General features: G+C 43.8%; 233 protein-coding genes, 1 tRNA gene, 1 other RNA gene, 6 pseudogenes, 1 riboswitch and 5 other annotated features (1 of these 247 running past the window's edge). Of the genes and pseudogenes, 57 read left to right on the top strand and 184 right to left on the bottom strand.

The window, feature by feature from the left end; all coding sequences use genetic code 11:
- Positions 1-160 precede the first annotated feature (160 nt).
- Positions 161-427, top strand: coding sequence for a hypothetical protein (locus tag NYE56_RS13260; RefSeq protein ID WP_123373014.1), 267 nt, complete (start codon positions 161-163; stop codon positions 425-427).
- An 84-nt stretch (positions 428-511) separates the two neighbouring features.
- Here the strand turns inward: NYE56_RS13260 and NYE56_RS13265 are convergent, their stop codons facing one another.
- Positions 512-1,684, bottom strand: a complete 1,173-nt coding sequence (locus NYE56_RS13265) for an MFS transporter (RefSeq protein WP_268555765.1) — start codon at positions 1,682-1,684, stop codon at positions 512-514.
- A 114-nt stretch (positions 1,685-1,798) separates the two neighbouring features.
- The gene (locus NYE56_RS13270) at positions 1,799-2,743 is read right to left on the bottom strand and encodes an alpha/beta hydrolase (RefSeq protein ID WP_268555753.1); all 945 of its coding nucleotides are present in this window, start codon (positions 2,741-2,743) and stop codon (positions 1,799-1,801) included.
- A 175-nt stretch (positions 2,744-2,918) separates the two neighbouring features.
- Between NYE56_RS13270 and NYE56_RS13275 the strand changes: the two genes are divergently transcribed.
- Positions 2,919-3,464: a TetR/AcrR family transcriptional regulator gene (locus tag NYE56_RS13275; RefSeq protein WP_123373012.1), complete on the top strand. Its 546-nt coding sequence runs from the start codon at positions 2,919-2,921 to the stop codon at positions 3,462-3,464.
- Between the two features lie 189 nt (positions 3,465-3,653).
- Here NYE56_RS13275 and NYE56_RS13280 read toward each other — a convergent pair whose 3' ends face one another.
- Complete coding sequence (locus tag NYE56_RS13280) at positions 3,654-4,157, bottom strand: DinB family protein (protein ID WP_015251612.1); 504 nt, start codon at positions 4,155-4,157, stop codon at positions 3,654-3,656.
- Between the two features lie 226 nt (positions 4,158-4,383).
- On the bottom strand, positions 4,384-5,238 hold the full coding sequence (gene aadK / locus NYE56_RS13285) for an aminoglycoside 6-adenylyltransferase AadK (RefSeq protein WP_341283970.1): 855 nt from the start codon (positions 5,236-5,238) through the stop codon (positions 4,384-4,386).
- Positions 5,239-5,633: 395 nt separating this feature from the next.
- Here aadK and NYE56_RS13290 point away from each other — a divergent pair, with 395 nt between their 5' ends.
- The 3 genes and pseudogenes from NYE56_RS13290 (at position 5,634) to NYE56_RS13300 (ending at position 7,378) form a co-directional block, all read left to right on the top strand.
- The gene (locus tag NYE56_RS13290) at positions 5,634-6,677 is read left to right on the top strand and encodes a nitronate monooxygenase (protein ID WP_086344117.1); all 1,044 of its coding nucleotides are present in this window, start codon (positions 5,634-5,636) and stop codon (positions 6,675-6,677) included.
- A 348-nt stretch (positions 6,678-7,025) separates the two neighbouring features.
- Positions 7,026-7,103 (top strand): annotated as a pseudogene (locus tag NYE56_RS13295) (hypothetical protein); the annotation flags it as partial.
- 197 nt (positions 7,104-7,300) lie between these two features.
- Positions 7,301-7,378: a YjcZ family sporulation protein gene (locus NYE56_RS13300; protein ID WP_072175780.1), complete on the top strand. Its 78-nt coding sequence runs from the start codon at positions 7,301-7,303 to the stop codon at positions 7,376-7,378.
- A 287-nt stretch (positions 7,379-7,665) separates the two neighbouring features.
- Here the strand turns inward: NYE56_RS13300 and NYE56_RS13305 are convergent.
- The 5 genes and pseudogenes from NYE56_RS13305 to NYE56_RS13325 form a co-directional block, all read right to left on the bottom strand.
- Positions 7,666-7,827 (bottom strand): annotated as a pseudogene (locus tag NYE56_RS13305) (hypothetical protein).
- Positions 7,808-8,377, bottom strand: coding sequence for a flavin reductase family protein (locus NYE56_RS13310; RefSeq protein ID WP_341283971.1), 570 nt, complete (start codon positions 8,375-8,377; stop codon positions 7,808-7,810). Before NYE56_RS13310 ends, NYE56_RS13305 begins: the two are co-directional and overlap by 20 nt.
- Before the next feature lie 283 nt (positions 8,378-8,660).
- A complete protein-coding gene (locus NYE56_RS13315) occupies positions 8,661-8,816 on the bottom strand; it encodes an arginase (RefSeq protein ID WP_100506522.1) in 156 nt (51 codons plus the stop codon).
- A 109-nt stretch (positions 8,817-8,925) separates the two neighbouring features.
- Positions 8,926-9,774 (bottom strand): MerR family transcriptional regulator, encoded by an 849-nt coding sequence (locus tag NYE56_RS13320; RefSeq protein WP_014477456.1) that lies wholly within the window; start codon positions 9,772-9,774, stop codon positions 8,926-8,928.
- Between the two features lie 472 nt (positions 9,775-10,246).
- Positions 10,247-10,579, bottom strand: coding sequence for an MmcQ/YjbR family DNA-binding protein (locus NYE56_RS13325; protein WP_014477457.1), 333 nt, complete (start codon positions 10,577-10,579; stop codon positions 10,247-10,249).
- 338 nt (positions 10,580-10,917) lie between these two features.
- Here NYE56_RS13325 and NYE56_RS13330 point away from each other — a divergent pair.
- Positions 10,918-11,192: pseudogene (locus NYE56_RS13330) on the top strand (phospholipid phosphatase); the annotation flags it as partial.
- Positions 11,193-11,458: 266 nt separating this feature from the next.
- Here the strand turns inward: NYE56_RS13330 and NYE56_RS13335 are convergent.
- Together NYE56_RS13335 and sigZ are read right to left on the bottom strand one after the other, a co-directional pair.
- Positions 11,459-12,217 (bottom strand): metal-binding protein ZinT, encoded by a 759-nt coding sequence (locus tag NYE56_RS13335; RefSeq protein WP_341283972.1) that lies wholly within the window; start codon positions 12,215-12,217, stop codon positions 11,459-11,461.
- A 133-nt stretch (positions 12,218-12,350) separates the two neighbouring features.
- Positions 12,351-12,881 carry an RNA polymerase sigma factor SigZ gene (gene sigZ / locus NYE56_RS13340; protein WP_014480374.1) on the bottom strand — a complete coding sequence of 177 codons (531 nt, stop codon included), beginning with the start codon at positions 12,879-12,881 and terminating at the stop codon, positions 12,351-12,353.
- A 135-nt stretch (positions 12,882-13,016) separates the two neighbouring features.
- Here sigZ and NYE56_RS13345 point away from each other — a divergent pair, with 135 nt between their 5' ends.
- Positions 13,017-13,997 carry an aldo/keto reductase gene (locus NYE56_RS13345; protein ID WP_123373006.1) on the top strand — a complete coding sequence of 327 codons (981 nt, stop codon included), beginning with the start codon at positions 13,017-13,019 and terminating at the stop codon, positions 13,995-13,997.
- A gap of 158 nt (positions 13,998-14,155) precedes the next feature.
- Here NYE56_RS13345 and csn read toward each other — a convergent pair whose 3' ends face one another.
- On the bottom strand, positions 14,156-14,971 hold the full coding sequence (gene csn, locus NYE56_RS13350; protein WP_123373005.1) for a chitosanase: 816 nt from the start codon (positions 14,969-14,971) through the stop codon (positions 14,156-14,158).
- Between the two features lie 437 nt (positions 14,972-15,408).
- On the opposite strand from csn, the gene NYE56_RS13355 reads away from it, so the two are divergent.
- Positions 15,409-15,672: a CD3324 family protein gene (locus NYE56_RS13355; protein ID WP_015384191.1), complete on the top strand. Its 264-nt coding sequence runs from the start codon at positions 15,409-15,411 to the stop codon at positions 15,670-15,672.
- Positions 15,673-15,808: 136 nt separating this feature from the next.
- The gene (locus tag NYE56_RS13360) at positions 15,809-16,630 is read left to right on the top strand and encodes an alpha/beta hydrolase (protein WP_341283973.1); all 822 of its coding nucleotides are present in this window, start codon (positions 15,809-15,811) and stop codon (positions 16,628-16,630) included.
- 382 nt (positions 16,631-17,012) lie between these two features.
- Here the strand turns inward: NYE56_RS13360 and NYE56_RS13365 are convergent, their stop codons facing one another.
- The 4 genes from NYE56_RS13365 to NYE56_RS13380 all read right to left on the bottom strand — a co-directional run bounded on the left by NYE56_RS13365 (position 17,013) and on the right by NYE56_RS13380 (position 18,682).
- A complete protein-coding gene (locus NYE56_RS13365) occupies positions 17,013-17,369 on the bottom strand; it encodes an SH3 domain-containing protein (protein ID WP_014664754.1) in 357 nt (118 codons plus the stop codon).
- Between the two features lie 51 nt (positions 17,370-17,420).
- Positions 17,421-17,780, bottom strand: a complete 360-nt coding sequence (locus tag NYE56_RS13370) for an SH3 domain-containing protein (protein WP_160244820.1) — start codon at positions 17,778-17,780, stop codon at positions 17,421-17,423.
- Positions 17,781-18,066: 286 nt separating this feature from the next.
- Positions 18,067-18,153, bottom strand: a complete 87-nt coding sequence (locus NYE56_RS13375; protein ID WP_160245034.1) for a hypothetical protein — start codon at positions 18,151-18,153, stop codon at positions 18,067-18,069.
- Positions 18,154-18,295: 142 nt separating this feature from the next.
- Positions 18,296-18,682 carry a VOC family protein gene (locus NYE56_RS13380; protein WP_160244819.1) on the bottom strand — a complete coding sequence of 129 codons (387 nt, stop codon included), beginning with the start codon at positions 18,680-18,682 and terminating at the stop codon, positions 18,296-18,298.
- Between the two features lie 276 nt (positions 18,683-18,958).
- Here NYE56_RS13380 and NYE56_RS13385 point away from each other — a divergent pair, with 276 nt between their 5' ends.
- From NYE56_RS13385 to NYE56_RS13405, 5 genes are read left to right on the top strand one after another with little or no spacing between them, the layout of a single operon-like run.
- The gene (locus tag NYE56_RS13385; RefSeq protein ID WP_014477469.1) at positions 18,959-19,204 is read left to right on the top strand and encodes a hypothetical protein; all 246 of its coding nucleotides are present in this window, start codon (positions 18,959-18,961) and stop codon (positions 19,202-19,204) included.
- A 17-nt stretch (positions 19,205-19,221) separates the two neighbouring features.
- Positions 19,222-19,590 (top strand): spore coat protein, encoded by a 369-nt coding sequence (locus NYE56_RS13390; protein ID WP_160244818.1) that lies wholly within the window; start codon positions 19,222-19,224, stop codon positions 19,588-19,590.
- A gap of 18 nt (positions 19,591-19,608) precedes the next feature.
- On the top strand, positions 19,609-20,745 hold the full coding sequence (locus NYE56_RS13395; RefSeq protein WP_160244817.1) for a zinc-dependent alcohol dehydrogenase: 1,137 nt from the start codon (positions 19,609-19,611) through the stop codon (positions 20,743-20,745).
- 18 nt (positions 20,746-20,763) lie between these two features.
- A complete protein-coding gene (locus NYE56_RS13400) occupies positions 20,764-20,961 on the top strand; it encodes a hypothetical protein (RefSeq protein ID WP_014480384.1) in 198 nt (65 codons plus the stop codon).
- Positions 20,962-20,976: 15 nt separating this feature from the next.
- A complete protein-coding gene (locus tag NYE56_RS13405) occupies positions 20,977-21,276 on the top strand; it encodes a spore coat protein (protein WP_003246006.1) in 300 nt (99 codons plus the stop codon).
- 261 nt (positions 21,277-21,537) lie between these two features.
- Here NYE56_RS13405 and adhR read toward each other — a convergent pair whose 3' ends face one another.
- Positions 21,538-21,960 (bottom strand): aldehyde stress transcriptional regulator AdhR, encoded by a 423-nt coding sequence (gene adhR / locus NYE56_RS13410; protein ID WP_004398725.1) that lies wholly within the window; start codon positions 21,958-21,960, stop codon positions 21,538-21,540.
- A 182-nt stretch (positions 21,961-22,142) separates the two neighbouring features.
- Between adhR and NYE56_RS13415 the strand changes: the two are divergent.
- From NYE56_RS13415 to yraA, 3 genes and pseudogenes are all read left to right on the top strand, one after another.
- Positions 22,143-22,333 (top strand): annotated as a pseudogene (locus NYE56_RS13415) (carboxymuconolactone decarboxylase family protein).
- 128 nt (positions 22,334-22,461) lie between these two features.
- Entirely contained in the window at positions 22,462-23,511 is a 1,050-nt protein-coding gene (gene adhA, locus NYE56_RS13420) for a formaldehyde dehydrogenase AdhA (protein WP_341283974.1), read from the top strand.
- Between the two features lie 132 nt (positions 23,512-23,643).
- The gene (yraA, locus tag NYE56_RS13425; protein ID WP_003229836.1) at positions 23,644-24,153 is read left to right on the top strand and encodes a cysteine protease YraA; all 510 of its coding nucleotides are present in this window, start codon (positions 23,644-23,646) and stop codon (positions 24,151-24,153) included.
- A 41-nt stretch (positions 24,154-24,194) separates the two neighbouring features.
- On the opposite strand, the gene sacC is transcribed toward yraA, so the two are convergent.
- From sacC to levR, 7 genes are all read right to left on the bottom strand, one after another.
- Positions 24,195-26,198: a levanase gene (gene sacC, locus NYE56_RS13430; RefSeq protein ID WP_341284399.1), complete on the bottom strand. Its 2,004-nt coding sequence runs from the start codon at positions 26,196-26,198 to the stop codon at positions 24,195-24,197.
- A complete protein-coding gene (locus tag NYE56_RS13435) occupies positions 26,137-26,268 on the bottom strand; it encodes a hypothetical protein (protein WP_223497671.1) in 132 nt (43 codons plus the stop codon). The genes sacC and NYE56_RS13435 overlap by 62 nt, the downstream gene beginning before the upstream one ends.
- 116 nt (positions 26,269-26,384) lie before the next feature.
- Entirely contained in the window at positions 26,385-27,212 is an 828-nt protein-coding gene (gene levG, locus NYE56_RS13440; protein WP_003229834.1) for a PTS fructose transporter subunit IID, read from the bottom strand.
- Between the two features lie 21 nt (positions 27,213-27,233).
- The gene (levF, locus tag NYE56_RS13445) at positions 27,234-28,043 is read right to left on the bottom strand and encodes a PTS fructose transporter subunit IIC (RefSeq protein ID WP_003229833.1); all 810 of its coding nucleotides are present in this window, start codon (positions 28,041-28,043) and stop codon (positions 27,234-27,236) included.
- Positions 28,044-28,059: 16 nt separating this feature from the next.
- Positions 28,060-28,548 carry a PTS fructose transporter subunit IIB gene (gene levE / locus NYE56_RS13450; RefSeq protein ID WP_004399158.1) on the bottom strand — a complete coding sequence of 163 codons (489 nt, stop codon included), beginning with the start codon at positions 28,546-28,548 and terminating at the stop codon, positions 28,060-28,062.
- Entirely contained in the window at positions 28,548-28,988 is a 441-nt protein-coding gene (levD, locus tag NYE56_RS13455; protein ID WP_003246144.1) for a PTS fructose transporter subunit IIA, read from the bottom strand. Before levD ends, levE begins: the two co-directional genes overlap by 1 nt.
- 189 nt (positions 28,989-29,177) lie before the next feature.
- A complete protein-coding gene (gene levR / locus NYE56_RS13460) occupies positions 29,178-31,985 on the bottom strand; it encodes a transcriptional regulator LevR (RefSeq protein ID WP_124072909.1) in 2,808 nt (935 codons plus the stop codon).
- Positions 31,986-32,542: 557 nt separating this feature from the next.
- On the opposite strand from levR, the pseudogene NYE56_RS13465 reads away from it, so the two are divergent.
- A pseudogene (locus NYE56_RS13465) lies at positions 32,543-32,682 on the top strand (hypothetical protein).
- 38 nt (positions 32,683-32,720) lie between these two features.
- Positions 32,721-34,109, top strand: a complete 1,389-nt coding sequence (locus tag NYE56_RS13470; protein WP_341283975.1) for an amino acid permease — start codon at positions 32,721-32,723, stop codon at positions 34,107-34,109.
- Between the two features lie 94 nt (positions 34,110-34,203).
- Here NYE56_RS13470 and NYE56_RS13475 read toward each other — a convergent pair whose 3' ends face one another.
- On the bottom strand, positions 34,204-34,836 hold the full coding sequence (locus tag NYE56_RS13475) for a LysE family transporter (RefSeq protein WP_014477480.1): 633 nt from the start codon (positions 34,834-34,836) through the stop codon (positions 34,204-34,206).
- A 152-nt stretch (positions 34,837-34,988) separates the two neighbouring features.
- Between NYE56_RS13475 and NYE56_RS13480 the strand changes: the two genes are divergently transcribed.
- From NYE56_RS13480 to NYE56_RS13500, 5 genes are all read left to right on the top strand, one after another.
- On the top strand, positions 34,989-35,816 hold the full coding sequence (locus NYE56_RS13480; RefSeq protein ID WP_123372993.1) for a TrmB family transcriptional regulator: 828 nt from the start codon (positions 34,989-34,991) through the stop codon (positions 35,814-35,816).
- Positions 35,817-36,009: 193 nt separating this feature from the next.
- Entirely contained in the window at positions 36,010-36,510 is a 501-nt protein-coding gene (sigV, locus tag NYE56_RS13485; RefSeq protein WP_004398891.1) for an RNA polymerase sigma factor SigV, read from the top strand.
- Positions 36,510-37,367, top strand: a complete 858-nt coding sequence (gene rsiV, locus NYE56_RS13490; RefSeq protein WP_129110537.1) for an anti-sigma-V factor RsiV — start codon at positions 36,510-36,512, stop codon at positions 37,365-37,367. Before sigV ends, rsiV begins: the two co-directional genes overlap by 1 nt.
- A gap of 109 nt (positions 37,368-37,476) precedes the next feature.
- Positions 37,477-39,381 carry a peptidoglycan O-acetyltransferase OatA gene (gene oatA / locus NYE56_RS13495; RefSeq protein ID WP_341283976.1) on the top strand — a complete coding sequence of 635 codons (1,905 nt, stop codon included), beginning with the start codon at positions 37,477-37,479 and terminating at the stop codon, positions 39,379-39,381.
- A gap of 133 nt (positions 39,382-39,514) precedes the next feature.
- A complete protein-coding gene (locus tag NYE56_RS13500; protein WP_087614863.1) occupies positions 39,515-39,805 on the top strand; it encodes a YrhK family protein in 291 nt (96 codons plus the stop codon).
- Positions 39,806-40,048: 243 nt separating this feature from the next.
- On the opposite strand, the gene cypB is transcribed toward NYE56_RS13500, so the two are convergent.
- The 7 genes from cypB to NYE56_RS13535 all read right to left on the bottom strand — a co-directional run bounded on the left by cypB (position 40,049) and on the right by NYE56_RS13535 (position 47,050).
- The gene (gene cypB / locus NYE56_RS13505; protein ID WP_341283977.1) at positions 40,049-43,213 is read right to left on the bottom strand and encodes a bifunctional cytochrome P450/NADPH--P450 reductase CypB; all 3,165 of its coding nucleotides are present in this window, start codon (positions 43,211-43,213) and stop codon (positions 40,049-40,051) included.
- A 15-nt stretch (positions 43,214-43,228) separates the two neighbouring features.
- Positions 43,229-43,813, bottom strand: coding sequence for a transcriptional regulator FatR (gene fatR, locus NYE56_RS13510; protein ID WP_268555762.1), 585 nt, complete (start codon positions 43,811-43,813; stop codon positions 43,229-43,231).
- 222 nt (positions 43,814-44,035) lie between these two features.
- A complete protein-coding gene (locus NYE56_RS13515) occupies positions 44,036-44,578 on the bottom strand; it encodes a class I SAM-dependent methyltransferase (protein WP_123372989.1) in 543 nt (180 codons plus the stop codon).
- Positions 44,579-44,766: 188 nt separating this feature from the next.
- Positions 44,767-44,925 (bottom strand): hypothetical protein, encoded by a 159-nt coding sequence (locus tag NYE56_RS13520; protein WP_003229817.1) that lies wholly within the window; start codon positions 44,923-44,925, stop codon positions 44,767-44,769.
- Positions 44,926-45,081: 156 nt separating this feature from the next.
- Complete coding sequence (locus NYE56_RS13525; protein WP_133954254.1) at positions 45,082-45,231, bottom strand: YrzI family small protein; 150 nt, start codon at positions 45,229-45,231, stop codon at positions 45,082-45,084.
- A gap of 387 nt (positions 45,232-45,618) precedes the next feature.
- Positions 45,619-46,419 (bottom strand): formate/nitrite transporter family protein, encoded by an 801-nt coding sequence (locus NYE56_RS13530; protein WP_003229815.1) that lies wholly within the window; start codon positions 46,417-46,419, stop codon positions 45,619-45,621.
- Between the two features lie 262 nt (positions 46,420-46,681).
- Positions 46,682-47,050, bottom strand: coding sequence for a DUF2294 domain-containing protein (locus NYE56_RS13535; RefSeq protein WP_004398508.1), 369 nt, complete (start codon positions 47,048-47,050; stop codon positions 46,682-46,684).
- Positions 47,051-47,365: 315 nt separating this feature from the next.
- On the opposite strand from NYE56_RS13535, the gene fdhF reads away from it, so the two are divergent.
- Positions 47,366-50,308, top strand: a complete 2,943-nt coding sequence (gene fdhF, locus NYE56_RS13540; RefSeq protein WP_268555735.1) for a formate dehydrogenase subunit alpha — start codon at positions 47,366-47,368, stop codon at positions 50,306-50,308.
- An 18-nt stretch (positions 50,309-50,326) separates the two neighbouring features.
- Positions 50,327-50,809, top strand: a complete 483-nt coding sequence (locus tag NYE56_RS13545) for a DUF1641 domain-containing protein (RefSeq protein WP_003229812.1) — start codon at positions 50,327-50,329, stop codon at positions 50,807-50,809.
- A gap of 36 nt (positions 50,810-50,845) precedes the next feature.
- Here the strand turns inward: NYE56_RS13545 and NYE56_RS13550 are convergent, their stop codons facing one another.
- The 5 genes from NYE56_RS13550 to NYE56_RS13570 all read right to left on the bottom strand — a co-directional run bounded on the left by NYE56_RS13550 (position 50,846) and on the right by NYE56_RS13570 (position 54,644).
- Positions 50,846-51,076, bottom strand: coding sequence for a YrhC family protein (locus tag NYE56_RS13550; RefSeq protein ID WP_003237358.1), 231 nt, complete (start codon positions 51,074-51,076; stop codon positions 50,846-50,848).
- 82 nt (positions 51,077-51,158) lie between these two features.
- Entirely contained in the window at positions 51,159-52,298 is a 1,140-nt protein-coding gene (locus NYE56_RS13555) for a bifunctional cystathionine gamma-lyase/homocysteine desulfhydrase (RefSeq protein WP_017696065.1), read from the bottom strand.
- 1 nt (position 52,299) lies between these two features.
- Positions 52,300-53,223, bottom strand: a complete 924-nt coding sequence (locus NYE56_RS13560; RefSeq protein WP_144500671.1) for an O-acetylserine dependent cystathionine beta-synthase — start codon at positions 53,221-53,223, stop codon at positions 52,300-52,302.
- Positions 53,224-53,286: 63 nt separating this feature from the next.
- Positions 53,287-53,982 carry a 5'-methylthioadenosine/S-adenosylhomocysteine nucleosidase gene (mtnN, locus tag NYE56_RS13565; protein ID WP_014477493.1) on the bottom strand — a complete coding sequence of 232 codons (696 nt, stop codon included), beginning with the start codon at positions 53,980-53,982 and terminating at the stop codon, positions 53,287-53,289.
- A 20-nt stretch (positions 53,983-54,002) separates the two neighbouring features.
- Positions 54,003-54,644 carry a class I SAM-dependent DNA methyltransferase gene (locus NYE56_RS13570; protein ID WP_015714425.1) on the bottom strand — a complete coding sequence of 214 codons (642 nt, stop codon included), beginning with the start codon at positions 54,642-54,644 and terminating at the stop codon, positions 54,003-54,005.
- Positions 54,645-54,836: 192 nt separating this feature from the next.
- Here NYE56_RS13570 and NYE56_RS13575 point away from each other — a divergent pair, with 192 nt between their 5' ends.
- Positions 54,837-55,040, top strand: coding sequence for a YrzA family protein (locus NYE56_RS13575; protein WP_014477495.1), 204 nt, complete (start codon positions 54,837-54,839; stop codon positions 55,038-55,040).
- Between the two features lie 36 nt (positions 55,041-55,076).
- Here NYE56_RS13575 and NYE56_RS13580 read toward each other — a convergent pair whose 3' ends face one another.
- The 13 genes from NYE56_RS13580 to NYE56_RS13640 all read right to left on the bottom strand — a co-directional run bounded on the left by NYE56_RS13580 (position 55,077) and on the right by NYE56_RS13640 (position 68,359).
- Entirely contained in the window at positions 55,077-55,778 is a 702-nt protein-coding gene (locus NYE56_RS13580) for a YrrS family protein (protein WP_038829651.1), read from the bottom strand.
- Between the two features lie 64 nt (positions 55,779-55,842).
- Positions 55,843-57,597, bottom strand: coding sequence for a peptidoglycan D,D-transpeptidase FtsI family protein (locus NYE56_RS13585; RefSeq protein ID WP_341283978.1), 1,755 nt, complete (start codon positions 57,595-57,597; stop codon positions 55,843-55,845).
- Positions 57,598-57,650: 53 nt separating this feature from the next.
- Complete coding sequence (gene greA, locus NYE56_RS13590; RefSeq protein WP_004399078.1) at positions 57,651-58,124, bottom strand: transcription elongation factor GreA; 474 nt, start codon at positions 58,122-58,124, stop codon at positions 57,651-57,653.
- 250 nt (positions 58,125-58,374) lie between these two features.
- Complete coding sequence (udk, locus tag NYE56_RS13595) at positions 58,375-59,010, bottom strand: uridine kinase (RefSeq protein WP_003225916.1); 636 nt, start codon at positions 59,008-59,010, stop codon at positions 58,375-58,377.
- Between the two features lie 6 nt (positions 59,011-59,016).
- Entirely contained in the window at positions 59,017-60,285 is a 1,269-nt protein-coding gene (locus tag NYE56_RS13600; protein WP_003229802.1) for a peptidase U32 family protein, read from the bottom strand.
- 18 nt (positions 60,286-60,303) lie between these two features.
- Positions 60,304-61,233: a peptidase U32 family protein gene (locus tag NYE56_RS13605; RefSeq protein WP_015714428.1), complete on the bottom strand. Its 930-nt coding sequence runs from the start codon at positions 61,231-61,233 to the stop codon at positions 60,304-60,306.
- 5 nt (positions 61,234-61,238) lie between these two features.
- Entirely contained in the window at positions 61,239-61,892 is a 654-nt protein-coding gene (locus tag NYE56_RS13610) for an O-methyltransferase (protein WP_014480416.1), read from the bottom strand.
- A 151-nt stretch (positions 61,893-62,043) separates the two neighbouring features.
- Positions 62,044-63,126 (bottom strand): endolytic transglycosylase MltG, encoded by a 1,083-nt coding sequence (gene mltG / locus NYE56_RS13615; protein ID WP_003229799.1) that lies wholly within the window; start codon positions 63,124-63,126, stop codon positions 62,044-62,046.
- Positions 63,127-63,256: 130 nt separating this feature from the next.
- Positions 63,257-63,538: a DUF1292 domain-containing protein gene (locus tag NYE56_RS13620; RefSeq protein WP_003246199.1), complete on the bottom strand. Its 282-nt coding sequence runs from the start codon at positions 63,536-63,538 to the stop codon at positions 63,257-63,259.
- A 17-nt stretch (positions 63,539-63,555) separates the two neighbouring features.
- The gene (ruvX, locus tag NYE56_RS13625; protein WP_003229795.1) at positions 63,556-63,972 is read right to left on the bottom strand and encodes a Holliday junction resolvase RuvX; all 417 of its coding nucleotides are present in this window, start codon (positions 63,970-63,972) and stop codon (positions 63,556-63,558) included.
- A 7-nt stretch (positions 63,973-63,979) separates the two neighbouring features.
- On the bottom strand, positions 63,980-64,246 hold the full coding sequence (locus NYE56_RS13630) for an IreB family regulatory phosphoprotein (protein WP_003225903.1): 267 nt from the start codon (positions 64,244-64,246) through the stop codon (positions 63,980-63,982).
- A gap of 84 nt (positions 64,247-64,330) precedes the next feature.
- Complete coding sequence (gene alaS, locus NYE56_RS13635) at positions 64,331-66,967, bottom strand: alanine--tRNA ligase (protein WP_341283979.1); 2,637 nt, start codon at positions 66,965-66,967, stop codon at positions 64,331-64,333.
- Positions 66,968-67,297: 330 nt separating this feature from the next.
- A complete protein-coding gene (locus NYE56_RS13640; RefSeq protein ID WP_009967889.1) occupies positions 67,298-68,359 on the bottom strand; it encodes an AI-2E family transporter in 1,062 nt (353 codons plus the stop codon).
- Between the two features lie 156 nt (positions 68,360-68,515).
- Between NYE56_RS13640 and NYE56_RS13645 the strand changes: the two genes are divergently transcribed.
- From NYE56_RS13645 to NYE56_RS13660, 4 genes are read left to right on the top strand one after another with little or no spacing between them, the layout of a single operon-like run.
- Positions 68,516-69,244, top strand: a complete 729-nt coding sequence (locus NYE56_RS13645; protein WP_032726290.1) for an amino acid ABC transporter ATP-binding protein — start codon at positions 68,516-68,518, stop codon at positions 69,242-69,244.
- Between the two features lie 20 nt (positions 69,245-69,264).
- On the top strand, positions 69,265-70,086 hold the full coding sequence (gene glnH / locus NYE56_RS13650) for a glutamine ABC transporter substrate-binding protein GlnH (RefSeq protein WP_032722249.1): 822 nt from the start codon (positions 69,265-69,267) through the stop codon (positions 70,084-70,086).
- A gap of 60 nt (positions 70,087-70,146) precedes the next feature.
- Entirely contained in the window at positions 70,147-70,797 is a 651-nt protein-coding gene (locus NYE56_RS13655) for an amino acid ABC transporter permease (RefSeq protein WP_038829647.1), read from the top strand.
- Between the two features lie 16 nt (positions 70,798-70,813).
- A complete protein-coding gene (locus NYE56_RS13660; protein ID WP_187953749.1) occupies positions 70,814-71,470 on the top strand; it encodes an amino acid ABC transporter permease in 657 nt (218 codons plus the stop codon).
- A 34-nt stretch (positions 71,471-71,504) separates the two neighbouring features.
- On the opposite strand, the gene NYE56_RS13665 is transcribed toward NYE56_RS13660, so the two are convergent.
- From NYE56_RS13665 to cymR, 8 genes are all read right to left on the bottom strand, one after another.
- On the bottom strand, positions 71,505-71,636 hold the full coding sequence (locus NYE56_RS13665) for a YrzQ family protein (RefSeq protein WP_003229780.1): 132 nt from the start codon (positions 71,634-71,636) through the stop codon (positions 71,505-71,507).
- Between the two features lie 21 nt (positions 71,637-71,657).
- A complete protein-coding gene (locus NYE56_RS13670) occupies positions 71,658-71,849 on the bottom strand; it encodes a hypothetical protein (RefSeq protein WP_003225893.1) in 192 nt (63 codons plus the stop codon).
- 11 nt (positions 71,850-71,860) lie between these two features.
- On the bottom strand, positions 71,861-72,385 hold the full coding sequence (locus NYE56_RS13675) for a PRC-barrel domain-containing protein (protein WP_072173323.1): 525 nt from the start codon (positions 72,383-72,385) through the stop codon (positions 71,861-71,863).
- Positions 72,386-72,440: 55 nt separating this feature from the next.
- Positions 72,441-74,837, bottom strand: a complete 2,397-nt coding sequence (gene recD2, locus NYE56_RS13680; protein ID WP_163189475.1) for an SF1B family DNA helicase RecD2 — start codon at positions 74,835-74,837, stop codon at positions 72,441-72,443.
- Between the two features lie 24 nt (positions 74,838-74,861).
- Positions 74,862-75,482: a tetratricopeptide repeat protein gene (locus NYE56_RS13685; RefSeq protein WP_268555761.1), complete on the bottom strand. Its 621-nt coding sequence runs from the start codon at positions 75,480-75,482 to the stop codon at positions 74,862-74,864.
- A gap of 85 nt (positions 75,483-75,567) precedes the next feature.
- A complete protein-coding gene (gene mnmA / locus NYE56_RS13690) occupies positions 75,568-76,683 on the bottom strand; it encodes a tRNA 2-thiouridine(34) synthase MnmA (protein ID WP_004398509.1) in 1,116 nt (371 codons plus the stop codon).
- 30 nt (positions 76,684-76,713) lie between these two features.
- Positions 76,714-77,853, bottom strand: a complete 1,140-nt coding sequence (locus NYE56_RS13695; protein WP_032722251.1) for a cysteine desulfurase family protein — start codon at positions 77,851-77,853, stop codon at positions 76,714-76,716.
- An 18-nt stretch (positions 77,854-77,871) separates the two neighbouring features.
- Positions 77,872-78,288, bottom strand: a complete 417-nt coding sequence (gene cymR, locus NYE56_RS13700; protein WP_003225879.1) for a cysteine metabolism transcriptional regulator CymR — start codon at positions 78,286-78,288, stop codon at positions 77,872-77,874.
- 202 nt (positions 78,289-78,490) lie between these two features.
- On the opposite strand from cymR, the gene NYE56_RS13705 reads away from it, so the two are divergent.
- A complete protein-coding gene (locus NYE56_RS13705) occupies positions 78,491-79,756 on the top strand; it encodes a replication-associated recombination protein A (protein ID WP_063335522.1) in 1,266 nt (421 codons plus the stop codon).
- Between the two features lie 39 nt (positions 79,757-79,795).
- Here NYE56_RS13705 and NYE56_RS13710 read toward each other — a convergent pair whose 3' ends face one another.
- The 5 genes from NYE56_RS13710 to NYE56_RS13730 form a co-directional block, all read right to left on the bottom strand.
- Positions 79,796-80,560, bottom strand: coding sequence for a tRNA threonylcarbamoyladenosine dehydratase (locus tag NYE56_RS13710; RefSeq protein ID WP_341283980.1), 765 nt, complete (start codon positions 80,558-80,560; stop codon positions 79,796-79,798).
- Positions 80,561-80,641: 81 nt separating this feature from the next.
- Positions 80,642-80,834: non-coding RNA, 6S RNA (gene ssrS, locus NYE56_RS13715), on the bottom strand.
- A gap of 60 nt (positions 80,835-80,894) precedes the next feature.
- Complete coding sequence (gene aspS / locus NYE56_RS13720; protein ID WP_015384241.1) at positions 80,895-82,673, bottom strand: aspartate--tRNA ligase; 1,779 nt, start codon at positions 82,671-82,673, stop codon at positions 80,895-80,897.
- Between the two features lie 13 nt (positions 82,674-82,686).
- A complete protein-coding gene (hisS, locus tag NYE56_RS13725) occupies positions 82,687-83,961 on the bottom strand; it encodes a histidine--tRNA ligase (RefSeq protein ID WP_032722254.1) in 1,275 nt (424 codons plus the stop codon).
- Positions 83,962-84,050: 89 nt separating this feature from the next.
- Positions 84,051-84,283, bottom strand: a binding site (T-box leader).
- Positions 84,284-84,342: 59 nt separating this feature from the next.
- A complete protein-coding gene (locus NYE56_RS13730) occupies positions 84,343-84,513 on the bottom strand; it encodes a YrzK family protein (protein WP_004399157.1) in 171 nt (56 codons plus the stop codon).
- 132 nt (positions 84,514-84,645) lie between these two features.
- Between NYE56_RS13730 and NYE56_RS13735 the strand changes: the two genes are divergently transcribed.
- Positions 84,646-86,202 (top strand): SH3 domain-containing protein, encoded by a 1,557-nt coding sequence (locus NYE56_RS13735; RefSeq protein ID WP_341283981.1) that lies wholly within the window; start codon positions 84,646-84,648, stop codon positions 86,200-86,202.
- A gap of 26 nt (positions 86,203-86,228) precedes the next feature.
- On the opposite strand, the gene dtd is transcribed toward NYE56_RS13735, so the two are convergent.
- The 8 genes from dtd to comN all read right to left on the bottom strand — a co-directional run bounded on the left by dtd (position 86,229) and on the right by comN (position 95,601).
- A complete protein-coding gene (gene dtd / locus NYE56_RS13740) occupies positions 86,229-86,669 on the bottom strand; it encodes a D-aminoacyl-tRNA deacylase (RefSeq protein ID WP_004398689.1) in 441 nt (146 codons plus the stop codon).
- A gap of 12 nt (positions 86,670-86,681) precedes the next feature.
- Positions 86,682-88,886, bottom strand: coding sequence for a GTP diphosphokinase (relA, locus tag NYE56_RS13745; RefSeq protein ID WP_003229747.1), 2,205 nt, complete (start codon positions 88,884-88,886; stop codon positions 86,682-86,684).
- 167 nt (positions 88,887-89,053) lie between these two features.
- A complete protein-coding gene (locus NYE56_RS13750; RefSeq protein ID WP_015384246.1) occupies positions 89,054-89,566 on the bottom strand; it encodes an adenine phosphoribosyltransferase in 513 nt (170 codons plus the stop codon).
- 5 nt (positions 89,567-89,571) lie between these two features.
- Positions 89,572-91,932, bottom strand: coding sequence for a single-stranded-DNA-specific exonuclease RecJ (gene recJ, locus NYE56_RS13755; protein ID WP_032726300.1), 2,361 nt, complete (start codon positions 91,930-91,932; stop codon positions 89,572-89,574).
- Between the two features lie 66 nt (positions 91,933-91,998).
- Complete coding sequence (locus NYE56_RS13760) at positions 91,999-92,322, bottom strand: LapA family protein (RefSeq protein ID WP_003229740.1); 324 nt, start codon at positions 92,320-92,322, stop codon at positions 91,999-92,001.
- Positions 92,323-92,397: 75 nt separating this feature from the next.
- Positions 92,398-92,895, bottom strand: coding sequence for a cation:proton antiporter regulatory subunit (locus NYE56_RS13765; RefSeq protein ID WP_134981750.1), 498 nt, complete (start codon positions 92,893-92,895; stop codon positions 92,398-92,400).
- A 157-nt stretch (positions 92,896-93,052) separates the two neighbouring features.
- Entirely contained in the window at positions 93,053-95,266 is a 2,214-nt protein-coding gene (gene secDF / locus NYE56_RS13770) for a protein translocase subunit SecDF (protein WP_015714442.1), read from the bottom strand.
- A gap of 38 nt (positions 95,267-95,304) precedes the next feature.
- Positions 95,305-95,601: a post-transcriptional regulator ComN gene (gene comN, locus NYE56_RS13775; RefSeq protein WP_003229735.1), complete on the bottom strand. Its 297-nt coding sequence runs from the start codon at positions 95,599-95,601 to the stop codon at positions 95,305-95,307.
- A 115-nt stretch (positions 95,602-95,716) separates the two neighbouring features.
- On the opposite strand from comN, the gene spoVB reads away from it, so the two are divergent.
- A complete protein-coding gene (gene spoVB / locus NYE56_RS13780) occupies positions 95,717-97,273 on the top strand; it encodes a stage V sporulation protein B (protein ID WP_268555724.1) in 1,557 nt (518 codons plus the stop codon).
- Positions 97,274-97,276: 3 nt separating this feature from the next.
- On the opposite strand, the gene NYE56_RS13785 is transcribed toward spoVB, so the two are convergent.
- Positions 97,277-97,933 (bottom strand): DUF421 domain-containing protein, encoded by a 657-nt coding sequence (locus NYE56_RS13785; protein ID WP_080529623.1) that lies wholly within the window; start codon positions 97,931-97,933, stop codon positions 97,277-97,279.
- 197 nt (positions 97,934-98,130) lie between these two features.
- Here NYE56_RS13785 and NYE56_RS13790 point away from each other — a divergent pair, with 197 nt between their 5' ends.
- Positions 98,131-98,520 carry a TIGR04086 family membrane protein gene (locus NYE56_RS13790; RefSeq protein WP_014477528.1) on the top strand — a complete coding sequence of 130 codons (390 nt, stop codon included), beginning with the start codon at positions 98,131-98,133 and terminating at the stop codon, positions 98,518-98,520.
- 56 nt (positions 98,521-98,576) lie between these two features.
- Here the strand turns inward: NYE56_RS13790 and yajC are convergent, their stop codons facing one another.
- From yajC to iolG, 9 genes are all read right to left on the bottom strand, one after another.
- Complete coding sequence (yajC, locus tag NYE56_RS13795; RefSeq protein WP_004398708.1) at positions 98,577-98,843, bottom strand: preprotein translocase subunit YajC; 267 nt, start codon at positions 98,841-98,843, stop codon at positions 98,577-98,579.
- 37 nt (positions 98,844-98,880) lie between these two features.
- On the bottom strand, positions 98,881-100,026 hold the full coding sequence (gene tgt, locus NYE56_RS13800; RefSeq protein WP_335450990.1) for a tRNA guanosine(34) transglycosylase Tgt: 1,146 nt from the start codon (positions 100,024-100,026) through the stop codon (positions 98,881-98,883).
- A gap of 26 nt (positions 100,027-100,052) precedes the next feature.
- Positions 100,053-101,081 carry a tRNA preQ1(34) S-adenosylmethionine ribosyltransferase-isomerase QueA gene (gene queA, locus NYE56_RS13805; RefSeq protein WP_003229723.1) on the bottom strand — a complete coding sequence of 343 codons (1,029 nt, stop codon included), beginning with the start codon at positions 101,079-101,081 and terminating at the stop codon, positions 100,053-100,055.
- A gap of 29 nt (positions 101,082-101,110) precedes the next feature.
- Positions 101,111-101,311 (bottom strand): DUF2905 domain-containing protein, encoded by a 201-nt coding sequence (locus NYE56_RS13810; protein ID WP_003222669.1) that lies wholly within the window; start codon positions 101,309-101,311, stop codon positions 101,111-101,113.
- Positions 101,304-102,308, bottom strand: coding sequence for a Holliday junction branch migration DNA helicase RuvB (ruvB, locus tag NYE56_RS13815; protein WP_003229718.1), 1,005 nt, complete (start codon positions 102,306-102,308; stop codon positions 101,304-101,306). Before ruvB ends, NYE56_RS13810 begins: the two co-directional genes overlap by 8 nt.
- A gap of 10 nt (positions 102,309-102,318) precedes the next feature.
- Positions 102,319-102,924, bottom strand: coding sequence for a Holliday junction branch migration protein RuvA (gene ruvA / locus NYE56_RS13820; RefSeq protein ID WP_003229717.1), 606 nt, complete (start codon positions 102,922-102,924; stop codon positions 102,319-102,321).
- Positions 102,925-103,062: 138 nt separating this feature from the next.
- A complete protein-coding gene (gene bofC, locus NYE56_RS13825; RefSeq protein ID WP_003229715.1) occupies positions 103,063-103,575 on the bottom strand; it encodes a sporulation cell-cell signaling protein BofC in 513 nt (170 codons plus the stop codon).
- 47 nt (positions 103,576-103,622) lie between these two features.
- Positions 103,623-104,930 carry an MFS transporter gene (locus NYE56_RS13830; RefSeq protein WP_341283982.1) on the bottom strand — a complete coding sequence of 436 codons (1,308 nt, stop codon included), beginning with the start codon at positions 104,928-104,930 and terminating at the stop codon, positions 103,623-103,625.
- A gap of 70 nt (positions 104,931-105,000) precedes the next feature.
- Complete coding sequence (gene iolG / locus NYE56_RS13835; RefSeq protein ID WP_341283983.1) at positions 105,001-106,026, bottom strand: inositol 2-dehydrogenase; 1,026 nt, start codon at positions 106,024-106,026, stop codon at positions 105,001-105,003.
- A gap of 237 nt (positions 106,027-106,263) precedes the next feature.
- Here iolG and NYE56_RS13840 point away from each other — a divergent pair, with 237 nt between their 5' ends.
- Positions 106,264-106,911: a phosphotransferase gene (locus NYE56_RS13840; protein WP_341283984.1), complete on the top strand. Its 648-nt coding sequence runs from the start codon at positions 106,264-106,266 to the stop codon at positions 106,909-106,911.
- 45 nt (positions 106,912-106,956) lie between these two features.
- Here the strand turns inward: NYE56_RS13840 and NYE56_RS13845 are convergent, their stop codons facing one another.
- The gene (locus tag NYE56_RS13845) at positions 106,957-107,079 is read right to left on the bottom strand and encodes a hypothetical protein (RefSeq protein ID WP_003229707.1); all 123 of its coding nucleotides are present in this window, start codon (positions 107,077-107,079) and stop codon (positions 106,957-106,959) included.
- Between the two features lie 162 nt (positions 107,080-107,241).
- Between NYE56_RS13845 and NYE56_RS13855 the strand changes: the two genes are divergently transcribed.
- The 3 genes from NYE56_RS13855 (at position 107,242) to NYE56_RS13865 (ending at position 109,375) form a co-directional block, all read left to right on the top strand.
- Positions 107,242-107,610, top strand: coding sequence for a DUF5412 family protein (locus tag NYE56_RS13855; RefSeq protein WP_158324506.1), 369 nt, complete (start codon positions 107,242-107,244; stop codon positions 107,608-107,610).
- Between the two features lie 6 nt (positions 107,611-107,616).
- Positions 107,617-107,757 carry a hypothetical protein gene (locus NYE56_RS13860; RefSeq protein ID WP_004398683.1) on the top strand — a complete coding sequence of 47 codons (141 nt, stop codon included), beginning with the start codon at positions 107,617-107,619 and terminating at the stop codon, positions 107,755-107,757.
- Between the two features lie 163 nt (positions 107,758-107,920).
- The gene (locus tag NYE56_RS13865) at positions 107,921-109,375 is read left to right on the top strand and encodes an alanine/glycine:cation symporter family protein (protein ID WP_268555723.1); all 1,455 of its coding nucleotides are present in this window, start codon (positions 107,921-107,923) and stop codon (positions 109,373-109,375) included.
- A 40-nt stretch (positions 109,376-109,415) separates the two neighbouring features.
- Here NYE56_RS13865 and NYE56_RS13870 read toward each other — a convergent pair whose 3' ends face one another.
- From NYE56_RS13870 to nadB, 6 genes are all read right to left on the bottom strand, one after another.
- Positions 109,416-110,138, bottom strand: a complete 723-nt coding sequence (locus NYE56_RS13870; protein WP_004398802.1) for a YebC/PmpR family DNA-binding transcriptional regulator — start codon at positions 110,136-110,138, stop codon at positions 109,416-109,418.
- Between the two features lie 102 nt (positions 110,139-110,240).
- A complete protein-coding gene (sgpA, locus tag NYE56_RS13875) occupies positions 110,241-110,837 on the bottom strand; it encodes a spore germination protein SgpA (protein ID WP_341283985.1) in 597 nt (198 codons plus the stop codon).
- A 147-nt stretch (positions 110,838-110,984) separates the two neighbouring features.
- Positions 110,985-112,148: a spore coat assembly protein SafA gene (gene safA / locus NYE56_RS13880; RefSeq protein WP_341283986.1), complete on the bottom strand. Its 1,164-nt coding sequence runs from the start codon at positions 112,146-112,148 to the stop codon at positions 110,985-110,987.
- A gap of 116 nt (positions 112,149-112,264) precedes the next feature.
- Positions 112,265-113,371, bottom strand: coding sequence for a quinolinate synthase NadA (nadA, locus tag NYE56_RS13885; RefSeq protein WP_341283987.1), 1,107 nt, complete (start codon positions 113,369-113,371; stop codon positions 112,265-112,267).
- On the bottom strand, positions 113,358-114,227 hold the full coding sequence (nadC, locus tag NYE56_RS13890; RefSeq protein ID WP_160244790.1) for a carboxylating nicotinate-nucleotide diphosphorylase: 870 nt from the start codon (positions 114,225-114,227) through the stop codon (positions 113,358-113,360). The genes nadA and nadC overlap by 14 nt, the downstream gene beginning before the upstream one ends.
- Positions 114,181-115,776: an L-aspartate oxidase gene (gene nadB / locus NYE56_RS13895; RefSeq protein ID WP_341283988.1), complete on the bottom strand. Its 1,596-nt coding sequence runs from the start codon at positions 115,774-115,776 to the stop codon at positions 114,181-114,183. The genes nadC and nadB overlap by 47 nt, the downstream gene beginning before the upstream one ends.
- A 102-nt stretch (positions 115,777-115,878) precedes the next feature.
- On the opposite strand from nadB, the gene nifS reads away from it, so the two are divergent.
- Together nifS and NYE56_RS13905 are read left to right on the top strand one after the other, a co-directional pair.
- The gene (nifS, locus tag NYE56_RS13900; protein ID WP_341283989.1) at positions 115,879-117,066 is read left to right on the top strand and encodes a cysteine desulfurase NifS; all 1,188 of its coding nucleotides are present in this window, start codon (positions 115,879-115,881) and stop codon (positions 117,064-117,066) included.
- Complete coding sequence (locus NYE56_RS13905) at positions 117,026-117,568, top strand: transcription repressor NadR (protein WP_004398582.1); 543 nt, start codon at positions 117,026-117,028, stop codon at positions 117,566-117,568. The genes nifS and NYE56_RS13905 overlap by 41 nt, the downstream gene beginning before the upstream one ends.
- 24 nt (positions 117,569-117,592) lie before the next feature.
- Here NYE56_RS13905 and pheA read toward each other — a convergent pair whose 3' ends face one another.
- From pheA to spo0B, 4 genes are read right to left on the bottom strand one after another with little or no spacing between them, the layout of a single operon-like run.
- A complete protein-coding gene (pheA, locus tag NYE56_RS13910; protein WP_004398512.1) occupies positions 117,593-118,450 on the bottom strand; it encodes a prephenate dehydratase in 858 nt (285 codons plus the stop codon).
- Positions 118,451-118,466: 16 nt separating this feature from the next.
- The gene (gene thrR, locus NYE56_RS13915) at positions 118,467-118,910 is read right to left on the bottom strand and encodes a transcriptional regulator ThrR (protein WP_003222630.1); all 444 of its coding nucleotides are present in this window, start codon (positions 118,908-118,910) and stop codon (positions 118,467-118,469) included.
- Between the two features lie 60 nt (positions 118,911-118,970).
- Positions 118,971-120,257: a GTPase ObgE gene (obgE, locus tag NYE56_RS13920; RefSeq protein ID WP_003229675.1), complete on the bottom strand. Its 1,287-nt coding sequence runs from the start codon at positions 120,255-120,257 to the stop codon at positions 118,971-118,973.
- A 33-nt stretch (positions 120,258-120,290) separates the two neighbouring features.
- Positions 120,291-120,869 carry a sporulation initiation phosphotransferase Sop0B gene (gene spo0B, locus NYE56_RS13925; protein WP_268555718.1) on the bottom strand — a complete coding sequence of 193 codons (579 nt, stop codon included), beginning with the start codon at positions 120,867-120,869 and terminating at the stop codon, positions 120,291-120,293.
- A gap of 77 nt (positions 120,870-120,946) precedes the next feature.
- Between spo0B and NYE56_RS13930 the strand changes: the two genes are divergently transcribed.
- Entirely contained in the window at positions 120,947-121,069 is a 123-nt protein-coding gene (locus NYE56_RS13930; protein WP_003229671.1) for a hypothetical protein, read from the top strand.
- Between the two features lie 119 nt (positions 121,070-121,188).
- Here the strand turns inward: NYE56_RS13930 and rpmA are convergent, their stop codons facing one another.
- From rpmA to valS, 16 genes are all read right to left on the bottom strand, one after another.
- Entirely contained in the window at positions 121,189-121,473 is a 285-nt protein-coding gene (gene rpmA / locus NYE56_RS13935) for a 50S ribosomal protein L27 (RefSeq protein WP_003222623.1), read from the bottom strand.
- A gap of 12 nt (positions 121,474-121,485) precedes the next feature.
- Positions 121,486-121,824: a ribosomal-processing cysteine protease Prp gene (locus NYE56_RS13940; protein WP_003229669.1), complete on the bottom strand. Its 339-nt coding sequence runs from the start codon at positions 121,822-121,824 to the stop codon at positions 121,486-121,488.
- Positions 121,825-121,826: 2 nt separating this feature from the next.
- Positions 121,827-122,135 carry a 50S ribosomal protein L21 gene (gene rplU, locus NYE56_RS13945; RefSeq protein ID WP_003229668.1) on the bottom strand — a complete coding sequence of 103 codons (309 nt, stop codon included), beginning with the start codon at positions 122,133-122,135 and terminating at the stop codon, positions 121,827-121,829.
- Positions 122,136-122,148: 13 nt separating this feature from the next.
- Positions 122,149-122,224, bottom strand: a sequence feature (ribosomal protein L21 leader region).
- A gap of 57 nt (positions 122,225-122,281) precedes the next feature.
- Positions 122,282-123,148, bottom strand: a complete 867-nt coding sequence (gene spoIVFB / locus NYE56_RS13950; protein WP_004398649.1) for a stage IV sporulation intramembrane metalloprotease SpoIVFB — start codon at positions 123,146-123,148, stop codon at positions 122,282-122,284.
- Positions 123,141-123,935: a stage IV sporulation protein SpoIVFA gene (gene spoIVFA, locus NYE56_RS13955; protein WP_004398684.1), complete on the bottom strand. Its 795-nt coding sequence runs from the start codon at positions 123,933-123,935 to the stop codon at positions 123,141-123,143. Before spoIVFA ends, spoIVFB begins: the two co-directional genes overlap by 8 nt.
- Positions 123,936-124,083: 148 nt before the next feature.
- Positions 124,084-124,890, bottom strand: a complete 807-nt coding sequence (gene minD / locus NYE56_RS13960; RefSeq protein ID WP_004398624.1) for a septum site-determining protein MinD — start codon at positions 124,888-124,890, stop codon at positions 124,084-124,086.
- A 1-nt stretch (position 124,891) separates the two neighbouring features.
- Positions 124,892-125,572, bottom strand: a complete 681-nt coding sequence (minC, locus tag NYE56_RS13965; RefSeq protein ID WP_004398901.1) for a septum site-determining protein MinC — start codon at positions 125,570-125,572, stop codon at positions 124,892-124,894.
- Positions 125,573-125,624: 52 nt separating this feature from the next.
- On the bottom strand, positions 125,625-126,143 hold the full coding sequence (gene mreD, locus NYE56_RS13970) for a rod shape-determining protein MreD (protein WP_341283990.1): 519 nt from the start codon (positions 126,141-126,143) through the stop codon (positions 125,625-125,627).
- Positions 126,140-127,012, bottom strand: coding sequence for a rod shape-determining protein MreC (gene mreC / locus NYE56_RS13975; protein ID WP_003222609.1), 873 nt, complete (start codon positions 127,010-127,012; stop codon positions 126,140-126,142). The genes mreD and mreC overlap by 4 nt, the downstream gene beginning before the upstream one ends.
- Positions 127,013-127,042: 30 nt before the next feature.
- The gene (gene mreB / locus NYE56_RS13980) at positions 127,043-128,056 is read right to left on the bottom strand and encodes a cell shape-determining protein MreB (protein WP_003229650.1); all 1,014 of its coding nucleotides are present in this window, start codon (positions 128,054-128,056) and stop codon (positions 127,043-127,045) included.
- 91 nt (positions 128,057-128,147) lie between these two features.
- Entirely contained in the window at positions 128,148-128,843 is a 696-nt protein-coding gene (gene radC, locus NYE56_RS13985; protein ID WP_003246034.1) for a RadC family protein, read from the bottom strand.
- A gap of 36 nt (positions 128,844-128,879) precedes the next feature.
- Positions 128,880-129,449, bottom strand: a complete 570-nt coding sequence (locus NYE56_RS13990) for a Maf family nucleotide pyrophosphatase (RefSeq protein ID WP_004398496.1) — start codon at positions 129,447-129,449, stop codon at positions 128,880-128,882.
- A gap of 152 nt (positions 129,450-129,601) precedes the next feature.
- Positions 129,602-130,600, bottom strand: a complete 999-nt coding sequence (spoIIB, locus tag NYE56_RS13995) for a stage II sporulation protein SpoIIB (protein WP_123372963.1) — start codon at positions 130,598-130,600, stop codon at positions 129,602-129,604.
- Positions 130,601-130,733: 133 nt separating this feature from the next.
- Positions 130,734-131,480: a prepilin peptidase gene (locus NYE56_RS14000; RefSeq protein WP_123372962.1), complete on the bottom strand. Its 747-nt coding sequence runs from the start codon at positions 131,478-131,480 to the stop codon at positions 130,734-130,736.
- Between the two features lie 139 nt (positions 131,481-131,619).
- Positions 131,620-132,912 (bottom strand): bifunctional folylpolyglutamate synthase/dihydrofolate synthase, encoded by a 1,293-nt coding sequence (locus NYE56_RS14005; protein WP_341283991.1) that lies wholly within the window; start codon positions 132,910-132,912, stop codon positions 131,620-131,622.
- 59 nt (positions 132,913-132,971) lie between these two features.
- On the bottom strand, positions 132,972-135,614 hold the full coding sequence (gene valS, locus NYE56_RS14010; RefSeq protein ID WP_341283992.1) for a valine--tRNA ligase: 2,643 nt from the start codon (positions 135,612-135,614) through the stop codon (positions 132,972-132,974).
- 59 nt (positions 135,615-135,673) lie between these two features.
- Positions 135,674-135,896 (bottom strand) — a binding site (T-box leader).
- A gap of 165 nt (positions 135,897-136,061) precedes the next feature.
- On the opposite strand from valS, the gene NYE56_RS14015 reads away from it, so the two are divergent.
- Positions 136,062-136,253 (top strand): hypothetical protein, encoded by a 192-nt coding sequence (locus NYE56_RS14015; protein ID WP_003222590.1) that lies wholly within the window; start codon positions 136,062-136,064, stop codon positions 136,251-136,253.
- Positions 136,254-136,271: 18 nt separating this feature from the next.
- On the opposite strand, the gene cotN is transcribed toward NYE56_RS14015, so the two are convergent.
- The 8 genes from cotN to hemA form a co-directional block, all read right to left on the bottom strand.
- Positions 136,272-137,297, bottom strand: coding sequence for a spore coat protein CotN (cotN, locus tag NYE56_RS14020; RefSeq protein WP_341283993.1), 1,026 nt, complete (start codon positions 137,295-137,297; stop codon positions 136,272-136,274).
- A gap of 32 nt (positions 137,298-137,329) precedes the next feature.
- A complete protein-coding gene (gene spoVID / locus NYE56_RS14025) occupies positions 137,330-139,057 on the bottom strand; it encodes a spore coat morphogenetic protein SpoVID (RefSeq protein WP_268555715.1) in 1,728 nt (575 codons plus the stop codon).
- 130 nt (positions 139,058-139,187) lie between these two features.
- On the bottom strand, positions 139,188-140,480 hold the full coding sequence (gene hemL, locus NYE56_RS14030) for a glutamate-1-semialdehyde 2,1-aminomutase (protein WP_015384279.1): 1,293 nt from the start codon (positions 140,478-140,480) through the stop codon (positions 139,188-139,190).
- A gap of 29 nt (positions 140,481-140,509) precedes the next feature.
- Entirely contained in the window at positions 140,510-141,484 is a 975-nt protein-coding gene (gene hemB / locus NYE56_RS14035) for a porphobilinogen synthase (protein ID WP_341283994.1), read from the bottom strand.
- Positions 141,481-142,269, bottom strand: a complete 789-nt coding sequence (gene hemD / locus NYE56_RS14040) for a uroporphyrinogen-III synthase (protein ID WP_341283995.1) — start codon at positions 142,267-142,269, stop codon at positions 141,481-141,483. The genes hemB and hemD overlap by 4 nt, the downstream gene beginning before the upstream one ends.
- Positions 142,259-143,203 carry a hydroxymethylbilane synthase gene (gene hemC / locus NYE56_RS14045; RefSeq protein ID WP_021480247.1) on the bottom strand — a complete coding sequence of 315 codons (945 nt, stop codon included), beginning with the start codon at positions 143,201-143,203 and terminating at the stop codon, positions 142,259-142,261. Before hemC ends, hemD begins: the two co-directional genes overlap by 11 nt.
- Positions 143,204-143,235: 32 nt before the next feature.
- Complete coding sequence (locus NYE56_RS14050; protein WP_003222575.1) at positions 143,236-144,066, bottom strand: cytochrome c biogenesis protein; 831 nt, start codon at positions 144,064-144,066, stop codon at positions 143,236-143,238.
- A gap of 7 nt (positions 144,067-144,073) precedes the next feature.
- Complete coding sequence (gene hemA, locus NYE56_RS14055; protein ID WP_341283996.1) at positions 144,074-145,441, bottom strand: glutamyl-tRNA reductase; 1,368 nt, start codon at positions 145,439-145,441, stop codon at positions 144,074-144,076.
- Positions 145,442-145,669: 228 nt separating this feature from the next.
- On the opposite strand from hemA, the gene NYE56_RS14060 reads away from it, so the two are divergent.
- Positions 145,670-146,167, top strand: coding sequence for a hypothetical protein (locus NYE56_RS14060; RefSeq protein WP_341283997.1), 498 nt, complete (start codon positions 145,670-145,672; stop codon positions 146,165-146,167).
- 21 nt (positions 146,168-146,188) lie between these two features.
- Here the strand turns inward: NYE56_RS14060 and yihA are convergent, their stop codons facing one another.
- From yihA to ilvB, 13 genes are all read right to left on the bottom strand, one after another.
- Positions 146,189-146,776, bottom strand: coding sequence for a ribosome biogenesis GTP-binding protein YihA/YsxC (gene yihA / locus NYE56_RS14065; protein WP_003229621.1), 588 nt, complete (start codon positions 146,774-146,776; stop codon positions 146,189-146,191).
- Complete coding sequence (lon, locus tag NYE56_RS14070; protein ID WP_341283998.1) at positions 146,773-149,097, bottom strand: endopeptidase La; 2,325 nt, start codon at positions 149,095-149,097, stop codon at positions 146,773-146,775. Before lon ends, yihA begins: the two co-directional genes overlap by 4 nt.
- Positions 149,098-149,277: 180 nt before the next feature.
- A complete protein-coding gene (gene lonB / locus NYE56_RS14075) occupies positions 149,278-150,936 on the bottom strand; it encodes an ATP-dependent protease LonB (RefSeq protein ID WP_004398923.1) in 1,659 nt (552 codons plus the stop codon).
- Positions 150,937-151,087: 151 nt separating this feature from the next.
- On the bottom strand, positions 151,088-152,350 hold the full coding sequence (gene clpX / locus NYE56_RS14080; protein ID WP_003229613.1) for an ATP-dependent protease ATP-binding subunit ClpX: 1,263 nt from the start codon (positions 152,348-152,350) through the stop codon (positions 151,088-151,090).
- A 271-nt stretch (positions 152,351-152,621) separates the two neighbouring features.
- Entirely contained in the window at positions 152,622-153,896 is a 1,275-nt protein-coding gene (gene tig, locus NYE56_RS14085; protein ID WP_014477565.1) for a trigger factor, read from the bottom strand.
- Between the two features lie 227 nt (positions 153,897-154,123).
- Positions 154,124-155,128: a DNA damage checkpoint antagonist DdcA gene (gene ddcA, locus NYE56_RS14090; RefSeq protein ID WP_341283999.1), complete on the bottom strand. Its 1,005-nt coding sequence runs from the start codon at positions 155,126-155,128 to the stop codon at positions 154,124-154,126.
- A gap of 118 nt (positions 155,129-155,246) precedes the next feature.
- Positions 155,247-155,846 (bottom strand): 3-isopropylmalate dehydratase small subunit, encoded by a 600-nt coding sequence (leuD, locus tag NYE56_RS14095; protein ID WP_063335546.1) that lies wholly within the window; start codon positions 155,844-155,846, stop codon positions 155,247-155,249.
- A 12-nt stretch (positions 155,847-155,858) separates the two neighbouring features.
- A complete protein-coding gene (gene leuC, locus NYE56_RS14100) occupies positions 155,859-157,277 on the bottom strand; it encodes a 3-isopropylmalate dehydratase large subunit (RefSeq protein WP_080529631.1) in 1,419 nt (472 codons plus the stop codon).
- Between the two features lie 49 nt (positions 157,278-157,326).
- On the bottom strand, positions 157,327-158,424 hold the full coding sequence (gene leuB, locus NYE56_RS14105; RefSeq protein WP_015251530.1) for a 3-isopropylmalate dehydrogenase: 1,098 nt from the start codon (positions 158,422-158,424) through the stop codon (positions 157,327-157,329).
- A 20-nt stretch (positions 158,425-158,444) separates the two neighbouring features.
- Entirely contained in the window at positions 158,445-160,001 is a 1,557-nt protein-coding gene (locus NYE56_RS14110; protein ID WP_341284000.1) for a 2-isopropylmalate synthase, read from the bottom strand.
- A complete protein-coding gene (gene ilvC / locus NYE56_RS14115) occupies positions 159,988-161,016 on the bottom strand; it encodes a ketol-acid reductoisomerase (RefSeq protein WP_003222549.1) in 1,029 nt (342 codons plus the stop codon). Before ilvC ends, NYE56_RS14110 begins: the two co-directional genes overlap by 14 nt.
- Positions 161,017-161,039: 23 nt before the next feature.
- On the bottom strand, positions 161,040-161,558 hold the full coding sequence (gene ilvN, locus NYE56_RS14120; RefSeq protein ID WP_004399096.1) for an acetolactate synthase small subunit: 519 nt from the start codon (positions 161,556-161,558) through the stop codon (positions 161,040-161,042).
- The gene (ilvB, locus tag NYE56_RS14125) at positions 161,555-163,279 is read right to left on the bottom strand and encodes an acetolactate synthase large subunit (protein ID WP_004398643.1); all 1,725 of its coding nucleotides are present in this window, start codon (positions 163,277-163,279) and stop codon (positions 161,555-161,557) included. The genes ilvN and ilvB overlap by 4 nt, the downstream gene beginning before the upstream one ends.
- Before the next feature lie 121 nt (positions 163,280-163,400).
- Positions 163,401-163,647: a binding site (T-box leader), on the bottom strand.
- A 446-nt stretch (positions 163,648-164,093) separates the two neighbouring features.
- Between ilvB and cotQ the strand changes: the two genes are divergently transcribed.
- Together cotQ and NYE56_RS14135 are read left to right on the top strand one after the other, a co-directional pair.
- On the top strand, positions 164,094-164,429 hold the full coding sequence (gene cotQ, locus NYE56_RS14130) for an inner spore coat protein CotQ (RefSeq protein WP_024572292.1): 336 nt from the start codon (positions 164,094-164,096) through the stop codon (positions 164,427-164,429).
- 163 nt (positions 164,430-164,592) lie between these two features.
- On the top strand, positions 164,593-165,048 hold the full coding sequence (locus tag NYE56_RS14135) for a GNAT family N-acetyltransferase (protein ID WP_129092571.1): 456 nt from the start codon (positions 164,593-164,595) through the stop codon (positions 165,046-165,048).
- 123 nt (positions 165,049-165,171) lie between these two features.
- Here the strand turns inward: NYE56_RS14135 and NYE56_RS14140 are convergent, their stop codons facing one another.
- Positions 165,172-166,476, bottom strand: a complete 1,305-nt coding sequence (locus NYE56_RS14140; RefSeq protein ID WP_341284001.1) for a Kelch repeat-containing protein — start codon at positions 166,474-166,476, stop codon at positions 165,172-165,174.
- Between the two features lie 217 nt (positions 166,477-166,693).
- Here NYE56_RS14140 and NYE56_RS14145 point away from each other — a divergent pair, with 217 nt between their 5' ends.
- Positions 166,694-167,515: a YsnF/AvaK domain-containing protein gene (locus tag NYE56_RS14145; RefSeq protein ID WP_217003025.1), complete on the top strand. Its 822-nt coding sequence runs from the start codon at positions 166,694-166,696 to the stop codon at positions 167,513-167,515.
- A gap of 63 nt (positions 167,516-167,578) precedes the next feature.
- On the opposite strand, the gene NYE56_RS14150 is transcribed toward NYE56_RS14145, so the two are convergent.
- The 12 genes from NYE56_RS14150 to sdhC form a co-directional block, all read right to left on the bottom strand.
- Positions 167,579-167,652 (bottom strand) — tRNA-Arg (locus NYE56_RS14150).
- A 136-nt stretch (positions 167,653-167,788) separates the two neighbouring features.
- Positions 167,789-168,298, bottom strand: coding sequence for a metallophosphoesterase (locus tag NYE56_RS14155; RefSeq protein ID WP_015384295.1), 510 nt, complete (start codon positions 168,296-168,298; stop codon positions 167,789-167,791).
- Positions 168,299-168,313: 15 nt separating this feature from the next.
- Positions 168,314-168,910 carry an XTP/dITP diphosphatase gene (locus NYE56_RS14160; protein ID WP_015251523.1) on the bottom strand — a complete coding sequence of 199 codons (597 nt, stop codon included), beginning with the start codon at positions 168,908-168,910 and terminating at the stop codon, positions 168,314-168,316.
- Positions 168,911-168,923: 13 nt separating this feature from the next.
- Entirely contained in the window at positions 168,924-169,661 is a 738-nt protein-coding gene (gene rph, locus NYE56_RS14165) for a ribonuclease PH (protein WP_003246039.1), read from the bottom strand.
- Between the two features lie 110 nt (positions 169,662-169,771).
- The gene (gene gerM / locus NYE56_RS14170; protein ID WP_046160712.1) at positions 169,772-170,872 is read right to left on the bottom strand and encodes a spore germination protein GerM; all 1,101 of its coding nucleotides are present in this window, start codon (positions 170,870-170,872) and stop codon (positions 169,772-169,774) included.
- A gap of 114 nt (positions 170,873-170,986) precedes the next feature.
- Positions 170,987-171,805, bottom strand: coding sequence for a glutamate racemase (racE, locus tag NYE56_RS14175; protein ID WP_010886589.1), 819 nt, complete (start codon positions 171,803-171,805; stop codon positions 170,987-170,989).
- A gap of 7 nt (positions 171,806-171,812) precedes the next feature.
- Positions 171,813-172,253: a MarR family winged helix-turn-helix transcriptional regulator gene (locus NYE56_RS14180; RefSeq protein ID WP_003229573.1), complete on the bottom strand. Its 441-nt coding sequence runs from the start codon at positions 172,251-172,253 to the stop codon at positions 171,813-171,815.
- 244 nt (positions 172,254-172,497) lie between these two features.
- Positions 172,498-172,722, bottom strand: coding sequence for a spore germination transcription factor GerE (gerE, locus tag NYE56_RS14185; protein WP_003184172.1), 225 nt, complete (start codon positions 172,720-172,722; stop codon positions 172,498-172,500).
- 115 nt (positions 172,723-172,837) lie between these two features.
- Complete coding sequence (locus tag NYE56_RS14190; RefSeq protein ID WP_015251520.1) at positions 172,838-173,281, bottom strand: acyl-CoA thioesterase; 444 nt, start codon at positions 173,279-173,281, stop codon at positions 172,838-172,840.
- A 60-nt stretch (positions 173,282-173,341) separates the two neighbouring features.
- Entirely contained in the window at positions 173,342-174,103 is a 762-nt protein-coding gene (gene sdhB, locus NYE56_RS14195; RefSeq protein ID WP_003229569.1) for a succinate dehydrogenase iron-sulfur subunit, read from the bottom strand.
- A 2-nt stretch (positions 174,104-174,105) separates the two neighbouring features.
- Positions 174,106-175,866: a succinate dehydrogenase flavoprotein subunit gene (gene sdhA / locus NYE56_RS14200; protein WP_003229567.1), complete on the bottom strand. Its 1,761-nt coding sequence runs from the start codon at positions 175,864-175,866 to the stop codon at positions 174,106-174,108.
- Between the two features lie 33 nt (positions 175,867-175,899).
- Positions 175,900-176,508, bottom strand: coding sequence for a succinate dehydrogenase cytochrome B558 (gene sdhC / locus NYE56_RS14205; protein ID WP_003222512.1), 609 nt, complete (start codon positions 176,506-176,508; stop codon positions 175,900-175,902).
- A gap of 292 nt (positions 176,509-176,800) precedes the next feature.
- Between sdhC and NYE56_RS14210 the strand changes: the two genes are divergently transcribed.
- The gene (locus NYE56_RS14210) at positions 176,801-177,247 is read left to right on the top strand and encodes a YslB family protein (protein ID WP_003222508.1); all 447 of its coding nucleotides are present in this window, start codon (positions 176,801-176,803) and stop codon (positions 177,245-177,247) included.
- Positions 177,248-177,290: 43 nt separating this feature from the next.
- Here NYE56_RS14210 and NYE56_RS14215 read toward each other — a convergent pair whose 3' ends face one another.
- From NYE56_RS14215 to zapA, 14 genes are all read right to left on the bottom strand, one after another.
- Entirely contained in the window at positions 177,291-178,517 is a 1,227-nt protein-coding gene (locus NYE56_RS14215) for an aspartate kinase (RefSeq protein WP_123372948.1), read from the bottom strand.
- A 125-nt stretch (positions 178,518-178,642) separates the two neighbouring features.
- Positions 178,643-178,822: riboswitch (Lysine riboswitch) on the bottom strand.
- Between the two features lie 64 nt (positions 178,823-178,886).
- Complete coding sequence (gene uvrC, locus NYE56_RS14220; protein WP_123372947.1) at positions 178,887-180,659, bottom strand: excinuclease ABC subunit UvrC; 1,773 nt, start codon at positions 180,657-180,659, stop codon at positions 178,887-178,889.
- A 135-nt stretch (positions 180,660-180,794) separates the two neighbouring features.
- Complete coding sequence (gene trxA, locus NYE56_RS14225; RefSeq protein ID WP_003222500.1) at positions 180,795-181,109, bottom strand: thioredoxin; 315 nt, start codon at positions 181,107-181,109, stop codon at positions 180,795-180,797.
- 322 nt (positions 181,110-181,431) lie between these two features.
- Positions 181,432-182,919: an alpha-L-arabinofuranosidase AbfB gene (gene abfB, locus NYE56_RS14230; RefSeq protein ID WP_341284002.1), complete on the bottom strand. Its 1,488-nt coding sequence runs from the start codon at positions 182,917-182,919 to the stop codon at positions 181,432-181,434.
- A gap of 217 nt (positions 182,920-183,136) precedes the next feature.
- The gene (gene etfA / locus NYE56_RS14235; protein WP_268555700.1) at positions 183,137-184,114 is read right to left on the bottom strand and encodes an electron transfer flavoprotein subunit alpha; all 978 of its coding nucleotides are present in this window, start codon (positions 184,112-184,114) and stop codon (positions 183,137-183,139) included.
- Positions 184,115-184,149: 35 nt separating this feature from the next.
- A complete protein-coding gene (gene etfB, locus NYE56_RS14240) occupies positions 184,150-184,923 on the bottom strand; it encodes an electron transfer flavoprotein subunit beta (RefSeq protein WP_341284003.1) in 774 nt (257 codons plus the stop codon).
- 14 nt (positions 184,924-184,937) lie between these two features.
- On the bottom strand, positions 184,938-185,714 hold the full coding sequence (locus NYE56_RS14245; protein WP_041851066.1) for an enoyl-CoA hydratase: 777 nt from the start codon (positions 185,712-185,714) through the stop codon (positions 184,938-184,940).
- Between the two features lie 14 nt (positions 185,715-185,728).
- Positions 185,729-186,313 (bottom strand): fatty acid metabolism transcriptional regulator FadR, encoded by a 585-nt coding sequence (gene fadR, locus NYE56_RS14250; RefSeq protein ID WP_014477593.1) that lies wholly within the window; start codon positions 186,311-186,313, stop codon positions 185,729-185,731.
- Between the two features lie 104 nt (positions 186,314-186,417).
- Positions 186,418-188,100, bottom strand: coding sequence for a long-chain-fatty-acid--CoA ligase LcfA (gene lcfA / locus NYE56_RS14255; protein WP_341284004.1), 1,683 nt, complete (start codon positions 188,098-188,100; stop codon positions 186,418-186,420).
- Positions 188,101-188,288: 188 nt separating this feature from the next.
- Positions 188,289-188,693, bottom strand: a complete 405-nt coding sequence (locus NYE56_RS14260; protein ID WP_003237674.1) for a DUF350 domain-containing protein — start codon at positions 188,691-188,693, stop codon at positions 188,289-188,291.
- 14 nt (positions 188,694-188,707) lie between these two features.
- Entirely contained in the window at positions 188,708-191,065 is a 2,358-nt protein-coding gene (locus NYE56_RS14265) for an endonuclease MutS2 (protein ID WP_341284005.1), read from the bottom strand.
- 20 nt (positions 191,066-191,085) lie between these two features.
- Complete coding sequence (gene polX, locus NYE56_RS14270) at positions 191,086-192,798, bottom strand: DNA polymerase/3'-5' exonuclease PolX (protein ID WP_341284006.1); 1,713 nt, start codon at positions 192,796-192,798, stop codon at positions 191,086-191,088.
- Positions 192,799-192,871: 73 nt separating this feature from the next.
- A complete protein-coding gene (locus NYE56_RS14275; RefSeq protein WP_341284007.1) occupies positions 192,872-193,405 on the bottom strand; it encodes a CvpA family protein in 534 nt (177 codons plus the stop codon).
- 6 nt (positions 193,406-193,411) lie between these two features.
- Positions 193,412-193,669 (bottom strand): cell division protein ZapA, encoded by a 258-nt coding sequence (gene zapA / locus NYE56_RS14280; protein ID WP_003229534.1) that lies wholly within the window; start codon positions 193,667-193,669, stop codon positions 193,412-193,414.
- A 133-nt stretch (positions 193,670-193,802) separates the two neighbouring features.
- Here zapA and rnhC point away from each other — a divergent pair, with 133 nt between their 5' ends.
- Positions 193,803-194,741 carry a ribonuclease HIII gene (rnhC, locus tag NYE56_RS14285; protein ID WP_014480506.1) on the top strand — a complete coding sequence of 313 codons (939 nt, stop codon included), beginning with the start codon at positions 193,803-193,805 and terminating at the stop codon, positions 194,739-194,741.
- A gap of 35 nt (positions 194,742-194,776) precedes the next feature.
- Here the strand turns inward: rnhC and pheT are convergent, their stop codons facing one another.
- On the bottom strand, positions 194,777-197,191 hold the full coding sequence (pheT, locus tag NYE56_RS14290; protein ID WP_046381255.1) for a phenylalanine--tRNA ligase subunit beta: 2,415 nt from the start codon (positions 197,189-197,191) through the stop codon (positions 194,777-194,779).
- 15 nt (positions 197,192-197,206) lie between these two features.
- Complete coding sequence (gene pheS / locus NYE56_RS14295; RefSeq protein ID WP_341284008.1) at positions 197,207-198,241, bottom strand: phenylalanine--tRNA ligase subunit alpha; 1,035 nt, start codon at positions 198,239-198,241, stop codon at positions 197,207-197,209.
- Between the two features lie 82 nt (positions 198,242-198,323).
- On the opposite strand from pheS, the gene NYE56_RS14300 reads away from it, so the two are divergent.
- Positions 198,324-198,530: a hypothetical protein gene (locus NYE56_RS14300; RefSeq protein WP_004398812.1), complete on the top strand. Its 207-nt coding sequence runs from the start codon at positions 198,324-198,326 to the stop codon at positions 198,528-198,530.
- 66 nt (positions 198,531-198,596) lie between these two features.
- On the opposite strand, the gene NYE56_RS14305 is transcribed toward NYE56_RS14300, so the two are convergent.
- A complete protein-coding gene (locus tag NYE56_RS14305; protein WP_341284009.1) occupies positions 198,597-199,343 on the bottom strand; it encodes a TrmH family RNA methyltransferase in 747 nt (248 codons plus the stop codon).
- Between the two features lie 118 nt (positions 199,344-199,461).
- Between NYE56_RS14305 and sspI the strand changes: the two genes are divergently transcribed.
- From sspI to NYE56_RS14325, 4 genes are all read left to right on the top strand, one after another.
- Positions 199,462-199,677: a small acid-soluble spore protein SspI gene (gene sspI, locus NYE56_RS14310; protein WP_021480275.1), complete on the top strand. Its 216-nt coding sequence runs from the start codon at positions 199,462-199,464 to the stop codon at positions 199,675-199,677.
- A 68-nt stretch (positions 199,678-199,745) separates the two neighbouring features.
- Positions 199,746-200,852 carry a CdaR family transcriptional regulator gene (locus NYE56_RS14315; RefSeq protein ID WP_335451044.1) on the top strand — a complete coding sequence of 369 codons (1,107 nt, stop codon included), beginning with the start codon at positions 199,746-199,748 and terminating at the stop codon, positions 200,850-200,852.
- Between the two features lie 102 nt (positions 200,853-200,954).
- Positions 200,955-202,367 carry a glycolate oxidase subunit GlcD gene (glcD, locus tag NYE56_RS14320; RefSeq protein ID WP_268555697.1) on the top strand — a complete coding sequence of 471 codons (1,413 nt, stop codon included), beginning with the start codon at positions 200,955-200,957 and terminating at the stop codon, positions 202,365-202,367.
- Complete coding sequence (locus tag NYE56_RS14325; protein WP_341284010.1) at positions 202,364-203,698, top strand: (Fe-S)-binding protein; 1,335 nt, start codon at positions 202,364-202,366, stop codon at positions 203,696-203,698. The genes glcD and NYE56_RS14325 overlap by 4 nt, the downstream gene beginning before the upstream one ends.
- Before the next feature lie 38 nt (positions 203,699-203,736).
- On the opposite strand, the gene NYE56_RS14330 is transcribed toward NYE56_RS14325, so the two are convergent.
- The 14 genes and pseudogenes from NYE56_RS14330 to NYE56_RS14395 form a co-directional block, all read right to left on the bottom strand.
- Positions 203,737-204,105, bottom strand: a complete 369-nt coding sequence (locus NYE56_RS14330; protein WP_250629355.1) for a VOC family protein — start codon at positions 204,103-204,105, stop codon at positions 203,737-203,739.
- Positions 204,020-204,209: pseudogene (locus NYE56_RS14335) on the bottom strand (hypothetical protein). The gene NYE56_RS14330 and the pseudogene NYE56_RS14335 overlap by 86 nt, the downstream one beginning before the upstream one ends.
- Positions 204,152-205,948 (bottom strand): carbon starvation protein CstA, encoded by a 1,797-nt coding sequence (cstA, locus tag NYE56_RS14340; protein WP_014477607.1) that lies wholly within the window; start codon positions 205,946-205,948, stop codon positions 204,152-204,154. Before cstA ends, NYE56_RS14335 begins: the two are co-directional and overlap by 58 nt.
- Positions 205,949-206,099: 151 nt before the next feature.
- Complete coding sequence (gene abfA / locus NYE56_RS14345) at positions 206,100-207,602, bottom strand: alpha-L-arabinofuranosidase AbfA (RefSeq protein ID WP_004398747.1); 1,503 nt, start codon at positions 207,600-207,602, stop codon at positions 206,100-206,102.
- Positions 207,603-207,620: 18 nt separating this feature from the next.
- Positions 207,621-208,466 (bottom strand): arabinose ABC transporter permease AraQ, encoded by an 846-nt coding sequence (gene araQ, locus NYE56_RS14350; RefSeq protein WP_015251504.1) that lies wholly within the window; start codon positions 208,464-208,466, stop codon positions 207,621-207,623.
- The gene (locus NYE56_RS14355; RefSeq protein WP_003229507.1) at positions 208,467-209,408 is read right to left on the bottom strand and encodes a carbohydrate ABC transporter permease; all 942 of its coding nucleotides are present in this window, start codon (positions 209,406-209,408) and stop codon (positions 208,467-208,469) included. It lies immediately after the preceding gene.
- A 35-nt stretch (positions 209,409-209,443) separates the two neighbouring features.
- Positions 209,444-210,745: an ABC transporter substrate-binding protein gene (locus NYE56_RS14360; protein ID WP_268555695.1), complete on the bottom strand. Its 1,302-nt coding sequence runs from the start codon at positions 210,743-210,745 to the stop codon at positions 209,444-209,446.
- A 30-nt stretch (positions 210,746-210,775) separates the two neighbouring features.
- Positions 210,776-211,960, bottom strand: a complete 1,185-nt coding sequence (gene egsA / locus NYE56_RS14365; RefSeq protein ID WP_032726363.1) for a sn-glycerol-1-phosphate dehydrogenase — start codon at positions 211,958-211,960, stop codon at positions 210,776-210,778.
- Entirely contained in the window at positions 211,957-212,775 is an 819-nt protein-coding gene (gene araL, locus NYE56_RS14370) for a sugar-phosphatase AraL (protein ID WP_341284400.1), read from the bottom strand. The genes egsA and araL overlap by 4 nt, the downstream gene beginning before the upstream one ends.
- A complete protein-coding gene (gene araD, locus NYE56_RS14375) occupies positions 212,753-213,442 on the bottom strand; it encodes an L-ribulose-5-phosphate 4-epimerase (RefSeq protein ID WP_003229501.1) in 690 nt (229 codons plus the stop codon). The genes araL and araD overlap by 23 nt, the downstream gene beginning before the upstream one ends.
- A 16-nt stretch (positions 213,443-213,458) precedes the next feature.
- Positions 213,459-215,141 (bottom strand): ribulokinase, encoded by a 1,683-nt coding sequence (araB, locus tag NYE56_RS14380; RefSeq protein ID WP_341284011.1) that lies wholly within the window; start codon positions 215,139-215,141, stop codon positions 213,459-213,461.
- Between the two features lie 13 nt (positions 215,142-215,154).
- Complete coding sequence (gene araA, locus NYE56_RS14385) at positions 215,155-216,645, bottom strand: L-arabinose isomerase (protein WP_339245289.1); 1,491 nt, start codon at positions 216,643-216,645, stop codon at positions 215,155-215,157.
- 177 nt (positions 216,646-216,822) lie between these two features.
- A complete protein-coding gene (abnA, locus tag NYE56_RS14390; RefSeq protein WP_268555689.1) occupies positions 216,823-217,794 on the bottom strand; it encodes an arabinan endo-1,5-alpha-L-arabinosidase AbnA in 972 nt (323 codons plus the stop codon).
- 197 nt (positions 217,795-217,991) lie between these two features.
- Positions 217,992-219,077, bottom strand: coding sequence for a M42 family metallopeptidase (locus NYE56_RS14395; RefSeq protein WP_003229495.1), 1,086 nt, complete (start codon positions 219,075-219,077; stop codon positions 217,992-217,994).
- Between the two features lie 182 nt (positions 219,078-219,259).
- Here NYE56_RS14395 and ysdB point away from each other — a divergent pair, with 182 nt between their 5' ends.
- On the top strand, positions 219,260-219,652 hold the full coding sequence (gene ysdB, locus NYE56_RS14400) for a sigma W pathway protein YsdB (RefSeq protein WP_003229493.1): 393 nt from the start codon (positions 219,260-219,262) through the stop codon (positions 219,650-219,652).
- 15 nt (positions 219,653-219,667) lie between these two features.
- On the opposite strand, the gene NYE56_RS14405 is transcribed toward ysdB, so the two are convergent.
- From NYE56_RS14405 to infC, 4 genes are read right to left on the bottom strand one after another with little or no spacing between them, the layout of a single operon-like run.
- Complete coding sequence (locus NYE56_RS14405; protein WP_341284012.1) at positions 219,668-219,937, bottom strand: DUF1294 domain-containing protein; 270 nt, start codon at positions 219,935-219,937, stop codon at positions 219,668-219,670.
- A 56-nt stretch (positions 219,938-219,993) separates the two neighbouring features.
- Complete coding sequence (gene rplT / locus NYE56_RS14410; RefSeq protein WP_003222420.1) at positions 219,994-220,353, bottom strand: 50S ribosomal protein L20; 360 nt, start codon at positions 220,351-220,353, stop codon at positions 219,994-219,996.
- A 31-nt stretch (positions 220,354-220,384) separates the two neighbouring features.
- A complete protein-coding gene (gene rpmI, locus NYE56_RS14415; RefSeq protein WP_003222418.1) occupies positions 220,385-220,585 on the bottom strand; it encodes a 50S ribosomal protein L35 in 201 nt (66 codons plus the stop codon).
- Positions 220,586-220,597: 12 nt separating this feature from the next.
- On the bottom strand, positions 220,598-221,119 hold the full coding sequence (gene infC / locus NYE56_RS14420) for a translation initiation factor IF-3 (protein WP_010886591.1): 522 nt from the start codon (positions 221,117-221,119) through the stop codon (positions 220,598-220,600).
- Between the two features lie 58 nt (positions 221,120-221,177).
- Positions 221,178-221,307 (bottom strand) — a sequence feature (ribosomal protein L20 leader region).
- 255 nt (positions 221,308-221,562) lie between these two features.
- On the opposite strand from infC, the gene NYE56_RS14425 reads away from it, so the two are divergent.
- A complete protein-coding gene (locus NYE56_RS14425; protein WP_341284013.1) occupies positions 221,563-222,225 on the top strand; it encodes a hypothetical protein in 663 nt (220 codons plus the stop codon).
- A gap of 31 nt (positions 222,226-222,256) precedes the next feature.
- Here the strand turns inward: NYE56_RS14425 and lrgB are convergent, their stop codons facing one another.
- The 4 genes from lrgB to lytS all read right to left on the bottom strand — a co-directional run bounded on the left by lrgB (position 222,257) and on the right by lytS (position 226,032).
- The gene (lrgB, locus tag NYE56_RS14430) at positions 222,257-222,952 is read right to left on the bottom strand and encodes an antiholin-like protein LrgB (protein WP_003229482.1); all 696 of its coding nucleotides are present in this window, start codon (positions 222,950-222,952) and stop codon (positions 222,257-222,259) included.
- Between the two features lie 21 nt (positions 222,953-222,973).
- Positions 222,974-223,414 (bottom strand): antiholin-like murein hydrolase modulator LrgA, encoded by a 441-nt coding sequence (gene lrgA / locus NYE56_RS14435; protein WP_341284014.1) that lies wholly within the window; start codon positions 223,412-223,414, stop codon positions 222,974-222,976.
- A gap of 133 nt (positions 223,415-223,547) precedes the next feature.
- On the bottom strand, positions 223,548-224,273 hold the full coding sequence (lytT, locus tag NYE56_RS14440) for a two-component system response regulator LytT (RefSeq protein ID WP_326210189.1): 726 nt from the start codon (positions 224,271-224,273) through the stop codon (positions 223,548-223,550).
- The gene (gene lytS / locus NYE56_RS14445) at positions 224,251-226,032 is read right to left on the bottom strand and encodes a two-component system sensor histidine kinase LytS (protein ID WP_019712906.1); all 1,782 of its coding nucleotides are present in this window, start codon (positions 226,030-226,032) and stop codon (positions 224,251-224,253) included. The genes lytT and lytS overlap by 23 nt, the downstream gene beginning before the upstream one ends.
- Positions 226,033-226,198: 166 nt before the next feature.
- On the opposite strand from lytS, the gene NYE56_RS14450 reads away from it, so the two are divergent.
- On the top strand, positions 226,199-226,981 hold the full coding sequence (locus NYE56_RS14450) for an HAD family hydrolase (RefSeq protein WP_326210192.1): 783 nt from the start codon (positions 226,199-226,201) through the stop codon (positions 226,979-226,981).
- 39 nt (positions 226,982-227,020) lie between these two features.
- On the opposite strand, the gene thrS is transcribed toward NYE56_RS14450, so the two are convergent.
- The 3 genes from thrS to NYE56_RS14465 all read right to left on the bottom strand — a co-directional run.
- Entirely contained in the window at positions 227,021-228,952 is a 1,932-nt protein-coding gene (gene thrS, locus NYE56_RS14455; RefSeq protein ID WP_326210194.1) for a threonine--tRNA ligase, read from the bottom strand.
- Between the two features lie 396 nt (positions 228,953-229,348).
- Complete coding sequence (gene ytxC / locus NYE56_RS14460; RefSeq protein WP_341284015.1) at positions 229,349-230,194, bottom strand: putative sporulation protein YtxC; 846 nt, start codon at positions 230,192-230,194, stop codon at positions 229,349-229,351.
- A gap of 78 nt (positions 230,195-230,272) precedes the next feature.
- A protein-coding gene (locus tag NYE56_RS14465; protein ID WP_341284016.1) for a TVP38/TMEM64 family protein crosses the window boundary here: on the bottom strand, positions 230,273-230,686 show its 3' portion. Its footprint extends 228 nt past the window's final position; the window shows 414 of its 642 coding nt (coding positions 229-642); its start codon lies beyond the right edge, outside the window; it ends in the stop codon at positions 230,273-230,275.

The following is a 230,686-nucleotide window of genomic DNA, read 5'->3' on the forward strand; positions in this document are numbered from 1 at the left end:
AATTTCTGAACCATAGAGTAGTCTCCGCAATCGATGAACCTCTTTCACTAACCTGTGATAGTTATTGATTGGGCTTTTTGATTCAAGAAAGTATTCTCCTAAAAATACACAATTTCTGTTATCCTTTAAGAACTAAAACATTTTTAGCGGGGAGTTAACCATGATTGAAAAATATACAACTGGAGTTTCTTTAGACTTTTTTAATGGTGATGAGACAGATTTAAAGGATACAATTGAGGAAATTAGACTTTTTGCAAAGACATATGAGAACGATAAAGTAACCGTTCTAAGTATTATTGAAAACGAATCTTCAAAGGGAAAAAACTATAAGGTCCTTTTACAGCACGAAAGAGATACAGATAACCTAGGACGTAAATATGAATATGATGAAGAAAAACTATTTGGTTTCTTTGAAGATGAAGAATAGTTAACACCCATACAGCGCATTCAAAAAAACACCCACTTTTAAAAGTGGGTGTTTTAAATTATTCATTAATGCTGAATGTATTCACTATCTAGAAAGTTGATGTGCAGGAGAGAACATATAAGTTCTTAGAAAAATAGTTACCAAACTTAGTATCAATGATAGAATCCCCACCAATATGACGTATTGTGTACCCATTTCTGATATAAATAACCCGCCTACAGCTGAACCAATTGTTGTTCCTACGTTACAGGATGATATAAATAAGCCATTTGCGAAATCAGGAGCTTCAGGGGCTGAAGATGCAATTAAATATTGATTAATATTAGCCATTAGTCCTCCAGCTAATATTCCCCAAATGAAAGTTATCATTGCCATTGGTACTGTAAACTGCCCTGTGAAGAATATGGCGATGTAAACAGCCACCATTAACAAAGGAAAAGATACTATAGACTTGATGGGACGATGAGTAAGCAACTTTCCTGCGACAATGTTGCCAATAATATTGGCTCCGCCAAAGATAAATAACGTTAAACTTGTGGTATTCGGAGACATATTTGTTACTGTTTTTAGATATTCAGCAAAATAACTATAAACTCCGAAGATCGAGGCGTTTAACAAAATGACAGTCACGATAGAAAGCCATATAATCGGTTTTTTTAATACGGAAAGTTGCGTACCATACGAAAGTCTTTCTTCAACAGGCATAGAAGATATAAAAATCAATGTAGCAATAAATACAATAAAATTAACAATAGCAAAGAATGCCATCGCCATTTCATACGAAACGGCACTATCAATAAAACTTGCGATTGGTACGCCAGCTACCATACCAGCAGATACTCCTATGAATACCTTAGAGACAGCTTTTGGAGCTGCCTCCTGTCTTACTGAGGAAGCAGCTACTGTAAATGCCAAGGAACAATAAATCGGATGAAAAAAAGCTGGAATGATACGAGCAATTAATAGAATGGTAAAGCTAGATGTAAATATTGATATCATGTTTCCGAGAACGAAAACTCCTAATACAAGTAACATGACATGCTTTCGATTTATCCCAGAAAACAATAACGGCAGTGTTGGCCCAGATACAGCAATAGTAAGAGCAAAAAGACTCACCAGCAATCCTGCTTTTGATATGCTGACATGAAAGTGATCAGCAATAGAAGGCATTATCCCAATAACACCCATTTCGGTATTTAAGATGCCGAAAACACCTATGGTCAAGATGAGAATCAACAAATGGTTTCGTTTAGACAAAAAATCAACACCTATCTTCAATAAAATGCCCCCCTAAAAACAATGGAGACATTTATTAAAATTTCTTATTGAAATAATTCAACGTTATTTTCATCATTTTGGATGATGGTTGACCTACTTCACATTATCAGTAAAAAATGCTTCCAACTTGTCGAATGGAATCACATCTGTCTTGTCGTATAAATCAACATGTCCTGCATTTGGAACGATGTACAGCTCTTTTGGTTCCGCCGCCAATTCGTATGCATCTTCACTAAAGTATCGTGAGTGAGCGTGTTCGCCCATGATGAACAAAATGGGTCTTGGCGAAATTGATTTGATGTGCGTAAGCAGTGGGAAGTTTATAAAGGACATGCTGCTTGTCACGGTAAATTGAGTAATTGAGTTTGGATGATACCCACGAGGCGTAGAATAGAACTCACCAAACTCGCGACCGATAGGGTCTGTATTATCATCAAATCCAATAGGTGCCCCTCGATCGGTCAACGCTGGCGGGTTGCCCTCAAACTCCGCGTACCGTTGCTCGGCAATTACATCGAGTGCTCTGTTGCGATCTTCTTCGGTGAACGAGTCCTTAAAGCCGTTGCGTTGAACCCGGGATATATCGTACATGCTGACCGTTGCCACAGCTTTGATGCGCCTGTCAACCTGCGCTGCACTAATCGCAAAACCCCCGCTGCCGCATAAACCAATTGCACCGATTTGATTCCTATTTACAAATGGGCGAGTCCCTATATAATCAACGGCTGCGCTGAAATCTTCAACGAATAAATCAGGCGAAGAAAGGTGGCGCGGCTTCCCCCCACTGTATCCGTTGAAAGATGGATCAAATGCGAGAGCCACAAAACCACGCTCTGCCATGTTTTGAGCATAGATTCCGGACCCCTGCTCTTTAACACCACCATAAGGCGCACCTATAATAACGGCTCCGTGTTTCTTTGAACTATCTAGATCTATTGGCAAATAGAGATCTGCCGAAATTTTTATTCCAAACCGGTTTTTGTATGACACTGATCTCCTTATTACCTTATCGCTTAACTTAAAAATATGGTTTGACATATTAAATACCATCCTTCCATGTTAAGTAAAAGCTACAATTGATGTTTTCTCAACATCTGTCTATAATTTATGATACAAATATAAGCAAAACAATCATTAATTTAATCGGTTTTGTTGTTTAAACAACAACTCACTAAAAATTGTCGATTATCTCAAGAAAGGTATGGTGTTATACATGGCGAAAAGGGATAGAAGAGTTGTTAAAACTCAAGATGCAATTAAAAAAGCGTTTCTTGAGCTGATGCAAGAAAAAAAATTCGATAGCATTACCATTCAGGATATTTCTGACAGAGCAGATATTAACCGTGCAACTGTTTATCTTCATTACTTGGATAAATTCGATCTGTTGGATAAGATCATGGAAGAACATATCAATAACATGGTTAACATTTGTGAATCGGAAGCTGAAATGGATTGGATTGAATCGACTGTGCATTGCATGGAATATCTAGAAAGTAATTATTTATTTTTTTCGACGATGTTAGCGAGTGAGGGGGCTCAGTATTTTCGAAGCCGCTTTGTTCAACATAATATCGAAGAATTTAAAAAAGACATTGATATTACAAAAGGCAAAAATGTGGGTCAAAGCAAAGAGATCGTTGCCGAATTTGTTGCAAATGCATACGTAGGAGTAGTCGAATGGTGGTTGAAAAATGAAATGCCTTACCCACCTCGAGTGATGGCAGAAAAAGTGGGGGCTTTGTTAGAGAGGAATCTATAAAAATCATACCTACATCATTGGTATGGTGTTCTTAAAAAAGCCCACTATAAAGCGGAAAATCATTGTCATTTGAGGTGTAATGACGTTCTTATCATTGGTAAACGAACAAAAAAGAACATGTTTTGAAAAAAGATTGATCAAAACATCTTCTTATATGTTGTATAGCGTAACTTTTTATAAAAAGGTTGATTACATTTTCGGGGCTTCCAAACCAAATTTTGCCCATTCTTCTTTTGCTGGACCATAAATACCTGGAACAGTTAAACCTGCTTGTCTCATAAGAACAGTCATTTGTCCCCGATGGTGATTTTGATGTTGAATTAAAAACATCAAAAGTGAACCGTTAGGCAATTGTTGTCCGATAAAGTTGATACGTTCTTGAAGTGTATGGTCAGTCCATTGGGTTTTTAATGCCTGTACAAATGCATTACTGGCTTGATGATAGCTGTCAGCTATAAACTGAGCCGAAGTTGGAACAGGATAATCTTCAGCTGGGGCATGGAACGTTAAGTCTGTGTTTGAGGTAATGATGCGAATGGCAGCAACAGTATGCCAAGCAATACGGCCTAGAGTCCAATTTTGTGAAGTTATTTCTTGTTTAAGTGATTCATCAGTCAGACTATTTAATAGTTTCTGTGTAGCATCTGCTTCGAACTCCCAAGATTTCAAAAAATGGTCTAAGGTTTGAAACACAAAAATCCTCCTTTTTATTCTTTTGTTTTTTCAATGTGCCTATAGGTTAATTATAATGCCTCGTTTCGTTAAAAAGAACAAAAATTTTGGACAAGAATAATCATAGTAAAATGCGTAGACTTTCTTAAACATAACGATTTACGCATCTTTTTACAAACATGGTGACTCCTTGGTCTCCATTGTCAGCGAGAATCAAATATCATATGAAGACAATCCTATATTCTTATCACTTTACTGAGCAATAAATACCTTCCGTATACTTAGTGATGCCTTCATCGTAATCAGGATACTTATATGCAAGACTTTCTGATACAGCTTTTGAATACTTTCTAAATAATGCATAGCAAGTAAATAAAGACTTCCACATTTCCTGATACCCATTCACAGAATATGTAGACATGAGTTCCTCCCATTCTTTATTTGAAAGATACTGTTTCATAAATTTATAGTTCTTCCCCATACTAAATGAATACCCTTTCTGAGATGCGATATGCCAGGCCATCATTCTCAATAAATTAGGACGTACAATTTCATTTAAATGGTCAATGGCAAAAAGGATTTCATTTCTTGCTAATCCTTTTACTACGTAAGTCGAAACCATCCAGAACTCATTACAGCAATCATCAAATTCCCTTGCAGTCGGCTTTTTCATCCAGTATTGGCGATCATTTGGGGTCACTTTATAGTTGATGAACGAATCCTTATCTAGCAATACCTTAACCAAACCATCGTTATTAGCAAAATAATCTTCTGCTTCACGAATTGGAATAAGGGTTAGATCTAATTTGTTGCCATCCTCAAAAAGAATAATGTATGAAAACCAATTACCTAATTCGGGAGGAAAAAGCTCCATATCTTCTGGTTTTTGCATCATAATGCGCTTCCCAAAGATTTCGAGCCACTGATCATTTTCTTTAAAAGATTCTACATCAGTTACAAAATACGAGATGTCATAATCTTGGAAGTTGTCAGAAGGGATATTTCTGTTTGTACGTGACCCTTCCAAAGTGACCAATCGGATTCTCTCATCGTTCAAAGCAAAGTCCAAGAAAATGTCCATCATTTCCTGCTCACTTCGCATTACATGTTCCTCCGTTTCAGCCTTAATATCTAACTGTAAAACCGAATATTGATCTGTACGTCTTATAGATTTTTTCACTCTTGAATGTGATGTATTCTTCTAAGCTTTATTTTACATGAAGTTCTCCTATATATCATTCAAAATTAAGATGCAAGACATCTCAAAATCAGATATCAACTATGAAGGACTACATGAATATTCTGTTTTTTGTAGAGCCGCCATGGGACGACACTATCTTTGACACACTTTAATCCCCCCTGCTTTATCGTCATGTTAACTGGTATGAGAGATTGACAAAAAGAAGGAAAACGATATATTTAAGCGAATACGAGTTTTTGAGTAAATTTTAAAATGACACTTTTTTCAAAAATCATGTCTTAACGGGGGGATTCGGTATGAATGAATTTATGAAAAAGTTTTCTTTAACAAAACCGATTATTCAAGCTCCAATGGCTGGCGGTATTACAAAGCCCCGACTTGCATCTGCAGTTTCGAATCAAGGTGCTCTTGGCAGCTTAGCATCGGGGTATCTTACGCCAGACCTACTAGAACAACAAATAAAAGAAATGTTTGAGCTGACAGACGCTCCTTTTCAAATTAATGTGTTTGTTCCGCTAGGTCTAGAGATGCCACCAAAAGATCAGATTAAAAAGTGGAAAGAAAACATACCGTTAGCTAATCAAGTAAATCAATTCACATCTGTACAAGAAGAGTGGGATGACTTCTATCAAAAAATTGATCTAATTTTAAAATACAAGGTTAAGGCTTGCTCATTCACTTTTGATCTGCCGCCTGAAGACGCAGTAAAGGAGCTAAAAACCGCTGGATGCTGTTTAATAGGAACCGCTTCAACAGTAGAAGAAGCATTGTTAATGGAAGAACGGGGAATGGATATAGTAGTCCTTCAAGGAAGTGAAGCCGGTGGACATCGCGGAGCATTCTTACCTTCCAAAGGTGAATCTGCCGTAGGTTTAATGGCTCTGATTCCACAAGCAGCAGATGCACTGAGCGTACCTGTCATAGCTGCTGGGGGAATGATAGACCACAGAGGAGTAAAAGCAGCTTTAACCCTTGGAGCCCAAGGCGTTCAAATCGGTTCTGCCTTTTTAATTTGTCACGAGAGTAACGCACATCCAGTACATAAACAGAAAATACTAGAAGCAAACGAAGCAGATACAAAGCTTACGACATTATTTTCAGGTAAAGAGGCCAGAGGAATCGTAAATAAATGGATGGAAGAAAAAGAACAGTTTGAGACACAAACCCTTCCGTACCCTTATCAAAATACACTAACGAAGGCAATGAGACAGCAGGCTTCACTTCAAAATAACCATGATCAGATGTCTTTATGGGCAGGTCAAGGGATACGGTCATTGACTGAGGAAATTTCGGTTAAGCAGCTTTTAAATCAGCTTTGCCAAGAGGATATAAAAATATAGGCGCACCTCATTGATAGAGCAAAAAGCAAACTTCGACAGGCAGTTTGCTTTTTTTTTTTCGTAATTTCATCCCCTGACTTTGGAAATCTCAATACTCCTACATTTTCAAAGCTAATTGATTCGGGTTATCAATCATCCCATTGATACGATGCGATCTTAATGATTTCACCACAACCACAATACATCACCAACATTTCGATCTTATCTCCTCTTCTCAAATTTTGCTCCCTATTCGAAAAATCGATAGCTCCCATATTACATTCGAATAGTAAAATGGTTGTTTTTCGTTTGATTCAGATGATATAAAGTCATATGATAAAAAAAGAATGAGACAGAACGTGAGAAGTGATGAAATTAGGATTTTTTGATTCTGGAATTGGTGGCATGACTGTATTGTATGAGGCCATAAAAGTTCTTCCTTATGACACGATTGGCCGAGAACAACACATCACTTTGAAACGGATTCATTCCAAAATGATCAGTATGATCCAATAACTAATAAAGATCAGTTAGCAGTCCAGCCTTAGGCTAAAAAATATTTTTACATCAATTAAACTAGCATCACTATCGAATAAGCTCGATCTGCATATCATGTACTATCCTCTTTTAAGGAAGGTGATGTTATGAGGTCATTTCCATTAATTGTAGTTCTATTCATCCTATTAATCATCGTTGGGACATCTTTCTTTGGTGGCTATTAAGAACACACCTTACCTCATATCCATCAGACGCCATAAGAAATCTTTATGGCGTCTGTTTTTTATTAGATTTAAACAAAACCATTAAAGTGGGGCCATGCAAACACACCTATGTAGATTACTGCCACGACTTCTTTGTGAGGGAAATATTCTTCCCTTTATGGACTATTGTCGATCAAAAGAGAAAGTTGAAATACCTTTTTATGGTGAGATGAATCGAGGCTTAGACATATAAAAAACCGCAAAGCTTTCTTGAAGAAGCTTTGCGGTTTTTGGGTCTCTTTTTTGCTTCATATAAGCCAATAGATTTCAAGCGTAATCCACTGCCCATATATCTAATGATTTTTTATTTTGAAATAGGTTTCTTCTACTCTTCATGTGAGATGACTCAAGGTATGCACGTCACAATAATGTGGCGGATCCTGAATGGTCTCAATCAGTTGTGGGATCAAATGCGTGTTGACGTTCCTCTGCTTTGCTGTTTAATATTCGGTAGCTCGATTTTCCAATGTGAAGCGGAATATCCAGTTTTTCTAAATCTGGCATTCCATTTTTCAGGAAAAGCTCTTTATCTTGATATCTCTGTAAAACTTCACCCACAATCCACTCTTGATCGCCCAACGTGGAAATACTGTGTACTTTACACTCATAAGCAAAATAAGCACCAGTTAAAATCGGCACCTCGGCTTTTAGCCCTACTTCGTATTCAATGTTAAATGCTTCAAACTTATTTATATCTCTACCACTATGGGTGCCTAATGCTTGAATTAATCCCGAACATCTCCCCGGAAGAAAATTCACACCGAAAACACCACTTTTCTCAATCATTTTGTAAGTATATGTCTCTTTGTTTACTGATATCCCATACATTCCAGGAGAAGATCCAATGTACGTATGCCACCCAGAAGCCATTGCGTTTTTTTCACCTTCATATTGAGCCGTAACTACAGCTACCATTCCAGGGTAGGCGTACCAAATTGGTTCATCTATCGGTGCTCTCATATTCATCGCTCCTTTTGTTTTAGATTTAATTTTTATTAAAATTTGAGATGCGACAAAACAACAATGATAAAAGCTAGCCCAGCAAATTAGAAGTACATGAGCATGGTGGTCAGGGACTGAGGTGTCAAATGTCAATCAACCGATAATAAAGCAGTATCTCCATCGTATTTTTCGTTTAAGTATGCAAAGGAGCAAGCTCTACACCGTACGCCCCGCCAAAAACGATAACACGATCAGGGCTGTGCTTTTGAATTAAACTTTTGGCAGACCGAGCTTGCTTTAATCAAAAACTCCTTCCAATAATCCCCTGCTCTTTTTCAAGATCCGCATCTAAATCGACAAGTACTTCTTCAAATGGGCCATTCGTTTTGGGAGCAAGCCAGTTTAATAAGTGTGCTCCGAGTACGTAAGGGTTGTTACCGCCTTGCCATTGCGGCATGAATAACCGAAGCGCATACCTTCTTTATTTGTCATTTTATACACCCTTCCTTTCATGAATGAATATGATGAACAAATCATAAACCCTATAGCAGCTATAGGGTCAAGGGTTAGTTATTTTTTAGCACTCTTAATTCTGTAAGGAAGTTTTCTTCTCTTAATGAGTTATAGTCAATTGGAAGAGAAACTTGATATACTTTTCCATCCGTTTGGATGCCGTGAGATTCAATATATTGATAAAGCTTTTGATAATACTCATCATAATTTTTTGCAGACCAATTAAATGCGATACATACATATTCACCAGATGGGATCGTATCTAACCTCATGTTTTTTTCTCCTATGTCTATCTTTTTCCCACTGCAAACAGTCGTATAAATACTATTGCAATAAATTTCACGAGAATCCTTATAGGGCTTGAAATCATAAATGAATCCATAATAGTTATCTATTACATCTCCTATTTTTTCGACAACGTCAGCCAGCTTTCTGTAATACAAATCGGATTGATTATGAGGATTAACTTGAGGCGTCTCTACTTTTAATATTGTTTGTTTATCTATATACCGAAAATAAACGAAACCTTCATCTTTTTTGCTGCATATTTCTAATTGTTCATTAAGCTGTTTTCGTCTCCTATGAAGTAATTGACGAGCACGTTCGAGCTTTTCCATTTCTTGCACAATAACGCTTTCTTTCTCCTCAAGAAAGTGCTGCATATCTTCTGGGGTGCAAGTATATGAGCTGAAACGCTTAATTTCTTCTAGAGGTGTCCTAATATATTTTAGATACTTGATAACATCTAAATAAAAGAACTGTTTGACATGATAATACCGATAACCATTATCCTGATCTGTATAATGAGGCTTGAAAATTCCGATCCTATCATAATAGCGCAATGTTTGAATTGAGATGTTATTTAGACGGGCTGTTTCGCCAATTGTAAAATATTCCTTCATCCATCTCATCCTTTCGTCTTAGCTCTAAGAATTCTTTCTTACACTATACCGGTTACCTTCAAAATCTTAACTGAGCAATCTTGAGATCAATCTGTTATCTTCTTTTTCGTTTTCTTAAAAGATCCGCCAAGAAATGATCTTTCCAGTTTCATAACAATTGCATGTTAAGCAGGAAAAGTATTGACCCTATCGTCACAACAGGGTTTATGATTTGTTACGCAACTGTTAAATAGTTGGAAAGAGGGGGGGGTATCTGTCAGAAGATGTTTAAAGTATCCACTGTAGTCGTGGCTGAGTTTATGAGGTAAGTCATTCAAGGCTGACAGACATAGATGATGTAAATGGGTCGTTACATATAATTGAACTTTTTTCCTTTACAATGCTCACCTTATAGATTCCATATCAAGACGCAAGGCTCTTGTAGCAATTCAAGGCTTTACATATTACATCCCCTCTCCCTCGGGCCTATCGCTTACTTAGTTTTAGTTAACATGTAGCTTTGTGTTATCATATCGTATATGTCTTCATCTGGAACAGTTCCGTCAAGAATGATAGAATTCCAATGCTCTTTATTGAGATGAAATGCTGGAACGACCGAAGTGTATTTCTGTCTCCAAAAATCGAGAAAACCGGGTTCGCACTTCACATTGATCCAAATATAATCATCTTTTTTAAATATCCACGCAAACACCTTTCTGTTTTCTATGTGTCGCATTAACGTCCAATTTTTATCACGAAACGGGTAATCTTCATATACATTTTTAAAACTCAAACAATAATCAATTGCTTCCTCTCTATTTTTCATTGCTTGCCTCTCCTTCTACATATAAATAACTGCCTAAGGTTTTTTCTTTAGCGATTGATTTCCTCTACTTTATTTAACAATAATGAATATGTGAATAAAAGAACTATGATTAAACAATTTGCAGATCGGCAGTAAATTAAAAATTCAGTTGCTTTTTTCTGAAAGCTACTTTAGCTATTCGGGCGTATTGGAGAAACAGCGGCTTTCGTTGGACCCCTGCCTTTCTTCGGCAATCCGCTAGCCTGTTTACCGGCATCATCAACCGATAAACATAAACAAGCTGGCAGCAATAAGCACCAGCTTGAAACATATTCTTTATGAAGTGGCTCCCCCAACTGATCAATTGCCCCTTGTTGGATGCCAACATTCAAAAAGTTGTAGACATTGCAGAACGCCGTACTTTCAGAGAGGTAAATGCCGCATATCTTGATGATCGCAGAAATCAGAGCTACAGTGTAATTGACGGTCTTGGTCCGCTTACCGATGTATATTGAATGAAGGAGGGGCGACGACAACGATTAACAGGGTCCCGGCAAATGCCACGATGAAAAAATATAATGATAAAGGAACCAATTCCGGCAGCACGAACTCCAGTCTCGGCAGCATCGTGAGTTCCAGCTAAGGGATATTTTCAATTTGTTAATGCAATAACGTTGTTTTATTAATGTTTTGTTTATTTTTTAGGAGTCAATGAAAAAGAAGTTACCGCCGGCGGAGAGAGAAAACGGACGAAAAAGCTGCTGGCGAAGGGTCAGCAGCTAAACAGGAGCATTTAAGCATTTCACCTCTATAAAGGACAGGCGCCATTTTCCACAGTGATAAATGGCTGTTGCAGAACAGCTTTATGATAAAAGAACACCATACTTCATAGAGTAATCATCATAAATGAGCCATCATCTCATGGGCAATATCGTGTCCATCCATTTTTGACGGGTAGTAGGTAGGCCAGTTTTTGACTTCATCAAGTAAAGCTTCACGGTCGTCCCCCCAATAGAGATGGTAATGACTAGCTTTAGTCGGGTAAATACTATGATCACTAAACTGAATATACTGAGGCAGCCCTTCTGCTTTTTTAGCTAGTTTGAATATGTATCTTACCCCTCTATTGCCCGCATCATAGGTTAGAATTTCGTATCCGTCATACGTATACTTACCAGAATATTCTTTTCCATTTTTGAAGAACGTTACAGTATCTTTCTGGATTACAATACGGTCAACATCTGTTTGATAGCCTTTTTTATAATACTCTTTATATTCTTCAGCTGTCTTGCCGCCTTCGTGTTCTGATTTATATGAAAACACTTCGTCAAGAGTACCATCTTGCAGGTATGGATATACAGATTGCCAATCTCCTTCCCAATCAGAAAGTAAGCGATCCTTTACTTGGCTGTGTTTAAAATAGCCTTCATATATTTTTTCTGTTTCTTCATCATGCGCATGACTATGATCGTGAGAATGTTCGTGTGTATGACTGTCAGATGTTTGCTCTTGCGTTTTGGAAGAGTCTTCTTCAACTGCTGAGGATGATGTTGTTTGATTAGACTCACCTGCAGAAGAACCGGAAGTCTGACATCCTGCCAATACGAGTAATGAACCAATCGTTAATATGCCTAGCCGCTTTGAAAATAAAATGTTCATTCCAACACTCCTTTTTTATTAAATCGAAAACATTACGATTTATATTATACATACATCTCTTGCAAACATCAAAGGGAAAATGCTCTTCATGCGGATGGCTTATTTTAAAGGAATAACTGACTATGTTCATCAGTTATTCCTTTAAAATACGAAAGTCTACGATATTTCCATATCGATCCGCTTCAATATGACAGCACCCCTCAAGCAGCTGTTTTAATTTTCCCCGTCCGCGTTGTACCCTTGATTTTGCTCCCGAGTAAGAAATGCCGAGCTTTTCACTCAACTCTTTTTGTGATAACCCCTGAAATTCAGTTAACTCGAGCGCCTCTCGATACTTTTCAGGCAACCGTTTGATGGTCGATCGAATACACACAGCTGCTTCCTTGGTGAAATTTTCTTCCTCTGCACTGTCATTAAAATGTAGAACATCAGGCAATATTTCGCTTGTTTTTTTTGTACGGTAAAAATCAATAATCGTATTTCTAGTGATCCGATAAATCCAGCTGTCGATCTTTTGTTCATCGATCAGATTTGGGAGATGCACTTGTATTTTCATAAATACGATTTGCAAGAGGTCATCAACGATAGATTGATCGTTAACCCTATGTGAAATATATGTTTTTAACGGCTGATGAAATTGATCCCATAGATCCTCTATATTCATTTGAAAAAACCTCCTATAATTTTGCGTCTGCTTTACATTTGCTTCGTCTTTTTAATCGTAACAAAGAGCGAAACAATTGTTGAATCAATTGTATTGCAGCTGTTGCAAAAAATAATGATAAAGGAGAGGTTTGTTGTGGAGTATACCTATTTAGGGAGAACAGGATTGCGGGTGAGCCGTTTATGTTTAGGCACGATGAATTTTGGAGTTGATACAGACGAAAAGACTGCGTTCCGTATCATGGATGAAGCGCTTGATAACGGCATTCAATTTTTTGATACTGCCAATATTTACGGCTGGGGCAAAAACGCAGGATTGACAGAGAGCATCATTGGAAAATGGTTTGCACAAGGAGGACAGCGCCGCGAGAAAGTTGTTCTGGCGACAAAAGTATATGAACCGATTTCTGATCCGAATGACGGACCAAATGATATGAGGGGCTTGTCTCTATACAAAATCAGACGTCATCTGGAAGGATCACTGAAGCGGCTTCAGACAGATCATATCGAATTGTACCAAATGCATCATATCGATAGGCGGACACCGTGGGATGAGATATGGGAAGCTTTTGAGACTCAGGTTCGCTCCGGCAAAGTAGACTATATTGGATCCAGTAATTTTGCAGGCTGGCATTTAGTTAAAGCGCAAGCTGAAGCTGAAAAACGGCGATTCATGGGTCTCGTCACTGAACAGCATAAGTATAGTTTATTAGAACGAACAGCTGAGATGGAAGTGCTGCCGGCTGCACGGGATCTTGGTTTAGGAGTAGTGGCGTGGAGTCCCCTTGCAGGAGGGCTTCTTGGTGGGAAGGCATTGAAAAGCAATGTCGGAACTCGTACAGCAAAAAGAGCAGATTTAATTGAAAAACATCGTTTGCAACTCCAGAAATTTTCAGATTTATGCAAAGAACTAGGAGAAAAAGAAGCAAATGTGGCTTTGGCATGGGTGCTGGCAAATCCAGTTTTAACTGCGCCGATCATCGGGCCACGAACGGTTGAGCAGCTGCGTGATACGATTAAAGCCGTTGAAATCAGTCTGGATGAGGAGATTCTCCGCATGTTAAATAATATCTTTCCCGGACCTGAAGGAGAGACACCTGAGGCATACGCCTGGTGATACATTCAAGACTCAATACTGACATTTTTCTTAAATATTTATACTGAACTATCATATTAGGAAAGACAAGAGCTTGTTTGTCTCTTGTCTTTTCCACATCATGCTGAAAATGCTGGCTAAACATCGACAAAATCGCTGCCGTTTTATTCATTTAATGCTTATTTGATTACGAAATTACCGTACTCGTTTGAACGAACATGAATTGGTCCGTTTAAATTGTAGTTGTTCTCCTTGGCGATAGATCGAAGCACGTCCACACGGGCAACTGATTCTCTCCATTCGTCACGGGTGTCATGATTGGCCGGATTCATCAGATCGTCATAGCGTACGTCCAAGAATTTATTTAACCACTTCTTCTCGTCTATTCCGTCTTTAGGTGATCCGCCCGCTTTTTTGTTCGTACGTTTAATCAAGGCATAAAAAGAGTCAGGGTCATCACCATCGCCATGCTGAATAACCGTATCGTACATTACAGCTCTAGCCAATGCTGTTTTTAGTCCGGCATTATCCGATCGTTTCATGGCAGGCTGATAATACAAATGGTCATTTACTTTGTCTTGAGCGGCGCGAAATTCCTTATCATTTGCAAGCGACTTCCAGGCAGAAGCGAATCCCTTGAGATTGCTTGTATCATCGCTTTCTTCCTTGGCCAGACGGCGCAATTCAGGCAGATACTTTTTCAGTTTGTTATTCGGAACGGCCTCTGTGTATACTTCCACTACTTCCAATGCATCCCCGGTAGCCGTTGTAAAGCCTGCCCGTCCGCATGTATAGCCTCGCCCGTCATCCAATCGCTCTACATATCCATATTGGATCTCCGTTGTGCCGTTTTCAAAGATACTTGTCAGCTGTTCCGCCCGGCGCTTTTGATCTTTATTCAGTCCCGCCGCAAAAACCGTTTCGCTCATCATCAGGGTAAAAAACATGGTGAAAACAAGTAATGAGATCGCTACTTTTTGCATACTGATTTTCATTGCACTTCCCCTTTCTAAATATTGTAAATGCAGAATCAGTATACATGAAGAGACTGCCCTATTGTTGAAAATACATCAATTTGTCAATATTTTGAATCTAAAGTAATATAGCTTAATCTTACTCTTTTCATTGCCAATCAGCCTTAGCCCCTCTCACTGGGAAGGTCCCTTTCATACTGCTTCAACTTTCATTAACAAGATGCCATAAGGCTTTACTCTATTTTATAATGGAAGTGATCATCGAAAATCGTTAGGGAGGTGATGTAAATGGCAAGCAAGATGAGAATGCCAGATTCCGCAACGTCCCATGCAAAGCCTACTATTGGGAAGGCGATACTTTGCATGGGGTAGACTTTCTAAAAGATCGCCCAAGTAAGCTTTTCTGATATAGTGGCTTTGCACCTTATTTGACATAAAAAAATAAGGAGCTGGCAGAAATGGCATATGTAAAAGCAACCGCTATTTTACCTGAAAAGCTGATATCGGAAATTCAAAAGTATGTTCAAGGAAAAACAATATATATCCCTAAACCTGAATCCTCTCATCAAAAATGGGGTGCGTGTTCAGGAACAAGAAAGCTGATCGATGACAGAAACGCTTCTATTAAAAAAGCATTTAAAAACGGCAAAACCATTCATCAATTATCTGATGAATATCACCTCTCTGATGAAACAATAAAAAAAATTGTCTACTCTAAATAAACAAAACGGAAGCACTGATGAAAAATAATCAGTGCTTTTTATATGGCGAGTTTGTTTCTTAGTTATTTCCTGCATATGATACCATTGGCCAATTGTGTAAAGTTAAGGGAGATGAGGAGAAAGGAAGGTCCTACAAATGACGATAAACAATGGAACGTTGCAAGTACCCGGCGCGAACATCCACTATCAAGTGCGTGGCTCAGGTCCCATCATTCTTTTGGTCCACGGCGGAGGCGGTGATGCCGACAAGTTCCATCATATTGCCAATCATCTGGCTAACTGGTACACGGTTGTTACTTATGATCGCCGCGGCCATTCCCGCAGCAATCTCGCCAATCAGATTGAGGATTACCGTGTGGAAACACACAGTGACGATGCTCACCGTCTTCTAGCCAAAATCACCAATAAACCGGCATACGTATTTGGAAGCAGCTCCGGGGCTGTTATCGGGCTTGATCTCTGCATACGCCATCCCGAACAAGTACATGTCATGATCCCACACGAACCAATCTTATTGCAGCTTCTGCATGGAAATGAGCTGAAACAAGCCGAGCAATTCATGGAAGACCTTAAGAAAAATCATCGAAGTGAAGTCATTAAGTTAATGTCAAGATTAGAGACAGACGAACAATCAAAGGCTGTGCTGACAAAGCGGCTTCTCGGCAATTCAACGTATTTCACTGAGTATGAAATTCAAGGAATTCTCAACTATACGTTAGATATCGAAGCATTAAAAACTGTGTTTACATCTTTACCGATGAAGGTACTCCCAGCTGGCGGAAGTGCTTCTCGAGAGCTTTTTCCTTATCGTTGCGCCAACGCCCTAGCGAAACAAATGGAAACAGAATTGGTTGAATTCCCCGGAAATCATACGGGGTACACAATGCATCATAAAACATTTTCTGAGAGGTTACACGACATGTTAGAAAAAGAAAAGAAACATACGTGTTTAAAATAGGACAGGTAAAACTAACTATAGAATTAGAGAAGATTTCACGAAGCGTAAAAAGAACTTTTCACTAACGAGAACGCAATGTGAGATGTTTAACCAAAGTGATATTAGGAATTTCATCGAAAAATAGGTTTGTACATTACGTTCTCCTATTGATTATTTCCTATCTTAATTCCGTATTTTATACCATTAGATACAACTCTTAAGCGGCTCGTTATTTTGTCCTCAACAACAACCAGTGTCTAACATCATGAATTTCTTTTGAAAATCACCACAAATGCAGGTATGGAAGACTCCATCGCAACAAAAACCATACCAACTATTGTTGTTGGTATGGTTCGTCCTAGATAGGCCCTTAAGAAGAGATTCTATTGTACGGAGTATTTAACTAATTGCATTTGTAACCGACAGGGCCGTCTGAACCTGTGTACACATAAGTGTCAGACACATATCCAATATTCACGATACCACGGGAATCTTTCCACTGGATTTGGTCCCAGATATTACTCGTTCCATACTTCCCTGTAACAGTCGTTCCATAAGCGTAACAATAATAAGGAACACGGGAGCCGCTCGGAATGGAAAGCATAATAGGATAATTTGTACCAGGACCGCTGCGCATATTGACAGGCGCACCGCTGCTTGTTGAGACAGTAAAGTACTGAACGGCAAGTGCCTGACTGGAAAAAATGAATAATGATGCAATCATAACGGTTAACATACTCAGCATTTTCAGTTTAGTCAATGTCATCCCTCTTTCTTCATTCCTTCATTTTTAGAAACGATAGAACATATGCTACCAGCTACATTTAGGAACAACTGGACCGTCTGAGCCTGTATACATATATGTATCAGAGACAAATCCAGGAACGATCTCCCCGCTGGAAAGCGTCCGCTCTGTGTAATTCCAAATATTGCTCGTTCCATACTTTCCAGTTACAGTTGTACCGATTTTGTAGCAATAGATCGGGATGCGGGTTCCGCTCGGAATGGTCGTTACAATTCCCCAACTTGTACCTGGGCCGCTGCGCATATTGACAGGCGCACCGCTGCTTGTTGAAACCGTATAATACTGAGCTGCAAGTGCATGACTAGAAAAAATGAACACAGATGCAATCATCACCGTTAGCATACTTAGCCTCTTTAACTTATTCACCTTATACCCTCCCCTTATAAATGCCGTACGTTTGACTTTCTTACATCCAGTTGAGGATTTACTTTCAGATACCATGCCCCCTCCCCTCCCATATATTTATCAATGTACCATAAACTAGATCTTTCAAAAGTGGAATTATTCCTATGTTTTCGACAATTAAGGATACAAAATAAATGGTAGTCAGGCTTGATATTGATGGTGTGTTACATTTGGCTCTTAATCATTTGTCCAGTCGGTAATCACGATTGACAATCAGGAAAAAGGACATGGATCAAGCGGCTTCGTGTCAACCAATTAACTCAATCAGTGTACTGCTTCCTTGTATCCACGCTTCTTCTCGATTCATAGATACTCCACCTTTTTCACCAATCAAAAACGGACACCAAACAAATCAGCGTAAATGCTGCAAGTTCAGTGTCCGCAACCTATTATGACTTTGCTTTCTTTTACCAGGGCGTATAAAAATGATTAGGTACGTTATCAAACGTTATTCTATGATTTTGCGAGTCGAAAAATCATAACATTTTATATATTTCAATCAGATTATGATCTGGATCTCTGAAGTGAGCAACTCGGGCATTCCATTCCTTGCGATCATGCGGTTTATTCTCACATTTAACTCCTTTTTCGTGTAAATCGTCATACGTTTTATCAACATCTTCTACCTTAAACTGAAGCAAAAATTTTGATTGAGCTTCTCCTTCCAAGGACTTTTTTTCCTCTCCAACGATTTCAGCCATCGTTTCTCGAGATAAAAGCTCTATTTTCGTTTCCCCATTATCAAAGAGTGCATATTCCATTTCATTCTCTAACCAACTTATTGGAAGTCCTAATGAATCTTTGTAAAACTCGACGCTTTTCTTAAAATCATTCACCAAAAGTCTAATTTGTAACAGCTTCATATCGAGTGCCTCCTATAAAACCATACTTTTTACTGGTCATCCAATTTAATGATATAAAAGGAAACCTGACAGCATTATGTCAGGTTTCCATAAATAATTTCCATACTTCACCTTTATTTCAGATTTAAGTGCAGTTTATTCCATCTCATAAGAAATGTACGCTAACGAGCAAAAACAGCGATTCTTAAAACAAAAAATGATACCGAGTGTACTCTTTCTGTATGCTTCAACGTCATTTCGGGAAATGTAACGTTGATAAAAGGAGGTTACATCAATATGGATCATCAAACATTGGCAGCTCACGAGGCTGTTGACTTACATGAAATCGTGAACTTTAAAACACTTTGTATAGCGAAATCAAAGTTAATGCAAGGACTTGTGTTTGACCAAGAACTGAAGGACTTGATGCAAAAAGATGTGCAGCAATCCATTCAAGACCTTACTGAATTACAGGCGGTTTATGAGCGTGCCTCATTTCAGGCCCCTGTCCCTCAAAGCCGCCCAACGCCAATCATCAATTGAAAGGAAGGTAAGCCTCTTTGAATAATGATCATTTAGACCCCATTAATTCGCTGAATGTGCCTGAACTAGCAGACACTACATTAGCGATGGATTTTCTTATACGAGCTAAGGAAGGCGTAAGGATTACTGCTGTAGCTTTGACAGAAACCGCTTCACCAGATGTAAGAGCACTGCTGCGGAAACAGCTGATGCAAGGAATTGCGATGCACCAAGAGATTACGGAACTGATGATCAGCAAAAAATGGTTCCATCCATATGAGCTGAGCGAACAGTATAAGCTGGATCAGCTCTCTGCAAAAAACACGATCATGGTCGGCAATATGAACCTCTTTCCTGATGAAACAAATCGCAAAGGGATGTTTGACCGGACACCTGATGAACACTAACACTGGAGGTTGTACAGCATGAAGGCAGTAACGTATCAAGGCATTAAAAATGTTGTTGTCAAAGAGGTCCCCGATCCAAAGATTGAAAAATCCGATGACATGATTATCAAAGTCACCAGTACAGCCATTTGCGGATCAGATTTACACTTAATCCATGGATTGATTCCTAATCTCCATGAAGACTATGTCATCGGCCATGAACCGATGGGAATTGTTGAAGAAGTTGGGCCAGGGGTTACAAAGGTCAAAAAAGGTGACCGCGTCATTATCCCTTTTACGATCGCCTGCGGTGAATGTTTTTTTTGTAAAAACCAGCTGGAAAGCCAATGTGATCAGTCTAATGACAATGGGGAAATGGGTGCTTATTTCGGCTATTCAGGGCAAACTGGCGGTTATCCAGGCGGGCAAGCTGAATATTTAAGAGTGCCGTTTGCGAATTTTACCCATTTTAAAATCCCTGAATCTTGTGAGGAACCCGATGAGAAATTAAGCGTGATTGCCGATGCCATGACCACCGGCTTTTGGAGTGTGGATAATGCCGGCGTAAAAAAAGGCGATACAGTTATCGTTCTCGGCTGCGGACCAGTCGGCCTGTTTGCTCAAAAGTTTTGTTGGCTAAAAGGCGCAAAACGCGTCATAGCAGTTGACTATGTAAACTATCGCTTACAGCATGCGAAACGTACAAACAAAGTAGAAATCGTTAATTTTGAAGACCATGAGAATACAGGGAATTATTTAAAGGAAATCACGAAAGGCGGAGCGGATGTAGTCATTGACGCTGTTGGGATGGATGGTAAAATGAGCGATCTCGAGTTCCTTGCCAGCGGATTAAAGCTTCATGGCGGAACAATGAGTGCATTGGTCATTGCCTCTCAAGCTGTTCGCAAAGGAGGAACCATACAAATTACAGGTGTGTACGGAGGCAGATATAACGGTTTTCCACTAGGAGATATCATGCAGCGAAACGTCAATATACGCTCTGGACAGGCTCCTGTGATCCACTATATGCCGTACATGTTTGAACTAGTATCAACGGGCAAAATTGACCCGGGAGATGTTGTCAGCCATGTCCTGCCGCTTAGTGAAGCCAAGCATGGCTATGACATTTTTGATTCAAAAATGGATGATTGTATCAAAGTTGTGTTAAAGCCTTAAAAAACGGAGGTTACAGAAATGGAATACGCCTTACACGAAGTGCTTGAGGTTCAGGAAATGACTGCTTTCAAGACACTTTGTTTGACGAAATCTAAAACAATGAAAGCACTGGTATCTGATCCGAAGCTTAAAGAAATCATGCAGCAAGATGTTGATATCACCACACGCCAGCTGCAGGAATTTGCCTCTATTTTATCTAATGCAAAGCACGAATGAGGAGATGAATAAATCATGAATCCTATCATAGAATATCTGACTGGCATGAATGTTCTAACAGACCAAATCATTGCTATGGACTTATTAATTTCAGCAAAAAACGGAGTCAGAAATTATGCAATGGCAGCCACTGAAGCCGGAACGCCTGAAGTAAAAGAGGTCCTTATCCGCCATTTGGAAGAAGCACTCGATATGCACGAACAACTCTCGAGCTATATGATGGAAAAAGGCTGGTACCATCCTTGGAACCCTGACGAACAAGTCAAGCTGAATTTAAAAAATATTGATACAGCCATTCAATTGCCAACCCTTTAACATACAATGACTGATTTGCTGAGGAACAGTATTGATTGGCCACAACTGTTCCTCAGCTTCAAAATGAGCACTGTTTGTTCGGGTCCTATGACCGTAAATAGATTAACCGCTTTTCTCCATCTGATCTCCGATAATGTTTGCAAATTCTCCAATCAAATAAGAATTCGTAACCACCTCTTTTTATGCGATTTCTTGATGGAGAAAACAGGCCAGAAACAAAATCCTTCGTTTTTAACCTGCCCTCTTCACACGCAAAGAATGCTACCTTCTTTGCTCCACTGATCCGTGAAGACTTTCCGTTTTAGGCCTGCTTTTGAGCTTTGCCTCATTTTCGCGCAATTTCCCATCATAATCTTTAATTTTTGTGTCTAATCTTTTAATTGTTTCGTCAATTTCTTTCCGCTTCTCTATCAGCCGCTGTCGTTCGTCAGCCAGGATATTTTTTCGAGCTTCTACCGTACGGTCACCTTCGGTAAATAATGTTGTATATTCAATTAGCGCTTCTATCGATAGTCCCGCATTTCGCATGCATTTAATGAATTCAATCCATTTGATATCTTCTTCATCATAGTCGCGAATGCCGCTGTCTTTTCGTTTTACTGGCGGGATTAATCCTACACGTTCGTAATATCTGAGTGTTGCGGCTGTCAGGCCAAACTGCTTTGCCACCTGCGCAATATTCATGATCTTCACCTCTCTATTCTGCATGTTGTGAAGGTAACACTTAAAGTTAACTTTAAGTCAAGCTCAAAACAAGTGGTTAGCTGCTGAATCTGAGTTTATATATTCGGGACTTGCCTTAAAGCACACTTTAAGCTCTATACTTCTCCATGCAATAAAAACAGTTTAGATGGAGGGATTGCTGAATGGCAAATAAACAAACTGCCGGAAGAGAACAATTAGGAGAATTTGCGCCAAAGTTTGCTGAACTTAATGATGATGTTTCGGTGACATTTGGGCAAGAGAGGAACAACTTTCACCCCGGGATCGCAGCATGATTACAGTTTCTGTATTAATTACTGACTGTTTCTCAGCTTATAAATCAGGTTCATTTTAAATGTTATTTTTAAAAAACCCTTGCCTTAAAGCAGACTTTAAGGTTTATCGTTATGTTGAAGACACCATAAAACATAAATAAGTGCATGTTTTTTTACAACACTTATGATGAAGAAAGGAAAGGTTCATATGTGTAATCAACATCAAACCCGTGTATTAAGCGTGTCACATGCAAAAGCCAAATTTGAACAAACGACGATTGAGCGAAGAGAATTACGGCCGCACGATGTCTTAATCGATATTAAATTCAGCGGTATTTGCCATTCAGACATTCATAGTGCTTTTGATGAATGGGGCGGTGGCATCTTCCCAATGGTGCCAGGACATGAAATAGCAGGTGTCGTAACAGCCGTTGGAGCAGAAGTCACAAAGTTTGCTGTCGGGGACCGCGTTGGTGTCGGCTGTTTTGTTGACTCCTGCGGAGAATGCGAATACTGTCTTAGCGGAGAGGAACAGTTCTGCACGAAGGGTGTTGTTCAAACGTATAACTCAGTAGACTACGACGGAAACCCCACTTATGGCGGATACAGCCAAAAAATCGTTGTCACTGACAGATTTGTTGTTCGAATTCCAGACCGTTTGGAAATGGATGTTGCCAGTCCGCTGTTGTGTGCAGGTATCACAACCTATTCCCCGCTGAAACACTGGAATGTTGGCCCTGGTAAAAAGGTTGCGATTGTAGGCGTGGGTGGCCTTGGACATTTGGCGATTCAATTTGCACATGCGATGGGTGCAGAGGTAACCGTTCTGAGCCGCTCCATGAATAAGAAAGAGGAAGCTCTGGAACTCGGGGCAAATCATTACTTTGCAACAAGTGACCCAGCCACATTCACTGCATTGGCCGGGCGTTTTGACGTGATCTTAAATACGGTATCGACAAATCTCGATGTAGATGCCTATTTATCAATGCTTCGTATAGACGGGACACTTGTAAACGTTGGAGCTCCTGCCAAGCCGGACACATACAGTGTGTTTTCCCTAATCATGGGGCGCCGCAGCATTGCAGGTTCTCTAGTCGGCGGGATTCAAGAAACTCAAGAGATGCTGGATTTCGCAGCTGAGCATGGCATCGAACCTAAAATCGAAGTCATCGGAGCTGACCAAGTGGACGAAGCATACGAACGTATCCTCCGAAGCGATGTCCGTTATCGATTTGTGATTGATATTTCCACATTGTAATAGGTTAGTCCTTATATGGGCTGACCCGCTTTTAATGAAACTCACGAAAAACGATCTCGTTAAGCAAATATTTTGAAGGCCGGTCAATCTTCCTGTTATTCTATGAATAGAGAGTTATTAGGAGGGTTTTTTATGAGCAAAAAAATTGCAGTTCTTGTTACAGACCAATTCGAAGACATCGAATATACAAGTCCGGTAAAAGCATACGAAGAAGCTGGCTACAGTGTTGTGGCTATCGATTTGGAAGCCGGCAAAGAAGTTACCGGTAAGCATGGCGAGAAAGTAAAGATTGACAAAGCCATCTCTGATGTGGATGCAAGTGACTTTGATGCACTTTTAATTCCTGGGGGATTCTCTCCGGATTTGCTTCGTGCAGATGACCGTCCGGGTGAATTCGCAAAAGCATTTGTCGAAAACAAAAAACCTGTTTTCGCAATTTGCCACGGCCCGCAAGTACTGATTGATACGGATCTTCTAAAAGGCAAAGATATCACAGGCTACCGCAGCATCCGCAAAGATTTAATCAATGCCGGTGCAAACTACAAAGATGCAGAAGTAGTCGTCAGCCACAACATTGTCACAAGCAGAACACCTGATGATTTGGAAGCATTTAACCGCGAATCTTTAAACTTGTTAAAATAACGAGAAGGCACAGACTGTTCGGGTCTGTGCCTTTTTTAAAATTAAGACTCCTTCTTTACATTCTGAAAGACAGCAGTCCCGTCCCACACATTCAAGCCAAATTGGCCTTCAGAATATGCGGAATCATGTGCATCAATCACAAGACGATCATCTAAATAGATTTTAAAGCGATCGCCCTCGGCCTCTGTTTTCAGATGATACTTTTTATTAACGTCTATCGGTGTTTTGTATTCAGCAATGACAGAAGCAGCACCGTTCTCAAATTTAAAGAATTTCACTAGATCATGCTTCGCATCCACATTGGCAAGGTAACCGTTTTTGGCATCTTTGTCAGAGCGAAACATAAGTGCTCCTGCCCCTCTTCCGTTTCCATCCTTAATGGTGATATCAGATTCATAAGTGAAGTCTGACCCGGATGCTGAAGACAAGATAAAGGAATCTCCGTCCGACCTCCCTTGTTTCCCCTCAATTGTGTCGGCCCATGTGCCATTTACAGTCGTCCAGCCGGTCAAATTGGACATAAAAGGTGACGTTCCCCATACCTTTTTCAAAGGGTGTATCGTTAAAGATTTTACCTTTACACCGCCATTTGCAGCATATAATTCAAGCCCTTTGCTTGATCGGTCTGGGAGAATAATATCCGTTATGACCTGCTTTCCGTCATTCCCAAATACTTCAACCGAAGAGCGGTCAACAAAAATGCGCATCTTAACCTTCCCATTTACCGGCTTCAATGGGGCTGTTTCTTTTCCGGTGTTAAAGGCCGGATTAAAGGTGTTGTTGCCCGACTCGCTCCGGTCAACGAACAATTTGGCGTTCCTTCGGTCATAGCCGACCTTCGTAAATTGATTTTCACCTGTTCGGACCTTAAAACCAAATTCAGCAGCTGAACCAGGGCTTACTTTAAATTCTGCATTTATTTCATAGGCATCTCCAGATTGCCCTGCTAACACATTATGACTTGCAGGCGATATGGTCAGATTCTTCCACTTCTTAGAGGTCCCGCGAATGGTTTCCAGCTCTTTCACTGGTGTTTGGACCACTCTAACCCCTTCGGTAAACGCTTTCAATTTTAACTCTCTTGGAATGGACGTTGCACTTCTCCATGGGGATGTCGGAACATCATTCGCATATTGCCAATTGCTCATCCACCCTAACCATAGCCGGCGGCTGTCTGTTGATGGAATATCGGACCAGGATACAGCCGCATAAAAGTCTCTGCCGTAATCCGTCCAGAGAACTTTGTTTGACGGGTTTTCATTTTTAAAATGAGTTCCATCAAAGTCCCCTACAAAATATTGCATGCCTGATCCTCCCGAGACCGCTCCGTTTCCGACACTGACCTGCATGACCCATTTCTTTTGATTCGGATTGCCGTCTACCGGAAGCTCAAATAAATCCGGGCATTCCCATACTCCCCCGTGGCTTCCTTGATCCTGGCCAAATTCACTTGCATACGTCCACTGCTTCAGATTTTTTGATGTATAAATGAGGATACGGTCACCGGCCGCAAGCACCATTACCCACTTTTTTTCTTTTTCATACCAAAAGACTTTTGGATCGCGAAAATCTTTTTTACCCGGGTTTGGAATGACAGGGTTGCCAGCGTATTTCGTCCATGTTCTTCCTTTGTCGTTGCTATAGGCAATACTTTGCACTTGATGGCCTTCCCGATCCTGTGTATAAATGGCCACAAGCGGCTTCTCTTTGCCTGTTTGAAAACCGCTTGTGTTATTTTTATCTACAACTGCGCTTCCAGAAAAGATCGTGCCTTTTTCATCCGGATACAGCGCAACAGGAAGGTGTTCCCATGTAACCAAATCTTTGCTGACGGCATGCCCCCAATGCATGGGCCCCCACTGAAGCCCGTATGGATGGTATTGATAGAACAAGTGATATTCCCCGGCATAATATACCATTCCGTTTGGGTCATTCATCCAGTTTGCCTCTGGTGTGAAGTGGTATTGAGGACGGTAATCCTCATCATAGTAGCTTGAATCGGCTGCATCTGCCGAAAATGCCATAGTCAACAGCAGGGTGAACATGATCATGACTTGAATAAGTCTCTTTTTCATTTGTTCCTTCGCTCCTCTCTTCATGTTTGAACACTTTCAAGAGAGACTGCTAAGCAAGCTGGTCCTTTTCTGGCAATTCTCCTCTGTTTCACTGTTATCCGAATGATTTATATATGAAAAGACTGCTGCAGTTTCTCTCTTTTTCCTTCACACACCTTATGCTAAGAATCCAGCCCAATACCCGAGAATCCCGATGACAAAGATGCCGCAAATAATGAGAAGAGGATTCACCCCTTTGCGAAGCATCCATGCCACCAATAACGTTAATCCGAGAGGCAGCGCACCCGGCATAATGCTGTCTAACACGTTTTGTACAGTTTGAACATCTACTTTTCCGCTTTCATCCTTAATCCTGGATACAACGATTGGAATGTTGATGGTGGTCCATTTGGACACGAGAGCCCCCATAACAAATAACCCGAGAATCGAAGCGCCCTCTGTAAGCTTTTGAATGCGATTCCCCGCTAAATCCTGAAGAATCTCCATTCCTTTCACATAGCCATACTTTAATCCATAATATTTTGTGCTTAATCTTATGGCATTCAGCAAGAAAAAGAATAGCAAAGGGCCGGCAATGTTTCCTCCTAAAGCAAGGGAGGCTCCTAGCGCAGCTAAGACAGGACGAATTGTTCCCCAGAAAATTGGATCGCCTACGCCCGCTATTGGTCCCATCAAACCAATTTTCATTCCGCTTATCGCTTTTCCGTCAATTCCTTTATTGTTCGCCATTTCTTCTTCCATGGCTGCCGTCACGCCAAATATAGGCGCTGTCAGCCACGGATGTGTATTAAACCATTCCAAATGCCGCTGCAAGGCTTCGTTTCTTTTCGCTCCGGGACCGTACAATTTTTTGATCGCCGGTATCATGACATAACAATATCCCATTGCCTGCACACGTTCGAAGTTAAAGGAACCGAGTAAAAAATTTGAACGAATAAACATGCTGAAAATTTCTTTCTTCGTTAATCGTTTTTCTTTCTCCATTTTTTCTTCCCCCCTCATCGTTTAGGCATCAAGATCATCATCATCGTCATCATAAACAGCAACACTGCCACTGTCTGATGCGGCCGCGACTGCTCCGTGAGCGCTTTGTTTTTGCATCACCTGCTGGTATAAAAGCGCCAGACAGAGACCAAGGGCTCCAAATCCCACTAAGTTAAAATCGGTAAACGCCGCTAATAAGAAACCAATATAGAAAAATGGCTTTAAATAAGGAATATTCATCATATTGATCACCATGGCATACCCGACAACCACAATAATGCCTCCGCCTATTTGCAGTCCTTTTGTAATGACATCAGGAATATTTCCCAGGAACGCCTGAACAGCGCTGACACTAATTAAAGCAACAATCAATGTAGGAATCATGACGCGCAAAGCTTGAAACACCATCGCGGTAATATGCATAATTTCAATTCCTTTTATATTTCCCGCTTTTGCATATTGATCAGCGCGGTGGATGAAAAAGACAGTGATCGTCCGAACAAAAATCGTCAGCGCCTGACCCGCAGCTGCTAAAGCAACAGCGACAGCAATCCCTTCGCCAATTCCCTGATCAGCGGTAATAACTAAAATGGTTGAGATGACAGAGGCGATCGCTGTATCAGGTGCCATGGCAAGCCCGACGTTCATCCAGCCGAGCGCCATCAGCTCCAGTGTACCTCCAAGAATAATTCCCGTTTTTAAGTCCCCGAGCACCAAGCCAACCAACGTACAGGCCACAAGCGGACGGTGTGTCTGCCCTTCATCCAATACACTTGCGATTCCGGTGATTGCTGCAATGATTAACAACAAAATAATTTGTAATGAAGACATATTCTCATCCCCTTGATTATTTTGTTACGTTCCGTAAAATCTGTACAAAATCCTCACTGGCATCTGAAGGCAGCTGCCTCAATTCCAGTTTCACGCCCTTGTCACTTAATGTTTCAAATGCCTTTATATCTTGTTCTGTGACACTGACTGATTTTGTGATTTGCCTGCGGTGATTTTCAAAACGCATTCCCCCGACGTTTACGGTTTTGATCGGTACACCTGCTTCTATAAGAGATACAATATCGGACGGATTTTCAAACAAGAGCATTGCCGTTACCCCTTCGTAGCGCGGACTATGAAATGCTTTTGCCATTTTAGAAACCGAGACGGCACTCGCCTTTACATTTGAAGGCGCAACAGAAAGGATCAGCGTTTTTCTCATTTCGTCCTGAGCAATATCGTCGGAGACAACGATGATTCGGTCGGCTGCATGGACTTTTATCCACCTTGTCAGGATTTGGCCGTGAATAAAGCGGTCATCAATTCTTGCTAACACAATGTTCATCATAATTCATCCTCTCTTGTATCTTGATTGGCTGTTTTTACTTTTTCTAAATGTTCACTGCACACTTGAAAGCTTTGCTGACTCATTGCTTTTAAGTTGTTCAGCAAATCTTTGAGAGCCAGATGTTCTCTCAGGCTTAATACCTCCAGCAGAATCGGCAGGTTTACGCCGGCTGCCATATCCATTCTTTGATCCTCAGCAATAAAGGAAGCTGCCGCGTTATATGGCGTCCCTCCAAAAATATCGACCAAAAAAAGCACTTCATGTTCTTCCGGGATATCCTTGAGCGCCTGATGATATTTTTCTTGCAGCGTTTGTATTCCTTCCCCTTTAAAAAACGGCACTGCAATCAGGTTATTTTCTTCACCGAATATCATCCCTGAAGACTCTTTTAATGCTATGGGAAAATCTCCATGACCGCTGATAATAACTGAAATCATGTCTATTGCTCCTTTCCTGTTTTGTACATCCATCTATAATGCAAGGATCGTGCCAACACAGTTGTGTTAAGCGTTTTCATTGTTATTTCAGCCAATAGCAATTTGTTGTTGAAACACTTAAAACGAAAAAAATAAACCTGTATTAAAATGGTGTTCCATTTAATACAGGTTCATATGAAAAAACTGTTTTTAAAACAGCTGGCCATGCACTTCTTCAGCAAATATGGCGGCTATAAATAATTTTTCATCATCACTTATGCGAAGTCCGAGCTTTTCTTCATAAGGGGCTAATGTCCGCTCTGTCACGTACACCAATTCCTTCAGCTGATCATTGATCTCTTCTTCCTCTGAGAAAGCGATCGGATTCTGCTTAATTACCCTTTCAAAGGCGAAAGCCGTGTGCATAATGACTTTGATCAAAACCGCATTATTGAAAATGACCCCCAGCTCATCTTGAACGGTTTGCAGCCACTCCAATAACATTTCGATCACATGGTGGGGATTCAAGAAGACAAGGTATTTTTTCAGGCTATCCTCGCAAAGCTCCCTGACAATCATATTTGCTTCGTTCAATCCATTGCTCAAGGGGATGCTTCCTTTTGTAATCGCCTGTTGAATCAGCTTCTCTCCCTCCCCTTCAATTAACACTTCTAAAGATACATGCGGAGCATTGATTTTAGGGTCTTTCGTTCCGACTGTCGCAAGGATTTCATACTCTTTTTCGATTTCTTTTATGCTGTTGGCCAGCTTAATCGATGATACGGTCAATATGTGAATCGGTGTATCGGAGGCCTTGTTTACGATCGTGGTTAGAATGTCTTCCAGCTTTTTGGCCGTCCCGCTGCCCGTGGTGCAGATGGATACCAATGCCTTCTTTTTGCCGGGTGCCGCTGGCTGACGCTCCCACAACTCGATAAAATCCTTCGTGACCGATTGATAGATCGCATGCAAATTTAAATTCAAATAGTTGACCTTTCTGACAGCATCCAGCACCATTGAAGTCGTAACATTGCTGATCGTTTTAATAGAAATGCCTGTCTTTTCCTCCAGCCTGCTTTCCAGCATTGCAAGCGACCCCATATCTACCAGCATTAAAACACCTTCGCCTTCATCAACCTGTTTCATTTTTTCTGCTACGCATTCAAGAATGTCCGAAGGTGAAACAGTAAGCGGCATGTCAACTGCTGCAATCGGCGTACTCCCTAGCAGTTCTGTCGCGACTTCAACCATTGAACTCGCCGTGCTGTTTCCATGAGCAGCCACGATAATACCGACTCTTTTGTTCTCCTTTAACGATTTGATGGAATGAATTAACATCGTTAAGTAGATGACTTCTATTTCAGGAATAGCCACTTTAAAATATTCCTGAATTTTATCTTTAAAAATCATCGCCACCCGATATTCTTTCACATGAGTATCACGAATTTCATCTGTCTCCTGTGTATTCAAAACATCAATTTGCTTTCCTCGCTTTAAAAATGCGTCAATATGCATACTCAAGAAATAAATAAACTTACGGTCAAATGTGCAATCCAGCTCATGTTCAGCTATTTCTTTTAACTGTTTTGTCATTTGAATCACATCATCTTCAACGAATGTCAGCAGGTTGTCTTTTTGAAAAGCTTGATGATGAAAAAAACTTCTGACATGCAAATGGACATCAGTCAAGATGTACTGGTTAATATCCTTTTTGGATAAACCTTCTTTCATAAGCGTTTTCACTTTTTCCTCAATCAAATGATATAAGTTAAATGAGAGGTCTTCGTCAATTTTTGTTGTTTCATCTTCTACAATCGGAGAGATAATCGTTGTAATATTGACATATTCAGAAATGGCTTTGCTTCTTTGCATGTTTTTGCTGCTGGACATCCATTCTTGCTTGATTTCATCAGGCAGATCGCGAACAGTCAGTTCAATAACTTCATTTCTGTCAAGGTTATGCAAAAATCCGTGTGCGCAAACTAACTGGACATTTGATTTCAGCTGTCCGACATTCCCAAATTTCGCAGAGTGAATAAGCGCATTATAGACATCGATATGCACACTCAGATTCTTCTTAATCCGCTCTGCTTCTTTCCCTAATAAAAACGTCGTCAGATCCACTCTTTCTTTAAGCGATCGTTCTTCAAGCGAAGGAATATGAATGGTCATTGGGATTCTTCGCAAAAACGTTTTCAATAGTGCAGAACTCGGATTTTCTGTAGTCGCACAAATAAACAATACGTTCGATGTTCGCTTATGTTCAGATTCTCCAAGCCTGTTATAAGAACCGCTGTCAATAAAATAAAACAGCATTTCTTGTCCCTCGGGTGGGAGACGGTGGATTTCATCCATAAAAAGAATGCCCCCATTGGCCTGTTCGACTAAACCTGCCTTATCCTCGGCAGCACCTGTAAATGAACCTTTTTTGTGTCCGAATAATTGAGAAAGCAATAATTGAGGGTTGTTGTAGTAGTCTGCACAGTTAAATGTAATAAATGGTGCGCCGGCCTTCAATATGTCAGAGTAAATGGCAAACTGGTAAATTCGGTTTGCAAAAAGGGATTTACCGGAACCAGTCGGCCCTAGGAGGAGCATATGCAGACCGTTCGGCGGATAAAAGACAGCTGCTTTTGCCTGGGAGATCGCTTTCTTCAAACTCCCTTTTGCCCCTATCATAAGCTCTAGGGGATTCGTGGAAATGTGTTGATGATTTTGCTTTGAATTTCCGGAAAACGCCTGAAGGTCTTTCACTTCCATCATCTCTGTATCCCATTTCTTGTTGAATAATTTTTCTGCTATCTCGACTGGGATGTATCTTACAGGAAACGTTTTAATTTTGATGACCTTTTTGGACCGGACGAGATTGTTCAATTCAAAGCTGACATTGGACCGCTCCATTTTCAGCTGCTCGGCAATCTCCTTTGCTGAATTCCCTTGTATTTTTAAAAGATGATCTAAGGTTGAATCATGAAAATTATGCTTGAGCTGATGGTATATTTTATCTATTCTTCTCACGTCTATCATCCTTTGTCCTTATTAGATAAGCCATTAACAAGAATATTTCGAAACTTTATAGTCCGCGTTGAGATTATCTGCTGATACACGTTTAAAAAGGTCTCTATAGCAGATTGACAAAACTGGCTTTTATGCGTATATGTTTACATTTTGAATAAATTTGCATCTCATATTAGTATGATAGATGCTCAGTTCTGGAGGGCCAGTCCCCTTCAAAAGTAATAATCAGTAAACAGTTTATCATTCTCGGGGAATGTAATGATGTCAAAATCATCAATGACAAAAAATGAATCTTATAGATCATGACAAATTACCCAAATATAACCCCTTAAGTTCGTTCACAACTAAAAAGACGGACACTCTATGTGACCGCCACAGTATTACAATTTGCAAAACTTCGTCATTTTTGCAATCCACTTTGAAGGTTAAGGAATCTGTAAGCTTAAAAACTTTATCTCCGATTCTATCGATTTGATCCCCCCTGCAGGCCTCACTCATAGTGGGTATGCAATTATACAAATCGTTACCGATTAAAACTAGCCTGTCAGATGGTCCAAATGACTTTCCTGTTTTACTCTGCTATTCAGGTAGAATCACGAGTGAAAATAGAGCCAGAAGACATGTAACAGCACTTAAAATAGTTTTAAAATTTAAAAATAAAAGTATCTATTCTTTTAAATGTTATAATATCCGATAAAACTTTAATCATCTTTTTATTACTGGAGGAAAATAAAATTGATAGGCAATTCTAGCAAAGACAATTTTGGCCAGCAACAGAAATTGTCTAGAGGCCTTAAAAACAGGCATATACAATTAATGGCGATTGGAGGTGCAATCGGTACAGGTTTATTTTTAGGTTCAGGTAAATCCATCCACTTTGCAGGACCATCCATTTTATTTGCTTACTTGATCACCGGCGCATTTTGCTTTTTCATTATGCGCTCGCTCGGAGAACTGCTCTTATCAAATGCGGGATACCACTCTTTTGTTGATTTTGTAAGGGACTATTTAGGAAACATGGCAGCATTTATCACTGGGTGGACCTACTGGTTCTGTTGGATTTCCCTCGCGATGGCTGATTTAACGGCGGTCGGCATTTATACGCAATATTGGCTTCCCGATGTGCCTCAATGGCTGCCGGGTCTTCTTGCGCTTATTATCCTGCTGATCATGAACCTTGCCACCGTTAAACTTTTCGGAGAATTAGAATTTTGGTTTGCATTGATCAAAGTCATTGCCATACTGGCTCTGATCGTAACTGGCATTTTCCTGATTGCGAAAGGTTTTTCGGCAGCTTCCGGCCCTGCCAGCCTCACCAACCTTTGGAGCCACGGCGGCATGTTCCCAAATGGATGGCATGGGTTTATCCTATCTTTCCAAATGGTCGTCTTCGCTTTCGTGGGTATTGAACTGGTTGGCCTGACAGCAGGTGAAACAGAAAATCCCCAAAAAGTGATCCCTAAAGCCATCAATCAAATCCCTGTCCGGATTTTACTTTTTTATGTTGGCGCACTTTTCGTGATTATGTGTATCTATCCTTGGAATGTGTTGAATCCAAACGAAAGCCCATTTGTTCAGGTCTTCTCTGCAGTAGGCATCGTTGTGGCTGCCAGTTTGATCAATTTTGTTGTATTAACATCAGCCGCGTCAGCTGCAAATAGCGCTTTATTCAGCACAAGCCGAATGGTCTATTCACTTGCAAAGGATCATCACGCACCTGGACTATTAAAGAAATTAACTTCTTCTAACGTGCCAAGCAATGCGCTGTTCTTTTCATCCGTCGCCATTCTGATTGGCGTTAGTCTGAATTATTTAATGCCCGAGCAAGTCTTCACACTGATTACAAGTGTTTCTACAATATGCTTCATTTTTATTTGGGGCATCACGGTGATTTGCCATTTGAAATATCGAAAAACAAGGCAGCATGAAGCGAAAGCAAACAATTTCAAAATGCCTTTTTACCCATTATCCAACTATTTAACACTTGCATTTCTCGCGTTCATTCTTGTCATATTGGCACTGGCGAATGATACACGTATTGCTTTGTTTGTCACCCCGGTCTGGTTTGTTTTATTGATTATTTTGTATAAGGTGCAAACCCGCAGAGGACATAAGATGAAATAAAAAAAGACAAGGGATACTCACTCCCTTGTCTTTTTTATAGGGCCAAACACTAAATTAAACTTTGGTTTCAAATTTCATTCACTTCATTTAAGTGTTAACTCAAACCAGTTTTGATGCCGAAACCTACTAATATTATTCCGGTAATTTTTTGAAACACTTTCTGGAACTTCGAGTTTTTCATCCATTTTTTTGCGTAATCAATAATATAAACAAGAAACAGGAACCACAACACCGCTAATAAGGTTAGGATTGAAGCTAAAATAATGAGCTGCTGGTTTATATTTCCGTTCAAATTGATAAATTGGGGCATGATTGTAACATACACCAAAACAGTTTTAGGATTGAGAATGTTACTGAGTGATCCTTGCATAAAGGAAGTTTTATAATAACGTTTCGGAGAACTTGCCATATTTTTTGCTTGGGATTGCATGTCATCTAACGAAAACATACTTTTAGCAAAAAAACTTTTTACACCTAAATAAATTAAGTATGCCGCTCCCAAATATTTGATCGTTGTGAAAAGAATCACTGACTTTGCGATCACCACTGATAATCCTAAAATGGCAATTACCGTCCAAAAGGAAAGTCCTGTCGCCAATCCGAGAATGTTATAACGGCCGGCTTTCGGGCCATACCTAAGCGTATTTTTCATCACAAGCATCGTATCTGCCCCCGGCATGATAACCATCATGGCAGCGATCGGTATGTATGCGAGTAAGCTGTGCATTGTTCTCTCCCCCTTTAAAAATCCCCTCAATCATATAGTGACTACAAAAGTAACTACTTATAAAAGTGTATCAATGCGTTTGGAATAAATCAATATGGTTTGTTAAAATAGCGATTACTAAGGCAGCGATTGCTCTTTATATTGGAGGATATATGAAAGAAACTATGTTAGACATTTTAAAAAACCTCAATTTTACAGAATATGAATCGAAAGCGTATTTGGCATTATTGCAAGAATCACCTTTAACAGGCTATGCCGTTGCCAAAAAATCCGGAGTTCCCCGTTCTAAAATTTATGAAGTCTTGGAAAGCCTTGTCATAAGGGGAGATGTTTTTGTCAGTCATGGAAATACGCCTCAGTATGTTCCAGTCCCCGCAAAAGAACTGATTAAAAACCGCCGGCTCAAAGCGGAAGAGCATTTTGATCAGGCTGAGAAATATTTTGAAAAGTTCGAGCAGACTGCAAATGACCGGGAAAACATCTGGAATATCACCGGCCGCAGTGAAATTCTTGAAAAGGTGAAGGCTTGTATCTTATCCGCCAAAAAAAGAATCCTCTTAGAAATATGGAAAGAGGATTTTAAGGAGATAGAAGCAGAACTCAAACATGCGGCAGAACAAGGCGTTATTGTCACCATTATTGCGTACGGAGACATCGTATCTGATTTTGCCAATGTTTATCTTCATGATATGAGCAGTGAAATTACAGAAGAGTATGACGGACGGTGGCTTGTCTATAGCGGAGATGATTCAGAAGTAGTAGCGGGAATTGTCTCACTTGGCAACGACAGCCGTGCTGCATGGACGATGCATGTAGGTTTAGTCATGCCTATTACTGAAGTGATCATTCATGATCTGTACCTCATGGAAATTCTGAAAAAGCATAGAGAGCTTTTAGAAGAGAGCTTCGGGAAAAATCTCATCCAGTTGCGCCGTAAATTTTCTATTCACTCAGATTTCAAAAAACATTATTTGGAATAATATTCGCATCGCTTAACCAAAACATGGCTTGTACAAACAAGCCGTGTTTTTTTATGCATAAAACTCCCCATGCTGATTTACTTCTCTCTTTTAAAAAAAAGCGATTCTGCGCAAACTATTTTTCAGCCTGCCGCGTCTATCCTAGGTAACAGCCTACGATATACGTATATTCAAAAAGGAGCCCTTTATTGCAATGAAGAAAAAACAAACAACAAAAGCGTTGCTTGTCACATGCATAACTGACCATAAGCAAGATTTCTACAGGTTGGCTTTCAGTTATGTGAAAAATCAAGATGACGCATTAGATATTGTTCAGGAATCGATAAAAAAAGCGCTGAGCTCAGTTGAAACGGTCAGGAACCCTGAGACGATAAAAAGCTGGTTTTATAAAATTTTAGTGCGGACTGCCATTGATTTTTTGCGCAAACAAAAAAAGATAAGAGTGATGGACGACGAAACGATAGAATTTTTAAGCAAAGGAAAGGAAGACCATTACAAGGATACTGATCTCCATGAAGCGCTTGACGAATTGCCGTACCGCTATAAAACCATTATTATTTTACGCTTTTTTGAAGACCTCAAATTAGAAGAAATTGCGGAAATTACAGGAGAAAACACGAATACCGTCAAAACGCGCCTATACAGAGCATTGAAGCTGATGCGCATTCAGTTGACGAAGGAGGATCTTTCTTAATGGATAAGAGATTACAGCAATTAAGAGAAGAATATAAAAATGTTCAGATTCCTAAAGAATTGGATATCATTGTTGAAAAAGCCCTTCAGCAAGAACCAAAAAAGAAAAGAATCGTCATGTGGCCGACATCAGCAGCAATCGCTGCAGCTATTTTATTCACTGCGCTTGTTAATATCAACCCTGACGCTGCTCAGGCTATGTCAAGGATCCCTGTCATCGGCAAAATCGTCAAAGCGATCACCTTTATTGAAATCAAAGAGGAAAAAGACCAATCAAGCATTGATGTCAAAACACCTGCTTTGTCCGGGCTTTCTAATAAAGAGCTGGAAAACAGCATTAACCAAAAATACTTGAAAGAAAGCCAGCAGCTGTATAAAGAGTTTATACAGTCCACATCCAAAAACAAAAAAGGGCATCTCAGCATCTACAGTGATTACGAGACGGTCACAGACACGCCAGATTTACTCTCTATCCGGCGCAATATTGAAAAAACACAAGCATCTTCCTACACACAAAGCCGTTATATTACAATTGACAAAAAGAATGATATTTTACTTACATTAAAAAGCTTATTCAAAGATGAGCGCTATATTAAAGTCATCAGTCAAAATATTAGAGAGCAAATGAAACAGCAAATGAAGGAAGATCCAAATAAAATATATTGGCTCACTGACGAAGATGCAGAACCGTTCAAAACGATTCTTCCTGATCAAACGTTTTACATTACTGAAGACCATAAACTTGTGATCTCATTTGACGAATATGAAGTCGCCCCCGGCTATATGGGCGTTACCGAGTTTACAATTCCAACCAGCGTCATTTCAAACTTGCTCGTGGGTGAACGTTATATTCGATAAAATAAAAACATCCATCTAAGATTATGGATGTTTTCTCTCTTCTCTATTCGAGGTCGTAACCTCGTATCAAAAACAACGAGAATATTTGCATACTATTGGAGGAATTCCCATGTATCACAAGACACAGCATCATCGATACATCCCTGGACTTGATGGCCTTCGCGCTTTTGCCGTCCTGTCAGTTATCGCTTATCACCTAAATTTCAATTGGGCTAACGGAGGTTTTATCGGAGTTGATATCTTTTTTGTTTTATCCGGATATTTGATTACATCTATTCTATTACCGGCATATGGAAATGATATCAATCTTGATTTTCGGGACTTTTGGGTGCGCCGCATTCGGCGGCTTCTGCCGGCAGCGTACCTTATGATCTTTTCCACTGTTGTGTGGGTCGTATTGTTTGATCGAGAACTATTGCACACTGTACGTGGAGATGCGATCTCTTCTCTCTTTTATATGAGCAATTGGTGGTTTATTTTTCACAAGCTATCATATTTTGATAGTTTCGGTTCCCCATCACCTCTAAAAAACCTTTGGTCGCTGGCGATTGAAGAACAATTTTATATCATATGGCCGATGTTTTTAGTTGTTGGAATGTACATAATGAAAAGCCGCGCCAGATTGGCTGCGGTGATATCATTGCTTGCGCTTTGTTCAGCCGTGATGATGAGCGTATTGTATGAACCTGGCGGAGATCCGAGCCGCGTTTACTATGGCACAGACACTCGTTCGTTTGAACTTCTCATCGGATGTGCCTTGGCTTTGGTATGGCCGATGAAAAGGCTGTCTTCCAACAGGCTGCCAAGCAAACTGAAGCACACTTTGCACGCCACTGAATTTTTGGCATTTTGTATTTTAGTGTTGTGTGTCTATTTCACAGATGAATACGAGCCTTTTCTTTACAGAGGCGGAATGCTATTCATTAGCGTGACTGCCGCAATCCTTATTGCATGTGTTTGCCATCCGAGCAGCTTTTTAGGCAATCTGCTTTCATGGAGGCCGCTTCGGTGGCTTGGAACGAGGTCTTACGGAATTTATCTTTGGCACTACCCTGTTATTGTGTTAAGCACGCCAGTTCAAGAAATCGGAAACCCTGTTTTTTGGCATATCGTGCTAAAGGTCATTGTGACATGTATACTTGCCGAGCTTTCCTATCATTTTATTGAGAAGCCGATACGGACACAGGGATTTAGGTCATTTTTCCGCCGTGTTTTTATACATAGAATCAAGGAATGGAAAACGACATCTGTCATCAGCAAACTGTCAATTGGTTTCATTATTTTCGCTATACTTATTTTTGCAGGCGGGCTGTCAGGGCTAGCCGGCGAGCAAAAACACCCTACCAAATGGACCTATAGCTCACAAGAAACAAATGCTGACTCCAGCCAGGCTTCTGGGGATAAAAAGAACGCTGCAGCAGATAAAAAACACTATCCTGAACAAAAGACAACAGAATCCGATCAACGTCAAAAGGAAAACAAAGATAGTGGGCAAGAGACTCATAAAAAGAAAGACACGCAATCCCAACAGCAGAAAAAACCAGCAGACACTGCGAAAGAAGTTTTAGCTATAGGAGATTCCGTCATGCTTGATATTTCTTCACACCTGCGTCAGTCACTTTCACATGTGACGATTGATGGAAAGGTAGGAAGACAAATGTCTCAAGCTTTGGAACTCGCAAGGGAATACAAGTCTTTTAATCAGCCGAACAAGGCTGTCATCATTGAGCTTGGAACCAATGGCTACTTTACAAACAGCCAAATCGAACAACTGCTTCAATCTTTCTCAAAAGCCCATATCTATCTTGTCAATACACGGGTTCCCCGCCAATGGGAAAGCAAGGTTAATGAATCTTTACAGCACCAGGCAAGCGCACATCAAAATGTTACGTTAGTTGACTGGCATACAGAAGCCCTTCAGCATCCGGAATATTTTACCCCTGATGGTGTTCACTTGGTTCCTAAAGGGGCAAAAGCTTTGACCGCTCTTATTGTTCAGGTGATGAAATCATAAAAAAGAGATCCTATGCGGATCACTTTTTCACTTTAGTTTCTGATCGTTGATTATGTCTCCTTTCAGCAAGGCTGCCCTTATGTTTACATTCCGTTTACGTAAGGGTAAGCCAAAATAGAATGGAGGGATGATGGTGACAGTAAATGAAGAACATGACTTCCAAAAAGAGCTGAAACGATATGAACTTTTTTTCAAAAAACGATATAAGATTCTTTATACAGTAAACGATTTTATCATTGGTGCTTTGTTTCTCGTCGGGAGCTTTTTCTTTTTTTATGACAGATTAATGTCGGCAGGGATATGGCTGTTTGCGATCGGAAGTTTGCTGCTGTTAATCAGGCCGACCATTCGGCTGATTCATGACTTTCATTACCGTAAGCATGTGGAGCAGCAATTCAAGCATCAATCTTCAACAGATGACTGATCTTAAGGAATAAGCAAGAACAAAATGCCAAAAGCCTGAGTTGAAAATCAAAAACAAGACTTTTAGACTATTTATTTTAAAAAATAAGGTAAAAAGAACTAAACTTTTGCCTCTGCATGCCGATATGAATAATAAGGCCGGCACGATACTCCCTATAACATCCTTTTCAGTAGATTTCATTATCGTGCCGGTTTTCTCATATGCAAAGCAATCCCGCCAATCAGATTGGCGGGATTTTATATTTTACATTCCTGTCCAAACGTCTTTCACATAACGTCTTTGATCTTGCAGCTTTTGCAGCCATTCAGCTGATTCTTCCTGACTTGCTCCTTTTTCAGCTTCATACGCCAATCGCAAAGTTTTCTCTACATCAGGAGCCATTTGTGATCCATCACCGCATACGTAAATATGAGCCCCTTTTTCAATGAGTGTCATCAATTTCTGCGTATCTTGCTTGAGCAAGTGCTGGACATATTCTTTTGGTTCGTTTTCGACGCGCGAGTAGCATCGGCGGATTGTGACCAAACCGTCCTGTTCCGCTTGATCCAGCTCTTCTCTGTAAAGGTCGTCATGGTCCGGGCGGCGGCAGCCGAAGTATAAAAGTGCTTCACCAAGGGTGCTTCCTTCCTTCTTCAAAACCGATCTAGCCTGAATAAAGCCCCTGAATGGCGCAATTCCTGTGCCCGGCCCGACCATAATCATAGGCGTTTCAGGCTCATCCGGCATCTGGAATCCGGACTGCGGCGTACGAATGAAGCAAGCTGCTGCATCACCTGTATTCAACTCTGCTAAATAATTAGAGGCGACACCCCGGTATTCACCTCTGCCGCTCCATGCTGAGGCTTTCACAACTCCTACCGTCATGCTCACGATATTTTGATGAACTTTCGGTGAGCTTGAAATGGAATAGTATCTCGGTTTTAGTGATGGCAAAAGTGCTAAAAACCGTTCAAACGGCATTTCGCAAGCAGGATAATCCTCTAAAAAATCAAGCATGGTAAGACGTTTTGCAAGTACCTGCTCTTTGTAAATGCCATCATCTGAAACGAGCTGTTCCAGCTCTTTTTGATGCGGCGGACAAACTGTATAAGAGGCCAGCTCCCGAAGCTGAAGCCTTGATGCCGGTTCCTGCAGCTCTACATAGGACGACAATAAATCCACTACTTTGATCGGCCGATCCATCGGCAGATGAGCCATATGAGCGCTTCCGCTTACTTTTATCACATGATTGGACTGCAAACCGAATCGGCTGAGAACCCGCTGAACAAGCTCCCTGCTGTTCTTCGGCAGGATTCCGATATGATCGCCTTCTTTATATGTTTTACCAGCCGGAATTTCCAATTCAATATGGCGGGTTGAACGCGTGCTGTCAGCTGTCTGGAGTTCTCGATTCTCTAACACAACCCCTTCAAACGCGCCATATGCTTTAGCAACCGGCGTTTCCGTCGCTTCACTGAGAAAAGTAATCGATATTGAAGGCCTGTCTTCTTTCTGGGCTATTTCGTTAATATCAAATGCGTCCATCGTTTCCTTCCAGAAGCGGTTTTCCCAAGACTCGCGATGGCTTTCAAAATCATCGGCGGCGTCACCTTCCCCAATCTCTGTTAGACGCGATGCCCCCTTTGCTTTCATCATGTCATCAATCAGGCGGGGAATCCGCTGATACGTGCTGGCCCAGCTCCGGTTCCCGCAGCCGAATACCGCATAGGAAACACCTTTCAATTGGCCTTCCTCAAGCTCTTTCAGCCACTCTACAAAGCCGGCAGCATTATCAGGCGGCGACCCATTATAAGAAGCCGTTACAATGACGACTGCCCCTTCTTCAGGGAGCTTGCCGATATAATCATCAAGCGGAGCCGTTTCAGCTGTAAAGCCCATCTGGCGGCCTTGAGCAGCCAATTCACCGGCTATTCCCTCAGCTGTCCCAAGGTTTGAACCGTAAAGAACGAGTAAAGGTGTGCCGTGTTTAGGTTTGGTTTCTTTTGGCTTTGTTTCTGCTTTGATGTCTGCCTGTTCTTTTCTCTGTACATTGATTGCCGCTGTTTTCCGCGGTTTCACAGTAATTTTAAAATCATCCGGCTTGATCGTTAATGCTTCTTTGATTTTTAGTTCGTAGCCAGTATGGTTAATCAATTCAAAATGCTTTAATACAAGACCGAGAACCATTGTCGCTTCTTGAAGAGCAAACTGCATGCCAATACAAGCGCGCTGTCCGTTTCCAAACGGCTTATACGCATGGTGAGGGATACTTGAAGGATCCTCAAACCGTTCCGGACGGAAATCTTCCGCATCCGGCCCCCAAGCGTTTTGATCCCGGTGCAGTTTTGGAATTAAAACAGTGACTGGCTGCCCTTTGCTGATCGGATATTCCCCGCCTAGAACAGTATCCTCCTTCGCATATAGAGAAAAAGCCGGAGCTGTTGGATACAGTCTGAGGGTTTCATTTAAAACCATCCGAGTGTATTTGAGCTGCTGGATTTGTTTATATTCAGGCGTGTCATCAGTTAACACGCGATCCACTTCCTCCTGAGCTTTTTTCAGTTTTTCTGGATGTGTAAGCAGACAATAAATCGCAAAGGAAAGCAAACCGCTTGTTGTCTCATGTCCAGCAATTAAAAATGTGATGATTTGATACCTTATGTTTTCATCATCCAGCGTTTCACCGGTTACTGGATCTTTGGCATAAAGCATGAGAGACAAGAGATCCTTGATGTTATCATCCGGATTCGCCTTTCGCTCCGCTATCATTCTATCGACCAGGGAGTTCATGACTTCTATATCCTTTTGAAACTGCAGCTTCGTTTTCACCATCATCTTATCTTGCAGGCCCAGTCTTTTTGATTGATTCATCGCCTCTTTTAAGGCACGGAGCATACTGGTGATAAACGGATGCTGTGAATCACGGTAAAAGCTGTTGAATCGATAGTTAAATCCGCATAACCCAATCGTATCAAGCGTCAGACGTGTCATATCGTCTGCTACATCAATTTCTTCATTAGGGTTTAACCGGCTCCATTTTTGAATCAGCTGGGTTGCGATATCCAGCATCATAGAATGGTAGCCTTTCATCGCTTTTTGACTAAAACTCGGCAGCAAAATGCGGTGGGCTTTTTGCCAGTTCGGTTCGTGCGTCCAGCTTGTAAATAAGCCATCTCCCCCGAATTCGCGCACCTTTTGCAAGCCTTTGCCAAGGTTCTTGTCAAAGCGGCTTTCATCACACACTTCAGCCACAAGATTGTGGCCCGATACAAAAACACTGGATACTCCCGGAAAATCAAAACGGAAAATCGGCCCCAATTCATCAGCTATCCGCCATAAGGATTGAGAAAGCTGTTCTTTTTCAAGATGCGGAAGATTTTTTAAAGGTCCGTATGTTTTGGGCTGAGGTATTGCGCTTGCCTGTTTCATTAACATCTCCCTTTCCTATTTTTGTGATGAATGAAGCTTAATGGCGTCCCAGCAGCATTGTTCCAATTCAGTAATTAAATCAGTGTCCATCTCTATATCACCTGTTTGAACGAGCTGATATATCTTGAGAAACGCCCCTAATACAATCGCAACTAACACATTAGAGGGCAGGCTGCGAATCACGCCTTCCGCTTTTCCCTTATTAAAATAGTCATCAAGCATTTGAGTCAGATTTTCTATCATTTTTTTGCTTGTATGATTTAAGTAATGAGCATCTTTTTTGGTTTCAAGAAAAAAAAGCGCATAGTCGCTCTCTTTCGTAAACTGAACGAGACAGCAAAATACGTGGTGAAAGCCTTCTCTGACAGGCAATTCTGAAACGTCTTGCTTCAGTTTTTCCGTAAATCGCTGGATGCTTTCTTGAAACAGTACGTTGACGAGTGTTTCTTTGCTGTCAAAATAACGATAGATCGTTCCTGTCCCTACGTGAGCACGTTCAGCTATCATAGGAATAGTGGTAGCGTCAAAACCCCTTTCCGTAAAAAGTGAGACCGACGCTTTCATAATCATGTCGTATTTACTGCTGGATGCGGATAACATGTAATCTGACAACCTCCGATTCGTTTGCGGAATGAATATTCATTCCTTTTGTTCACAAAGAATGTCTGCCCTGTCTGAAATCACCTCTTTGTTCTTTCTTCTGTTATAAGTTTATATGAAAAAAACTTTTTTTAATATAAAGTATATGCAAAAAATAAAAAATTAAGAAAATATACCCAAATCCTAAAGCGAGGATCTTGGATATATTTCCCGAGAAATTTTTTATTTAACAGCCACAATACATAGACAGGAATCACGCCGGATAACAGAAAGATCCCTGAAATGCTGGTCTTTCAGCAGTTGAATATACGTTTTCTCTTTTTCACCGGTCTTTGTGTCAATACTGATATAAAACCGGCCGTCAATTTGAAGCACCCTGTAAATTTCTCTTAATGCAAGCCTAATATCGGTGCAGCTTTGAACCGTATGTAAAGAAAAGACTTTATTAAAGGTACGGTCATCAAAGGGAATGTCCTCTGGATAGCCATGAAAAACCTCCCCGTTCCCCATGTTCTTTCGATTCGCACGTGATATCTGTCTTACCTTTCGTTTTGAAGGATCAATGCTTTTTAGGCTTCCCTTTTCTAGTTTCTTGGTTATGCTTTTAAAGACAGTGCCGTTTCCAATTCCAATTTCTAAAATTCTGTCATTTCCTTGTATATCTATAGAGTCAATCATCATATGCTCAATTGTTTTGGTTAGCTTATATTTCCGAGAAAATAATTTCCAAAAATTCGATCGTTTATAGAGTCTATTTTCTAGCATTTTAAACACCTGCTTTTGGTTTCCTATGTTTATTTATTATCTTAAAAAAATAAACATCATCTTCATTTCTAAAAGTGAAGGAAGGTACCAACTAGACGGCAATGTATTGAAAAATGTTTCAACAGAACTAAACTTTTTCATTTTTTTCCGCAAAAAAAGCAGAAAACATAATGTTTTCTGCCCTCTTTCTAATGCCAATGATAAGGGAATACATACAGCCTTTGCTGCTGCATTGCCATCAGCCTCTGCTGTCGGAATGGATTTCCATAACCATGTTTGAAGGAATGCGGCATGGACGCATAACCATGGCCAATCGACGGCAGCCTTTTTTGATAATCGTTCATCATGCCATCACCTGCCTCACAGTAACGTTGATTTATTGTATGCAGGCAGGCATTTTCTTGACAGCTGTTTCGCTAAACTTGGTCCTTCTCCATAGTATAATGCATCAATAGTTCCATTCTAAGCATATGCCATTCCCCCTTCAGTTTTTTTCGTTGCTTTTAGCGCCAGTTTGTTAAATAAAGATGCTTTAACTGAGACTCTTTCATTTCATCATAAATCTGCTCAATCTGCTGTTCTCGTTCGAATTCTTCCTGGCTTTTAAACCGTTTTTTAATCGTTAACGTTAAAAAGAATAGGTTAATCGTCATATCGCTCACCCCCTTTCAAAGTCCGCACAAGCGAAATAACCCGCGGCACACTCTTCTGCTGCGGGCAAATAAAAACCGCAGACAAAAGAAGACACCAATGCCTCTACTGCCTGCGGGGAGTTGCGTATGTCCGACTATTCCGAATTTAATGCGTGCGATAAGCATCGGTTAAGGAAGGACACGAACTCTTCCACAGGCTGAATAAACCATGAACTTTTACATGTGTATCCCGTACAGGTTGACGTCGTTGTCTCATTGTCATTTTGGTTCAGCCTCCTTTGCTTTTTTCTTACTTTGTAAGTATATCCACCAAATTCCATTTTGTAAACATCTTTTTCTAAAAATGGACGGAAATTGTGCAAATCATCGAATGGATTTGCCCGTTGGTCATGACACCTGCTTCATTTCTTTTCTGGAACGGTCTTTCTTATGATATGCAATAAAATAAATGAGACCGACAAATACAGCTCCGCCGATGACATTACCGATAAAAGCCGGAATGATGTTTCCGATGAACTGCCCCCACGTGAATGAGCCTGCAAAAATGGCAGCAGGAATCACAAACATGTTGGCGACAACGTGCTGAAATCCGATAGCCACAAAAGCCATGATTGGGAACCAGATGCCAAGGATTTTTCCTGCTGCGTCTTGGGCGCCGAAAGAAAGCCACACCGCAAGACATACAAGCCAGTTACAGCCGATGGCGGAAATGAGAACCTTGCCAAAGCTCATATCAAGCTTTCCTTGGGCAACGGCAATCGTTTTTTCTAAATAAGGACCTGTTTCAGTCAATCCAACCAAATGCCCGAAAAAGTACGCAACAAACAATGCGCCGATTAAGTTCATAATTGTGACGATTCCCCAGTTAATCGCTAACTCTTTTACTGATATTTTTCTCGAAAATAACGCCATCGCAACTGACATCATATTGCCTGTGATCAGTTCAGCGCCAGCGAGAACGACGAGGATCAGGCCGACTGGAAATACTGCTGCACCAATCAAACTGGACAGGCTGCCCCATTCTTTCGGAAGATCGCCGATTACCCTGATATCAAGCAAATACCCAAGCGCGATAAATGCACCGCCTAAAAACCCCAGCACAAGCAGTGACGGCAGCGGGAGCTTTATTTTTTTCATCCCTGCTTCAATTGCTGCTTCCGCTATTTCATCCGGTTTTCGAAAAGCCATAATTAAACGCCTCCATTACTTCTTCTTTTCTCACAGTTATGCAAGAAAGGCAATAAAAAAGGCAGCACTCAAATAACCTGTGTCAAACCAGGCGTTTGAATGCTGCCTAACTTGTATGCATACCCATACAACAATATCAAGCAGTATGTGAGATATTGAAAGAGAATATATACAGTTCGTGCATACATTCCATTGCTTTAGCCTTCTATAACTGTAGCAACATCATATCAAATGTGACAAATTTGTGTCAATGACAAATATACTAGCTTTGCAGAGCTTCTTTTTGCTCATCTATTTTTCGGTCAAAAACAAATACAGATACAGCGATGTTTTCCTCAATTTTAATATCAGAAAACAAATGGACTAGCTTAGCTCCCATGAGTTCCTCCATTCCTTCCGGTGTTTGTTTGGAATAAAGGTCTTGAATTAGGCTTGTCCGGGCCGCATGTACCATCTCTCTTCCTTCAGGCGTGCGGGCGATAAACTGCTCGCTTGCACTCAGATTTCCGTACAGTGTTGAAACTGCCATGTTTTCTACAAATACAGTATGAATTCTCTCAGGCCCTTTTCCGAACAATTCTTTGCGAAGTTTTCGAATAATATCATTGAATTCATGAATTTTTTTAGACATGCTGATTACCCCTTCCGATATTGCCTTATAAAGGCTTTTCCCGGTTCCCCTCAGGACATTTCACTTGGTTAAAATTTTCCTGCCATATTGTATTATAATAAATATCACATTATAATAAAAGCAGTGTTGATGGATTTGTAATAGGATCTTGTTATGAGTCTATCGTTTTATAAAAATCAAGGATTGGTCTGTTAGTAAGACTTGCTAGTGAACTATTCCGCCATGTGTGTTTACACCTTCTTAGAATTAAGGGCAGGTGTATCTATACATGGCTTTTTTTGACTTCTTGAAAGAAAGATGGAGGGGAATATGAATATGATGGACGTTAAGTCGATCAGTGTCCGTGTAGACGGAACAGAAATTCAAGCACGAGCAGGGGCCACAATTTTAGATATTTTAAATGAAAACGGAATTGAGTACCCGCAGATTTGCCACGTACCAGAGGTTGACCCGATTCAAACTTGTGATACTTGCATAGTAGAGGCAAACGGCAAGCTGGTTCGTTCATGCGCGACGGTTGCAGAAAACGGGATGTCTATTGATCTTTCAGGAAATCGAGTGAAAGAAGCGCAAACCGAAGCGATGGACCGCCTTCTTGAAAATCATTTGCTGTATTGTACAGTTTGTGATAACAACAATGGAAACTGTACGCTGCATAATACAGCGGAAATGATGGGGATCGAGCATCAAAAATACCCATATACGCCAAAAGAAGATCCTTCTTGCGCGGTTGATATGTCTCATCCTTTTTACCGCTATGATCCAAACCAATGTATTGCCTGCGGCCAGTGTGTTGAGGTCTGTCAAAACCTTCAGGTAAATGAAACACTCTCAATCGACTGGGAACGCGAACGCCCTCGCGTCATTTGGGATGAGGGAGTTTCGATCAATGAATCTTCCTGTGTCAGCTGCGGTCAGTGTGTAACAGTATGTCCATGTAATGCACTGATGGAAAAATCAATGCTAGGGCAGGCTGGCTTTATGACAGGCATTAAAGAGGACGTCATGGAACCGATGATTGATCTCGTGAAAAATGTTGAACCGGGGTATGGCAGCATTTTTGCCATTTCTGAAGTCGAAGCGGCAATGCGTGAAACGAGAACGAAAAAAACGAAAACTGTATGTACGTTCTGCGGTGTCGGATGTTCATTTGAAGTATGGACAAAAGGACGGGATATTTTAAAGATCCAGCCTGTTTCTGATGCTCCGGTTAACGCGATTTCCACATGTGTCAAAGGGAAATTCGGCTGGGATTTCGTCAATTCTGAGGAGCGGATCACAAAGCCTTTAATCCGTAAAAACGGAGCCTTTGTGGAATCTTCTTGGGAAGAAGCCCTCGATCTTGTCGCAAGCAGATTAGGATCAATTAAAGAACAGTACGGTAAAGGCTCTGTCGGGTTTATTTCTTCTTCTAAAATTACGAATGAAGAAAACTACGTCATTCAAAAACTAGCGCGTCAGGTATTTGAAACAAACAACGTCGATAACTGCTCACGCTACTGCCAGTCTCCTGCTACAGACGGATTGTTCCGCACTGTCGGCATGGGCGGTGACGCCGGCACGATTAAAGATATCGCCAAAGCCGGTCTCGTCATCATCGTCGGTGCCAATCCGGCGGAAGGACACCCGGTGCTCGCAACACGCGTCAAACGGGCACACAAGCTCCACGGTCAAAAACTGATTGTTGCCGACCTGCGTAAAAATGAGATGGCTGAGCGATCTGATCTGTTCATCAGCCCTAAACAAGGCACAGACCAAGTTTGGCTGATGGCTGTTACGAAATATATGATCGACCAAGGCTGGCACGATCAGGCGTTTATTGATGAGAACGTCAATTACTTTGAAGATTATAAAGAAACCCTTAAAACGTATACGCTTGATTATGCAGAACGCATCACAGGCCTTTCAAAAGAAAACATCATTCAAATTGCTGAAATGATTCGTGATGCTGACGGCACTTGTGTCCTTTGGGGAATGGGTGTCACACAAAATACAGGCGGTTCTGATACATCAGCAGCCATTTCAAACCTGCTTCTCGCTACGGGCAACTATCGCCGTCCAGGTGCCGGCGCTTATCCTCTGCGCGGACACAATAACGTGCAAGGCGCATGTGATATGGGAACATTGCCTGGCTGGCTGCCGGGATATCAGCATATTACAGATGACAAGGCCCGCGCTAAATTTGAAGAGGCATATGGTGTCGAGATTGATGGAAAGCCTGGTTTAGATAATATTCAAATGCTTCATGCCATTGAAGAAGGAAAAATGAAAGCTATGTATCTTGTCGGTGAGGATATGGCACTGGTCGATTCAAACGCGAACCATGTGCATGATATTTTATCAAGCCTTGATTTCTTCGTGGTACAGGACATCTTCCTGTCAAGAACAGCTCAATATGCTGATGTCATCTTGCCGGCCACTCCTTCACTTGAAAAAGACGGAACATTTACCAACACAGAACGCCGTGTCCAGCGATTGTATCAGGCGCTTCCGACGCTTGGTGACGCAAAACCGGACTGGTGGATTATTCAAGAGGTGGCAAACCGTTTAGGAGCGAATTGGAATTACAGCCATCCAAGTGACATTTTCTCTGAAATGGCGAGCCTTTCTCCTCTGTTTGCCAAAGCAAGCTATGAGGTGCTTGAAGGCTGGAACAGCTTCCTATGGGGCAGCTTCACAGGTGAAAGCACACCGCTTCTGTATGAAGACGGATTTAATTTCCCTGACAAAAAAGCCCGCTTTGCCCTTTCTGATTGGACCGAGCCAGCGGCATTTCCGGAGGAATATGACCTTCATATCAATAACGGCCGGATGCTGGAGCATTTCCACGAAGGAAACATGACAAATAAATCGAAAGGCATCCAAGCGAAAGTGCCGAATGTATTCGTTGAGATCTCACCTGAGCTTGCACAAGAGCGAGGTGTTTGTGACGGTTCGCTTGTACGGCTCGTTTCTCCGTTCGGAGCAGTCAAATTGAACGCGCTGATCACAGACCGGGTACGGAAAAATGAACTCTATCTGCCAATGAACTCGACAGACAAGGAGTCAGCGATTAACTTCTTGACGGGCCCTGCAGCTGATAAACGGACGAACACGCCTGCTTATAAACAGACTAAGGTCCGCATGGAAGTGCTTGGCGGCTGTGAAACAGCGCCGCTGCCAAAAACAAATCCGCGCAACAAAAAACGGCATCCGCAAAACGGAGTCGAAGCAGAAAGAAAATGGAACCGTCCTGGCTATGTCCATCTGACTGACTAAACGATAGGAGGAAAACGAATGGCAACTCCGATTACGACGATCAAAAAAGAAACAAAAACAGCCGAGCAAATTAAGCTTGAAAAAATAGAAGAACTGAAAGAGCTGCTGGCGGAAAATGAGGACGCCGTCTCTAAAACGATGACGTTAATGAATGAACTCAATGATCTTGGAATTTTTGATGCGGCAACAAGCATGCTCAGAGCGAAGGAAGACATTGCCAAGATTGCGCTTGGCCAAGTTTCCCGCGAGCCTGTCACCAACCTCATCAACACGATGATGGCCGCCGGAGGCGCATTGACAAAAGCCGATCCTGAGTTTACAGCAAAGCTTTTAGAAAGCGTAATGGCTGGGACTGAACAGGCACAAAGCTTTTTAAAAGAAGACAAGAAAGTCGGGGTTCTCGACCTGTTAAAAGCAATGAACGATCCTGACATCAACAGAGCCGTCGGCTTCGGCCTTCAGTTTTTAAAAGGCATGGGAAAAGAACTTCGAGAACAATAACAAAAAAACAGCCATCTCTTGATGATGGCTGTTTTTTTATTCGTCGGCTTCTTCCAAACGCTTCTTGTAAATAAGTGAACGGTCAGCGCAAAAGAAGGCACCGGCTAAAAATACGCAATCCGCTAAAAACATCGTCGATTTCTGGCCTAATGTTAAGCCTTGATCAGGAAGAACTGCGCCTATATATAAAAAAGTGCTGACTGCAAGCAATGTAAAAGCAAAATGCTTGTAGTCTTCTTTTAAAGATTTCATTCTATTTTTGTTCAAAAGAATCACCTGCCAGATTCATAGTATACGACTATTATAATATAATCCGGCGGCTTACAGAGAAAGTAATTCTATCCATTTGTTATATATTTTCAAGCGCTTGGCCGATATCTTCCAACAAGTCTTCCGCATCTTCAATTCCTACAGAAATTCTGATCAAGCCGTCCGTAATGCCGAGCTCAAGCCGGCGTTCTCTCGGAATAGAGGCATGGGTCATTCTTGCAGGAACAGAAATTAAGCTTTCAACCGCCCCCAGGCTTTCAGCAATGGTAAACAGTTTCAGATTTCCTAAAAACGCATCAACCCGTTCTTCACTGCCAATATCAAAGGAGATCATGCCGCCGAAGCCCGATCCTTGCGTTTTTGCAAGCTCATGTCCGGGATGATTTGAAGAACCAGGGTAATATAACGTTTGGACAGCAGGGTGATTCTCAAGAAAGCTTGCGATTTTCCGCGCATTTTGATCGATCGCTTCCATTCTGAGTCCCAACGTTTTGATTCCTCTCATTAACAGCCAGGAATCTTGAGGGCCAAGCACGCCGCCTGTGGAGTTTTGCACAAAATGCAGCTCTTCTCCAAGCTCTTTCGAAGCTGTCACAACTAAACCTCCGACGACATCACTGTGTCCGCCAAGATATTTTGTCGCACTGTGAAGTACGATATCAGCGCCTAAAGTAAGCGGCTGCTGAAAATAAGGAGTGTTAAAGGTATTGTCTACAATAAGCAGAACACCCGCTTTTTTTGCGATATCAGCCATGAGCGTCAGGTCGGTGATTTTGAGCAACGGGTTTGTCGGTGTTTCAATATAAATGGCTTTTGTATTAGGGCGAATCGCTTTTTCAACTTCTTCCCTGCTGCTCGTATCAACAAATGTTGATTCAATGCCAAGACGGTTAAGCACCTTTGTCATCACGCGATATGTTCCGCCGTACACATCATCAGTCAACACGACATGATCTCCGCTGTTAAACAGCATCATAACCGCTGTAATGGCAGCCATTCCTGAGCTGAACGCATAGCCTGCTTCCCCGCTTTCCAGTTCTGTCACAAGTGCTTCGAGAGCGGTTCGAGTGGGATTGGCCGTTCTTGAATACTCGTAGCCTGTATGCTGTCCTGCTTTCGGCTGCTTGTACGTGCTTACTTGATAAATGGGCACGGAAACTGCGCCTGTTTTCTCATCACCTGTGATTCCGCCATGTATCATCAATGTTTTTTTCTTCATATCAGATGCCTCCTTTGTATATTTGTTTGCTGATATATCGATCGCTGCTGTCAGGAAATACTGTGACAATGTTAGTTCCAGCGGATGCTTTTTTCGCTTCCTCCAATGCCGCATAAAGCGCTGCACCTGAAGAGCTTCCGATCAGCAGGCCTTCTTTTTCTGCCGCTTCTTTCACAAGTCTAAACGCATTCTCATCTGTTACGGTGTAGATCTCGTCAAAATGGCTCTTATCCATATAATCGGGGATAAACTCCATGCCGATGCCTTCTGTTTTATGAGCGTGAGGCTCTCCTCCGTTTAAAATCGAGCCCTCCGGTTCAACAATCACCGTTTTGACTGCTGGATTTTTTTCTTTTAAGAAGGAAGCTGTTCCTGCGAACGTGCCCCCTGATCCTGCCCCTGCGACAAACGTATGAATATTCCCGTCAAGCGCTTCCCACATTTCAGGTCCAAGTGTCTTATAGTAAGTCGATGGATTTACTCGGTTTTTAAATTGCAAAACGCAATAAGAATTTTCAATTTCAGTCTCCAGCTGAATGGCTTTTTGAATGGCGCCCTGCATTCCGTCTTGACGCGGTGTATGAATGATTGATGCGCCAAGCGCTTGCATAATTTGCTGTTTCTCTCTGCTGAAATGTTCAGGGACACAGAAAATCGCTTTCAGCCCATATTTTCTGGCACTCAGCGCAAGGCCGATCCCTGTATTGCCTGCCGTAGCTTCTATAATCACTCCGCCGGGTTTCACCTTGCCTGAATCGAGCGCGTCACGAATCAGCATATCTCCCAGTCTGTCTTTGATGCTTCCCCCTGGATTCATCATTTCAAGCTTGGCATACACCGCGACTCCTTCTGGAACATCAAAGTTCTTCAAGCGGAGAAGCGGTGTATTCCCAATCAGCTCGGTAATGTCCGTAATCACTGTCATATATGTCCTCCTCCTAATTAGAGGTTGTTTTTAGAGAAAACGGAGGAGAACGTCCTCCCCGTTTTAATGAATTCGTTTGATCACCTTTAACACAAGCTCTGTTGAATGGACAGCCGCCTGCTCTAAAAATTGGTCAAATGAAACATGTGATTCTTTTCCTGCGATATCAGATAGCGCTCTGATGACGACAAACGGCGTTTTAAATTGATGGCACACTTGAGCCACTGCCGCAGCCTCCATTTCAACCGCGTACAAATCAGAAAATCTCGCACGCACCTCTTCAACCCGCTTCGGATCGTTCATGAAAGAATCGCCTGTTGCAATCGTTCCTTTTGCAACCTGAATGCCGTCGAGTTCAGATACCGCTTCTTCAGTGATGCTGATCAGCTTTTCATCCGCTGCATAAGCAGCCGGAAGACCCGGCACTTGGCCGTATTCATAGTCAAAAGCCGTTACGTCTACATCGTGGTGACGAACGTCAGTGGAAATAACGACATCCCCTACATTCAATGTATGATGAAATCCGCCGGCTGAGCCTGTGTTAATGACATAATCAGGCTTGTAACGGTCAAGCAGAAGCGTCGTGCTGATAGCAGCATTTACTTTTCCAATTCCTGATTTTAAAAGAATCACTTCAGTTCCTTCGTATTCGCCTGTTGTAAATTCACAGTGTGCGATCGTTTCTGTTTTTGCATTTTCAAGTTTGTTTCTTAGGATGGTAACTTCCTCTTCCATTGCTCCGATGACTGCTAGTTTCATCTATTCACATTCCCTTCACTTTACCGTTTGATCGCCTCCATTATCCACACGAAGTCGTTTTGCTGAGTGAATCGGACCGCAAAACCTTCAGCTGTAAACATTTCTTTCAACGCATCCAATGTAGGATAATGCTCTGTCTCTAAATCATTTGCAAGCTGATAAAAGCCTTGAGAACGGGCTTTATCGATAGCCTGTTGATACGCTTGCGCATTTTCAAAGACGGTATCGGCAAACACTATTTTATCATGCAAGTGAAGGTATTTGCCATATTGCTTTATGGCAGCCCGCTTTTCTTCGTCAGTCAAATGATGAAAAGCATATGAACTGACAATTGTATCAGCCTGAAATGGCGGCTCAGGGAATGTCAGGAAGTCTCCATCAACGATTTCCGACCTGCCTGAAAGCTTGTCAGAAGCCAGTTTACGCATTGCTGGAGAAGGTTCGATTCCAAATACAGTTTTGCCTGCATCGAGCAGCTTAGCCGTCAAATTCCCTGTCCCCGGGCCAAATTCTAACACATGCGTTCCAGATTTGCTGACGATGGCATCAAGGATATGATCGTAGCCTCTGAATGCTTCTTTATACTGAATATCTAAACCTTGTACTGTTTGATCATAAGTTGCTGCCCAATCTTCAAAGAGAGGGATAAATTCACGTCCCATATTTGTCACACTCCATATTTAATAATTCCTATAAGCATACTATGAATTAATGATGGAACAGTTCCTATAATACCACATCTTCTGAAAAGCAGGTACTAAAACACTTTGTGTATTTTATGCCATCTCATATTGCGCATTGACCGCAAAAAAGCTTATACTTCATATGACTTGTGAAAGCTGGAGGGTCAAGACATGAATTTTCAATTAGATCTGATTAAAGACAAAGTGGAATTTTTTGAAGCCGCTTCATTGCAGGAGCTTGAAAAGAAAATCAATACACAAATTGAAAACAATAAAGCCATCATGCTCCGGGTGAAATCTGTTTCACACCAAACTGCTGTGGCAGAAGGAAGAATATTGTACAGCGCGGTGGTTCATTTCGCAGCTGAAGCCTAAAACAAAAGCAGCCGGTTGTAACCCGGCTGCTTTTGTTTATTTTAGCTTTTCTACTTTTGTCGGCTTCCAGCCTTTTTCATCGACCCATGTAATCGTCACTTGATATTTATTCCCAGTCGCCTTGTCCAAAATCTTGCCTTTGGCATCCTGAGGGCTGCCGTTATTTCCGAGCCAGAGCACCGTCATGTTATCTGTTGAGACACCAGTTGCGTACGAAATGGCTTTCAGCATCTCAGCCCAGTCTTGTGAGCTTGAATCATAAGTAGCGGCATGCTCGCCAGTCTGCTCAGTTCCGACTGCTTTCCAGTCAGGATTTTCATACGTTTTTTCCACATCGCTCGATGAGCCGCCTTCTGTTACTTTTGCATCTTTAAGCCCGTTACCGGCTGAATCTGAGCTTGAATCTGAATCAGAGTCATCTTTTTTAGAAGAAGAATCATCTTTTTTGGAATCAGAGTCAGAAGACTTCTCAGAATCCTTTTCGCTGTCAGATGTATCTTTCTTGCTGTCTTTTATATCCTCATCCGATTTCTTTTCCGTCTTTCCTGAAGCCGGAGATTCCTGTTTTTGCGCCGTTTCAGAATCCTTGCTGACATCTTTGCTAGAAGGACTGTTAATGAAGAGATTCGCTGCTACTACGACAATTAGTATGGATACGATTGCGATTAAAATGTTAAGCACTAAATTGGCTTTTCTGCGTTTATCACGATTTTCATAACGAGATTGATTATTGCTCAATAATTCTGCACTCCTTTATCCCTCTTGGCTCAGCATATATTTTAACATGTGCTGAGAAGTTGTTCTATTTCTGATTGATTTCAATTTCGTGTACTTTTTTAACAATATCATAAAACACCGAATTTGTCAGAGCCTTATCTCCCGGTGTATCCATGTGTAAAACAACCAGAGCGTATTTCGGCTTATCCGCGGGAAAATATCCGGCAAACCATTTTTCATAGAGCGTTTCCTTCTCTTTTGAAAGCTTGCCTGTCTGGGCTGTGCCCGACTTCCCTGCTACAGTATACGGAAGATCTTGAAACCTTCTGCCCGTTCCGGAAGGAGATTCTACCACCCGCCGCAGTATTTTTTGAAGCTGCTGTGACGTATATTTGTCTATCGTCTCCCCTTTGAGCTTCTGATCTTTAAACGTAACGAGCGTTGTGCCGTTCTTATACTCAATTTGTTCGGCAATTTTCACCTGCCGTTTTTCTCCGCCGCGGGCGATTGTCGCCATCATATTGGCTACCTCCAGCGGGGTTACCTTTACATTTTTCTGCCCAATTGCGGTTTGCGCAATGGCTTTTTTGACTGATTTGTCTTTTTCATCCCCCCAAATCACGCCGCTTTTTTCGTTATACAGCTGGCGGAAATCGGTTTCGTGGTACAGTTTTCCCTCCCAGCCTGCCCGATCAGTGAGAGCCAGCTTCTCGGACATATCTTCAATAACCGAGCTGTCTTTTTTCATTAATTGTTCTGCAAGACTCGTAAATGTGTAATTACAGCTTTGTGCAAAACTTTCATCAAAAGACAAGGTTCCTTTGTCGTCCCCCGGTTCCCCGTACAGGTTTAAATTGCAATTAAAGGTTTGACTAGGCTTCACCATATTATTTTCGATTGCAGCTGCGGCAATGACTGTTTTAAAAACTGATCCGGGATAGATTGGCGTCAGCATATAATTTTGAAGTGTGTTTTGCCGGGACACATCCGCATCTGGTTTGCTTACAATTCCCAGAACACTGCTATTTTCGATGTCCAGCATCACAGCTCCTCCCTTTTTCAGCCCCTGTTCATCCAATACCTCCTCCATCGCTTTTTGAATGCTTTGATCGATCGTTGTTTTGACCTGGAGCGGATAAAATGTATTGGCTTCAGCTGTATATTTGACGTCCATGCCAAACAAAGGGTTTCCTTTTCCGTCCACATGATATAAAAGCTTTGTGTCTTGTTCCGGAAGCAAAAACTCGTCAAATGTCCGTTCTAAACCGGTTGTTCCGATTTCTGTTGTAATCGGAAGGCTCTCCTTGTCAGGATACTTCTTGCGAAGCAGCGCCGGATCTTGGTTCGTGCTCCCTATCGTATGTGAAGCAAGGCTGGGCTTGTCTTCATTCTCCATATATACGCCGTAAATGCCGGGATATTTCAAAGAATTGATTTTTGTGATAGATTGTTTTGAAAGTGTTTTGATTTTCTTTTGCTGCAAAATGACCGGTTTTTTTGCCTTACCTAGTGTCTGGCGCAAATCATCTTCAGACATGCCGAGGATGTCCGCAACTTTTTTGATCGGCCAATCCTGCGTCAGCAGAAAAGGGAACAAAACAACCGCAGGCTCGCTTTGTCCTGTCAGCGCCCGCCCGTTTCGATCTAAAAAAGAGCCTCTTCCATCTGAAATGAGCACTTCCTCCGTCCGCTGTTTCACGCTTTCTTGAATCAAATTAATTTTCTTTTTAGAAAATGATTCTGTGAAAAACAGCTGGATTTCTGCAAGCCTCAGCAGAAGCAGAAAAAATACAATCAAAAATGCGATGACTGCCAGCTTCATTCGTTTCGATATCTTCATAAAAAAACACCTCACCCACATTGTGGACGAGGTGTTTCGCTGCTAAACAAATATTATGAAATTTTCACAATTTTCACGAGCATTTCTCCGCCCGGTGTTTGTACTGTGACTTCTTCATCTACTTTTTTGCCCAAGAGGCTTTTTGCGATCGGTGAGTCGTTTGAGATTTTCCCTTCAAACGGGTCAGCTTCCGCGCTTCCGACGATCGTATATGATTCTTCATCACCGTCAGGAAGTTCGACGAAAGTGACGGTTTTACCCAAACCGACAACGTTAGAGCCGCCGTCATCTTCAATGATTTTCGCATTGCGAATCATATTTTCAAGAGTCGTCACGCGGCCCTCTACAAATGCCTGCTCTTCTTTCGCTGAATCGTATTCAGAGTTCTCGGAAAGGTCTCCGAAGCTTCTCGCAATTTTGATTCGCTCTACTACTTCTTTTCGTTTAACCGTTTTCAAATATTCTAATTCTTGTTCAAGTTTTTGTTTTCCTTCTGCAGTCATAGGAAATACTTTCTCTTGTGCCATGTCCCTTCACTCCTTCTGGTTGTCCCTCAACATCTTCGATTATGTATGAGAGCATAAACTAAAAAATACAAGAATGAGAACACAGGGCAGTCCTCGTTCTTCTCTCCCATATAGGTACTGTTTATCTTAAACTGAATCGTGTCGTTCTGCAAATATTTCGCGTTTATAAACAGGGAAAGAAGGGAATTCGCACATTCCCTTCCTGCCTATACATAATATGGTCAGAGTTATTTATGTCTATGCTATGGTATTACAAAATCGCGTTTTGTTCAAGAATGGTTTGAATTTTTGTGACCATCAGATCAATTGCGACGTGATTCTGACCGCCTTCCGGGATAATAATATCAGCGTATCGTTTCGTCGGCTCGACGAATTGGTTATGCATCGGACGGACCACTGACACATATTGTTCAATGACAGAATCAATAGAGCGTCCGCGCTCATTAATATCTCTCATAATCCGTCTGATGATACGCAAGTCAGCGTCCGTATCAACATAAAGCTTGATATCCATCAGATCACGAAGCCTTTTGTCTTCAAGAACAAGAATGCCTTCAAGGATAATAACATCCTTTGGCTCTACGTGAACCGTTTCTTCTGAACGTGTGTGAAGCTTATAGTCATAAATCGGCTTTTCAATCGGGCGGTAATTCAATAGATCCTGAATATGCTCGATTAAATAGTCATTATCAAACGCAAGCGGATGATCATAGTTTGTGTTCAGCCTTTCTTCAAACGGAAGATGGCTTTGGTCTTTATAATAAAGGTCCTGCTGGATCATTAAAATCGAGTGTCCTTTAAATTGTTCATAAATGGACCGTGTGACACTCGTTTTTCCTGAACCGGAACCTCCTGCGATTCCAATGACTACTGGATTCTTACCCATGGGCTGTTACTTCCCCTTTCTCATCATGTTGCTCGGATAAATCTTTTTGTCTAGTTTGAATTTGACAATTTGCAGGGGATGGCGGGCAGCATCTAGCTCATTTCCGTCTTCGTCCCAAATGGTTTCAATCGTATGTGTAAAGTTTTCGATTTCTGGACCGAAAAACTCCACTTCGTCGCCTTTTTTGAAGAAATTGCGCTGCTGAAGCGTGACCATTTGTGTATCTTCATCATAATTCAGCACTAACCCGACAAAATCATATGTCGTTTTCTTGGCGTGTTCGCCGAACATTTGCTCTTCATAGCCTGGCGTTCCTTCAAAGAAAGCTGTCGCAGTGTCCCTGTTGGCGCACTTATCGAGCTCTTCAAGCCATTCTTTTTGAATCACAAAGTTCTCTGGATCAGCGCAATAAGCATCGATTACTTTGCGGTATACGCTGACAACAGTTGCTACATAGTGAATGGATTTCATGCGGCCTTCAATCTTTAAGCTGTCGATCCCCATTTCAATCATTTTCGGAATGGATTCAATCAGCTTCAAATCTTTCGGGCTCATCGCAAATGGTGCATCTTCTTCACCATACAAAGCAACGGCGTTGGCACCGTCTGTTTGATAGAGATCATAATCCCAGCGGCATGACTGGCAGCAGCCTCCGCGGTTGGAATCCCGAGCTGTCATGTGATTGCTCAGCACGCAGCGGCCGGAATATGCAATACACATTGCGCCATGAATGAAGGATTCGATTTCGATATCTACCTTTTCTTTCATTTCTCTGATTTCAAGAGCGCTGGTTTCACGTGCCAGCACGACGCGGTCGAGACCTTCTTCCTTCCAGAACTGGACAGCCTTCCAGTTTGAAAGAGACTGCTGTGTGCTCAAGTGAACCTCAACATTCGGCGCCACTCTGCGGCATGTTTCAATAATAAGCGGATCTGCCACAATAATACCGGCAACGTTGGCGTCTCCAAGCGCTTTTAAATAGTCTTCAAGCCCGTCCATGTTTTCATTATGAGCGAAAATATTCGTTGTTACGTAGATCTTCGCGCCATATTTCTTTGCGAATTCAACGCCTTCTGCAATTTCTTCGATCGTAAAGTTATCGGCATTCGAGCGCAGCCCGTATTCCTGTCCCCCGATAAAGACCGCGTCCGCTCCGTAATGAACAGCGATTTTCAGCTTTTCAAGATTACCCGCAGGTGCGAGAAGCTCCGGCTTTTTCGTAATCACACGCTTTCCATTAACGATTGTGGATATTTTATCATTTACGGCAGTCATAGCTTAACCTCCTTTTGATTAATAAACCGTTTCCTTGAAGAAGAATCCGGTATCAATTTTTCTGTTTACTGGCTGGATGCTTTCAATGCGTTCGATCCAGTCTTCTTTTTTCGCTTCGTATTCGTCACGGTTTTCCACGCACAAATCAATTGCTTCTCTGTACATTTTGGTGACTTCTATTAGGTATTCAGGCGTTTTCAAAACACCATCGATTTTGAAAGAATCAATTCCGGCATCTATCAATTCCTCGAGCTCATCAATGATGCACACATCGTTCGGGCTCATGATGTGAGTGCCGTTTTCATCTTCGAAAATCGGATATTTATTATCACGCTCTTTATCGTGCAAAAACATGCCTGATTCTTTTTTCTTTCTTTCAATGTCCATGACTTTGCCCTGATATTCAAAATAGTTTCCAATCAAAGAACGCTTCGATTGGAACATGCACGTCATTCCATGCACCTGGATTTCAATTTCGACTTCAGCATTTTCTTTAATCTCAACAATGCTGTCCATGTTTAATTCTCTGGCAAGCACAGAACGCGCCGCACCCTTGCGTCCCCAGTAGTTGCATGTATAATAGTTGGTGCCTGTCGTTTCTGTGCTCCAATGAAGCTTCAGATCAGGCGCAGATTCACGGGCAGCCATCAGCACGGCAGGATCGCCGAATACCGCTGCATCGACACCGGCTTCTGCTAAGAAAGCCAGATATTCGCCAAGCTCACCCACTTTATCGTTATGGAAAATTGCATTTACAGCAACGTATACTTTTGCCCCTTCTTTGTGGGCAATCTCTACGGCTTTTGTTACATCTTCACGAGAAAATTCTCCGGCTAATCTCAAGCCGTATCTCTGTTCCCCAACTAAAAACGCAGTTGCCCCAGCCTGTATGAGCGGCAAAATGTCCGCTGTACTCGTCGGCGTCACTAAGAGCTCTGGTTTTTTCATGACGTTCACCTCTTCTTTTTACTAATCGCAAGTCCGTCCCCGACAGGAATAATCGCAGTTTGATAATCCGGATGATTCATCAGCCAATGATTATATTCATCAATTTTTGCTACAAGCCTGCGCCTTCTCTTCGGTTCTATTTTGCTGTAATCCTCTGCCACCAGACCTTTAAACAGCACGTTGTCTGTTATAATCACCCCGTCCGGTGAAAGCATCGGTTCATATAAATGAAAAAAGTTTTGATACTGACCTTTTGCAGCGTCAATAAAAATGACATCGTAAGGCGCAGTTACATGAACGGCGTCGGCTAATTCAAGCGCATCTCCGTAAAAAACATGAATCCGGTCATCAAGCTGAAATTCCTTGATATTGTTTACCGCTTCTTCATGCCGTTTCTCATTGCGTTCAATTGTATATATTTCAGCAGACGGCAGCTCCAGCGCCATTCGAATGGCTGAATAACCAATGGCCGTTCCGATTTCTAGTATTTTTTTCGGCTGTTTCACAGACAAAATTTGAAGCAGCACCTCCATGCCCGCTTTTTCCATGATCGGGACATGATGTTCTTCTGCATATGCTTCAAGCTTCTTCACGTTATCCGGCCGAGGCTTTAATAATGCTTCTATATAGTCATTTATTTGTTCATACCGGTCAGTCACTACAAACAGCCTCCCGTTCTAAAAAGGAGTGCCCCAGTCTTATGCGCAGGACACTCTCTGAATACATCATGATACATCGGTAAACAACCCGATATATTTTATCATAAAACCTTGCGGAAAGCGAACAAAAGGAGAGCTTTTTGCTCTCCTTTTATTTCTCATTTTTTGAGGAAATGTATTTTTCTTTTGCTTTATTATGCTCTTTTAGCGTTTTTGTAAATACGACCTCACCATTTGATTTGGCCAAGAAATACAGATAGTCCGTTTTATCCGGATGCAGCGCCGCTTCCCATGACGACATACCGGCATTGGCAATCGGCCCTGGCGTCAGCCCTGTGTTTTTATACGTATTGTATGGTGAATCGATTTCCAGATCCTTATAAAGAACCCGATCTTTATGCTTGCCTGCCGCGTACAGGACGGTCGGATCTGTTTGGAGCGGCATTTTCTTTTTCAGGCGGTTATAAAAGACGCTCGCAATTTTATGGCGGTCGGCTTTTTCAGTCGCTTCTTCTTCTATCAAAGAAGCCATTGTCAGCAGCTTATGCACAGAAACTTTGTTTTTCTTCATTTCTGATTTATATGTTTCCACATAAGAATTTGTCTGCTTAATCATTGCCTTGATAATGTCTTCAAGTGATGTGTCCGGATCGTTAAAAGGGTATGTAGCCGGGAATAGGTACCCTTCAAGCGGGTGCTTAATGTTTTTATTGAAAACATCATTTGTCACAGTGTCCGGGAATTCTTTCTTCAGCTGATTGATAAATGTTTCATCGTCCAGCTTCGCTATGACTTGCTTTTTAGAGTATTTTGTTTCATCAGCAATAGCAGCCGCGATTTGGGTCAGCTGTGCTCCCTCAGTCACTGTGATTTGAAAAGCGTAACCTGTAGCCCCGCTTGTCAGCTTCTGAATAATGGCATCTAAATCCATACCTTTATTCAGATGGTAGAATCCGGCCTGAAACCCGGAAGCACCTTTATATTTCACATAGTACTGAAACGCCTTCTCGCTTTTTATGACATCATTTTTCTTTAATATCGATGCGATGGCTGAAACAGACGAACCGCTCGGAATGTTAATATTAACTGTCGTTTTACTGTCTTTTTCAACAGGTTCAAGTAATGATTTCCCATATAAAAATGCCCCGCCAATGATGAGAAACAGCACAACAATGGAAGACAGTATGATTCTTTTTTTATTAAAAAACGATTTTTTTTGCTGATTGATATACATTAGGTCTCCTCCCATCAGCTCTTATACTACATGATTCATTGTATTTCGGCAATTTATTACAAAAAGAGGCCTGCATAAAGCAGAAAAAAGCCGGAGCAGTATAGCTCCGGCTTTGGTTTGGCGCGATGTTTTACTCTTCGTCTTCGTCCGCTAAGAATGTGTTTAGTGTTTCTTCGATCATATCCCATTCTTCGTCAGTTTCAATCGGGAATAGCTCACCGTTTTCACCGTCTTCGTTTGGCGTGAAGCTGGAAGCAAGAATTTCTACTTCTTCGTCATCTTTTGATTCGATTGGATAGTACAAGACATAAGACTTGCCAAACTCTTCGTTTTCAAATGTAAACAGCACTTCACAAAGCTGTTCATTTCCTTGATCGTCAACAATTGTAATATTTTTTTCGCCGTGTTCCATTTTCTTCACCTCTGGCTTTAATTTAAGCTGTCAAGATATCCTTGTAAAATCATAACAGCCGCCATTTTATCAATGACTTTTTTTCGTTTTTGCCTGCTGACGTCAGCTGCAATCAGCATTTTTTCAGCCGCCATTGTGGTAAGACGCTCGTCCCACAGCACAACAGGAACATTGTACGTTGTTTCAAGCACTTTCGCAAATGTTTGGCTGGCTTCGCCTCTCGGGCCGACTGTTCCGTTCATGTTCTTAGGAAAGCCGAGCACGATTTTATCTATAGTATAGTCCTTTATCAGTTCAGATAAACGGGATAAACCATAATCGCCTTCTGCTTCATTTATCTTTATGGTCTCAATGCCCTGAGCAGTCCAGCCCATTTCATCGCTCAGAGCTACACCGAGTGTTTTGGTTCCTAAATCGAGTCCTAATATTCTCATTCTTTATTTACGCCTCTTTATGCTGTTCTAAATAAGACTTTACCAATTCCTCGATTAATTCGTCTCTTTCAAGTTTGCGAATTAAATTGCGAGCGTCACGATGCCTAGGAATATAAGCGGGATCACCTGACAGCAAGTATCCGACAATCTGGTTGATTGGATTGTAGCCCTTTTCCTGAAGCGCGTCATACACTGTAATCAGCACCTCATTTACGTTAGTCTCAGCAGAATCATCGGAGAAATTAAATTTCATCGTTTTATCAAACGAGCTCACCGTTTTGCACCTCTTTCCCAAATTCGCAGGCAAAGTTCAGCCTGGGGTCCTAATCTTACCATCATTCTACACTACATGGGCGAATTATAAAACGGATTTCACCCAATCTTCTACAGAAGCCAAAGCTTCTTCTAATTTTTCCGGCTGTTTGCCGCCTGCCTGCGCCATGTCCGGACGGCCTCCGCCGCCTCCGCCGCAAACTTCCGCAGCTTGTTTAACCAGCTTGCCGGCGTGAAGGCCTTTCTCAATGAGGTCCTTTGTGACTCCGGCAGAAATATTAACTTTATCGTTTTGTACCGCACCAAGCACGATCACCGCAGAGCCAAGCTTTGCTTTGAGTTCATCGACCATAGTGCGGAGATGATTCATGTCTTTTGCATTTACTTTTGCCGCAAGCACGTTTACACCGTCAACTTCTTTTACTTTCGACAGGATTGCTCCTGCTTCCACGTTGCCTAGTTTTGCAAGAAGAGATTCATTTTCTCTTTGTGCATCCTTCAGTTCAGCCTGCAGAGCCGCGACCCGTTTCGGCACTTCTTTGATATTTGTTTTCAGCTCGTCAGCGGTCTGCTTCAATACAGAAATCTGGCTGTTCATTTCGACGTAAGCGCCTTGTCCAGTTACAGCTTCAATCCGTCTTGTGCCTGCTCCGATTCCGGATTCAGAAACGATTTTAAACAAGCCGATTTCTGCTGTATTTCTGACATGGCAGCCGCCGCACAGCTCTAAGCTGTAATCTCCAACTTGAACGACACGGACAATATCGCCATATTTTTCGCCGAACAGTGCCATCGCACCCATTTCTTTTGCTACAGCGATCGGTTTCAAATCAATGCTGACCGGAATGCTCGCCCAGATCTTTTCGTTTACGATTCTTTCAATTTGTTCGAGCTCTTCTTTTGTCACTTGGCCAAAGTGCGAGAAGTCAAAACGAAGACGGTTTTCCGTTACAAGAGATCCCGCCTGATTGACATGAGTTCCAAGAACATCTTTTAGAGCCTGATGCAATAAATGCGTTGCCGTGTGGTTTTTAATGACGCCGCTTCTCATATGGTCTTCAACTTCAGCCGTAACATGCAGGCCTTTTTGAACAGTACCGCTCTCCACAACACCTTCATGCACATGCTGGCCGTTCGGAGCTTTTTGAACATCTTTAATTCTTACAACTGCCTGCTCGTTTCGGAGATAGCCTTTATCGCCGATTTGGCCGCCGCTTTCTGCATAGAACGGTGTTTCATCAAGAATGATTTGAACGCTTTCTCCTTCATGAGCCTCTTCGATTAATTGGCCGTCCTGAAGAAGCACAATGATATTGGCATCAGCTTTGGTTTGAGAGTAGCCGACAAATGTGCTTTCATCTGTCACGTCGCGCAGTGCGCCGCCCTGCACCTGCATGCTGCCGACATCCTGGCGGGCGTTTCTTGCCCGTTCACGCTGCTGGTTCATTTCCTCCTCAAAGCCCTCATGATCAACCGTCATGTTCTCGTCTTCTGCGTATTCTTCAGTCAATTCAACCGGGAATCCATACGTATCATACAGTTTAAACACATCAGCACCTGAGATAACGCTGCTGCCCTTGTCTTTTTCTTTTTTGATCATTTCTGACAGGATCGCAAGCCCTTCATTAAGGGTCTCATGGAAGCGTTCTTCCTCGGTTTTAATGACTTTTGCGATGAAATCCGCTTTCTCTTTCACTTCAGGATAGAAATCAGCCATGATTTCTGCGACAACCGGCACTAAATCAAACATGAACGGACGATGGATGTTGATCGTTTTGGCATAACGCACGGCACGGCGTAATAAGCGTCTTAATACATAGCCGCGGCCTTCATTTGACGGCAGCGCACCGTCACTGACAGCAAAGGCAACCGTTCTGATATGGTCAGCAATCACTTTAAACGCAGTGTCTTTCACATTGTCTTTGCCATATGTTTCACCAGAAATCGATTCTGTTGCTTTAATGATCGGAATAAACAAATCGGTGTCAAAGTTTGTCGGAACATTCTGGATAACAGATACCATTCTTTCAAGACCCATGCCTGTATCAATGTTTTTCTTTGGAAGCGGTGTGTACGTGCCGTCAGGGTTATGGTTGAACTCTGAGAACACAAGGTTCCATACTTCCAGGTAACGGTCGTTTTCCCCGCCTGGGTAAAGCTCCGGATCTTCTGGATCATTACCGTATGCTTCACCGCGGTCGTAAAAGATTTCCGTATTCGGTCCGCTCGGCCCTTCACCGATATCCCAGAAGTTCCCTTCCAGACGGATAATTCTTTCTTCAGGAATACCGATTTTTTTCGCCCAAAACTCATATGCCTCTTCATCTTCAGGATGAACCGTAACAGAGAGAAGCTCTTTGTCGAAGCCAATCCACTTGTCGCTCGTTAAAAACTCCCAAGCCCATGTAATGGCTTCTTCTTTGAAATAATCGCCGATGGAAAAGTTTCCGAGCATTTCAAAGAAAGTGTGATGGCGCGCAGTTTTACCTACATTTTCTATATCGTTTGTTCTGATCGCTTTTTGAGCGTTTACGATTCTTGGATTTTCCGGCACGACACGGCCGTCAAAATATTTTTTCAGCGTCGCAACACCGCTGTTGATCCAAAGCAGTGAAGGATCCTCATGAGGCACTAATGACGCGCTTGGCTCTACCGCATGTCCTTTTTCTTTAAAGAAATCCAAAAACATTTGACGCACTTCCGCAGAAGTTAAGTGTTTCATTGTATTTCCTCCTCTATAAAAATCGAAATTCTCTTCAGTGACAGCAAAAAAGCCCTCCCCCTATGCAAACCAACGTTTACACAGGGACGAGAGCTGTCTCGCGGTACCACCCTGATTACGGGCATTCATGCGCCCGTCACCTTTAACCCTGTAACGCAGGATAAGCGGCAGTGATTAACTGCACTCAGGATTAGCTTCCTCCGATCTTCTGATAAAGCTCCTTTCAGCTTATGGAGCTTCTCTCTTTAACAGGGCTTCGGCGTACTCAGATCCGTCACTCGAGATTCGTATGTATTCTACGAGAAATTATAGACAAGCGGCACGCCGATGTCAATGCTCCGTCCTCATCCGCAAAAAATGGATCATCATTACTTTTAAAACAGCCGTCGCAGGAACAGCCAAAATCATCCCGACGATTCCCGCAAGCTCCCCTCCGGCAAGGAGCGCAAGCATGATAACGACCGGATGCATTTTAAGGCTTCTGCCGACAATGAACGGACTGAGGATATTCCCTTCCATAAACTGCAGAATAAACACCGTAATCACCACAACAAGAACAGCCTTGACTGAGATCGTCATCGCAATTAACAACGCAGGAACAGCTCCGATGAAAGGGCCAAAATACGGGATGACATTCGTTACTCCAGAGATCAGGCCGAGTATCAGCGGATATGGAAGCCCAAATACCCAGAACGAAATGCCTGCAATCACGCCAAGAATCAAGCAGACCAAAAGCTGGCCGCGGATATAATCGCCAAGCGAATCATCCACATCCCGCAAAAAGGCGCTGCCCCGCTTTCTCCACGACTTCGGAGTCAAGTACCATACTGTCTTTTTCATTAACTCAATGTCCTTCACCATATAAAACACGAGAAAAGGGATTGTTGCAGCAATTAAGAAGTAATCAAGCACATTGCGGATCCCGCTGATCGCACCCTCGATCGTTCCCGCAAAAAACGCCTCCGTCTGGCGGATCATTTTATCTATACGGTGATGCATACCATCAGGCCAGTCATCCGTATGGTTATGCACATGAAGAAGAAGCCCGTTATACGTTTCGGCAAACATGGGTATATTTTCTGACAAATCCGTCAGCTGCACGATTAAAACAGGCACCCCTTTATACAACGCCCAGCCAATCCCGCCAAAAAAAAGAACATAAATGACCAAGATGCTCAAAGTCCTAGGCAATCCTTTGCCATGCAGCCATTCCGTGACCGGAAGCAATAAATAAGATATAAAAATAGAAATGATCAAGGGAATAAAGATCGTTTTTATGACGAGCCAAAAGGGTGACCATAACATATCAAGCATAAAAAAGACATAGACTGTTAACAGAACCAGCAAACAAATAGCCACCCACAACAAAAGCTGCACCGGTTTTTGGAGCATCTGCTTTCACCTCACCTATATCTTTTGAGGTTTACACGGAATTATTCTTTATGTTTCTTTAGTCAGTCAGAAGTCATGGACATTTTTTCACTTTTAATTTTCAGAAAAAGTTTGATCATTCACTTTTTTGGTCAATTTTCTGATAGGAGGATTGCGATGATCACATTTCAAAATGTAAACAAGCATTACGGAGATTTTCACGTGTTAAAACAAATTAATCTTCAAATCGAAAAAGGTGAAGTCGTTGTTATCATCGGCCCATCCGGTTCCGGTAAAAGCACATTGCTCAGATGCATCAACAGACTTGAGACGATCAATGAGGGAGTGCTCACAGTAAACGGCACCGCCATTAACGACAGAAAAACTGATATCAATAAAGTGCGGCAAAATATCGGGATGGTGTTTCAGCACTTTCATTTATATCCACATAAAACAGTGCTGCAGAACATCATGCTGGCTCCGGTAAAAGTGCTTAGACAATCACCTGAACAAGCAAAGGAAACGGCGCGGTACTATCTTGAAAAAGTCGGCATCCCAGACAAGGCTGACGCCTATCCTTCCCAGCTTTCCGGCGGGCAGCAGCAGCGTGTTGCCATCGCAAGAGGACTGGCGATGAAGCCGGAGGTCATGCTGTTTGACGAGCCGACATCAGCACTTGATCCTGAAATGATCGGCGAGGTGTTAGATGTCATGAAAACACTCGCAAAAGAAGGCATGACTATGGTTGTCGTGACACACGAAATGGGGTTTGCCAAAGAAGTTGCCGACCGAATTGTCTTCATTGACGGAGGAAAAATTTTAGAAGAAGCAATGCCGGCTGAGTTTTACGCGAACCCAAAGGAAGAACGGGCCCGCTTATTCTTAAGCCGTATTTTAAATCATTAAAACAGAATGGGGGAGCTTGTATGAAAAAGATTTTTTCTTTAGCATTGATTTCTTTATTCGCTGTCATCTTGCTTGCCGCTTGCGGCAGCAAGGGATCAAACGGAGAAGCCTCAAAGGAGAGCAAAAAAGATACGCTAGCCGCCATTAAAGACAATGACAAAATTGTCTTCGGCGTAAAAACGGACACTCGACTGTTCGGTCTTAAAAATCCAAGCTCAGGTGAGATTGAGGGTTTTGATATTGATATTGCCAAACAAATCGCTAAAGACATTTTAGGTGATGAGAAAAAAGCTGAATTTAAAGAGGTCACCTCAAAAACAAGGATTCCTATGCTGCAAAACGGGGATATCGACGCCATTGTCGCCACAATGACGATCACTGAAGAACGAAAAAAGGAAGTTGACTTTTCTGATGTCTATTTCGAGGCCGGGCAATCGCTTCTCGTGAAAAAAGGCAGCAAAATCAAGAGTGTCGAGAATCTTGGCAAAGGCTCAAAAGTTCTTGCAGTAAAAGGCTCCACCTCCTCTCAAAACATTCGTGAAAAGGCGCCTGAAGCATCTGTTTTAGAATTTGAAAACTACGCAGAAGCCTTTACAGCCCTTAAATCGGGGCAAGGCGATGCCCTCACCACAGATAATGCGATTTTATATGGAATGGCTGATGAAAATAAAAATTATCAATTAACAGGAAAGCCTTTTACAGATGAGCCTTACGGGATCGCCGTGAAAAAAGGGCAATCTGCTCTCGCGAAAGAAATCAACGCTTCACTTAAAAAGATGAAGTCGGATGGCAGATACGATGAAATTTATAAAAAATGGATCAAAGAAGACCCAGCTGAATAACAACCATCCCGGGATGAGCAGGCGATGCTCATCCCAATTTGATAAGGAGTGAATAGGCAGATGAATGTGTCAATTCTTTTCGATAACTTCGGCATGTATATGGACGGTTTTTACCATACCTTGCTCGCAAGTGTTATCGCGCTGGCCGGCAGTTTTGTCCTCGGCGTTGCTGTAGCGGTTATGAGAATAACAGTCTTTAAGCCGCTGCAATGGCTCGGGACCGCATATGTAGAATTCATCCGCAACATCCCTCTTCTTTTAATTACCTTTGTTTTCTATTTCGGACTTCCAAACGCAGGCCTGCGGCTTGACGGTTTTCAAGCGGGAACGGTTGCTCTCACCATTTATACCTCTGCGTTTATCGCTGAAGCCATCAGAGCAGGCATCCAGTCTGTTTCAAAAGGGCAGATGGAAGCGGCACGCTCGTCAGGCTTTACCTACAGCCAAGCCATGCTCCATATCATTTTGCCGCAGGCAATCAAAATCGTCATTCCGCCTTTAGGCAATCAATTTTTAAACTTAGTCAAAAACTCTTCGATTCTTGGGGTTGTGGCCGGATTGGATCTTATGTACCAAGCCGATTTAGTTTCGTCGAGCACACTCGTTGTATTTGATGTTTATATTTTTGTGGCGCTTTTTTACTTAGTGCTGACGATTCCGCTTAGCATCGGTGTTAACTATCTGGAAAAACGGCTGGAAAAAAGCTATTGATAAGGAGTGAGTTACATTGGATTTCATCGGCGCTTATTCACAGGAGCATTTAGCGTTTTTATGGGATGGCTTTCTCGTCACCTTGTACGTTGCTTTCATCTCCATCATTCTGAGCTTTTTCTTCGGTTTAATCGCAGGCACCCTGCGTTATGCGAAAGTTCCCGTTCTTTCTCAATTGATTGCGGTTCTCGTTGAAACGATCAGAAACCTCCCCTTGCTGTTAATTATTTTCTTTACGTTTTTTGCCCTTCCGGAAATTGGTATTAAGCTTGAAATAACAGCTGCTGCAATTACAGCACTAACGATTTTTGAATCCGCTATGCTATCTGAAATTATCCGAAGCGGACTGAAATCAATTGACAAAGGACAAATTGAAGCGGCGCGCTCCTCCGGGCTGAGCTATACACAGACCCTGTTCTTTATCGTTATGCCGCAAGCGCTTCGCCGCATGGTTCCGCCCATCGTAAGCCAGTTTATTTCTTTATTAAAAGATACATCGCTCGCTGTTGTGATCGCCCTGCCTGAACTGATTCACAACGCGCAAATTATTAACGGCCAAAGCGCAGACGGCAGTTATTTTTTCCCGATCTTTTTACTTGCGGCCCTTATGTATTTCGCAGTCAACTACAGCCTTTCACTCGCAGCAAGATGCCTCGAGGTCCGGCAAACATAGAAAAGGATACTCTTTGGAGAGTATCCTTTTTGCATTAAAACATTTTCGTAATTCTTCTTCTCATCCGCTTCATGCTTCGATTATTCAGCATGTCAGATTGAGTCGCCATTCGGTACACGAGAGCTCCGGCTCCCATTGCCAAAAGAGAAGTCATCGTCCGATTCATCCTGCGCATCTCCTTTCATGATTAAAAATTGATGCTGCGTTCATCCTCAGAAAACAAATCATCCAAGCTGCTTAACGTTCCGTCTTCTTCCACCTGATGAGTTGCAATCTTCCCTTTCGCCACTGTCAGTTCAATAAAACAGCCCCAGCAATAATATTGGTTCACGCCGATTTTGCCGATATCCTTACTTTTGCAATTCGGGCATATAAGCATACCTCACACCTCTATCCGTTCAGAACGATCTCGTCTTTCCGCACCTCGACAAGCGAATCCGCTCTTTGGATCTGGCGCTTGCTTCCCGCCAGGTCAGAAAAGAAACCGTCCGAGAGTTCATATGCTACGATTATGCCCCTGTCCAAACAAAAGTATACATCTTCCAGCATCCCCAATATATCGCCCTCTTGCGATTTCACAAGCTTCATCTTCATCTGCTCGTATGTGAAGCATGATTTCGGAAGAGGCAAAAGCTGTTCTGAACTGACCGAAGCCAATATGCGGTCATCAAGAATGGAAGAGATATCACACGCCCGTAATAGCGCATGATGATGATGCAAAAAGCGTTTTTGTGCAAGAATAAACCCAAGACAATCTCCTTTCAGAGAAAAACAAATATCGGAAATTGTCCCAAGATAACTAGAAGTTCGTTCTGAGTATACTGGGAATCCTTCTACTTCATGGCATGTTCTCAAAGTGTGATCAACCACCTTTTGTTGAACAGGCTTAGGTTTTGCTTTGCGCCTTAGACTCATACGATGAAATCAATTCCACTGCAAATGAAAAAACTCCCGCTTACACGGGAGCATTTTATTGCTGTTCTTCTTTCATAAAATCGAATGGTGTAATGCCTTCCATGCCAATGTTGGCGTCGTGTACGCTGAACGGGAGCTCTTTTTGGAGAGCCTCAAGCTCGGCATCCATTTCCTCAACCTGTACGGACAGCCTGTTTTTTAAGGAGGTCTGTCTGACAGTTGCATCATTATTTTTTACGCCCCACTCCAGCGCCTCCTCCTCACCGCATAAAATGAGAAATTTCTTCGCTCTTGTAATCGCGGTATAAAGAAGGTTTCTTCTGAGCATTCTATAATAGCCTTTCACAACAGGCAAAACCACAATCGGAAATTCACTTCCCTGCGATTTATGAATAGAACAGCAATACGCATGGGTAAATTGATTAAAATCTTTTTTCGTAAATGTCATTTCATTGCCGTCAAAAGAAACGACGGCCATGTCTTCTTTTTCTGTATTTTCCTTTGCATAAAATATCGACGTGATTTCGCCAATATCTCCGTTGAATACATTGTTTTCCGGCTGATTGACAAGCTGCAAAATTTTATCTCCGGTTCTGTAGACAACATCCCCGAACTTCAATTCTCTCCGTTTTTCTTTAGGAGGATTTAAAATGTCCTGCAGCATCACATTCAATTCATTAATGCCGGCTTTTCCTCTGTACATCGGAGCGAGGACCTGAATGTCCTTTGCTGTATAGCCTTTTTTCAATGCATTGGCGACAACCTTCTCAACTACTTCTTTGATTTGCGACCCGCCGCAGCGAATAAAGGAACGGTCCTTTGTCGGGGCAGTCAAATTGTTCGGCAGCAATCCATTTTTCATCTGGTGGGCAAGCTCGACGATTGATGACCCCTCCGCCTGACGATAGATGTCTGTCAGTCTCACAGTCGGAATCACCTGGGATGCCAGCAAGTCTCTGAGCACTTGTCCCGGACCGACAGAAGGCAGCTGGTCTTCGTCTCCGACAATGATGATTTGTATATGATCAGGGATCGCCTTGAACAAATGATTCGCCAGCCATATATCAAGCATACTGGCTTCATCGATAATTAACAGCTTCCCTTCGATCGGCTGATCCTCTGTATGAGTAAAGCCTTCAGCACCGTTCCAGCCAAGCAGCCTGTGTATCGTGACTGCAGGGAGTCCCGTTGATTCACTCATCCGTTTTGCCGCTCTCCCTGTCGGAGCGGCCAAAACAATCGGAAAAGCTTCATCCTTTTTATAAGCTGATGGATCTAGTGACACACCGTGAAGCTCTCCGTAGAGCTCGACAATCCCTCTGATTACCGTCGTTTTCCCTGTTCCCGGGCCGCCTGTTAAAAGAAGCATCGGCGAGGAAAGGGCTTTTTGAATCGCTTCCTTCTGGCTGGGGGCATACTGAACGTTCATCCGTTCTTCCAGTTCTCCCAACGCGAGCAAAAACTCTGATTCGGGAAACTGGTTCTCATATTCGGTTTGGCTAGCGATATATTTCACACGCTTTGCAACGTTTTGTTCTGCGTAAAACAGCGATGGAAAATAACAGCGGCCATCTTCTATGACAATGTCTTTATTTTCTCCAAGGGCAATAATTGCGTTAGCGGCATCCATTTCTGTGATGCGCTGCCCTTCCCTTGCTGACTGGTTTAACAGTGATTGAGTGTCGATGATCAGCTGTTCCGTTTCTATGTACGTGTGCCCCTCTGACAGACAAGTCGTTTCAAGCGTGTACAAAATAGCAGCTTTTACCCGCTCAGGATGGTTACCCGAAAGACCCATTCTGCTGCCCAGCTCATCCGCTTTCCCAAATCCGATGCCTTCTACATCCTTCACAAGCTGATAAGGATTTTCCTGAATCTTTTCAAGCGTCTCGGATTCATAGGCTTGATAGATTTTCATAGACAGCTGCGGGCCAAAGCCAAACTGATTCAAGGAAATCATGATTTGCTCCAGTCCCTGATGCCGCTGTAATGCGCCAGCCAGCGTGTCGGCTTTCTTTTTTGAGAGTCTGGGAACATCATAAAGCACTGAAGCGTCAGCCAATATTTTATTAATGGCGCTGTCGCCCAGCTTTTTCACAATTTCTTCAGCAGTTTTTTTGCCGATTCCCTCGAATAAATCACTCGATAAATATTGTATGATGCCTTCCTTAGTCGTCGGTATCTCTTTTTTGAAATGCTCCGCCTGAAATTGGAGCCCGAATTTTGGATGGGTTACGATCTTTCCGTAAAACGTGTAGGTCTCTTCTTCTTGAAGCGCAGGGAAGTAGCCCGTCACGGATACGGCTTTATCTTCAATGGCTTCGGAGGTCTCTGTGACTTTCACTTTCAGAACCGTATATAAATTGGTGTCATTATGATAGATGACTGTGTTGACTGTCCCTTTTAAATAGGGCTCTTCCTCCAGTTTAAGCTGATCCGGATGCTGCTGCACGAGCTGTCCCTCCTCCTGTGCCTGTTATGATGGATCAATCAGTTTTTTAGCATGAAGCGCAAGCATATGATCTGGCTGGATATCGATTGCCTTGTCCAGCATTTCAAGCGCTTTTTCTCGGTTTTCTTTATAAGCATAAGCGACACCGGCATTATAAAATGCATCTGCATGCCCCGGGTCTTGCTCTGTCACAGCTGCGAATTGGCTAAGCGCTTCGTCCAGCATGCCTTCGTTGGCTAAGCACATCCCGAATTGAAAACGCGCTTCCGTATCGTTTTCATTCAGTTCGACAGCTCTTTGTAAATATGGCAGTGCAAACTTAGGCTGTTCGAGCTTGACAAGTACCGTTCCGAGCATGTAAAACAGGTCGCCGTTTTCCATCCCCGCACGAAGCGCTTTTTCAAACATGTCTTTCGCTTCTTTGTACATTTCTTTTACAACATAGACATTTCCTGCTCCATAATAAGCAGTGGCTGCGCTATTGTCTAATTCAAGCGCTTTATCATAAAACGCAAGCGCACGTTCCAGCTCGTTTACGGATGAAAGCAGGTTGGCAAAATTGATATACGGAATCGCGTCTTCTTTATTTTCTTCAATCGCTTTTGTAAATGCCTCTGCCGCTTTCTCGTAATCGCCTTCCTGCATCGCCTCTATACCGAGTTGATTATAATCCACCGATCATCTTCCTTTCATTAAAAAACCCCAACTCAGTGTTGAGGTTTTTCATCTTTTATACGTACCACAATTTTGTTCCGTCTTTGTACACATCATCAATTGTCCCGCCGCCAAGACATTCTTCGCCGTCATAGAAGACAACGGCTTGTCCCGGCGTTACAGCGCGGACTTGTTCATCAAAGATGACTTCTGCTTCACCCTCGCCAGTCATGCGCACCGTTACTTTATGATCTTCTTGGCGGTAACGGAATTTAGCCGTGCAGGAAATCTCTTCGCCCTTCATGATATCCGAACGTACCCAGCTGATATTTGTTGCTGTGATTTTGTCAGAATATAAAAGCGGGTTATGGAACCCTTGATCCACGTAGAGGATGTTCTTTTCAAGATCTTTGCCTACCGCAAACCACGGCTCGCCGCTTCCGCCGATGCCAAGGCCGTGACGCTGTCCGATCGTATAGTACATCAACCCGTCGTGGCGGCCTTTTACTTCGCCGTCCATCGTCATCATATCGCCCGGCTGTGCAGGGAGATATTGGCTGAGAAACGTTTTGAAGTTGCGTTCGCCGATAAAGCAGATGCCTGTACTGTCTTTTTTCGTCGCCGTTGCAAGTTCTGCTTCTTTGGCGATTTCACGCACACGGCTTTTTTGAAGTTCGCCGATCGGGAACATGACTTTGCTCAGCGTATCTTCTGTCAGCTGATTCAAGAAGTACGTTTGATCCTTGTTTTCATCAATGCCGCGCAGCATTCTGACTTTTCCGCCGCTTCTGTCTACTCTTGCATAATGGCCAGTCGCTAAATAGTCGGCGCCAAGTGACAATGCATGCTCCAAAAAGGCCTTGAATTTAATTTCTTTGTTGCACAATACATCCGGGTTTGGTGTTCTGCCTGCTTTATATTCATCAAGGAAGTATTGAAATACCTTCTCATAATATTGCTTTTCAAAGTTTACGGCATAATACGGAATTCCGATTTGGTTGCAGACGCGGATCACATCTTCATAATCCTCTGTCGCCGTGCAAAAACCGTTTTCGTCCGTATCATCCCAGTTTTTCATAAAGATTCCGATTACATCATAGCCCTGTTCTTTTAACAGCAGGGCCGCCACAGATGAGTCTACTCCGCCGGACATGCCGACGACGACTCTTGTATCCTCCGGCCGTTTTTCCATTTCATTCACTCCAATTACTACGCCGCCTTATTATGTCAGCCGTTTGACAACGTCGGCCACATGTTTGGCAGCAGTTTTCACTTGCTCAGCCGTATTGCCGAGGCCGAAGCTGATTCGAATAGAGGACGTCAGCCGGTCACTCTCTTCGCCGAACATAGCAGTCAGAACATGTGACGGCAGGACTGAACCGGCCGTGCACGCTGAACCGCTGGAGACAGCGACACCAGCCATATCAAGATTAACCAGCAGCGCTTCCACTGACACACCGGGGAAATAAAGATTCAGAACATGCGGCAGACTATGCTCTTTGTCCCCGTTGACCTCAAATGCCACACCTGCATCTCTAAGCGTGTCGGCAAAGATTGCTTTAAACGATTGATACTTCTCGTTTTTTTCGTCCCGTTCTTCACTTGACAGCTTGATCGCTTCTTTCAGCCCGACAATGCCTGGAACATTTTCGGTTCCGGCACGGCGTTTTCTTTCTTGCTCTCCTCCGAATAAAAGCGGTGAAAGCTTCACGTCTTTACTAGCATATAAAAAGCCTGTCCCTTTTGGCCCGTTGAGCTTGTGCCCGGAAACAGACAGAAGGTCAATATGGCTGTTTTTCACATCAATTGGCAGCAACCCGAATGCCTGAACAGCATCGGTATGAAAATAAGCTTTGTGTTCCTTTAACAGCTCACCGATTTCTTCGATCGGCTGCACTGTTCCAACTTCATTATTTCCATACATCACTGTCACAAGGATTGTATCATCACGCAGAGCTTCTTTCACCTGTTTTGCACTGACTCTTCCATTTTGGTCAACGTCCAGATACGTTATGTCAAATCCGTCTTCCTCAAGTTTTTCACATGTGTGAAGCACGGCGTGATGCTCAATTTTTGTTGTGATGATATGTCTGCCAAGATCTTTTCTTGCAAGTGCGGTTCCCATGATCGCCAAGTTATCAGCTTCCGTTCCCCCGCTTGTAAAAATGATCTCCTGCTCTGCCGCTCCGATTTCTGCTGCGATCTGCGCTCTTGCTTCATCCACCCATTTTCGAGATTCTCTGCCAAATGAATGAATACTGGAGGGATTACCGAAACTGCCGGAGAAGTGCGGTATCATTTTTTCCAGCACGCGCTCATCCATCGGAGACGTTGCGGCATGATCTAAATAAATCCGTTCCATTATGTTTACACCTCTGATCTAAATATAGAACATATAAGCTTCTTGCTCTCCGTCTGTATAGCTGGCGAGATCCTCTAATGTTGTACTGTCTAAAACCTCTTTTACAGCATCCCGGATGCGAATCCAGAGCTCACGCTTGGCAGGCTCCTCATCTTCCAGCACTTCAACAGGGCTGATCGGCCCCTCAAGCACACGGATAATATCTCCCGCGGTAATGGCATCCGGCTCACTGCCTAATACATATCCGCCATATGCGCCTCTGATGCTTTTCACTAAACCGGCATTTCTGAGCGGCGATACCAGCTGCTCCAAATAATGCTCGGACAAATTATTCGTCTGTGCGATGCTTTTTAATGAAGTCGGGCCTTCACCGTGCTTTTTTGCAAGCTCGATCATAATGGTGAGCCCGTATCTTCCCTTAGTTGATATTTTCAACATGAACACCTCTGTTATTTCATGATTTTCCACATTTATAATGGTAATTTCTATATGTTTCGTCCGTTTATTATCTTATAGACCAACTGTTATTATAACATACCTTCAGCGAATTTTCATTGAGGCAGAAGGAAAGGGGCCTTTCCCCTTTTCTAATGTACGGTTTTCCGTTACCCTGTAATTAAGTAAGGAGAGATGATAGATGAAGCCATTGGCATATCGGATGCGTCCGACAAAAATAGAGGATATTATCGGCCAGCAGCATCTGGTGGCTGAAGATAAAATTATTGGCAGAATGGTCCAGGCAAAACATTTGTCATCCATGATTTTGTACGGGCCGCCCGGAATTGGAAAAACATCAATCGCAACAGCAATCGCCGGTTCAACAAGTATTGCTTTTCGAAAGCTGAATGCTGTCATTAACAATAAAAAAGATATGGAAATCGTAGCTCAGGAAGCCAAGATGTCCGGCCAAGTGATTTTGATTCTGGATGAAGTCCACAGGCTGGATAAAGGTAAACAGGATTTTCTATTACCCTATTTAGAAAACGGGATGATCATTTTGATCGGAGCAACGACGGCTAACCCGTATCATGCCATTAATCCGGCGATCAGAAGCCGGACCCAGATTTTTGAGCTGGAACCGTTAACACCTGATCTGATTAAACAGGCACTGGAACGTGCGCTCCATGATGAACATCGGGGCCTTGGCACCTATTCTGTATCCATTGATGATCAGGCAATGGAGCATTTTGCCAACGGATGCGGAGGAGATGTCCGCTCCGCTTTAAATGCGCTTGAGCTTGCCGTGTTGTCAACGAAGGAGTCAGCAGACGGTGAAATTCATATTACATTAGAAACCGCGGAAGAATGCTTGCAGAAAAAAAGCTTTTCTCACGATAAAGATGGTGACGCGCATTATGATGTACTGTCCGCTTTTCAAAAATCGATCCGCGGCTCTGATGCCAACGCTGCTCTTCACTATTTGGCTAGATTAATTGAAGCCGGTGATCTGGAGAGCATCGCAAGACGATTGCTTGTCATCGCCTATGAAGATATCGGTTTAGCAAGCCCGCAAGCCGGCCCTAGAGTGCTGAACGCTATTCAGACCGCTGAGCGAGTCGGGTTTCCTGAAGCGCGAATCCCTCTGGCCAACGCAGTTATTGAGCTTTGCCTCTCACCGAAATCAAACTCTGCCATTCTGGCAATCGATGAGGCCCTGGCAGATATCAGAGCCGGAAAAATTGGGGATGTCCCGAAGCATTTAAAAGACGCGCATTATAAAGGGGCTCAGGAATTAGGAAGAGGAATCGACTATAAATACCCGCACAATTACGACAACGGTTGGGTCGAACAACAATACCTCCCTGATCCTCTGAAAAATAAGCAATACTATAAGCCGAAACAGACAGGAAAATTCGAATCCGCCTTAAAGCAGGTGTACGATAAATTAATGAAAAGAAAATAAAACAAAAACAGCCTTGATCATCAAGGCTGTTTTTATGCATTATTTATCCTTCACACGTTTGATTTCAATGTCTTTCAAAAGATCCATGACAACATGTCCGCCCATAATCAAACCTGCAACTGACGGCACAAAAGCATTAGAGGAAGGCGGCATTTTTGCTTTACGGATTTTCGCTTCGTCATTTCCCACTTCTTTTCTGACATCTTCCCGAATGACAATCGGGCTTTCATCAGAGAAAATCACTTGAACGCCTTTTTTGATCCCCTCTTTGCGTAATTTCGTACGAACGACCTTCGCAATTGGATCAGTGTGCGTTTTTGAGATATCAGCGATTTGGAAGCGTGTCGGATCCGTTTTATTTGCAGCACCCATGCTGGAGATGAGCGGAATATCCCGTTTCAGACATTCTTTCATTAAATGAATTTTATAATGAATCGTGTCTGACGCATCAATGACATAGTCAAGATCATAGTCAAAAAACTGCTCATACGTTTCCTCCGTATAGAACATTTTTAACGCGATCACTTCACACTCCGGGTTAATGTCTGCGATCCGCGCCTTCATTAAATCAACTTTCGGCTGTCCGACAGTTGAAAGCAGCGCGTGAAGCTGACGGTTTACATTTGTAATGTCGACATCATCTTTGTCGACAAGCAGAATGCGGCCGACGCCTGACCGCGCGAGAGCTTCCGCCGCGAACGACCCAACTCCCCCGACTCCAAGCACAGCAACTGTGCTCTTTTTCAGCGTTTCAAGCCCTTCTTTTCCGATAGCTAATTCATTGCGTGAAAACTGGTGTAACAAGAACCTCACTCCACATTCGTATTCTGGTTTCATCTATAAAATGGCTGATCCATGAGCAGCCGTTTTTCTGCGCACAAAAAATAAAGTCCCAATAGTGCCGTTGCAGCTTTCCTTTGTTTTGAACCCGCTCTCAGCAGGTGGGTGCCCTCTTTTAAATCTTGTAAGTCCTCTTTACCGAATGAAAAGAGGCATGTACGCCATTTAAAAATGCGGGCTCCCAAATCAAAAAAATGTTCGGTCAAAACTAGGTGTACAACTAACACATCAGGACTTTATTTAACTTGTCAAAATCATATCACAGACGATTTTGATTTTCAAGAATCGAACTGCACATTCAGTTCTTAACTTTTTTCTTGATAGAAAGATGAAGCTCGTCAAGCTGAGCGTCACTTACTTCTCCCGGCGCTTCTGTCATCAGGCAGCTTGCACTTGCCGTTTTCGGGAATGCAATCGTATCTCTCAGGTTCGTACGTCCAGCGAGAAGCATAACGAGACGGTCTAAGCCGAGTGCGATTCCGCCGTGCGGAGGAGCGCCGTATTCAAATGCTTCCAGCAGGAATCCGAACTGTTCAGCCGCTTCTTCTGGTGAGAAGCCGAGAAGCGCGAACATTTTTTCCTGAATATCCTTTTCAAAAATACGGATTGAACCGCCGCCAAGCTCATAGCCGTTTAAGACGAGGTCATAGGCTTGTGCTTTCATGTCTTCAGGCGCTGTTTCAATCAGCTCAAGGTCTTCGCGGACAGGCATTGTGAACGGATGGTGCGCTGCGTAAAAACGGCCTTCTTCCGGATCATGCTCTAATAGCGGCCAGTCGATGACCCATAAGAAATTGAACAATTTTTCGTCAATCAGCCCGCGCTCTTTCCCAAGCTTTAAGCGCAGGGCGCCGAGTGATGCGGCCACAACTTCGAATTGATCCGCTCCGAACAGCAGCAAATCACCTTCAGCTGCATCAAGTGCTTCAATCAGCTTAGACTGCTTTTCTTCATCAAAGAATTTAGCAATCGGGCCTTTCACTCCGTCTGCCTCAACCTTCACCCAGGCAAGCCCTTTTGCCCCGTAGTTTGCAGCAAAAGCGCCAAGAGCATCGATGTCTTTTCTGGAGTAATCGCCGGCACCGCCTTTTACGTTAATGGCTTTAACCACGCCGCCGTTTGCTACAGCTGATGAGAACACTTTAAATTCCGTATCCTTTACAATGTCAGACACATCCGTCAAAAGCATGTCAAAACGCGTATCCGGTTTATCAGAACCGTACTTGTTCATTGCTTCGTCATACGTCATTCGAGGAAGAGGAAGCTTAAGTTCCTCACCTTTTGTTTCACGCATAACCTTTGCCATCATCTCCTCAGCCAATGACATAATGTCTTCCTGGCTCATAAAGGACATTTCAATATCAATTTGCGTGAACTCAGGCTGGCGGTCCGCACGCAAGTCTTCATCGCGGAAACAGCGGGCAATTTGATAATATCGTTCAATACCTGATACCATCAGAAGCTGTTTAAATAGCTGCGGGGACTGCGGCAGCGCGTAGAACTCACCTTCGTGCACACGGCTCGGTACCAAGTAGTCACGTGCGCCTTCAGGCGTGCTTCCTGTTAAAATCGGCGTTTCAATATCAAGAAACCCATTTTCATCTAAAAAGCTGCGAACAGCTTTCGTCACGTTATGGCGCAGCTGCATCGTCTGGAACATAGCCGGTCTGCGCAAATCTAAGTAACGGTGTTTTAAACGAACGTCCTCTGACACTTCTTCAGCTTGATCAGAAATCGCAAATGGAGGTGTCTTTGCAGCATTTAATACGTTCACTCCATCAGCATGTATTTCGATCGCGCCTGTTTTCAAATTCGGATTAACTGTTCCCTCTTCACGCGCCACCACTTTTCCTTGAATATCAAGCACGTATTCATTTCTGATGCCTTCCGCAATAGCAAGCGCTTCTTTTGACACATCAGGGTTAAAAACGACTTGAACAATTCCCGTACGGTCACGCAAGTCAATAAAAATCAATCCGCCGAGGTCTCGTCTTTTTTGGACCCAGCCTTTCAGCGTTACAGATTCGCCAATTGCTTTTTCAGTTATATCACCGCAATAATATGTTCTTCCAAACAATGCGTTTCACTCCTTATCCCTTTTGGTTTGCCTTCATCACATGTATAAATTCATCAAGTGCCACTTCAATCTGTTCGCCCGTCTGTGCATCCTTTACATTGATTTTGTTTTGGGCAAGCTCATCTTCACCCAAAATCGCAATAAATCTGGCATTTAAGCGATCAGCTGTTTTAAACTGGCCTTTCATTTTCTTATTTTCATAATCGATTTCACTGGAAATGCCTGCTTCTCTCAGTTTGTACACCAATGAAACAGAATAATCCTTTGCTTTTTCGCCGAGTGTGACGATATAGCAGTCGATTCCCTTATCAACAGGCAGCTCTCGTTTTTCAGCATCAATTGCGGCAAGCAAGCGTTCGATGCTCATCGCAAATCCGATGCCCGGTGCTTCAGGTCCGCCAATCTGTTCGACAAGCCCGTCGTAGCGTCCGCCGCCGGCAAGTGTCGTAATCGCGCCAAAGCCCTCCGCATTGCTCATAATTTCAAATGCGGTGTGGTTGTAATAATCCAGCCCTCTCACAAGGTTCGGATCGATTTCATACGAAATGCCAAGATCATTTAAGTATTGTTTCACTTTGTCAAAATAAGCGGCTGATTCTTCATTTAAATATGTCAAAATCGAAGGTGCCGATTTCATCAGCTCATGATCACGGTCTTTTTTGCAGTCCAAAATTCTAAGCGGGTTCGTGTGCAGCCGGGACTGGCAGTCTGAACAAAATTCTTCGATGCGAGGCTCGAAGTGTTTCACGAGCGCTTCTCTGTAGCTTTTGCGGCTATCTTGATCGCCGAGACTGTTTATGACAAGCTTAACGTTTTCTAAACCTGCTTTTTCATAAATACTCATCGCAAGCGCCATTACTTCAGCGTCGATTGCAGGGTCTTTTGAACCAATCGCTTCAATTCCAAACTGATAAAACTGGCGGTAACGGCCTGTCTGAGGACGTTCATAACGGAACATCGGCCCGACATAATAAAGCTTTGTCGGCTGTACAGGATTTGCGAACAGCTTGTTTTCATTAAAAGCGCGAACCGCAGCAGCTGTTCCCTCCGGACGAAGCGTCAGGCTTCTGCCTTTGCGGTCCTCGAAGGTATACATTTCTTTTTGTACGATATCCGTTGATTCTCCGACGCCTCTGGCAAACAGTTCTGTATGCTCAAAAATCGGTGTGCGGATTTCTTTATATTGATAAGTGCGGCAAGTGTCTCTCATAATTTGTTCAACAAACTGCCAACGATCTGATTCTCCAGGCAGAATATCCTGTGTTCCTCTCGGAATGTTATATCCCATAGGTAGACCTCCTTATGTATTCCTTTTAAAATATCCAATGATCGTTAATGATGAAAATGAAAAAAACTCCCGTCCCTACTATACATGATAGTAGGGACGAGAGTTATACCCGTGGTGCCACCCTAGTTGGAATACGTTCATATTCCCGCTCGATCCTTTAACGCAGGTTCACGTTCACTGCCTAATGGCGTTATTCACGCGTTCAGCAGGAAACCTCCGGAGTGTTGTTTCGAGAAAGACGCAATGGGATCCGCTTTCAGCCTGGGGCGGGTTCCTCTCTAATCATGCAATCTGACCTACTCTTCTCCATTATTGGTTCAAATCTTTCATCATTTGCTATGTACTCAATTTCTATTATAATAATGGGATTGGGGTTCTCTGTCAAGCTTTATTCCGGTTGTTTTTCCTCAGCGCTGCTTCTTTGGACATAAGACCAAATTCAGATGCTGTTTCCGTAAGATAACCAGTCGTATCGGGATCTGCGTGATCGCTGTAATGCAGATTCGCTTCACCGTCGTGAAATGCACGTCCCATTTTTGGATGATATTTCATGATTTGCACACCTTTTTGATTGTATTTACGCTTAGTATAAACAAATCATTTTATTTTTATTTAAAAATCAGAAAGGACTTTACGATATTAAACAAGAATGCTTTTTTAATGATCATCAGAAAGGAGGACACAATGAACAAGAAATACTTTGTCCTTATTGTATGTATTATTTTCACCGCAGCGCTATTCCCGACCTTTTCATCCGTTACAGCTGCTCAAGGAGAAGCGGTCATCGCAACAGATGAAATGAACGTCAGAAGCGGCCCTGGGCTTAGCTACGGCATTACAGCGGAAGTAAAAAAGGGAGAACGCTATCCGATTTTAAAAGAAGATGGAGACTGGGTGCAGATACAGCTTGGTTCCGGAGAAAAGGGCTGGGTAGTCTCCTGGCTTATTACAAAGGAAGACCAGGCCAGCACAAGCTCCTCAGGAAGCAGTGACACTGTGACATCAACAGACCCCGATCTGCGGATGAGAAGCGGCCCGGGCACTTCCTACGAAGTCATCGGCAAATTCCCGCAAGGCAGCCAAGCATCTGTCATTGATAAAGATTCGGGCTGGATCAAGATATCCTATCACAGTGCCACCGGATGGGTATCATCTGAATATGTCACATCAGGAGGCAGCAGTTCAGCGTCTGATGAGAGTGACCAAACCGAGGATTCCGGTGCGTCAACGACGGGCACAGTCGGTGTTTCTTCGCTAAATGTAAGAGCCTCCGCCTCACATGACGCGGCAATTATAACAAAACTTGATCGCGGAACGAAACTGACGGTTCTCAACGAGAAAAATGGCTGGGCTCACATTGAGGTGAACGGGCTAAAAGGCTGGGTTGCAAGCCATTACCTTTTGACTAGTTCTGTTCCAGCTGATGATTCAGCAAATGCCGGCAGTTCACCCTCCGCTAAAAAAGCCTATATCATGTACGGAGGAACGAATCTAAGAAGTGATGCGTCAACATCAGCTTCGATCGTTGAGCGCGCTGCCAAAGGAGATTCATACACCATTACCGGTTCAAAGGGAAGTTGGTATGAAATAAAGCTTGATAACGGGCAAACTGCTTATGTAGCCAATTGGGTGGTCCAAACGTCTAAAAGCGCAGAAGAAGCAGGTGAACCGCCAGTCTCTGATTCCCCGTCTGGAAACGGCTCTCTAAACAATAAAACGATTATTGTTGACCCGGGACATGGAGGAAAAGACAGCGGAACGATCGGGTATTCGGGGAAATTCGAGAAAAACCTGACGATCAAAACGGCAAAACTGCTCGCAAGCAAACTCAGATCGGCTGGCGCGGATGTATATGTGACACGCCAGGATGATACCTTTGTCAGCCTGCAGTCACGGGTCTCTACGTCTCACTACCGCAACGCTGACGCCTTTATCAGCATTCATTATGACAGCTATGCGGATACCTCTACAAGAGGCAGTACAGCATATTACTACAGTCCTGCCAAAGATCAGGAACTCGCATCAGATGTCCACTCAGAAGTGGTGAAGCGTTCTTCCATTCCAGACCGCGGCGTATTATTCGGAGATTATTATGTGCTCCGGGAAAACAGACAGCCCGCTATGCTGTACGAGCTGGGATATGTAAGCCATCCGCAGGAAGAAGCCATTGTACATAGCAATTCATACCAAGAAAAAGTAACAGATGGGATCGAAAGCGGATTAGAGAAGTACTTCCAATAAAAAAAGCTGCCTTTTGGCAGCTTTTTTTATTTTGAATCCATAATGAGCGTAACCGGTCCGGAGTTTGTAAGCTGAACATCCATCATTGCTCCAAACGTTCCGGTCTCCACTTTGATTCCTTTTTCACGAAGCAGGTCATTCCATTTTTCATAAAGACCTAAAGCTTTATCAGGTTTGGCCGCGTTCATGTAGTTCGGCCGGCGCCCTTTTTTCGTATCTCCATAAAGCGTAAACTGTGAGACGGATAAAATCTCTCCTCCTATATCTACAAGAGACAGATTCATTTTTCCTTCACTGTCATCGAAAATACGGAGATTGACAACTTTATCGGCTAAATAAGCTGCATCATCTTCTGTATCATCATGAGTGATGCCGACCAGCACCATGAGGCCTTGTCCAATTTGGCCGACGACCTCTTCGTCCACTGTAACGCTTGCTTCTGTTACTCGCTGAACAACTAATCTCATTTTCTAACCCCTTTAGTTCATGACGCGGCGCACAGAATAGATATCTCTAATCTGTTTAATACGCTCGACGACTTTATGCAAGTGATTGATATTCTGGATAAAAATCGCCATATGGATGGTTGCCACTTTATTGCGATCCGATTTGCCAGAGACAGATGAAATATTGGTTTTCGTTTCATTCACTGCCTGGAGTACCTCGTTCAGCAATCCGCGGCGGTCATACCCAAGAATCTCTATCTCAACATTGTATTCCTTGCGCTTTTGAACCTGTGACTCATGTTCCCACTCTACCGGGATCAGCCGCTCTTGGGCTTCATTCGTTTTGACATTCGGACAGTCTTCGCGATGGACCGAAACCCCTCTGCCTTTTGTGATAAAGCCGACAATATCATCACCTGGCACAGGATTGCAGCATTTTGATAAACGGACAAGGAGATTGTCGATGCCCTTGACACGAACGCCAGCTTCCCGTTTTCTTCCTTGCGGGTACGGCTTAGGTTCCCCAGTAACTTCCTGAACGATCTTTTCCTGTTCTTCCTGATCGCGCTGCTTTCTCTCTTTTTCTGTTAGGCGGTTCGCCACCTGCAGAGCTGTGATGCCGTTGTAACCGACCGCCGCGTACATATCCTCTTCATTTGAGAAATTAAATTTGTCAGCAACCTTTTGAATATTCTCCGGCGTTAAAACATCCTTCAATTCAAAATCCAAGTTCTTAATTTCTTTTTCGACCAGCTCACGGCCTTTTTCGACATTTTCTTCACGCCGCTGTTTCTTAAAGAATTGACGGATTTTATGCTTCGCTTGGGATGTTTGGGCAAGCTTCACCCAATCCTGGCTCGGGCCGTAGGAATGCTTAGAGGTGAGAATTTCCACGATATCACCTGTCCGAAGCTTATGGTCAAGCGTAACCATTTTTCCGTTTACTTTGGCACCGATTGTTTTATTGCCGATTTCAGAGTGAATCCGGTAAGAAAAATCAATCGGAACAGAACCGGACGGAAGCTCGATTACATCTCCTTTTGGCGTAAAGACATACACCATATCAGAGAACAAATCAATTTTGAGCGATTCCATAAATTCTTCTGCATCTGTCGATTCATTTTGAAATTCTAAAATTTCACGGAACCAAGAAAGCTTTTTCTCAAAGGTTGCACCTTCATTGGCTGCTTTCCCTTCTTTATAAGCCCAGTGAGCCGCAACCCCGTATTCCGCTATTTCATGCATTTCAAAGGTGCGGATCTGCACTTCAAGCGGATCGCCTTTAGGCCCAATAACCGTTGTATGAAGCGATTGATACATATTCGGCTTCGGCATTGCGATATAATCTTTGAATCTGCCGGGCATCGGTTTCCAGCATGTGTGAATGATGCCAAGCACCGCGTAGCAGTCCTTTATGCTATTCACAAGAATACGGACAGCCAGCAAATCGTAAATTTCATTGAATTGCTTATTTTGCAGCACCATTTTTCGATAAATGCTGTAAATATGTTTCGGGCGTCCCGAGAAGTCAGCCTTGATATTTACTTCTTCGACACGTTTCTTCACTTCATTGACAACCTCATCGACATAAAGCTCACGTTCTGCACGTTTCTTCTTCATGAGGTTGACAATTCTGTAATATTGCTGAGGGTTCAAATAACGGAGCGCCGTATCTTCCAATTCCCACTTAATTTTTGAAATCCCGAGACGATGCGCCAAAGGAGCAAAAATTTCCAGCGTTTCATTGGAGATTCTCCGCTGTTTTTCCTGAGGCAGATGTTTCAGTGTCCGCATATTGTGAAGACGATCCGCCAGCTTGATCAATATGACCCTGATATCTTGAGCCATAGCGACAAACATTTTGCGATGGTTTTCCGCCTGCTGTTCCTCTTGAGATTTATATTTAATTTTGCCGAGTTTCGTTACGCCGTCTACAAGCATTGCCACTTCTTCGGAAAATGCTTCTTTCAGGTCATCAAGCGTCACATCTGTATCTTCCACGACATCGTGCAAAAATCCGCCCGCGATTGTGGAAGGGTCCATTTCAAGATCAACGAGAATCCCCGCAACCTGAATCGGATGAATAATATATGGCTCGCCCGATTTGCGGTATTGCTCGCGATGAGCATCTTCAGCGTACAGATATGCTTTTTCGACAAATGCGATATGCTCATCAGATAGATAGCTGCGCGCTTTATCTATAACTTGCTCGGCAGTCAATACTTGTTCGTTCGCCATGGAATCACCTTTTTTAAAATGTAAACTGTATTGTAGTTTATTATCAAGAAAAAAACGAAAGATGTAAAGAGCAGAAGTTCAAATAGCCAAATATTATATAAAATAAATGCAAAACAATAGGAAAAAAGCACCCTGACATGGAGTGCTTTTTCGTTATGCGGTTATCCTTAGTATTTCATCAATGTTAAGATGTCGTAATTTTCCAGCTTATTTCTGCCGTCAAGGTAAGAAAGCTCGATTAAGAAAGCGATACCAGCAACAACGCCGCCAAGTTCTTCAACAAGTTTGATTGTCGCTTCAATTGTGCCGCCTGTCGCAAGCAGGTCATCTGTAATAAGCACACGCTGACCAGGCTTAATCGCATCTTTGTGGATCGTTAATACGTCTTTTCCGTATTCCAAGCCATAATCCACTTTGATTACTTCACGAGGCAACTTGCCTTCTTTGCGGACCGGCGCAAAACCTACGCCAAGCGCGTAAGCAACGGGACAGCCGATAATAAAGCCGCGCGCTTCAGGGCCAACGACCAAATCAATTTGCTTTTCTTTCGCATATTCAACAATTTGATCTGTGGCATAGCGGTATACATCGCCTTTATCCATCAGTGTCGTAATATCTTTAAATTGCACGCCCTCTTTCGGGTAATCAGGTACAATTGTTACGTATTGTTTTAAATCCATCTGTTTTATGTCCTCCTCGTACTTTCATAAGCCTCTGAATCTTGTTTCATCAGCTTATTCAGCCATTCCTTCAGCTCTTCAGCAGAAGAATAATTCAGCTTTTGATCCAGTTCCATCAGCTGCTGTTTCGCCTGATATGTTTGTGAGTCTGTTAAGTCGCGCTTCTTTGCTCCGCTCACAACAGACAGCACACCATTCTCTATTTTAACAAAACCGAGATCAAAAAACACCTTTGTCATGAAATTGATTGTTTCAACGGACCAGCCTTTATGTTTTGCAAGCTCTGAACCGTGTTTTTTCACGTCAAAAGCGCCTCTTTTCAGCAAGAATGCATAATACCATTTAAAGTGGTCTCTTGCGGGAAAAGTTGATAAAAAGTGGTCCTCATGATTGAGAAAAATAAAATATATCCGCTCAGGCGCCTTGCCTTCCAGCAAACGTGCGAGCATGTCCAGCGAAGGCGGCGGATCCAGTAATACAATATATGCACCATCGAGGTCAAACGCCTTTGCTTGATCTTTAGAACTGATGACGTGCACTTCTCGGCGAAGGTCTTCAGTTTGAAGTAATGTTGTTGAGTCTTCTTTGAAAGAGACAATGGCCCGTTTAGCAGATGGAAGGGCGGAAACTGTGTCTTCCCACGTCCGTTTTCCCCTTAAATCAAACAGCTGCCATTCAGAAACAGCGGCATCCTTTATCATAAGCTGCGGCTTTTTTCGATTGTTCCATTCGTTGATTGACATCTCACCGACAATGGAAATTCTTGAACCCGGTACGATGCCTTCTTGAAGCTCGCCTTTATTAAAACCGACGCAATCAAGCTGGGACGACTCGTTTCTGATCGTCATTTTGACATGAGTTTTATTTGCCCCTATCTTGCGGACATCTTCCAGTACTGCGTTTTCTACGAGAACGTGCGGTTTCGGGTTCAGCATGCCAAAAGGAGACAGCATGTTCATTTCTGCGATGCTTTCAACTGTAATGTCTTCGACGCCGCAGACAAGGTCGACTTCCTGTACGGGAATAAAATCCTCTTCCGTAAGCGTATTGTCCGCTATTTCATTCAGCCTGCTTCGCAAATCCGGCACATCTTCGGCTTTCAGCGTCATCCCCGCAGCCATTGGATGGCCGCCGAAATGAGGAAGAATATCTCTGCATTCAGAAAGGCTCTCAAATAAATTAAATCCTCTGATGCTTCGGGCCGAACCTTTAGCGATTCCCTTTTCTTCATCAATGCCAAGAACAATGGCCGGTCGGTAGAAGCGGTCCACAAGCTTTGAAGCCACAATCCCGACGACTCCCGGGTTCCATCCAGCTTTGGCCACGACAATTGCAGTTTGATCGAGCCCTTGCTGTTCAACCATTTCAATCGCTTCATCCGTCATTTTGCTGACCATTTTTTGGCGCTCTTTGTTCAGCTGGTCAATTTCTGCGGCAAGCTCTTCCGCTTCAAACGAATCCTCTGACATAAGCAAATGAACAGCTGGATCCGCCTGTTCGATTCTTCCGACGGCATTCAGCCTTGGTGCGAGCTGAAATCCGACAGTTTCTTCGTTCGCTTCTCCGATGTCTCCGCCTGACAGCTTAATCAGCTCTTTTAAGCCGAGCCGATTTGTCCGCCGAAGCCTTTCAAGTCCTAGTGTTGCAATTAATCTGTTTTCGTCATGCAGCGGGACTAGATCGGCAATGGTGCCGATAGCCGCCAGGTCAAGCAGTTCATCAGGAAGTTCACCCAATAGAGCGTGGGCAAGCTTAAACGCGACTCCAACCCCGGCAAGCTCCTTAAACGGGTAAGTGCATCCAGGTTGCTTCGGGTGGACGATTGCATGGACATCCGGAAGCTCCGGTCCCGGTTCATGATGATCGGTAATGATGACATCCAGTCCGAGTTCCTTTGCCACCTTCGCTTCATGCACAGCGGCAATTCCTGTATCAACCGTAATGATCAAAGAGAAGCCCCGTTCTTTAATCGAACGAAACGCCTGTTCATTAGGTCCATATCCTTCTTTAAAACGGTCAGGTATATAAAAATCAACTTGAGCCGACAGTTTTTGCAGCGTGTGAAGCATCACTGACGTACTTGTAACCCCATCGGCGTCATAATCGCCATATATCATAATCTTTTCTTGTTGTGAAATCGCCTGTTTTATTCGATCTGCCGCTTCTTTCATGCCTTTCATTTCAAAAGGGTCATAAAAATCGGCATCCTTTGTATGTAAAAACAGCCTAGCGCTTTCTGCCGTATCAAAGCCTCTTTTTACAAGCAGGGACGCAACAAGAGGTGTTATATGCAATTGTTCTGTGAGTGATTTGACCTTATCCTGATCTGGTCGCTGGATTTCCCATCGCATTTTTGACGCTAACATAAATTCACCCCTCAACCACCCTATTATACTAGAGCAGGCTGAGGGGTTTCAAATAATATTCGAAAACTAGTCTTTTTTCTCAATCATGGCTGATGCATCCTGTGTGTCAGTCTGATCAGCAAGATGAGTATCCTCTTGTTTATGTATTGCCGTTCTATTTTCTTTCCGCAGTGTTTTTATTTCCCGCTTCAATTTCATTACCTGAAAAATGCCGACAGAAAATACGATCAGCGCTCCCATTAAAACTGAGCCCAAAATAACAAGAATGAGCGGCCATTCTGATCTTCCAAACAGGTAATCAACTTCTACGGATCGAACATTAATGACTGCGAAAATAGCGACAATTAAGGTGAAAATAAGTGCGAAAATAATGGTCCATTGTTTATTCATTCTCTTTTCCCCCAAACTTCTTATTGAGGTAACTTTCCCCATCAAGACTGGTTTTAAACATGGCTTAACACTAGGTTAAGCTCCCTTCGCTGTTAATTTTTCCCGAATCAGCCTCTTCAGTCCGGTTCCCTCACCGGAAATCACAAGTGTATCGCCTTCGTCAATGACTGTTTCAGAGCTCGGATTCAGTTGTTTATCCTGATTCTTCTTAATAATTGCAATGACCGTCACATGATATTCCTGACCCACATTCAAATCACCAATCGTCTGATGAATGGCAGGCGCTCCCGCCTCTGCTTTACACCACTCTATAATCAAATCATCAAGGGCTGACTCGACCTGTTCTAATGCTTTCGGTTTATAGGCCATTCCGCCAAGAATTGCAGACATTTGCCTTGCTTCAGCGTCATCAAACTGCACGGAGGCAACACATTCCTCATGGTCGTTTTCGTCAAAATAGTAAAGCTCTCTCCGTCCGTCATGATGAATGATAATTGAAATTTTATCACGGTTTCTAGTAATCATTTCAACTTTTTGTCCTATGCCCGGCAGCTCTGATTCGCGAACCCTCATATATAAACCCTCCTACATATCTGAAAACCAGTCATAAACACTTTTAACACCATATATATGTTTAAATGTAAGCGTATGTCATTATAGCAAATGTCTATTTTAAGTTCAATGAAACTTCAAAAAACAGGCTGCCCTGCAGAGGACAGCCTGATATTTTTTATTGCGCCGAATCTTTTTTCAGTTCTCTTCCTTTCCATGCAAGCCAAATTTGTGCGGCAATGTATAGAGAAGAATAAACGCCTGTTAACAGCCCGACCAATAAAGCAATTGAGAAGTTAGTAATAGAAGATGCTCCAAAGATCAGCAATGTCACAACAACAATCACAACAGTTAATACAGTGTTAATTGAACGTGTAAAGGTTTGCTGCAGGCTCAGGTTTACAATATGGTTCAGATCGGCAAATGTTTTCGGCTTGCGCTTTTTCATATGCTCGCGGACCCTGTCAAATGTAACGATTGTATCGTTAATGGAATACCCGATTATCGTCAAGATGGCCGCGATGAACGTAACATCTACCTCAAGCCTTGTAATACTGAAGAACGTGACGATAAAGAATGCGTCATATAGCAATGAGGCGATTGCGGCAATCGCCATTTTGTATTCGAATCGGATTGAAACGTAAATAATGATGCCAATAGAAGCTATAGCAACTGCGTACAGCGCATTTCTTGCCAGTTCCTTACCGACTGTCGGTGAAACTGTGCTGACATTTGGCTCAGATCCGTATTTGTCTTTAAAATATGTTTTTACTTTTGCTATGGTTTCTTTATCTGGCACCCCGACAAAACGGGCAACACCGATATTGCTCTTTTCGCCTGACAGAACTACAGTATCAGGGTCCATACCAAGAGATTCAAAATCCTTTTCAACTTGCTCTGTCGTCAGCTTATGGTCGCTTTGTACTTCAATCCGTGCACCGCTTGCAAAGTCAATGCCAAGATTCAGCCTGAACACAAGCAGGATAATAATCCCGGCAACCGTGACCGCACTGGAGAAAATAAAGAAGTATTTGCGTTTGCTCGTGAAATCCCATTTTTGGAATGGCGTATGCGGCTCTGTATTTTCATCCGTATCCTGAATATCCATGATATGTTTCTTATTGACACCAAACCAGCCTTTTTTCCGATCAAGCCATCTGCTTTCCACAAGGAGAGCGAGGAGAAATCTCGATAAGAAAACGGCAGTGATAAAGCTTGTCAAAATCGATAGGATCAGCATTGTCGCAAACCCTTTAACAGAGCTTGTCCCAAAGATAAAGAGCACAACCGCTGCAATAATGGTTGTAATATTCGCATCAAAAATCGTCGCAAATGACCGTCTGTTTCCTGAACGGAAGGCAGAGCGGACTGACTTTCCTAGCTTGAGCTCTTCTTTAATCCGCTCATAGGTAATAATGTTGGCGTCAACAGCCATCCCGACACCTAAAATGAGAGCGGCAATTCCCGGAAGCGTAAGTACGGCATTCATCCAGTCAAAGATCTGGAGTGTAATGTAGATATAAACAGATAGCGTAATCACCGCGATTAACCCCGGCAGACGGTAATAGAAAAGCATAAATAAGAAAATAATTGCGATACCGACAATACCGGCGAACACCGTATCATGGAGAGCCTGCTGGCCGAATTGTGCGCCTACTGATGTCGAATATTTTTCAGTCAGTTTCACAGGAAGTGCGCCTGCGTTTAAAATGCTGGCTAAATCTTTTGCTTCTTGAACCGTAAATTGCCCTTCAATTGTAACGTCAGTTGTGTTTAATTCCTGACTTACATTTGGGGCGGATACATATTTAGGGTGCTCTTTTTGAACCTCTTTTTTAAAGGAGTCCCCTTTTTCGTAATCCATCCAAATAACAAGCTGGTTGTTTGGCGCCATTTTCATGACCTTTTTGGTCACTTCGCCGAATTTATCAGCATCTTTCAGTTTAATGCTGACAATCGGTTCATTTGTTTTGGCGTCATACGTTTGTTTAGCTCCGTTTTCGACGAGGTCAGAGCCATTCAGCAATTCTTTGTCATTCGTATCTCTGAAAGAAAGCTGGGCTTCAGTCGCCAAAATTTCACGCGCTCTGTTTTGGTTTGTCACACCAGCGAGCTGAACGCGAATCCGGTTATTCCCTTCAATTTGGATGTTCGGTTCGCTGACACCGAGAACATTGGCCCGGCGGTTCAATGCCTCTACTGTGCTGACCAGAACATCTTTTGTGATTTTGTCACCTTTTTTTACAGGCTGTACATCATACAGCACCTCAAATCCGCCTTGCAAATCCAATCCTAACGTAATATTGTTAGCGGCAGGCTTCGTAAAGTAGCCCAAGCCCGTGCCGATCAATAGAACGAAAAGGAAAAACGCAATCAAGCGTCCTTTTTTCATTATGTATATCCTCCCTTAAACCTGTGCGAATCAACCTGCTATCTCAGCAGTTCTTCCAATGCTTCCTGGCCCTCTTCACTGCCCAGCCAATTAGACGTTTTAAATGACTCAACGGTTGCATAGTTCATAAATTCGCCAATTTTCACTGATAAAATATCACTCGCCAGTTCATAAATGTTCAGTTCCGTTTTCTTTTTCCACTTCTTATCTGTTAAGTATGACCACAAACTTTCGAGTTCAACATCATCATACCCGAGAATCTTAAACTCTTCCAGTTTGCTGTAAAGAAACGGCCTGACGTGGTCTTTATATAGATCGGCTGGATGCTTCTCCACGAATTCCACGCTCCTTTTTTATTGTTTTTCAAGAAGACTTGTCATGCTTGGACGATATATACGCATATCTTTATTGTATATGATTCCAGGTAGTTTGAGAAGGCAGGGGGTAAAAATGGCGAAACAGACGTTTTTAAAGGGCACTCTTATCCTTATCGCAGCAGGAATGGTTACAAGAATGCTCGGGTTTGTCAACCGGGTGGTTATCGCCCGTTTTATCGGTGAAGAAGGAGTCGGGCTTTACATGATGGCGGCGCCTACCTTCTTCTTGGCCACTACATTAACTCAATTCGGTCTGCCGGTCGCGATCAGCAAGCTAGTCGCTGAAGCCAGTGCGCGCGGAGATCATCAAAAAACGAAAAATATTTTAGTCATGTCTCTGACCATCACGGGAGTGCTCAGCCTCATCTTTACACCGCTGTTTCTGTTTTTCGCCCCGGTTATGGCTGAAACGATGCTGACAGATAAGCGAACACTGTATCCGCTCTTGGCCATTACGCCGGTTGTGCCGATTATTGCTATATCGAGTGTGCTGAGGGGATACTTTCAAGGAAAACAGAATATGAACCCGCTTGCTATGTCACAAGTTCTTGAACAGGTCGTCCGCATTTCACTCGTGGCTGTCTGCACAACGATTTTTCTCCCTTACGGAATTGAATATGCTGCAGCGGGGGCAATGCTATCCTCAGTGGCAGGGGAGCTGGCATCACTTCTTTATTTATTCGTTTGCTTTAAGTATAAAAAGACAATTAGAATCAGAAAGCATTTTTTCCAGTCAATTAAAAACGGAAAACAAACCTTTACCCAATTAATGAGCGTGTCCCTTCCAACAACCGGGAGCCGCTTTATCGGAAACCTCTCTTGGTTTTTCGAGCCAATCGTCGTCGCTCAAAGCCTTGCCATCGCCGGTGTGGCAACAGTTGCCGCAACAAAGCAATACGGGGAACTGACCGGCTTTGCCATGACGCTGCTGACTCTGCCCAGCTTTATTACATATTCTTTGTCGACCGCGCTTGTTCCTGCGATCAGTGAAGGAATGGAGCAGAAAAAATTGCAGGTGGTGGAATACCGCTTGGAACAGGCGATGCGTCTCTGTCTGCTCAGCGGAGGCATTTCAGTTGTTATTTTATTTGTATTTGCGGATGAGCTGATGAGAGTGATGTACGGTTCCTCAGGAGCAGCTGTATTTATAAAAGTGATGGCCCCGTTTTTTCTGCTTTATTATTTCCAAGGCCCGCTTCAAGCTGTGCTGCAGGCGCTTAATTTGGCAGGAGCTGCGATGATGAACAGCTTAATCGGAGCGCTTGTCAAAACAGGCCTTATTTTTGTCCTTGCCACAAGGCCTTCTCTCGGCATTATGGGCGCGGCATTAGCCATTGTGACAGGCATGGTGCTCGTCACGCTATTGCACGCAGCAACCGTAAGCAAAGTGCTGCCGATCAGCATCAAAATCAAGGAGTACGCGCTCAGCTTCGCTGTTATTGTAATTTGCGGATTCATCAGCTCCGCCATCAAACATTATATAAGCTTTGGAGCATCTGAGGCTGTCAATCTAGCCGGATGGATTGCGGCGAGCGCCGCCATTTATATGATCCTCCTGCTCGTTTTCCGTTTAATTAAAAAAGATGAGCTTCGCCGCATTCCCATTATCGGACGGTTGATCATCCGATAATGATCACGTGCGGTGCCCATCTTTTTCATCAATATATATTTCTCCGTCTGTAAACGAGCAAAATGAAATATCTGAAGGGTTTGTGTATCCGTGTTTTTGCAAATTTTCAAGCAGCCATTTTTTATCTTTACTGATTCTGGACAGGTTTTCTGTTTGAATGAAGCCGTCTATAATGAGCGGCATTTCGAGCTGCCGATGCTCTCCGCTATTTTCTTTCTTTACAATAGTCAGTTTGCCCGACGGCTCTAAAATGGCAAATGATACGTCAGCTACTCTGTCGACGCTATTTTCTCTGAGCTGAACCATTAAATCATCAAAATTATAACGCTGTGATTTCATGGCTTCTTCGTCAATTTTTCCATATTTGATAATTATGGTCGGCTTACCGTCAAGAAGCTGGCGGACTTTTCGGTTTTTTAAAGAAAAGTATGCCAAAGTCACTTGAATGATCATTAATACAAGCATTGGCAAAATGGTATGAAATAGATGATCGTCTACGTTTTCTATGGCTAAAACGGCAATTTCAGCCATCATGATAAAGACAACGAGATCTAAAATACTAAGCTCTCCGATCTCCCGTTTGCCCATGAAACGAAAAATGACCAATATCACAAAATACAATACGACTGTGCGAAACGCAATAGTGAGAAGCTCTTCCATCATGCACCTCCAACTCATTATAGGTTGCAACAAAATGATCAATTTATGTAAGAAAAACCGATTGCATTTCACAAAGCTTTTACGTCTAATTCAAGGGATAAGGGAATACATTTTTACAAAGACGAGCCATCAGCATGTCTGACGGTTTTGAACAAAAAGAACAGAAGCCTTTTAATACAGGCAGAGAGGAGACAATCATGGAGGAAACGAAACAAGTTGGAAAAGGCATTCTTTACGGCTTAATCGCCATATTTTCAGCCATGCTCCTGACAAGTTTGGCGGTTTCACTTTTATTGACCGCAACCTCGCTGGAAGAATCATCATTTAACTGGCTGATCACAGCTATCTCATTTCTCTCTTTATTTATCGGCGGGTTCATTTCAGGCGGGAAAGGCAAGGAAAGAGGCTGGATGATTGGCGCATTGACTGCCATAAGTTTTTCTCTGATTATCTTATTGTTTCAGTATTTAGGATTCGGAAAGACATTTACAGCAGAACAGCTGATCTTCCATCTGGGATTTTTAGGGGTGTGCATGCTGGGCGGGATTTTCGGCGTGAACATGAGAGGAAACAGGTCTTCCACATAAAAAAGAGCGGGCTCACTTGCCCGCTCTTTTTTGTTTGCTATGTATAGCTCCTGCTGTTATTCAGCAGCAGAAACTTCTCTGATCGCGCGGCGGTCGAACGTAAGACGTGTGTTATCACCAGTCTTAATTACGACTTTGCTTTCGTCGATAGAGTCAACAGTACCGTGCAATCCCCCGATTGTCACTACTGAATCGCCTTTTTTCAGTTCCTCCTGCATTTGGCGTACAGCCTTTTGCTGCTTTTGCTGAGGACGAATCAGCAAGAAGTAAAGGACCGCAAACATTAAAATAATAGGAACCAATGTACCTAAAGTGCCAGTCATCATTTTCACCCCTTTCTGTAAGCCTGTTATGTTTTATTTAGAAGCTTTTCGCATTTGGCTTGTTATAGCCGTAACGCTCAAAGAACTCTTCTCTGAAATCACCCAGACGATCCTCGCGAATAGCCTGTCTTACCTGCTCCATTAAGTGTAACAGAAAATGAAGGTTATGGTAAGTTGTTAATCGAAGGCCGAATGTTTCATTGCAGCGAATCAAGTGCCTAATGTACGCGCGAGTGTAGTTTTTACATGTATAGCAATCACACTCTTCATCAATCGGACGGAAGTCTCTTTCAAATTTTGCATTTTTCATATTGAGTCGTCCTTCAGCAGTAAACACTGTGCCGTTTCTTGCAATCCGTGTAGGCAGCACACAGTCAAACATATCGACCCCGCGGATCGCTCCGTCGATCAGTGCGTCCGGAGAACCTACTCCCATCAGATATCTCGGTTTATCCTTCGGCAAGAGCGGTGTTGTAAATTCGAGTACACGGTTCATGACATCCTTCGGTTCACCTACAGACAATCCGCCTATAGCATATCCCGGAAAATCAAGGGAAATCAAGTCCTTCGCACTTTGTGTCCGCAGATCTTCAAATTCTCCGCCTTGTACAATACCAAACAGCCCTTGTTCATCCTGACGATTGTGGGCATTCAGGCAGCGTTCCGCCCAGCGGCTTGTCCGCTCAACTGACCGCTTCATGTAGTCGTACTCCGCCGGGTATGGCGGGCATTCGTCAAACGCCATCATAATATCAGAGCCGAGTGCGTTTTGGATCTCCATCGCTTTTTCCGGAGATAAAAACAGCTTGTCTCCATTTAGATGATTGCGGAAATGGACACCCTCTTCCTCTATATTACGAAACTTGCTTAAAGAAAAGACCTGAAAACCGCCTGAATCTGTTAAAATTGCGCGGTCCCAGTTCATAAATTTATGGAGCCCGCCCGCTTCTTTGACAATGTCTTGGCCCGGACGAAGCCATAGATGATAAGTGTTGCTCAAAATGATGCCTGCATCCATTGCTTTCAGCTCTTCAGGCGACATTGTTTTGACTGTCGCCAGTGTGCCGACCGGCATAAAAACCGGCGTTTCGAAGGAGCCGTGAGGCGTATGCACTTTGCCCAGCCGCGCTCCTGTTTGTTTGCATTCTTTTATAAATTCATAGCGTATTGGTTGTTCAGCCACTTTTGATGAGGCCTCCTGTTCTCAAATTATATAATCAGCATCGCGTCTCCGAAGCTGAAGAAACGGTATTCTTCTTCCACTGCATGGTTATAGGCACGCAGAATGTTTTCTCTTCCAGCAAGCGCGCTGACCAGCATAATCAATGACGATTTCGGCAAATGGAAGTTTGTAATCATTCCGTCAATGGCTTTAAATTCATAGCCCGGATAAATAAAAATAGATGTCCAGCCGCTTGATGCTTTAAATTGCCCGTCATGTTCCCCGGCAATCGTCTCAAGCGTGCGTGTCGAGGTCGTGCCGACAGAAATGATCCGACCGCCATTTTCTCTTACTTTGTTTAAGGCTGCAGCCGTTTCTTCTGACATTTGATAAAACTCTGCATGCATATTATGCTCTTCCACTTCATCGGCACTCACAGGGCGAAACGTTCCAAGGCCTACGTGCAATGTGATGAACTCAATTTGCACGCCTTTGTCTTTCAGCTGCTGTAAGATTTCTTCCGTGAAGTGAAGGCCAGCTGTAGGCGCAGCAGCAGAGCCGATTTCTTTTGAATACACTGTCTGGTAGCGCTCTTTGTCATCAAGCTGTTCTTTGATATATGGAGGGAGCGGCATCTCTCCAAGGGATTCAAGCACCTCGTAGAAAATACCGTCATATTGAAATTCCATCTTTCTGCCGCCGTGCTCAAGCTCTTCCGTGCAGATTGCCTTCAATCTTCCGTCTCCAAATGTGACAACAGTTCCTTTTTTCACCCGTTTCGCAGGTTTGGCAAGTGTTTCCCATTTATCACCGGTTTCCTGTTTCAGCAAAAGAAGTTCCACTTTCGCGCCGGTATCCTCTTTTGTGCCGAATAACCGAGCAGGCAGTACCCGGGTATTGTTCAGGACAAGACAATCGCCTTCGTTAAAGAAGCTGATAATGTGTTTAAACGAGCTGTCAGTAAGCTCTCCTGTATGTTTATCGAGCACCATCAGCCTTGAAGCATCACGCTGCTCCAACGGTACTTGTGCAATTAAACGTTCTGGTAGTTCAAAATCAAATAAATCGACTTTCATGATGATTTCACCTTTATTCTAGTCTTTTGTTATTTCATTCTGCCAAAAAGATTAAGCAAAATTGATAATACCACACTTATAATAATACAAGTGACAACCGGGAAGAAAAACGTGACATTTCCTTTTTTTACAAAAATATCTCCCGGCATCTTGCCGACAAAATGCAAAACTGCTCCGATAATAAGCAACACAGCACCAAGAATCATAATGATCTTAGGAAATTCAGTCATATCGGGGAGCCTCCATTTGGAAATGATGATAAACGGCCGGTGTCACGATCCTTCCACGCGGCGTTCTTTGTATAAATCCAATTTGCAGCAGATATGGTTCATATACGTCTTCAATCGTATGCGATTCCTCGCCGATGGTAGCTGAAATCGTATCAAGGCCTACTGGGCCGCCGTTGAATTTTTCGATCATGCCCATCAGCAGCTTATGATCAATATGATCCAAACCGAGGCGGTCAACCTGAAGCCGCTCCAGCGCATTCTGAGAAATGTCTTCCGTAATCCTGCTGTCACCCAGCACTTGGGCGAAATCGCGCACCCTTCTCAGCAGGCGGTTCGCCACGCGGGGCGTCCCTCTCGATCTTCTTGCAATTTCAAGCGCCGACGGTTTATCAATCTCAACCTCGAATACATCAGCGGTTCTTGTGACAATATCCGCCAGTTCTTCTTGTGTATAGTACTCAAGGCGAGACATGACGCCGAATCTGTCTCTTAAAGGAGCCGTCAAAAGCCCCACTCTCGTCGTGGCTCCCACCAGCGTAAAAGGCGGAAGGTCGAGCCGAACCGAGCGGGCAGATGGGCCTTTGCCAATCACAATGTCCAGGCAAAAGTCTTCCATTGCAGGATAAAGCACCTCTTCGATCGATCTGTGCAGCCTATGTATTTCATCAATAAATAATACATCTCCCGGTTCCAGCGCCGTTAATATAGCAGCCAAATCACCAGGCCTTTCAATCGCAGGCCCTGATGTCGTCCGCAATTCCACTCCCATTTCATTAGCAACAATCGAAGCAAGCGTTGTTTTTCCGAGTCCGGGCGGCCCGTACAGAAGAACATGATCCAGCGTCTCCTGTCTCATTTTCGCCGCATCTATAAACACGCGCAAATTTTCTTTTACCTTATGCTGCCCGATATACTGTGCCAGATTTTGCGGCCTCAGGCTTTGCTCTATCACTGATTCATGGTTGTCTGCTTCACTTGAGACGAGCCGTTCATCCATGAACATCACCTTACTTTAATAGTTTTTGTAATGCTTTTTTCACATATTGGTCTGTTGTCAGCCCAATTTCTTCTTTAAGGTGAGGAAGCACCTTTTTGATTTCTTTTTCAGCATATCCGAGAACCCTGAGGGCTTCAAGTGCTTCTTCAAGAGCCGTTTCCGCTGTTTGCTTTTCAAGCCTTTCTTCATGATTAAACAGATTTTCAATCATTTCAGGCACAACATCTGCCAGCTTTCCTTTTAAATCTAGAATAATCTGGCGTGCGGTTTTCTTTCCTACTCCAGGAAACTTGACCAAAAAAGCTTCATCTTCATTTTCAATTGCTTGGATGACCGCTCCGGGATCACCCGAGCCCAAGATGGCAAGTGCTCCTTTCGGGCCAATTCCGGTCACGTTTAACAGCTTTGTAAAGAGCGCTTTCTCCTCTCTTGTTGAAAAACCGTAAAGCGAAAAAGCATCCTCTCTGATATGATGGTATGTAAAAATCGTTTCTTGGCTTCTCTCCTTATATATAAACGGATTCGGCGTGAAAATCTGATAGCCGATGCCGCCGTTCTCTATGACAATATATTGGGGAGATACATAATCAATCGTCCCTTTAACAAATTCAATCACGCAAATTCACCTCTTTGACTGTTCTTCATTGTACCATAAAAACAGCCAAAGTCTTATAGAAAAGTTAACATATGTTCGCTTCTCTCTCATTCTTTCACGAAAAAAAAGACATGAATACATGTCTTCAATCAGCGGACGCTACCCGCTGTATGTCTTCATATGTTCGATGACATCCTCAAACTCCGCTTTTGTCCGAAATGGAATGCCTTTCAGCAGATTTTTTTGCATATGGCTTTCCAGCCTTTCTAAATCAATTTGAAAAAAAGACTGAATTGGTTCGGAAGCTGGCTCAGGCCGCCCATGAAAAGTGGAAATCACTCCATTATCCGATACACCGATATACCCGTTGACCTTGCTGAGCGGAGATATATCGTCCATTTGCTTCCGGAAGAGCACATATCCCTTTTTTTGTTCCACAAGCGTCCATCCGGCATAAGCTGCCCAAAAATCATCCATAGAAAACACTTTTTCATGCTTATGCTCAATGCTGACATCGCCGTCCAAATACACCTTTTCAAGCTGCACATGCACCTGCAGCGGCTCATAGTGCTCCACTTCCGCGCCAAGTGCGCGGGAAGGAGCTCCTATTAAAAATACTGCCGCTGAGCAAAGAATGCCCAGCAAAAGATACGCCGTGCTGAATCGTTTCACCCTCTACACCTCTTTGCACACGTTTATGATTAGTTTGACCAAAGAGGCTACTGCTTAACCGTTTTATCAAAATTTGTCTGCACATTTTCCCTGACAAACCGTTCCTCCGTATACACATCTGTGCTTTGCTCAGAAATTGTCAAGAATCGCGTCAGAAAGGCACTGAAAAAATACAATGCCGCAAAGATCCAAATCACGCCGCCTGCACCGAGCGGCCCAATGAAAAGACTCACGATGCCCGGCGCGATAAACGCACATAAACCAGATCCCAAATTCAACACTGACATGGCAGCACCTTTATTATCAGGTGCAAGCGTCGGCAAAAGCGCGCTTAATGGAACGTAGCCTGCTAAAGCCGCGCCGTAGCAGCAGGCGATAATCATGAGCACCCAATACTGATGCCCGATCAGCTGAGGCGTGTAATACACCGCCAGCGTAAAAATACCGCATCCGACACCGCCAAACCACATGACCGTATTGCGCCAGCCAAGTTTATCTCCGACTGCACCGAAAATGATATTAAACACAATATTCACAAAAAACAGCGTCCCCCATATTTGCAGCCATTCCGAAACCGAATACCCGTATCGTGCTAAATAAGTAGGAAGAAAGATGGCAAACCCAAATTGTCCTATCGCATTAATCGTCTTGACCACTCCGCCGATGCCGACCTTAGGATTTTCAAACATAATTGTAAATGCCTTCGACAGTTCTTTCCATTTCGGCTGATCTTGTTTTTGTATCGGAGTAAATTTATCTTTGTTAAAAAATAAGGCCAGAATTCCGCCTGCCGCCACAAACAGTAAAGCGCTCCAAAGTGTATTGATTTCTCCAAAGGCCGGAACTGCATAGCTGGAATAGAACGGGCCGAGCACGTTAAGGCCGCACGTAAACATAAACCAAAACCAGCCGACGGCTTTTCCAAGAATATTTTGAGAGGTGCTGTATGACACCCATACGAGAAAAGAGTATGCAAACAGCGGATATCCCAAGCCTCTAAGAGCATAGCTGCCCAAGAGAGCCGGATAATACATATGAGGAATCGCCCAGCCGATAAAAGCGGCCGAACCGAGGATAAATGCAAGCAATCCGACAGTCATCGTTTTTCTCGGCCCCCAAGTTTGGACAAACGTTCCTGAAAGCCAAGCTGAGATGGTGACAGCAATGCCGTACATGGTAAATAACGATGCGGATTGCTGCATACTGAGACCATGATCAACGAGAAAAGGAGACAGCCAGCCTTGTTCGAGGCCGTCTCCAACCATAAAGATGACAACGCCAATATAACCCCAAACCATGTGAGAAGGAATTCCGATTTTGTTCAAAACATTTCCTTTAGCATGTACTGTATTCATTTTCTCCACCGCCTACTTAAAGTATCAATGGAGTATATACCCAAGCTTGCTGAATTGTAATCCTGTTAGATTAAAAAGCGATTTTTTCAGTGTGCTCAATGCTGACAGGCATGCCAAAAGCAAGCGATTGCTGTGCTGCTCTGGCGATCCTTCCGGCCTGTAAACCGTCATTGCCGGTGCAGGGAGTCTCCTGGTTTGTGCCGATCGCTTCTGCAAAACGGAGAATCTCCTCCTCATATGAATCCTTATAGCGTTCAAGGAAAAAGAAATGCGGTTTATCCTTCATCACAAAATCAGCTGTTGACACCTCAACCGTTGTCGGCCTGCTATTGTCAGCCGCTGCAGAGCCTTTCGTCCCGAAAACCTCAACCCGCTGGTCATATCCGTACACAGCTTGGCGGCTGTTCTCAATCACAGCCATGGCACCGTTTTCAAAAGTCAGTGTAATAACAGCTGTATCAATATCACCCAGTTCCGCAAAAGAAGGATTCACCAAAGCCGCCCCTTTGGCATACACTTCCGTCACTTCGCTTCCCATAATATATCTGGCCATATCAAAATCATGGATCGACATATCCATAAACAATCCGCCTGACGTACGGACATAATCTATATTCGGGGGTTCTGGGTCCCGGGACGTGATTCTTAATAAATGAGGTGTGCCGATTTCACCATTTTCAACAATCGTTTTGATTTTCTTAAAATGAGGATCAAAGCGGCGGTTAAATCCGACTTGAAGTGTTACCCCGTGTTTCCGGACAGCCGCAAGCGCTTCACTCGTTTCGTCTAGAGAGAAACTAACGGGCTTCTCACAAAATATATGCTTTTTCGCCTCGGCTGCTTCTTTGATCATCTGTGCATGTACGGCTGTGGGAGAGCAAATAAAAATAGCATCAATATCAGGATCATGTAATAAATCACGATAATCAGAGGTTATGTATTCAATCTGATGACTGTCGGCCCAGCTTTTTATACGGCTTGCCTGAATGTCAGAGACTGCTTTTATTTTCATGTGAGGAATCCGGCTTATATTTTGAACATGAAGTTTGCCGATGCGGCCTGCACCGATAATCCCTGTCACAATCTGTTTTGTCATGGCTTCTTCCCCCTTGATCATTCACGAAAGCGCTTTATTTAAAATTAATACTATCCCATTTGTAAGCGCTTTTCAAGAATGGAAATTAAACGTTCTATGTCTCTTTTATCACAATTCATGCTTATAAGTAGCCTTCTTCTTCAAGACCAGATACACTAGAATTAGGCTCTTTTTCCTGAACAGTTTATGATTTTCCTATAAACAGCTGCATAAAATAGAGCAAAGAAGGTGAATGAAATGCTGACAAAAGCAGAGGCACTGGCCCATTCCGTCATATACCGCAAGAACAGCAGATTTGATAAAGTTAAAGAGAAATCCCAGGAATTAACACTAATCGGCAAGGGAAGAAGCGCCTATGTGTTTGCCTTAACAGAAGGCGGTCGAAAAATGGCGCTGAAAGTATTTTTTCCGGAATATCAAGCGACAGCAGTCAAAGAAGCAGCGATCTATGAAAAATTAGCCGGGTCCGCATTCTATCCTGACATTTACGAAACTGGCGATTCATTTATTCTCATGGAATATATTAAAGGTGAAACCTTTTATAACTGTCTGAAGAAAGGCATTGCAATCAGTGATGACATGATTCAGCAGGTTGAAGAAGCGCTTTCTGACGCCCGGGCAGCCGGACTGAACCCGTCAGATATTCATTTGCGGAATCTGATATTGACAGAAACCGGGGCGGTGCGGGTGATTGATGTTGCGAGATTTGAGCAGACAAAAACATGCACGCAGTGGGACGACTTAAAATCCGCATATCATGCACTCTACAAAAAACCGATATTCCCCAAAAAGATTCCGGGTTTTTGGCTGGAGATCATCGCATTTTTATATAAGAAAGATTGGTTTCAAAAGCATTTCGCACAGCGGAAAAGAAAATATTCTTAAATCAAAAAGGCAGCCGCACAAGCGGCTGCCTTTATCATGTATTTTTTACTTTCTGACGGCAGAAATCAGTTTCATTTGTTCAGGCGACAGCTTAATTCGATAGCCTCTCACAGTTAAGTAGACCGCTTCTGGGTCCTTCTCGCCGGAATGACAATACGTTTTTTCCATTTCTGTCTCCCCTCACCCTTTATTGGCTTTATTTCATCTTATCATTGCTTTATTAAGGTAATTTTAAAGAAATGTAAAGATCATATGAATCCGATATATAGTAAAATGAGAGAAAAAAAGGGAGAGAGTCACATTAAGACACGCAGCAACATCCCGCTTATTATGTTTGCCCTACTGGTCTTCTTCGGCGGCGCCATCTATTGGATGTTATTTTCACTAAAAAACGTTCCGAAAGGCAATCTCGTCCAATCGGTTGAATCGCCGGACGGCAGCTATACGTTAAACACTTATGTATCCGAAAACACCTTGAGCTTAGATGCAGCCAGAGGTGAACTTGTAAATGAAAAAACACTTGTCAAGAGAACAATCTACTGGAATTACCCGGACAGCCGCCCAGCAGTGACGTGGATCAATCACAATACAGTGAAAATCGGCAATCAGACTTTACATCTTGATACTGATGAAACGTATGATTGGCGAAAAGATGATCATTGGATCCGTGAAGAACCGCCGCAGGCGTCAGTGAGGTGATGAAACATGAATAAGATGAACGGAACAAATGATGAAAAGCATTTCAATCATTTTGTGATTGCTTTATCCTTTATATACGGTTTGACTGAACTAGGCTATTTGTTGCTGAAGGATTTTATAACAATTGCCATAAGTTTGCCTCTGTAGAAAAACGCAGCGTAGTCGATACGCCGCGTTTTTTCTTTTTCCCTTCCTCTTCTTATTGATAATTACAGGTCATATAATGTGACAAATCGATTGTAGAAATAGTTCGATTAGACCAAAATCCTTTTTATACATGTATTCGAATTTGAAGTGAGGGGGAAGCTTGATGGCAGATTTTGTTGCTAGTTTGAATGCGGTCTTATGGAGTACGCCCGTCATTTATATTTTATTGGGAATTGGATTCGCCTTTTCAATTATGACCCGTTTTTTACAAGTCCGACATGTAAAAGAAATGATTGTTCAGATGTTCAAAGGCAAGAGCTCTGAAGCCGGCGTTTCATCTTTCCAAGCGTTATCGATTGCGCTGTCCGGCCGTGTGGGCACAGGAAACATCGCGGGAGTGGCGACAGCAATTGCATTCGGCGGACCCGGTGCAGTGTTCTGGATGTGGGCGATTGCCTTTATCGGGGCGGCGAGTGCCTTTGTAGAATCAACGCTTGCTCAAATTTACAAAGTGAAACAAGACGGTCAATATCGGGGCGGCCCTGCTTATTATATAGAAAAAGGCTTAGGCATTAAGTGGTTTGCCGTCTTATTTGCCGCTGCTGCCCTTATTGCAATGGCCTTTCTAATGCCGGGCGTACAGTCCAACTCCATTGCGGTTGGGATCCAAAATGCATTCGGCATCTCTCCTTTCGTCACAGGGTGCGGTCTCGTTTTATTATTAGGGTTCATTATTTTTGGCGGCGTCAAACGAATTGCCAATGCGGCGCAAATGATTGTTCCATTTATGGCCATTGGATATATCCTGCTGTCTTTGATTATTATTGTCATGAATGTGTCTGAATTGCCTGCTGTGATCTCATTAATATTCAAAAGCGCCTTTGCATTGGATTCCGCTTTTGGCGGCTTGATCGGCATGGCGATTTCCTGGGGCGTTAAACGTGGCATCTACTCAAACGAAGCCGGCCAAGGAACAGGCCCGCATCCGGCAGCTGCTGCAGAAGTTTCTCATCCAGTCAAGCAGGGACTGGTTCAGGCATTTTCTGTTTATATTGACACCTTGTTTGTATGCTCCGCTACAGCTTTCATGATCTTGTTTACCGGCATGTACAATACCCAGACCGCAGATGGTTCCTTTATCGTTCACCAGCTTAAAGGCGTAGAAGCAGGACCTGGTTTCACACAAGCGGCAATTGACAGTGTTCTTCCCGGATTCGGTGCAGGCTTTGTTGCCATCGCTTTATTCTTCTTCGCTTTTACAACAATTATGGCGTATTACTACATCGCAGAAACAAATATCGCCTATTTAGCACGAGGCAGAGAAAGCAAATGGGCAATGCTTGGCTTAAAACTGATTATTTTAGCCGCCACGTTCTATGGTACTGTGAAAACAGCTTCACTTGCTTGGGCATTAGGGGATGCAGGGCTTGGCATTATGGTATGGCTGAACGTCATTGCCATTGTGCTGCTTGCCAAACCGGCGCTTCTTGCTTTAAAGGATTATGAGCGCCAAAAGAAGCAGGGCTTAGACCCGGTCTTTGATCCAAAAGCGCTGGGTATCAAAAACGCTGATTTCTGGGAGAAAGAATACACTCATGAAAGTGAACGTGTCTCCTGAACATACTAAAACCGGCCCGATATGACCTCGTGCCGGTTTTTTATGAACGATAGTTTGTATACACTTCTTGAACATCATCGTCATCTTCAAGGACGTCTATTAATGTTTCCAGCTTCTCAACAGCCTGATCATCGGCTTCTGCATAGGTATTGGGAAGCATGGTCACCTCCGCCGAAGAAATTAGATATTTCGATTCGAGGGCTGTTTTCACCTCTTCAAAATGCTCAGGCTCTGTGAAAACCTCATATAGGTCTTCTTCAATTCGCAGCTCTTCTCCTCCTGCTTCAAGCACATCAAGCATGAGCTCATCTTCTTCTATTTGCCGTTCAGTACGGTCTATCGTAATGAACCCCTTTCGTTCAAATAAAAAGGCTACACATCCGCTTTCTCCCAGACTTCCGCCATTTTTATTAAAGGCTGTCCGCACATTTGACGCCGTTCGGTTTTTATTATCTGTTACGCATTCAACCATGACGGCAATCCCTGAAGGGCCGTAGCCTTCATAGGTGATTTCTTCATAGCTGCTTCCGTCTTGGCCTCCCGCAGCTTTTTTAATGGCCCGATCTATATTTTCATTCGGCATATTGGCGCCTTTTGCTTTTTCGATGACAAGACGCAATGCTGAATTTGCTTCTGGATCCGCTCCGCCTTCTTTCGCTGCCACATAGATTTCTTTTGCCAGCTTCATAAATATTTTCCCGCGCTTTGCATCCTGTGCATTTTTTCTTTTTTGAATGTTTTTCCACTTGGAATGGCCTGCCATGTTTTCACCTTCTTTTACATTTTCTATGTACACTTTAATGGGAATTGTTCGCTGATGCAAAGAAAAAGGCTGCCGAATATCACTTCCGGCAGCCCTTCCTTCCTAGCGGTTGTTCATTTTATGAAGTTTTCTGAACAGCCCTTTATCTGTTGATACTTGGACGTCACGGCCATTTGCATAGTTGCGCGCTGCTTTTACGACATTATCTCTGTCAGACTTTGTGAACTCTCTGTGGCTTTTGACTGCGATAACTACTCGGTCATCCGATACCATAACTTGTGTGTCATTGACGTTTTTCACTTGTTTCACACGGTTGGCAATTTTTGCAGCCAGTCTTCTGTTTTCTTGGTTGTCATACCCGTTGTTCGCTACATTCCGATTCATGTTTCGGTTATTCGTGTTGTTATATGTTCCGTCAGTTGCCAAAGGAACACGATCGTCAGCAGTAACACGGTCACGGTTATTTACATTCGTGGTGTTTCGGTTACCGTCGTTCTGATCCTCCATTAATTCAGAAACAGGACCATCGTGGTCGATTCCGTCTCCCTGTCTATCGGCGTCATTTTCATTTGTATAATATCCGATTGGACGGGTATTGCCGTTATTGCGCGTATCATTCATAGCATTATCGTTTGCTCCGCATGCTGTTAAGCCGGCTGTCATTAGAATCAGGCTAGCGATCGTCATTTTTTTACCCAATGGAAAAACCCCCCGTGGACGAATTGAGCATGTTTGCTCGCTTTTATCATGTGCGTATGGGGGGCATGTTAAGCGTGTCAGTTCTCTCCATTTGGCAGTGATCTGCTTGAAAACAAAAAAAGGAACGATTTACATCGTTCCGAACGATCACTCATTTTCTTCTTCCGGCCGGCCAAACATTTGGTTTACAGAAGGCTGGTTCGTCATTGGCATAGAAACTCCTGCCGAATATGGGTTTTGATTTGGGTTAGCTGTGCCATATGGCATATTAGGGCTTCCATAAGCTCCCATTCCCGAATGGCCAGGCGCAGAGAAATATGGCTGATGATCACCGTCACAGCCGCAGTCGTCATGATCTTTGTATGGCATGTAACCATGAGCCGCAGCAGGCTGGTATGCTCCCATTACTTGGGGAGTGCCGTAATAAGGGCCATACGGCATATGTCCATACGGAGATCCATAAGCCGGAGATGCGTATTGCGGCGCACCGTATGAACCGTAATGTCCGTGATGGCTGTTTTCATGATGCTGGTTTTCATAACCCGGGTCATACTGAGGCGATACAAAACCTGGCTGGTATCCATGCATCGGATGCATTGGATAAGCTTGTGCCGGATAGTACGGATAGCATAATCCTGATCCTGGAAGAATTGGCGAAACAGGCACCGGACACGGTACGAAATGAGCCGGATAATGATAATAAGGCTGAACAGCCGGCATCGGCATATTCGGAACTGTGTGATGAACGTTTTCCTCTTCTACACCGCCTACCTCTGGCGCCTTTGGCATATTAGGCATATTCGGATAATTTGCATTTTCCATATTACTCATAGCCTCCTGTTGTGGAAATTGGTCTTGCATATGATACATATGATCCATATTTCCGTCATGATGTTTTTTCGGCTCCTCCGGTTTAGGAGGCGACCAAGGCTGGAAAAGCTGTTTCATATCATAATAATCGTTCACATCAGCTTCAGGGTACACATTTTCCTGCAAATTAGGCATCGGCGGGACATACGGCATGGACTTCTTTTCTTTCGGCTTTGTGTCTTCTACATCGACAACGGATTTAGGCTTCTCTTTCGCATATGGATGTTCTTGCTTCACACTCCCGGCCGCAGGACTTTTGCCCGCTTTTGGCTCTTTTCTGACCGGGACTCCTTCTGACGGCACTTTTATTTTCATTCCAGGCATGATTAAGTCTGGATTGCTAAGCTGTGTATTGAGTTTTTTCACTTCCTCAACATCGACTCCGTACTTTTCAGCTATTTTCCAGAGCGAATCGCCTTTTTGAACGATATGGATTTTCAACGTTTTCCCCTCCTATGCAAAACGTGAACAGTTCAGCTGTGATTACAATATGTTTCTTCACAACATATGCCTGAACAAAAGAAGTTATGAGTAAAGGAAGGGAAAATATTTCTGATCTACGTGATCGAAAGCATTCGATTCAGGGCAAGGAGTGCATCTTCCTGAATGGCTTTTGGCACTTTGATGACGCCTGAAGGTTCTCCTTTTACAATTTGTTCCAGCGACCACAACAAATGCGGCAAATCAATTCGGTTCATTGTCAGGCAAGGGCACATGTCAGGGTTAAGTGATTCGATTTGTTTATCTGGATGCTCGTGAATGATCCGCTGAACAAGATTCATTTCTGTCCCGATTGCCCACTTGCTTCCCGCCGGAGCCTGGTTGATTGTGTCGATAATATATTTCGTTGATCCGTTATCATCGCTTAGTGTCACGACTTCGTGTGAACATTCCGGGTGCACAATGATCTGAATGTCGGGGTCTCGCTCTCTCATATCATGGATATTTTTAGTGGTGAATTTCTCGTGAACAGAGCAATGCCCTTTCCACAAAATCACTTTCACATTCGTATGCCCGGATTCAGCTACTAATTCATCTTTCATCGGGTCCCACACAGCCATATCTTCAAGCGCAATGCCCAGATCATAAGCCGTATTTCTCCCTAAATGCTGATCAGGCAAAAATAAAATTCTTTTTTTCTGTGTAAACGCCCATTCAAGCACTTTTTTCGCATTCGAAGAAGTCACAGTTGCTCCGCCATGCTTTCCGACGAATGCCTTGATCTCCGCAGTGGAGTTCACATAAGTTAAAGGTATGATCGTATCTCCAAATATATGCTGAAGCTTCTTCCATGCCCTATTGGTCTGCTGCATGTCAGCCATGTCAGCCATAGAACATCCAGCTCTCATATCTGGCAGGACGACCGTTTGCTGCTCGCTTGTCAGCATATCGGCGGTTTCTGCCATAAAGTGAACGCCGCAAAATACGATATAATCCGCTTCTTTGTTTTTTTCCGCTACTTGGGCCAATTGCAGGGAGTCGCCTGTTTGGTCAGCAAATTGTATCACTTCATCCTTTTGATAATGATGGCCTGGTATAAAGAGCCTGCTGCCGAACTTTTTCTTAATGGCGGCAACGCGCGTTTCCATATCCTTTCTCGATAGTTCTTTATAACTTTCGGGCATCATATCATTCGATTGTTTGATCACATCAAGAATTGACATAACGGCATTCCTCCACAGATTCATTTGATAACGTAACATCCATGCTGATATCTAAACTTTTGACGGAATGAGTCAGAAATCCTAATGAAATATAATTCACACCCGTCCCTTTAAAAGCAGGCAAAGATTCTAACGTAATCCCGCCGGAGGCTTCAGTTTTTATATGATCCGGTGTGAGCTTTGCAAAATGACGGACCGTATCAGGCGGACAGTTGTCAAACATAATAACACCCGCTCCAGCTGCAATTGCTTCCCGCAGCTGTTCCTCCGTTTCAATTTCCACCTCGATATTTACCATGTGCCCCGCGGCCTGACGGGCTTTTTTGCACGCCTCTAAAATAGAACCGCATGCTGCGATATGATTATCTTTAATCATGATGCCGTCATACAAACCGAATCGATGATTATACCCGCCCCCGGCTCTGACAGCATATTTCTCCAGCATTCTGAGCCCCGGTGTTGTTTTTCTCGTGTCACAAATTTTAATCTGTTCATCATCCAGACACCGAACAGCCTCTCTTGTCATTGTCGCAATTCCTGACAGCCTCTGAATAAGATTTAATACGACCCGCTCTCCTGAAAGGAGCGCAGCTGCGGGACCGTGTAACTCGGCAATCACTTCACCTTTATGCAACATGTCCCCATCTTTTTTGTGTAAAATGATTTGAACATTTTCGTCCAATAACGAAAAGCCTTCTTTTATGATCGCTGCTCCTGCAAAAATACCCTCTGACTTTGCAACAATCTCCGCTTCACAGCTCTGTTCTCCAAAAATAGACTGCGATGTAAGATCCCCTGTCCCAATATCCTCAAGAAAAAAGTGATTCAGTAATTTTTTCAGCTGTAAATGATTCATTGTTCCAAATCCCCTCGTTTTTTCTGATCTTCGTTCCTTTTTTTGTATGGACAATTTGACTTCCTTGCCAGCTCACCTCAGCATGAGGAAAATCGGTGCGGAAGTGAGCCCCTCTGCTTTCCTCCCGCAAAAGCGCAGAAAACGTCATCAGCTTTGCAGTTTGCCATAGATGAGAAAGTTCCATCTGCCGAATTGTGATATCCTTCACATTTACTTCCTGAAAAGGCAGCGTATGAAGCCAGATGCTAAGCTCAATCAAACTGCTTTGTTCCCGCAGAATAGACATGTGGCTTGTCATTTTGCTTTGCAGTTCATACACCTCTATATCCGGCACCTCGTAGACGACACTGGTTTCTAGCCCTGATTGATATTGCCTGTTATAAACCGGTTTTTGGATAATATGCTCTGCTGCCCTTTTTCCAAATACCAGCGCTTCCAATAAAGAATTGCTTGCAAGCCGGTTTGCTCCATGTAAACCGGAGCATGCTGTCTCGCCAATCGCATAAAGTCCCGGCACTGTCGTTTCTCCCCAGCGATTAACTGAAACACCTCCCATTAAGAAATGCATTCCCGGAGCAACAGGAATTTTTCCGCTGTGGATATCAACCCCTGCTTTTTCACAAATAGCGGTGATGGTAGGGAAACGCGTTTCAAAATCAGAAATCTCACTGAAGTCTATATAAACGCGATTTCCTTTTGCCATTTCTTCGTGAATAACCCGTGAGACAATATCTCTTGGAGCCAGGTCACCTAAAGGATGCCGTTCAGCCATAATCCTGCGGCCATTTTCGTCTACTAAACATCCGCCTTCCCCTCTTACAGCTTCTGAAACAAGCCCGTAGGAAACACCATTTTTCACAAGCAGTGTCGGGTGAAACTGAGTAAACTCCAAATCCGTTAATTCCGCTCCGGCCCGGTAAGCCAGAGAAAGACCGTCAGCTGTGACAGTGGGATCATTCGTATGGTGAAGAAACAGGTTTCCACAGCCGCCGGCAGCCAGCACAACTTCGTCTGCGTGCCTTACCTTGAGCCGCCCTTTGCTGTCTTTTGTCATGACGCCGATACATCGTCCGTCCTCTATAAGCAAATCTGCTGCCGTTTCATTCTCGATTAACTTGATTTTGCTGTTGATCCGCTTGAGCAAATAATCGATAAGCAGCCTGCCTGTTGCGTCTCCGCCTGCATGAAATATGCGGTTGTATGAGTGGGCCCCTTCTCTTCCAAGACAAACACCGCCTCGGTTATTGCGGTCGAATGGAAATCCACGCTCCAATAGGCTTTGAACCATCATTTTTCCATCATGTAAAACGTCTGCTGCAATAGCCAGATTATTATGGCCGCACCCTGCGTATAACGTATCCTCCAGATGGGCTTCAATCGAGTCATCTTTTGCATAGGCCGCAGCAATCCCGCCTTGTGCATAGACAGAATTGCTGTTTTTGACGCTTTTTTTTGTGATAACAGTCACTTCGTATGAGGGCGGGAAAGCTGCAGCTAAGGAAAGTGCCGCCGCCCCTGAACCGATGACTGCAATCGTCTTTTTAGACATATGCCATCCTCCTGTTGTTTACACCTGTCTTGACACCTATATTTACACAAGGATAAAATAAACTCAAGAGTTTTTTATGGAGAACGGATGGAGGAAGACCGGATGATTTATTTAGATTATGCAGCGACAACGCCTATTTGTGAGGAAGCCCTTACTGTATATCAGAAGCTTAGTATGGATATGTACGGAAATGCCAGCAGCCTGCATGATGCAGGAGGAAAAGCAAAGCACATACTGGAGTACTGCCGTGAAAAAATCGCCAACATCATTGGCGGAGAAGCAAGCGGCATCTATTTTACAAGCGGCGGCACTGAATCCAATTTTCTGGCCATTCAATCATTGCTAAACGGCCTGCCAAAAACGAAAAGACATTTTATTACGACTGCCATGGAGCATCAGTCCATTCTCAATTGCGCTGCTTTTTTGGAACAGCAGGGATATGATGTAACAGTCATTGAACCGAATGAATACGGGCTTATTACCGAGGAAATATTACTAGCTCATATCCGGCCGGAAACAGGCCTTGTATCTATTCAGCATGCAAATTCTGAAACCGGGATCATTCAGCCCATTCAACGCCTGTCTTCATACCTGCACAATAAGGGGATTCTTCTTCATTGCGACGCTGTTCAAACGTTTGGAAAGATCCCGATCAATACAAAAAATCTGGGAGTAGATGCACTCTCAATGTCCAGCCATAAAATCCACGGTCCTAAAGGAGTAGGGGCGGTCTATATCCGTCCGGATGTCCCTTGGAAACCCGTTTATCCTCTGACTACTCACGAATACGGATTCAGAGCCGGCACCGTAAATGTTCCCGGGATCGGTGCCTTCACTGCCGCTGCAGAATTGATCGTAAGCGAAATGGAAAAACAGATATCCCGCAATGAGGCATTAAGAACATACTTTCTAGACCAAATCCGTATTCGGTCTCTCCCTATAACCCTTGCGGCAGAGACTTCGCAAGCAGAATGTCTTCCGCATATTATAGGGTGTTTTTTTCACTCATTTGAAGGACAATATGTTATGTTAGAATGTAATCGGAGTAATATTTGCATTTCAACCGGCAGCGCTTGTTCTGCAGGTTACCACGGTCCGTCTGAAACAATGAAAGCATTAAAAAAAACCGAACAAGAAGCTCTGCAATTTATCCGTATCTCTTTTGGCAGGCATACAACAGCTGAACAGCTGGAACAGTTATTACATACGTTTACAGTGCTTTGGGAACAAAAGAAAGGAGAATTTGATATTGACCGAAGAATTAAAGCTAATGGGCGCCAACAGGCGTGACCAGCTTCTTCTGTGGCTGAAGGAATCTAAATCACCGCTGACAGGAGGAGAACTCGCAAAAAAAGCGAACGTTTCAAGACAGGTTATTGTACAGGATATATCGCTCTTGAAAGCGAAAAATGTACCGATTATCGCCACAAGCCAAGGATATGTATACATGGATGCAGCCGCTCAGCAGCACCAGCAGGCAGAAAGAATCATAGCATGTCTGCACGGTCCTGAACGGACAGAAGAGGAACTGCAGCTCATCGTCGACGAAGGCGTTACAGTAAAAGACGTAAAAATCGAGCATCCCGTATACGGAGATTTAACTGCAGCCATCCAAGTAGGCACCCGGAAGGAAGTTAGCCATTTCATCAAAAAAATCAATTCTACGAATGCTGCCTACTTATCACAGCTGACCGACGGCGTGCACCTGCATACACTGACAGCACCTGATGAACATCGGATCGATCAAGCCTGCCAAGCCCTCGAAGAAGCCGGCATTTTAATTAAAGACTAAAAAAAGCCCTCTAGTGGGCTTTTTTTATAATTGGTAAGACTGGTATGCACCCAGAAGCCTCACTTTGCAGCCGAGCGCTTCAAGCTCCTGCATGGCTCCTGGAATCAATACATCATCAAACGCTTTCTCAATATCAATAATAAAGAAATAATGGCCTAATCCGGTTTTAGTCGGACGTGACTCAATTTTTGACAGGTTTAAATTTCTCCAAGAAAATGCAGACAGCACTCTATGCAGTGCCCCGGACTGATCATCCTGCGGCAGCATGACCATTAAGGTCGTTTTGGGTCTAGAGCTCAATTTTGAATTCACTTCAAAAGATATGTTTTCATCAGGAGACAGGATAACAAATCTTGTATGATTGTCCCTATAATCCTGTATATCCCGTTTCACGATTTTTAATTCGTATGTAGAAGCTGCCATATCATTGGCAATGACCCCGATATTCAGCTCGGGATGGTCACTGACAAACTTTGCTGCCGCCCCGGTAGAATTGGCGTATTCATATGGAACGGAAGGAAAATGTCGATGGAGAAATTTATGGCATTGCGCAATCGCGTGTGAATGCGAGTAAATTTTGTCGAGCTCTTTCCATGCATTCTCTCTAGAGGGATGGACGAGCAAGTGCTGATGAATCGGCAACGTCATTTCACCCACGATTGGCAAGGGCTGTTCATGTATTAAATAGTCTATTGTTAGATTAACAGATCCTTCTAATGCATTTTCCAAAGGAACAAAAGCAAAATCAACTTCGCCTGCAACGGCTGCATCTATACACTCCGGAATGGTGCGGTAAGCAACATGTTCGGCGCCGTTTTGAAAACAAGAACTGACTGCTAGATGTGTAAATGTAGCTGCTGGACCTAAATAACCGACTTTCATGACGATTTTCTCTCCCTTATGCACCTGAACCTAATATTTCAACCTTTTCTACAAAATCAAACTTCCTGAGCTTATTCATTAATGTATGAATGTCTTCTTCCATTGCCGACGTACTGATAGACAGTGTCACATTTGCTCTGCCTTGAAGCGGAATGGTCTGATGAATGGAAAGAACGTTGCTTCCAGAATCAGCTACCGCCTGAAGAAGCTGAGATAACGCACCTGACCTATCCTCCAAATGAAAGAAAAGTGTGATAATTTGTTCTTTTACCATGGTGTAGAATGGAAAAACAGCATCCCTGTATTTATAAAACGCACTTCTGCTTAAATCGACCTTTTGAACGGCATCTGCTACTGAATCTGCTTTTTTTCGATCAAGCAGCTTTTTGACTTCTAATGTTTTTCTCATTGCATCGGGCAATACATCTTCACGGACAAGATAAAATGTCTCCTCTTTCATTTGCATCCCCCCTTTAAAATAGAGAGCCTGACACCAGGCTCTCTTTTCAGCCAACATTCATTAATCAATAAATTCAAATTCAAATTCCAGAAGCCTGATTATATCTCCATCCTTGGCTCCGCGTTCTCTGAGTGCTTCATCAACACCCATTCCGCGCATCTGTCTTGCAAACCGTTTAACCGATTCATCACGTGAGAAATCAGTCATCTTGAATAACCGCTCAAGGCTGTCTCCTGAAAGCACAAATACACCGTCTGGATCGCGTGTAATGTTAAATGGCACTTCTTCATTTTCCATCGTGTACATGACACGGTTTTGTGTAAGCTCTTCCTCGTCATACAGAGGGAACTCCGGTGTGTTCTCAAGCTGATTGGCAACCTCAAACAGAAGCTCACGCAGACCTTCTCTTGTCACCGCACTGATCGGGAACACCGGATAATCATCCGTCAGCTTTTCTTTAAAGGCTTCGAGATTTTCCGCAGCCTCCGGCATGTCCATTTTATTTGCAACGATAATTTGCGGACGCTCGGTGAGACGCAGATTGTACTCGCTCAGCTCCTGGTTAATCGTAAGATAATCCTCATACGGATCGCGGCCTTCTAAGCCTGACATGTCAATGACGTGAACAATAACCCTCGTCCGTTCAATATGGCGCAAAAACTGGTGGCCCAGTCCGACGCCTTGGTGTGCGCCTTCAATCAGTCCTGGCAAATCGGCCATGACAAAGCTGCGTCCGTCATCCGTTTCAACCATGCCGAGATTCGGGACAAGCGTTGTAAAGTGATAGTCCGCAATTTTCGGTTTTGCAGATGAGACAACAGACAGCAAAGTAGATTTTCCCACACTCGGGAACCCGACAAGTCCGACATCTGCAAGCACTTTTAATTCAAGAACAATGTAGCGTTCTTTTCCCGGCTCGCCGTTTTCTGAAAGCTGAGGCGCGGGATTAGCCGGTGTTGCAAAGCGGCTATTCCCTCTTCCGCCTCTTCCGCCTCTTGCAATGACAGCCCGCTGTCCGTGCTCTGTTAAATCAGCGATGACCTGTTTTGTATCATCGTCTGTCACAACGGTGCCCGGCGGAACTTTAATGACCATATCATCAGCATTTCGTCCGTGCTGGTTTTTGGACATGCCATGCTCGCCGCGAATCGCTTTAAAGTGTTTTTTGTATCTAAAATCCATCAGGGTGCGGAGACCTTCATCTACTTCAAAAACGACGTCTCCTCCCTTTCCTCCGTCACCGCCGGCAGGGCCGCCTTTCGGCACATATTTTTCACGGCGAAACGCAACCATACCGTTGCCGCCGTCGCCGCCTTTTACATATACTTTGACCTGATCTACAAACATAATGTCCTCCGTTCTAAACCGTTAAAAACTCCGCTAGTCCAACCCAATTTCAATCAGACATTCGTGACTCGTGATTTCAAAACGCATGATATCAACGTCCTCATATCCATTCTGCCGAATATCATCAAAAGCAGATGGATCGGCAAAGGCGCCGTGAAAATCAAGGTACAGAATCAGCTGTCTGTCAGGATGATCCGTTTGAAGCGAAACCGTTAAATGATTTTCACTCTCTCTGCTGACTGCTTGATCAAACAGATGAAACAGCTTTCTCATCAGTTTCGCCAGCTTTCGATCATAAGCCGACAAATCCTTAATTTCTCCGAGAACTTCATATTCAAGCGTCATATAATGGGTTTTCCAATTAAACGTAAGAAAATCAAACGCCAAATGCGGTGTTTTCAGGTTTGAGAGCTTTGATTCGTGCTTTGCGTCTATAACCATTTCTTCAATCATTTCAAAGACACGGTCATACTTCTGTAAGCTTAAGTTTCCTTTAATCAGCTGCAGCTTATTCATCCAATCATGCCGGGAATGGCCAAGCAGATGAATCAGTTCGTTTGTTAATGCCGTGTCGCTTATATTTTCTTCTTGATTTTTTGAAACATCCTTCATTTTCGCACTCCCAATCATTTAATTTCTTATTTAGGAGTCTGTATAAGTGTGTATTATGAATTATAACAGAGAAGGCTTTGTTAGAAAAACAATTGTTTTTCCCAGAAATATCATGTTCCTTTTTTCTGGCTTTGGTTGATTTGCAGCCAGGCAGAACATTTTATGTATTACTGCTTGGGGAACATATCCAGTGGGTTTGAGATGTTTATTCTCATTCTTGGCGGGGTCTGCTCGCACATACTCTGCATTTCATTCTAGGTGTTTACTCCGCATATTGCAAAAAAACTCCAGTCATCATCGACCGGAGTTTTTTGAATCATTATTGAGCTACAGGATATACGCTCACTTTTTTGCGGTCACGGCCGAAACGTTCGAATTTAACAGTTCCGTCGATTTTCGCAAATAGAGTGTCATCTCCGCCGCGGCCCACGTTTTCACCTGGGTAAATTTTTGTTCCGCGTTGACGGTAAAGGATAGAACCGCCTGTTACGAATTGACCGTCAGCACGTTTAGCACCTAAACGTTTAGCCTCAGAGTCACGTCCGTTCTTTGTAGAACCTACTCCTTTTTTAGAAGCGAAAAACTGAAGATCTAATCTAAGCATGTAGCTCACCTCCTATATTATGTTTGTGGTCACACGCAAGTTGTCTTTGTAATCCCGTTCGATTGTCTCCAGCGAAACAATCATGCCTTCAATCAGCAGCTGAGCTTTTTGGCGTGCCTCTGGATCAAGAGATTCAGGGAATTCAAAATAAAAATAACCCCCGTCCTCCCCTATATCAAGAAGCGGCTCGAAGCCCGCGAGCACAATGACCGCGTTAACGGCTCCAAACACAACGGCTGTCACTCCGGCACAAACAAGATCTTGTCCATGTTCAGCAAAATTCGCATGGCCCGTCATTTCAAAAGACAATATGCCTTTATCATGAGACCTTCTGATTGTTGCCTGAATCATGCTTACGCGTTGATTTTTTCGATCGTCACTTTAGTGTAAGGCTGACGATGACCTTGTTTTTTATGAACGTTTTTCTTTGGTTTGTATCTGAAAACAGTGATTTTTTTCGCGCGGCCTTGTTTTTCAACTTTAGCCGTTACTGTTGCGCCTTCAACTGTAGGGTTGCCGACTTTCACGTTGTCTCCGCCAACAAACAAAACGTCTTCAAAAGTAACTGTTTCACCTGCTTCAGCAGCAAGTTTTTCGATGTAAACAGTTTGGCCTTCTTCAACTTTGATTTGTTTACCGCCTGTTTTAATGATTGCGTACATTCTCTGCACCTCCTATTAGACTAAGACTCGCCAGATACCAGGGGGCTGTAAAAGCTCTTAACACCTGTACTGAGCGGTTGTAGCAATGGTGCTACATCCATAACATTAAAAAATATACCAAAATACAAGGCGTTTGTCAATCAGTTTTAGTAGGGCAGAAGCAGTTCCTCCATGGAAGAATTCGTCCGCTTATCGGCAAAGTAAGCGTGCAGCACTTCATTCTCGTCAAGCTGGCTGAGCTTTTGGCCTGATTTTTCTATAATAATCGGATGCTTACAGCCACGTTTGAACTCGGCCATCACATGATAGACTTTATCCTCCGCCTTTACTGTCAGCGGCAGAAGTTTCTCAAGCTCCCTGTTTTTTCCGTAATACCTTTCGAGGAGAAATCTCACATGGATATAGTGCCTTTGCCGATATTCCTCAAACAAGGAAACAGCCAGAAAGACAAACAAAACCCATGCGCTGATTTGCAGAGGAATCACGAATAAAACCCAGCACCCGAGCAACAGGCAGAAGCAGAGCGACGTTTTTAGATTAAGCCGGTGAGCCTTTTGAAAAGGCAGCTGTTTGGAAAACAACAAAAATAACAGTTTTCCTCCATCCAGCGGCCAGATCGGCAGTAAATTGACAAATAAGATAGAAAGATTATAAAAGGTGAAGAGTTCAAAGGTATGCTGATGAATCACTGAGACTTCTGCAAGCATCCAGGCGGCAAACTGAAGCCAGATGTGCTGAAGAGGGCCGGCAATAATGACCGCAAACTCTTCCTTTAACGGCCGATTCCCGTGCTCTTCCACTTCGACCGTTCCGCCAAACGGCAGCAAAAAAACACGCTTGATTCTCCAAGAAAAAAATACGGCCAGAGCAGCATGCCCCAGCTCATGAATCAATACAATCAGGAGCAGACATAATAATGCTTTCATATGGCCTGTGAGCAAGCCCAACGCCGCGATAATCCAAAGAAAAGGATGCACATGGATCTTTAAGATAAGGTCGAGCCATTTATTCAAATGAAATCACCTGAATCGGATCAATAAATTTATCGCCGTCTTTCATGGCAAAATAATAGACCCCTTTATTATGATCATCAAGCTTAATCGAACCGAGCTTTTTGCCTTTATCCACAAAATCATATAAAGCAACATCCACATCTTTGAGCTCGCCATAGATACTATAGGTGTTGTCAGCATGCTGCACCTTAACCGTCAGTCCCGTCTGGCTGTCTTTGCTGACTTCAACCACATAGCCTTCTTTTACACTATCAATCTTATCGCTGCTTGTTTCGACTTTAATTCCTTCCCCATTGTCCTGAAAATCCTGCTGTACTTTCCCGGATGCAGGCGCGATCAGATCTTTGCCTACTTCAATCTGCTGTTCCTTATTTTTGTGTTCAGGAGCCAGGAAAGCAAGCGGATTTCCGAATTTGGTTTCGAACCAATGGCTTGCTGAGGCAAATTGAAATTCAGTTTCAAAGGTTTTGGCTACGGCGGGTTTAATCTGACTGACGGGTCCAATGTTTGTTTTATAGGCTATAGCTGAAACGAGAACAAGGCAGGCCGACAGAAGACATTTCAGGATAATTGAATCTGTTTTCACCAATGGGTGTTTTCCGTTGAATGTTGGCATGTTATCTTCGTAGACCGGAAGTGTTCCATGCTTTTCCTGATCCGTTACCATCACCCAGGACGGGGGTTTCTGCTTTTCAGAAACTGTCTGAGTAGAGAAACGTTTTGAGCCGGAAAGCTGCTTTCTTCTTTTCTCTAATCGTTTTCTGATTTCATCTGCTCTGTGACTCATTGCCATCATCCTTTGCATTCGTTGGGTTTGTACATCATATGTCTTGTCCATGGCAAATATTCGGTTTAGTCAAGAACAAAGCAGGCAAAAACAAAAAAACCTGACACAGCATATGCTTTGTCAGATTCTTCTCTTTGATTCTATCACATTAAGATCTTACTCCGAAAAATGACTTAATCTTAGCCATCATTCCTTTGTTTTGCTCTTCAAGCACCTGTAAAGGAACAGATTCACCTAAGATGCGGCGGGCAATATTGCGATATGCAATAGAAGCGCGATTTTTCGGGTCCATCGCAATCGGTTCACCATGGTTGGAAGCTTTGATGACTTCATCATCATCAGCCACGATTCCTAGCAAATCGATCGACAAATGCTGTACGATTTCGTCGATATCCATCGTGTCACCGTTTTTCATCAGGTGATTTCTGATTCTGTTAACAACGAGCCGCGGCGGTTCAATATTTTCCTCTTGCTCCAGCAGTCCTATAATACGGTCAGCATCACGAACAGCTGAGATTTCAGGCGTAGTGACCACAATCGCTTTATCAGCTCCGGAAACGGCATTTTTGTACCCTTGCTCGATTCCGGCAGGACAGTCTATGATGACATAGTCAAATTCCTGTTTGAGCTCTTGGACCATGTTTTTAATTTGTTCAGGAGCAACAGCTGTCTTATCGCTCGTTTGAGCAGCGGGCATTAAATAGAGCAGATCATCGAAACGTTTGTCTTTTACGAGCGCCTGATGCATTTTGCATCTGCCCTCTACAACGTCTACCAGATCGTAAATAATTCTATTTTCAAGACCCATTACAACATCAAGGTTGCGCAGTCCTATATCAGTATCTACTAAGCATACGCGCTTCCCTAAAATGGCTAAGGCGGTACCGAGGTTCGCAGATGTTGTTGTCTTACCTACTCCGCCTTTTCCCGAAGTTATTACGATAGCCTCACCCAATTCACATTCCTCCCTCAAGCCTTGTTAGATCAGGTCTTAAATGAGCCAAATGTTGAAGGCGTTCAATGACCATATTTCCGTCTGTATCTAAATAAGCACATTCCATTTCGTTCCCTTTTTGAATGTGGTCTGGGGAGCGATTTAACACATGATTGATTCTTAACTGTGTCGGAAGCATTTCAGAGGCGGCGATGACCGCTTGATTATTTCCATTAAATCCGGCATGCGCGATTCCTTTCAGTGAGCCCAGAACAAAAATGTTCCCTCCGGCCCTGACTGTTCCGCCGGGATTCACGTCACCGATCAGGAGCAAGTCGCCTTTTACCTGCAGCACTTGGCCTGAACGGACAATTTTTGAAACAGAAATAATTTCGGCTTCCTCTCTTATCTGCTGTGCTTCTTTTTTAGTAATGACTTCACTGTCAATAGAATGAACAAACAAATCTTTCTTTGACGCAATCAATTCGGTTAGCTGTTCCTCTTGCTCCTTATATAAAAAGCGATTTCCCAGCTTAACATGAACGCTGATTTTCTGGCCTTTTCCATCGGTATATTGTTCAATTGACAGCATATTCTGAAGACCATCGAGAAGCTCATCAAAAGAACACGCATCATCCAGATGCAATGTTAGTCCATTCTTTGTTCCTTTTATTGTTACATATTGCTGCTTTTTGGTCTTCACAATATTCACCTCAACAACATACTCATTTCGTCAAAAAAAGATAAAATCCTTTTTACTCATCTCTCAATTCTTTCTTTAGACTCATAAAAAACAATCTAAATAGCAGAACAAGAATAAGAGCTGCTGCAATATTTAATAAAATTGTCGGTATAAACCGGTCAAGCACAAATCCGTTAAACGTCATAATGTCTTTATGAATCAAAGACTGAATGCCGAATACGTAAAATTCGAGCAGACAGACAGCCAGAACTGCTATCAATATCACTACAAATGCGTTTGTATGCAACACTTTAAACGCTTTTGAAGCCAAATAGCATAGCCCTGCAAAACCAAACATGTAAACGCCTAATAGACTTGTATAGTTCATGTCATATAGAAAACCAAAAATAAATCCGTAAATCATCGCGTGTTTTTGGTTGATAAAAGCCGACATGAATATCAATACAAGCATCAAAAAACGCGGGGCGAGCACTTGGTCATCTGTAACGAAAGGAAAATGCACCAAATCTGTAAAAATGCTTTCCGCAGAAAAAACAAGCATCATAACGAAAGGGAGAAGGAAACGTTTCACGATCCTTCCTCCTCTGTATCGACAGTCGGCACGTCACGGTTAACAACGATCACATTATTTAAATCTGTAAGGTCAGCCGCAGGTTTTACATAAGCAACCTTTGTCAGTCCATAGGAATCTGACTCGATATCAGTCACTTCACCTATTGTCAGCCCTTCTGGGAAAACACCGCCTGTCCCTGATGTTTCAATAAGATCGCCTTTTTTCACGTCTTGTTTATCCTTACGCTCAATAATTGTCATCTTAAGACGTTTTTTCTCTTTGTCATATCCTTCGATCAAGCCGTAGCCTTTGCTGCCTTTTTTTCCGGAAATTTTTGTCGCAACTCTGTTATTGCGGTCAGTATCGCTTAAAAGCTGAACAGTAGACGTAAAATTGTTAAGTCCGGAGCTTTTGATCTTGCCGATTAATGCGCCTTTTTCGTTTGTAACGGCCATATCTTTCGCTACGTTTTGCTGAGTCCCCTTGTTAATGGTGACCTGTTTCGCCCAATTATCAGGGCTTCTGGCGATGACCGTTGCTAAAATCGGCTTGTAATCTTTAATCGATTTGACATGGCCAAGCTCGTCACGCAAGGATTTGTTTTCTTCTTCAAGCTCTTGAAGCTTGGCTTCATATTGTGTCTGTCCGTCAAGTTTTTCTCTTAGACGCTCGTTTTCTTTGTATGTGTTTTTTAAATCATTGATGTTCTCAAATATTCCTGCAAAAAATTCGGCAGGCGTATGAAAAATATTTTGAAATACTCCCGTCGTATCGCCGATCACTTTCTCAGGCCAGGTGGTATTGCGGCCGCCCTTCAGCGAAAATCCAATCATAGCCACCAATATGATAATACACAGAAGTAATAGCATTAACCGCTTATTCGGCATCGTGTTACACCTCTTCTATTGAACTCCCGATTATCTAGTTTTCCCTTTGAAAAGATGGATGTGCTCCAGTGCTTTCCCTGTTCCGATCGCTACACAATCAAGCGGGTCTTCGGCGATAAGGACCGGCATTTTTGTTTCTTCGCTGATGACTTTGTCCAAATTGCGCAAAAGCGCTCCGCCGCCGGTTAACACTATACCTCTGTCCATGATATCTGCTGCAAGCTCAGGCGGTGTTTTTTCGAGTGTGCTCTTCACTGCTTCGACAATTGTAGATACAGTGTCGCGTAGAGCGTTAGAAATCTCTTTTCCTGTAATTTCAATTGTTTTCGGCAGACCTGTGAGCAAATCGCGGCCGCGGATTTCCATGTTGTCGGATTCTTCAGGAGCTTCTGCAGATCCGATTTCCATTTTAATCGCTTCAGCCGTACGGTCACCGATCATCAGATTGTACGTTTTTCTGATGTAGTTGATAATCGCGTCATCCATCTCATCACCGGCTACACGGATTGACTGAGACGTTACGATGCCTCCGAGGGAAATAATCGCAACTTCTGTCGTACCGCCCCCGATATCAACAACCATGCTTCCAGTCGGTTCCCAAACTGGCAGATTGGCTCCGATTGCTGCGGCAAAAGGCTCTTCAATCGGATACGCGTCACGCGCTCCCGCCTGTCTTGTCGCATCGATAACAGCGCGTTCTTCAACAGCTGTAATGCCTGATGGGACACATACCATTACATATGGTTTTCTGGCAAACATGCCTTTATTTTTTATGGCCTGATTGATGTAATATTTCATCATCGTCGCCGTTGTTTCATAATCAGCGATAACGCCGTCTTTCATCGGGCGAAGAGCCACCACGTTGCCCGGTGTCCGTCCAATCATATTTTTCGCATCATTTCCGACAGCGACAATCGATTTCGTATCCGTCTGCAAAGCGACAACTGACGGCTCTCTCACAACAATTCCTTTTCCTTTTACAAAAACAAGCGTATTCGCAGTTCCAAGATCTATACCAAGGTCTCTAGCACCAATTCCAAACATATGTATGTATCTTCCTTTCTTAAAGCAAAAATACCCTAAAGGGAAAAACTCATAAACTCTATTATAGCTTAATTCGACGAAAAAAAAAGTGTTACAAATATCCTTTTTCCTTTAAACTCACAAATTTTTTATCCCCGATCACCAAATGGTCAAGCAGCTCGATGCCAATCAGGTTTCCGCATTCAAACAGCCTTCTTGTCACTTCAATATCTTCCCTGCTCGGCGTCGGATCTCCAGAAGGATGATTATGAACACAGATAAAGGAAGCGGCAGATCGTTTAAACGCTTCTTTAAACACCTCTCGCGGGTGGACAATAGATGAATTCAGGCTTCCGATAAATACGGTGCGTTTATGGATGACTTGATTTTTTGTATTTAAGTATAAACAGACAAAATGCTCCTGGGTTAAAAAGCGCATATCCTCCATGACGAGATTAGCGCCGTCTTCCGGGGAGCGAATAACGAAATGTTCTTCGTTGGCTAATTTGTGAATCCGGCTTCCAAGCTCAACTGCAGCCAGTATTTGAATCGCTTTTACCATACCGATTCCCGGGATGCTTGACAGCTCTTCAACCGATGCTTCCTTGAGCAGGCGCAGCCCGTCAAATGAGCGCAGCAGCCGGTTTGACAGGTCCAAAACAGATTCGTGTTTAGTTCCTGTCCGCAATAATATAGCCAAAAGTTCATGATTCGCTAAGTTCTCGGCTCCGACTTTCAGGAGCCGTTCTCTTGGCTTTTCTTTCATTGGGAAATCTTTGAGTTTTAATGGCAGATCGTGTATGACCAAGCACTCCTTTTCTTTCCCTTCCCGTTTATAGAACCGTCATGCCCTTATATCAAAATGGCGAAGAGCTCTCATTGTTTTTGATATAGGAAGGCCCATGACTGAATAATAATCTCCGTCTATTTTCTTTACAAAAAGCGCGCCTCTTCCTTGGATGCCGTATGCACCTGCTTTATCCATCGGCTCTTTTGTTTCAATATATGTCCAAATCTCTTCTTCACTGAGGGACCAAAACGCAACTTCTGTCTTATCATAAAAAGTCTCGCTGTGATTTTCAGCTTGAATGCTGACCGCGGTTATTACTGAGTGACTTCGGCCTGAAAGCCTCCGCAGCATAGAAGCAGCTTCTTCTTGATCCTGCGGTTTGCCAAGACATTCGCCGTCAAGGCATACCATTGTATCAGCACCGATAACGATTGCATGCGGGTGGAGATCAGCTACAGCCTTAGCTTTTTGTTTTGCCAACCATTGGACGTTTTCTTCTGGTGAAAAGTTTCGATTTAATTTTTCTTCTACTTCACTGACAATAATGGAGTAGGGCAGCTGGAGAAGATCGAGGAGTTCTTTCCTGCGCGGAGATTGTGATGCAAGTATTAGCGGTTTTGTCATGTTCGTCATCCTTTCAGGGTTTGCTTAAGAAAAAAAGATACTCGTTTATCCTACCAAATCACGAGGCTTGTCACAATTTCAGAAAAATAACTTTTTCATGACAAAATAAAAAAAGCCTGTCACTAAAGGACGAAGGCTCAGGGTGCTATCTCTTATTTTACGACGGCTAACAGCTCCTGCTGAGCCTTCCACCCGGCTTCAGCACTTGGATCCTCTAATTCCTTTAAAGCCTGCAAAATCGCTTTTTTCTCTCCTGTTTCTGACGCTTTTGTTTCACCAAGCGACTTTTCTATTTTCTCTACACTCGCTTTTGTAATGTCTTCGCCGAGAATCGCCTTTGCTGCAAGCTCAGCTGTTTCCTTAAAAGAATCTGTCATATCTGACTCTATTGATAAGGAAAGCTCCTTGCCTCCCCAGGCTTCAAAATCACTGTCGATTAAAACCTGTCCTAACTGCTGTGAGACCTCCTTTTCACTTGCTAAGCCTGCAATAACATACGTATACCCGTCATCCTTTGACAGTGACACGGCGGAATATCCTTTTTCGGTCAATTGATCTGTTAACGTTTCGGCACCCTTTTCATTTGAAAATTTTCCGGCTTGTACAGCGTATGTTTTATATGTACCTTCAGTTTGCGCCGCTTGTTTTTCTGCGCCTGAAGTTTGTTTTTCAGTTGAAGTATCCCCTGCTTTTGCCGTTTGGCTGCCTAAAGAATCCTCTAAAGAGGCCGGTGCTGACGCTTCTTTATTCCCCGATATGTTTAACGCGAATAACCCTAATCCAGTGCCAATGACAGCCGCGAAGGCAATCGTCGCGGCCACTCTTTTTACCGGTTTGGCAGCCCCGGTCTTTCCTTTTGCATAAAGCTTTGTTTTTTTCTTTTGAAAAGGAGGAACAACTTTTGGATCCTCTTTAAACACCTTGTCCTCCTCGGAATCCCAATTGAATTCATCTTCATCAGGATGTTCCTTGGATGCCGCAACCTCTTGTTCTGCCTGTCTTTTTTCCTCCCAATTTGAAAATGTCATGCTTTTATCCGCCTCTGTCTCAGGCGTCTCTTGTTCGTAAACCGTCTCTTCTTTTCCATTAATCGTCACCTTGAGGGCTTTTTCTGCGGCTTTACTGTTTTTTTTATTCTTTCTTTTTTTCAATTCCGCTTCCTCCCTTCATTTGCTTGACCGTTCTTGTCGGCTTTTCATGCTACACACTTTAGCACAGGCAAAGAAAAAAAGAACAAGACTTTTGTCGCCTTGTCCAAAAAACGTTCGTCAAATTTTTCAGCAGTCAGCCCAATGCTATTTTGATATAAAAAGAAATGATAGAGTCACCGTATAAATAGGCTAAAATGCTCCCTGCGGCTATAGCGGGGGCGAAGGGAAGCGGCTGCCTTTTAGCGAGTCTACCAGTCAGAACGGCTGCCGCTCCATATAATGCACCTATCAAAACAGAAAAGAAAAAGGCAGCTGCCAGCATTTTCACACCAAGCACAAAGCCAATCACCGCAAATAATTTAATATCTCCTCCCCCTACTCCCCCATGGGTGATTGCGGCAATTACAGCCAGAAACAGAAATCCGGCTGCCGCGCCTAACAGGCCTGCATACCAGGAATCAAGCGGAGAAATCAATCTCGCGGCCGCCAAAAAGGGAAGAAAGAAAATCAATATTCGATTTGGAATCAGCATAAAATGAATATCTGTCACTGCAACAATAATGAGAAGAGAGATAAACACCACAGCGGGGAACAGTTCCAGCGACGTGCCAAAGCGAATTCCTGCGGCGGTAAATAAACACGCTGTCACAATCTCTGCTGCGGGATACATAAAAGAAATCCTATGCCCGCAGCTTTTACATTTACCTTTTTGAAATAGGAATGACAGGATGGGAATTAATTCTGCAGGAGTTAATGTCCGCCGGCAAAACGGGCATGATGAACGGGGCGCAATAATAGATAGATGTAAGGGGATACGGCACCCGGCCGTATAGTAAAAAGAACCAAGAATAAGCCCGAAGATAAAAAGAATGGATAGCATAGACAACACACCTTTACTCACTGAGTTCTGGTATGGATTGTAGCAAAATGAGCATCCTAAGCTCCAATTGGGGATATTCAATTTTACACATAAAAAAAACGGCAGAATCTTTTTTTGATTCTGCCGGAGCCGGATGCTTTTATTTCAACCTTTTGCGAATGTCAGAAATAAAGTAAAGAGATCCGGTAATCAGCACAATTTCATTTGAGCCCTTTTTACTTTCTATGAATTTGATCACATCGTCTGGATCTTCACTCCAGCTTTTATTGCTGATTTCACCTGCATCATAGAGATCTTTTGCAAGAGAAGCACGCGGGAAATCAAAAGAAGCAAAATGAATCGCATGAGCAATGGTTTCCAGTCTTTTAATCATGTTCTGATACGGTTTGTCCTTTAACGCGCTAAACACCACAGAAATGCGTGAATTGGCGAAACGCTGCTTCATCGTTTCCGCCAGCTTTTCGACACCTTCTTCGTTATGCGCACCGTCTAAATATACCGGAGGATGCTCCTGAACAAGCTCTAACCGTCCCGGCCAAGCAGCCTTCACAAGCCCGCTCCTTAACGCTTCGTCACTGATATGGGCGATATTCTCCTTATTGAGCCACTCCGCAGCCAAAATGGACAAAGCAGCATTTTGTCTTTGATGGGTGCCAATCAGAGATGTCCGAATATCTTCATAGCATTTCTCTTCCGTTTTGAATGAAAACTGTTCTCCTGCAGGCAGAGCCTCTTCATTGAAAATAACACATGCATCATGCAATGACTGGAACGGCGCAGCATGCCGTTGAGCTTCATGGCGGATGACCTGTAAAGCTTCCGGCTGGGTAACTGCTGTAACGATTGGAATACCTTCTTTAATAATGCCGGCCTTTTCTCCTGCAATTTCTTCAATGGTGTTTCCCAAAATGTTCATATGATCGTGTCCGATGCTTGTAATCACAGTTAAGAGCGGTTCAACCACATTAGTAGAATCGAATCTACCGCCCAGACCTGTTTCAAAAATAACAAAATCGACCTTATGAAACTCTGCAAAATATAAAAATGCACAAGCTGTCATAATTTCAAATTCTGTCGGCTGTCCGTATTCCGTTTGATCAAGGGCTTCAACGTGCGGTTTCATTTGATTGACGAGTGCTGTCCATTCCTCATCTGAAATCGGTATCCCGTTTACGCTGATCCGTTCATTAAACGTAATAATATAAGGCGATGTAAATGTTCCAACCGTATATCCGGCTTCCTGCAGCATAGAACGGATAAAAGCGACAGTTGATCCTTTACCGTTTGTTCCTGCGACGTGGAACGCTCGGATTTTTTTTTCAGGATGTCCTAACCGCGCCATCAGCTGTTTCATTCGACCAAGTCCGGGCTTCACCCCGAATTTTAGCCTCCCGTGAATCCAGCTGCGCGCATCTTGATATGCAGTAAACAATGATAATCCCCTCTTTTATAAGACAAGGCGGTTTCTCTAGAAACCGCCCCGGCTTTTCATTAACCCTTCAGCTCAGCCATTCGTTTTTGAACAGCGTCACGCTTCGCCACATAATCTTTTTCTTTTTCACGTTCTTCATCAATTACGTGTGCAGGCGCTTTTTTCAAAAATCCTTCATTTCCAAGTTTCTTTTGGACACGCTCAACTTCTTTTGTCAGTTTATCAAATTCTTTTTGCAGACGGGCAATTTCTTCATCAATATTGATTAAGCCTTCAAGCGGAAGAATAACCTCTGCTCCTGAGACAACGGCCGTCATCGCCTTATCAACAGCCTCAATATCGGTGCCGATTTTAAGCACGCTCGGATTCGTAAAGCGTTCAACATATGAACGGTTCGCTTCGAGGCGGGCTGCTATTTCGTCTGTGCTTGTTTTAATGTACAGTTCAACCTGCTTGCTCATTGGCGTATTGACTTCACTGCGGATATTGCGCACAGAACGGATCAGCTCAACAAGAAGCTTCATGTCAGCTGCCGCTTCAGTATCGGTATGCTCCGGCACTACTACAGGCCATTGACTTACTGTAATCGATTCCCCTTGGTGAGGAAGATGCTGCCAAATTTCCTCCGTTAAGAATGGCATAAACGGATGGAGCAGACGCATCGTTTGATCAAGTACGTAAGCAAGGATGGAACGGGTAGTTTTCTTAGCCGCTTCGTCTTCTCCATAGAGCGGAAGCTTCGCCATTTCAATATACCAATCACAGAAATCATCCCAAATAAAGTTATATAAATGGCGTCCTACTTCACCAAATTCATATCGATCAGCAAGCTGGGTCACGTGCTCGATCGTTTCATTTAATCGCGTTAAAATCCACTTGTCAGCGACTGACTTTTCGCCTGACAGATCAAGCTCATCGTACGTCATGCCATCCATATTCATTAATGCAAAACGGGAAGCGTTCCAAATTTTATTGGCAAAATTCCAGGTCGATTCCACTTTTTCATAGCTGAAGCGCAGATCCTGGCCAGGAGAGCTTCCAGTCGCAAGGAAATAACGCAGAGAATCGGCTCCGTACTTGTCAATCACATCCATCGGGTCGACACCGTTGCCAAGAGATTTACTCATTTTCCGGCCTTGCTCGTCACGGATTAAGCCGTGGATTAAAACATCTTTGAACGGTCGCTCGCCTGTAAATTCAATGCCTTGGAAAATCATGCGTGATACCCAGAAGAAAATGATATCGTACCCTGTCACGAGAACATCTGTCGGATAGTAGCGTTTAAAGTCTTCAGCCGTTACATCAGGCCAGCCCATTGTGGAGAAAGGCCATAGCGCAGAACTGAACCATGTATCCAGTACGTCTGTATCCTGTTCCCAATTTTTGCTGTCTTCCGGCGCTTCAAGCCCGACATATAGCTCGCCTGTTTCTTTATGATACCAGGCAGGAATACGATGGCCCCACCACAATTGACGGGAGATACACCAGTCGCGGATGTTTTCCATCCAGTGTAAATACGTTTTTTCGAAACGGTCAGGCACAAAGTTGACCTTTTCTTCTTTCTTTTGCAGCTCAATCGCTGCATCAGCAAGCGGCTGCATGCGCACAAACCATTGTGTAGAAAGATAAGGCTCCACAACAGCCCCGCTTCGTTCACTATGGCCGACAGAGTGCATATGATCCTCGATCTTGAAGAGAACTCCCGCCTCCTGTAAATCTTTCACGAGCTTTTTGCGGCATTCAAAACGATCCATACCTTGATATTGCAGAGCATTTTCATTCATCGTGCCATCTTCATTCATGACAAGGATGCGTTCTAAATTGTGGCGGTTGCCAAGCTCGAAGTCGTTCGGATCATGAGCAGGCGTAATTTTCACGGCACCTGAACCAAATTCCATATCAACATAGTCATCACCGACAATCGGAATTTCACGATTTGTAATCGGCAGGATCACCGTTTTTCCGATAAGGTGTTTATAGCGCTCGTCTTCAGGGTGAACGGCAACAGCTGTATCACCGAGCATTGTTTCAGGACGTGTCGTCGCAATTTCTATTGAGCCTGAACCGTCAGCAAGCGGATAGCTCATATGATAGAACGCGCCTTGAACATCCTTGTAAATCACCTCTATGTCGGATAGGGCTGTTTTTGTCGCTGGGTCCCAGTTAATAATATATTCGCCTCTGTAGATCAGGCCTTTTTCATAAAGCTTAACGAATACTTCTCTTACCGCTTTGCTCAAGCCTTCATCCAGCGTAAAACGTTCACGGGAATAATCTAGGCCAAGACCTAATTTCGCCCACTGGCTGCGAATAAAGTCAGCATATTCTTCCTTCCACTTCCACGTTTCTTCGAGGAATTTTTCACGGCCTAAATCGTAGCGGGATTTGCCTTCTTCACGAAGTTTCGCCTCTACTTTAGCCTGTGTCGCGATGCCGGCGTGGTCCATGCCAGGAAGCCACAGCACATCATAGCCCTGCATGCGTTTCATTCTTGTTACAATGTCTTGCAGCGTTGTGTCCCATGCGTGGCCAAGGTGAAGTCTTCCTGTTACGTTTGGCGGCGGGATGACAACAGAGTATGGCTCTTTTGTCTGGTCACTGCCCGCTTCAAAAAATTTGCCTTTTAGCCAAAAATCATATCGGTCTTTTTCAACCGCTGCCGGATCATATTTCGTCGGCATTGTTTGTTCATTCGTTTCCATTATAACCCTCCAGCATGTTTAAAAATGGCTGAGAACGAGAAAAGAGCTCTTCATCCCTGTAAAAGGACGAAAAGCTCTTTCGCGGTACCACCTTTTTTCATGAACTCAATCAGTTCATGCACTTATAACGGATAACGGGTGTTTCCCGAATTTCTCTACTCTTCTTTCAAGAAATTATGCTCCCGGGCGACCTTCCAATCAGACAACATAAGAAGCCTTTCAGCAAACGGCTTCTCTCTCTGCATGCGCCTTTTTTGTACTCTTCCCGTTCTAAGCAGGTGTATTTATCAGCTCATTGTATACATTATTTATGTTCTTTATTATAGTAAAAGTGTTTTTGATTCGTCAATCATCTTTTCCAAAAACACCGCTTTCTATACAGATGGGCAGGCACCTATTGCCCAAGTTTACATATGATGCTTGTAAATGCGTAGAGGAGGATGCACCGTGAAGAAACGTTTCAGCTCTTATTCGCTGCCGCCATGGGTAAGGCAAATTCGGCTTGTATCCGCACAAGTGATTATTCCCATTACGATTTTTCAAGGAATCAGAACCATTTTCTTTCCGACAACCTTTGATGTTTTGCTGCTCGCAATCCTAATCTTTTTAGCTTGCGCCCTTCATTTAGAATGGATATAAACAAACAAGTCCGCGCCATTAAGACGTGGACTCGTTTTCAGCCTGAAATTTTTTCTCTTGTTCAATCTGATGAATTTTCATCACAAACGGCTCTATATTTTTCATTTGCCAATAAGCCTTTAATAATTGTGTACATTCCTCTTTTTCATGCTGTCTTTTCCCAGTTTGATAACCGTTCAGCACCTTGTACATGGCTGCCGGATATGCCATATAGCTGAGAAAAAGGCTGACTTCCGCTTCACGCAAAGGGAATGATTTCGTATATCCATAAAACCATTCGACGCATTCCGGACAAGCTTTCGGAAAGCCTCTGAACATTTTTGTATAAAAGCCGAGCAGGTCGTTTTGCGGCGGACCGACAGATGCTCTTTCGAAGTTTGTAAAATATCCGGTCCCGGCATCATTATACAGAAAATGGTGTATAGACAGGCTGCCGTGGTTCATTACAACCCTTGAAACGTCCTTTTCCTTTGCAGACTCATACCAGTCCTCCAACCGTTCCAGCGCAAAATTCACCGCGGAAATGGTTTCTGAAAAATAGGTTATGGCCTGGAGTTCAAAAGGAGAAAGGTACCACTCCTTCTCCGCTCTATCCACAAACTGCTCATAGAAAATTTTATCTTGTTCCCACTTTTTTTTCGTTTGCCCGTAATAACGTTCAATCTCATCACGTCTAACCTTTAGTTCCTGCGCGGTTCTCTCGTGAAGACGGGCTGTTTCTCTAAATAAATAAGCATGTTTCTGATCCCGTTCTTCCTCTTGGTCAAATTGGAGCCAAGGCATTAAATAGTAGGTATCTCCGTATTGTATGCCTGCTGAGAAAAACTCACCGCTATTTGTTCTGTAAACGGGAACGAATAAACGAAAGCCTTTTTCCTCAATCGCCACCATATGATCTGTAAAATGCTTGCCGCGCCCCTCTTTCAATTTTTTCAGGGCAAATATGCCGTAGTCTGTATACACTTTCCAAACAAGAGGACTGACAGGCTCAATAAATTGAGCAGTCAGTCCGTATTCCTGAAGAACCGATTGGGTATCTTCCATTTCATTCACCACATTTTCCGATCGCTTACGGTTTACGCATGGCTATTTTTATATTGAGGAATATAGAGAATCTGTCCTGCTTTTAATTCATCATCCAAGGCTAAAGAATTCATCCTGATCAGCTGCTGGGATGTAATTTCATACCGTTCGCATAAACGCTCGATCGTATCTTCCTGCTGCACAATACAAATTTTCATTCTCGAAAACTCATCCGCTTCTTTTGTAAAGAGTTTTGTTAAATAAAGAGAATTATCACTTTCCTTTGTTTGAGGTTCCTTCGTTTCAGCAGCAGGAGCAACCCTAGGAACAGCATCCGTTTCCTTCCTTTCAGTCTCAGAAGATTCAGGCAGCTGGAAGGATTGAAAAGGTGTTTCTTCCTTAGGCTCTTCAGCTGATGGTGTTTTTCTCACTTCAATTTCGAAGCTCTCTTCCTCTTGTTCTTCCTCCTCCAGCAGCTTAGGCGCTGAATAAAAAGAATCCTCCTCTTCTTGTTCAGGCAGGAAGGTACGGTATGCCGGTTCAGGCAATTCTTCTTGAGATACCTCCTCCGAGCTTGTTTTTTGATTGAAATGGAAATGTAAATCGGCTTTGTCATTCTCCACATATACAGCTGAAGCTGTTTCTCTGCTATCTTCTATGGAGAGAGCGGCCTCTGATACACTCTCCAAAGCTTCATCCGCTTCCGCCTCTTCTTGGCAAAGCGCAGGATCAGCCTGATCCGATTGAGCTGCTTCTTCATTTTGAGCCTCTTGGCGCAGCGCATATTCATGATTAGGAGACACTGTTGTTTCCTCTTTTTCCTCTGCAATCACAGTCTCTGAATGAAGTTCAGCTTCCAAAGCAGGCGATTCTTCTGCTCCGGCGTGTTCACGAAGCTCAGTCTCCGCTGGAGAGTCTGCTTCTTCACGAACATCCGCTATTGCAGCTGCCGGCTCTGCCGTTTCTTTTTTTGCTTTAACGATCTCTTGAATCTCTATTTCTGAAGGATCAGGTTCTGGCTCAGATTCTTCTGTTTCCGATTCAGCACGAACCTCAATTTCCGGCACAGCAAGCTCTTCTGACTCTTCTTCCTCTTTCACATCTTCTCTGGCTTCTGGTTCTGAAGCAACCGATTCAGGCGGCTCAGATTCTGCTTTTTCTGTCTCCAGTTCTTCACGGAGCCCCGCTTTCGAGATAAAAAGTTCTGGCGGTTCGGCTGGCGGTTCATGCTGAAGAACTGCTTCCTCTGCCGATGATGCACCCGGTTCTTCTACTACACTATGTGCCGGCGGCTCTGAAAGCTCTTCCTCTCTGAATGCCGCAGGAGCTTCATATAAAGGTATCTCCGGCTCTTTGTCTTGCGTATCGTCCAAAAGCCCTTCGATCGCTAAATCAGCTTGAATTGTTAAAATGCGCGAATCCGTCAATTGATAGTCAAATGCGTCAATAAAGACGAAGACATCCTGTAAATGGCTCACTTTATTTTTCGGAATGGTAATATCCACAGGAAAACAGTGAGTCAGTTCCGCACTTCCATCCTCTCTCTTTCTGACTTGTTCAACAAACCGCTTATCTGTATAAATCTCTTCGGTATGTTTGTTTTGATCTATGTTGTACTCACCTGTAAGTTCAAGCGATCCTATGATTGATACATAATCATTTACTTCCTGAACCCTAATATCAGGATCTAATGAAATAGAAAGCAGTTCAGAAACTTCCTGTCCTTTTTGGAAACAGATCGATTCTTCTACAGAAAATTGCAATCGATGATTTTGCGGCAAGTTCATATCCTCCTTTCATCTAATCCTTAAAATTAGATGTCACTAAAGGTGTATGTATGAACTGGAGAAAATATGAGTGGGAGAGCACGAAAAAACCGGCACAAGGAGTCCTTGATACCGGTTTTCACTCTTATCTGCGGCTGATCTCAGCAAATACTTTCTCAGCTGCCTGGATTGTGTTTTCAATATCTTCATCAGTATGGGCTGTTGAGAGGAAAAGACCTTCGAATTGTGATGGCGGAAGGAATACCCCTTCATTTGCCATCCCTTTATAATAGCTTGCAAACAGCTTCAAATCAGATGATTTCGCTGTTTCATAATTGATGACTGGTTCGTTTGTAAAGAAGAAACCGATCATCGAACCTGCACGGTTAAAGGTATGCGGAATGCCATGAGCCTCGGCGGCTTTTGAAATTCCTTCTTCCAGTCTGTCGCCTTTTTTGATGAAATTCTTGTAGGAATCAGGTGTCAGCTGTTTCAATGTCTCTAAGCCAGCCGTCATCGCAAGCGGGTTGCCTGACAATGTACCAGCTTGATAGATCGGACCGCTTGGAGCGATCTGCTCCATGATTTCTGCCTTTCCGCCATAAGCGCCGACAGGAAGTCCGCCCCCGATTACTTTTCCTAAACAAGTCAGATCAGGCGTTACGCCGAAGTAGCCTTGAGCGCAGTTATAATCGACACGGAAGCCAGTCATCACTTCATCAAAAATCAGCAGGGAGCCGTACTGCTCAGTGATATCACGCAGACCCTGCAGGAAACCTTCTTGCGGCGGAACAACACCCATATTTCCGGCAACTGGCTCTACAATGACTCCCGCAATGTCTTCACCGAATTGCTGGAAAGCAAGCTTTACACTTTCTAAATCATTGTACGGAACGGTGATGGTGTTTTTCGCAATGCCTTCAGGCACCCCCGGGCTGTCAGGCAGACCGAGAGTGGCAACACCTGAACCAGCTTTAATCAAGAGGGAATCGCCGTGTCCGTGGTAGCAGCCCTCAAATTTTAAAATCTTGTTGCGGCCCGTATAGCCCCTTGCCAAACGGAGGGCACTCATTGTAGCCTCTGTTCCGGAGCTTACCATTCGTACAATTTCTACAGATGGCACACGATCAATGACGAGCTTAGCCAGTTCATTTTCTACTTCAGTCGGAGCACCGAAGCTTGTCCCGTATTCAGCCACTTTTTTGAGGCTTTCTACGACGCGGTCATTTGTATGCCCTAAAATTAAAGGCCCCCATGACAAGACGTAGTCAATATATTCATTCCCGTCAATATCAAAGATTTTCGAGCCTTTTCCGCGCTCCATAAAAATCGGGTCCATGTCTACCGATTTAAATGCGCGAACGGGACTGTTCACACCGCCCGGCATGAGTTTTTGCGCTTCTTTAAAAGCCGTTTTTGATTTTTCATAGCTTCTCATCTGCCTCAACTCCTGTCAACTGAATAAAATTACTCCGCAAGCCATTTCGCTGCGTCTTTCGCATGATACGTAATAATCAGGTCGGCACCCGCGCGCTTCATGCTTGTCAAAATTTCCAACACAATTTCTTTTTCTTTGATCCAGCTGTTCTGCGCTGCAGCCTTCACCATTGAATACTCTCCGCTTACATTATAAGCGACGAGCGGCAAAGTAAACTCATTTTTTACGTCACGCATGATATCCATATAAGAAAGCGAAGGTTTGACAATCAAAAAGTCTGCGCCTTCCTCGACATCTGATTGTGCTTCGCGTAGTGCCTCCATACGGTTGGCAGGGTCCATCTGATATGTTTTGCGGTCTCCGAATTGCGGTGTGCTGTTTGCTGCATCACGGAATGGACCATAAAACTCACTTGAATATTTCACAGCGTAAGACATGATTGGAATATCGACGAATCCTTCTTTATCAAGCGCTTCTCTGATCACTGTAACAAATCCGTCCATCATGTTTGATGGAGCAATGATATCCGCACCTGCTTTCGCTTGGCTGACAGCAGTCTGCGCCAAAAGCTCCAGCGATTCATCATTTAGGATGACCCCGTCTTTGACAAGTCCGCAATGGCCGTGGTCTGTATATTCACACAGGCACGTGTCAGCGACAACAACCATTTCGGGGAAGTGTTCTTTAATTTCTGTGATGGCTTTTTGGACAATTCCGTGATCATGGTACGCTTGTGTTCCGCAATCATCTTTTTCTTCCGGGATGCCGAACACGATAACAGATTGAATGCCCAGTTTGACCAGCTCCGCTACTTCATCCTTCAATAAATCTAATGATACATGGTAAACATCAGGCATTGACGGAACAGCTTTTTTGCCTTCCAGACCTTCTACGACAAAAATCGGATAAATAAAATCTGATGGATGCAAACGTGTTTCCTTTACCATTTCTCTCATTGCTTTTGATGTCCGCAGGCGGCGGTGTCTATTAAATGATTGACTCATATTCTCTCTTCCTCTCTTGACATGCTGCACATTAAGTCAAGCATGCCATCTATTGTAAATGTATCAGGCGTATGCGATGTGATGCCGTACGTCAGAAGGGCATCATTTGTTAAAGGCCCAATGCTGATACAGGCCGTCCCATTCGCCATCCACTTTTTTAATTCTTCTCCCAAGACATGCATAAACGTATGTACGGTTGATGAACTTGTAAATGTTACATAGTCAAAGGAATATTGACCCGCAGCGTCTTTCAGTGCCTCAATGCCTTCTTCATCCGGAATCGTTTCGTAGAGAACCCATTCCTTTACTTCAAAACCGAGCGGGACAAGCTCTTGTTTTATCACATCACGTGACAAATTCCCTTTCATCACGGTAATGGGCTCCCCCGGTTCAGCATGCTGCTTAAGAGCATCAGCCAATTGTTCAGCAATATACTCCTGTGGCATCACATCAACCGATACGTTATGCGTTTTTAAACGGCGGGCGGTTTTTTCACCGACGGCTGCAATTTTTTTATGCGCAGGGAGAATAAGCTGATTTTCCTTCAGATAAGAAAAAAAGAAGTCTGCCCCGTTCACACTTGTAAAAACAAGCCAGCCTGGCGCGGCAAGATCCTCTCTTACCTGTTCCGCAACATCATTCGGCAAAGCGCGGCGAAACGTAATTAAAGAGGTTAAAACCGCTTTACCGCCAAGCGCCTCCACTTTTTGCTGAAATGATGTTGCCTGTGCCTTATTCCGGGTGACAAGCACTGTTTTTCCTTTCAACGGAAAATCATTTTCCATCCTCATCAAGCTCCCGTTTTACACGATCAATTAAATCTTTTGCTCCTTTGTCAGCCATAAGAGCGGCACAGCGCTTTCCTACTTCCTCCGGATCGTTTCCGGTGACGGTTTCTTTAAAAATGATTTTGCCGTCAGGTGAAGCGACAAGACCTGTCATTTCAATTTCATCCTGTCCATTTAACACGGAGTAGCCCGCGATCGGAACCTGGCAGCCGCCCTCCATCGCGTTTAAAAAAGCACGTTCCGCTAAGACAGTCCGTTTTGTATATTCATCTGTAAACTGAGAAAACAACGCCAACAGCGCTTCATCCGATTCTCGGCACTCAATCGCCAGTGCTCCCTGCCCCACAGCAGGCAAACAGCGCTCTGGCTCAAGGAATTCGGTTACGACATCTTGCTTCCAACCCATTCTAGAAAGGCCGGCAGCCGCTAAAATAATCGCGTCATAATCCTCTGTTTCCAGCTTTTGAAGTCTTGTATCTATATTACCTCTAATCCATTTAATTGTAAGGTCAGGGCGCTCAATCAAAAGCTGCGCGCTTCTTCTTAAACTGCTTGTGCCAATGACAGCACCTTCCTTCATTTCTGAAAGCTTTACGCGATTCTTTGAAATAAGGGCATCACGCGGATCCTCCCGTTCAGGAATGCAGCCGATCACAAGGCCTTCAGGCAAAACAGCAGGCATGTCCTTCATGCTGTGCACTGCCATATCAATCTCTTCGTTTAAAAGCGCCTGTTCAATTTCTTTGACAAACAGCCCTTTTCCACCCACTTTTGAGAGTGTAACATCGACAATCCGGTCGCCCTTTGTCACGATCTCTTTAATTTCAAAAGCAAACGAAGGATTGATTTCCTTCAGTTTTTGAATAACCCATTTTGTTTGAGTCATAGCGAGTTTGCTTCGTCTGGAACCTACTTTAATCGTTCTCATCATTTCTTTCCTCCCGAATCTGCTTGGGACATCGTTTAACTGAACCAATGGAATTGCGACAGGCTTCCAAGCAGGAAATAATTGATCATCAGCACCAGAAAACAAGCCGTATTCCACAGTGCAGCGACCTTTCCTTGCAGCTCTTTAATCAGCCTGATATAAAGATAATAGCTGTACAGCAGCAGGACGACAAACGAACCAAGCACTTTGGCGTCAAACCAATACAGCGTTTCTAGTGAGACATATGCCCAAATGACGCCGAGAATCAAACTCAGCAGCAGCATCGGAACCCCGATGACATTTAAAACATACGCCATATAATCAAGCTTAGATAAATCTTCTATTCTCAACAGCCATTTTCCCCACTTTTTCTTTTTCAGCAGATGATATTGAAACATATATAGCACAGAAAAAACGAAAGAAAGGGAGAAAGCGCCGTATGAAAGAATCGCCATTGTAATATGAATCACCAAAAGCTCGGATACAAGCTGCCCGGAAAAAGCAGCTGACTGCTGCTCTGTCGGTGAAAATGTGTGAATGGCGATCATAGAAAATCCTATAACATTTGTAAAAAACACGATAAAGTCAACACGTAAAAGCTTTGTCAGTACCAATGACAGCGTGACAAGCACCCAGGCATAAAAATAAAGCGCCTCCGTCACATTTAATACCGGAAACCGCCCCGTCACCCACATAAAATAGGCCAAATACACGGTTTGCAGAGTCCAGACAATAGAAAGCAACCAGAAGGCCATTTTTCCAGCCTTCCGGTTGTGTTGAAGAAAATCTATAAAATAAAAGAGTACACTTAACGCGTAAATGACGATTGTCCCCTCATTAAGTCTTGCCATTGCAGTATCAATCATTCAGCTTTCACTCACTTACAAGTGGGCTAAAGCCCGCTTTTGATTCAGCCTTCTTAAAAGAGTGGACCTTTTGGCTGCTTTCAACGGTTTTCATCATTTGACGGCCCGCAGCTTCTTCAATATCAAAAATCTGCATAAACAACGCGAGCTTTTCTTCCGAATCAGCATCTGCCGCAAGCTCTTTCACCTTTAAAATCGGATCACGAAGCATTTGGTTAATAATACTTTTGGTGTGTTTGTTCAACAGTTTTTTCTCTCTTGTGCTTAAGTGAGGCAGCTTACGCTCAATGCTGTCCATCGTTTCTGACTGGATGGCAAGCGCCTTTTCGCGCAATGCAGAAATAACCGGCACAACACCAAGTGTATTCATCCATTGTTTAAATTCCACAATGGTTTCTTCAATTAACAGTTCAACTTTTTCAGCTGTTTCTCTCCGCTCTTTCATGTTCGCTTCCACAATGCCTTCCAGATCGTCGATATCATAAAGAAAAACACCTTCAAGATCATTCAGCGCCGGATCAAGATCTCTAGGCACGGCAATGTCGACCATAAACAGCGGACGTCCCTTGCGAAGCTTATTCGCGTTTTCCATCATCTCTTTGGACACGACAAATTCACTTGCACCGGTTGAACTGATTAAAATATCAGCCTCCGCAAGCGCGCTTTCAAGCTGATTCAAGCTTCTCGCTTCACCTGAGAAACGGTCTGCAAGCTCCTTCGCTTTCAAGTATGTTCGGTTAATGACAGTGACCTTGCCGATTCCCTGTCCGTGCAGGTTTTCCGCAGCAAGCTCGCCCATTTTTCCCGCACCGAGAATCAATATGTGCTTGCTTGAAAGATTTCCGAAGATTTTTTTGGCAAGTTCAACTGCAGCATAGCTTACTGACACCGCATTTGAGCCAATGTCTGTTTCGGCGTGAGTCCGTTTGCCCACTGTAACCGCCTGCTTAAACAGCTCATTAAAAATAGTCCCGATCGTTTTTTCTTGCTGAGCTGTTTTAAAGCTGTCGCGTACCTGTCCGAGAATCTGCGTTTCGCCAATCACCATAGAGTCAAGTCCGCAGGCTACACGGAATAAATGCTCAACAGCGGCATCGCCCTCATAAAACGTTAAAAACGGTGACAGCTCTTCTTTGCTTAATTGAAACCAATCAGCTAAAAACTTTTTTATATAATAACGGCCGGTATGGAGCTGGTCGACTACCGCATAAATTTCAGTGCGGTTGCAGGTTGAGACAATGATGTTTTCAAGAATGCTTTTCTCTTCTTTCAGCTGCACCATTGCTTCTGCCAGCTCATTCGGCTGAAAACTTACTTTTTCACGTATCTCAATAGGGGCGGATTTATAATCTACTCCCACAACAAGTATATGCATCGCTCTAATTACACCCCCAACACCCAATCTTAATTTATAATCATTCTAACATAGAACTCATTATTTATAATAATTATAACATAGTTTCTTTCACAAAATGTGAACAGATTTTAAAATTCTTATGCTATATTAGAAAAAGCTTCAGGGAAAAGAAGCATTCCTATTGACAATACCAAAAACAGCAGAAATTTACTACACATCAGCTCTAAAAAACAAGAAGGTGATATCATGAAACAAAAATCAATTTTATTCCCTTGTCTGCTGCTTGCCGCTTCTGTATATGCATGGCTAGAAAGCGGCCAAGCCGAACTGTTTTCAAGGCAGGATCAATGGCCTGTTCTCCTCATGCTGTTAGGCGCAGCCTTTGTATATCAAGGAAAAAAAGAAGCCGTCACACCCCATTTTTTTATTGGTTTGCTTCTCTTCGGGATCGGTTTACACTTTTTTGCCAAGCCGAAGTGGGTATGGTGGCCGGATGATTTTGAAATGCTCCTCTTTATGATCGGCTTCTCACTTCTCGTTTCAACCGTTCAAAAAAAAGAATATGTATATGAAGCTGTGTCGATGATTTGTTTTTCCCTGTTTTTGTACTTTTTCAAACAAATTATGGCATGGCTTGAGTCTGCGCATATTCCAACAGCGCTTCTGAAGGAGTATTGGCCGTTTGTCTTTATTGGGATCAGTTTATTGTTATTATTGATAAAACGAAAAAAATCTATACGATAAATAAAACCGGTAGAGGATCCTCTACCGGTTTATCATTTTTTTGATCGCTCCCCAAGCTTCGTCTTTTCCCTTTTTCGTTTCCGAGGAAAAGAGAATCAGCTCGTCTTCCGGATCAATATTTAATGTTTGTCGGACAACCTTCGCGTGTTTGTCCCATTTGCCTTTCGGGATCTTATCCGCCTTTGTAGCGATAACAATAACAGGAATGCCGTAATACTTTAAAAATTCATACATCTGTACATCATCATTAGATGGCGCATGCCGCAAATCAACGATCTGCACCACAGCTTTTAATTCCTCGCGTGTCGTGATATAGGTTTCAATCATTCTGCCCCATGCTTCACGCTCAGACTTTGACACTTTGGCAAAACCGTAGCCCGGCACATCCACAAAATGCAGCTCATCATTGATAATGTAGAAATTAAGCGTTTGTGTTTTTCCTGGCTTTGATGACGTTCTCGCAAGATTTTTACGATTGATTAATGAATTGATAAAAGACGATTTTCCTACGTTCGATCTTCCGGCCAATGCGATTTCCGGAAGCCCCCCTTCAGGGTACTGTTCCGGTTTTACTGCACTGATCACGATTTCTGACTTTGTGACTTTCATTTCTTCTCTCCTACTAAGGCATGTTCCAAAACCTCGTCTAAGTGGGACGCCAATATAAATGTCAGCCCCTCCCTGACGCTTTCCGGAATATCCTCTATATCTTTTTCATTATCTTTAGGCGCAATAATGGTCGTTAATCCCGCTCTATGTGCGCCAAGCGCTTTTTCCTTCAAGCCGCCGATCGGCAGCACGCGCCCGCGAAGCGTGATTTCTCCAGTCATGCCAACTTCACGCGAAACCGCCCGTCCCGTTAAAGCAGAAACAAGCGCTGTTGCCATCGTAATACCGGCTGACGGACCATCTTTTGGCACCGCACCCTCTGGTACATGTATATGAATATCATACTTCTCATGAAAGTCAGGTTCAATGCCAAGTTCTTCTGTTTTGGATCGCACATAGCTGAATGCAGCCTGAGCAGACTCTCTCATAACATCTCCGAGCTTTCCTGTCAGGATTAATTTCCCTTTCCCCGGAGAAAGCGATACTTCAATCGACAGCGTATCTCCGCCAACGGTTGTATAAGCAAGCCCTGTCACTACACCAACCTGATCCTCTGTTTCAGCTTGTCCATATCTGAAAATACGTTTTCCGATAAAGTCTTGAAGGTTCTTCTCAGTAACCGTAATCCGTTTTCGCTCTTCAGCAACAATGGCTTTTGCAGCTTTACGGCAAATCGCGGCAAGCTGGCGTTCAAGGCTTCTCACACCAGCTTCTCTCGTATAGTAGCGGATAATATCAAGAATCGCCTGATCACGCAGCTGCAGGTTGCTTTTCTTCAGCCCGTGTTCTTTGATTTGCTTTGGAAGCAAGTGATCCTTTACGATTTCAAGTTTTTCTATTTCTGTGTAGCCTGCGATATTAATAATTTCCATTCTGTCTCTGAGCGGACCCGGGATTGTGGCCAAATTGTTCGCCGTTGCGATAAACAGCACTTTGGATAAATCAAAGGTTTCTTCAATATAGTGATCACTGAAGCTGCTGTTTTGCTCTGGATCAAGCACTTCAAGCATAGCGGATGATGGGTCTCCTCTAAAATCAGATGACATTTTGTCAATTTCGTCTAATAAGAAGACCGGATTCAGCTTGCCCGCTTTTTTCATCCCTTGAATAATACGTCCAGGCATTGCTCCGACATAGGTCCGTCTGTGTCCGCGTATCTCTGATTCATCCCGTACTCCTCCGAGTGAGATTCTGACGAATTTGCGTCCCAAGCTTTTTGCAATTGATTTGGCTAAAGACGTTTTTCCGACACCTGGAGGTCCTGCCAAACAGAGAATCGGGCCTTTCAGAGATTTGGTCAGCTTCTGGACAGCCAAATATTCTAAAATACGTTCTTTTACTTTTTCAAGCCCGTGGTGCTCTTCGTCCAAGAGACGTCCTGCTTCTTTCAAATCAAGCTTATCATCTGATTCATCCGTCCACGGAAGAGCAACCAGCCAGTCGATATAGTTGCGGATCACGGAGCTTTCCGCAGAACTTGACGGAATTTTTTCATATCTGTTCAATTCTTTAAGCGCTGTTTCCTTCACATGATCAGGCATGCCTGCTTCTTCGATTTTTTCCGTCAGCGTCTGAACTTCGCCAGTTTTGCCTTCTTTATCGCCAAGCTCTTTTTGGATCGCCTTCATTTGTTCTCGTAAGTAGTATTCCTTCTGCGTACGCTCCATCGAACGTTTGACGCGCTGGCCGATTTTTTTCTCAATCTCCAGCACTTCTTTTTCATTATTAATAAAATCAATGACCTTGTTCAGCCTGTCTTTGACATCAGCCGTTTCTAAAATATCCTGCTTATCCTTTAGTTTAAGGGGCAGATGAGAAGCAACGATGTCTGCCATTCTCCCCGGCTCTTCGATATCAGTAACCGCGGCGTACGTTTCGGCCGAGATTTTTTTAGAAATTTTTATGTACTGATCAAAGTGGTCTAGCAAAGTCCGCATCAATGCTTCGTCTTCTGTATCTTTTGAATCATCTTCATGAATAAGTTGAATGTCGACCGACGTGTAATCCTCGTGTTCATTGTATTTGACGATATGGGCGCGCTTGAGGCCCTCCACCAACACACGAATCGTACCGTTCGGAAGCTTCAGCATTTGCTTAATTTTTGTATAGGTGCCGACAGTGAAAATCTCGTCTTCACCAGGTTCGTCTATCGAAATATCCTGCTGAGTGGCTAAAAATATCATATGGTCATGCATCATTGCCTGTTCAAGAGCCTGAACCGACTTGTCACGTCCTACATCTAAATGCAAAACCATCGTCGGGTACACTAATAAACCTCTTAAAGGGAGGAGCGGGATGCTGCGTTTTAATTCTTCTGCCATGTGACTGACACCTCCGTGACTTTAGTATGAACCATTATAATACAACTTTTTCATCCTTGTACAATAAACGGCATGGTTCCATTTTCTATAAAACAGTCTCCTCGTAGTATACCCTTTCTTTCTGATATGAAAAAGGAAAAGATGTCCTTCATGAAAAAAACCCTATTATCAAAATAGGGTTTAAACAGATTCTTTATTGATTTCAATATGAAACGGTTTTTGTTCCGTTGGCGGATTCACTAAAATTTCATCAAGCACTTCTTGGAATGTCTTCACTGCAATAATCTCGATCCCGTCAATCTGCTTTAAGATGGCCTGCTGATTTTCATATGGGATAATCACCTTTTTCGCACCGGACTGCTTGGCCGCTTTTATTTTCGGAATGACGCCTCCGATGGGTTTCACAAGACCGTTCAGGCTGATTTCGCCCGTCATCGCAACGGTATTGTCAATAGGAATTTTGTGTATCGCCGAGAAAATCCCCGCCGCCATCGCAATGCCTGCTGACGGACCATCAATCGGAATCCCTCCTGGGAAATTGATGTGAATATCATAATCAGAAGGCTTCATTCCCATTGTCCGGAGCACGGTTAATACATTTTCAACCGAACCCTTCGCCATGCTTTTTCGTCTGATTGATTTTGATTGGCTGCCGATGCTTTCTTCTTCAGCTATTCCTGTGATGTTAATTGATCCTTTATCTTGAGCCGCGGTTACACTCACTTCGATTTCCAGAAGCGATCCGCTGTTAGGCCCATAGACTGCAAGCCCATTTACAATGCCAACCTGTGGTTCAACACCGATTTTTTGCTCGTGCTTTGGAGTAAGCTGACTGGAGTGAATGACCCATTCAATATCCTCAATCGTAATGTCCTTCCGATTCTCCGTTACAGCCATCCCCGCTGCGATTTGAATCATATTGACGGCTTCCCGCCCGTTCCGCGTGTAGCTGGTCAAAAGATCCAGTCCTTCTTCGGAGATATTTTTTTCAATTTTATCCGCTGCTGTTTTAGCAACCGTTTTCAGCTCGTCCTTTTCAAGCTCGCGGAAAAAAACCTCCAAACAGCGGGACCGGATAGCTGGCGGAATTTCGTTTGGCATTCTCGTGGTCGCGCCAATCAAGCGAAAATCAGCCGGCAGCCCATTTTGAAAAATATCATGAATATGATTCGGAATTTGTGTATTTTCCTCACTGTAATACGCACTGTCTAAAAAGACTTTTCTGTCCTCAAGCACCTTCAGCATTTTATTCATTTGAATAGGATGCAGCTCCCCTATTTCATCAATAAACAGCACACCGCCATGGGCATGGGTGACAGCTCCCTGCTTCGGCTGCGGAATCCCAGCCTGTCCCATCGCTCCGGCCCCTTGGTATATCGGGTCATGGACAGAGCCGATGAGCGGATCGGCAATTCCTCTTTCATCAAAACGGGCTGTTGTCGCATCGAGTTCCACAAAAACAGCCTGCTCTTTAAACGGTGATTGTTTATGTTTTTTTGCTTCTTCCAACACAAGCCGCGCAGCAGCCGTTTTCCCAACTCCCGGTGGCCCATAGACAATCACATGCTGAGGATTTGGCCCGCATAAAGCCGCCTTTAATGCTTTAATGCCGTCTTCCTGTCCGACGATATCTTTAAAGCTTTTGGGGCGGACCTTCTCAGATAATGGCTCGGACAAGCTGATAGCGCGCATTTTCCGAAGCTGCTCCATTTCCTTCTTTGATTCTTTATCTATCGTGACCTTTTGTGTCCTTTGATTTTTAAGCAAATTCCAAAAATACAAACCGATAATGATCCCAAAAAACAGCTGAATAAATAACGCGATCCCTGTCCAACTCATGGTGGTCCCTCCTGAAAAACAATTTATGTATCCAATTCATTCCTCTGATTGCTAGTATCTCCCATAGAAAACGGGAATAAACGTTTTTCCAGAAGAGTTGCATGCAAAAAAACCTCCTGAGTGTTACCACTCAGGAGGTTTGTGCTTATCTTTATGCAGATGTTTTATCTTGACTTACCTCAGTGCCGTCTTTTAATAAGAGGCGAGGAGGCTCTCCGTGTGTCACAGTTGCCCCGGTAATTACACATTTTTCAATGTCATCACGAGAAGGCAGCTCAAACATCACATCAAGCATGATGCCTTCAATGATAGAACGGAGTCCGCGTGCTCCAGTCTTGCGTTCAATTGCTTTTTTAGCAATTTCAGAAAGCGCTTCTTCTTCAAACTCAAGCTCAACGTTGTCAAGCTCAAGCATTTTCTTGAATTGCTTAACAAGAGCGTTTTTCGGTTTTGTTAAGATCGCAACCAATGCTTCTTCGTCAAGCTTTTCAAGGCTTGCAATAACCGGAAGACGTCCGATAAATTCAGGAATTAGCCCGAAACGGAGCAAATCTTCTGGAAGCACTTTTGAAAGAAGATCTTCTTTCTCAAGATCAGCAGCTTTATTGTCGGCACCGAATCCAATCACTTTTTGGCCTAAACGGCGTTTGATGATTTGTTCGATACCATCGAAAGCTCCGCCGCAAATGAACAAAATATTTGTTGTGTCAATTTGAATGAATTCTTGATGAGGATGCTTACGTCCACCTTGAGGCGGCACGCTTGCCACTGTACCCTCAAGAATTTTAAGCAATGCCTGCTGTACACCCTCACCTGACACATCACGTGTGATAGACGGGTTTTCAGATTTTCTAGCCACTTTATCGATTTCATCAATATAGATAATGCCTTTTTCGGCTTTTTCCACATCATAATCAGCAGCTTGGATGAGCTTCAAGAGAATATTCTCTACATCTTCACCCACGTATCCAGCTTCAGTCAAAGATGTAGCGTCTGCAATTGCAAACGGCACATTTAAAATGCGAGCCAATGTTTGCGCCAGAAGGGTTTTACCGCTTCCCGTAGGACCGATTAATGAAATATTACTTTTTGAAAGCTCAACATCATCAACTTTGCTGTTAGAGTTAATGCGCTTATAGTGGTTATACACAGCCACAGCAAGTGATTTCTTCGCTTGATCTTGGCCGATGACATATTCATTCAAAATTTCACGAATTTCCTGAGGCTTTGGTACGTCTTTAAATTCTACTTCTTCTTCTGTTCCGAGTTCTTCCTCTACAATTTCAGTGCAGAGTTCGATACATTCGTCACATATATATACACCAGGTCCAGCTACAAGCTTACGAACCTGATCTTGTGTTTTTCCACAGAACGAGCATTTTAATTGTCCTTTTTCCTCGTTAAATTTAAACATTCTTTCACCCCTTAATCTTGTCTCACTTTTTCTTTTACCGGCAGAGCAAAAGAAAATGATTCTTGAAACGAACGAGTATGTATTGCATTTTACCATACTTTCCAAAAAGACGGTAACAATGTGTTTCTGACTTGCACATTCTATATGTATGACAAAAAACAGCCCTGCATTAACTATATTGCCCCAAGAAAAAGAGATAACTCATAATTGTACAAAACAAGGCACGAATGATTCGCGCCCTGTTTTATTAGTACTATTATTATGCACCATATTAACGGTTTTCTACAAGAAAATCAATTGCTTTGCGAACTTTTAAATCTTCTTTCATCGCGTCAGTAGAACCGATGGCTTGTTTAATATTTTCAACAGGCATGTTGTATGCTTCAGCCATTTTAGTAAGCTCAGCATCAACTTCCTCATCTGATACTTCAAGGTTTTCCGCTTTCGCAATCGCCTCAAGAGTCAGGTTAGATTTTACGCGTTTTTCAGCATCTTCTTTCATTTGCTCTTTAAGCGCAGCTTCATCTTGACCTGAGAATTGAGTGTAAAGCTCAAGGTTCATGCCTTGCATTTGCAGACGCTGTTCGAATTCTTTCAGCATGCGGTCAAGCTCAGTGTCGACCATTGCTTGCGGAACATCGATTTCAGCATTTTCAGAAGCTTTCAGAACAAGCTCTTCACGCAATTTAGCGTCAGCTTCGTTTTCTTTTGCTTCTTCTAGACGTTTCTTTGTTTTTTCAGTTAATTCAGCAAGTGTTTCCACTTCTTCATCGATATCTTTTGCGAATTCATCGTCAAGCTCAGGAAGCTCTTTCGCTTTGATTTCGTGAATTTTCACTTTAAACACAGCTGGTTTGCCTGCAAGCTCTTCAGCGTGGTATTCTTCTGGGAATGTCACTTCAACATCCTTTTCAGCGCCTGCTTCAAGACCAACTAACTGATCTTCGAAGCCAGGGATGAATGAGCCAGATCCTACTTCAAGAGAGTAGTTTTCAGCTTTTCCGCCTTCGAAAGCTTCGCCGTCAACGAATCCTTCGAAATCAAGAACAACTGTGTTTCCTTCTTCAACGGCGCCTTCTTCTTTTACAACAAGCTCAGCTTGACGCTCTTGAAGGGCTTTTAGTTCGTTTTGAACATCTTCGTCAGTTACAGTTGTGTCGTCTTTTTCAATGCCCAGGCCTTTGTATTCGCCAAGCTTCACTTCAGGTTTTACTGTTACTTTCGCAGTGAAGATTAAGCTTTCGCCTTTTTCGATTTTTTCAACATCGATTTCAGGACGGTCTACAGGCTCGATTCCAGCTTCTTCAACCGCTTTAGGGTATTCTACAGGAAGAAGAATATCCAAAGCATCTTGGTAAAGAGCTTCTACGCCAAAGCGCTGTTCGAATAATCCGCGAGGAATTTTACCTTTACGGAATCCAGGAATTGAAACTTGTTTTACTACTTTTTTAAATGCATCATCAAGTGCTGTTTTAAACGTTTCAGCATCAACTTCAACCGTTAAAACGCCTTCGTTGCCTTCTTGTTTTTCCCATTTTACAGACATGTGTTTCCCTCCAAAAATCTATTCAGGTTGTGTCGGTCTTCCATTCTAAAGCAATCATTCGGCTTCGTCCAACAAAAACAAAGCTGCCAAAGATCAGAATCATTATGTATAGATGTTAATAATGAACTGCAAAGCCTGTCCAACCGTATTTCTTATAACCCGTTATACACAAATACAACCACTATATTATAACATAACACATAGCGCTTTCAACTATATGGCGCGATTTACAAATAAGAAATTTCTTCAATATCTTTTAACATTGTGCAAGCTTCATCGAGTTCTCTGTCGGTAAATTCATACATCATATGAAGTTCTTCGCTTTCAATTTCAATCCCGTGCATCTCGTAACCGACTTTATGAAGGGCAGCCGCCCAAAGGTCAGCCGACAGCAATTTCGGCTGGAACGGATATAAAACGTACAAATGTCTTCTCCACAATTCTTCTACTGCTGCATATAAGGTTGGATTTTCATTTCCAAGTGTCTCATCCAGCACCCTGAGAACACGGTGCAGAATCGGCGCGGCATCAGGCGGAACAATCTCAGACGGTTCAATTGTCAACGACTCGCCAAATTTACTAATGTGTACAGGTTTACTGTACTCATGCTCAGCCAACAGCATGACAATCATCGTTTTGATAATCGGATGGGCTGAGGGGTCTTGAAGGATTGTTTTAAGCAATCCTGTATACTTTGCTACGTTACGGTCTTTTAAGGAATGAATGAGATTCATTTGCTCCTCAGGGCTTGCCAGCACTTTCTCGGTGTCAATTGTATCCTCATATTCTTCGGCCCAAGCCTCGTCCTCACGATCCGGATCGGTCATTTTCCGGCTGAAATCCAGCAGCTTATAAAATTGCTCGGCGCTTTCTGCCGGCAGCTGATTTTCTTCCAAAACGGCTTCAATGGTGCTTTTGACTTCCTCGTATTTTTTGAGCTGAATTAAGATGGTCATGTACACCTGCAAAACCGTAAAATAATGGCCATAACCTTCTTTGAGCATCTTCTCGCACACGCTTTTTGCCTCTTCCAACTCGCCCAGCTCTAAAAAGCAGATGGCCATCCCTAAGTGAAGATCGGCTTCAGTATCATCATATTTCATCGCGTCTGAAAACAGTTCAAGCGCTTCTTGATACTTTTTTTCCTTTAGTGATGACATTCCTTTTTCCACAAGGCGGTCTTTCAGATGAGGAAAAGGAATAATTTTTGCGTTCTTCTTGTCATGCGTCATACCTATATTCCTTTCAGGCATTTATTTTGTTCAAGTGTATCAACACCTGTGAACAAACACAAGAAATGAAAGGTTTCATCAGGCAAAAAAAGCCGCCGGACAAATACCGGCCGCTTTTTCAGGCTTGAAGCCAAGAGCTTCTTTGTGATTCAAATTGCTTGATTTCATCCTCCAGCAGCAGCGTTAATGAAATTTCATCATATCCGTTGATCAGCATCTCTTTCCAATGCGGGTCAACTTCAAATGAAATTTGATTGCCTTCACTGTCATGAATCAGCTGATTTTCAAGGTCAACAGTCATTTGCAATGACTTGTTTTCATACTGGCCGACAAGCTGTTTCCAATTGTCATATGGCATGCGGATCGGAAGCATGCCGTTTTTAAAGCAGTTCTGATGAAAAATATCAGCAAATGACGGCGCAATGATAATTTTAAACCCATAATCATCAAGTGCCCACGGAGCGTGTTCACGCGATGACCCGCAGCCGAAGTTTTCTCCTGCTATTAAAATGGAAGCTCCTTGATAAACAGGCTGGTTTAATTCAAATTCAGGGTTCGGTTCACCATTCGCATCATATCTCCAGTCAAAGAATGCAAAACGCCCGTAGCCTGTTCTTTCAATCCTCTTCAAAAATTGCTTAGGAATAATCTGGTCTGTATCCACATTGATCCGATTTAATACGGCTGCTTTCCCCGTATGTGATTTCAAAGGTTCCATCTCGCGCACTCCTTACACAACTGTTTTTTCCTGATAAAACTTTCTGACATCAACGAAGTGTCCGTGAATGGCAGCCATCGCAGCCATTGCCGGGCTGACGAGATGTGTTCTTGCACCTTTTCCTTGTCTGCCCTCGAAGTTGCGGTTAGAGGTTGATGCACAGCGCTCTCCCTCAGGAACAACATCATTATTCATACTCAAACACATGCTGCAGCCTGACTCTCTCCATTCAAATCCAGCTTCCAAGAAAATCTGGTCAAGCCCTTCTTTTTCAGCCTGAAGCTTCACGCTTTGGGATCCGGGCACGACGATGGCCCTTACGCTGTCAGCTACCTTCTTCCCTTTGATCATGTCAGCAGCCTGTCGAAGGTCAGTCATGCGGGAATTTGTGCAGGAACCGATAAATACGTGCTCCACTTTAATGTCTTCAATTTTCTGATGAGGAGTCAGTCCCATATATTCATAAGCACGAATCGCTTCTTTTTTATCATCTTCTGCAGAAAAGCTTTCCGGCGCAGGAACTTCAGAATCGACAGGAAGAACCATTCCCGGGTTAATGCCCCATGTCACCATAGGGGAAATTTTGTTGCCGTCAAGGACAATAGATTTATCGTAAACAGCGCCCGGGTCTGTGCGCAGCGCCTTCCATTCAGCTACGGCCTTGTCAAATTCTTCGCCTTTTGGCGTGTACTTGCGATTTTTGCAATATTCAAACGTCACCTCGTCAGGCGCAATCAAACCTGCTCTTGCTCCTGCTTCAATTGACATGTTACAAACGGTCATTCGTTCATCCATCGTCATATTTCTGAATACTTCCCCAGTGTATTCAATGACGTAGCCTGTGCCGAATTTCACACCGTATTTGCCGATGACAGCAAGGATGACATCCTTTGCCGTTACCCCTTTTTGAAGCGTTCCATCTACGCGCACTTCAAGTGTTTTTGGACGCTGCTGCCAAAGTGTCTGTGTGGAAAGGACATGTTCAACCTCACTCGTCCCGATTCCAAATGCAAGAGCGCCGAAAGCGCCATGTGTTGATGTATGACTGTCCCCGCACACAATCGTTTTCCCTGGAAGCGTTAAGCCTAGTTCAGGTCCGACGACATGGACAATCCCTTGATCCACACTGTGAAGATCGGCAAGACGCACGCCAAATTCCTCACAGTTTCTTTCAAGCGCCGTTACCTGGCGTTTCGCAACTTCATCCTTTATCTCAAAACGATTGACAGTCGGGATGTTGTGGTCCATTGTCGCAAATGTGTTTTGGGGTCTTCTGACCTTTCTTCCCTTTTGTCTCAAGCCTTCAAATGCCTGAGGAGACGTCACCTCATGAATGAGGTGCAAATCAATATAGAGAAGATCCGGCTTTCCCTCACCATGTTTTACAATATGCTGATCCCAAATCTTTTCGATGATTGTTCGAGGCATCATCTTTTATTTCCTCCCTCTACCTAGAGCTAAGACCGCTTAACGTAAGCTGTCACACATTAGAAATTGTATTTTCACTCATGATTGCTGCCTTAACTTCCTCTGTAATGGCCTGAGTGCTGCTGAACTCTTCACCCCGTGCCAAGTCTCTTGTTCTTTTTCCGGAAGCCAAGACTTTGTTTACCGCATCTTCTACAGCTTTCGCTTCCTCTTCAAGCCCGAAAGATGTCCTCAAAAGCATTGCCGCTGACAATATGGCTGCGAACGGATTTGCCATCCCTTTACCAGCAATATCAGGCGCGGAGCCATGAACAGGTTCAAACAGATGAAGACCAGAGCTTGATAGGCTGGCTGACGGGAGCATTCCGAGCGAGCCTGTAAGCATGGACGCTTCATCGCTTAAAATATCACCGAACATATTTTCAGTCACAACGACATCAAATTGATTCGGTGCATAGATTAGCTGCATGGCCGCGTTATCCACAAGCATGTGCTCAAGCTTCACATCAGGAAACTCTTGTGCAACGTCCTCAGCCACTTCACGCCACAGCCGGCTTGATTCAAGAACATTCGCTTTATCTACAGAGGTCACTTTGCCTTTTCTGGCTGCCGCCATTTTGAAGCCCTCTCTGATCACTCGTTCAATTTCCGTTCGCTTATAAAACAGTGTATCTACTGCTTCCTGCTCACCTTCAGTGTTTACATAGCGTTTGCTCGGCTGGCCGAAATACAAGCCGCCTGTGAGCTCACGAACGATAACGAAATCAACATTATCTATATATTCTTTTTTCAAAGGCGAAGCGTCAGAAAGGCTTTCAAATACCTTCACAGGCCGTAAATTCGCAAACAAATCAAGCTGTTTTCTGATGCTGAGCAGCCCTTTTTCCGGTCTCAGTTCCGAAGGATTTTGATCCCATTTCGGTCCGCCGACAGCGCCAAGCAATATCGCGTCTGCATTTTTACAAGCAGCAACGGTTTCCTCCGGGAGGGGGTTATGATGTTCATCAATAGCCGCCCCTCCAATCAGGCCATATTCAAATTCAAATTCATGGTTAAAGCGTTCGGCAACACTTTTCAGTACGTCTGTCGCTGATTCTAATACTTCAGGGCCGATCCCGTCTCCGGGCAATAGAGCAATACGTTTCTTCAAGTTTACCGTTCTCCTTTCTTTTATGATCCGACAGCTGTGTGGTTTTTCAATCCGCTCATATTCGACTGGAAAACCAATTGACGGTTTACTGCGTTCAAATAGGCTTTCGCTGATGCTTCTAATACGTCTTGCGCTATGCCCCGCCCTGTTGATTCTTTTCCGTTCACCAAAACTCTTACATACACCTGGGCAAATGCATCTTCGCCTTTTCTGTTAGACTGAATGCGGTAGTCTAAGAGCTCCACATCCTTATCGATGCAGCGCTCAAGCGTATTGTAGATTGCTTCCACGCTTCCAGCTCCAGTTGCAGCTTCCTGAATAAGCTGTGCGTTTTCTTGATTTTTCAAAGATAGAGTAGCCGTAGGGACCTGACTTGTTCCGTAATGTACTTGCAGAGAAAGAAATTCATACCCAATCTTGCGATCTGTTACTTTTTCTTCTAAAATAAGAGAAACAAGATCCTCATCAGTGATTTCTTTTTTCTTCTCAGTCAACTCTTTGAACATCGTAAAGAATTTATTAATCTCTTCACTGTCAAATTGGAATCCTAAAGCAGTCAGCCGGTCTTTAAATGCGTGGCGTCCGGAATGTTTACCTAGGACAAGCGCATCTGCGGTTACGCCGACAAGCTCCGGTGAAATAATTTCATAAGTCGATTTTTCCTTTAAAAAGCCGTCCTGATGGATGCCTGATTCATGAGCAAATGCATTATCTCCAACAACCGCTTTGTTGCGCGGGACAGCCATGCCTGTCAGTTTGCTTACTAAATCACTTGTTCTCTTAATCTCGTTCAGCGTAATACCTGTTTCGACTTGGTAGAAATCTTTTCTGGTATGGAGGGCTACGGCAATTTCCTCTAATGCCGCGTTTCCGGCTCTTTCACCGATTCCGTTCACAGCGCATTCGATTTGATCAGCGCCATTTTCAATCGCAGCAAGAGAGTTTGCGACTGCCATTCCTAAATCATCATGACAGTGGGCTGAAAGCTTTGCTTTGTGAATGTTCGGAACGTTTTCCTTCATATATCTAAAGATATTTCCGTATTCCGCCGGAGCCAGGTAGCCGACAGTGTCCGGAAGATTGATAACACTGGCGCCTGCGTCAATCACTTTTTCGACGATTTCTGCTAGAAACGGCAGTTCAGTGCGGCAGGCATCTTCAGCTGACCATTGCACAATCGGAAAACGTTCTTTTGCGTATGTCACCATTTCAACCGCTCTTTCAATGACTTGCTCACGTGTCATTTTCAGCTTGTGCTTCAAATGAATGTCCGATGTGGCAATAAAAACATGAATTCTCGGGTGAGCACCTTCTTTTAACGCTTCCCAAGCAGCATCAATATCACCTTTTACACAACGGGCCAGACCAGTTACTGAACAATTTTTAATGGTTCTTGCGATTTCCTGAACAGCTAAAAAGTCACCTCGGGACGAAGCGGGAAATCCCGCTTCAATGATATCTGCCCCGAGTCTTTCGAGCTGCTTAGCTATGGCAAGTTTCTCCTGTGTATTTAAGTTCACTCCAGGGGACTGTTCACCATCACGAAGCGTCGTATCGAAAAAATTAATTTTGCGCAACGGAGACCACCGCTTCCTTCTTCTTGCCTTGTTTCACAAACGGCATCATTTCACGAAGCTTTCTTCCCACTACTTCGATTTGATGTTCGTTCTCGCTTGCATTGATAGCGTTGAAACGAGGACGGTTTACTTGGTTTTCGACGATCCACTCTTTTGCGAATGTTCCGTTTTGGATATCTTTTAATACTTCTTTCATAGATTCTTTTACTTTAGCGTCCACAACGCGAGGACCTGATACGAAATCTCCCCACTGTGCTGTATCAGAGATTGAATATCTCATTCCTGCAAGTCCTTCTTCGTACATAAGGTCTACGATTAATTTCAGCTCATGAAGACACTCGAAGTATGCAAGTTCAGGCTGATAACCTGCTTCAGTTAATGTTTCAAATCCGGCTTTGACAAGCGCGCTTAATCCGCCGCAAAGAACTGCTTGCTCACCGAACAAATCTGTTTCTGTTTCTTCTTTAAATGTCGTTTCTAATACACCCGCTCTTGCGCCGCCGATTCCTTTTGCATATGCGAGGGCTTTGTCTCTTGCTTCTCCAGTCACATCTTGATAGATTGCGAACAATGCAGGTACGCCGGCTCCTTGCTCATATGTTCTTCTGACCAAGTGTCCCGGTCCTTTAGGCGCCACTAAGAATACATCTACATCCGCCGGAGGAACAATTTGATGGAAATGCACGTTAAATCCATGAGCGAATACTAATGATTTTCCTGCTGTCAATTCATCTTTGATTTCAGCTTCGTAGACTTTTTGCTGCTGCTCATCCGGAAGCAGAACCATGATGATTTCGGCTTGGGCTGCCGCTTCTTTTACTGAAAATACTTTATGTCCGTCTTCTTGGGCTTGAGTGAAAGATTTTCCTTGTCTAACACCGACGATCACGTCTACTCCGCTTTCTTTAAGGTTCAGGGCATGTGCGTGGCCTTGCGAACCGTACCCGATAACCGCTACTGTTTTTCCAGCCAATACGTTCTCTTTGATATCACCGTTATAATATACTTTTACCATTTCAATCTCTCCCTTGTTATGTTTTATACAATAGATATTGTTTTATTGGATGACGCCTTTTGCTGGGTTCCCCTCGCAAAAGCCGTTGTACCTGTTCTCGCGATTTCTTTAATGCCATAAGGTTTTAATAACTCAATAAGCGCTTCAATTTTGTTAGATTCACCTGTCACCTGAACAACGATGCTGTCTCTGCTGACATCAACGACAGATGCTCTAAACGGTTCTATGATTCCATTAATCTCTGTTCTCGTTGAAGGTGCGGAGACAACCTTGATTAAGGCCAGCTCCCTCTGGACAATCGATTGATTTGTGATGTCTGTGACTTTCAGCACATCAATCTGTTTGTTGAGCTGTTTCGTTAACTGTTCAACATCATTTTCTCCTTCAACGTGAACGACGAAGGTGATTCTGGAAACGCCGGCTGTTTCTGTGTGTCCAACTGTAATGCTTTCAATGTTGTAATGCCTTTTTGTGAATAGACCGGTGATCCGGTTTAACACTCCGGAGCGGTTCACCACAGTCAATGTGATAATTCTTTTCAAGGTTTCACCCCCACCATTTCATGCAGCCCTTTCCCCGGAGCCACCATCGGGAATACTTTTTCTTCGCTGGCAACCCGCACGTCAATGACAACAGGTTCTCTTGATGTTAATGCCTCTTCCAGCTTTTCCTTTGCTTCCGCTTCTGATGAAATTCTGATGCCTTTAATGCCGTATGCTTCGGACAATTTGACGAAGTCAGGCTGAGAAGCGAATTTAGATTCTGAATAACGTTCTTCATAGAAAATTTCCTGCCACTGTCTGACCATTCCGAGACAAGCGTTATTTAAAATCACTACCTTGACCGGAAGATTTAATTCGCGAATAACATCGAGTTCTTGAAGCGTCATTTGGAAACCGCCGTCTCCGACAACCGCGACAACAGTAGCATCTTTTTCGGCCAGCTGTGCGCCGATCGCCGCCGGAAGACCGAATCCCATCGTTCCAAGTCCGCCTGACGTGACCCATTTATCTGCTTTTTGGAACGGATAAAATTGCGCTGACCACATTTGATGCTGGCCTACATCCGTTGCGACAATGGCCTCTCCTTTTGTAAATTGATGAATATATTCAATCAATTTCTGAGGTTTAAAACCTTCTTCTTCATTATCTACATACCAGAGCGGATACTCTTCTTTCCATTCGGCAAGCTGTTTTTTCCATTCGCTTGAATCGCTTTGTTTGCCGTCTTGTTTGATCAGCTCCTGCAGGACAATTTTGCTGTCTCCGACTACAGGAATCTGTGTTTTCATGATTTTTCCGATTTCAGCTGGATCAATATCGATGTGGGCAATCTTTGCGTTTCTGGCAAAGTGTTTCAGGTTTCCTGTCACACGGTCATCAAAACGGGCGCCGATACTGATTAATAGATCACATTCATGAAGGGCCATATTGGCTGTATAAGTACCGTGCATTCCCGCCATCCCTAGGAAAAGCGGATGGTCAGCCGGGAAGCCTCCGAGTCCCAAAAGGGTGTGTGCCACAGGGATTTGCTGCTGTTCAGCATAATTTTTTAATTCTTCTGACGCTTTTCCGTGCAGTACGCCCGCACCCGCCAGGATCACCGGTTTTTTCGCACTGCTCACGGCTTCCACAAGCTTGCGGATCTGCAAATAATTCGGCTCTGTTGTCGGCTGGTATCCCGGGAGATTCATCTCATGATCGTAGCTGAATTCTCCTTCAATTGTTGCTACATCTTTCGGAATATCAATCAATACAGGTCCGGGTCTTCCAGTTGTTGCAATATGGAACGCTTCTTTAATGATGCGCGGCAGATCTTCTGGCTGGCGAACCTGGTAGCTGTGTTTTGTTACTGGCATCGTAATCCCTAAAATGTCTGCTTCCTGAAATGCATCGCTCCCGATTACAGAGGTTGCTACCTGCCCTGTAAAGACAACTAACGGCAATGAATCAATCATGGCATCAGCAAGGCCTGTAACAAGGTTTGTCGCTCCCGGCCCTGACGTGGCAATGACGACACCCGGTTTTCCGGAGACCCTTGCGTATCCCTCCGCTGCATGAATTGCTCCTTGTTCGTGACGGGGAAGGATATGTACCAACCCTGAATTGTATAGCTTATCGTAAATCGGAAGCACAGCCCCGCCCGGATAACCGAAGATCATTTCTACTTTCTCTTTTTTTAATGATTCAATCAGCATTAATGCTCCGCTCATCGTCTGTGTACATTCGGCAGATGCTGAATCCACCTGTACATTAGTCCCCATTTTAGTTCCTCCTTTTGGATTTTCATCCTTTAAAGATCATCTTTTCATTAGCTAGATAGCTGATTATTCAATAAAAAAAGCCCTTCCGCCCACAATCAGCCGCGCAGTAACTGCGATAGCTAAAAGGGGCGAAAAGGCTTTTCTTTCCGCGGTACCACCCTTGTTTACGGCCTATTAATCGGCCGTCTCATGGATATTTCTATCCGCTTTAGTAACGAGTGAATCAAGTTCACCCGGCCAAGTCCTACTGTCATTTCAGACTGGCACTCTGAGGCGAGTTCACCTTGTAAAGCTTCGCCGGTTCTCAGCTAACCCGGTTCTCTGTGGAAAGCTTTTTCAAGGCTACTTATCCTCATCTGCGCTTTTCATATTCAGCCTTCGGAACGGCTTTCCAGCTGTTCAAGAAGGTCGTTTATTTTTCATTTTTTTAGAATCATACTGCGATGATTTTCGCTTGTGAAGCTTGCGTTTATCTTTTGTTGAACTCATATTACGCCGCTTTGGACGCAGTGTCAACAGCATTTTTTAAAATTATTAGACAATTTTGATTAATCAATCTATATTGTATACGCTTTCATTATTGGTACAAAGGGAATTGCAAATGTTAAAAGTTTTTATAATTTTTTTATTAATCTATCAAGAATACACCAGAATTATTTCATTTTATATAAACATGTAAGATTTTATAACACGCTATGGTTCGTATATGGATTGAGTCTGACAGATCATCTTGCAATCCATTTCAATTTCGGATAGGCACCCCTATTATTCCCCGGCATACATTAATGGTATCTTGCAAAGAAAAGGTGATACGATGAATAAATCATTAGCAGACATGCAAGGATTCCCTGCAGGCTTTCCAAGCTTCCCGAGCTTTCCACAGCAGTACTATCCTGCTGTCCCTTCCTTTTACCAGCAAAGCCATCAGCCATTTGGAGGCTACGGATACGGACAGCCGTTCAGCCAGGCATATAGCCCGTTAACCACTCCCTCTGCTATGTACTCCTCTTATCCATACACTTCAGATTTTTTCGGGCAGCAATTTTCAGGCACTGGCTTCAGCGGCCATAGCGGCGGGTTCAGTATTCCGGCGACACATGTCGGCGGTTTTAGCGGAACAGCCGGTGTGCATGGAGGCTTTAGATATTAAAGAAAACTGCAAGGGCCGAACACGATTTCGGCCTCTTTTTTGCTTTCAAGCATCTTTTGCAGCTCATACATTCCAAAAAGGCTTCAATACTGTCAGATTATCTGTCTTTATAGTTGGAAACAGGATGGATTATGGTTAAGATGAATGTTTGAGGAGGAATAAAATGTATATAAAAACAGATGATTTAACTGGACATCAGGTGGTTTCACTGGTGAATGAGCATTTACATAGCATGACGCTTATGTCCCCGCCGGAAAGCATCCATGCCTTAGGTTTAGAGAAACTAAGAGGGCCTGGAATAACATTTTGGAGTGCATGGGAGGGTGATGAACTAGCCGGTTGCGGAGCGCTAAAAGAACTGGACAGCCGGCACGGAGAAATCAAATCAATGCGAACATCTGCATCACATTTAAGAAAAGGCGTTGCCAAACAAATTCTCCAGCATATCATTGAAGAAGCTGGAAAGCGAGGCTATGAGCGGTTAAGCTTAGAAACGGGTTCAATGGCTTCATTTGAACCGGCAAGAAAGTTGTATGAAAGCTTCGATTTTCAGTACTGTGAACCGTTTGCAGACTATGTTGAAGATCCAAACAGTGTGTTTATGACGAAGGAATTGTGAGACGGCTTTATAAGGATAGATAAGTACAGAGGAAGGTCTGTCTATCTCTTACCGTTTTCCCTTCTAAAATTTAATAGAGTAAGTCAACAAAAACCATCCAGCATTGGATGGTTTTTGGGTGGTTTATTTATATTTATTTACTTCGTACATCAAGATGTTTTTAAACACAACATAATCCTTTTTACTTTCAAAAGGCCCTTTGTTGTTGTCATGCTCATCTATTTCATAAAAGCCTGGTCCCTCTCCGGCATCACGCTGCTTGTACCATTTGAGGAATCCGTTCACTTCTTTCATAGACAGCTGATATTCTTTTTGCAAACCGTTTACCATGGTGACAACAAGAAGGGCGTCTCCGTCTTCTGCTGAGTTATCCTCAGAAGGTGTTGTTGATCCTTTGTCCTTATCTCCTGAATTGCCTTCAGAAGGTGTTGTTGATCCTTTATCCTTATCTCCCGGAGTTTCCTCTGAATCGGATGGTATGTTTAAATCTTTTAACGAAATAGATATAACTGATTTAATTTTAGCATTTGCATATCCACCAACAAAACTTGATGTCTCCTCCCTTCCACCGATGACGTAAAGCGTATCATCAATAATGGCAGAAGAATGCGCCATTCTGTATAGTGCTTTCGGATTTGTCACTGCTGTAGCTGATTGACTTTTAGGATCGTACACCTTAATTCGGTTTACACCTCCAGTCATCAGAATTTTTCCTTTGTAAGCAAGCGCAGAATAATACCCTGCTGTGAATCCGGTACCATTTTTTACCCACGTATCTTTTTCTGGATCATAAACATAAACGATTTGGGGAATATAATGCGTTCCGCCAAGTAAATATAGTTTATTATCAATCACTGCTGTAGAAGCTCCAGTTACTTCATAATTTTTTAATGTCTGTTTTTTCTCCCATTTCTTCGTTTCTAGATCATAACTGTAAGTGGTTCCATCAAACCTATTTTCGAAGCCTACCACGTAAATTTTCTTTCCTATAACTTCAGCGTATATTTGATAGGCTGGAACCTTTCTTTCAAAAGGAAGATCATCTAATTTTTCCCACATGTCTTTTTTTGGATCATATACTTCTATTGTGTTGACAGCTCCATCGTTTGACATTCCGCCCAAGACATAAATTTTCCCATCTACAGTAACTGATGCAGCTCCCCCCCTCGCCGTGGGCATGTCGGCTTTTCTTGTCCATTCATTTGTTTTAGGATCATAGACAAACGTTTGATTCCCATAAGTACCAGGTTTTACAGTTCCTCCACCTATCACATATATCTTTCCATCTACTACACCGTTGCTTGCACCGACACGCGGCTCAGGCAAATCTGCTCTTTCTTTCCATTCAACTGTTTCCGCGCTAACTGTTTGGAGCGATTGAAACAGCGTAATAACGAATAAGAAAAAAACAACGAACCATTTTTTCAAAAGAAAACACTCCTTTATTTAATTGTTTCACATAACAAATATCGGCATGACTATGAATTTTTTCATATCTTTTCCTGTATATTCATTTTCCAGGAAATTCCAATTAAAGTTTTCTCTAAAAAACTCGGATGTTTTCAATTTTGTTTAATTCAAAGAACAGCGGGAATTACAAACCACATGAACGATATCATGCAAATTCATAAAGGAGGAGATTGATATGAAAAGCATAGTTGGTGTATACGAAACTCCGCAGGAAACCATCGCAGCGATTGAAGGCTTACTCACAAAAGGCTATGATTCTGATGACATTTCTGTTGTGACAAGCCGGCGAGATACAGATTATTTGGAGTCACGTACAGGAACAGAAGTCAATCAAGCTATCGATGCACATCAGGGCGAATCTGAATCTTTTTTCGATAAACTGAAAGATTATTTCACAATGGATGATACTGCTACACACAGCAAAGCATTATCCGACTTGGATATTAAAACTGATGAAATAGACAAATATCAAGAAGATTTGGATGACGGAAAACTTCTGGTAGCCGTCGATACAGATGCAGATGTAAATGCTCCTATTGATAACGGCAATGCCCTTTCAGGCGGCTTTTCAAGCACAAATGAATTGGATTATACAACGAAAGAAGAAAAAACGATGCCGCTCCGGGAAGAACAGCTGAAAGTCGATAAGGAAGACGTTCAAACCGGCGAAGTAGAAATAGGAAAAGAAGTGAAAACAGAAAAAAGAGATATGGACATCCCGGTGAGACATGATGAAATTTATGTCGAACGCCGTCCAGTGGATGAAAATAAAACGGACGCTGCTCCCGTCAACGATTCGGAAGAGATCAGAGTTCCAATCGTTGAGGAAAAGCTGGAAGTGACTAAAAAACCGGTTGTCACTGATGAAGTGGTTGTCGGCAAACGCACTGTTGAAGAAAATGAACATATTTCTGAAACTGTGAAAAAAGAAGAACCTCGTCTGAATAAAGAAGGAAAAGTTGACGGCTTGGATGATGATCCGTTAAATAACAAATGAAAATCATAAGATGACAACAAAAAACCTCAAATCCTAAATGGATTTGAGGTTTTTCTTCTGGTACGTCCCAGGAGAGATTCGAACTCCCGACCGACGGCTTAGAAGGCCGTTGCTCTATCCAGCTGAGCTACTGGGACACGTTTTGTTTTTTGTTTTTTGTTTTTCGCTTTAACTATCAGCGACAAGATTTATTATATATGGGATGCAATAATAAGTCAACGGTTTTTTAGAATTTTTTTCATGAGGAAGAAAATTTTCTTCCTCATGACATTTTCATAGTGTGACTCGGTTTTGCAGATCCTCAATTTCATTGCCTGCTTGGTCGTAAAAACGGACTGTCGCAGCATCATTTTCTAATGTCAGTATAGCATAGCTTTCTGTCCTGCGCACCCTCGGAAGCCGGATGCTGCCTGGGTTAATCATCAGTTTGCCCCGCAGCACTTCGCTTCCCGCGATGTGCGAATGCCCGAAGCAGATAATATCCGCTCCGAGCTCCTCTGCACGATAGTATACGTTTAACAAGGTCTGTTTTATACCGTGAAGGTGGCCGTGTGTGACCAGTATTTTTCTTGAGCCGGCAGTCAGAAGAAGCTCGTCCTTAAAATCGCCGGCAAAATCGCAATTGCCTTTTACAACCGCATAAGGCTCCAATGCAGGATGCCTCGTTTCAAGCTCAGAGTCCCCGCAATGAATCATGAGATCAACTTCTGCCTCATGCCGTTTCGCAATGGTTTGGAGTTCTTCTTCAAGCCCATGGCTGTCACTGATAATCAGCACGTTCATGTACAAGCTTCCTCCTTATGCCTCCAAAAGCTTAGACAGCTTTTTAAGCGCGTCAGCCCTATGGCTGATTTTATTTTTTTCATCACTTGTCAGTTCAGCCATTGTCTTATCTTTATCTTTCACGATAAAAATTGGGTCATAGCCAAAGCCATATTCTCCTCTCGGTTCTTCAGCAATATACCCTTCAACATGGCCTTCGACTGTTTTTGTTTCCTCTCCGGGAATACTCACGGCCAGTGCGCAGCGGAAACGGGCGGTGCGCTGTTCTTTTTCGATACCTTTCAGCTCGCTGAGCACTTTTTCGATATTTGCCTGGTCGTCTTTCTGTTCCCCTGCATAGCGGGCTGAATAAACCCCGGGTCTGCCGCCAAGATTATCGATGGATAGACCGGAGTCGTCCGCAATCACCATTTTGTTCACTGCTTTGGCAACAGCTTCCGCTTTCAGAATGGCATTTTCTTCAAATGTATGGCCTGTTTCTTCAATTTCTTCTGTGAATCCAATTTCAGCTAAAGATTTGACATCATAGCCTCTTGGCTCAAGAATTTCTTTGAATTCCTTCACTTTTCCCGGATTATGTGTTGCAATAATTGCTTCTTTCATGATGATCAAGCCTTTCTTGTCTTTATTTCAGTTCTGGCAGAGAATCACCCAGCACTTCTTTTTGCTTGTCAATCAGCTCTTGAATTCCTTTTTCCGCAAGACCCAGAAGACCGTTCAGATCCTCCCTTGAAAAAGTCGCCTCTTCCCCGGTTCCCTGCAGTTCCACAAAACGGCCGCTGCCTGTCATGATGACATTCATGTCAACTTCAGCGGAGGAATCTTCTTCATAATTTAAATCTAACAAAATTCCCTGTTCCTTATCAATTCCAACAGAGATCGCAGCAAGAAAATCAGTGATCGGATTTGTCTTGATTGTTCCTGCTTTGATCAGCTTGCCAATCGCAATCGCCATAGCAAGAAATGCGCCTGTAATGGAAGCTGTTCTAGTTCCTCCATCAGCTTGAATGACATCACAGTCAATCCAAATCGTCCGTTCACCGAGCTTTTCCAGATCTACAACAGCTCGAAGCGCTCGGCCGATCAGGCGTTGGATCTCCATTGTTCTGCCGGAAATTTTCCCCTTAGAAGATTCTCTGATTGTTCTTTGGTTTGTTGCCCGCGGCAGCATGCTGTACTCTGCTGTAATCCAGCCTTTCCCTCCGCCCCGCAAAAACGGCGGTACGCGGTCCTCAACAGACGCGTTGCAGATTACCTTTGTATTCCCTGCTGTTATTAGAACAGAACCTTCCGGATGGCTGATAAAATCCAAATCGAATGTGATTGGACGCAGCTCATCGTGTTGTCTTCCGTCATGTCTCATGTTTTACCTCCGATTGTATGTACATAAACCATTTTTGTCCCGGAATTGAATAAAGAAAGAGGCAGCCGGAACGCTAACCTCTTTCTTTCTAGTATATCAAAAATCCCAATTTAAAAACTACCCGTATTCACTTGAGAAGGTCTGGAGACCGGTTCTGTGAGCTTTTCGCCTTTTTCATTTACAAGCTCTGATTTTCCGTTCACTTTAACAGAGACGCTTTTTACATCCGGCTGCTCCGTTAACGTCAGCACAATGCTGTTCAGCACTTCTGAAGAAATCATTTTCGTCTTCTCATCGGCGCTGCCGAATATAGATTGATTGAAATCCAACGTCACGCGCCCGTCTTTGATTTTCGGTTTGCTGACAAGCTTTACATCTTCACTGAAGTCTGTTAACAGCCCGCTCACCTTGCTTGGACCTTTAGCCAATTCATTGATGGCTGCCGTAACGTCGTCTTTTTCCGAATTGTCGATTCGTTTGGTCACCGGCACGTAGTATTCACTGTCTTCATTTTCCGCCAAATAGTAGACTGTCAGCGGATGGGTAGCAGTGAGATCATTTACACCGGCTGTTTCCAAATTAATGCCGTCTTTGCGGCTTAAATCATCTGAGATCGGCGTCCCTCCTACAGGCATCTCCTTCAGTTCATGCCCGTTTATTCTCAGCTTCACTTTATCTATCGAACTAAATTGCGTCAGCGTCCACGTCACAGATTGAACGATTTTCTGTTCGTCTTCTTTCTTATAATTTTTGAACTCATTAGAGAAATCAGCTATCGCGGTTCCATCTTTTTTGATGTCAACGTTAACGGTGGTGTCAGCCGGCAATACAGCTCTGAAGCCATTCGGAAGAATTTCAGACACAGGCCCGCCCTGTACAAGGTATTCAAGCGCCTGCTTAGCCGTGCTCTCACTTTTAGGGAGAGGCAGCGTTTGCGCAACAACATACCCGTTTTTATCAATGAGATAAAGCTCCCTCATGACAGTAGATGAGGCTTGATCTGCTTTTGCGGTATCGCTTTTTTCACTTTCTGTTTTTTTGGCTGCTGTTGTATTTGAATTGGCACCCGCTTCATCGTTCACGAATGTAACGTCTTGAGGCGGATCAATTTCCTCGGCTGCCTTATCAGATTGAAACAAACCGCATCCGGATAAAAGCAAGGCAGAGGTGAGACAAGTGGCACCAATGACTGCAGGTCCTTTTTTCAGCATACTTTTCCCTCCTAAGGATGTTTGTACTATTATGTATACGAGCCTCTTTAGGAAATAGACCGAAGAATTCCGTCAAAACAGAAAAAAACCCGCAACATTCCGTTGCGGGAAAAACTATCTTTTAATCGGTTCTTGCAGTGAGATACATTCCACATGCCCGACTTCATGGCCAAACCAATCGTCTGCGATTTTCGCAAACTGATCACGCGCCCCTGTTGTCAGGAACTGATGATCCGGGGCAATCGGAGACTGGTTCAGCAGCCCTTTATAAGAGAGAATTGTGCTGACTTCCCGGGCTGTTTCATCGCCGGACGAAATAATGTTTACGTGCTCTCCCATATATCTTTGAATGGCTTCTTTTAAAATAGGGTAATGGGTGCAGCCTAAAATCAGCGAATCAATTGATGTGTCTTTTAACGGATACAGCGAGGTTTTAACAATCTCGTCTGCTGTTTTGTCGAGAAACTTCCCGCTTTCCACAAAAGGCACAAGCAGCGGGCAGGCAAGGTTTTCAACCTTCAGATCAGGATTTAATGCCAAAAGCGCCTCTTCATATGCATTGCTCTTAATCGTATTCTCTGTGCCGATGACACCGATATGCTGATTATCCGTCACTTTTATCGCTGCTCTCGCACCAGGCTGGATCACTCCGACCACCGGTATACCGACGCTTCGCTGGATGTCATCCAATGCGATCGCTGTTGCTGTGTTACAGGCGATCACGAGCATTTTGATGTGGTGGTTTTCGAGTAAATAATTCGTCAGCTCCCACGTATATTGAAGCACCTCTTCTTCAGGGCGCGGCCCATAAGGACACCGTTTCGTATCCCCGACGTAGATAATATTTTCTTTAGGTAGCTGTCTCATGATTTCCTTCGCAACGGTTAAACCGCCAACCCCGGAATCAATGACTCCTATTGGTTGTTCCAACAAAATCGCCTCATTTTCTCTTCATTTCATGCTGCAGTTTCATCAAAGATTTTTCGAAGATGGCTATTTCTTCATCTGTAAACGATTCGAACATATCACGCAGATATTCCTGTCTTTTTGTAATGACCTCTTGGATAATCCGTTCTCCTTCAGGCAGCAGATGTATCCGGACAACACGTCTGTCCGCCGGGTCCTTGACCCGCTCCACAAGCTCATTTTTTTGCATGCGGTCGATTAAGTCCGTTGTCGTGCTGCATGCCAGATACATTTTGCCCGATAATTCACCGATTGTCATATCTCCTAATTCATAAAGCCATTGCAGGCCGACAAATTGCGGCGGCGTAATCGCATATTGGTTAAGGATTTCTCGTCCTTTTTGCTTAATGATCGCGGCAATGTGGCGGAGTGACTTTTCAATATCCGCAACATGCTCCAAAGGTTTTGATGTCATTTGTCCATCCCTCACTCAAGGATCTCTTACGCACAAAAGCGTTCCGTGTCTATTTTCCTTCTTTTTTGAAGAAAATGCAAGACTCGCAGGAGAGAAATAGAGGACTTTAGTCAAACAACATCAAGAAATAAAATTTATTTTATGACTTGCCTACGTTTTGCAAAGCATTCCAAAAATGATTTCGAATGTTTCAAACAAACAGCAATAACCGGCTCCTTCCTAAAAGAAGGAATACCGGCAAGGATTAAAGCTCTAGCTCACCCATTCTAAGAAGCTCAACAACGGCTTGCGAACGCCCTTTCACACCCAATTTCTGCATGGCATTTGAAATATGGTTTCGAACGGTTTTCTCACTGATAAATAGCTCGCTTGCAATCTCCTTTGTTGTCTTATCTTGAACGAGCAATTCGAACACTTCTCTTTCTCTTTTCGTTAGCAGCGGCTTCGATTGAAATTCTTTCTCCTTCAAGTATTGTAACCCTCCTTGCTAAGGTGAGAGCGAATCAGAAACGAATGGGTTTTGATATAGTCGAGATATCATATGTAAGAAGGGCGCAGGAGGTGACGTTTACAAGATAATTAGTTTATCGTGTATGAAGAAGCGTTTCTTTCTCCTCATCCGTCCAGCTGACAGCTTTGCCACTTTCCTTTGAGACTTGAACCATCACGACTGCCCCGGTGAAGCAGGGCTCGCCTTCGAGGTTCTCTCCGAGATAGTGCAAGGTAAGAGATGAACTGCCGACTGCGCTTGTTTTCACATAGATACGCAACTCTTCATAAGGCATGACTTGGCGCAAATAATCGCATTGCTGGCTTGCCACGACTGTCATGGTCTGTTTGTTTTCACTCATCATATTCAGCTTTTTAAAATAAGAAATCCGCGCCTCCTCAAAATATATAAAAGGGGTTACATTATTCATATGCCCAAACATGTCTGTCTCGGAAAATCTTACGGATACCTCATTGAAAAAAGAAAAGGATGTTTTCCATTCTTGAAACGGCATATCAATATAAGCGGGAAGCTTCATCTTTTTTCATCTCCTTATTGTTTAAAAAAACCTCTCCCATGCGGAAGAGGTTTTTTCTTCTTATACTCTGTCGCTTCCGAAGAAATTGCGGAACGCTTGTAAGTTTGTATCTCTATTCAAGGCTGCAATCGAAGTGGTAAGCGGAATCCCCTTCGGACAGGATTGAACACAGTTTTGCGAGTTGCCGCAATCTGCAAGGCCGCCTTCATCCATTAATGCTTCTAATCGTTCAGATTTATTCATGGCGCCTGTCGGATGCGCGTTAAACAGGCGGACTTGCGACATCGGTGCAGGCCCCATGAACTTCGATTTGCTGTTCACATTCGGGCAAGCTTCGAGGCAGACGCCGCATGTCATGCATTTTGATAATTCATATGCCCATTGACGGCGTTTTTCCGGCATTCTCGGTCCCGGTCCTAAATCGTACGTACCGTCAATCGGTATCCACGCTTTAACTTTTTTCAATGAATCAAACATTCTGCTGCGATCAACCTGCAAATCACGAACGACTGGGAATGTTTTCATTGGTTTTAAACGGATCGGCTGTTCAAGCTGGTCAATAAGCGCCGTACAAGACTGGCGGGGTTTTCCGTTTATGACCATTGAACATGCGCCGCATACTTCCTCAAGACAGTTCATATCCCATGTGACAGGGGTTGTCTTCTCACCTTTGACATTAACCGGATTCCGGCGGATTTCCATCAGAGCGGAAATGACGTTCAGATTTGGGCGGTATGGAATCTCAAATTCTTCATCGTAAGGCGTGCTGTCGGCTGTATCTTGACGTGTGATAATAAATCGTATGGTTTTTTGTTCACTCATGATTATTTCGCCACCTTCTTCTTCGAGTAATCCCGTTTCCGAGGCGTTATCAGTGATACATCGACATCCTGATACTCAAATTCCGGCGCTTCATACGGGCTTACATGTTTAGCCATTGTTGTTTTGAGCCATTCGTCATCATTACGTTCAGGATAATCTGGTTTATAATGGGCGCCCCGGCTTTCATTACGGTTGTATGCGCCAAGGGTAATCACCCTCGCAAGCTGAAGCATGTTCGAGAACTGGCGTGTGAACATCGCTCCCTGGTTGCTCCATTTTGTCGTGTCATTGATGTTGATCTTTTTGAAGCGCTCCATTAACTCCTGAATTTTGTCATCCGTTTTCAAAAGCTTGTCATTATGGCGGACAACCGTTACGTTCGCCGTCATCCACTCACCGAGCTCTTTGTGAAGAACATAGGCATTTTCGGTTCCGTCCATACTCATAATATCAGCCCATTTTTCTTCTTCTTTCTTAACGTGAGCGTCGAATAAGGATGAAGACATGTCTTCCGCTGAAGATTCTAAGCCGTTTACATATTTCACCGCATTCGGTCCGGCCACCATGCCTCCGTAAATCGCAGACAGCAGGGAGTTCGCTCCCAAGCGGTTGCCGCCATGCATAGAATAATCACATTCCCCAGCCGCAAACAGTCCAGGGATGTTTGTCATTTGATCGTAATCCACCCATAAACCGCCCATAGAATAATGGACCGCAGGGAAGATTTTCATTGGAAGCTTACGCGGGTCGTCTCCCATGAATTTCTCATAAATCTCAATGATGCCGCCAAGCTTAATATCAAGCTCTTTCGGATCTTTATGAGACAGATCGAGATATACCATGTTTTCACCGTTAATGCCGAGCTTCTGGTTCACACACACATCAAATATTTCGCGTGTCGCAATATCACGCGGCACCAGGTTTCCGTATGCCGGATATTTTTCCTCCAGGAAATACCACGGTTTGCCGTCTTTATATGTCCACACGCGCCCGCCTTCTCCACGCGCTGATTCACTCATCAGTCTTAGTTTGTCATCGCCCGGTATGGCTGTCGGGTGGATTTGAATGAATTCTCCGTTTGCATAATACGCTCCCTGCTGATAAACGATTGATGCAGCAGATCCTGTATTAATCATGGAGTTCGTTGATTTTCCAAAAATGATTCCCGGTCCGCCCGTCGCCATAATGACAGCGTCTGAACGGAAGGATTCAATTTGCATGTTTGTCAGGTTTTGTGCAACAATTCCGCGGCAGGTTCTGTCATCATCTAAAACAGCGCCAAGGAATTCCCAGCCTTCGTATTTTGTGACCAGACCCGCAACTTCGTATCTGCGCACTTGCTCGTCCAGTGCGTAAAGCAGCTGCTGTCCCGTCGTCGCACCAGCATAAGCAGTTCTGTGGTGCTGTGTACCCCCGAATCGGCGGAAATCAAGCAGGCCTTCAGGCGTCCGGTTAAACATGACGCCCATTCGGTCTAATAAGTGGATGATAGAAGGCGCCGCTTCACACATCGCCTTGACCGGCGGCTGGTTGGCAAGAAAGTCTCCCCCGTATACCGTGTCATCAAAATGTTCCCACGGAGAGTCACCTTCCCCTTTTGTATTGACCGCTCCGTTTATGCCGCCTTGCGCACAAACCGAATGAGAACGTTTGACAGGAACGATGGAAAACAGCTTAACCGCCATTCCTGATTCCGCTGCTTTAATTGTCGCCATGAGGCCGGCAAGACCCCCGCCGACTACGATAATGCTTGATTGACTCATGATAGCCCCTCTCCCTCTAGTAATCTAGTACTCTTAAACAAATGCAAAAATCGCTTTTAAGCCTACGTATGACAGTGCAACAAAAATAATCAGCGTAACGTATGTCGAAATTCTTTGAGAACGAGGCGTTACCGTGATGCCCCATGTAACAGCGAAAGACCATAAACCGTTCGAGAAGTGGAAAATTGTTGATAAAACACCGACAATGTAAAAACCAAGCATAGCCGGAGAGCTCAAAATATTCGCCATCATGTCGAAATTGACCTCAGCGCCCATTTGTGCAGCAATGCGGGTTTCCCACACGTGCCAGCTGACGAAAATGAGGGTGATGATACCGGTTACACGCTGCAGGACGAATAGCCAGTTTCTCATGTAGCTGTATTGGCCTGCGTTATTTTTCGCAGTAAACGCTATGTACACACCATAAACTGCATGATAAATTAATGGTAAGAAGATAATAAAAATTTCCAAGGCATACCTGAAAGGCAGACTATCCATAAAATGAGCAGCGCTATTGAATGCTTCAGCGCCCCTTGCGGCAAACTGGTTGACGACTAAATGCTGAATAAGAAAGATGCCGACCGGTATGACGCCAAGCAAGGAATGCAATCTTCGAAAATAAAACTCTCTGTTCCCAGACATTACTTTACCCCCTGTTTGATAAGTGCGAAATGTGCTAAATCTCTTCCCCCACTTCTTTCAATTGTAAGCACTTTATTAAGATTTATTGACAATTTCATTTTACTCCTCCCTCAAAAGGGCGTCAAGAAAACGCGTACATAAATTATAATTTTCCGAATTGATTAGTTGATTGAAAAATTTTATTTTATCAATATATATTTCTTGCTTAATTTTTCATAAGAATTACAGGATCATTCTGTAATCCTCCCCCCTGTTTGAGCTATAATATACGCAGGAGAGAGGGGAGACAGATATGAAGTCTAAATTTGAAGCATCTATTGACAACCTAAAAGAAATTGAAATGAACGCCTATGCCTACGAACTAATACGAGAGATCGTTCTCCCAGATATGCTTGGCCAAGATTACTCTTCCATGATGTATTGGGCAGGAAAACATCTCGCCCGTAAGTTTCCTCTTGAATCATGGGAGGAATTTCCGGCCTTCTTTGAAGAAGCGGGCTGGGGAACCCTCACCAACGTAAGCGCTAAAAAACAGGAGCTTGAATTTGAACTTGAAGGGCCGATCATTTCCAACCGGCTTAAACATCAGAAAGAACCTTGCTTTCAGCTGGAGGCTGGTTTTATCGCTGAACAAATTCAATTGATGAATGATCAGATTGCCGAATCATATGAACAAGTGAAAAAGAGAGCCGATAAAGTGGTTCTGACCGTGAAATGGGATATGAAAGACCCAGTGTAATCAAAAAGGCGGTGACTGCATAGTCCCGCCTTTTTGATTGTCATTACACAGCTGAAGGGTGTTTTGAAAGCTCAAATGCATCGTGAAGCGACTCGACTGCTTTCACCATGTCATTTTCGCTTACGACTGTTGACACTTTGATTTCAGATGTGCTGACCATTTTGATTAAAATGTTTTTTTGCGCCAGTACAGCAAACATTTCAGCCGCTACACCGGGATTTGAGACCATGCCGGATCCAACAATAGATACTTTAGCCAATTTGCTTTCTGTCTCGATTTTCTCAAATTCCAGCGCGTCTTTATACTCTTCAAGCACCGCAACGGTTTGGTCTGCATCTTCTGTTTTGACAGAGAAGGAAATTCCAGTCTTGTCCTCGGCCTGCGTTTGGATAATGATATCCACGTTTATGTTTCTTTTGGCAAGTGTCGTAAAAATAGTAGACAAAGTTGTCAGGCCGCTAGTCAGCCCGTAAATGGTTACTCTTGTGATTTGATCTTCAAATGCAATGCCTCTGACAATTAAATTCTGTTCCATGGAAGATTCCTCCTCAATTAATGTTCCCGCTTCGGTTTCTGTACTTGAACGCACTTCTAACGGCACTTGGTAATTTTTCGCGAACTCAACTGCTCTCGGATGAAGAACACCGGCGCCTAAATTGGCAAGCTCAAGCATTTCATCGTATGAGATGCCCTCAAGTTTTCTCGCTGATTTCACATAGCGCGGATCAGTTGTAAACACGCCTGGCACGTCTGTGTATATGTCACATTTATCAGCTTTTAAAGCGGCAGCCAAAGCAACTGCTGTTGTATCTGAACCGCCCCGGCCCAATGTCGTAATTTCACAATCCTCTGTCATGCCTTGGAATCCTGCAACAATGACAATTTTTCCTTTTTCAAGCTGGTCTGCTAAACCCGAAGTGTCGATATCTGTAATTCTGGCGTTTCCGTGAATGGCCTCCGTACGGATTCCCGCCTGCCAGCCAGTATAAGACACAGCGTCATAGCCTTTTTCCTGCAATGCCATTGAAAGGAGTGAAATCGTGACCTGCTCGCCTGTCGCCAGCAGCATATCCATTTCTCGTTTGCTCGGCTGGTCAGAAATAGCTTTTGCAAGGCTGACCAATTCGTCAGTGGATTTTCCCATTGCTGAAACGACGACAACGACTTGATGGCCTTTCTGTTTTTCTGCAATTGCGCGGTTTGCCGCATTTTGAATTTTTTCGACTGAGCCGACGGAAGTGCCTCCGAATTTTTGTACAATAAGACCCATGTATTACCACCCTTTACATTTTGGTTCGTGCGGGTGAGGAGAAAGAGCGCTTTGTCCACAATAAAAAAAGCAATGAGAGGAATATTCTCATTGCTTATCAATTAATCATCATAAATGATTATGAACAACGAGATAGCCCTCCAAGAAAATGATTTCTTGACAGCCTTACATTTATTCAATGCACGGCCAGCAAATAATACCGATGGGGTTTTATTTGCTTCGGCGACGCTCCCCTTTCAGCCTTTTTCACAGAATCCATCTTTCTCCAAAGGCATACTCTTGAAGTTCGCACCTCTATCTTCACCATATAACACGATCTAACTATGAAATTAGTTCACATTTTATCAGATCTTATTTAAAAGGACAACATTATTTTTGCAATTTGTCGTAAAGGAGCTGAGCCGCCGCTGTGGGAACACCGGCTTTTTTGATGTCCTCAAGGCTTGCTTCCTTCATTTTTTTAACGGAACCGAAATGCTTTAACAGCATTTTCTTTCTTTTCTCTCCGATACCCGGGATGTCGTCCAAAACGGATTGAAACGCGCTTTTCCCGCGGATTTGCCTGTGAAAACTGATTGCAAAACGGTGCACCTCGTCCTGAATGCGCTGCAGGAGGTAAAATTCCTGGCTGTTTCGTTCCAGATACACCACCTCCAGCGGCTCACCGATCAGTAAATTTGAGGTTCTGTGTTTTTCATCTTTCGCTAAACCGGCGATCGGGATATCCAAGCCGAGTTCATTTTCAATGACATCCCTTGCTGCGTTGATCTGCCCTTTTCCTCCGTCAATGATAATCAGATCGGGCAGCGGCAGATTCTCACGAAGCACTCTCGTATAGCGTCTTCTGACAACCTCTCTCATAGAACCGTAATCATCCGGCCCTGTAACGGTTTTGATTTTATATTTGCGGTATTCCTTTTTGTATGGTTTGCCGTCGATAAACACAATCATCGCGGAAACCGGGTTTGTCCCCTGTATGTTTGAGTTATCAAACGCTTCAATTCTGTGCGGCGTATAAATATTTAATGCCTCACCTAGTTTCTGCACAGCCCCGATTGAACGCTCCTCGTCCCGTTCGATTAAAGAGAATTTTTCTTTCAATGCGATTTTCGCATTTTTATGGGCAAGCATGAGCAGTTCTTTTTTCGGGCCTTTTTTCGGCTGGTGAACGTTTGTTTCCAGCAGCTGCTCGATCATGGATTGATCTACGCTGTCCGGAACTAAAATCTCCTTCGGAAGGAAGTGGTTGTTTTTTGAATAGAACTGCCCGATGAACGTGAGGAACTCTTCATCTGCCTCCTGATAAAGCGGGAACATGCTGACATCGCGTTCAATGAGCTTTCCTTGGCGGATGAAAAAGACCTGCACGCACATCCAGCCCTTATCGTACGCGTACGCGAATACATCACGGTCGACTAGATCGTTCATCGTCATTTTTTGTTTTTCCATTGTTGATTCAATATGGGCAATTTGGTCACGAAGCTCTTTTGCTCGTTCAAACTCAAGATTCTCAGCAGCTTCATGCATTTTCTCTTCAAGCTCTTTTTTGACCTCATTATAGCCGCCCCTTAAGAAACGTGTAATGCTTTCAACCAGCTCTCTGTTCGTCTCTTCGGAAATATCCTTTACACACGGAGCGAGGCATTGGCCCAGATGATAGTAAAGGCACACTCTGTCCGGGAGCTTGGAGCATTTTCTGAGAGGATACAGACGGTCGAGCAGTTTTTTTGTTTCCCTTGCTGCCTGTACATTCGGATACGGCCCGAAATAGCGCCCTTTGTCTTTTTTGACATTGCGGGTGACAATCAGCCTTGGGTGGCGTTCATGGGTGAGTTTTATGAAAGGATAGGTTTTGTCGTCTTTGAGCATGACGTTGTATTTCGGATCATGCTTTTTGATCAGATTCATTTCTAAAATAAGCGCTTCAAGATTGGAGGACGTCACGATATATTCAAAATCCTCGATTTCCGTCACAAGCCTTTGGGTTTTCGCGTCGTGAGAACCGGTGAAGTAGGAGCGCACTCTGTTTTTCAGCACTTTTGCTTTCCCTACGTAGATCACAGTCTGCTGCCGGTCCTTCATGAGATAACAACCCGGTTGATCGGGAAGGAGGGCGAGTTTTTCTTTCAGTTGTTTGTTCATATGGTACCCTTCCTTATATTTAATCCTTTATTTCCAGTTTAACACGAACGTTTGTTTTTCTCTATGGTTCACAATTGGCGAATAAAAAAAGCGATCCCTCAATCGGAATCGCTCTGGCATCTAAGCAGCGGAAAATTAAAGATGTTTGTTTACAAGCTCTTGAAGCGCTTCTTTTGGTTTGAAGCCGACTGAAGTTTCAACTACTTCGCCGTCTTTTAACACAAGAAGAGTCGGGATGCTCATAACACCGTATTTTCCGGCAGTTTCTTGGTTTTCGTCTACATCGATTTTTACGATTTTCAGTTTGTCTCCCATTTCTTGATCCAATTCTTCAAGAACAGGTGCAATCATTTTACAAGGTCCGCACCAAGGAGCCCAGAAGTCTGCCAGTACGACGCCTTCGCTTGTTTCAGCTGAGAAAGATTGATCAGTTGCTTTTACGATAGCCATTATTGAATTCCTCCAATGTGAAATGATGATTTTTAGTATAGCATCTCCCATTCGTTCACGCTATTTTAATGCTTACAAATTATTTTTTCCTGATCACAGCCGGTTTACTCATTTTTATATGATTGAATGGGATATGCTCTTTTTTTAAAACACAAATCTGATAATGGCCCCGATCACTACAATTGCCCCAATAATCATTAAAATGGTACGAAGCATAAGATCACATCTCCTCTTCACTGTCATGTACTTTACCATGCCCTGCCGGAGCTGTTTTAAAACCTGAAAAAGAGCGCCGGCATGAAGCTCCGGCGCTCTTGCGCGATTAAGAATCGGCACGCAGCGTAAGTAAGACGACTGACATTGGCGGGAGTTTTACTTTCAGTTTGTTTTTGCTGAGCGTGTATTGTCTGAAGGATTCCGGTTTGACATGATGAGGATCGTCAAACGTGTTATGCGCATTCATTTTTTCTGCCGTGAGAATGACTCCGGAATGGTCCGCTGCCTTGTGTAGGCCCCTCAGCTCGATTTCCGCCTCCGCTTTGTTTTGGTGATCGATGTTGCAAATAGTGATATTGATATCGCCTTCAGCTTGTTTCGACGCTGAAATGCTGATTTGCGGAAGCGTTTCACCCTTCCATTCATAGTCGGCAGACATTGTCTCTGTTGCTAAAAGAGAAGCGTCCTGGTGCACCTTAAACATATTGAATACATGGTACGTCGGTGTCAAAAGCATCCGCTCGCCCTCAGTCAAAATCATCGCTTGTAGAACGTTTACTGTTTGGGCGATGTTGGCCATTTGCACCCGGCGGCAATGCTGATGGAAAATGTGGAAATGAGAAGCCGCCACCAGTGCATCACGAATGGTGTTTTGCTGATATAAGAAACCGGGATTCGTGCCTGGCTCGGGATCAAACCAAGTGCCCCATTCATCAATAATCAGCCCGACCCGCTGCTCCGGATCGTACCGGTCCATAATCGTGCCGTGTTTTTGAATCAATTCATCGATGTATTTGGCTTTTTTCATCGTAATAAACCACTCATCTTCCGTGAATTCTGTGGCTGATCCTTTGCCCTTCCAGAAATCCCCCGGAATCGTGTAATAATGAAGACTCAACCCGTCCATCAGGCCAGCGGCTTTTTTCATAAGCACGTCCGTCCAATTAAAATCATCCACATTTGCGCCGCCTGCAATTTTATAAATTTCATTCCCGCTGTAATTGCGGACATAAGTCTGAAAACGCCGGTACAGATCTGCGTAGTATTCGGGATGCATGTTGCCGCCACAGCCCCAGTTTTCATTGCCCACGCCGAAATATTTCAGCTTCCAAGGCTCTTCTCTTCCATTTTGTTTTCTCCAGTCTGACATCGGCGTGCCTTCTTCAAATGTCATATACTCAATCCACTCCGCCATTTCCTGAACGGTTCCGCTTCCGACATTGCCGCAAATATATGGCTCGCATTCAAGCAGCTCGCAAAGCATCATAAATTCATGCGTTCCGAATTCATTTGATTCAATTGTACCGCCCCAGTGAGTGTTCAGCATTGTCTTACGGTCACCGACACCGTTTGCCCAATGGTATTCGTCCGCAAAACACCCGCCCGGCCACCTGAGGACAGGAATGTGCAGTTGTTTGAGCGCCTCCAGCACGTCCTTTCGTATCCCGTTGATATTGGGGATGTCTGAGTCCGTTCCGACCCAGATCCCCTCATAAATCCCTCTTCCTAAATGCTCAGCAAAATGACCGTATATATTTTTGTTAATGGTTCCTTTTACGATATCTGTTTGAATCACTGCTTGATGTTCAGACATGCCTCTGATCATTCCTTTCATACGGATATGAAAAGCACCACAGTCAAATATGTAATCTGTCTTTCGCCTGAGGAGTCAGCATGAATGTAAGCGCTTTTAAAGTAACCATATTATATATGTTCGTACATGTCAACGACATTTTCTATTGTTTTTATATTTGTACGTATGTATTTATAAATATGAAAAAATCCCGAACTTTTAAAGTCCGGGATTTCCTTTATGAGTGTATATTCAATTGTTTGAATTCCTCAGTTAATAACGGGACAACTTCAAATAAATCACCGACGATGCCGTAATCCGCTATTTTAAAGATATCGGCTTCGGGGTCTTTATTGATGGCGACGATCACCTTGCTGTTTGACATGCCAGCCAAATGCTGGATGGCGCCGGAAATGCCGCATGCAATGTACAAATCCGGAGTGACGACTTTCCCGGTCTGTCCGATTTGGAGAGCGTAATCGCAATAATCAGCATCACATGCCCCGCGAGAAGCCCCGACTGCGGCCCCTAGCACCTCTGCTAGCTCCTGCAGCGGCTGAAATCCTTCCTTGCTTTTGACTCCTCGGCCGCCCGCAACGATAATTTTCGCTTCGGAGAGATCAACACCGTCCGCCGTTTTTTTCACGACGTCTTGAATCACGGTGCGAAGGTCAGTAAGAGAGACATTCATGCTTTCGATGCTTCCCGATCTGCTGGTGTCTTTTTCTGAAGCTTGAATGTTATTGGGGCGAATTGTTGCAAAGATCATCGGATCGGTTGAAATGACGCGTTCAAAAGCTTTCCCCGAGTAAATCGGCCGTGTGAACACAACATTCCCTCCGGTAACGCTTACATCTATAGCATCAGAAATTAAGCCTGTTTGCAGCCGGGCAGCAAGCTTCGGTGAAAGATCCTTGCCCATTGCCGTATGCCCGAATATGACTGAATCAGGATTTTCTTGCTCGATAACACCTCTCATGACCTGGCTGTAACCGTCTGCCGTGTATGTTTTCAGCTTCGGGTCCTCAGCGGTAAGAACTTTATCTGCTCCGTAATGAATAAGCTCTTGTGCAATGCTTTGTACATTTTCACCGATGAGAACACCGATGACTTCTCCATCTCCTGAAATGGTTCTTCCTGCAGCTATTGCTTCAAAGGTGACATTCCGCAATTCCCCATCGCGTATTTCTCCAAGCACGATCACTTTTTTTCCCATTCTAACATCCCCCTGTTTCTTTGAATGTCCAAGCTTTAAATGACTTTAGCTTCGCTGCGGAGCAATGAGACAAGCTCTTTTGCCTGTTCAGCAGGCTCACCTTGGAGAAGCTTCCCGGCTTCTTTTTTCGGCGGCAGAAAACGCTCAATGGTTTTCAGCTTTGGTTCAGCATCCTCTTCGTCCAGGTCAAGATCATCAAGTTCAAGCTCTTCAAGCGGCTTTTTCTTAGCCTTCATAATTCCCGGAAGCGATGGATAGCGCGGCTCGTTTAAGCCCTGCTGAGCTGTGACAAGCAATGGGAGCGTCGTTTTGATTTTTTCAACATCCCCTTCGACGTCCCTTTCTGCTTCTGCATCAGTGCCGTTGATTTCGAGTTTGGTGATCGTAGTGATACACGGAATGTCCATTAGCTCGGCAAGCCGAGGCGCCACTTGTCCTGATCCTCCGTCAATGGCAACATTTCCGCCGAGAATCAAATCAAACTCCTGATCCTTCATATAGTGGTATAAAACTTGAGAAATGGAATATTGGTCGGGTTCTTCGAGATCATCTTCTATGTTGATTAAAACAGCTTGGTCACAACCCATGGCAAGCGCCGTACGCAATTCTTTCTCCGCTTCTTCACCGCCGACCGTGACGGCGGTGATCGTGCCGCCATGCTTTTCCTTCAGCTGGATGGCTTCTTCTATCGCGTACTCATCATATGGATTAATGATCCATTCCGCTCCGTCATCCTGAATCTTTCCTGTTTCAATGACGATTTTTTCTTCTGTGTCAAACGTCCGTTTCATCAGTACAAATAGATTCATGATCATATCCCCTTTTATTCGCCTTTGAACTGAGGCTTTCTTTTTTCGAGAAATGCCTGGATGCCTTCCTTGGCGTCCTCTGACTCAAATGCTTCCCCAAATCGCTTTGCTTCAAGCTTTAAGCTGCCTTCATAGGAATACACCTTGTTGGAATAAAGAAGCTCAAGCAAAGATGCCAGCGTTTGCGGGCTTTTCTCTGCAAACTTAGCGGCAAGTGCCTTTGCTTTTTCAATCACTTCTGCCTCATCTTTCGCTCCAATTGAGACAAGTCCGAGATCAAGCGCTTCTTTTCCGGATATCGGTTCTCCTGATCCGATGAGCTCTAATGCTTTGGCTGTACCGACATATCTCGGAAGGCGCTGTGTCCCCGCAAAACCTGGAATGATACCGAGATTAAGCTCCGGAAGCCCCAGCTTAGCATCTTCTGTTGCAATTCTGATATGACAGGCCATCGCAAGCTCCAGCCCGCCTCCGAGAGCAGCGCCGTGAATCGCTGCGATAATCGGTTTTGGAAAGCTTTCGATTCTCTCCATTAACTGCTGGCCGCGCTCAGCGAGCAATGAGGAATCCTCATTGCCTTTAAGCGATGTAAATTCTTTAATATCAGCGCCGGCTGAGAAAAATCTTCCCTCGCCGTGAATGATAATGCTTCGTACGCCTGCATCTGTCTCACATTGATCAAGACAGGAAGACAGCTCTTCTAATATCCGGCTGGAAAGCGCATTTGCCGGCGGATTGTGAATCGCCAAAACTGCCACAAATTGATCAACTGCCAGTGATATTGCATTCATAGGACAGAACTCCTTTACTTATTATGAATTCCGGACACCAATAATTCTAAAACGCTGTCTGAAAGCGCAGCGAGATCGTACTTTTGGTCATTCATCACCCATGTTGTCACGGTTTCGTCAATCGTTCCAAAAATCATCTGCCGGGCGAGGCGGACGTCGAGGCCTTCTTTTAATTCGCCTGATTGTATACCTTCGGTCAAAATGCCATCCAAAATATTCAAGTAGCCTTTTAATATTTCGTTGATTTTTTGGCGCAGCTCCAAGTTGGATTGGCGGAGCTCAAGCTGCGTGACAATTGCGAGATTATGGTCACCTGCTAAAAGGGAAAAATGCTTTGAAATCACAAGCGCCAATTTCTCTTTCGCTGTTGCTTTTTCTTTAATGTCCTCTTCCATCCGCTCAATAAATTGACCCATTTTTTCTTTGAAAAGAGAAATTAAAATATCTTCTTTGTTTTTAAAATAGAGATAGATGGTGCCGTCCGCTACCCCGGCTTGTTTGGCAATTTTGGATACCTGTGACTGGTGGTAGCCGTTTTCTGCAATGACTTCTACTGCTGCATCAATAATCTGCATATACTTTGGCCGTTTTTGCTTCAATGTTCATCGTTCCTTCCTATAGAAATGAATGACTATTCATTCATAATTTTATGATAAGAAGGATTTTCAGGTTTGTCAAGTTTATTCATAGACGTTCTCTTTTTTTATTTGATATGATGATTTTCGGTTCCTTCTTCAAGTAAACGCCTTCTTAAAATTTTTCCCACCGCCGTTTTCGGCAGCTCTTTTCTGAACTCATAGGCTTTGGGCACCTTATAGGGAGCTAGTCGAGATCTCGCAAAGGCATCCAGTTCTTCTGCATCGGCTTTTGCGCCTTTCTTTAATACGACAAATGCTTTTACTGTTTCTCCCCTGTAGGAATCGGGAACGCCTGCGACAACAATTTCCTGGATGGCTTCATGTTCATAAAGCGCTTCTTCTACCTCACGCGGGTAAATATTGTAACCGCCGGCAATGATGATATCCTTCTTCCTGTCAGCAATATAGAAAAAGCCTTCTTCATCCATATAGCCCATGTCCCCGGTGAACAGCCAGCCATCTCTCAGCACTGCGGCGGTTTCCTCTGGTTTATTCCAGTATCCTTTCATGACTTGCGGACCTTTTACAATGATTTCTCCATGCTCATACGGAGCGGCAAGCTCACCCGTCTCTTCAGAATAGATCGCAGCGTCCGTACTCGGCCAAGGACAACCGATACTGCCCGGCTTGTTTTTTCCCCAGATAAAATTGGCGTGCGTCACTGGGGATGCCTCAGACAAACCATAGCCTTCCACAAGCTTTCCGCCAGTCACCTTTTCAAATTTCTGCTTTACCTCCACGGGGAGCGCGGCTGATCCGCTAAGACAGCTTTTAATGGATGACAGATCATAATGCTGCAATTCGGGGTGATGCAAAAGGCCAATGTAAATTGTCGGTGCGCCAGGAAAGAGCGTCGGTTTGTGTTTGTCGATGATTTTAAGTGTTTCGAGCGGATCAAACTTAGGAAGAAGAATCATTTCGAAGCCTAGTTTAATCGAATAGTTCATGACTGCCGTCAGTCCATAGACATGAAAAAACGGGACGATGCCCAGCACTTTTTCAGCGCCTTCTTTCACGTCATACATCCAAGCGGCGCACATTTCAGTATTTGCCAAAATATTTTGGTGCGTGAGCATGACCCCTTTTGGAGCTCCGGTTGTTCCTCCGGTATACTGGAGGACAGCGATATCATGCTCAGGATCGATCTTCGGGATTGTCAGGAGTTCAGTTTTTTCCTGCTTCATACTGGAAGCGAACGTGTGAATGTTAGCTGTTTTGTCAAAGTCGATATGCACTTTTTGTTTTTGCGTCAGCGGGTAAAGAATATTCTTCGGAAAAGGCAAATAGTCTTTTACGCTGGTTATCAAAATCTGGTCAACTGTTGATAACGTTTTCATTTTTATTGCCTTCGGGAAAAGCAAATCTAAGGTGATGATTACACTTACCTGAGCATCTCTAAGCTGGTATTCAAGCTCATGCTCGGTATAAAGCGGATTCGTCTGCACCACGATGCCACCGGCAAACAAGACGCCATAATAAGAAATCACTGTTTGCGGGCAATTGGGCAGCATAACAGCCACTCTGTCTCCTTTTTGCAGGCCATTGACCTGCAAAAAAGCTGCAAGTTTAAGAGCATCCGTCAGAATGTCATGAAAGGTGAGTTTTTTTCCATAAAACGATATTGCGGTTTTATCAGGGAATCGTGCGGCGGAGTCTGTCAGGATGGATTGCAGGGTTTTATTCGGCAACGGAAGCTCATGCGGGATATCGTTGGGATACTCGGCAAGCCACGGCTTTTGAGACTGCATAAAACCTCCCCTTTCGATTTTAGAGATCCACCTTATCATTATAGCAGATGGACGGCAAAAAAAAGAAAAAGAAAGGTAAATCTTTCTTTTTCTCATAATATGAACAGATATATAAGACCAATTAACAAAAAGATTCCCGCCGCGGCGAGCAGTATTTTCGCAAGCTTTTCCATTTATTCTCCGTCCCCTTAGATTCCGGCTGCCACCACAAAAGAAAGCCCGACAGAAATGACAAATGAAATAAAGCCGACAGCCCGGTTATCATTTTCGATTTCCTGATCAATTTTAAACCGCGGAGTCAAAAACTCAAAAATAAAGTAGCTGATCAGAAGCATAACAAACCCGTAAACGCCCCAGCCGATCATTTGCAGCAGCGAATTATGCTGGGAGATGGAATGCTGAAATACGTTTGCGATTCCCAAAATTTTTCCGCCGGTCGCCATTGCCACCGCAAGATTTCCTTTTTGAATCTCTTCCCAGTTTTTATAAGCCGTTACCAGCTCAAACACAGTCAAAAAGAGGACGAGGCAGAGAACCGCGACACTGTAATATGCCGCGATTTCCACAAGCTCGTTTTCCCAAAAATCACTCATGGCCATACTCCCTTTTATTTTAGTTCAACAACCGTAACGCCTGATCCTCCCTCACCTGCTTCACCGAAACGGGAACTTTTGACGCTGCGGTGGTTTTTCAGAAGATCCTGTACGCCTTTTCTTAAAGCGCCGGTTCCTTTTCCGTGGATGATTGACACTCTTGGATATCCGGCTAACACCGCATCATCCAAGTATTTTTCAACCCGGCTGAGGGCATTTTCATAGCGTTCGCCGCGGAGATCAAGTTCAAGCGATACGTGATAGTCCTTTCCCTTGACCGCTGTAATGATTTTTTCTTTTTTTGGCTCCGGAGCTGATTTGATAAACTCCAGATCTTTTTCTTTTACTTTCATCTTTAAAATACCGATTTGAACATTCCATTCATTGCCGCCTGTTTTTTCGAGCAATGTTCCTTTTTGCCCGAAAGTGAGGACTTTCACTTCGTCGCCAGGCTTAAAGTCGCGTTTTTGCGCTTTTGGCTTTTCCGGTTTCTTGGACTTTTCAAAAGCCGGCATAGCGCCTTCTAACCGTTTCTTCGCGTTAATCAGCTCGTGATCCTTGAAGGATTTGTGTTCTTCTTTTATGGAGCGCAATTCATGAATAATGTCCTCGGCTTCTTTCATTGCCGCTTTTACTTTTTCAGCAGCCTGCTGTTCTGCCTCTTCAAGCATTTTGTCTTTTTTGCTGTTAAGCTCGATGATTTGCTGCTGCAGCTCTTTATGCAGTTTTTCCGCTTCTTTTCTGATTGATTCTGTCTCAGAAAGCTCTTCTTCCGCACGTTTTTTGCTTTGTTCCAGCGACGCAATCATCGTATCGACTTCGTTATGCTCGGCCGTCATTTCTGACTTCGCCTGCCCGATGATATGGTCCGGGAGCCCGAGGCGTTTTGAAATTTCGAAAGCATTGCTTCGACCCGGCACACCAATTAAAAGTTTATAGGTCGGTGACAGCGTTTCGATGTCAAATTCAACGCTGGCATTCATGACGCCTTCTCTGTTATAGCCGTACGCCTTCAATTCCGGATAATGCGTCGTAGCTAACACTCGTGCATTGGTGCGATGCACGTCATCCAAGATGCTCATGGCGAGGGCCGCCCCCTCCTGCGGATCTGTCCCTGCACCAAGTTCATCGAAAAGCACAAGGCTGTTTTCATTCACCTGTTCTAAAATGCCGATAATATTCACCATATGGGATGAGAACGTACTTAAACTTTGCTCAATCGACTGTTCATCACCGATATCAGCGAATACGTGCTCAAATACTGCCGCTTCTGACCCTTCATCTGCCGGGATATGAAGACCTGATTGCGCCATTAAGGTTAGCAGGCCTAACGTTTTAAGGGTGACTGTTTTCCCCCCGGTGTTTGGCCCTGTGATGACAATTGTTGAAAAATCGCGGCCAAGCTCGATGTCATTGGCAACGACCTGATCAGGCGGAAGCAATGGATGGCGGGCTTTTTTCAAACGGATAAAGCCGGTGTCGTTCATAATCGGTTTTGTCGCTTTAACCGCTTTTGCATATCTAGCTTTTGCAAAAATAAAGTCAAGCGTCTGCAGCACTTGCAAATCTAGAAATAGCTCCTCTGTATGCTCTGCCGTTTTCTCTGTCAGCGCACGCAAAATCCGTTCAATTTCTTGCTTTTCTTTCACTTTCGCCTGCTGAAGGGAATTGTTCATATCTACAATCGCCTGCGGTTCAATGAATAGTGTCGCACCAGAGGATGAGGTGTCGTGCACAATTCCTCCATAGCTGGATCTGTACTCCTGTTTGACCGGGATCACAAAGCGGTCATTCCGAATCGTAACAATCGTATCAGACAGCATTTTCGATGCGGAAGAGGAACGCAGCATCGACTCTAACCGGTCTCTGACTCTTGATTCGAGTGTTCTGAGCTGTGTGCGGATTCCTCTTAATGTTTCCGATGCATGATCAAGCACTTCTCCGTGATCATCGATGCAGGAATTAATGTCCCGCTCTAAATCGGACAGCGTGATAAGCTGTTCAGCATGCTGATGGATCAGCGGAATGTCGACACCGTCTTCAGCCATTTGGGTGATAAAATGTTTCATTTGTTTAACTGCATAAAGCAGGCCTGAGATTTCAGTGAATTCAGAAGGACTGAGAACGCTGCCGATTTCCGCCCGTCTTAACGCTCCTCTGATATCTACAAGGCCGCCAAATGGCGCTTGGCCTCTCAGCCGGATAATGTCAGAAGCTTCGTCTACTTCATCCAGCTGTTTTTTGATTTCGTCTATAGAAGCAGAAGGCTTAAGCTCGAGAAGCATTTCTTTTCCGAGCGATGAAGCGGCATGCCCAATAACCTGTTCTTTCACTTTATGAAATTCTAGAGCTGATAATACTTTTTGCTGCACGATTGTGTGAGCCTCCTTACTTAATCGTTGCGCTTCAGAAATGCCTCTACGCCTTTAAGCGACCGGGCATTCAGAACGTTTTTCGTTTCCGTCCATCCTTTGCGCGCGGCAGTAACGCCAGTTTTCATATCGTCTAACATCTCAATATTATGGGCATCAGTATTAATCACCAATGTAACCCCTTGTTCGTTTGCTTTCATTAAATGCTCTGTGCGCAGATCAAGGCGCGCAGGGTTGGCGTTGAGTTCAAGCGCCGTATTTGTTTTCCTCGCAAGCTCAATCAGCTGATCAATATCGATTTCGTAACCGGCCCGTCTGCCGATAAGGCGCCCGGTCGGGTGTGCGATAATGTCAACATGCTTGTTTGTCAGTGCCGTCTCAAGCCGTTTCATAATCACGTGTTCCGGCTGATTGAAACTTGAATGAATCGATGCAATAACGATATCCATTTCCGCAAGCACATCGTCATCATAATCGAGCGTACCGTCAGGCAGGATATCCATCTCAACGCCTTTCAAAATACGGAAGTTTTCAAACTCTGCATTCAGCGCGTCAATTTCTTTTGCCTGCTGCTTAAGTCTTTCTGCAGTAAGGCCGTTGGCGACCTTTAAATATTGTGAGTGATCGGTGATCGCCATGTATTGATAGCCTTTTTTGATGCAGGCTTCCGCCATCTCTCTGATCGAAAATGCGCCATCGCTCCACGTTGAGTGCATGTGGAGATCACCTTTGATTTGCCCGGGCTCTATCAGTTCAATGCTGTCGCTGTAGGTTTCCACTTCCTGTCCGCTTTCACGAATTTCCGGCGGAATCAGCGGCAGGCCGAAGTGCGCATAAAATTCACGTTCACTCGGAAATGTTTTGATCTCTCCGGTTTCAACTGTCTCAACGCCGTATTCACTGATCCGCTCGCCGCGTTCTTTGGCGATTTGGCGCATCTTAATATTGTGATCCTTTGATCCCGTAAAATGATGGAGTGTTGTCGGAAACTGCTCTTCCGTCACAAGACGGAAATCGACGCTTGTTTCATATTCAAAGGAAAGGATGACGGACACCTTCGTATCTCCGCTTGCGATCACGCTTTTGATGTTTGGCAGCTCAAGAAGCTGCTCTCTTACTTCAGCCGGATGATCTGTAGCAATGATATAATCCAGATCCTTCACCGTTTCCCGCGCTCTGCGGAGACTTCCGGCACGAGAAAATTTGATGATATGCGTAAATTGAGAAAGATGCTCCTCAATTTCCCGCGCGATCCGGAGGGCGTAGCCGATAGGGAACCGTTCAGGCTGTTTTCCGGCTTCCCCGAGCGCCTGTAATATTTTCTCTTCTGATTTTTTGCCAAAGCCCGCAAGACCTTGCACCTTTTGCTGTTCACAGGCTTCCTTTAGAGATTCTGCATCGTGTACGCCGAGCTCTTTATACAGCTTTGCGATTTTTTTGCCGCCGAGCCCCGGCAGCTTCAATAAAGGCACGAGTCCTTCCGGCACTTCTTTCTGAAGCGATTCGAGCGTGCTTGACTTTCCTTCATCTATATACTCTTTAATGACGCTGTACGTTCCTTTTCCAATGCCGGACAGCGACATCATATCGTCCATTTCTGATAAGCTTCGGTCGTCCTGTTCCAGGGCTGCCGCCGCTTTTCGGAAGGCGGATACTTTAAACGGGTTGTCCCCTTTTAGTTCCATATAGACTGCAATGGTTTCAAGCAGCCGGATAATATCTTTTTTATGCATATCATAACCCCCAGACGTTCACATATGTTTCCATCATACTTGAAAAAAACTTCTCCGGACAAGAGAAGTTTTTTTATGCCCCGTACTGTGTCCACAGCTCTTGGAGGAGCCCTGACAAGTATGGTGTATGGTTAATGATCACATTTGCGAGAGACGATTGCCCCATCATTTGCTGCAATGCATCTATCGGAAGAACGGATGCGACATATAGCAGCACAAATGTAAATAAATAGACTTCTAGAAAACCGAGAACGGCGCCCAGCATCTGGTTGATTTGTTTAATCACCGGAATGCCGGCTACAATACTCAGGAATGAGCCGATGATTCTCAGTAAGATTTTAGCGATTATAAATAAAACGATAAACGCAATCGCATTATAGTACGCTGCTTCCAAATCCCCCGTAAAAAAAGAAAGAGCCGGCTGCCCCGCTGAAAAATCGGGTGCGGGAATCCAATGTAAATGCGGCGCCACGTTTTTATAGAATAAAGCCGCAAAGGCAATTGATAAAATAAAGCTCGTCAAGCGGATAAACTGCAGGATAAAACCGCGTTTCAACCCCAGTAAAGTCCCCATCAGGAGCAAGATTAAGATGATGATATCTAGCATAGTTGTTCAATCCTTTTCTTTAAGCTGACGCTCCAGTTTTTCACATTTCTCTTGTAATTTGACATAATCGTGCACCACATTTACCGCTGTCAGCACTGCAAGTTTATTTATATCAAGGTATGGATTTTTTTCATTGATTTCTCTCATTTTATCATCAACAATTCCGGCGACATACCTCATATGGGCTCTGCTTTCTTCACCGACAATCGTGAAGTGCTGGCCGTAAATGTCAACGGTTGTTTTTGTTTTTTTGCCGTCAGACAACGTTTCTCCTCCATTCCGCGAGAATCCTAGTTCTTATCATAACACGTTTATTAAATGAATGGAAAGACGAGCCTCCCGCTGTTATGATACACTGGTATATACAGCGAAAAGTGTAAAAAAAGGAGATTATTACGTGTCCCATTCAGTGATAAAAGTATCGTTGTCTGCTATTGACCAAATGAAAATGACATACAGCGGTTCGCTTACAGCCTCTGTTCCGCAGGGAGCCGTTTTTCAGGCGAAACCGCCCGGCTGTACCATTACAGCATATAAATCAGGCAAGGTCTTGTTTCAAGGCAAAAACGCAGCGGCAGAATCCGCGCGCTGGGGAACAGCAGAGCCGGAAAAGAAGAAAATGGCCAAAAAGCCGGCTGATCCCCGCTATGCCCCTCCGGCAGATATCGCCGGAATGTCTGTAATCGGTTCTGACGAAGTCGGAACCGGAGATTACTTTGGCCCAATGACGGTTGTATGCGCGTACGTCGACAAAACCATGCTTCCTTTAATGAAGGAACTCGGTGTTAAGGATTCTAAAGATTTAAAAGATCCGCAAATCATCGAGATTGCCCGAAACCTGATCAAAACTATTCCATATAGCCTGCTGGTTTTAAAAAATGAAAAGTATAACAGCATGCAGGAAAAAGGCATGAGCCAAGGGAAAATGAAAGCTTTGCTGCACAATCAGGCGATCACACATTTATTAAGAAAATTGGATGGAGTAAAGCCTGAAGCCATTTTGATTGACCAATTCGCTGAGCCAGGCGTCTACTTCAATCATTTAAAGGGCAGAGACATTGTGAAGGAGCGGACCTATTTTAGCACAAAAGCTGAAGGTATTCACCTGGCTGTCGCCGCTGCTTCAATCATTGCAAGATATTCATTTTTAATGGAAATGGATAAACTATCACGCGAGGCAGGAATGACGCTTCCAAAAGGGGCCGGTCCTCACGTCGATGAAGCGGCCGCCAAGCTGATCCTCAAAAAAGGGGCATCTGCACTCAGAACCTTTACAAAACTCCATTTCGCCAATACGCAAAAAGCGCAGCGCCTTGCTGATAAAAAACGCTCATAGAAAAAAGCTTGCAGATTTCTCTGCAAGCTTTTTTATCAGCCTCTTAAAACAGCTTGATATGTGTCTTCTAACGCTTTCAGCACTTTGCTGTGCGCCTTTGTCACTTCTTCTTCAGTCAGTGTTTGTTCAGGGTTGACATACTGGAGTGAGAAAGCGACTGACTTCTTGCCTTCCTCCATATGCTCTCCTTCGTATACGTCAAAGACGGTTACCTCTTTCAGAAGCTTTCCGCCAGCCTCTTTAATGACGCTCTCGAGCTGTCCGCTTGTGACGGTTTTATCTGTTACAAGAGCAATATCACGTGTCACAGACGGATATTTCGGAATCGCCGTGTAAACAAGAGGTGCTGTTTCTGCTGCGAGCAACGCATGAAGATCGAGCTCAAATACGTATGTTTCTTTTATATCCAGTTCTTTTTCCAATGAAGGATGGACTTGGCCGATGAAGCCGATCAGAGAACCATTCAATAAAATGTTCGCTGTTCTGCCCGGATGCAGCTGTTTGCGTTCAGACTGTACAAATTCAATGCTGTCTAGGACGTTGAGTTTGTCTAACAGCCCTTCCACAATTCCTTTGACAACAAAGAAATCAACTGGTTTCTTTTCACCCTGCCATAGCTGCTTGCGCCATAATCCGGTAACAGCTCCTGCTACGCGTTCTGTTTCAACAGGTTTTGTGTCCTCTTCCTTCGTCAGGAAAACGGAGCCAACTTCGTAAAGTGCAACTGAGTCAGTCTGCCTCGCAAGGTTGTAAGAAACAGAATCAAGCAGATTCGGAACAAGACTGTGTCTGAGAATGCTTCTTTCTTCACTCATTGGAAGCGCAAGCACAGTGTTCAGTGATTTTTCAATCGCAAACGCTGCCGCTTTCTTCTCGTTTGTCAGTGAGTAAGTGATGGCTTGTGATAAGCCTGCGCCTTCAAGGAAGCGTCTGACTTTACGGCGTTTTGCCTGGTATGGCGTTAATCCGCCTGTAGTTCCCGCTGTCTCAGGAAGCGTAGACGGAATGTTATCGTAGCCGTACAGTCTTGCCGCTTCTTCGATTAAATCCTCTTCTATTGTAATGTCGCCGCGGCGTGATGGGACGGTCACAACGAGAAGTTCACCCGCTTCACCGACCGTAAAACCGAGACGTTTATAAATGCTGATCAGTTCTTCTTTACTGATCGTCAGGCCTAGAACGCTGCTCACTTTGTCAGCAGATACGTGAATGTTATTTGCTTCGATTGTCAGGTGATCTTCCTCAACTGTTCCTGCAAGCACCTCACCGCCGGCATACAGATGGATCAGTTGCGCAGCCCGTTCTGCTGCAAGACGTACGCGCGCCGGATCAATTCCTTTTTCAAATCTTACGCTTGATTCACTTCTCAAACCAAGGTCTTTGGAAGCCTTGCGAACCGTCTGCCCGTTGAAATACGCAGCCTCAAGCAAAATCGTTTTCGTATCTTCCTGAACCTCTGACTCTGCTCCTCCCATGACACCCGCAACGGCCTGCGCTTTCGTTCCGTTTGTAATGACAAGGTGATCGGCGGACAGCTTACGTTCTTGATCATCAAGAGTTACGATCATTTCATTCTCAGCTGCTTTTCTTACTACGACTTCCTTAGAGCCAAATCTGTCATAATCAAACGCATGAAGCGGCTGTCCGTATTCCAACAGGACAAAATTTGTGATGTCAACGACGTTGTTGTGCGGACGAATGCCTGCATTCATCAGCTTTGTCTGCATCCAAAGGGGTGACGGAGCAATCGTGACATTTTTAATGATTTTTGCAGTGTACAGCGGGTTCGCTTCTTGATCTTCAATTTTGACTGAAATGTAATCAGACGCTTGTTCTGAAGCAGCCGGGTAATCCGTTTGCGGAAGCTTTACCTCAGTGTCTAAAATCGCGGCAACCTCGTAAGCAACACCAAGCATGTTCATGGCATCGGCGCGGTTTGGCGTTAAACCCAGCTCAAGAATCGCATCGTCAAGCTGTAAAGCCGCTAAGGCATCGCTTCCTGTTTCAGCGTCATTCGGGAATACGAAAATGCCTTCTGCATACTCCTTCGCCACAAGTTTGCTTTCGATACCAAGCTCCTGTAAGGAACAGATCATGCCATTTGATTCTTCACCGCGAAGCTTGGCTTTTTTGATTTTGAAATTGCCCGGCAGTACCGCTCCGACTGTTGCAACTGCGACTTTTTGTCCCTTATCCACATTCGGCGCACCGCAAATGATTTGTACAGGGGCTTCAGCTCCGATATCCACAAGGCACTTATTCAGCTTATCAGCATTCGGGTGCTGCTCGCGCTCCAGCACATGGCCGATGACAACGCCTTTGATGCCTTCTCCTTTGTATTCAATTCCTTCAACCTCAATACCGGCTCTTGTAATTTTTTCAGCAAGAACAGCCGGGTCCATGCCTTTTAAATCAACATAATCCTCTAACCATTTATAAGAAACAAACATCCTTGCATCCTCCTCTTACGCCTGTTTAAACTGCGAAATAAATCTGACATCGTTTGTATAGAAGTGGCGGATATCATCAATGCCGTATTTCAGCATCGCGATGCGCTCAACACCCATTCCGAATGCGAAGCCCTGATATTCCTTCGGATCAAAGCCAGCCATTTTAAGCACGTTCGGGTGAACCATTCCGGCGCCGAGGATTTCAATCCAGCCTGTTCCTTTACATACTGAGCAGCCGTTCCCACCACATTTAAAGCATGTCACATCCACTTCTACTGAAGGCTCAGTAAACGGGAAGAAGCTTGGGCGGAGTCTGATTTCACGGTCTTGCCCGAACATTTTTTTCGCAACGAGTTCAAGCGTTCCTTTTAAATCACTCATGCTGATGTTTTTGTCAACGACAAGCCCTTCAATTTGCATAAATTGGTGAGAGTGCGTCGCATCATCGTTATCACGGCGATATACTTTACCCGGGCAAATGATTTTAACGGGACCTTTGCCCTCATGCTTTTCCATCGTCCGTGTTTGGACAGGAGAAGTTTGCGTTCTCATCAAAGTCTCCTCTGTGATGTAAAAGCTGTCCTGCATATCGCGCGCTGGGTGTTCTTTCGGAAGATTGAGCGATTCGAAGTTGTAGTAATCCGTTTCAACCTCTGGCCCTTCCTCGACTGTGTAGCCCATCCCGATAAATAAATCTTCAATTTCTTCAATGACAACAGTGAGCGGATGGCGGCCGCCGACTGCAACAGGGTTCCCCGGCAGCGTGACGTCAATTGTCTGTCCTGCAAGCTTCTGCTTCATTTCCTCATCTTCAAGCTTCTCGTTTTTGTCAGCAATCGCATTGGCAATACGCTCCCTTACTTCGTTCGCGAGCGCCCCCATTTTTGGACGTTCCTCAGCAGAAAGCTTGCCCATTCCGCGCAGCACTTCTGTAATCGGCCCTTTTTTTCCGAGATATTGCACCCGAATATCATTGACAACCTTCAATGAGCTTGCCGCTTCTACTTGTTCTAAAGCTTCTTGTTCCAGCTGTTTTAGCTTTTCTTCCATTTTGCATCCTCCTTTTATGTAAACAAACCGTTCATATGTCTTTGGAAAATAAAAAAAACCCGTCCCTTGTACAAGGGACGAGTTGTGGCCGCGGTACCACCCTTATTTCAGACAGACTGATGCTGTCGTCAGCTTCATTGACATAACGGAATCAGATTCCGGTTCACCTTTACGCGCAGTGTACGCGGTCCCGGCGACAACTCAAGAGGTGAAGCCAATTTCCGGCTGCGTTAAAAATGCTCTCAGTCAGCGGCATTTTCTCCCTGGAAAGCAGTTGATCAGAAATTGAGGTCCTCTGTCACGGTTTTTGAAATATTATGTTCTATTATAGAGAAATCCAACGCTTGGCGCAACACTATCCTCGCAAGTGATACACGAGGATGGCAGCCGCAACCGCAACGTTTAGTGATTCAGCCTGTCCGTAAAGCGGCACATACAGGTTCAAATCCGTTTTTTCCAGCAATGCAGCATCCACCCCTGCACCTTCATTTCCTACAATGAGCGCAAAGGATTCAGACTGAGGGATCTCCTGGTAAGGCGCTCCGTTTTGCAGCGCCGTGCCGTACACTTTTACGCCCTCTGCCTTCAATTCGTCCACATATGAAAGCAGGTCTCTTCTCACAACAGGAATATGGAAGTGAGATCCTTGCGCAGACCGCAATGTTTTTCCGTTAAAGGCGTCCGCCGTGCCGTCACCGAGTACAACCGCATCCAAACCAGCCGCATCAGCCGTTCGAATCATTGTGCCAAGGTTTCCCGGATCTTGAACAGCGTCAATCAGCAGCACCTTGCGTGCCGTTGCCAGCTTTTCTTCAGGCATATGGCACACAGCGGCAATCTGCTGCGGCGTTTCGGTTTCAGTCACAGCTGAAAACGCATCTTCACTCAGCATATAGCACTGGATACTCGCCTCAAGATCTGAAGGAATCTTCGTTTCATCCTTTACAAGGATTTCTTTCACAATGCCCGGGCTTTTCAACGCCTCTTCAACGAGGTGTTCTCCCTCTATCAGAAATGTATTTGTTTTTGTTCGTTCTTTTTTTGTGTGAAGCTTTTTCCAATCCTTCACTTTTTGGTTTTTTGCCGATTCTATTTGTTTCACTGTCTATGTGGCGCTCCTTTTTTTAACATGATGTTATTATATCGCAAGAACAGCACATAATAAACCAGGTGCAGGGTTAGAATATACGTATTACATTTTAGAAAAAGGAGCGTTTTACATGGATCTTAATTTACGTCATGCCGTCATCTCCAATGTCACCGGCAATAATCAGGAGCAGCTTGAGCATACAATCGTAGATGCGATTCAAAGCGGTGAAGAAAAAATGCTTCCAGGGCTCGGCGTTTTATTCGAAGTCATTTGGCAGCACGCATCCGAAAGTGAGAAAAACGAAATGCTGAAAACGCTTGAAGGCGGATTAAAACCCGCTGAATAAGACATGAAACCGGGTGACAGCGCCCGGTTTTTTTCTTATATAATAAAAACATGATGAGGGGGAACGCCATGTTTTTACAGCCGTTATTAGCGAAAAAAATTATTGCTGAAGTTAAAAAAATGTACGAACGTGAAGTCATTATTGTAAACACGGACGGTCTTATTATGGCAGGCACAAACGATGAGCGTGTCGGACAATTTCATGAGGGAGCGCTTATCTGCGCAAAAGAAAGACGCAGCGTGATTATTACAAAAGAAGATGAAACAAGGTTAAAAGGAGTGAAAGCAGGCATAAACCTCCCTGTATTTTTTGACCATGATGTGATCGCCGTCTTCGGGCTGACAGGTGAGCCTGCAGAGATTCAGCCATTCGGAGAACTGCTTCGAAAAATGACAGAGCTGTTCATTAAGGAATCGCGGCACTTAGAGCAATCCCAGTGGCGTGAGAGAATGCTGGAGTCCTTTATGATCGATTGGCTGCAACTAAAGGAGTGGTCTCCCAGTTTTCTTGAGAAAGCTCAGCTTCTTGGTGTTGACCTTTCCTCCCGGCGCCAAATGATTCTTATTCAGGGGTATGAGTGGTCACGTCATGATATTGAACAAATGGCACGCATCTGGAAATCATCGTACCCTGCGGATTTGTTCATCAGGTGGGGAAATGAACGGATTTTGATTAATCATGAAGTGCCGCAGCATGAACAAAGGGATCGGCTTTTACGGAAAATCCTTCACATTTGTTCGTTTGCCAATACCGCAAGCAGCCAATATACAGCAGCCGGCGCCGGAAGGGCTGTCGCAAGCTCCAGCCTGACAGATTCATACGAGCAAGCGGAAAAAGCGCTGGCTGTCAGCCTTAAGCGAAAAACGCCCATATTTGAAGAGGATCTGAAGCTTGATATGTGTCTGACGGAGATCAGCCCGGGAACCCGAAACGAATTTCCGCAAAGAGTATTAGGAGAGGCGCTAGAGCATCAGGAACTTATGAATACGATACGGACTTTCTTTCATCACGATTTGTCTTTGAAACAAACCGCTGAAGACATGCATATACACATCAATACATTGCGTTATCGTCTGTCTAAGGCTGAACAGCTGACGGGTTTACGTTTTGACCGTACCGAGGACGTCGTCACGATGTACGTCGCACTCTATTTTTTAGATCAAGATACAAAATAGAGAGAGTTTCAGTTTCATTTTTTGTATGTTTCTCCATGGAAGGCTTTGCTTTTTTTCTTTTACAATAGATTGGAAGCGTTTTTTGACAGGGGGATGGGTGAAATGATCACCAAGGATGTAAAGGAGCAGCTGATTCGGGTCTCCGGACCAGAAAACTTTGATGACTCGAATGCCGGCCGTCTCGTCTATTCATATGATGCGACGCCTCAGTATCAGTCTATGCCTGATGCCGTGATTGCTCCGAGGAATACTGATGAAGTATCACGCATTTTAACAATTTGCAGCGAACATCGAGTGCCGATCGTTCCAAGAGGATCAGGGACAAACCTGTGCGGCGGCACGTGCCCGACTGAAGGCGGACTTGTGCTTCTCTTTAAGCACATGAACCAGATTCTTGAGATTGATGAAGAAAATTTAACTGCCACAGTTCAGCCGGGCGTCATTACGCTGGATATGATCCGCGCGGTTGAAAGCAAGGGTTTGTTTTATCCGCCTGACCCGAGTTCTATGAAAATATCAACCATGGGCGGAAACATCAATGAAAATTCCGGCGGGCTCCGCGGATTAAAATACGGCGTCACCCGCGACTATGTGATTGGACTGGAGGTTGTGCTCGCAAATGGTGACATCATCCGCACCGGGGGAAAACTCGCGAAGGATGTGGCCGGATACGATCTCACACGTCTTTTTGTCGGCTCAGAAGGAACACTCGGCATTGTGACAGAGGCAATCGTCAAGCTTGTTCCAAAGCCTGAAACAAAAAAGACGCTGCTTGCCCTATATGAAAATATCGATGCCGCTGCTCAAACGGTATCAGACATCATTGCCGCAAAAATCATACCCGCCACGCTTGAATTTCTCGACCAGCCTACACTATTGGTGATTGAGGATTATGCCAAAATCGGACTGCCGACAAACGCAAAGGCGGTTCTATTAATTGAGCAAGACGGACCGCTTGAAATCGTGGCACGGGATATGGAAAAGATTGAGGCGATTTGCAAAAAAGGCGACGCCGTTTCCGTTCAGACCGCACAAACAGAGGAGGAAGCGTTTGCCCTGACTGAAGCCCGGCGTTCTGCACTTTCTGCCCTAGCCCGCCTCAAGCCGACGACGATTTTAGAGGATGCGACCGTTCCTCGCTCAGAAATCGCCAATATGGTTAAAGCGATTAATCATATTGCTTCTAAATATGATATTTCCATCTGCACCTTTGGCCATGCGGGAGACGGGAACCTTCACCCGACATGCACGACAGACATAAGAAATGAGGATGAAATGGAACGTGTCGAACAGGCTTTTGCCGAGATTTTTGAGAAAGCGATTGAACTTGGCGGGACGATAACCGGAGAGCACGGAGTCGGGGCAATGAAAGCGCCTTACTTGGAAATGAAGCTGAAAAAAGAAGGCATTGATGCGATGAAAGCGTTGAAAGCGGCATTTGACCCCCGGAACATATTAAATCCGGGCAAAGTGTTTGCGAAAGATGCCAGAAAACGTGTGGTGGCGGAAAGATGACAACAGAAAAAGAAATGAAACAGATCCAAAATGAATTTAAAGAGCGTATGGATGAAGGCGAGTTATTAAATTGTATACGCTGCGGCTTCTGTCTTCCTTCCTGTCCGACCTATATCGAATCGGGATTTCAGGAAACACACTCTCCGCGCGGGCGCATCGCCTTAATGAAAGCCGTAGCCGACGGTATGATTGAACCGGATGAAGATGTCGAACGTTCGCTGTCACTCTGCCTCGGCTGCCGCGCCTGTGAGCCTGTATGCCCGTCTGGCGTGAAATACGGGCAGCTGCTTGAGGAAGCCAGAGATATTATCCACCAAAATAAAAAACACTCGCTCGGCGCACGTGTCATGCGAAAGGCGGCTTTTCACGAGCTGTTTCCGCATCAAAACCGCATGCGCTCAGCTGTAAGCCTTATCGGTTTATATCAGCGGTCAGGGCTGCAAACAGCTGTGCGAAAATCAGGCATGCTTCGGGTCCTGCCTGAGCATTTGCGGACGATGGAAGCTGTTCTTCCTGATGTTCCAAAAAGCAAAGACATGAAACATCGGCCGCGTTTCCTGCCTTCCATTGGCCCCATGAAAAAACGGGTCGCCTTTTTTTCGGGCTGCTTAATGGATACAATGTTTTTACCGACCAATAACGCCACATTGAAGCTTTTACAGCTGGCAGGCTGCGACATTATCATTCCGCCTGAACAGGCTTGCTGCGGGGCGCTTCATGGACACAGCGGTGAAAAAAACACAGGGAAAGAGCTCGCGAAACAAAATATCGCTGCTTTTGAAGCATTAGACGTGGATGCAGTCATTACAAACGCAGGAGGATGCGGAGCCTTTCTTACCGAATATGATCATTTGCTGAAGGATGACCCGGAATGGTCGGAGCGGGCCGCCGCTTTTGTTCAAAAGCTGAAGGATTTTTCTTCTGTTTTGGTTGAACTCGATTTCCATCAAATGGACTTAGCGCTCGAGACACCTCAGGTCGTTACCTATCAAGATTCATGCCACCTAAGAAATGTAATGCATACGTCGTTTGAGCCCCGCCAGCTTCTTAAAAGCATCAAAAGGGCTGAATTCAAAGAAATGGAGAAAGCAGACAGCTGCTGCGGGTCAGCGGGAATTTACAACATCGTCGAAGCTGAAATGTCTATGAAAATACTGGACAGCAAAATGGCTGCCGTCAAAGCAACCGAAGCGCTCCTCATTGTAACAGCAAATCCCGGCTGCCTGCTGCAGATGAAGCTCGGCATTGAACGCGAAGGACTAAGCGGTAAAGTCAGAGCCGTTCACCTGGCTGATCTGCTATTGGAAGCAGCCGGGCACAAAACATCATGAGAAAGCCCAAAACAGACATTGTTTTGGGCTTTTGTGCGTTATTCCATCGGACTGCAAATTTCGATATAATGTCCATCCGGATCAGCGATATAGGCGACCGTCTGCCCCCATGGTTTCACTTTCGGCTCCCCGATAATCGATACGCCTTGTTCTCTCATCCTTTTGATGACCGCTTCTACATTTTCAGTAACAAACCCGATTTCAAATGTGTTTGAAGCAGATGTATCCGGAATGTCCAGCGCCGTGATGTCTCTGGCGCTTTCCCGCGTATTAAGCGCCAATATCGTAGACCCTGTATCAAATTCGACATACGTGCCGTGTTCAGCACGAATCGGCAGTCCTAAAATATCCCGGTAAAAATGAATAGCCCGCTGGCTGTCCGATACGTATAGAATAAGATATTTCATTGATAGATTCATTGCCAACCCCCCTCAGCATTTTTCAATAGTCCTTCTAGCCCGGTATAGACGCTTCCATCCTTAAGCTCGGATCTTTCCACATCTGCGCCCATTTTTTCACAGCCGCCACGATAATGATGAAGCCTAACACCAGCATGATGATAGATAATACGCCATTCAATACACTATATCCTGCTGCTTCAGGATTGAGATACACATTGCGCACCATCCAATAGCCCGCATAATTGACAGTGACATATAAATAGGCAAGCGGGATAAGACATGTCAGAATGTATCGGCGTTTATCGGCGATTTTCAGCACGATGGTCGCTCCGATAATCAGCCCCACTGAAGCCATCAGCTGATTAGAAACGCCGAACAGCGCCCAAATGGAACCGATATCTCCTGAATACAGCAAGTACCCCCACATCAAACAGGCAAGCGCGCTGGCAAATACAGAGCCCGGAATCCAGTCTGTTTTCTTCAGCGGCTTATACACCTCCCCGAAGAAATCCTGGATCAAATAACGGGCGACGCGTGTGCCGGCGTCAATCGCGGTTAAAATAAAGACCGCTTCAAACATAATGACAAATTGGAAAAAGTATGAGGCCAAATGGCTGAAAAACGGCATTCCGGTAAAAATGTAAGTCATTCCCACCGCAAGTGTGACGGCTCCCCCTGTTCTTCCTTCTAAGTCCAAACCGATTTCCCTGCTCAATTCAGGCAAATGTACGACATTCATGCCAAGCGTACGGAAAACCTCAGGCGTGCTGTTAATCGCAAAGTAATCAGCAGGCTGTAAAGCGGTCGCTGCAATCAGCGCCATGATGCCGACAAGACACTCAACAAGCATTGCGCCAAACGCAACCGGCTTCATATCACTCCATTTATTCAGCATTTTCGGTGTCGTTCCTGAGCCGACAAAGGCATGGAACCCAGAGATCGCCCCGCAGGCAATGGTTATTGAGATGAACGGCCAGACAGGTCCTGCCAGCACCGGCCCGCCGCCCTTTACGAATTCTGTAAACGCAGGGAACGGAATGGACGGATTGACGACAAACACACCAACAATCAAAGCGATAAAAACACCGATTTTCATAAAGCTGCTTAAATAATCACGCGGAGCAAGAAGCAGCCAAACGGGAAGCGCAGCCGCAAAAAACGCATAAACAGGAAGCGCGATTGCAAGCGTTTTCGTATCTAGCGTTAAAAAGTCACCGAGCGCGGTAGTCTGTACCCATGGACCGATAAAGACTCCTGCCATTAAAAAGAGAAAGCCGACCGTTGAAGCGAGCTTTAAATTTCCCGTTTTCTTATAAAATAAGCCCACACCCATCGCAATCGGTATCGTAATCCCTACCGCAAATGTTCCCCATGGATTACGTTCAAGCGCATGCAAGACAACCATCGACAGGCCCGCCATTGTGATCGTGATGATAAACAGCATGGACAGTCCTGTACAAAATCCTGCAACAGGGCCAAGCTCATCCTTCGCCACTTCCGACAGCGATTTTCCGTTTTTGCGCATCGATGCAAACAGCACCACAATATCATGGACGGCTCCCCCAATTACCGCCCCGATTAACAGCCACAATAATCCCGGCAAATAGCCAAACTGCGCCGCCAGAATTGGTCCGACCAGCGGCCCGGCCGCTGCGATCGCGGCAAAGTGGTGGCCGAACGAAACCCATTTATTTGTAGGCACATAGTCTTTCCCATCCTCAAGCGCATGAGCAGGTGTTGGCTTGTCATCATTTACTTTGAGAACCTTCACCATCATAAATGTTCCGTATAAACGATAGGCAATAGCCAAAATACACATTGATGCTATCACAATTGTAACCGCATTCATTTTCTCCCATCCCCTTTGCTGTTTTTCATAAATATATCATAATTTCATGGTGAAAAGCGGTCATTTTTTCCTATACAAAAAGCCGGCTTGAACGGGCCGGCTCGTGGCAGTTGAAAGACAAGCCGGAGATTTCTCTCCGGCTTTGCTATTCTTATGACTGTTTTTTCAGGCGGATCACATTCCAGGAAAGCGGCGTGAAATGAGCAGTTAAGCCATTTTCGCTGACAGACGATGATCCGTTGGAATGCGGAACGACATTTTTTCTGTTATGCTGGTTTGTCGCTTTGATATCCTGATGCTCAAGTACGATGTGCTCTGCGATTTGATAGGATTCAAAGCCTCTGAGCGAAATCTCCGTCTCCATCTGATCCTCAGCCTTGTTTACCGCAAAAATAGTCAGTGTTTCTTCCTCTTCAGAGTACACAACAGCAGCATCAACATATGGCACATCAGTGAAATCAGAACAGTCGTACTTAGGAGAAGAAATAAGCGGTTTCAGTGACTCGCCCCTTCCATAAACAGAAGCATGCATGTATGGATAGAAAATCGGCTGTCTCCATGCTTCTCCGCCTTTTTCCGTCATGATCGGCGCGATGACATTGACAAGCTGTGCAAGACACGCAATTTTCACACGGTCTGCGTGCTGCAGCATCGTAATGAGCAGAGAGCCGACTAATAAGGCATCTTCAAAATTGTAAATATCCTCTAAAATCGGACGCGCAGTGATCCACGGCTCGACTTTTTTATCAGCCTCATTTGAGTGGTACCAGACGTTCCATTCATCCAGAGAAAGATTGATTGTTTTCTTGCTGCGTGTTTTTGCTTTTACATAGTCACAGGTCGCAGCGACTGATTTGATAAAATGATCCAAATCCATAGAACGTGCCAAGTAGTTTGGCAGATTGTTATCCCGGTTTCCGTAGTAAGTGTGAAGAGAGATATAGTCGACATGCTCATACGTATGCTCAAGCACCTTCGCTTCCCAATCGATAAAGGTCGGCATGCCGCTGTTTGAGCTGCCGCAGGCAACCAGTTCAATTGATGGGTCAACCCACTTCATGACCTTTGCTGTCTCTGCGGCAAGCCGTCCGTATTCATCAGCTGTTTTGTGGCCGATCTGCCACGGTCCATCCATTTCGTTTCCTAAGCACCATGTTTTGATGCCATACGGCTGTTCATAGCCATGCGATCTTCTTAAATCACTCCAGTAAGAGCCTTTCGGATGGTTGCAATATTCAACGAGATTACGGGCGGCATCTATGCCTCTTGTGCCAAGGTTGACGGCCATATTGACCTCAGTGTTCACCTTTTTTGCCCAAGATAAAAATTCATTTGTTCCCACTTCATTGGTTTCTGTCGTTTGCCATGCCAAGTCAAGCCGTCTCGGGCGGTTTTCGACTGGTCCGACACCGTCCTCCCAGTTGTATCCAGATAAAAAGTTTCCGCCCGGATAGCGGATGATGGGAACCTGTAATTCTTTGATCAGCGACTGGACATCTTTTCTAAATCCATCTTCATCCGCTTCAGGGTGATCAGGCTCGTATATGCCTTCATATACCGCACGACCCATATGTTCGATAAACGAGCCATAAATCCGTTTATCTACTTCACCGATTTTATATTCTTTGTCTACAATCATTCGCGCTTTTTTCATCACACGTTTCCTCCTTCATTAACCTTTGACTCCCCCTACCGTCAGGCCGGAGATAAAGTACTTTTGGAAAAACAAGAAAATGATAATCACCGGCAAAATCGCAAATACTGAGCCGGATATAAGCATGTCGTAATTATTTCCATAAGGGCTCAGCAAGCTGGACAGCCCTATTGGAAGCGTAAACATTTCTTTCGACCGAAGCACAATCAGCGGCCACAAGAAGTTGTTCCAGCTGTTTAAGGACTGAAGGATAATCATCGCACCGAAAGCCGGTTTCATCAGCGGTGCCATAATCCTGAAAAAGATGCCGAATTCCGTACAGCCGTCCATCCTTGCAGAGTCCAGCAGATCTCTTGGAAGGCCAAGGGCATATTGCCTGAAAAAGAAAACGGCAACAGGTGAAACGATAAACGGCAATATGACACCCGTATATGAATCGATCAAGTGCAGTCCGACGGTAAGCTTAAACAGAGGAAGCATCATCACTTCCAGCGGAACCATCATGATAATCAACACAAGAACAAAGATGATATTTCTGCCCTTAAAATCATAAACCGCAAGCCCGTACCCGATCATCGAAGAAAAAAACAGGGTGAGCACGGTTGTGAAAAGCCCAAGTACAAGACTGTTAAAAAACCATTTGAAATAAATGCTTCCGCCGTTAAACAGAAATGTATAATTATCAAGGCTCATTACTTTAGGATCAATGTCGAGATTGAGCCCCACACGCAAAAGTTCAGATGAGGGCTTTAATGATCCTAAAAGCAAACAGAAAATCGGAAAAAGATACAATAGGCTCAGCATAATAAAAAACAGGGTTAGCGCAATTCTATACACGCTGAACTGAGGACTGTGCCGCAACATTTATCCCTCCCCCTTAAACGAGCCTGACAGCTTTAATGAAATCAGGCTGACAACAAGGATCACAATCAAAAGCACAATGCCGATAGCCGCTCCATACCCCATTTCGTTGTAGGCAAGCCCCTGCTGATACAAATATCCGACAAGCGTCAGACCAATATTACCCGGGGAATTATTCTGCCAAAGGACGTAGCTTTCCTCAAACATCCTGAAGCCGCCGATGATGCTGATGGTCAGCACATATACGGTTACAGGCTTGAGAAACGGCAGCGTGATGTGCAGAAATTTTTTCATTGTATTCGCGCCGTCTATATCAGCGGCTTCGTACAGCTCTTTCGGCACATTTTGCAAACCGGCTAAAAAGTAAAGGATGTTGATTCCCATCCATCTCCATGAAGCAAGCAGCACCATCAAAAACATGCCGGTATGTTCATTGTTCATCCAGTTCTGAGGTGAAAAGCCGAGTTTGAGTAGGATGGAATTGGCCAGAGACGTTTCCATTTCTCCGAAGATCAGCCGAAAAATGATCCCCGCGACAATGGTGGAGGTCAATGCCGGGATGAATAGCGCTGATTTAAATATATTTCTAAATTTGACCAGCTTTGAATTCAGGAATATGGCCAGAAGCAATGGGACAGGAATCAGCACGATCAGCGTCCAAAAGGTGTATTCCAGCGTATTCCAAAGGGCGGTATAGAACGTCGGGTTGTTTAGCGCTGTATAATTAGACAATCCGACAAAGGACACCTCTCCCGGCAAAATTCTTTGGAAGCTCATGATGAAGACACTAATGATGGGGTATAGAAAAAATACGAGAAAGGATAAAACGAATGGCGCTGTAAACAGATAGGGCGCCGCTTTTTTTGAATAAAATAGATCTCGCCAGCCTGATTGTTTCGCAGCTGAAGGAACGGGATGAACCGTTCCTGTTTTCACAGGTTTCATGAGAACCTCCCCGCTTTCACTTTTTGAATGGGATTCTATTTCTGTTTCAGTTCACCTGCCGCTCTGTCCAAGGCTTGTTTAGGCGTTTTTTGCTGAGATTTAAGTGCATCGAACAACACGCTTCTGTTGACAAGGTCTGAAGCCTTGGCAAAATCCTCATGTAAATAAATCGGATTGATTTCATCCTTGATATCGAGCAGCACGGAAAAAATGCCTGTTCCGTTTTGGAAGTAATCCGTGTACTTGTTTTTCTCTTTCAATTCCTTGGAGCTCCAGACATCCCAGCGAAGCGGGTCAAACCCTAGTACGCTCCAGAGCTTTTTGTTTCCTTCTTTAGAGCCCTTCGCAAAGGCCAAAAACTCTTTTGCTAACTCAACATGCTTGGATTGCTTCGGTACAACAGTTGCCGTACCGCCCAAACCTGCCGAGCGGTCGCCCCCCTCTTTCCATGCCGGGAGCGGTCTGATGGCAATCTTCCCTTTCAGATCAGGCATATAATCGATAAATCTTCCCATATACCAAATCGGCATGAGGACTGAAGCAGCTCCTCCTTGGTTCATAAAGCCGTAGTATTCTTCACTGTGATGCCCGCCGCCCGGCGCAGGAATCATCGTTTTATCATTGATCATGTCTTTTAAATATTGAAGTGTTTTTACGTTGGTGTCATTATTGAGGATCAGCTTGCCGTTTTTATCAAAATAGCCTGAGTTTTGCTGTGAAATCATAGATAAGAACGTTGCGGAATCATTTGTTTCCACCGTTCCCATCGGCTTCCCGGTCACTTTGCGCACTTTCTGTCCGGCTTTATGGTAATCATCCCATGTTTTAATATCGTCAGGATTGACGCCGGCTTTTTTCATCACATCCATGTTATAAAACATGACCGTTGTCCCTACATGTGTATCGAGTCCGTAAAGCTTTCCGTTTTTGCTGTACAATGTCAGCCGCGCCTCAACGAATTTATCGCGATCCTTTTCAATCAGCGGAGTCAAGTCGGCAAGCGGTATGTCAGAGCCCTTCAAAAAGTTTGAAAAACGGGCCAATTCGACATCTGCAATATCAGGAACGCCTTCTCCCGCTATTAGGGAGATCGACAAGTTATCGTGCATTTGTCCATACGGATAAACGACCGTATTCAGCTTAATTTTGCGGTCAGGATATTTTTCATTCCATTCCTTCACCATTTCTACATAGAACTGCTCATGAAGTCCGTTAAATGTCCAAAAGGTCAGCTCGGTTTCACCCGACTTCCCGGATGATCTTTCTGCTGAACACCCGGCAATGACTAATGTCAGCAGCATCATGAGCACAAGAAAACAGACAGTCATTTTTTTCATCTGCGTTACCCCTTCCATTCGAGGTGCGGGCTATTCATATAGACCATGGTTGATCAGCGTTTTGTTTTCATTAATGATTCTTAATCCGGTGCAGCGGTCTCTTAAGGTGTGCGCATGTCTGAAGGCATTCTTGACGGAATCCTGCCCGACACCGATTTCGTCAAAATACGCAGGGCCTCCGGCTGATCTCAGCCAATCAGCCAGCACTTCTCCTTCCGGGAGAGTTTGATAAGCCGATTGGATGGCTTGCCGCCGGCTCGGTGAAAATTCGTTCAGCCCGTCATCCTGAGCGAGCTTTCTGTATGTGTCAGTTAATAAAACAGCTGCACAGCCCACCTTTGCCCCATGAAGAATCTGTGGCCGTTTTTTCTCCATTAATTCCATCTCAATCCAATGTGAAATGTGATGCTCTCCGCCTGATGCCGGGCGGGAATGATCTAATGCCAGCATGACAAGCCCCGATACAAGTAAAGACTCCATCAAAACCCGTATGCCAGTTTCCGTTTTCATCGCAATGTCTTCTGTGTGTTCAATGCAGGCAGCAAGCGCCTCCTGAACGATCTTAGCTCCTGCAGGCGAATAAGGCTCACCGGCAAGATGCCGGGATATTTCCCAATCTGCTAAAGACGTGATTTTACCGAGCATGTCACCAAAGCCAGCCGCCACCATTGACTGCGGTGCCGCTTTTAATAGATCCAGATCAGCGAACAGCGCAGATGGGGCCTTCGTTTGAATGGTTGTTTTCGTGCCGTATAAAATAATCGGCGCCCCTGCTGATGTAAAACCGTCTACAGATGGAGCAGTCGGATAAGAAATAAACGGCAAATCTCTTTGAAACGCCGCAAAGCGGACGATATCATGAATCGTGCCCGAACCGACTGCGATCATGACATCCGTTGGTTGTTTCGTATGGATCAGCACATGAATGAGCGATCGTTCATCAGCTGTCACATCTCCGGCTTCATTTTCTGGAATGATCAGGCACTCGGCCTGAAATCCTTCTTGATTCAGCTGATTTTCCAGATCAATTCCTGCAATGCGGTGTGTATTCGCGTCGCAGACAAGGACAATATGTTGATTGTTTTTTCGTTTCACATAATCCAAAAGCGAATCAGCTGCTTGTTTACCGAGAACAATTTCTTCAACTTTTATAGGCAACGTCTTTTCTCCGGCGTGTTCAAAAGCACGCTGAACGTCAGCTGCGATACGATTCATATCAGAATCCCCTCCTCAGCCAATTTGGTTACATCCTTAATAGAATCCAGCACATAATCCGGCGTGTACAAACGCTGTTCGCCCTGTTTCGCAGAACCAGTAAGCACTAAGGCGCTTTTCATGCCATAAAGCTTCCCCATCGCAATGTCAGATTCAATGCTGTCTCCTATAATCATGCATTCATGTGCGGACAGCCCCATCGCTGTACAGGCAGCCTCCGCCATCAGCCATGACGGTTTTCCGACAACAAGTTCAGTCTTCGCTTGAGCGGAAGCCTCTATCGCCCCAATCATTCCAGCCACATCAATGGCATTTCTGTCTTCGTTCGGAAAAGAGCGGTCTTTGTTTGTAGCAATGATACGAGCGCCGCTGGCAGCCGCTTGAAAGGCTTGATTTAAATCGTCGTACGTGAGCGTTTCATGAAGGGAGATCACGAGCCAATCCGCTTCCTTCGGTTCGCTCGCGTTCTGCACACCGGCCAGCCTCAGCTCGTCAACCAAGCCTTGCTCCCCAAGCACCCATACCTTTGAAAAACGATAATGTTTTTTCAGAAAAGCCGCTGTCACGCTTGATGACAGAACAATGTCGTTTACGTCCGTTTCAATCCCCGCGCCAAGAAGTTTTTTTCTGCACATGGCACGGGAGATATTCCCCCGGTTGCTTAAAAAGACGATTTTCTTTCCCATTCTCCTAAGCGTTTTGATCGCTTCTCTTGCTCCTTCGATCAACTCATTTCCTCTGAATACAGTACCGTCCAAGTCAATTAGAATGCCAGCCGGTGACACAGGCGTATCATGACTGGCCATAATACGCATTTGCTCCGTGTTTTCGATAAAAATGCTTTTCATGCAGGACTGTATTGATTGGGGTTACATCCTTGTTCAGCATAATGGAGTGATAGGCCATTTCGGCAACCGTTTCTAATACAACTGCGTTATGAATGGCATTTAAGGCGTCAGTGCCCCAGCAGAACGGTCCGTGATTATTCACGAGCACACCCGGCACCTGTTCGTAATTATGATGCTGAAAGGTTTCCGCTATGACTTTTCCTGTATTCAGTTCGTAGTCATGAATGATTTCTTCATCGTACATTTCTCGAGTACATGGAATCGCACTGTCAAAATAATCAGCATGGGTCGTGCCTAACGGAGGGATGTCTCTACCCGATTGCGCCCAGCTTGTCGCCCATTGAGAATGGGTATGGACAATTCCCCCGATATTCGGAAAGGCTTTATATAAATAAACATGGGTAGGTGTATCTGAAGAAGGCTTAAGCGAGCCTTCGACGACCTCTCCATCAAGGTTCAAAACAACCAAGTCATCTGCTGTAAGGTCGCTGTATTCGACTCCACTAGGTTTGATGACAATTCTTTCTTTTTCACGGTCAATGCCGCTGACATTTCCCCACGTAAAGGTTACCAGCTGATGCTCTTGAAGCTTCAGGTTGGCAGCCAGCACTTCTTTTTTTAATGTTTCAAGCATGCTCCATCACCCTTTATCAATTCTTTTTGGCGGCAGATGACAATTGAAGATTTTTGATCGTTTTCAGACGTTTCATGACATGGTTTTCTTTTCCGAAATAATGAACCAGCTCTTTATATTCAGCGTACAATTTTTCATAAACCGCGGCGTTTTCGGCATTTGGCGAATAAGTTATATCTTTCAGTTTTCCCATGTTCGCCGCTGCCTCTTTGATGTCATCGTAGCCGCCTTTTTCTTTGCCTGCTGCAAGCGCGCCGAAAATGGCAGATCCTAAGGCTGGGGCTTGCGGTGAACCAGAGATTTTAATGTCCATGTTTGTCACATCCGCATAAATCTGCATGACAAACGGGTTTTTCTCAGCTATTCCGCCCGCTGCGTATAGTTCCTCAATCGGAACACCGCTTTCTTTGAATGTTTCGATAATCATCCGGGTTCCGTAAGCTGTCGCTTCAACTAACGCTCTATAAATCTCTTCAGGCTTCGTCAGCAGTGTCATTCCAAGCAGCATCCCTGTTAAATCTGCATCAACAAGAGTTGAACGGTTTCCATTCCACCAATCTAAAGCAAGCAGGCCGCTTTCACCTGGCGCTTGATGGTTTGCTTTCTCACTCAGCAGCTCATGAACGCCAATGTTTTTTTCCTTTGCTTCCTCTTGATAAGCTGGCGGGACACATGTTTTCACAAACCAGTCAAAATGATCGCCGACACAGGACTGCCCGGCTTCATATCCCGCATAACCCGGAAGAATTCCGTTGTCCACAACGCCGCACATACCTGGAACGATATGCACCTCTTCACCAAGAAGAACATGGCACGTTGAGGTTCCCATAATCATCAGCATTTTCCCTGGCTCTGTAATGCCGACCGCCGGTACGGAAACATGAGCGTCCACATTGGCAACCGCAACAGCCGTTCCCGGGAGAAGCCCTGTCAGTTTTGCCATTTTTTCAGTCAGGCTGCCGGCTTTTTCTCCTACTGAATGAATAGAACCTGACAATTTGTCCTTTGTAATCGTTTTCATTGAAGGGTTTAATTTCTCAAAAAAATCATCTGACGGATACCCCGCTTTTTCACTCCACATCGCTTTATACCCTGCGGTACAGTTGCTTCGCTTGAGCGAGCCGCACAGCTGGTACACGATCCAGTCCGCAGCCTCGATGATCCGGTCAGCCGCTTCATAAATGTGAGGCGCTTCCTCGGCAATTTGCATGACCTTTGGAATCATCCATTCTGATGAAATTTTTCCTCCGTACCGCTGTAAAAAAGCCTCTCCTTCTTCTTCCGCGATTTGATTGAGCCGATCAGCATGTTTTTGGGCCGCATGATGCTTCCAGAGCTTCACATAGCTGTGCGGCTCCTCTTCATATTCAGGCAGCATGCATAACGGCTGCCCGCTGCTGTCAATAGGAAGGATCGTACATGCCGTGAAATCAATTCCAATCCCGATAATGTCTTTCGGTTCAACGCCCGTCTGTTCGAGTAAAGACGGAATGGTTGTTTCCAAGACTTCGAGGTAATCAGCAGGGTGCTGCAGCGCCCAGTCGCGCGGCAGCTTTTGACCCGTTTTTGGAAGGACGGTATCAATGACAGCATGCCTGTATTCTTTTACAGCAGCTGCAAGTTCCTCCCCTGTTTGGACATGAACGAGCACCGCTCTTCCTGATAAAGTTCCAAAATCAACCCCTATTGTGTAAGCCATGTGACATCCCCCTCTACTTTTGAAGCCGGTAAAGCGCCTCGTTCCATTTTAACTCGTGTTTCAGTTTATGAATTGTCGTATCACGGGAAATGAGAACACTTTCGATCCCCGCCATTTCCGCCCAATCAAGCATTTGCTCCGCTGTCAGTTCATAAGACAGGCAGGTATGATGTGCACCGCCGGCTAAAATCCATGCCTCCGCTGCTGTTTTCAATGACGGCTCCGGCTTCCAGAGAACACGGGCAACCGGTAAATTCGGCATGTCTTTTTCAATTTCCTGGCCGTTGACTTCATTCAGCACGAGGCGGAAACGCCCGCCAATATCAACAATGCTGGCTTGAATGGCAGAACCGCTGATGCCGTTAAATACAAAACGCGCAGGGTCCTCTTTGCCGCCAATCGAAAGCGGATGAACCTCAATTTTCGGCTGATCCAAAGCGACAGTCGGACACACTTCAAGCATGTGAGAGCCCAGAATCATTTCATTTCCCGGTTCAAAATGGTACGTGTAATCTTCCATGAAGGAAGTTCTTTTTCCTTTAGCCATGATTTTCATCATCCGTACAAGGGCCGCTGTCTTCCAATCTCCTTCACCGGCAAACCCGTAGCCTTTCTCCATCAGGCGCTGAACGGCAAGTCCCGGCAGCTGTTTCATTCCGTGCAGCACTTCAAACGATGTCGTAAACGCTGTGTATCCGCCTTGCTCAAGAAAAGCGGTTAAGCCAAGTTCAATTTTCGCCTGTTCTTTAATGGACGCTACCTTTGCTTCGTCACGTTTTGTTTCCTCACTGATCACATATAGTCTGTCATACTCGGCATAAAGCGTGTCAACCTCGTCGTCCGTAATGCGATCCATCACTTCAACGAGATCCCCGATGCCATATCCGTCAACCTGCCAGCCAAATTGAATATGCGCTCCCACCTTGTCTCCGTCTGTTACCGCGACATGACGCATGTTATCTCCAAATCTGGCAACCTTAATATGTCTGCTTTCATTTAATGCAGCCGCCGTATCCATCCACTGGGATATTTCTTTTTTCACTTCTTCATCATCCCAATAGCCGGCAATGACTTTTCGGCTAAGCCCCATTCTCGAGTTGATGTAACCGTACTCTCGATCGCCATGCGCGGATTGGTTGCTGTTCATAAAATCCATGTCAATCGTACCCCACGGGATATCGCGATTATATTGGGTATGCAAATGCATAAGCGGTTTTTGATAAGAGGAAAGGCCTTCTATCCACATTTTTGCAGGGGAAAATGTGTGCATCCATGTAATAATGCCAGCACATGTCTCACTGTACTCCGCTTCTCTTAACAGCTCTCTAATGGTTTCCGGTGAAGTGACGACGGGCTTATGAGTGATTTTATATCTGGAAGAAATCCCGCTGAGCCCCTCACAAATGCTTTTAGCATGCTGATCTACGAGTTCCAGCGTCTCTTCCCCGTATAGGTGCTGGCTTCCTGTCACAAACCAGAATTCATAATCCTTTGTCTGAAGCATGTAAACTGCCCCTTTCTCATAAAATAAAACGCTTTCAAATACAAAAGATACGTACTAATGATAGAAAATAAACCTATAAATAAATATTTGTACGAACAATTTTATTATAGTAATTGACTATTATACTGTCAATCTTTTCTTTTTAAAAAAGCCGGGGGCAGAGCCCGGCTTTTTGATTCAATAGGACGGCCAGCCCGAGCTCCAATTCAAATCATTGATGAGAAGCTTCGGAATGCCATTGTCATTGGCATCATAGGCATGGCGAACAAGAATATTTCCATTTACAATATCCTGGCCTCCAGGCCCTTTCCATTGGTCATTGCCCGAATCCAAAATAGTACCTCCGCCTTCAAGCATGCTTTTTCCGCTTTTATCAAGATAAGGGCCTGTAATGTTTTTGGATCTTCCGTAAGCAATTTTGTACGTACTGTTTACCCCGTCACAGCATTTATCAAAGGAAACCATTAAATAATAGTAACCATTTTGATACGTCAGAGTAGGGGCCTCCAGCGCACCGCCATTATTCGGTCTGGCTGCAATCGAATAGAGCGAACCTGTAGGCTTCATCGTACTCTTATCGAGCTTGGTCAGCTTAATGCCGGTCCAAAACGAGCCGAACGCGAGCCACGGGTTGCCATCCTTGTCGAATGTCAGCTCCGGATCAATGGCGTTATAATTATTTGAGCTTGTCGAACGAATCACCAAGCCCTCGTCCTTCCAGCTCCCCGAACTGATGCTTGTTGAAGATGCCAGGCCAATGGCAGATGTATTGCTTCCAAAAGAAGAAACGGAATAATACAGCCAGTACTTGCCGTTATAGTATTGGATGTCCGGCGCCCATTGGTTTTGACCATAATTCGGCACATAATTGGACCACCACGATAGCGGTGTACTGAAAATAGATCTTTGTACGGTCCAATTTTTAGCGTCTGAAGACTTCAACACCCGCAGTCCCCGTTCTTCATTAAGCCCTGTTCCGAGCGCATACCATGAGCTCCCCTCTTTAATCATAGTCGGGTCATGAAGCAGCTCATTGGATGCACCCCAAAATGCTGCCTCTGCAGGAGCAGCGGAAGTGAATATCAAACCTGCAGCCAGAGCGGCACTCGAAAAATGTAAGAAGCGTTTCCATGTTTTTTTCTTTTTCAATTTTGTTTAACCTCCTTTATATTAGAAAGCGCTTACAAATTAGATTGTTTATCCTCCCTTCCTGTCAAATCGAGCTGCGTATCGTATATCGTCATGTTCAGGAAATTTTCGGTATCCCCTTTATTGTAGTCACTATGCTGTAATTTGTACAGACAAAAAAATAGAATCCGCCTCAATAGGCGGATTCTTCCGTATCTTTATTGGTACGTAATTTCGTCAACCGTTTTTCGGTCTAACTTCTTAATGACTTCTGTAATTAACTTTACCGCGTTTTCATAATCATCACGATGCAGCATGGCCGCGTGCGTATGAATGTAGCGGGTTGCAATGGTAATGGACAGCGCAGGAACGCCATTTGCCGTCAAATGGATGGCACCCGAATCAGTTCCGCCGCCGGCAATGGCATCAAATTGGTACGGAATGCCGGCTTCCTCCGCAGTGGCTACAACTGCATCGCGCAAACCTTTGTGAGAGACCATGGATGCATCGTAAACAATAATCTGCGGGCCTTTGCCCATTTTGCTCTGCGCTTCCTTCTCGGAAATGCCAGGCGTGTCTCCTGCTATCCCTACATCAACACCAAACGCAATATCAGGCTGAATGGTGTGTGCAGCCGTTTTCGCTCCCCTCAGGCCGACTTCCTCCTGCACGGTTCCGACGCCATACACTATATTTGGATGATCTGTGTTTTGTAAGTTTCTTAACACATCAATTGCAATCGCACAGCCGATGCGGTTGTCCCAGGCCTTTGCGAGTAGGAATTTTTCATTGTTCATGACCGTAAACTCAAAATGCGGAACGATCATATCTCCCGGAAGTACACCCCACTCCAAGGCTTCTTCCCGGCTTGAAGCTCCAATATCAATAAACATGTCTTTTATTTCCACTGATTTTTTTCTTGCTTCAGGAGACAAAATATGAGGCGGCTTAGATCCGATAACCCCTGTGATTTCTCCTTTTTTTGTGACAATGGTGACGCGCTGGGCAAGCATAACCTGAGCCCACCATCCGCCAACGGTTTGAAAACGGATAAAGCCTTTATCTGTGATTTGTGTCACCATAAAGCCGACTTCATCCAAATGTCCGGCGATCATAATTTTCGGGCCGTTTTCTGCACCAGTTTTTTTGGCAATTAAACTGCCCAGGCGATCTGTTGTCACCTCATCAGCAAATGGTTCTATGTATGATTTCATCACTTGCCTTACTTCTCTTTCATTGCCCGGTATGCCTTTTGCATCTGTTAAATCTTTCAGCATGGTCAATGTTTCATCTAATTTTGCCATGTTCCAAACCCTCCTTCATCAGTCCTGCATTCTTATTATACAAAACATGGCGCTAACCATACGACTATTTCACTTGAAAATCGGGTATATGTTTTACAGCTTTCTTTTAGAAAAAGTGAAACCTTTTTCTATGCTTTTCGTATTACATCAGATCATCACAATAAGGGAGGTGCCTTCACACAATGTTTGTCATGGTTCTAAGGATTATTTTGCTTGCACTTTTTGCTTATTGTATTTATGCCGTGGTCAAATATGTCGCGAATCCTAAGAGAAGGCTTAAGCTGGCCCAATCAAAAGAACATTTTTATATTATTGATGAACAAAACAATACCCGGAAGAATTTTCAGCTGACGTATAAAGGCGTGCTTTTTGAGGGAGAAAAGCATATTCCTTCCAAGGATCATCCGCTGTTTATTCACACGATCTTTGTCTGGACAGAATCTCCTGAGAAGCTGAAACATTTCTCTGCAAAAGATTTTGAGAACATTGAAGAAAAAGTGCTGGAACGATATCCAAATTGTAAGATTGACTGGGACCAGCCCATTAAACTCGCAAAAAAAGCAGAAGAGCGTTAAACGCTTTTCTGCTTTTTATAAATCAAACGGGCTGTAGTAAATAGCGATGAGAATCGCTTCAATTACCAGAAGAAGCGGTACTCCATACTTAAAAGAAGCGTGTTTCGTTTTATGTCTGAAGGTTTGCATGCCAAGCCAGACACCGAGCGCTCCAAACACGATGGCTATCATCCACAGCCGGTCTTCAGAAATTCTCCACTTGTGCTGCTGCGCTTTGCGTTTGTCAATGCCCATCACCCAAAAACCGCACAGATTAATCAACACCAAATAAGCAGCAATAATCATGTTGCCTCATCCTTTATATAGAAAAAGCCGCTCTGCTGGAGAGCGGCTCTATATGATTACTTGTTTAATTGAGCTTTAGCAGCATCAGCAAGCTGATTGAATGCAGTAAGATCGTTTACAGCAAGATCAGCAAGCATTTTACGGTTTACTTCGATACCAGAAAGCTTAAGACCGTGCATTAAACGGCTGTAAGAAAGGCCGTTCATGCGAGCAGCTGCGTTGATACGAGTGATCCAAAGTTTACGGAAATCACGTTTTTTCTGACGACGGTCACGGAAAGCATAGTTTCCAGATTTCATGACCTGCTGGTTAGCTACTTTGTATAATGTATGTTTTGAACCGAAATAACCTTTTGCTAATTTAAGAACCTTTTTACGACGCTTACGTGTAACAGTTCCGCCTTTTACTCTTGGCATTGAATTTCCCTCCTAATTGTTCCTTATCCGATTACTTGATGTTAGCAAGCATTTGTTTGATACGTTTGAAGTCTCCTGCGCTTACAACAGCACTCTTGCGAAGCTTACGCTTTTGCTTTTGAGATTTGTTGGCGAATAAGTGACTTGTGTACGCGTGAGAACGTTTTAACTTCCCAGAACCTGTCTTTTTAAAACGTTTAGCAGATCCGCGGTGAGTTTTCATTTTTGGCATGGGATTTCCTCCTTATTGCTTTTCGTTTTTCGGTGCGAGCATTAAGAACATGCTGCGGCCGTCCATTTTTGGTTTTGTTTCGACTGTCGCAACCTCAGCACATGCTTCGGAGAAACGGTCTAATACACGCTGACCGATTTCTTTATGAGTGATTGCGCGTCCTTTAAAGCGGATAGAAGCTTTCACTTTATCGCCTTTTTCAAGGAATTTAATCGCATTGCGCAATTTCGTGTTAAAGTCATGCTCATCGATTGTCGGACTTAACCGAACTTCTTTTAAGTTAATGATTTTTTGATTCTTGCGTGCTTCTTTTTCCTTTTTCTGCTGCTCAAATCGGAACTTACCGTAGTCCATGATTCGGCAGACAGGCGGTTTTGCATTCGCTGCAACTAACACAAGGTCAAGATTTGCGCGGCCGGCGATTTCAAGTGCTTCCTGACGGGACTTGATTCCAAGCTGGTCGCCATTTTGTCCGATTAAACGGACCTCACGTGCACGGATACCCTCATTAACCAATTGATCTTTGCTAATAATGAGCCACCTCCATAGTTTCTTCGAATTGATTCACAACTCATTTTGAATGCATTTTGCAGGCAAACAAAAAGTGTGGGCATTAAAAACACCCACACTACGAACATCTGTATCAATAAAAATGTACGGTCAACCTGCCAACTACATGCTTGTGTCAATCAGGTGAGAAGCGGGTGCTTCTGCTTGTGATTTATATTCAATTCAATAACTATTCTACACAATACCGGATCTTTAGTCAAGGACGACTTATCCGGAACAACTTTTACATTGTAACATGGGTTTTCTATGAGCGCAAGAGAGAAAAAGAAAATCTTTCAGCCTCACCAAGATGCAAAGAACCAACAATTCCCCCTTATTTCGCAATTTACAACAAAACCACCGACAGGAAGAAATGTAAAACAAAGTTAATCTTTGACCGATATAAGAAGCAGAAGGGAGCCTGACACATGAACAAACTGATACAGCTTGCTTTATTTTTCACATTGATATTAACCGGTTGCTCGAATATCAGCACATCTTCCGAATCAAAAGTCGAAACTGTTAAGACAACTGCAGCATTTCCTCAAAAGGGGCTGGAGAAAGAGCTAAAAAAACTAAAACCCATTTCATTGGACATGAAGTTCGAGAGTCCACTTGCTACTGAGTTAGGAAAGCGGAAGGCAAAAGAAGAAGCTGAAAAGCAAAGACAAATCGCCGCAGAGAAAAAGCTTGAAAAAGAGCGGGAGGCGAAACGAAAGAAACAGCAGGAGGAAAAAGCAGAGAGACAGCGATTAGCAGAGCAGCAGGCGGCGGAGAATCAGCGATTAGCGGAAGCAAAAAGACAAGCTGAACTTGAAAGACAGCGGCAGGCAGCAATCCAAAAAGAGCAGAAAGCGAACGCTGAGAAAAAGCGGCAATCACAGGCACAACGGCAGCAGACCGAGGCACCCTCATCTAATAGTAAAAATCTACCATCTTCCTCGAGTCAGACAGATAAAACCATTCAACAGCCAGCTTCAGAGCTTCCTGATGGCGATGGTTATGGTTATGAAGAACGAAAAAAGTGGCATGACGATCAAGTAGAATGGGGCATTAAACAAGGGTATATCGATCCCGAAGACGCACCATAAAATAAAAAAAGCCAAGGCATTCAGCCTTGGCTTATCCTCCGATCAGCTGCACGAACACAGGAATGACCAGAACCGTTACCACTCCTACTACGACAACAGCAATACTTGCCATCGCAGCTTCAACTTCTCCCATCTCAATCCCGACCGCTACACCAAGTGCATGTCCGGATGTTCCAAGAGCCAAGCCTTTAGAAATCGGATTTTTCACTTTAAACACCTTCAAGAACAATGCCCCGAGCGCATATACGATGACAGCGTTAAAGATGACCGCAAAGGCTGTGATGTCGCTGATGCCCCCGATGCCTTTTGATAAAGGAAGCGCAATTGCCGTTGTAGCCGCCTGCGGAAGCATGCTTTTCATTACGGCCGAATCGAGATGAATTCCTTTAGCGAGCAAATAAACAATCGTGACAGAGCAGATAGAGCCGGCAATAATGGAGGCCATGATTTGCCACCAGTATTTTTTAAGCTTATCTCTTTGTTTGTACAAAGGAATTGCAAATGCGATCGTTGCCGGTTCAAGGAAAAACTTAATGATTTCTCCCCCGTTATTATAATCCGCGTAGGAAAAACCGCCGATTTTTAAAAATGCGATCCCCAGCACCATGGCAACAAACAAAGGAGTGAAAAGGAAGAAGCCTTTCGTTTTCTTAAATAAAAAGGTGCCGATGCCGAATGCAGCAAGTGATACGACAATCCCAAAATAAGGACTCATTGTGCTTTCCATGTGAAGAACCTCCTGTTTCCCTTAATGGTGAACGAGTTCGTTATTGTTCTGCGGGCTTTGCACTGTTTTTATTTTCATGTCCGCTGCGGTTTTGCGTTTTCCGCTCAGCGAAAGAATCAGCTGAGAAAACAATCCCGTAGCCCCCAGTAAAATAATCGTTGCGAGCAGAATGACAAGAACAATTTGCAGGCCGTATTGCTGCATCACACCAAGCGAATTCATAACAGATATACCTGACGGAACAAATAAAAATCCGATCAGAGAGGTTAAAGACGTTCCGAGCGTTTCCACTTGTTCCAGTTTAATGACTTTCAAACATAATAGGAGAAATAATAAGACCAACCCTACAACCGATGCCGGGATAGGTATTGGGACAATAGCGGCAATCATATTCGAAACCAGCATAATGACGGCAAAAATAAATGCTTGTGTTAAAAACCCGTACACTTTTTTAGCACTCATTTTCTTCACCTCTTTCTCTTTGGTACCCTCATTATAAATAAGAATTCTCTGTTATAAAGCGCTTACAAGATAACTTGCCGAATAGCGGGTCTGAGTTGCAGAATCAAATGGCTGAAATGCAAAAAGCCGCCCATCAAATATGGAGCAGCTTTTTCAATTCCTTCGCATATGTCCGGCTGACCGGTATTTTCGATTCGTCTTTCATGATCAGATTATACGTTGAATTAAACCATGGCTGAATTTCTTTAATATATTCGGTATTCACGACAAAGCTCCGATGGACGCGGATAAAATCAGAATCCGGCAGCTTTTTCTCAATCACAACGAGTGTATCGCTGACCGTATAAGAATGATCGAAGGTTTTTACATTGACATGACCATTTTCTGTTCCGGCATAAATAATGTCCTTCGTATCCACAATCACAATCGATTCCCCCACAGATAGCGCGAGCTTGTGCTGGCCAGCATGGCTGTTTTGCTCTGTTTCTACAATATCCCGATTGACTTTTTTATATTTTTTCAGCGTTTGCTGAATTCTTTCTTCATCGAAAGGCTTGGTTAAATAATCAAGAGCGTCCACCTCAAACGCTTTGAGCGCATACTGGTCATACGCTGTAGCAAACACAACAGCAGGAGGATGTTTCATTTTCTTCAATCGCTTTGCGATATCAAAACCGTTTTCTCCGGATAAATCAACGTCTAAAAACAGCAAATCAGGTTTTTGATCCATCATTTGGTCAAAAGCGGATTCGATATTTTCCGCTTCATTGATTTCCATTTCCTCATTGGTCCGCTTAAGCAAGTAAGCCAGTTCATCTCTTGCCAGCATCTCATCATCAACTATTAACACCCTGAGCATGTTCTTCTCCCTCTTTCATCTGTTGCATTGGCACTTGAAAGGAAACCTCTGTCCCTTTATGAACCTCACTGCTGATATGCAGTGCAGCCTGCTGTCCGAATAAACCGATCAGCCGCTGATTTAGGTTATAAAGCGCTGTACCGGTTCCCTCCTTAGACGGAAACGGTTTCTTTCCCAGTTCCGGCAAGACGTCCGGCGGAATTCCGCGTCCGTTATCCGCCACCTTCATATAGACGGATGCATCATCAGATAAGACACAGACTGTAACCTTGCAGATGTCTTGTTTTTTCGGAAACGCGTGCCGAAGCGCGTTCTCGACAAGCACCTGCAAAACAAACGGAGGGATTTCAATCTGCTCCAGTCTTGTGTCGATCTTAAGCTCAATTTTATATTTCCCGGGAAAACGCGCCTGTTCTAATGACAAATAGGCGTTTAGATGGTTCAGCTCCTTTGAGAGCGGGATCAGCAGCTGTCTCGCTCCTTGAAGGTTTGAACGAAAATAAACACTGAGCTGCAATAGGAGCTTACGGGTTTTTTCAACATCTGTACGGCATAGCGCAGAAATCGTGTTGATCGCATTAAATAAAAAATGCGGATTCACCTGTGCTTGAAGCGCTTTAATTTCAGCATCCTTGAGAAGTTTGCTTTGCAGCTCTGCTTCCCCAAGCTCAAGCTGTGTCGAAAACAGCATGGCCAGCCCCTCGGCAAGTTCCTCCTCTACCTGACTCAGGCCTGCCGGGCTTTTAAAGTACATTTTTAAGGTGCCGATTGTATTGCCGTTCGATGTCAGCGGCAGGACAATTGCAGCGTGCAAAGGGCATTCAGCATGCGTGCATTCAATCTCTTCCTGCGAAATCGCCTTCATAATATGCCCTGTTTTAATCACCTTTTTGGACAGGCCGGTGATCAAACTTTTCGATGGGATGTGGTGATCCATTCCCGCACCGACATGCGCAAGGATCTTTTCTTTGTCAGTGAGAGACACCGCATCTGTTCCTGTCAGCTTATGGATAATAGCCGCTACACTTTTACAGGAGTTTTCATTTAATCCTTGGCGAAAAAATGGAAGTGTCTGATCAGCAATCGTCAGCACTCGATGCGTTTCGAGAGCTCTTGCCTGTTCTTCCTTGCGAATGATCGCTTGAATAATAGACAGAAAAATAAAACTGCCTGTTCCATTGATGAGTATCATCGGAATTCCGATCATGCTGACAAGCTCCCAAGCGTCACTGAACGGCTTTGCCATCAGCAAAATAATGATCATTTGCAGTGACTCCATGCCGATTCCCACAAGAGCGGCGATGCGCGGTGTCGGCATTCGATATCGCTTCGTAAAATACCTGCCGATCAAGCCTGCAAGAACACCCGCTAAAATAGATGATACGGCACAGCTTAAAGCCGTGCTGCCACCGAGTGAAAAACGATGCAGGCCCGCCAGTATGCCGATCCCAGCTCCTACAAACGGACCTCCGAGAAGGCCCCCGATTTCCACGCCCAAAATACGGGTATTCGCGATAGAGCCCGATGGATCTATCGTAAACACCCAGTCATTGTTTACAATCATATTTCTTTGAATTTCGATGCCTGTATAATTGCTGATGATGCTGAAAAGAGAAAAAATTGAAATTAAAATCGCTTTTCCTTTATAGCCGTCCTGATTCTGAAGAGCTTGTCTGAAAAGTTTCGTATGGGCGAGAATGAACCCCAATATAACAATAATCCCCACTCTTTCCAGCATCATAATCATTAAATGAATCATTCATGTCACCTGTTCTTTCCGTTTTCATTCTAGCATGTTTTCGTTTTACGGCTGACTGTTTTTTTAAAATCGTCTGAAAACATATTTCACAAGGCTTTTATCTATTGTAAAATAAAACATGAGCCTTTTGGCAGAAAGATTTGAATCTGAAGCAGAGGAGAAGATCATGAAAGCCGTATTTTTTGATTTAGATGATACACTACTTTGGGACGAAAAAAGCGTCAGAACAACATTTGCAGAAACTTGCTTACAGGCGGAGAAAAAATATGGCCTTGACCCTGAGGAATTCGAAGCAGCTGTTCGCGAAGCGGCAAGAGAATTGTACATGTCATATGAGACGTATCCATATACAGTGATGATCGGCATTAACCCGTTTGAAGGACTGTGGTCCAATTTCTCAGAGCCAATCAGTGAAGGCTTTCAAAAGCTGAACAAGATTGTGCCGGAGTACAGAAAAAATGCATGGACAAACGGACTGAAAGCGCTTGGAATCGATGATCCTGCATATGGCGAATACTTGGGAGAGTTTTTTGCGGCAGAGCGCAGAAAACGCCCGTTTGTATATGATGAAACTTTTGCTGTACTCGATCAATTAAAAGGCAAGTATGAATTATTGCTTTTGACAAATGGCGATCCGAGTCTGCAAAAGGAGAAGCTTGCCGGCGTACCTGAGCTCGCTCCTTACTTCAATGAAATCGTCATTTCGGGCGCATTCGGCAAGGGCAAGCCGGATGTTTCAATTTTTGAACACTGCCTTAAGCTGATGAATATTAAAAAAGACGATGCCATCATGGTCGGCGATAATTTGAATACTGATATTTTAGGCGCTTCAAGAGCCGGAATCAAAACCGTTTGGATCAACAGGACGGATAAGAAAAACGAAACTGACGTAATGCCTGATTACATCATCAGCAGCCTTCATGATTTGTTTCCTATATTAGAGAAATAAAAAAGCATGATCTCTTCAATGAGATCATGCTTTTTTATTTTATTTTTTCGCTTCAGCTACTGCCTTTTTCACAAACTCTTCAAGAGAAATCGTTTCAGAGTTCTGTTCTCCGTATTTACGCACGTTTACCGCGCTGTTTTCTGCTTCTTGGTCACCGACCACCAGCATGTAAGGGATTTTTTGCATTTGCGCTTCACGGATTTTGTAGCCGATTTTTTCATCGCGGCTGTCGACTTCAACACGCAGGCCTTCACGCTGCAGGCGTTCCTGCACTTTTTTCGCGTAGTCTAAATGCACAGCCGGAGAAACCGGGATGACTTGGAACTGAACCGGAGCAAGCCATGTCGGCAGCGCGCCTTTGTGTTCTTCGATTAAGAAGGCAACAAAGCGTTCCATTGTTGAAACGACACCTCTGTGAATGACAACCGGACGGTGCTGCTTGCCGTCCTCACCGATGTATGTCAGGTCGAAACGTTCCGGCAATAAGAAATCAAGCTGAACCGTAGACAGTGTTTCTTCTTTTCCGATCGCAGTTTTCACCTGAACATCAAGTTTAGGGCCGTAGAATGCCGCTTCACCTTCTGCTTCGTAATAGTCGTGGCCGATTTCGTCCATTGCCTCTTTCAGCATGGATTGCGCTTTGTTCCACATTTCATCATCATCAAAATATTTCTCTGTATCTTCCGGATCGCGGTAAGACAGACGGAATGTGTAATCACTTAAACCGAAGTCTTCATATACATCCTGGATTAAACGGACTGTACGGATAAACTCATCCTTAATTTGATCCGGGCGCACAAAGATGTGTGCATCATTTAACGTCATCCCACGTACCCGTTGAAGCCCTGACAGCGCACCTGACATTTCATAGCGGTGCATCGTTCCAAGCTCCGCAATACGAATCGGAAGCTCGCGGTAACTGTGAATGTCTTGTTTGTAAATCATCATATGGTGCGGGCAGTTCATCGGACGCAATACAAGTGTTTCATTGTCCATTTCCATCGGAGGGAACATGCCTTCCTGATAATGATCCCAGTGTCCTGATGTTTCATACAGCTCTTTGCTCCCAAGCACAGGTGTGTATACGTGCTCATAGCCGAGGCTGATTTCTTTATCGACAATGTAACGCTCGATGACGCGGCGGATTGTCGCGCCTTTTGGCAGCCAAAGCGGCAGGCCTTGTCCGACTTTTTGAGAGTTCGCAAACAGCTTTAATTCTTTGCCGAGCTTTCTGTGGTCGCGTTCTTTCGCTTCTTCTAGCATACGAAGATGCTCTTCAAGATCAGCTTTTTTGAAGAAAGCTGTACCATATACGCGCTGAAGCATTTGGTTTTTGCTGTCGCCGCGCCAGTATGCGCCTGCAAGGCTTAACAGCTTAAATTCTTTGATTTTTCCGGTTGAAGGAACATGGACGCCGCGGCACAGGTCAAAGAATTCGCCTTGCTCATAGATCGAAACGGTTTCTCCTTCAGGAATCGCATCCAATAGTTCAAGCTTCAGGTCGTCGCCGATTTCCGCAAAACGGGCTTTCGCTTCTTCACGGCTGACTTCTTTTCGAACGATCGGAAGGTTCGCATTAACGATTTTTTTCATTTCTTTCTCGATTTTCGGCAGATCCTCCGGTGTAATCGCTTCGTCCATTTCTACATCGTAGTAAAACCCGTTTTCGATAACCGGACCGACGCCGAATTTAACATCCTTGTAGATGCGTTTAATCGCTTGAGCCAGCAAGTGAGCCGTACTGTGGCGCATAATTTGAAGACCTTCTTCTGAGCCTTCTGTAATGATTTCCACTGTACCGTCTTCATTGATCGGCGTTCTCAAATCGATTTCTTTTCCGTTCAGTTTTCCGGCTAATGATTTTTTCTTTAATCCCGGACTGATGGATGCCGCGATATCTTCTGTTGTTGTTCCTTTCGCAAACTCCTTGACTGCTCCATCAGGAAATGTGATTTTTACCATATCTGACATCTTTGTCACTCCTTTTTTTGCATATAAAAACCCCGCCCCCTATGAAAGGGACGAGGTTGAATAAACGGAATCGTGGTTCCACCCTTTTTTCCGCAAAGCCAATACACGGCACCTGCGGCTCTAAGCTCTGTAACGGGAGTTCCCGTCAGCCATTACTGTTCCTTTTCAAGAGGTTCACAGCTGAAGTTCAAAGGCGGTAAAGCGAATGGTCCTTAGCTGGGAAGCTTGCAGCCAGGGCTTCCCTCTCTTTGAGCCGGTATCATTCCTTCGTGTCCTTATCAATACGTGTGTCTTTCTTAATCTCCTATGTATTATAAATTGTTCAATCCAAAAAATCAACACGATCGCGTTTCCTTTTTTTAAACCGACAGCCTTATATAGACAGGCTGCCGGCCCTCATCCTTCCGAGTGCTTCACCGGTATTTCTGCATCTGAAAAAGCGTGCAGCGGGAGCATTTCCACTCTCTCTTGAAATACGTTTTGAATGGTCCTTGCCATCATGTGCTCGGGCTGGTCGGTATAAAGCACGACTTCATCAGGCGCAATGGAAATCAGCGGCGCGAGCAAATGAGAATCAATATACATAGGATGATCCCGGACAAATCTTCTGTCTATGTATTTCATTTTTTCCCGTTCCGGCAAATAGCGCAGCTCCCATAATGTAAAGGAACCATCATGGACAATATGCACTTTTTTGATTCGCGGCTGTTTGGCGTTCACATAGTCTCTGAGTGTTTGAATAAAGTTTTGATATTCCTGTTCCATCTTATATTCATCAATCGCTGCTTCTGTAATATCTCTCAGCTGCTTATAGTATGATCCAAGTCGGAAGGTCTGAAAGGAGCGAATGTAAAATACTCCTTCCTCTAAACAGATCGTTTGGAGTTCATCCAAAATAGATTGTTTCCGTGAAAGCTTCAGCGGCTCAAACGGGAGATCGTCTGCTTCACCTTCAATAATACTGTGTGCGAGCTGAAGGATTTGCTGCTGTTCATCCTGGTCCGTGAAACAATAAGTTTCCTCAATCAATGACAGCATATGCTCGTCTTCTTTGCATTCCAAAAAAAATTTGACCAGAATCGGCTCCATAAAACGCTGAATAGGAAAAGCCGGATTCGCTTTTTCAATCCCGATTTTTCGTATGCCTTCACGGACAATGATATTGTTCCGATCGTCCGAATGCTGAATGAGATGTAAAAAAGCGGCTGCATCATGGTCATCTTCAAAGATTATTTCAAGCATGTTTGTCCCCCCTTACGGCATCTGTTACAAGTATATGGGGGATGTTTTTAAAATAGACGTAAAGGTCACTGGCAAATCTTAATTTGATTCTTGGAACAAGTTTTGCATTTTCTTTCTGAAGATAAATGGCAGCGAGATAAACACGATATACAGAGCGAGGACAAGAAAGAAAGCTGGCAGATTGCCAGTCAAAAAGCTTGCTCCCAGCACATTCAGCGCAATCGTCCCAGGGATGATTCCCACAGCCGTCGCCGCAAAATACGGCAGCGCTTTGACATTGGAAAGGCCTGCCGCATAGCTGACGAAATCAAAATTGATCGGCAGGATTCTCAATAGAAAGATATAGAAAAATCCGTTATCCTCCATTTGCTTCTGAATGGCTTCAAGCCTTTCGTAATGCCCGTGCTTTTTCGCCGCAAACAAACCGGCCGCAAAAAACGAAACAGCTGAAGCGCACATTGAACCGACTAACGTATAAAACGTGCCGAGAAG

It is taken from the genome of Bacillus sp. FSL R5-0603 (assembly GCF_038050295.1).
GTDB lineage: Bacteria > Bacillota > Bacilli > Bacillales > Bacillaceae > Bacillus > Bacillus subtilis.

What these genes read in the sequence shown, in the direction of transcription:
- lytT (WP_326210189.1), bottom strand. Translation starts at nt 224,273, where the DNA reads ATGCTCAGGGTGTTAATAGTTGATGATGAGATGCTGGCAAGAGATGAA.
- NYE56_RS13790 (WP_014477528.1), top strand. Translation starts at nt 98,131, where the DNA reads ATGGAGGAAACGAAACAAGTTGGAAAAGGCATTCTTTACGGCTTAATC.
- araD (WP_003229501.1), bottom strand. Translation starts at nt 213,442, where the DNA reads ATGCTTGAAACATTAAAAAAAGAAGTGCTGGCTGCCAACCTGAAGCTT.
- fatR (WP_268555762.1), bottom strand. Translation starts at nt 43,813, where the DNA reads ATGTTATCCGCATCCAGCAGTAAATACGACATGATTATGAAAGCGTCG.
- rsiV (WP_129110537.1), top strand. Translation starts at nt 36,510, where the DNA reads ATGGATAAGAGATTACAGCAATTAAGAGAAGAATATAAAAATGTTCAG.
- rplU (WP_003229668.1), bottom strand. Translation starts at nt 122,135, where the DNA reads ATGTACGCAATCATTAAAACAGGCGGTAAACAAATCAAAGTTGAAGAA.
- NYE56_RS13475 (WP_014477480.1), bottom strand. Translation starts at nt 34,836, where the DNA reads ATGCACAGCTTACTCGCATACATACCGATCGCTGCCATGATGGTTATC.
- alaS (WP_341283979.1), bottom strand. Translation starts at nt 66,967, where the DNA reads ATGAAACACTTAACTTCTGCGGAAGTGCGTCAAATGTTTTTGGATTTC.
- NYE56_RS14355 (WP_003229507.1), bottom strand. Translation starts at nt 209,408, where the DNA reads ATGAAACCTGTGAAAACAGGAACGGTTCATCCCGTTCCTTCAGCTGCG.
- araB (WP_341284011.1), bottom strand. Translation starts at nt 215,141, where the DNA reads ATGGCTTACACAATAGGGGTTGATTTTGGAACTTTATCAGGAAGAGCG.
- NYE56_RS13545 (WP_003229812.1), top strand. Translation starts at nt 50,327, where the DNA reads ATGGCAACTCCGATTACGACGATCAAAAAAGAAACAAAAACAGCCGAG.
- NYE56_RS14245 (WP_041851066.1), bottom strand. Translation starts at nt 185,714, where the DNA reads ATGAATGCAATATCACTGGCAGTTGATCAATTTGTGGCAGTTTTGGCG.
- NYE56_RS13355 (WP_015384191.1), top strand. Translation starts at nt 15,409, where the DNA reads ATGGCATATGTAAAAGCAACCGCTATTTTACCTGAAAAGCTGATATCG.
- ilvC (WP_003222549.1), bottom strand. Translation starts at nt 161,016, where the DNA reads ATGGTAAAAGTATATTATAACGGTGATATCAAAGAGAACGTATTGGCT.
- levF (WP_003229833.1), bottom strand. Translation starts at nt 28,043, where the DNA reads ATGTCTTCATTACAAATTATTTTGTTGTTAATCATTGCAGCAATCACC.
- ilvB (WP_004398643.1), bottom strand. Translation starts at nt 163,279, where the DNA reads ATGGGGACTAATGTACAGGTGGATTCAGCATCTGCCGAATGTACACAG.
- NYE56_RS13400 (WP_014480384.1), top strand. Translation starts at nt 20,764, where the DNA reads ATGGAATACGCCTTACACGAAGTGCTTGAGGTTCAGGAAATGACTGCT.
- araL (WP_341284400.1), bottom strand. Translation starts at nt 212,775, where the DNA reads ATGCGTATTATGGCCAGTCATGATACGCCTGTGTCACCGGCTGGCATT.
- NYE56_RS13785 (WP_080529623.1), bottom strand. Translation starts at nt 97,933, where the DNA reads ATGGAAGAGCTTCTCACTATTGCGTTTCGCACAGTCGTATTGTATTTT.
- abfA (WP_004398747.1), bottom strand. Translation starts at nt 207,602, where the DNA reads ATGAAAAAAGCGCGAATGATTGTAGACAAAGAATATAAAATCGGTGAA.
- NYE56_RS13845 (WP_003229707.1), bottom strand. Translation starts at nt 107,079, where the DNA reads ATGGAAAAAACGTATTGTCATTCCGGCGAGAAGGACCCAGAAGCGGTC.
- NYE56_RS14405 (WP_341284012.1), bottom strand. Translation starts at nt 219,937, where the DNA reads ATGATTATTGCTGCTTATTTGGTGTTGATTAATCTGTGCGGTTTTTGG.
- NYE56_RS13260 (WP_123373014.1), top strand. Translation starts at nt 161, where the DNA reads ATGATTGAAAAATATACAACTGGAGTTTCTTTAGACTTTTTTAATGGT.
- NYE56_RS13585 (WP_341283978.1), bottom strand. Translation starts at nt 57,597, where the DNA reads ATGAAGATATCGAAACGAATGAAGCTGGCAGTCATCGCATTTTTGATT.
- ysdB (WP_003229493.1), top strand. Translation starts at nt 219,260, where the DNA reads ATGTTTGTCATGGTTCTAAGGATTATTTTGCTTGCACTTTTTGCTTAT.
- levG (WP_003229834.1), bottom strand. Translation starts at nt 27,212, where the DNA reads ATGGAGAAAGAAAAACGATTAACGAAGAAAGAAATTTTCAGCATGTTT.
- rpmI (WP_003222418.1), bottom strand. Translation starts at nt 220,585, where the DNA reads ATGCCAAAAATGAAAACTCACCGCGGATCTGCTAAACGTTTTAAAAAG.
- sigV (WP_004398891.1), top strand. Translation starts at nt 36,010, where the DNA reads ATGAAGAAAAAACAAACAACAAAAGCGTTGCTTGTCACATGCATAACT.
- tig (WP_014477565.1), bottom strand. Translation starts at nt 153,896, where the DNA reads ATGTCTGTAAAATGGGAAAAACAAGAAGGCAACGAAGGCGTTTTAACG.
- ruvB (WP_003229718.1), bottom strand. Translation starts at nt 102,308, where the DNA reads ATGGATGAACGGCTCGTCTCAAGTGAAGCAGACAACCATGAATCAGTG.
- udk (WP_003225916.1), bottom strand. Translation starts at nt 59,010, where the DNA reads ATGGGTAAGAATCCAGTAGTCATTGGAATCGCAGGAGGTTCCGGTTCA.
- NYE56_RS14180 (WP_003229573.1), bottom strand. Translation starts at nt 172,253, where the DNA reads ATGACATCAAAACCTTTGGAGCATGTTGCGGATATTGAAAAGTCACTC.
- adhA (WP_341283974.1), top strand. Translation starts at nt 22,462, where the DNA reads ATGTGTAATCAACATCAAACCCGTGTATTAAGCGTGTCACATGCAAAA.
- clpX (WP_003229613.1), bottom strand. Translation starts at nt 152,350, where the DNA reads ATGTTTAAATTTAACGAGGAAAAAGGACAATTAAAATGCTCGTTCTGT.
- NYE56_RS13765 (WP_134981750.1), bottom strand. Translation starts at nt 92,895, where the DNA reads ATGAGGGTTCGCGAATCAGAGCTGCCGGGCATAGGACAAAAAGTTGAA.
- NYE56_RS14215 (WP_123372948.1), bottom strand. Translation starts at nt 178,517, where the DNA reads ATGGGTCTTATTGTACAAAAATTCGGAGGCACTTCCGTCGGCTCAGTC.
- NYE56_RS14190 (WP_015251520.1), bottom strand. Translation starts at nt 173,281, where the DNA reads ATGAAGCTTCCCGCTTATATTGATATGCCGTTTCAAGAATGGAAAACA.
- NYE56_RS13310 (WP_341283971.1), bottom strand. Translation starts at nt 8,377, where the DNA reads ATGAGAGCACCGATAGATGAACCAATTTGGTACGCCTACCCTGGAATG.
- NYE56_RS13290 (WP_086344117.1), top strand. Translation starts at nt 5,634, where the DNA reads ATGAATGAATTTATGAAAAAGTTTTCTTTAACAAAACCGATTATTCAA.
- thrS (WP_326210194.1), bottom strand. Translation starts at nt 228,952, where the DNA reads ATGTCAGATATGGTAAAAATCACATTTCCTGATGGAGCAGTCAAGGAG.
- secDF (WP_015714442.1), bottom strand. Translation starts at nt 95,266, where the DNA reads ATGAAAAAAGGACGCTTGATTGCGTTTTTCCTTTTCGTTCTATTGATC.
- pheS (WP_341284008.1), bottom strand. Translation starts at nt 198,241, where the DNA reads ATGGAAGAAAAGCTAAAACAGCTGGAACAAGAAGCTTTAGAACAAGTA.
- NYE56_RS13870 (WP_004398802.1), bottom strand. Translation starts at nt 110,138, where the DNA reads ATGGCAGGCCATTCCAAGTGGAAAAACATTCAAAAAAGAAAAAATGCA.
- NYE56_RS14050 (WP_003222575.1), bottom strand. Translation starts at nt 144,066, where the DNA reads ATGATTGATACTGCAATGGCAAGACTTAATGAGGGGACAATCGTCATT.
- hemC (WP_021480247.1), bottom strand. Translation starts at nt 143,203, where the DNA reads ATGATGAGAACGATTAAAGTAGGTTCCAGACGAAGCAAACTCGCTATG.
- NYE56_RS13620 (WP_003246199.1), bottom strand. Translation starts at nt 63,538, where the DNA reads ATGGAACACGGCGAAAAAAATATTACAATTGTTGACGATCAAGGAAAT.
- iolG (WP_341283983.1), bottom strand. Translation starts at nt 106,026, where the DNA reads ATGACAAAACAGATTGTGACAGGGATTATCGGTGCAGGCCGCATCGGC.
- leuD (WP_063335546.1), bottom strand. Translation starts at nt 155,846, where the DNA reads ATGGAACCTTTGAAATCACATACGGGGAAAGCAGCCGTATTAAATCGG.
- greA (WP_004399078.1), bottom strand. Translation starts at nt 58,124, where the DNA reads ATGGCACAAGAGAAAGTATTTCCTATGACTGCAGAAGGAAAACAAAAA.
- yajC (WP_004398708.1), bottom strand. Translation starts at nt 98,843, where the DNA reads ATGACTGGCACTTTAGGTACATTGGTTCCTATTATTTTAATGTTTGCG.
- abfB (WP_341284002.1), bottom strand. Translation starts at nt 182,919, where the DNA reads ATGTCTGAACATCAAGCAGTGATTCAAACAGATATCGTAAAAGGAACC.
- araQ (WP_015251504.1), bottom strand. Translation starts at nt 208,466, where the DNA reads ATGTTGCGGCACAGTCCTCAGTTCAGCGTGTATAGAATTGCGCTAACC.
- NYE56_RS13605 (WP_015714428.1), bottom strand. Translation starts at nt 61,233, where the DNA reads ATGAAAAAACCAGAGCTCTTAGTGACGCCGACGAGTACAGCGGACATT.
- NYE56_RS14395 (WP_003229495.1), bottom strand. Translation starts at nt 219,077, where the DNA reads ATGGCAAAATTAGATGAAACATTGACCATGCTGAAAGATTTAACAGAT.
- NYE56_RS13515 (WP_123372989.1), bottom strand. Translation starts at nt 44,578, where the DNA reads ATGCTAGAAAATAGACTCTATAAACGATCGAATTTTTGGAAATTATTT.
- NYE56_RS13865 (WP_268555723.1), top strand. Translation starts at nt 107,921, where the DNA reads ATGGCAGATTTTGTTGCTAGTTTGAATGCGGTCTTATGGAGTACGCCC.
- hemA (WP_341283996.1), bottom strand. Translation starts at nt 145,441, where the DNA reads ATGCATATACTTGTTGTGGGAGTAGATTATAAATCCGCCCCTATTGAG.
- queA (WP_003229723.1), bottom strand. Translation starts at nt 101,081, where the DNA reads ATGAAAGTCGATTTATTTGATTTTGAACTACCAGAACGTTTAATTGCA.
- NYE56_RS13395 (WP_160244817.1), top strand. Translation starts at nt 19,609, where the DNA reads ATGAAGGCAGTAACGTATCAAGGCATTAAAAATGTTGTTGTCAAAGAG.
- lon (WP_341283998.1), bottom strand. Translation starts at nt 149,097, where the DNA reads ATGGCAGAAGAATTAAAACGCAGCATCCCGCTCCTCCCTTTAAGAGGT.
- NYE56_RS13480 (WP_123372993.1), top strand. Translation starts at nt 34,989, where the DNA reads ATGAAAGAAACTATGTTAGACATTTTAAAAAACCTCAATTTTACAGAA.
- egsA (WP_032726363.1), bottom strand. Translation starts at nt 211,960, where the DNA reads ATGAATCGTATCGCAGCTGACGTTCAGCGTGCTTTTGAACACGCCGGA.
- NYE56_RS13560 (WP_144500671.1), bottom strand. Translation starts at nt 53,223, where the DNA reads ATGACAGTGATTACGGACATTACCGAGCTGATTGGGAATACACCGCTT.
- NYE56_RS13675 (WP_072173323.1), bottom strand. Translation starts at nt 72,385, where the DNA reads ATGAGTCTAAGGCGCAAAGCAAAACCTAAGCCTGTTCAACAAAAGGTG.
- NYE56_RS14450 (WP_326210192.1), top strand. Translation starts at nt 226,199, where the DNA reads ATGAAAGCCGTATTTTTTGATTTAGATGATACACTACTTTGGGACGAA.
- NYE56_RS13760 (WP_003229740.1), bottom strand. Translation starts at nt 92,322, where the DNA reads ATGAATAAACAATGGACCATTATTTTCGCACTTATTTTCACCTTAATT.
- NYE56_RS13640 (WP_009967889.1), bottom strand. Translation starts at nt 68,359, where the DNA reads ATGCTCCAAAAACCGGTGCAGCTTTTGTTGTGGGTGGCTATTTGTTTG.
- pheA (WP_004398512.1), bottom strand. Translation starts at nt 118,450, where the DNA reads ATGAAAGTCGGTTATTTAGGTCCAGCAGCTACATTTACACATCTAGCA.
- lcfA (WP_341284004.1), bottom strand. Translation starts at nt 188,100, where the DNA reads ATGCAGTCTCAAAAGCCGTGGCTTGCCGAGTATCCCAACGATATCCCG.
- polX (WP_341284006.1), bottom strand. Translation starts at nt 192,798, where the DNA reads ATGCATAAAAAAGATATTATCCGGCTGCTTGAAACCATTGCAGTCTAT.
- leuC (WP_080529631.1), bottom strand. Translation starts at nt 157,277, where the DNA reads ATGATGCCTCGAACAATCATCGAAAAGATTTGGGATCAGCATATTGTA.
- NYE56_RS13385 (WP_014477469.1), top strand. Translation starts at nt 18,959, where the DNA reads ATGGATCATCAAACATTGGCAGCTCACGAGGCTGTTGACTTACATGAA.
- NYE56_RS14425 (WP_341284013.1), top strand. Translation starts at nt 221,563, where the DNA reads ATGAACAAACTGATACAGCTTGCTTTATTTTTCACATTGATATTAACC.
- NYE56_RS13520 (WP_003229817.1), bottom strand. Translation starts at nt 44,925, where the DNA reads ATGATGAACGATTATCAAAAAAGGCTGCCGTCGATTGGCCATGGTTAT.
- nadB (WP_341283988.1), bottom strand. Translation starts at nt 115,776, where the DNA reads ATGTCTAAAAAGACGATTGCAGTCATCGGTTCAGGGGCGGCGGCACTT.
- NYE56_RS13555 (WP_017696065.1), bottom strand. Translation starts at nt 52,298, where the DNA reads ATGAAGAAAAAAACATTGATGATACATGGCGGAATCACAGGTGATGAG.
- NYE56_RS13575 (WP_014477495.1), top strand. Translation starts at nt 54,837, where the DNA reads ATGAATTTTCAATTAGATCTGATTAAAGACAAAGTGGAATTTTTTGAA.
- pheT (WP_046381255.1), bottom strand. Translation starts at nt 197,191, where the DNA reads ATGTTTGTTTCTTATAAATGGTTAGAGGATTATGTTGATTTAAAAGGC.
- obgE (WP_003229675.1), bottom strand. Translation starts at nt 120,257, where the DNA reads ATGTTTGTAGATCAGGTCAAAGTATATGTAAAAGGCGGCGACGGCGGC.
- hemL (WP_015384279.1), bottom strand. Translation starts at nt 140,480, where the DNA reads ATGAGAAGCTATGAAAAATCAAAAACGGCTTTTAAAGAAGCGCAAAAA.
- NYE56_RS14330 (WP_250629355.1), bottom strand. Translation starts at nt 204,105, where the DNA reads ATGAAATATCTTATTCTATACGTATCGGACAGCCAGCGGGCTATTCAT.
- trxA (WP_003222500.1), bottom strand. Translation starts at nt 181,109, where the DNA reads ATGGCTATCGTAAAAGCAACTGATCAATCTTTCTCAGCTGAAACAAGC.
- NYE56_RS13860 (WP_004398683.1), top strand. Translation starts at nt 107,617, where the DNA reads ATGAATAAGATGAACGGAACAAATGATGAAAAGCATTTCAATCATTTT.
- NYE56_RS13670 (WP_003225893.1), bottom strand. Translation starts at nt 71,849, where the DNA reads ATGCTTATATGCCCGAATTGCAAAAGTAAGGATATCGGCAAAATCGGC.
- NYE56_RS14155 (WP_015384295.1), bottom strand. Translation starts at nt 168,298, where the DNA reads ATGAACGTGCTGATTATCAGTGACAGCCATGGGCTTGAAGAAGAACTC.
- nadC (WP_160244790.1), bottom strand. Translation starts at nt 114,227, where the DNA reads ATGAATCATTTACAGCTGAAAAAATTACTGAATCACTTTTTTCTTGAG.
- mnmA (WP_004398509.1), bottom strand. Translation starts at nt 76,683, where the DNA reads ATGGAAAAACGGCCGGAGGATACAAGAGTCGTCGTCGGCATGTCCGGC.
- spo0B (WP_268555718.1), bottom strand. Translation starts at nt 120,869, where the DNA reads ATGAAGGATGTTTCAAAAAATCAAGAAGAAAATATAAGCGACACGGCA.
- NYE56_RS13940 (WP_003229669.1), bottom strand. Translation starts at nt 121,824, where the DNA reads ATGATTCAGGCAACAATCAGAAGGTCTCATGATAAAGGCATATTGTCT.
- etfB (WP_341284003.1), bottom strand. Translation starts at nt 184,923, where the DNA reads ATGAATCTATTTGTACTGATGAAACGGACGTTTGACACAGAAGAAAAA.
- cotQ (WP_024572292.1), top strand. Translation starts at nt 164,094, where the DNA reads ATGAATAAATCATTAGCAGACATGCAAGGATTCCCTGCAGGCTTTCCA.
- NYE56_RS13320 (WP_014477456.1), bottom strand. Translation starts at nt 9,774, where the DNA reads ATGAAGGAATATTTTACAATTGGCGAAACAGCCCGTCTAAATAACATC.
- NYE56_RS13645 (WP_032726290.1), top strand. Translation starts at nt 68,516, where the DNA reads ATGATCACATTTCAAAATGTAAACAAGCATTACGGAGATTTTCACGTG.
- NYE56_RS13270 (WP_268555753.1), bottom strand. Translation starts at nt 2,743, where the DNA reads ATGTCAAACCATATTTTTAAGTTAAGCGATAAGGTAATAAGGAGATCA.
- NYE56_RS13750 (WP_015384246.1), bottom strand. Translation starts at nt 89,566, where the DNA reads ATGGATTTAAAACAATACGTAACAATTGTACCTGATTACCCGAAAGAG.
- levD (WP_003246144.1), bottom strand. Translation starts at nt 28,988, where the DNA reads ATGATTTCAGTTATTATCAGCGGTCATGGAGATTTTCCCATAGCATTA.
- NYE56_RS14145 (WP_217003025.1), top strand. Translation starts at nt 166,694, where the DNA reads ATGAAAAGCATAGTTGGTGTATACGAAACTCCGCAGGAAACCATCGCA.
- glnH (WP_032722249.1), top strand. Translation starts at nt 69,265, where the DNA reads ATGAAAAAGATTTTTTCTTTAGCATTGATTTCTTTATTCGCTGTCATC.
- mreC (WP_003222609.1), bottom strand. Translation starts at nt 127,012, where the DNA reads ATGCCGAATAAGCGGTTAATGCTATTACTTCTGTGTATTATCATATTG.
- NYE56_RS13735 (WP_341283981.1), top strand. Translation starts at nt 84,646, where the DNA reads ATGAACAAGAAATACTTTGTCCTTATTGTATGTATTATTTTCACCGCA.
- hisS (WP_032722254.1), bottom strand. Translation starts at nt 83,961, where the DNA reads ATGGGATATAACATTCCGAGAGGAACACAGGATATTCTGCCTGGAGAA.
- glcD (WP_268555697.1), top strand. Translation starts at nt 200,955, where the DNA reads ATGATCACCAAGGATGTAAAGGAGCAGCTGATTCGGGTCTCCGGACCA.
- nadA (WP_341283987.1), bottom strand. Translation starts at nt 113,371, where the DNA reads ATGTCAATTCTTGATGTGATCAAACAATCGAATGATATGATGCCCGAA.
- NYE56_RS13530 (WP_003229815.1), bottom strand. Translation starts at nt 46,419, where the DNA reads ATGGCTTTTCGAAAACCGGATGAAATAGCGGAAGCAGCAATTGAAGCA.
- rplT (WP_003222420.1), bottom strand. Translation starts at nt 220,353, where the DNA reads ATGCCAAGAGTAAAAGGCGGAACTGTTACACGTAAGCGTCGTAAAAAG.
- NYE56_RS14315 (WP_335451044.1), top strand. Translation starts at nt 199,746, where the DNA reads ATGTTTTTACAGCCGTTATTAGCGAAAAAAATTATTGCTGAAGTTAAA.
- NYE56_RS13665 (WP_003229780.1), bottom strand. Translation starts at nt 71,636, where the DNA reads ATGAATCGGACGATGACTTCTCTTTTGGCAATGGGAGCCGGAGCTCTC.
- lrgB (WP_003229482.1), bottom strand. Translation starts at nt 222,952, where the DNA reads ATGGAAAGCACAATGAGTCCTTATTTTGGGATTGTCGTATCACTTGCT.
- lrgA (WP_341284014.1), bottom strand. Translation starts at nt 223,414, where the DNA reads ATGAGTGCTAAAAAAGTGTACGGGTTTTTAACACAAGCATTTATTTTT.
- recJ (WP_032726300.1), bottom strand. Translation starts at nt 91,932, where the DNA reads ATGTTAGCGTCAAAAATGCGATGGGAAATCCAGCGACCAGATCAGGAT.
- rpmA (WP_003222623.1), bottom strand. Translation starts at nt 121,473, where the DNA reads ATGCTTAGATTAGATCTTCAGTTTTTCGCTTCTAAAAAAGGAGTAGGT.
- csn (WP_123373005.1), bottom strand. Translation starts at nt 14,971, where the DNA reads ATGAAAATCAGTATGCAAAAAGTAGCGATCTCATTACTTGTTTTCACC.
- cotN (WP_341283993.1), bottom strand. Translation starts at nt 137,297, where the DNA reads ATGGAAGATACCCAATCGGTTCTTCAGGAATACGGACTGACTGCTCAA.
- ytxC (WP_341284015.1), bottom strand. Translation starts at nt 230,194, where the DNA reads ATGCTTGAAATAATCTTTGAAGATGACCATGATGCAGCCGCTTTTTTA.
- NYE56_RS13275 (WP_123373012.1), top strand. Translation starts at nt 2,919, where the DNA reads ATGGCGAAAAGGGATAGAAGAGTTGTTAAAACTCAAGATGCAATTAAA.
- dtd (WP_004398689.1), bottom strand. Translation starts at nt 86,669, where the DNA reads ATGAGATTAGTTGTTCAGCGAGTAACAGAAGCAAGCGTTACAGTGGAC.
- yihA (WP_003229621.1), bottom strand. Translation starts at nt 146,776, where the DNA reads ATGAAAGTCACAAAGTCAGAAATCGTGATCAGTGCAGTAAAACCGGAA.
- NYE56_RS13810 (WP_003222669.1), bottom strand. Translation starts at nt 101,311, where the DNA reads ATGACTGAATTTCCTAAGATCATTATGATTCTTGGTGCTGTGTTGCTT.
- sspI (WP_021480275.1), top strand. Translation starts at nt 199,462, where the DNA reads ATGGATCTTAATTTACGTCATGCCGTCATCTCCAATGTCACCGGCAAT.
- nifS (WP_341283989.1), top strand. Translation starts at nt 115,879, where the DNA reads ATGATTTATTTAGATTATGCAGCGACAACGCCTATTTGTGAGGAAGCC.
- NYE56_RS13685 (WP_268555761.1), bottom strand. Translation starts at nt 75,482, where the DNA reads ATGCAGGAAGGCGATTACGAGAAAGCGGCAGAGGCATTTACAAAAGCG.
- hemD (WP_341283995.1), bottom strand. Translation starts at nt 142,269, where the DNA reads ATGGAAAATGATTTTCCGTTGAAAGGAAAAACAGTGCTTGTCACCCGG.
- ruvX (WP_003229795.1), bottom strand. Translation starts at nt 63,972, where the DNA reads ATGAGAATATTAGGACTCGATTTAGGAACCAAAACACTCGGTGTAGCT.
- mreB (WP_003229650.1), bottom strand. Translation starts at nt 128,056, where the DNA reads ATGTTTGGAATTGGTGCTAGAGACCTTGGTATAGATCTTGGAACTGCG.
- lytS (WP_019712906.1), bottom strand. Translation starts at nt 226,032, where the DNA reads ATGATTCATTTAATGATTATGATGCTGGAAAGAGTGGGGATTATTGTT.
- cstA (WP_014477607.1), bottom strand. Translation starts at nt 205,948, where the DNA reads ATGAATGCGGTTACAATTGTGATAGCATCAATGTGTATTTTGGCTATT.
- NYE56_RS13655 (WP_038829647.1), top strand. Translation starts at nt 70,147, where the DNA reads ATGAATGTGTCAATTCTTTTCGATAACTTCGGCATGTATATGGACGGT.
- oatA (WP_341283976.1), top strand. Translation starts at nt 37,477, where the DNA reads ATGTATCACAAGACACAGCATCATCGATACATCCCTGGACTTGATGGC.
- valS (WP_341283992.1), bottom strand. Translation starts at nt 135,614, where the DNA reads ATGGAAACGAATGAACAAACAATGCCGACGAAATATGATCCGGCAGCG.
- NYE56_RS13315 (WP_100506522.1), bottom strand. Translation starts at nt 8,816, where the DNA reads ATGCCGCAATGGCAAGGCGGTAACAACCCTTACGTACTCGGAGCACAC.
- gerM (WP_046160712.1), bottom strand. Translation starts at nt 170,872, where the DNA reads ATGCTGAAAAAAGGACCTGCAGTCATTGGTGCCACTTGTCTCACCTCT.
- uvrC (WP_123372947.1), bottom strand. Translation starts at nt 180,659, where the DNA reads ATGAACAAACAACTGAAAGAAAAACTCGCCCTCCTTCCCGATCAACCG.
- NYE56_RS13730 (WP_004399157.1), bottom strand. Translation starts at nt 84,513, where the DNA reads ATGAAATATCATCCAAAAATGGGACGTGCATTTCACGACGGTGAAGCG.
- NYE56_RS13830 (WP_341283982.1), bottom strand. Translation starts at nt 104,930, where the DNA reads ATGAATACAGTACATGCTAAAGGAAATGTTTTGAACAAAATCGGAATT.
- spoVB (WP_268555724.1), top strand. Translation starts at nt 95,717, where the DNA reads ATGGCGAAACAGACGTTTTTAAAGGGCACTCTTATCCTTATCGCAGCA.
- NYE56_RS14325 (WP_341284010.1), top strand. Translation starts at nt 202,364, where the DNA reads ATGACAACAGAAAAAGAAATGAAACAGATCCAAAATGAATTTAAAGAG.
- NYE56_RS13570 (WP_015714425.1), bottom strand. Translation starts at nt 54,644, where the DNA reads ATGGGACGTGAATTTATCCCTCTCTTTGAAGATTGGGCAGCAACTTAT.
- sdhA (WP_003229567.1), bottom strand. Translation starts at nt 175,866, where the DNA reads ATGAGTCAATCAAGCATTATCGTAGTCGGCGGGGGTCTTGCCGGCCTC.
- NYE56_RS14210 (WP_003222508.1), top strand. Translation starts at nt 176,801, where the DNA reads ATGAAGTCTAAATTTGAAGCATCTATTGACAACCTAAAAGAAATTGAA.
- NYE56_RS13405 (WP_003246006.1), top strand. Translation starts at nt 20,977, where the DNA reads ATGAATCCTATCATAGAATATCTGACTGGCATGAATGTTCTAACAGAC.
- mtnN (WP_014477493.1), bottom strand. Translation starts at nt 53,982, where the DNA reads ATGAAACTAGCAGTCATCGGAGCAATGGAAGAGGAAGTTACCATCCTA.
- NYE56_RS14360 (WP_268555695.1), bottom strand. Translation starts at nt 210,745, where the DNA reads ATGAAAAAAATGACTGTCTGTTTTCTTGTGCTCATGATGCTGCTGACA.
- yraA (WP_003229836.1), top strand. Translation starts at nt 23,644, where the DNA reads ATGAGCAAAAAAATTGCAGTTCTTGTTACAGACCAATTCGAAGACATC.
- NYE56_RS14260 (WP_003237674.1), bottom strand. Translation starts at nt 188,693, where the DNA reads ATGAGTGATTTTTGGGAAAACGAGCTTGTGGAAATCGCGGCATATTAC.
- NYE56_RS13360 (WP_341283973.1), top strand. Translation starts at nt 15,809, where the DNA reads ATGACGATAAACAATGGAACGTTGCAAGTACCCGGCGCGAACATCCAC.
- NYE56_RS13525 (WP_133954254.1), bottom strand. Translation starts at nt 45,231, where the DNA reads ATGACGATTAACCTATTCTTTTTAACGTTAACGATTAAAAAACGGTTT.
- araA (WP_339245289.1), bottom strand. Translation starts at nt 216,645, where the DNA reads ATGCTTCAGACAAAGGATTATGAATTCTGGTTTGTGACAGGAAGCCAG.
- ddcA (WP_341283999.1), bottom strand. Translation starts at nt 155,128, where the DNA reads ATGACGCATGACAAGAAGAACGCAAAAATTATTCCTTTTCCTCATCTG.
- aadK (WP_341283970.1), bottom strand. Translation starts at nt 5,238, where the DNA reads ATGCGAAGTGAGCAGGAAATGATGGACATTTTCTTGGACTTTGCTTTG.
- NYE56_RS13535 (WP_004398508.1), bottom strand. Translation starts at nt 47,050, where the DNA reads ATGTCTAAAAAAATTCATGAATTCAATGATATTATTCGAAAACTTCGC.
- sdhB (WP_003229569.1), bottom strand. Translation starts at nt 174,103, where the DNA reads ATGAGTGAACAAAAAACCATACGATTTATTATCACACGTCAAGATACA.
- NYE56_RS13695 (WP_032722251.1), bottom strand. Translation starts at nt 77,853, where the DNA reads ATGGAACGGATTTATTTAGATCATGCCGCAACGTCTCCGATGGATGAG.
- cypB (WP_341283977.1), bottom strand. Translation starts at nt 43,213, where the DNA reads ATGAAACAGGCAAGCGCAATACCTCAGCCCAAAACATACGGACCTTTA.
- NYE56_RS13840 (WP_341283984.1), top strand. Translation starts at nt 106,264, where the DNA reads ATGCTGACAAAAGCAGAGGCACTGGCCCATTCCGTCATATACCGCAAG.
- sigZ (WP_014480374.1), bottom strand. Translation starts at nt 12,881, where the DNA reads ATGAATATAGAGGATCTATGGGATCAATTTCATCAGCCGTTAAAAACA.
- mltG (WP_003229799.1), bottom strand. Translation starts at nt 63,126, where the DNA reads ATGTATATCAATCAGCAAAAAAAATCGTTTTTTAATAAAAAAAGAATC.
- NYE56_RS14275 (WP_341284007.1), bottom strand. Translation starts at nt 193,405, where the DNA reads ATGCTAGATATCATCATCTTAATCTTGCTCCTGATGGGGACTTTACTG.
- lonB (WP_004398923.1), bottom strand. Translation starts at nt 150,936, where the DNA reads ATGAGTTGGACAGGGATCGCGTTATTTATTCAGCTGTTTTTTGGGATC.
- fdhF (WP_268555735.1), top strand. Translation starts at nt 47,366, where the DNA reads ATGATGGACGTTAAGTCGATCAGTGTCCGTGTAGACGGAACAGAAATT.
- spoIVFA (WP_004398684.1), bottom strand. Translation starts at nt 123,935, where the DNA reads ATGAGTCACAGAGCAGATGAAATCAGAAAACGATTAGAGAAAAGAAGA.
- sdhC (WP_003222512.1), bottom strand. Translation starts at nt 176,508, where the DNA reads ATGTCTGGGAACAGAGAGTTTTATTTTCGAAGATTGCATTCCTTGCTT.
- NYE56_RS13335 (WP_341283972.1), bottom strand. Translation starts at nt 12,217, where the DNA reads ATGAACATTTTATTTTCAAAGCGGCTAGGCATATTAACGATTGGTTCA.
- NYE56_RS14000 (WP_123372962.1), bottom strand. Translation starts at nt 131,480, where the DNA reads ATGCTATCCATTCTTTTTATCTTCGGGCTTATTCTTGGTTCTTTTTAC.
- NYE56_RS13705 (WP_063335522.1), top strand. Translation starts at nt 78,491, where the DNA reads ATGAAGCCATTGGCATATCGGATGCGTCCGACAAAAATAGAGGATATT.
- NYE56_RS13380 (WP_160244819.1), bottom strand. Translation starts at nt 18,682, where the DNA reads ATGAAGCTGTTACAAATTAGACTTTTGGTGAATGATTTTAAGAAAAGC.
- rph (WP_003246039.1), bottom strand. Translation starts at nt 169,661, where the DNA reads ATGAGACATGACGGAAGACAACACGATGAGCTGCGTCCAATCACATTC.
- thrR (WP_003222630.1), bottom strand. Translation starts at nt 118,910, where the DNA reads ATGAAAGAGGAGACATTTTATCTTGTCCGTGAAGATGTATTGCCCGAT.
- NYE56_RS13990 (WP_004398496.1), bottom strand. Translation starts at nt 129,449, where the DNA reads ATGACAAAACCGCTAATACTTGCATCACAATCTCCGCGCAGGAAAGAA.
- adhR (WP_004398725.1), bottom strand. Translation starts at nt 21,960, where the DNA reads ATGAATATTGCGCAGGTGGCAAAGCAGTTTGGCCTGACAGCCGCAACA.
- NYE56_RS13300 (WP_072175780.1), top strand. Translation starts at nt 7,301, where the DNA reads ATGAGGTCATTTCCATTAATTGTAGTTCTATTCATCCTATTAATCATC.
- relA (WP_003229747.1), bottom strand. Translation starts at nt 88,886, where the DNA reads ATGGCGAACGAACAAGTATTGACTGCCGAGCAAGTTATAGATAAAGCG.
- NYE56_RS14060 (WP_341283997.1), top strand. Translation starts at nt 145,670, where the DNA reads ATGAAACAAAAATCAATTTTATTCCCTTGTCTGCTGCTTGCCGCTTCT.
- NYE56_RS14135 (WP_129092571.1), top strand. Translation starts at nt 164,593, where the DNA reads ATGTATATAAAAACAGATGATTTAACTGGACATCAGGTGGTTTCACTG.
- etfA (WP_268555700.1), bottom strand. Translation starts at nt 184,114, where the DNA reads ATGGGAAAAAAAGTGATCGTGCTTGGAGAAATACGCGATGGGGAATTG.
- sacC (WP_341284399.1), bottom strand. Translation starts at nt 26,198, where the DNA reads ATGTTCACCCTGCTGTTGACTATGGCATTTTCGGCAGATGCAGCCGAT.
- NYE56_RS13325 (WP_014477457.1), bottom strand. Translation starts at nt 10,579, where the DNA reads ATGAAAAATAGAGAGGAAGCAATTGATTATTGTTTGAGTTTTAAAAAT.
- levE (WP_004399158.1), bottom strand. Translation starts at nt 28,548, where the DNA reads ATGAACATTGTGTTAGCAAGAATTGATGACCGCTTTATTCACGGCCAA.
- hemB (WP_341283994.1), bottom strand. Translation starts at nt 141,484, where the DNA reads ATGAGTCAATCATTTAATAGACACCGCCGCCTGCGGACATCAAAAGCA.
- NYE56_RS13855 (WP_158324506.1), top strand. Translation starts at nt 107,242, where the DNA reads ATGTTTGCCCTACTGGTCTTCTTCGGCGGCGCCATCTATTGGATGTTA.
- NYE56_RS13600 (WP_003229802.1), bottom strand. Translation starts at nt 60,285, where the DNA reads ATGACTGCCGTAAATGATAAAATATCCACAATCGTTAATGGAAAGCGT.